Source organism: Marinobacter sp. V34 (genome assembly GCF_055524115.1).
Genome location: NZ_JBUPZY010000005.1, coordinates 1 through 226,915, shown reverse-complemented (window position 1 = coordinate 226,915; position 226,915 = coordinate 1). Strand labels below are relative to the sequence as shown.

216 protein-coding genes and 1 other RNA gene (1 of these 217 cut by a window edge) are annotated in these 226,915 nt (G+C 57.9%); 108 read left to right on the top strand and 109 right to left on the bottom strand.

From position 1 onward, the window contains the following. Together AC0B60_RS10750 and AC0B60_RS10745 are read right to left on the bottom strand one after the other, a co-directional pair. Positions 1-1,271, bottom strand: the 5' portion of a protein-coding gene (locus AC0B60_RS10750; RefSeq protein ID WP_465085797.1) for an acyl-CoA dehydrogenase family protein. The gene continues 433 nt to the left of window position 1, outside the view; the window shows 1,271 of its 1,704 coding nt (coding positions 1-1,271); its start codon is at positions 1,269-1,271; its stop codon lies off the left edge, out of view. Between the two features lie 2 nt (positions 1,272-1,273). Further along, a complete protein-coding gene (locus AC0B60_RS10745) occupies positions 1,274-1,906 on the bottom strand; it encodes a TetR/AcrR family transcriptional regulator (protein ID WP_465085796.1) in 633 nt (210 codons plus the stop codon). A 269-nt stretch (positions 1,907-2,175) separates the two neighbouring features. On the opposite strand from AC0B60_RS10745, the gene AC0B60_RS10740 reads away from it, so the two are divergent. From AC0B60_RS10740 to AC0B60_RS10720, 5 genes are all read left to right on the top strand, one after another. After that, a complete protein-coding gene (locus tag AC0B60_RS10740) occupies positions 2,176-2,397 on the top strand; it encodes a hypothetical protein (RefSeq protein ID WP_465085795.1) in 222 nt (73 codons plus the stop codon). 178 nt (positions 2,398-2,575) lie between these two features. Then, positions 2,576-3,607: a lipase secretion chaperone gene (locus AC0B60_RS10735; RefSeq protein ID WP_465085794.1), complete on the top strand. Its 1,032-nt coding sequence runs from the start codon at positions 2,576-2,578 to the stop codon at positions 3,605-3,607. 117 nt (positions 3,608-3,724) lie between these two features. Then, the gene (hemB, locus tag AC0B60_RS10730) at positions 3,725-4,741 is read left to right on the top strand and encodes a porphobilinogen synthase (protein WP_465085793.1); all 1,017 of its coding nucleotides are present in this window, start codon (positions 3,725-3,727) and stop codon (positions 4,739-4,741) included. A gap of 60 nt (positions 4,742-4,801) precedes the next feature. Further along, positions 4,802-6,940, top strand: a complete 2,139-nt coding sequence (gene ppk1, locus AC0B60_RS10725; protein WP_465085792.1) for a polyphosphate kinase 1 — start codon at positions 4,802-4,804, stop codon at positions 6,938-6,940. Between the two features lie 64 nt (positions 6,941-7,004). After that, positions 7,005-8,297 (top strand): DUF945 family protein, encoded by a 1,293-nt coding sequence (locus AC0B60_RS10720; RefSeq protein WP_465085791.1) that lies wholly within the window; start codon positions 7,005-7,007, stop codon positions 8,295-8,297. A 45-nt stretch (positions 8,298-8,342) separates the two neighbouring features. Here the strand turns inward: AC0B60_RS10720 and coaD are convergent, their stop codons facing one another. The 4 genes from coaD to AC0B60_RS10700 all read right to left on the bottom strand — a co-directional run bounded on the left by coaD (position 8,343) and on the right by AC0B60_RS10700 (position 12,644). Next, complete coding sequence (gene coaD, locus AC0B60_RS10715; protein WP_007155603.1) at positions 8,343-8,825, bottom strand: pantetheine-phosphate adenylyltransferase; 483 nt, start codon at positions 8,823-8,825, stop codon at positions 8,343-8,345. Positions 8,826-8,894: 69 nt separating this feature from the next. Beyond that, positions 8,895-10,487, bottom strand: coding sequence for a GMC family oxidoreductase (locus tag AC0B60_RS10710; protein ID WP_465085790.1), 1,593 nt, complete (start codon positions 10,485-10,487; stop codon positions 8,895-8,897). 18 nt (positions 10,488-10,505) lie between these two features. Beyond that, a complete protein-coding gene (locus AC0B60_RS10705) occupies positions 10,506-11,150 on the bottom strand; it encodes a hypothetical protein (protein WP_465085789.1) in 645 nt (214 codons plus the stop codon). Between the two features lie 48 nt (positions 11,151-11,198). Next, positions 11,199-12,644 (bottom strand): coniferyl aldehyde dehydrogenase, encoded by a 1,446-nt coding sequence (locus tag AC0B60_RS10700; protein WP_465085788.1) that lies wholly within the window; start codon positions 12,642-12,644, stop codon positions 11,199-11,201. Positions 12,645-12,876: 232 nt separating this feature from the next. Here AC0B60_RS10700 and AC0B60_RS10695 point away from each other — a divergent pair, with 232 nt between their 5' ends. The 6 genes from AC0B60_RS10695 to AC0B60_RS10670 all read left to right on the top strand — a co-directional run bounded on the left by AC0B60_RS10695 (position 12,877) and on the right by AC0B60_RS10670 (position 18,283). Beyond that, positions 12,877-13,575, top strand: coding sequence for a TetR/AcrR family transcriptional regulator (locus AC0B60_RS10695; protein ID WP_465085787.1), 699 nt, complete (start codon positions 12,877-12,879; stop codon positions 13,573-13,575). 263 nt (positions 13,576-13,838) lie between these two features. Beyond that, positions 13,839-14,849 carry a TRAP transporter substrate-binding protein gene (locus tag AC0B60_RS10690; protein ID WP_465085786.1) on the top strand — a complete coding sequence of 337 codons (1,011 nt, stop codon included), beginning with the start codon at positions 13,839-13,841 and terminating at the stop codon, positions 14,847-14,849. A 60-nt stretch (positions 14,850-14,909) separates the two neighbouring features. After that, positions 14,910-15,431, top strand: coding sequence for a TRAP transporter small permease subunit (locus tag AC0B60_RS10685; RefSeq protein ID WP_465085785.1), 522 nt, complete (start codon positions 14,910-14,912; stop codon positions 15,429-15,431). Beyond that, positions 15,428-16,747, top strand: coding sequence for a TRAP transporter large permease (locus AC0B60_RS10680; protein ID WP_465085784.1), 1,320 nt, complete (start codon positions 15,428-15,430; stop codon positions 16,745-16,747). Before AC0B60_RS10685 ends, AC0B60_RS10680 begins: the two co-directional genes overlap by 4 nt. 1 nt (position 16,748) lies before the next feature. After that, on the top strand, positions 16,749-17,267 hold the full coding sequence (locus tag AC0B60_RS10675) for a gluconokinase (RefSeq protein WP_465085783.1): 519 nt from the start codon (positions 16,749-16,751) through the stop codon (positions 17,265-17,267). A gap of 17 nt (positions 17,268-17,284) precedes the next feature. Continuing rightward, complete coding sequence (locus AC0B60_RS10670) at positions 17,285-18,283, top strand: substrate-binding domain-containing protein (protein ID WP_465085782.1); 999 nt, start codon at positions 17,285-17,287, stop codon at positions 18,281-18,283. Positions 18,284-18,292: 9 nt separating this feature from the next. On the opposite strand, the gene yihA is transcribed toward AC0B60_RS10670, so the two are convergent. After that, positions 18,293-18,919 (bottom strand): ribosome biogenesis GTP-binding protein YihA/YsxC, encoded by a 627-nt coding sequence (yihA, locus tag AC0B60_RS10665; protein WP_465085781.1) that lies wholly within the window; start codon positions 18,917-18,919, stop codon positions 18,293-18,295. A 175-nt stretch (positions 18,920-19,094) separates the two neighbouring features. On the opposite strand from yihA, the gene AC0B60_RS10660 reads away from it, so the two are divergent. From AC0B60_RS10660 to AC0B60_RS10650, 3 genes are all read left to right on the top strand, one after another. Further along, positions 19,095-19,703 (top strand): c-type cytochrome, encoded by a 609-nt coding sequence (locus AC0B60_RS10660; RefSeq protein ID WP_465085780.1) that lies wholly within the window; start codon positions 19,095-19,097, stop codon positions 19,701-19,703. 151 nt (positions 19,704-19,854) lie between these two features. Then, the gene (locus AC0B60_RS10655; protein WP_465085779.1) at positions 19,855-20,493 is read left to right on the top strand and encodes a thiol:disulfide interchange protein DsbA/DsbL; all 639 of its coding nucleotides are present in this window, start codon (positions 19,855-19,857) and stop codon (positions 20,491-20,493) included. A 59-nt stretch (positions 20,494-20,552) separates the two neighbouring features. Next, positions 20,553-21,413 carry an endonuclease/exonuclease/phosphatase family protein gene (locus AC0B60_RS10650; RefSeq protein ID WP_465085778.1) on the top strand — a complete coding sequence of 287 codons (861 nt, stop codon included), beginning with the start codon at positions 20,553-20,555 and terminating at the stop codon, positions 21,411-21,413. Positions 21,414-21,466: 53 nt separating this feature from the next. Here AC0B60_RS10650 and rpmG read toward each other — a convergent pair whose 3' ends face one another. The 3 genes from rpmG to radC all read right to left on the bottom strand — a co-directional run bounded on the left by rpmG (position 21,467) and on the right by radC (position 22,746). Further along, positions 21,467-21,622, bottom strand: coding sequence for a 50S ribosomal protein L33 (gene rpmG / locus AC0B60_RS10645; protein ID WP_465085777.1), 156 nt, complete (start codon positions 21,620-21,622; stop codon positions 21,467-21,469). Between the two features lie 11 nt (positions 21,623-21,633). Further along, the gene (gene rpmB, locus AC0B60_RS10640) at positions 21,634-21,870 is read right to left on the bottom strand and encodes a 50S ribosomal protein L28 (RefSeq protein ID WP_027829915.1); all 237 of its coding nucleotides are present in this window, start codon (positions 21,868-21,870) and stop codon (positions 21,634-21,636) included. 201 nt (positions 21,871-22,071) lie between these two features. Next, entirely contained in the window at positions 22,072-22,746 is a 675-nt protein-coding gene (radC, locus tag AC0B60_RS10635; protein WP_465085776.1) for a RadC family protein, read from the bottom strand. A 165-nt stretch (positions 22,747-22,911) separates the two neighbouring features. Between radC and coaBC the strand changes: the two genes are divergently transcribed. The 7 genes from coaBC (at position 22,912) to argA (ending at position 32,106) form a co-directional block, all read left to right on the top strand. Beyond that, the gene (gene coaBC, locus AC0B60_RS10630) at positions 22,912-24,102 is read left to right on the top strand and encodes a bifunctional phosphopantothenoylcysteine decarboxylase/phosphopantothenate--cysteine ligase CoaBC (protein WP_465085775.1); all 1,191 of its coding nucleotides are present in this window, start codon (positions 22,912-22,914) and stop codon (positions 24,100-24,102) included. A gap of 36 nt (positions 24,103-24,138) precedes the next feature. Then, positions 24,139-24,600 (top strand): dUTP diphosphatase, encoded by a 462-nt coding sequence (gene dut, locus AC0B60_RS10625; protein WP_465085774.1) that lies wholly within the window; start codon positions 24,139-24,141, stop codon positions 24,598-24,600. An 84-nt stretch (positions 24,601-24,684) separates the two neighbouring features. Continuing rightward, positions 24,685-27,312 carry a phosphomannomutase/phosphoglucomutase gene (locus AC0B60_RS10620; RefSeq protein WP_465085773.1) on the top strand — a complete coding sequence of 876 codons (2,628 nt, stop codon included), beginning with the start codon at positions 24,685-24,687 and terminating at the stop codon, positions 27,310-27,312. A 48-nt stretch (positions 27,313-27,360) separates the two neighbouring features. Then, positions 27,361-28,257 carry an acetylglutamate kinase gene (gene argB / locus AC0B60_RS10615; protein ID WP_465085772.1) on the top strand — a complete coding sequence of 299 codons (897 nt, stop codon included), beginning with the start codon at positions 27,361-27,363 and terminating at the stop codon, positions 28,255-28,257. Positions 28,258-28,324: 67 nt separating this feature from the next. Further along, positions 28,325-29,563, top strand: coding sequence for an LSm family protein (locus tag AC0B60_RS10610; RefSeq protein ID WP_465085771.1), 1,239 nt, complete (start codon positions 28,325-28,327; stop codon positions 29,561-29,563). Between the two features lie 27 nt (positions 29,564-29,590). After that, entirely contained in the window at positions 29,591-30,751 is a 1,161-nt protein-coding gene (gene argE, locus AC0B60_RS10605) for an acetylornithine deacetylase (RefSeq protein ID WP_465085770.1), read from the top strand. Between the two features lie 44 nt (positions 30,752-30,795). Continuing rightward, positions 30,796-32,106, top strand: a complete 1,311-nt coding sequence (gene argA, locus AC0B60_RS10600; RefSeq protein ID WP_465085769.1) for an amino-acid N-acetyltransferase — start codon at positions 30,796-30,798, stop codon at positions 32,104-32,106. On the opposite strand, the gene AC0B60_RS10595 is transcribed toward argA, so the two are convergent. Next, positions 32,103-33,146 (bottom strand): aminopeptidase, encoded by a 1,044-nt coding sequence (locus tag AC0B60_RS10595; protein WP_465085768.1) that lies wholly within the window; start codon positions 33,144-33,146, stop codon positions 32,103-32,105. The genes argA and AC0B60_RS10595 overlap by 4 nt on opposite strands. Positions 33,147-33,314: 168 nt before the next feature. Between AC0B60_RS10595 and AC0B60_RS10590 the strand changes: the two genes are divergently transcribed. Beyond that, positions 33,315-37,064, top strand: a complete 3,750-nt coding sequence (locus tag AC0B60_RS10590) for a DUF1631 family protein (protein ID WP_465085767.1) — start codon at positions 33,315-33,317, stop codon at positions 37,062-37,064. 18 nt (positions 37,065-37,082) lie between these two features. Next, positions 37,083-37,949, top strand: a complete 867-nt coding sequence (locus tag AC0B60_RS10585; protein ID WP_421843421.1) for a phosphoribulokinase — start codon at positions 37,083-37,085, stop codon at positions 37,947-37,949. Positions 37,950-37,955: 6 nt separating this feature from the next. On the opposite strand, the gene AC0B60_RS10580 is transcribed toward AC0B60_RS10585, so the two are convergent. The 3 genes from AC0B60_RS10580 to AC0B60_RS10570 all read right to left on the bottom strand — a co-directional run bounded on the left by AC0B60_RS10580 (position 37,956) and on the right by AC0B60_RS10570 (position 40,185). Next, positions 37,956-38,558, bottom strand: coding sequence for an FMN-dependent NADH-azoreductase (locus AC0B60_RS10580; RefSeq protein ID WP_465085766.1), 603 nt, complete (start codon positions 38,556-38,558; stop codon positions 37,956-37,958). Positions 38,559-38,714: 156 nt separating this feature from the next. After that, a complete protein-coding gene (speD, locus tag AC0B60_RS10575; protein WP_007153754.1) occupies positions 38,715-39,506 on the bottom strand; it encodes an adenosylmethionine decarboxylase in 792 nt (263 codons plus the stop codon). A gap of 256 nt (positions 39,507-39,762) precedes the next feature. After that, on the bottom strand, positions 39,763-40,185 hold the full coding sequence (locus AC0B60_RS10570; protein ID WP_007153755.1) for an OsmC family protein: 423 nt from the start codon (positions 40,183-40,185) through the stop codon (positions 39,763-39,765). A 236-nt stretch (positions 40,186-40,421) separates the two neighbouring features. Between AC0B60_RS10570 and crp the strand changes: the two genes are divergently transcribed. Next, entirely contained in the window at positions 40,422-41,063 is a 642-nt protein-coding gene (gene crp, locus AC0B60_RS10565; protein WP_007153756.1) for a cAMP-activated global transcriptional regulator CRP, read from the top strand. 67 nt (positions 41,064-41,130) lie between these two features. On the opposite strand, the gene AC0B60_RS10560 is transcribed toward crp, so the two are convergent. The 7 genes from AC0B60_RS10560 to AC0B60_RS10530 all read right to left on the bottom strand — a co-directional run bounded on the left by AC0B60_RS10560 (position 41,131) and on the right by AC0B60_RS10530 (position 46,848). Next, entirely contained in the window at positions 41,131-42,012 is an 882-nt protein-coding gene (locus AC0B60_RS10560) for an alpha/beta fold hydrolase (protein ID WP_007153757.1), read from the bottom strand. A 96-nt stretch (positions 42,013-42,108) separates the two neighbouring features. After that, the gene (gene modC, locus AC0B60_RS10555; protein WP_421843429.1) at positions 42,109-43,185 is read right to left on the bottom strand and encodes a molybdenum ABC transporter ATP-binding protein; all 1,077 of its coding nucleotides are present in this window, start codon (positions 43,183-43,185) and stop codon (positions 42,109-42,111) included. Further along, complete coding sequence (gene modB, locus AC0B60_RS10550; protein ID WP_007153759.1) at positions 43,182-43,862, bottom strand: molybdate ABC transporter permease subunit; 681 nt, start codon at positions 43,860-43,862, stop codon at positions 43,182-43,184. Before modB ends, modC begins: the two co-directional genes overlap by 4 nt. Next, the gene (modA, locus tag AC0B60_RS10545; protein WP_465085765.1) at positions 43,862-44,662 is read right to left on the bottom strand and encodes a molybdate ABC transporter substrate-binding protein; all 801 of its coding nucleotides are present in this window, start codon (positions 44,660-44,662) and stop codon (positions 43,862-43,864) included. Before modA ends, modB begins: the two co-directional genes overlap by 1 nt. A gap of 23 nt (positions 44,663-44,685) precedes the next feature. Then, entirely contained in the window at positions 44,686-44,844 is a 159-nt protein-coding gene (locus tag AC0B60_RS10540; protein WP_465085764.1) for a hypothetical protein, read from the bottom strand. Between the two features lie 64 nt (positions 44,845-44,908). Then, on the bottom strand, positions 44,909-45,826 hold the full coding sequence (locus tag AC0B60_RS10535; RefSeq protein ID WP_465085763.1) for an alpha/beta fold hydrolase: 918 nt from the start codon (positions 45,824-45,826) through the stop codon (positions 44,909-44,911). 98 nt (positions 45,827-45,924) lie between these two features. Beyond that, positions 45,925-46,848 carry a sterol desaturase family protein gene (locus AC0B60_RS10530; RefSeq protein ID WP_040474507.1) on the bottom strand — a complete coding sequence of 308 codons (924 nt, stop codon included), beginning with the start codon at positions 46,846-46,848 and terminating at the stop codon, positions 45,925-45,927. A 134-nt stretch (positions 46,849-46,982) separates the two neighbouring features. Between AC0B60_RS10530 and AC0B60_RS10525 the strand changes: the two genes are divergently transcribed. Then, positions 46,983-48,011, top strand: coding sequence for a helix-turn-helix domain-containing protein (locus tag AC0B60_RS10525; protein ID WP_465085762.1), 1,029 nt, complete (start codon positions 46,983-46,985; stop codon positions 48,009-48,011). On the opposite strand, the gene AC0B60_RS10520 is transcribed toward AC0B60_RS10525, so the two are convergent. Next, entirely contained in the window at positions 48,001-48,738 is a 738-nt protein-coding gene (locus AC0B60_RS10520) for a glutathione S-transferase family protein (RefSeq protein WP_465085761.1), read from the bottom strand. The two genes, AC0B60_RS10525 and AC0B60_RS10520, sit on opposite strands and share 11 nt — an antisense overlap. A gap of 139 nt (positions 48,739-48,877) precedes the next feature. Between AC0B60_RS10520 and AC0B60_RS10515 the strand changes: the two genes are divergently transcribed. Then, positions 48,878-49,840, top strand: coding sequence for an META domain-containing protein (locus AC0B60_RS10515; RefSeq protein WP_465085760.1), 963 nt, complete (start codon positions 48,878-48,880; stop codon positions 49,838-49,840). On the opposite strand, the gene AC0B60_RS10510 is transcribed toward AC0B60_RS10515, so the two are convergent. The 4 genes from AC0B60_RS10510 to AC0B60_RS10495 all read right to left on the bottom strand — a co-directional run bounded on the left by AC0B60_RS10510 (position 49,815) and on the right by AC0B60_RS10495 (position 53,960). Beyond that, a complete protein-coding gene (locus AC0B60_RS10510) occupies positions 49,815-50,678 on the bottom strand; it encodes a substrate-binding periplasmic protein (protein WP_465085759.1) in 864 nt (287 codons plus the stop codon). The two genes, AC0B60_RS10515 and AC0B60_RS10510, sit on opposite strands and share 26 nt — an antisense overlap. A 104-nt stretch (positions 50,679-50,782) precedes the next feature. Next, on the bottom strand, positions 50,783-51,841 hold the full coding sequence (locus AC0B60_RS10505) for a quaternary amine ABC transporter ATP-binding protein (RefSeq protein ID WP_007153768.1): 1,059 nt from the start codon (positions 51,839-51,841) through the stop codon (positions 50,783-50,785). Between the two features lie 11 nt (positions 51,842-51,852). After that, a complete protein-coding gene (locus tag AC0B60_RS10500; protein ID WP_465085758.1) occupies positions 51,853-52,887 on the bottom strand; it encodes an ABC transporter permease in 1,035 nt (344 codons plus the stop codon). A 104-nt stretch (positions 52,888-52,991) separates the two neighbouring features. Beyond that, positions 52,992-53,960, bottom strand: a complete 969-nt coding sequence (locus tag AC0B60_RS10495; protein ID WP_040474509.1) for an ABC transporter substrate-binding protein — start codon at positions 53,958-53,960, stop codon at positions 52,992-52,994. A gap of 298 nt (positions 53,961-54,258) precedes the next feature. Here AC0B60_RS10495 and AC0B60_RS10490 point away from each other — a divergent pair, with 298 nt between their 5' ends. The 4 genes from AC0B60_RS10490 to AC0B60_RS10475 all read left to right on the top strand — a co-directional run bounded on the left by AC0B60_RS10490 (position 54,259) and on the right by AC0B60_RS10475 (position 57,428). Continuing rightward, on the top strand, positions 54,259-55,359 hold the full coding sequence (locus tag AC0B60_RS10490; RefSeq protein WP_007153771.1) for a M14 family zinc carboxypeptidase: 1,101 nt from the start codon (positions 54,259-54,261) through the stop codon (positions 55,357-55,359). Positions 55,360-55,361: 2 nt separating this feature from the next. Beyond that, the gene (locus AC0B60_RS10485) at positions 55,362-56,096 is read left to right on the top strand and encodes an alpha/beta fold hydrolase (RefSeq protein ID WP_465085757.1); all 735 of its coding nucleotides are present in this window, start codon (positions 55,362-55,364) and stop codon (positions 56,094-56,096) included. Between the two features lie 95 nt (positions 56,097-56,191). Beyond that, positions 56,192-56,809, top strand: coding sequence for a glutathione S-transferase family protein (locus AC0B60_RS10480; protein WP_465085756.1), 618 nt, complete (start codon positions 56,192-56,194; stop codon positions 56,807-56,809). A 4-nt stretch (positions 56,810-56,813) separates the two neighbouring features. Next, the gene (locus AC0B60_RS10475; protein WP_465085755.1) at positions 56,814-57,428 is read left to right on the top strand and encodes a DUF4202 domain-containing protein; all 615 of its coding nucleotides are present in this window, start codon (positions 56,814-56,816) and stop codon (positions 57,426-57,428) included. 161 nt (positions 57,429-57,589) lie between these two features. Here AC0B60_RS10475 and trpC read toward each other — a convergent pair whose 3' ends face one another. From trpC to rpe, 6 genes are all read right to left on the bottom strand, one after another. Continuing rightward, positions 57,590-58,411 carry an indole-3-glycerol phosphate synthase TrpC gene (trpC, locus tag AC0B60_RS10470; RefSeq protein ID WP_007153776.1) on the bottom strand — a complete coding sequence of 274 codons (822 nt, stop codon included), beginning with the start codon at positions 58,409-58,411 and terminating at the stop codon, positions 57,590-57,592. A gap of 13 nt (positions 58,412-58,424) precedes the next feature. Next, the gene (gene trpD / locus AC0B60_RS10465; protein WP_421843445.1) at positions 58,425-59,453 is read right to left on the bottom strand and encodes an anthranilate phosphoribosyltransferase; all 1,029 of its coding nucleotides are present in this window, start codon (positions 59,451-59,453) and stop codon (positions 58,425-58,427) included. 11 nt (positions 59,454-59,464) lie between these two features. Further along, on the bottom strand, positions 59,465-60,046 hold the full coding sequence (locus tag AC0B60_RS10460) for an aminodeoxychorismate/anthranilate synthase component II (RefSeq protein WP_007153778.1): 582 nt from the start codon (positions 60,044-60,046) through the stop codon (positions 59,465-59,467). A 16-nt stretch (positions 60,047-60,062) separates the two neighbouring features. Beyond that, positions 60,063-61,550, bottom strand: a complete 1,488-nt coding sequence (gene trpE / locus AC0B60_RS10455) for an anthranilate synthase component I (RefSeq protein WP_465085754.1) — start codon at positions 61,548-61,550, stop codon at positions 60,063-60,065. A gap of 177 nt (positions 61,551-61,727) precedes the next feature. Further along, a complete protein-coding gene (locus AC0B60_RS10450; protein WP_465085753.1) occupies positions 61,728-62,417 on the bottom strand; it encodes a phosphoglycolate phosphatase in 690 nt (229 codons plus the stop codon). Further along, a complete protein-coding gene (gene rpe, locus AC0B60_RS10445; protein ID WP_465085752.1) occupies positions 62,414-63,100 on the bottom strand; it encodes a ribulose-phosphate 3-epimerase in 687 nt (228 codons plus the stop codon). Before rpe ends, AC0B60_RS10450 begins: the two co-directional genes overlap by 4 nt. Between rpe and AC0B60_RS10440 the strand changes: the two genes are divergently transcribed. Both AC0B60_RS10440 and AC0B60_RS10435 read left to right on the top strand, forming a co-directional pair. Beyond that, positions 63,099-63,242 (top strand): hypothetical protein, encoded by a 144-nt coding sequence (locus tag AC0B60_RS10440; protein WP_465085751.1) that lies wholly within the window; start codon positions 63,099-63,101, stop codon positions 63,240-63,242. The two genes, rpe and AC0B60_RS10440, sit on opposite strands and share 2 nt — an antisense overlap. Then, entirely contained in the window at positions 63,239-64,267 is a 1,029-nt protein-coding gene (locus tag AC0B60_RS10435; RefSeq protein ID WP_465085750.1) for a DUF3530 family protein, read from the top strand. The genes AC0B60_RS10440 and AC0B60_RS10435 overlap by 4 nt, the downstream gene beginning before the upstream one ends. A gap of 7 nt (positions 64,268-64,274) precedes the next feature. On the opposite strand, the gene AC0B60_RS10430 is transcribed toward AC0B60_RS10435, so the two are convergent. The 4 genes from AC0B60_RS10430 to AC0B60_RS10415 all read right to left on the bottom strand — a co-directional run bounded on the left by AC0B60_RS10430 (position 64,275) and on the right by AC0B60_RS10415 (position 67,163). Continuing rightward, positions 64,275-64,562, bottom strand: a complete 288-nt coding sequence (locus tag AC0B60_RS10430; protein ID WP_007155253.1) for a type VI secretion system PAAR protein — start codon at positions 64,560-64,562, stop codon at positions 64,275-64,277. Positions 64,563-64,685: 123 nt separating this feature from the next. Then, positions 64,686-65,441: a DnaJ domain-containing protein gene (locus AC0B60_RS10425; protein ID WP_465085749.1), complete on the bottom strand. Its 756-nt coding sequence runs from the start codon at positions 65,439-65,441 to the stop codon at positions 64,686-64,688. Then, positions 65,431-66,129, bottom strand: a complete 699-nt coding sequence (gene murU, locus AC0B60_RS10420) for an N-acetylmuramate alpha-1-phosphate uridylyltransferase MurU (protein WP_465085748.1) — start codon at positions 66,127-66,129, stop codon at positions 65,431-65,433. The genes AC0B60_RS10425 and murU overlap by 11 nt, the downstream gene beginning before the upstream one ends. Further along, a complete protein-coding gene (locus AC0B60_RS10415) occupies positions 66,126-67,163 on the bottom strand; it encodes an aminoglycoside phosphotransferase family protein (RefSeq protein WP_465085747.1) in 1,038 nt (345 codons plus the stop codon). Before AC0B60_RS10415 ends, murU begins: the two co-directional genes overlap by 4 nt. Before the next feature lie 329 nt (positions 67,164-67,492). Between AC0B60_RS10415 and AC0B60_RS10410 the strand changes: the two genes are divergently transcribed. From AC0B60_RS10410 to slmA, 9 genes are all read left to right on the top strand, one after another. Continuing rightward, positions 67,493-69,805 carry an LPS-assembly protein LptD gene (locus AC0B60_RS10410; RefSeq protein ID WP_465085865.1) on the top strand — a complete coding sequence of 771 codons (2,313 nt, stop codon included), beginning with the start codon at positions 67,493-67,495 and terminating at the stop codon, positions 69,803-69,805. 64 nt (positions 69,806-69,869) lie between these two features. Next, the gene (locus AC0B60_RS10405) at positions 69,870-71,192 is read left to right on the top strand and encodes a peptidylprolyl isomerase (RefSeq protein ID WP_465085746.1); all 1,323 of its coding nucleotides are present in this window, start codon (positions 69,870-69,872) and stop codon (positions 71,190-71,192) included. Continuing rightward, on the top strand, positions 71,189-72,190 hold the full coding sequence (gene pdxA, locus AC0B60_RS10400; RefSeq protein ID WP_465085745.1) for a 4-hydroxythreonine-4-phosphate dehydrogenase PdxA: 1,002 nt from the start codon (positions 71,189-71,191) through the stop codon (positions 72,188-72,190). The genes AC0B60_RS10405 and pdxA overlap by 4 nt, the downstream gene beginning before the upstream one ends. Beyond that, positions 72,187-73,017, top strand: a complete 831-nt coding sequence (rsmA, locus tag AC0B60_RS10395) for a 16S rRNA (adenine(1518)-N(6)/adenine(1519)-N(6))-dimethyltransferase RsmA (protein WP_465085744.1) — start codon at positions 72,187-72,189, stop codon at positions 73,015-73,017. Before pdxA ends, rsmA begins: the two co-directional genes overlap by 4 nt. Then, complete coding sequence (locus AC0B60_RS10390) at positions 73,010-73,810, top strand: symmetrical bis(5'-nucleosyl)-tetraphosphatase (RefSeq protein ID WP_465085743.1); 801 nt, start codon at positions 73,010-73,012, stop codon at positions 73,808-73,810. Before rsmA ends, AC0B60_RS10390 begins: the two co-directional genes overlap by 8 nt. Continuing rightward, positions 73,800-74,192: a DUF423 domain-containing protein gene (locus AC0B60_RS10385; RefSeq protein WP_465085742.1), complete on the top strand. Its 393-nt coding sequence runs from the start codon at positions 73,800-73,802 to the stop codon at positions 74,190-74,192. The genes AC0B60_RS10390 and AC0B60_RS10385 overlap by 11 nt, the downstream gene beginning before the upstream one ends. A 27-nt stretch (positions 74,193-74,219) precedes the next feature. Beyond that, the gene (gene thiS / locus AC0B60_RS10380; RefSeq protein WP_465085741.1) at positions 74,220-74,420 is read left to right on the top strand and encodes a sulfur carrier protein ThiS; all 201 of its coding nucleotides are present in this window, start codon (positions 74,220-74,222) and stop codon (positions 74,418-74,420) included. A 55-nt stretch (positions 74,421-74,475) separates the two neighbouring features. Then, entirely contained in the window at positions 74,476-75,285 is an 810-nt protein-coding gene (locus AC0B60_RS10375; protein WP_465085740.1) for a thiazole synthase, read from the top strand. A 36-nt stretch (positions 75,286-75,321) separates the two neighbouring features. Continuing rightward, a complete protein-coding gene (gene slmA, locus AC0B60_RS10370; RefSeq protein WP_465085739.1) occupies positions 75,322-75,918 on the top strand; it encodes a nucleoid occlusion factor SlmA in 597 nt (198 codons plus the stop codon). Here slmA and AC0B60_RS10365 read toward each other — a convergent pair. The 3 genes from AC0B60_RS10365 to AC0B60_RS10355 all read right to left on the bottom strand — a co-directional run bounded on the left by AC0B60_RS10365 (position 75,909) and on the right by AC0B60_RS10355 (position 78,911). Then, a complete protein-coding gene (locus tag AC0B60_RS10365) occupies positions 75,909-76,733 on the bottom strand; it encodes an inositol monophosphatase family protein (RefSeq protein WP_465085738.1) in 825 nt (274 codons plus the stop codon). The two genes, slmA and AC0B60_RS10365, sit on opposite strands and share 10 nt — an antisense overlap. A 49-nt stretch (positions 76,734-76,782) precedes the next feature. Continuing rightward, positions 76,783-78,078: a pyridoxal phosphate-dependent aminotransferase gene (locus AC0B60_RS10360; protein WP_465085737.1), complete on the bottom strand. Its 1,296-nt coding sequence runs from the start codon at positions 78,076-78,078 to the stop codon at positions 76,783-76,785. Positions 78,079-78,170: 92 nt separating this feature from the next. Beyond that, positions 78,171-78,911 (bottom strand): substrate-binding periplasmic protein, encoded by a 741-nt coding sequence (locus AC0B60_RS10355; RefSeq protein ID WP_465085736.1) that lies wholly within the window; start codon positions 78,909-78,911, stop codon positions 78,171-78,173. A 186-nt stretch (positions 78,912-79,097) separates the two neighbouring features. Between AC0B60_RS10355 and AC0B60_RS10350 the strand changes: the two genes are divergently transcribed. Next, on the top strand, positions 79,098-79,760 hold the full coding sequence (locus tag AC0B60_RS10350; protein WP_465085735.1) for a response regulator: 663 nt from the start codon (positions 79,098-79,100) through the stop codon (positions 79,758-79,760). Between the two features lie 5 nt (positions 79,761-79,765). Here AC0B60_RS10350 and AC0B60_RS10345 read toward each other — a convergent pair whose 3' ends face one another. From AC0B60_RS10345 to AC0B60_RS10320, 6 genes are all read right to left on the bottom strand, one after another. Next, complete coding sequence (locus tag AC0B60_RS10345; RefSeq protein ID WP_465085734.1) at positions 79,766-81,508, bottom strand: hybrid sensor histidine kinase/response regulator; 1,743 nt, start codon at positions 81,506-81,508, stop codon at positions 79,766-79,768. 76 nt (positions 81,509-81,584) lie between these two features. Further along, a complete protein-coding gene (locus tag AC0B60_RS10340) occupies positions 81,585-82,679 on the bottom strand; it encodes a lipase secretion chaperone (RefSeq protein ID WP_465085733.1) in 1,095 nt (364 codons plus the stop codon). An 86-nt stretch (positions 82,680-82,765) separates the two neighbouring features. Next, on the bottom strand, positions 82,766-83,692 hold the full coding sequence (locus AC0B60_RS10335) for an esterase/lipase family protein (RefSeq protein WP_465085732.1): 927 nt from the start codon (positions 83,690-83,692) through the stop codon (positions 82,766-82,768). Between the two features lie 153 nt (positions 83,693-83,845). Beyond that, complete coding sequence (locus AC0B60_RS10330) at positions 83,846-84,169, bottom strand: DUF3301 domain-containing protein (protein ID WP_007155520.1); 324 nt, start codon at positions 84,167-84,169, stop codon at positions 83,846-83,848. Next, entirely contained in the window at positions 84,166-87,249 is a 3,084-nt protein-coding gene (locus tag AC0B60_RS10325; RefSeq protein WP_465085731.1) for an efflux RND transporter permease subunit, read from the bottom strand. The genes AC0B60_RS10330 and AC0B60_RS10325 overlap by 4 nt, the downstream gene beginning before the upstream one ends. Next, entirely contained in the window at positions 87,249-88,349 is a 1,101-nt protein-coding gene (locus AC0B60_RS10320) for an efflux RND transporter periplasmic adaptor subunit (protein WP_465085730.1), read from the bottom strand. The genes AC0B60_RS10325 and AC0B60_RS10320 overlap by 1 nt, the downstream gene beginning before the upstream one ends. Positions 88,350-88,665: 316 nt before the next feature. Here AC0B60_RS10320 and AC0B60_RS10315 point away from each other — a divergent pair, with 316 nt between their 5' ends. Further along, entirely contained in the window at positions 88,666-89,178 is a 513-nt protein-coding gene (locus AC0B60_RS10315; RefSeq protein WP_465085729.1) for a DnaJ domain-containing protein, read from the top strand. 6 nt (positions 89,179-89,184) lie between these two features. Here the strand turns inward: AC0B60_RS10315 and AC0B60_RS10310 are convergent, their stop codons facing one another. Next, positions 89,185-89,970 carry a secretin N-terminal domain-containing protein gene (locus tag AC0B60_RS10310; RefSeq protein ID WP_465085728.1) on the bottom strand — a complete coding sequence of 262 codons (786 nt, stop codon included), beginning with the start codon at positions 89,968-89,970 and terminating at the stop codon, positions 89,185-89,187. 362 nt (positions 89,971-90,332) lie between these two features. On the opposite strand from AC0B60_RS10310, the gene AC0B60_RS10305 reads away from it, so the two are divergent. Next, entirely contained in the window at positions 90,333-91,391 is a 1,059-nt protein-coding gene (locus AC0B60_RS10305; protein ID WP_465085727.1) for a 3-deoxy-7-phosphoheptulonate synthase, read from the top strand. 51 nt (positions 91,392-91,442) lie between these two features. Here AC0B60_RS10305 and AC0B60_RS10300 read toward each other — a convergent pair whose 3' ends face one another. Next, positions 91,443-92,099, bottom strand: a complete 657-nt coding sequence (locus tag AC0B60_RS10300) for a LysE family translocator (RefSeq protein WP_465085726.1) — start codon at positions 92,097-92,099, stop codon at positions 91,443-91,445. 174 nt (positions 92,100-92,273) lie between these two features. On the opposite strand from AC0B60_RS10300, the gene AC0B60_RS10295 reads away from it, so the two are divergent. Beyond that, positions 92,274-93,716, top strand: coding sequence for a dihydrolipoyl dehydrogenase (locus tag AC0B60_RS10295; protein WP_465085725.1), 1,443 nt, complete (start codon positions 92,274-92,276; stop codon positions 93,714-93,716). A 31-nt stretch (positions 93,717-93,747) separates the two neighbouring features. Here AC0B60_RS10295 and AC0B60_RS10290 read toward each other — a convergent pair whose 3' ends face one another. Beyond that, a complete protein-coding gene (locus AC0B60_RS10290; RefSeq protein WP_465085724.1) occupies positions 93,748-94,023 on the bottom strand; it encodes a DUF2061 domain-containing protein in 276 nt (91 codons plus the stop codon). Between the two features lie 224 nt (positions 94,024-94,247). Here AC0B60_RS10290 and AC0B60_RS10285 point away from each other — a divergent pair, with 224 nt between their 5' ends. Beyond that, entirely contained in the window at positions 94,248-94,721 is a 474-nt protein-coding gene (locus AC0B60_RS10285; protein WP_465085723.1) for a Dps family protein, read from the top strand. A 48-nt stretch (positions 94,722-94,769) separates the two neighbouring features. On the opposite strand, the gene AC0B60_RS10280 is transcribed toward AC0B60_RS10285, so the two are convergent. The 7 genes from AC0B60_RS10280 to AC0B60_RS10250 all read right to left on the bottom strand — a co-directional run bounded on the left by AC0B60_RS10280 (position 94,770) and on the right by AC0B60_RS10250 (position 102,302). Continuing rightward, positions 94,770-95,900, bottom strand: coding sequence for an NAD(P)/FAD-dependent oxidoreductase (locus AC0B60_RS10280; protein ID WP_465085722.1), 1,131 nt, complete (start codon positions 95,898-95,900; stop codon positions 94,770-94,772). A gap of 2 nt (positions 95,901-95,902) precedes the next feature. Further along, positions 95,903-97,222, bottom strand: coding sequence for a class I SAM-dependent methyltransferase (locus tag AC0B60_RS10275; RefSeq protein WP_465085721.1), 1,320 nt, complete (start codon positions 97,220-97,222; stop codon positions 95,903-95,905). A 274-nt stretch (positions 97,223-97,496) separates the two neighbouring features. Further along, positions 97,497-98,792, bottom strand: coding sequence for a TRAP transporter large permease (locus tag AC0B60_RS10270; protein WP_465085720.1), 1,296 nt, complete (start codon positions 98,790-98,792; stop codon positions 97,497-97,499). Further along, the gene (locus AC0B60_RS10265) at positions 98,789-99,334 is read right to left on the bottom strand and encodes a TRAP transporter small permease subunit (RefSeq protein WP_465085719.1); all 546 of its coding nucleotides are present in this window, start codon (positions 99,332-99,334) and stop codon (positions 98,789-98,791) included. The genes AC0B60_RS10270 and AC0B60_RS10265 overlap by 4 nt, the downstream gene beginning before the upstream one ends. A 100-nt stretch (positions 99,335-99,434) precedes the next feature. Next, a complete protein-coding gene (locus AC0B60_RS10260) occupies positions 99,435-100,511 on the bottom strand; it encodes a TRAP transporter substrate-binding protein (protein WP_465085718.1) in 1,077 nt (358 codons plus the stop codon). 181 nt (positions 100,512-100,692) lie between these two features. Then, positions 100,693-101,754 (bottom strand): PA0069 family radical SAM protein, encoded by a 1,062-nt coding sequence (locus tag AC0B60_RS10255; protein WP_465085717.1) that lies wholly within the window; start codon positions 101,752-101,754, stop codon positions 100,693-100,695. Between the two features lie 83 nt (positions 101,755-101,837). Further along, positions 101,838-102,302, bottom strand: a complete 465-nt coding sequence (locus AC0B60_RS10250; protein WP_465085716.1) for an ATPase — start codon at positions 102,300-102,302, stop codon at positions 101,838-101,840. Between the two features lie 182 nt (positions 102,303-102,484). On the opposite strand from AC0B60_RS10250, the gene AC0B60_RS10245 reads away from it, so the two are divergent. After that, positions 102,485-103,558 carry a beta-N-acetylglucosaminidase domain-containing protein gene (locus tag AC0B60_RS10245; RefSeq protein ID WP_465085715.1) on the top strand — a complete coding sequence of 358 codons (1,074 nt, stop codon included), beginning with the start codon at positions 102,485-102,487 and terminating at the stop codon, positions 103,556-103,558. Positions 103,559-103,572: 14 nt separating this feature from the next. Here the strand turns inward: AC0B60_RS10245 and AC0B60_RS10240 are convergent, their stop codons facing one another. From AC0B60_RS10240 to ptsP, 4 genes are all read right to left on the bottom strand, one after another. Further along, positions 103,573-104,280, bottom strand: a complete 708-nt coding sequence (locus AC0B60_RS10240) for an SIMPL domain-containing protein (RefSeq protein WP_465085714.1) — start codon at positions 104,278-104,280, stop codon at positions 103,573-103,575. A gap of 83 nt (positions 104,281-104,363) precedes the next feature. After that, on the bottom strand, positions 104,364-106,103 hold the full coding sequence (locus tag AC0B60_RS10235) for a PTS fructose-like transporter subunit IIB (RefSeq protein ID WP_465085713.1): 1,740 nt from the start codon (positions 106,101-106,103) through the stop codon (positions 104,364-104,366). Continuing rightward, entirely contained in the window at positions 106,100-107,083 is a 984-nt protein-coding gene (gene pfkB, locus AC0B60_RS10230; RefSeq protein WP_465085712.1) for a 1-phosphofructokinase, read from the bottom strand. Before pfkB ends, AC0B60_RS10235 begins: the two co-directional genes overlap by 4 nt. Then, on the bottom strand, positions 107,083-109,911 hold the full coding sequence (gene ptsP / locus AC0B60_RS10225; protein WP_465085711.1) for a phosphoenolpyruvate--protein phosphotransferase: 2,829 nt from the start codon (positions 109,909-109,911) through the stop codon (positions 107,083-107,085). The genes pfkB and ptsP overlap by 1 nt, the downstream gene beginning before the upstream one ends. A gap of 134 nt (positions 109,912-110,045) precedes the next feature. Between ptsP and cra the strand changes: the two genes are divergently transcribed. Both cra and AC0B60_RS10215 read left to right on the top strand, forming a co-directional pair. Then, positions 110,046-111,029 carry a catabolite repressor/activator gene (cra, locus tag AC0B60_RS10220; protein ID WP_465085710.1) on the top strand — a complete coding sequence of 328 codons (984 nt, stop codon included), beginning with the start codon at positions 110,046-110,048 and terminating at the stop codon, positions 111,027-111,029. Between the two features lie 21 nt (positions 111,030-111,050). Then, entirely contained in the window at positions 111,051-111,419 is a 369-nt protein-coding gene (locus AC0B60_RS10215; RefSeq protein WP_465085709.1) for a macro domain-containing protein, read from the top strand. Between the two features lie 2 nt (positions 111,420-111,421). Here AC0B60_RS10215 and AC0B60_RS10210 read toward each other — a convergent pair whose 3' ends face one another. Then, on the bottom strand, positions 111,422-112,474 hold the full coding sequence (locus AC0B60_RS10210; RefSeq protein WP_465085708.1) for a ChaN family lipoprotein: 1,053 nt from the start codon (positions 112,472-112,474) through the stop codon (positions 111,422-111,424). A gap of 132 nt (positions 112,475-112,606) precedes the next feature. Between AC0B60_RS10210 and AC0B60_RS10205 the strand changes: the two genes are divergently transcribed. The 6 genes from AC0B60_RS10205 (at position 112,607) to AC0B60_RS10180 (ending at position 119,297) form a co-directional block, all read left to right on the top strand. Beyond that, on the top strand, positions 112,607-114,553 hold the full coding sequence (locus tag AC0B60_RS10205) for a CASTOR/POLLUX-related putative ion channel (RefSeq protein ID WP_465085707.1): 1,947 nt from the start codon (positions 112,607-112,609) through the stop codon (positions 114,551-114,553). 192 nt (positions 114,554-114,745) lie between these two features. Continuing rightward, positions 114,746-116,335 carry an isocitrate lyase gene (locus AC0B60_RS10200; protein WP_465085706.1) on the top strand — a complete coding sequence of 530 codons (1,590 nt, stop codon included), beginning with the start codon at positions 114,746-114,748 and terminating at the stop codon, positions 116,333-116,335. A 372-nt stretch (positions 116,336-116,707) separates the two neighbouring features. Next, entirely contained in the window at positions 116,708-117,685 is a 978-nt protein-coding gene (locus AC0B60_RS10195; RefSeq protein WP_465085705.1) for a dentin sialophosphoprotein, read from the top strand. Between the two features lie 59 nt (positions 117,686-117,744). After that, the gene (locus AC0B60_RS10190; protein ID WP_465085704.1) at positions 117,745-118,095 is read left to right on the top strand and encodes a hypothetical protein; all 351 of its coding nucleotides are present in this window, start codon (positions 117,745-117,747) and stop codon (positions 118,093-118,095) included. Between the two features lie 12 nt (positions 118,096-118,107). Further along, positions 118,108-118,800, top strand: a complete 693-nt coding sequence (locus AC0B60_RS10185) for a C39 family peptidase (RefSeq protein ID WP_465085703.1) — start codon at positions 118,108-118,110, stop codon at positions 118,798-118,800. Between the two features lie 17 nt (positions 118,801-118,817). After that, positions 118,818-119,297 (top strand): hypothetical protein, encoded by a 480-nt coding sequence (locus AC0B60_RS10180; protein ID WP_465085702.1) that lies wholly within the window; start codon positions 118,818-118,820, stop codon positions 119,295-119,297. Positions 119,298-119,315: 18 nt separating this feature from the next. Here AC0B60_RS10180 and AC0B60_RS10175 read toward each other — a convergent pair whose 3' ends face one another. The 5 genes from AC0B60_RS10175 to AC0B60_RS10155 all read right to left on the bottom strand — a co-directional run bounded on the left by AC0B60_RS10175 (position 119,316) and on the right by AC0B60_RS10155 (position 124,933). Further along, a complete protein-coding gene (locus tag AC0B60_RS10175; protein ID WP_465085701.1) occupies positions 119,316-120,392 on the bottom strand; it encodes a transporter in 1,077 nt (358 codons plus the stop codon). Further along, the gene (locus AC0B60_RS10170) at positions 120,389-121,780 is read right to left on the bottom strand and encodes a sigma 54-interacting transcriptional regulator (protein WP_465085700.1); all 1,392 of its coding nucleotides are present in this window, start codon (positions 121,778-121,780) and stop codon (positions 120,389-120,391) included. The genes AC0B60_RS10175 and AC0B60_RS10170 overlap by 4 nt, the downstream gene beginning before the upstream one ends. Positions 121,781-122,032: 252 nt before the next feature. Beyond that, a complete protein-coding gene (locus tag AC0B60_RS10165; RefSeq protein WP_465085699.1) occupies positions 122,033-122,524 on the bottom strand; it encodes an acyl-CoA thioesterase in 492 nt (163 codons plus the stop codon). A gap of 41 nt (positions 122,525-122,565) precedes the next feature. Next, positions 122,566-123,636: a M48 family metallopeptidase gene (locus tag AC0B60_RS10160; RefSeq protein WP_465085698.1), complete on the bottom strand. Its 1,071-nt coding sequence runs from the start codon at positions 123,634-123,636 to the stop codon at positions 122,566-122,568. Then, positions 123,614-124,933, bottom strand: a complete 1,320-nt coding sequence (locus AC0B60_RS10155) for a YjgN family protein (RefSeq protein WP_465085697.1) — start codon at positions 124,931-124,933, stop codon at positions 123,614-123,616. Before AC0B60_RS10155 ends, AC0B60_RS10160 begins: the two co-directional genes overlap by 23 nt. 156 nt (positions 124,934-125,089) lie before the next feature. Between AC0B60_RS10155 and AC0B60_RS10150 the strand changes: the two genes are divergently transcribed. The 3 genes from AC0B60_RS10150 to AC0B60_RS10140 are packed head-to-tail and all read left to right on the top strand — an operon-like array spanning position 125,090 to position 129,177. Continuing rightward, positions 125,090-126,904 (top strand): SLC13 family permease, encoded by a 1,815-nt coding sequence (locus AC0B60_RS10150; protein WP_465085696.1) that lies wholly within the window; start codon positions 125,090-125,092, stop codon positions 126,902-126,904. Positions 126,905-126,953: 49 nt separating this feature from the next. Further along, a complete protein-coding gene (locus AC0B60_RS10145) occupies positions 126,954-128,423 on the top strand; it encodes an SUMF1/EgtB/PvdO family nonheme iron enzyme (protein ID WP_465085864.1) in 1,470 nt (489 codons plus the stop codon). A 10-nt stretch (positions 128,424-128,433) separates the two neighbouring features. Beyond that, positions 128,434-129,177: a putative 4-mercaptohistidine N1-methyltransferase gene (locus AC0B60_RS10140; RefSeq protein WP_465085695.1), complete on the top strand. Its 744-nt coding sequence runs from the start codon at positions 128,434-128,436 to the stop codon at positions 129,175-129,177. Here AC0B60_RS10140 and AC0B60_RS10135 read toward each other — a convergent pair whose 3' ends face one another. The 13 genes from AC0B60_RS10135 to AC0B60_RS10075 all read right to left on the bottom strand — a co-directional run bounded on the left by AC0B60_RS10135 (position 129,178) and on the right by AC0B60_RS10075 (position 143,422). Beyond that, positions 129,178-129,819: a methyltransferase domain-containing protein gene (locus AC0B60_RS10135; RefSeq protein ID WP_465085694.1), complete on the bottom strand. Its 642-nt coding sequence runs from the start codon at positions 129,817-129,819 to the stop codon at positions 129,178-129,180. Further along, positions 129,819-131,393: a cation:proton antiporter domain-containing protein gene (locus AC0B60_RS10130; RefSeq protein ID WP_465085693.1), complete on the bottom strand. Its 1,575-nt coding sequence runs from the start codon at positions 131,391-131,393 to the stop codon at positions 129,819-129,821. The genes AC0B60_RS10135 and AC0B60_RS10130 overlap by 1 nt, the downstream gene beginning before the upstream one ends. Positions 131,394-131,498: 105 nt before the next feature. Next, complete coding sequence (locus AC0B60_RS10125) at positions 131,499-132,446, bottom strand: alpha/beta fold hydrolase (protein WP_465085692.1); 948 nt, start codon at positions 132,444-132,446, stop codon at positions 131,499-131,501. A 44-nt stretch (positions 132,447-132,490) separates the two neighbouring features. Then, the gene (gene purD, locus AC0B60_RS10120; protein ID WP_465085691.1) at positions 132,491-133,777 is read right to left on the bottom strand and encodes a phosphoribosylamine--glycine ligase; all 1,287 of its coding nucleotides are present in this window, start codon (positions 133,775-133,777) and stop codon (positions 132,491-132,493) included. A gap of 21 nt (positions 133,778-133,798) precedes the next feature. Continuing rightward, positions 133,799-135,379 (bottom strand): bifunctional phosphoribosylaminoimidazolecarboxamide formyltransferase/IMP cyclohydrolase, encoded by a 1,581-nt coding sequence (purH, locus tag AC0B60_RS10115; protein ID WP_465085690.1) that lies wholly within the window; start codon positions 135,377-135,379, stop codon positions 133,799-133,801. An 85-nt stretch (positions 135,380-135,464) separates the two neighbouring features. Continuing rightward, a complete protein-coding gene (gene fis / locus AC0B60_RS10110; RefSeq protein ID WP_007154166.1) occupies positions 135,465-135,782 on the bottom strand; it encodes a DNA-binding transcriptional regulator Fis in 318 nt (105 codons plus the stop codon). Beyond that, positions 135,779-136,777 carry a tRNA dihydrouridine synthase DusB gene (dusB, locus tag AC0B60_RS10105; RefSeq protein WP_465085689.1) on the bottom strand — a complete coding sequence of 333 codons (999 nt, stop codon included), beginning with the start codon at positions 136,775-136,777 and terminating at the stop codon, positions 135,779-135,781. Before dusB ends, fis begins: the two co-directional genes overlap by 4 nt. Positions 136,778-136,993: 216 nt before the next feature. Beyond that, positions 136,994-138,253 carry a DUF3426 domain-containing protein gene (locus tag AC0B60_RS10100; RefSeq protein ID WP_465085688.1) on the bottom strand — a complete coding sequence of 420 codons (1,260 nt, stop codon included), beginning with the start codon at positions 138,251-138,253 and terminating at the stop codon, positions 136,994-136,996. Positions 138,254-138,315: 62 nt separating this feature from the next. Continuing rightward, on the bottom strand, positions 138,316-139,212 hold the full coding sequence (gene prmA / locus AC0B60_RS10095) for a 50S ribosomal protein L11 methyltransferase (RefSeq protein WP_465085687.1): 897 nt from the start codon (positions 139,210-139,212) through the stop codon (positions 138,316-138,318). Between the two features lie 38 nt (positions 139,213-139,250). Continuing rightward, positions 139,251-140,597: an acetyl-CoA carboxylase biotin carboxylase subunit gene (gene accC / locus AC0B60_RS10090; protein ID WP_465085686.1), complete on the bottom strand. Its 1,347-nt coding sequence runs from the start codon at positions 140,595-140,597 to the stop codon at positions 139,251-139,253. A gap of 16 nt (positions 140,598-140,613) precedes the next feature. Next, positions 140,614-141,072 (bottom strand): acetyl-CoA carboxylase biotin carboxyl carrier protein, encoded by a 459-nt coding sequence (gene accB, locus AC0B60_RS10085; protein WP_465085685.1) that lies wholly within the window; start codon positions 141,070-141,072, stop codon positions 140,614-140,616. Positions 141,073-141,100: 28 nt separating this feature from the next. Continuing rightward, positions 141,101-141,541, bottom strand: a complete 441-nt coding sequence (gene aroQ / locus AC0B60_RS10080; protein WP_465085684.1) for a type II 3-dehydroquinate dehydratase — start codon at positions 141,539-141,541, stop codon at positions 141,101-141,103. A 267-nt stretch (positions 141,542-141,808) separates the two neighbouring features. Next, complete coding sequence (locus AC0B60_RS10075; protein WP_465085683.1) at positions 141,809-143,422, bottom strand: diguanylate cyclase; 1,614 nt, start codon at positions 143,420-143,422, stop codon at positions 141,809-141,811. 199 nt (positions 143,423-143,621) lie between these two features. Here AC0B60_RS10075 and AC0B60_RS10070 point away from each other — a divergent pair, with 199 nt between their 5' ends. Further along, the gene (locus AC0B60_RS10070) at positions 143,622-145,628 is read left to right on the top strand and encodes a bifunctional diguanylate cyclase/phosphodiesterase (protein ID WP_465085682.1); all 2,007 of its coding nucleotides are present in this window, start codon (positions 143,622-143,624) and stop codon (positions 145,626-145,628) included. Positions 145,629-145,739: 111 nt separating this feature from the next. Beyond that, the gene (locus AC0B60_RS10065; RefSeq protein ID WP_465085681.1) at positions 145,740-146,789 is read left to right on the top strand and encodes a DUF2333 family protein; all 1,050 of its coding nucleotides are present in this window, start codon (positions 145,740-145,742) and stop codon (positions 146,787-146,789) included. 75 nt (positions 146,790-146,864) lie between these two features. Here AC0B60_RS10065 and ppa read toward each other — a convergent pair whose 3' ends face one another. The 3 genes from ppa to rpiA all read right to left on the bottom strand — a co-directional run bounded on the left by ppa (position 146,865) and on the right by rpiA (position 149,531). Next, positions 146,865-147,392: an inorganic diphosphatase gene (ppa, locus tag AC0B60_RS10060; protein WP_465085680.1), complete on the bottom strand. Its 528-nt coding sequence runs from the start codon at positions 147,390-147,392 to the stop codon at positions 146,865-146,867. A gap of 102 nt (positions 147,393-147,494) precedes the next feature. Further along, positions 147,495-148,634, bottom strand: a complete 1,140-nt coding sequence (locus tag AC0B60_RS10055) for an acyl-CoA dehydrogenase family protein (protein WP_465085679.1) — start codon at positions 148,632-148,634, stop codon at positions 147,495-147,497. 216 nt (positions 148,635-148,850) lie between these two features. Continuing rightward, positions 148,851-149,531 (bottom strand): ribose-5-phosphate isomerase RpiA, encoded by a 681-nt coding sequence (rpiA, locus tag AC0B60_RS10050; protein WP_465085678.1) that lies wholly within the window; start codon positions 149,529-149,531, stop codon positions 148,851-148,853. Positions 149,532-149,671: 140 nt separating this feature from the next. Between rpiA and ilvA the strand changes: the two genes are divergently transcribed. Continuing rightward, the gene (gene ilvA / locus AC0B60_RS10045; RefSeq protein WP_465085677.1) at positions 149,672-151,207 is read left to right on the top strand and encodes a threonine ammonia-lyase, biosynthetic; all 1,536 of its coding nucleotides are present in this window, start codon (positions 149,672-149,674) and stop codon (positions 151,205-151,207) included. A 187-nt stretch (positions 151,208-151,394) separates the two neighbouring features. Next, a complete protein-coding gene (locus AC0B60_RS10040) occupies positions 151,395-151,544 on the top strand; it encodes a hypothetical protein (protein WP_465085676.1) in 150 nt (49 codons plus the stop codon). 3 nt (positions 151,545-151,547) lie between these two features. On the opposite strand, the gene AC0B60_RS10035 is transcribed toward AC0B60_RS10040, so the two are convergent. Continuing rightward, entirely contained in the window at positions 151,548-152,198 is a 651-nt protein-coding gene (locus AC0B60_RS10035; protein ID WP_465085675.1) for a 5-formyltetrahydrofolate cyclo-ligase, read from the bottom strand. Between the two features lie 130 nt (positions 152,199-152,328). On the opposite strand from AC0B60_RS10035, the gene AC0B60_RS10030 reads away from it, so the two are divergent. Further along, positions 152,329-152,712 carry a DUF2750 domain-containing protein gene (locus AC0B60_RS10030; RefSeq protein WP_465085674.1) on the top strand — a complete coding sequence of 128 codons (384 nt, stop codon included), beginning with the start codon at positions 152,329-152,331 and terminating at the stop codon, positions 152,710-152,712. A gap of 18 nt (positions 152,713-152,730) precedes the next feature. Here AC0B60_RS10030 and ssrS read toward each other — a convergent pair. From ssrS to AC0B60_RS10005, 5 genes are all read right to left on the bottom strand, one after another. Then, positions 152,731-152,910, bottom strand: a non-coding RNA gene (ssrS, locus tag AC0B60_RS10025) — 6S RNA. 64 nt (positions 152,911-152,974) lie between these two features. Continuing rightward, the gene (locus AC0B60_RS10020; RefSeq protein WP_465085673.1) at positions 152,975-153,271 is read right to left on the bottom strand and encodes a cell division protein ZapA; all 297 of its coding nucleotides are present in this window, start codon (positions 153,269-153,271) and stop codon (positions 152,975-152,977) included. Further along, positions 153,271-153,477 (bottom strand): TIGR02449 family protein, encoded by a 207-nt coding sequence (locus AC0B60_RS10015; RefSeq protein WP_007153200.1) that lies wholly within the window; start codon positions 153,475-153,477, stop codon positions 153,271-153,273. The genes AC0B60_RS10020 and AC0B60_RS10015 overlap by 1 nt, the downstream gene beginning before the upstream one ends. Positions 153,478-153,579: 102 nt before the next feature. Next, positions 153,580-154,854 (bottom strand): ABC transporter permease, encoded by a 1,275-nt coding sequence (locus tag AC0B60_RS10010; protein WP_465085672.1) that lies wholly within the window; start codon positions 154,852-154,854, stop codon positions 153,580-153,582. After that, positions 154,851-155,591 (bottom strand): ATP-binding cassette domain-containing protein, encoded by a 741-nt coding sequence (locus tag AC0B60_RS10005; protein ID WP_465085671.1) that lies wholly within the window; start codon positions 155,589-155,591, stop codon positions 154,851-154,853. The genes AC0B60_RS10010 and AC0B60_RS10005 overlap by 4 nt, the downstream gene beginning before the upstream one ends. Positions 155,592-155,640: 49 nt before the next feature. Between AC0B60_RS10005 and AC0B60_RS10000 the strand changes: the two genes are divergently transcribed. Further along, positions 155,641-156,183, top strand: coding sequence for a DUF3299 domain-containing protein (locus tag AC0B60_RS10000; protein WP_465085670.1), 543 nt, complete (start codon positions 155,641-155,643; stop codon positions 156,181-156,183). A 23-nt stretch (positions 156,184-156,206) separates the two neighbouring features. Here the strand turns inward: AC0B60_RS10000 and AC0B60_RS09995 are convergent, their stop codons facing one another. After that, positions 156,207-156,815, bottom strand: a complete 609-nt coding sequence (locus AC0B60_RS09995) for a ZrgA family zinc uptake protein (RefSeq protein WP_465085669.1) — start codon at positions 156,813-156,815, stop codon at positions 156,207-156,209. 139 nt (positions 156,816-156,954) lie between these two features. Here AC0B60_RS09995 and AC0B60_RS09990 point away from each other — a divergent pair, with 139 nt between their 5' ends. The 5 genes from AC0B60_RS09990 to AC0B60_RS09970 are packed head-to-tail and all read left to right on the top strand — an operon-like array spanning position 156,955 to position 162,367. After that, positions 156,955-157,551 carry a UPF0149 family protein gene (locus tag AC0B60_RS09990; protein WP_465085668.1) on the top strand — a complete coding sequence of 199 codons (597 nt, stop codon included), beginning with the start codon at positions 156,955-156,957 and terminating at the stop codon, positions 157,549-157,551. A gap of 27 nt (positions 157,552-157,578) precedes the next feature. After that, positions 157,579-158,901: a Xaa-Pro aminopeptidase gene (pepP, locus tag AC0B60_RS09985; RefSeq protein ID WP_465085667.1), complete on the top strand. Its 1,323-nt coding sequence runs from the start codon at positions 157,579-157,581 to the stop codon at positions 158,899-158,901. Positions 158,902-158,903: 2 nt separating this feature from the next. Then, positions 158,904-160,184: a 2-octaprenyl-6-methoxyphenyl hydroxylase gene (gene ubiH / locus AC0B60_RS09980; RefSeq protein ID WP_465085666.1), complete on the top strand. Its 1,281-nt coding sequence runs from the start codon at positions 158,904-158,906 to the stop codon at positions 160,182-160,184. Continuing rightward, positions 160,177-161,400 (top strand): UbiH/UbiF/VisC/COQ6 family ubiquinone biosynthesis hydroxylase, encoded by a 1,224-nt coding sequence (locus tag AC0B60_RS09975; protein WP_465085665.1) that lies wholly within the window; start codon positions 160,177-160,179, stop codon positions 161,398-161,400. The genes ubiH and AC0B60_RS09975 overlap by 8 nt, the downstream gene beginning before the upstream one ends. A gap of 52 nt (positions 161,401-161,452) precedes the next feature. Continuing rightward, positions 161,453-162,367 (top strand): DUF808 domain-containing protein, encoded by a 915-nt coding sequence (locus tag AC0B60_RS09970; RefSeq protein ID WP_465085664.1) that lies wholly within the window; start codon positions 161,453-161,455, stop codon positions 162,365-162,367. A gap of 1 nt (position 162,368) precedes the next feature. Here AC0B60_RS09970 and AC0B60_RS09965 read toward each other — a convergent pair whose 3' ends face one another. The 9 genes from AC0B60_RS09965 to ubiE all read right to left on the bottom strand — a co-directional run bounded on the left by AC0B60_RS09965 (position 162,369) and on the right by ubiE (position 168,567). Further along, entirely contained in the window at positions 162,369-163,088 is a 720-nt protein-coding gene (locus AC0B60_RS09965; protein WP_465085663.1) for a 16S rRNA (uracil(1498)-N(3))-methyltransferase, read from the bottom strand. Next, complete coding sequence (tatC, locus tag AC0B60_RS09960) at positions 163,085-163,879, bottom strand: twin-arginine translocase subunit TatC (protein ID WP_465085662.1); 795 nt, start codon at positions 163,877-163,879, stop codon at positions 163,085-163,087. The genes AC0B60_RS09965 and tatC overlap by 4 nt, the downstream gene beginning before the upstream one ends. After that, the gene (gene tatB / locus AC0B60_RS09955; protein ID WP_465085661.1) at positions 163,876-164,382 is read right to left on the bottom strand and encodes a Sec-independent protein translocase protein TatB; all 507 of its coding nucleotides are present in this window, start codon (positions 164,380-164,382) and stop codon (positions 163,876-163,878) included. The genes tatC and tatB overlap by 4 nt, the downstream gene beginning before the upstream one ends. Before the next feature lie 10 nt (positions 164,383-164,392). Next, the gene (gene tatA / locus AC0B60_RS09950) at positions 164,393-164,629 is read right to left on the bottom strand and encodes a twin-arginine translocase TatA/TatE family subunit (protein ID WP_465085660.1); all 237 of its coding nucleotides are present in this window, start codon (positions 164,627-164,629) and stop codon (positions 164,393-164,395) included. Between the two features lie 88 nt (positions 164,630-164,717). Beyond that, positions 164,718-165,047: a phosphoribosyl-ATP diphosphatase gene (locus AC0B60_RS09945; RefSeq protein WP_465085659.1), complete on the bottom strand. Its 330-nt coding sequence runs from the start codon at positions 165,045-165,047 to the stop codon at positions 164,718-164,720. Further along, positions 165,040-165,477 (bottom strand): phosphoribosyl-AMP cyclohydrolase, encoded by a 438-nt coding sequence (hisI, locus tag AC0B60_RS09940; protein ID WP_465085658.1) that lies wholly within the window; start codon positions 165,475-165,477, stop codon positions 165,040-165,042. Before hisI ends, AC0B60_RS09945 begins: the two co-directional genes overlap by 8 nt. 14 nt (positions 165,478-165,491) lie before the next feature. After that, positions 165,492-167,141 carry a ubiquinone biosynthesis regulatory protein kinase UbiB gene (gene ubiB, locus AC0B60_RS09935; protein ID WP_465085657.1) on the bottom strand — a complete coding sequence of 550 codons (1,650 nt, stop codon included), beginning with the start codon at positions 167,139-167,141 and terminating at the stop codon, positions 165,492-165,494. After that, positions 167,138-167,776, bottom strand: coding sequence for a ubiquinone biosynthesis accessory factor UbiJ (locus AC0B60_RS09930; protein ID WP_465085656.1), 639 nt, complete (start codon positions 167,774-167,776; stop codon positions 167,138-167,140). The genes ubiB and AC0B60_RS09930 overlap by 4 nt, the downstream gene beginning before the upstream one ends. Then, the gene (gene ubiE, locus AC0B60_RS09925) at positions 167,776-168,567 is read right to left on the bottom strand and encodes a bifunctional demethylmenaquinone methyltransferase/2-methoxy-6-polyprenyl-1,4-benzoquinol methylase UbiE (protein WP_465085655.1); all 792 of its coding nucleotides are present in this window, start codon (positions 168,565-168,567) and stop codon (positions 167,776-167,778) included. Before ubiE ends, AC0B60_RS09930 begins: the two co-directional genes overlap by 1 nt. Before the next feature lie 114 nt (positions 168,568-168,681). Between ubiE and AC0B60_RS09920 the strand changes: the two genes are divergently transcribed. Further along, positions 168,682-168,960 (top strand): polyhydroxyalkanoic acid system family protein, encoded by a 279-nt coding sequence (locus AC0B60_RS09920; RefSeq protein ID WP_465085654.1) that lies wholly within the window; start codon positions 168,682-168,684, stop codon positions 168,958-168,960. 15 nt (positions 168,961-168,975) lie between these two features. Here the strand turns inward: AC0B60_RS09920 and AC0B60_RS09915 are convergent, their stop codons facing one another. After that, a complete protein-coding gene (locus AC0B60_RS09915; RefSeq protein ID WP_465085653.1) occupies positions 168,976-169,725 on the bottom strand; it encodes a DUF8198 family protein in 750 nt (249 codons plus the stop codon). Positions 169,726-169,798: 73 nt separating this feature from the next. Beyond that, positions 169,799-170,722, bottom strand: coding sequence for an alpha/beta hydrolase (locus AC0B60_RS09910; protein WP_465085652.1), 924 nt, complete (start codon positions 170,720-170,722; stop codon positions 169,799-169,801). A gap of 343 nt (positions 170,723-171,065) precedes the next feature. On the opposite strand from AC0B60_RS09910, the gene AC0B60_RS09905 reads away from it, so the two are divergent. The 4 genes from AC0B60_RS09905 to AC0B60_RS09890 all read left to right on the top strand — a co-directional run bounded on the left by AC0B60_RS09905 (position 171,066) and on the right by AC0B60_RS09890 (position 177,398). After that, on the top strand, positions 171,066-172,460 hold the full coding sequence (locus AC0B60_RS09905) for a WS/DGAT domain-containing protein (protein ID WP_465085651.1): 1,395 nt from the start codon (positions 171,066-171,068) through the stop codon (positions 172,458-172,460). Between the two features lie 182 nt (positions 172,461-172,642). Then, positions 172,643-173,746 carry a porin gene (locus tag AC0B60_RS09900; RefSeq protein WP_465085650.1) on the top strand — a complete coding sequence of 368 codons (1,104 nt, stop codon included), beginning with the start codon at positions 172,643-172,645 and terminating at the stop codon, positions 173,744-173,746. A gap of 243 nt (positions 173,747-173,989) precedes the next feature. Next, positions 173,990-175,159 carry a nitric oxide-sensing protein NosP gene (gene nosP, locus AC0B60_RS09895; RefSeq protein ID WP_465085863.1) on the top strand — a complete coding sequence of 390 codons (1,170 nt, stop codon included), beginning with the start codon at positions 173,990-173,992 and terminating at the stop codon, positions 175,157-175,159. Further along, the gene (locus AC0B60_RS09890; protein ID WP_465085649.1) at positions 175,137-177,398 is read left to right on the top strand and encodes a hybrid sensor histidine kinase/response regulator; all 2,262 of its coding nucleotides are present in this window, start codon (positions 175,137-175,139) and stop codon (positions 177,396-177,398) included. Before nosP ends, AC0B60_RS09890 begins: the two co-directional genes overlap by 23 nt. 4 nt (positions 177,399-177,402) lie before the next feature. Here the strand turns inward: AC0B60_RS09890 and AC0B60_RS09885 are convergent, their stop codons facing one another. Continuing rightward, positions 177,403-178,080 (bottom strand): response regulator, encoded by a 678-nt coding sequence (locus AC0B60_RS09885; RefSeq protein WP_465085862.1) that lies wholly within the window; start codon positions 178,078-178,080, stop codon positions 177,403-177,405. A 265-nt stretch (positions 178,081-178,345) separates the two neighbouring features. Between AC0B60_RS09885 and AC0B60_RS09880 the strand changes: the two genes are divergently transcribed. The 5 genes from AC0B60_RS09880 to AC0B60_RS09860 all read left to right on the top strand — a co-directional run bounded on the left by AC0B60_RS09880 (position 178,346) and on the right by AC0B60_RS09860 (position 183,559). Continuing rightward, entirely contained in the window at positions 178,346-179,365 is a 1,020-nt protein-coding gene (locus AC0B60_RS09880) for an ABC transporter substrate-binding protein (RefSeq protein ID WP_465085648.1), read from the top strand. A gap of 71 nt (positions 179,366-179,436) precedes the next feature. Beyond that, entirely contained in the window at positions 179,437-180,138 is a 702-nt protein-coding gene (locus AC0B60_RS09875) for an ABC transporter permease (RefSeq protein WP_465085861.1), read from the top strand. After that, on the top strand, positions 180,131-180,805 hold the full coding sequence (locus AC0B60_RS09870; protein WP_465085647.1) for an ATP-binding cassette domain-containing protein: 675 nt from the start codon (positions 180,131-180,133) through the stop codon (positions 180,803-180,805). The genes AC0B60_RS09875 and AC0B60_RS09870 overlap by 8 nt, the downstream gene beginning before the upstream one ends. Positions 180,806-181,214: 409 nt before the next feature. After that, positions 181,215-182,960 (top strand): T6SS phospholipase effector Tle1-like catalytic domain-containing protein, encoded by a 1,746-nt coding sequence (locus AC0B60_RS09865; protein WP_465085646.1) that lies wholly within the window; start codon positions 181,215-181,217, stop codon positions 182,958-182,960. Then, positions 182,957-183,559 carry a DUF2931 family protein gene (locus tag AC0B60_RS09860; RefSeq protein ID WP_465085645.1) on the top strand — a complete coding sequence of 201 codons (603 nt, stop codon included), beginning with the start codon at positions 182,957-182,959 and terminating at the stop codon, positions 183,557-183,559. Before AC0B60_RS09865 ends, AC0B60_RS09860 begins: the two co-directional genes overlap by 4 nt. A 47-nt stretch (positions 183,560-183,606) precedes the next feature. Here the strand turns inward: AC0B60_RS09860 and AC0B60_RS09855 are convergent, their stop codons facing one another. From AC0B60_RS09855 to AC0B60_RS09840, 4 genes are read right to left on the bottom strand one after another with little or no spacing between them, the layout of a single operon-like run. Then, a complete protein-coding gene (locus tag AC0B60_RS09855; protein WP_465085644.1) occupies positions 183,607-184,410 on the bottom strand; it encodes an ABC transporter permease in 804 nt (267 codons plus the stop codon). Between the two features lie 2 nt (positions 184,411-184,412). Further along, positions 184,413-185,135 carry an ABC transporter ATP-binding protein gene (locus AC0B60_RS09850; protein ID WP_465085860.1) on the bottom strand — a complete coding sequence of 241 codons (723 nt, stop codon included), beginning with the start codon at positions 185,133-185,135 and terminating at the stop codon, positions 184,413-184,415. A 7-nt stretch (positions 185,136-185,142) separates the two neighbouring features. Continuing rightward, the gene (locus tag AC0B60_RS09845; RefSeq protein ID WP_465085643.1) at positions 185,143-186,117 is read right to left on the bottom strand and encodes a YVTN family beta-propeller repeat protein; all 975 of its coding nucleotides are present in this window, start codon (positions 186,115-186,117) and stop codon (positions 185,143-185,145) included. Positions 186,118-186,159: 42 nt separating this feature from the next. Beyond that, positions 186,160-187,332 carry an ABC transporter substrate-binding protein gene (locus tag AC0B60_RS09840; protein WP_465085642.1) on the bottom strand — a complete coding sequence of 391 codons (1,173 nt, stop codon included), beginning with the start codon at positions 187,330-187,332 and terminating at the stop codon, positions 186,160-186,162. A 163-nt stretch (positions 187,333-187,495) separates the two neighbouring features. On the opposite strand from AC0B60_RS09840, the gene AC0B60_RS09835 reads away from it, so the two are divergent. Together AC0B60_RS09835 and AC0B60_RS09830 are read left to right on the top strand one after the other, a co-directional pair. Then, a complete protein-coding gene (locus AC0B60_RS09835) occupies positions 187,496-188,725 on the top strand; it encodes a sensor histidine kinase (RefSeq protein ID WP_465085641.1) in 1,230 nt (409 codons plus the stop codon). Next, positions 188,722-189,378, top strand: a complete 657-nt coding sequence (locus AC0B60_RS09830) for a response regulator (protein ID WP_465085640.1) — start codon at positions 188,722-188,724, stop codon at positions 189,376-189,378. Before AC0B60_RS09835 ends, AC0B60_RS09830 begins: the two co-directional genes overlap by 4 nt. Before the next feature lie 12 nt (positions 189,379-189,390). Here AC0B60_RS09830 and AC0B60_RS09825 read toward each other — a convergent pair whose 3' ends face one another. Both AC0B60_RS09825 and AC0B60_RS09820 read right to left on the bottom strand, forming a co-directional pair. Continuing rightward, positions 189,391-190,044: a pentapeptide repeat-containing protein gene (locus AC0B60_RS09825; RefSeq protein ID WP_465085639.1), complete on the bottom strand. Its 654-nt coding sequence runs from the start codon at positions 190,042-190,044 to the stop codon at positions 189,391-189,393. A gap of 69 nt (positions 190,045-190,113) precedes the next feature. Then, a complete protein-coding gene (locus AC0B60_RS09820) occupies positions 190,114-191,967 on the bottom strand; it encodes a methanol/ethanol family PQQ-dependent dehydrogenase (protein WP_465085638.1) in 1,854 nt (617 codons plus the stop codon). Positions 191,968-192,334: 367 nt separating this feature from the next. On the opposite strand from AC0B60_RS09820, the gene pedF reads away from it, so the two are divergent. The 18 genes from pedF to AC0B60_RS09730 all read left to right on the top strand — a co-directional run bounded on the left by pedF (position 192,335) and on the right by AC0B60_RS09730 (position 213,034). Continuing rightward, complete coding sequence (gene pedF / locus AC0B60_RS09815; protein ID WP_465085637.1) at positions 192,335-192,763, top strand: cytochrome c-550 PedF; 429 nt, start codon at positions 192,335-192,337, stop codon at positions 192,761-192,763. 77 nt (positions 192,764-192,840) lie between these two features. Continuing rightward, positions 192,841-193,797, top strand: coding sequence for a substrate-binding periplasmic protein (locus tag AC0B60_RS09810; protein WP_465085636.1), 957 nt, complete (start codon positions 192,841-192,843; stop codon positions 193,795-193,797). Positions 193,798-193,990: 193 nt separating this feature from the next. Beyond that, positions 193,991-195,766 (top strand): PQQ-dependent methanol/ethanol family dehydrogenase, encoded by a 1,776-nt coding sequence (locus AC0B60_RS09805; protein WP_465085635.1) that lies wholly within the window; start codon positions 193,991-193,993, stop codon positions 195,764-195,766. A 116-nt stretch (positions 195,767-195,882) separates the two neighbouring features. Then, complete coding sequence (locus tag AC0B60_RS09800) at positions 195,883-197,004, top strand: efflux RND transporter periplasmic adaptor subunit (protein WP_465085634.1); 1,122 nt, start codon at positions 195,883-195,885, stop codon at positions 197,002-197,004. A 7-nt stretch (positions 197,005-197,011) separates the two neighbouring features. Further along, complete coding sequence (locus tag AC0B60_RS09795) at positions 197,012-200,125, top strand: efflux RND transporter permease subunit (protein ID WP_465085633.1); 3,114 nt, start codon at positions 197,012-197,014, stop codon at positions 200,123-200,125. Positions 200,126-200,144: 19 nt separating this feature from the next. Next, positions 200,145-200,801 carry a CerR family C-terminal domain-containing protein gene (locus AC0B60_RS09790; RefSeq protein ID WP_465085632.1) on the top strand — a complete coding sequence of 219 codons (657 nt, stop codon included), beginning with the start codon at positions 200,145-200,147 and terminating at the stop codon, positions 200,799-200,801. A gap of 111 nt (positions 200,802-200,912) precedes the next feature. Next, complete coding sequence (exaC, locus tag AC0B60_RS09785) at positions 200,913-202,433, top strand: acetaldehyde dehydrogenase ExaC (RefSeq protein ID WP_465085631.1); 1,521 nt, start codon at positions 200,913-200,915, stop codon at positions 202,431-202,433. A gap of 365 nt (positions 202,434-202,798) precedes the next feature. Next, a complete protein-coding gene (pqqA, locus tag AC0B60_RS09780; RefSeq protein ID WP_007153157.1) occupies positions 202,799-202,870 on the top strand; it encodes a pyrroloquinoline quinone precursor peptide PqqA in 72 nt (23 codons plus the stop codon). A gap of 52 nt (positions 202,871-202,922) precedes the next feature. Beyond that, a complete protein-coding gene (pqqB, locus tag AC0B60_RS09775) occupies positions 202,923-203,852 on the top strand; it encodes a pyrroloquinoline quinone biosynthesis protein PqqB (protein WP_465085630.1) in 930 nt (309 codons plus the stop codon). Positions 203,853-203,872: 20 nt separating this feature from the next. Next, positions 203,873-204,604, top strand: a complete 732-nt coding sequence (gene pqqC / locus AC0B60_RS09770; RefSeq protein ID WP_465085859.1) for a pyrroloquinoline-quinone synthase PqqC — start codon at positions 203,873-203,875, stop codon at positions 204,602-204,604. A gap of 11 nt (positions 204,605-204,615) precedes the next feature. Then, complete coding sequence (gene pqqD, locus AC0B60_RS09765; protein WP_465085629.1) at positions 204,616-204,879, top strand: pyrroloquinoline quinone biosynthesis peptide chaperone PqqD; 264 nt, start codon at positions 204,616-204,618, stop codon at positions 204,877-204,879. After that, on the top strand, positions 204,876-206,030 hold the full coding sequence (gene pqqE / locus AC0B60_RS09760) for a pyrroloquinoline quinone biosynthesis protein PqqE (RefSeq protein WP_465085628.1): 1,155 nt from the start codon (positions 204,876-204,878) through the stop codon (positions 206,028-206,030). Before pqqD ends, pqqE begins: the two co-directional genes overlap by 4 nt. A 73-nt stretch (positions 206,031-206,103) precedes the next feature. Continuing rightward, entirely contained in the window at positions 206,104-207,894 is a 1,791-nt protein-coding gene (locus tag AC0B60_RS09755; protein WP_465085627.1) for a S9 family peptidase, read from the top strand. Positions 207,895-207,952: 58 nt separating this feature from the next. Further along, positions 207,953-209,116, top strand: coding sequence for an alcohol dehydrogenase-like regulatory protein ErcA (gene ercA / locus AC0B60_RS09750; RefSeq protein WP_465085626.1), 1,164 nt, complete (start codon positions 207,953-207,955; stop codon positions 209,114-209,116). Continuing rightward, a complete protein-coding gene (locus AC0B60_RS09745; protein ID WP_465085625.1) occupies positions 209,100-210,767 on the top strand; it encodes a hybrid sensor histidine kinase/response regulator in 1,668 nt (555 codons plus the stop codon). The genes ercA and AC0B60_RS09745 overlap by 17 nt, the downstream gene beginning before the upstream one ends. Before the next feature lie 49 nt (positions 210,768-210,816). Further along, positions 210,817-211,101 carry a hypothetical protein gene (locus AC0B60_RS09740; RefSeq protein WP_465085624.1) on the top strand — a complete coding sequence of 95 codons (285 nt, stop codon included), beginning with the start codon at positions 210,817-210,819 and terminating at the stop codon, positions 211,099-211,101. A 31-nt stretch (positions 211,102-211,132) separates the two neighbouring features. Continuing rightward, entirely contained in the window at positions 211,133-212,509 is a 1,377-nt protein-coding gene (locus AC0B60_RS09735; protein WP_465085623.1) for a class II fumarate hydratase, read from the top strand. Between the two features lie 42 nt (positions 212,510-212,551). Continuing rightward, on the top strand, positions 212,552-213,034 hold the full coding sequence (locus AC0B60_RS09730) for a CDP-archaeol synthase (protein ID WP_465085622.1): 483 nt from the start codon (positions 212,552-212,554) through the stop codon (positions 213,032-213,034). A 9-nt stretch (positions 213,035-213,043) separates the two neighbouring features. Here AC0B60_RS09730 and AC0B60_RS09725 read toward each other — a convergent pair whose 3' ends face one another. After that, the gene (locus AC0B60_RS09725; RefSeq protein ID WP_465085621.1) at positions 213,044-214,018 is read right to left on the bottom strand and encodes a metallophosphoesterase; all 975 of its coding nucleotides are present in this window, start codon (positions 214,016-214,018) and stop codon (positions 213,044-213,046) included. Positions 214,019-214,163: 145 nt separating this feature from the next. Here AC0B60_RS09725 and chrA point away from each other — a divergent pair, with 145 nt between their 5' ends. The 3 genes from chrA to msrB all read left to right on the top strand — a co-directional run bounded on the left by chrA (position 214,164) and on the right by msrB (position 216,527). Continuing rightward, entirely contained in the window at positions 214,164-215,342 is a 1,179-nt protein-coding gene (gene chrA / locus AC0B60_RS09720) for a chromate efflux transporter (protein ID WP_465085620.1), read from the top strand. A 98-nt stretch (positions 215,343-215,440) separates the two neighbouring features. Then, positions 215,441-216,088, top strand: a complete 648-nt coding sequence (gene msrA / locus AC0B60_RS09715) for a peptide-methionine (S)-S-oxide reductase MsrA (RefSeq protein ID WP_465085619.1) — start codon at positions 215,441-215,443, stop codon at positions 216,086-216,088. Between the two features lie 10 nt (positions 216,089-216,098). Beyond that, positions 216,099-216,527 carry a peptide-methionine (R)-S-oxide reductase MsrB gene (msrB, locus tag AC0B60_RS09710; protein ID WP_465085618.1) on the top strand — a complete coding sequence of 143 codons (429 nt, stop codon included), beginning with the start codon at positions 216,099-216,101 and terminating at the stop codon, positions 216,525-216,527. A 53-nt stretch (positions 216,528-216,580) separates the two neighbouring features. Here msrB and AC0B60_RS09705 read toward each other — a convergent pair whose 3' ends face one another. Beyond that, a complete protein-coding gene (locus tag AC0B60_RS09705) occupies positions 216,581-217,552 on the bottom strand; it encodes a calcium/sodium antiporter (protein ID WP_465085858.1) in 972 nt (323 codons plus the stop codon). A gap of 329 nt (positions 217,553-217,881) precedes the next feature. Here AC0B60_RS09705 and mqo point away from each other — a divergent pair, with 329 nt between their 5' ends. The 5 genes from mqo (at position 217,882) to AC0B60_RS09680 (ending at position 225,449) form a co-directional block, all read left to right on the top strand. After that, complete coding sequence (gene mqo, locus AC0B60_RS09700) at positions 217,882-219,363, top strand: malate dehydrogenase (quinone) (protein ID WP_465085617.1); 1,482 nt, start codon at positions 217,882-217,884, stop codon at positions 219,361-219,363. 153 nt (positions 219,364-219,516) lie between these two features. Next, on the top strand, positions 219,517-220,749 hold the full coding sequence (locus AC0B60_RS09695; RefSeq protein ID WP_465085616.1) for an ATP-grasp domain-containing protein: 1,233 nt from the start codon (positions 219,517-219,519) through the stop codon (positions 220,747-220,749). A gap of 53 nt (positions 220,750-220,802) precedes the next feature. Beyond that, positions 220,803-222,827 (top strand): hypothetical protein, encoded by a 2,025-nt coding sequence (locus AC0B60_RS09690; protein ID WP_465085615.1) that lies wholly within the window; start codon positions 220,803-220,805, stop codon positions 222,825-222,827. 28 nt (positions 222,828-222,855) lie between these two features. Then, complete coding sequence (locus AC0B60_RS09685; RefSeq protein ID WP_465085614.1) at positions 222,856-224,526, top strand: acetolactate synthase large subunit; 1,671 nt, start codon at positions 222,856-222,858, stop codon at positions 224,524-224,526. 50 nt (positions 224,527-224,576) lie between these two features. Beyond that, complete coding sequence (locus AC0B60_RS09680; protein WP_465085613.1) at positions 224,577-225,449, top strand: hypothetical protein; 873 nt, start codon at positions 224,577-224,579, stop codon at positions 225,447-225,449. A gap of 129 nt (positions 225,450-225,578) precedes the next feature. Here AC0B60_RS09680 and AC0B60_RS09675 read toward each other — a convergent pair whose 3' ends face one another. Further along, positions 225,579-226,175, bottom strand: coding sequence for an exopolysaccharide biosynthesis protein (locus AC0B60_RS09675; RefSeq protein WP_465085612.1), 597 nt, complete (start codon positions 226,173-226,175; stop codon positions 225,579-225,581). A gap of 182 nt (positions 226,176-226,357) precedes the next feature. Between AC0B60_RS09675 and AC0B60_RS09670 the strand changes: the two genes are divergently transcribed. Beyond that, positions 226,358-226,831 (top strand): MgtC/SapB family protein, encoded by a 474-nt coding sequence (locus AC0B60_RS09670; protein ID WP_465085611.1) that lies wholly within the window; start codon positions 226,358-226,360, stop codon positions 226,829-226,831. The last annotated feature ends 84 nt before the right edge of the window (positions 226,832-226,915 follow it).

The window sequence follows — 226,915 nt, the reverse complement described above, 5'->3', positions numbered from 1 at the left end:
CTGCCACCGATGCATTCCATGGCTTCGTAGGCGTGGTTGGGGGTGCGTTTGCAGATCCAGTACTTGCCAACCGGAGTGGCCAGTCGTGCCAGCAGGCGCTCGTGCTCCAGATGTTGGCTGTCCAGGGCCTTTGCGATTCGCATGGTGTAGGCCAGTGCCGCTTCGCTTTCCAGGGCCAGGTCGGCCAGCACGTTTTGCATCAGGGGTTGTTCACTGAGTCGTCCGCCGAAGGCGCTGCGGTGACGGCAGTGATGGGATGCCTGGGCGACGGCCTGGCGCATGCCGGCGGAGCTGCCGATCATGCAGTCGAAGCGGGTCATGGCGACCATCTCGATGATGGTGGGCACGCCGCGGCCTTCCTCGCCCACCATCCATGCCAGTGCGCCGCGCAGTTCGGCTTCGCTGGAGGCGTTGGCGACGTTACCCATCTTGTTCTTCAAACGCTGGATCTGCCAGGGGTTTTTGCTACCGTCGGGGCGCCAGCGTGGCATCAGGAAGCAGGATAGACCGCTGCTGGTCTGGGCCAGTACCAGAAAGGCGTCGCACATGGGCGCGGATACAAACCATTTGTGGCCGACCAGTTCATAGGCCTGCCCCGGGCCTTCTGCTCCGATGGTGTAGGCGCGGGTCGTGTTGGCCCGGACGTCGCTGCCGCCCTGCTTTTCCGTCATCGCCATGCCGATGGTGACGGATTGTTTTTCGCTGTCCGGTACGTTTCGGGGGTCGTAGCTATTGGTGAGGATTTTGTTTTCCCAGACCGCGGCCAGCTCCGGTTGTTTGCGGATTGATGGAACGGCGGCAAAGGTCATGGTAATGGGGCAGCAGTGGGCGGCCTCAATTTGGGAGTGCATGTAGTACTTGGCCGTTCTCGCGACGTGGGCGCCCGTGCCGGGGTTGGTCCACGGGCTGCTGTGGAGGCCATTTTCCATCGCTGTGGACATCAGCTGGTGGTAGGCGGGGTGGAAGTCCACCTGGTCAGTGCGATGACCAAAGCGGTCATGGGTATTAAACACCGGCTTGTTCTCATTGGCGTGAAAACCGAGTGCAATGGTGTCCGCCGCGCCGGCGAAAGCGCCAAACTGTTTAAGGTCGCTGGTAGCGGCTGCGGCGCCCTCCCGGGCGACCGCCTCCTGCAGAGCTTTGTCCTGTTCGAACAGGTTGTAATCTTCCAGTGCTGAGGGCTGGTTGAAGACCTCGTGGGTGACGGCCCGGTAGCGGTCGTCACTGGAGGGGTTTGCGGTATTCTGCTGCAGGGGCTGGCGGGCCGTCATGTTTATCTCCTGGTGCCAGTCAACCCCTGCATGCAAAAGCAAATAATGGAGTTGACCAGCGGATCGTGGTCGTTGGTCTCTGCCTGCTCCGCGGTGTCAGCCTGTGCCGGGGACAGAGGCCCCACAAGGCTTTCGGCAATGGCACCTACAAGGCAGGTACTGCTTTGTCTGGCATCCTGATCCGGGAGACAGCCCTCTTCGATGCCGTCCCGGATGGCCTGTTCGAAAAGTTGGGCGTAGGCGCGGCGGAACTTGAGACGCTCTTCCTCAACTTTCGGGTCTACCGGCTCTGCGATCAGCGACCAGGCCATCACCGGGCCTCTCAGGGCTCTCTCCGCAAACTGGCGAAGGGCCACTTCCAGGCGGGAAGCTGCATTGTCTTCGGCGGTCAGTGCCTCAGCGACTTTGTCGACTTCCCGCTGTGTTGCAATCCTGAAGATTTCTGCAAACAGATCTTCCTTCGACTCAAAGTGTCGGTAGATGGTTCCCGTAGCAACGCCGGCACACGCTGCGATGCGCGTTATCTGGGCGCTGCGGAAGCCACCGTCGGCAACGCATCCGTATGTGCATTCGATAATGCGCTTGCGGGCCTCAGCCTTGCGATTGCGCATCTTTTCCGTTTCCCGATAGGCCATGCGGGTTCCTTATAAGTAGTGAATCATTATTCATTCTTTGTGTCAATCAATAGGCCAGTATAGCTTGGTTCATATTATTCTTTTAAAACAATATCGTGGCGACGCTTACAAAAAGTTACAAAAAAAGCGTTGTTGGGAAATAGCGTTGCAACTGAAAGCGGATTATAAAGACGCCAAGGCGGGTGTTAAGACTCATCCGCCGAGATCGGGCGGCCTGCTGAAATAGGCTTGGCGCGCTCGTTGTACTGTTTTCGTTGATGGAGAGAATCATGAGTGAATTCGACGAAAGCAATCTGGAGCAATCCGGTAGCTGGACACACAACAGCGACGATACACACTCCATTGCTGGCCGTGCGCGAATTCGCGCCCAGCTTCAGCAGGATATTGAATCGTTTCTGAACCAGGGTGGCAGAATTCAGGAAGTGGATACGGCATTCCGTTCGGATCCTTCCCGCAAGGTGGATGTCGGTTTCAATAATCGCTCTCTCTGAATTCATGAAGCCGCAGCCCCTGAAGCTGCGGCTCGTTTGCGCTCGTAGCTTACGGTTGTTTTGACGCCGGTCTCACCGCTGTATCCCGTATTCCTCTATGCTGCGTTCTGCAGGATAGCGTGTTCCGTGCATGATGACCGTTATCCGCCCCACATTTGACCGTAGACAGGCCGCGCTCATGAGAGGATTCCTTCGTTTTGCAACCGTGGCACTCGTCGCCATGGCGCTGATCGCTGCAGGCATGGTCATATTCTTTGGTGATAACACGGATACAACCAAAGAGACGGTTGATGCAACTGCCGATCCAGTAAGCAGCGTCGTGCCAGTAGTGGCTTCGGAGTCTGGGCGTGAGGCGCCTTCAAAACTGGTGGGCGAAGCCACGGTTGCGGTGCCGGATACAATGCCGGCGTCGCTGGCTGGAACCAGTGTGCCCGGTGGCTGGGCCGAAACCGACGCTAATGGCTCCCTGGTCCCCACGCCGCAGTTACGCCAGTTGTTTGAATATTACCTGGCGGCGCTGGGCGAGGAGACGTTACCCCAGTTGGTTGCCCGAATAGAGCAGGCGTTGGCCCGGCTTGAAGAGCCGGCACAATCGGAAGCCCTCGACATTCTGGGGGATTATCTGGACTACAAGCTGGCTCTGGGCGACCTGGAAGCCGCCTATGGCAGTGCCGCCACAATGAACGCAGAGGAGATGCGGCGGCGAATGGCGGAAATACGCGCCCTGCGACGTACCTGGATGGATTCGCAAACCGCTGATGCTTTTTTTGCAACGGACGAGGCTGTTGACCGGTTCCAGGTCGAGCAACTGCGTATCCGGGCAAATTCGTCGCTGTCCGATAGTGAGCGGAAGCAGGCGCTGGCTAAAGCGGAGGAGGCATTGCCGGAACCGCTGCGTCAGGCTCGTCGGGAAACCCGCAAATTCACCGACTACCAGCGTGCGCGGTCGGAATTCGCGGATGATCCCGATGCCCTGCATGCCTGGAGAGAAGAACGCTTTGGTGTCGAGGCCGCTCGTGAACTTGAGAAAGTTGAAGCCGAACAGCAGGCATGGGAGGCCAAGTGGCAAGCCTACAGTCAGGACCTGTCGGGGCTTGAAGATATGGGGCTTGCGGGTCCGGAGCGTAAAGCCGCCATTGACTCGCTCAGGGATGATTATTTCGAGGGAGCTGAAAAGCTGCGGGCAGAGGCCCTTGATTCCATCCGGTAACAGTCCTTTCATCTGTACGTAGTAGCCTGATTGTGTGGATCGGCTGTAAGCCCTGCCACCGCCGCCTGTGGGCGTGTATGATGGTTTGGTAGCCCCATTTACCACAGGAGGTATTCCGTGAGCTTTTCGGCCAATCGCATTTTTCCAGCCACTCGTCTGCGTCGTAACCGGGTTGACGGTTTTTCCCGGCGCCTGGTGCGGGAAAATCAGCTAAGTGCCGATAACCTGATTTTTCCGGTGTTCGTACTGGAAGGCGAGGGCCAGCGAGAGGCCGTGCCTTCCATGCCTGGCGTCGAGCGTTTGAGCGTTGATCTTCTGGTGGAACAGGCGGCCGAACTGGTGACTCTGGGGATTCCGGCAGTGGCGCTGTTTCCCGTGGTGCCGGCGGAACACAAGAACCTGTCCGGATCTGGCGCATGGGATTCCGATGGCCTGGCCCAGCGCGCGGTGCGTGCTCTGAAGAACGCCTACCCGGAGTTGGGTGTTATTACTGATGTGGCGCTGGACCCGTTCACCACCCATGGGCAGGACGGCATTATTAATAACGACGGTTACGTGTTGAACGACGTGACGGTGGAGGCCCTGGTCAATCAGGCGTTGTCCCATGCTGACGCGGGGGCGGATATTGTGGCGCCGTCAGACATGATGGATGGAAGGGTCGCCGCCATCCGCGATGCCCTGGAGTCCGCCGGGTATGTGAACACCCGGATTCTGGCCTACTCTGCCAAGTATGCCTCCAGTTACTACGGGCCGTTCCGCGACGCGGTCGGCTCGGCGGGTAACCTGGGTAAGGGCAACAAGGCCACCTATCAGATGGACCCGGCCAACAGCGATGAGGCGCTCCAGGAAGTGGCGATGGACATCGCCGAGGGCGCCGACATGGTGATGATCAAACCCGGCATGCCGTATCTGGATATCGTCCACCGGGTAAAACAGGAGTTGCAGGTGCCAACGTTCGTTTATCAGGTCAGTGGCGAATATGCCATGCACATGGCCGCTGCGGAAAACGGCTGGCTGGATGGCGACGCCGTAATGATGGAGAGTCTGATGGCCATGCGCCGTGCCGGGGCGGACGCCATCCTTACCTATTTTGCCGTCAGGGCGGCGCAACTGATGCGTGACAGTCGCACCTGATAGGTTACAGTCAACAGCAGGAGGGCGCCTAGCGGTCTCTGACAATGGAAGCAGTAAGCAATGACTACTGAATCTTCAAACAAATTAAAGGCTGTCGATGTTCCGGACGTGCCGGCTCCCGTGGAAGCACCATCTCCCGGCGTGGAAGTTGATGTAGCTGCCCAGGAAAACTATTTCAACCGCGAACTGAGCCAGCTTCAGTTCAACTATCGGGTGCTCAAGCAGGCCCTGGATACGACGCATCCGTTGATTAACCGGTTGATGTTCTGCTGCATTTTTAGCAGCAACATGGATGAATTCTTCGAGATCCGGGTGGCGGGCCTGCGCCAGCAGATCAAGTATGGCCGCGAAACCCTGGGCTCGGACGGGATGATGCCGGAACAGGTGCTGGGCGAAATCAGCCGGGTGGCCCATGAGTACATCCGGGAGCAGTACGATATCCTGAATAACGTGCTGATTCCCGAGATGGAGCAGGAGAACATTCACTTCGTCCGGCGTCGTGAATGGACGGAGGCACAGGCCGACTGGGTGCGCCGTTATTTCGAAGAAGAAATCCTGCCGGTGGTCAGCCCCATCGGGCTGGACCCCTCGCACCCGTTCCCGCGTCTGGTCAACAAAAGCCTGAACTTCATTGTTGAGCTGGACGGCAAGGATGCTTTCGGACGTGAAACCGGGATGGCCATCGTGCCTGCGCCACGGTCGCTGCCGCGCTTGGTGAGGCTGCCGGATGACGTCTGTAACGGTGGTGATAATCTGGTGTTCCTGTCCTCCATGATCCACGCCCATGCCGATGAGTTATTCCCCGGCATGGAAGTGAAGGGCTGCTATCAGTTCCGCTTGACCCGCAACGCCGATCTTGAACTGGAAGACGATCTTGAAGATCTGGCCTCCGCCCTGCGCGGCGAGTTGCTGAGCCGGCGCTTCGGTGACGGTGTGCGTCTGGAAGTGGCGGACAACTGCCCGGAAGAACTGGTGCATTTTCTGCTGCGCGAGTTTGGCCTGACTGATCGCGATCTTTATCAGGTTCACGGCCCGGTTAACCTGACACGTTTGATGGCCGTCGGTGGGTTGGTGGATCGCCAGGATTTGACCTATTCCGGTTTCTCGCCGTCGATTCCAAGGCAGATCCGTGCCAAGGAATCCATGTTCGATGCCATCCGCAAGCGCCCATTGCTGTTACTGCATCCCTATGAAAACTTCAGCCCGGTAACGGACCTGTTGCGGCAGGCTGCAAAAGACCCACAAGTCCTGGCTATCCGACAGACCCTGTATCGCACCGGTGCCGACTCGGAAATCGTTGAAGCGCTGATGGATGCCGCCCGGCGTGGCAAGGAGGTGACTGCGATCATCGAACTGCGGGCCCGGTTCAGCGAGGCGGAAAATCTGGAACTGGCCAGCCGGCTGCAGGAAGCGGGTGTGATCGTGGTTTACGGTGTGGTGGGTTACAAGACCCACGCCAAGATGATCCTGATTGTGCGCCGTGAGGAAGGAAAGCTGAGGCGTTACGTACATCTGGGTACTGGGAACTACCATGCCGGTAATGCCCGTCTGTACACCGACTACAGCTACATGACCAGCGACGAATCCATCGGTGACGACGTCAATAAGCTGTTCCAGCAGCTGACGGGTATGGGCAAGGCATTGAAAATAAAGAAACTGTTCCACTCACCTTTCACACTCCATACCCGTCTTCTCGGGCTGGTGGATCGTGAAGCGGAACTGGGGTCAAAAGGCCGGATTATTTTCAAGTTTAACGCCCTCACTGAGCGCGAGCTGATCAAAGCGCTGTATCGCGCCTCCCAGGCTGGCGTGAAAATCGATCTGATCATCCGCGGCATCTGCTGCCTGAGGCCGGAAGTGCCGGGGCTGTCGGACAACATCCGGGTGCGCTCCATCGTTGGTCGATTCCTGGAGCACACCCGGGTCTACTATTTCGGCAACAACGGCCGGCCGGAAGTCTATGGGTCCAGCGCCGACGGCATGGAGCGGAACCTGCTGAGCCGCGTGGAAACCGCCTTTCCGATTGAAGATCCGGCATTGATTGCCCGTGTCCGCGAAGATCTGGACACCTACCTGGCGGATAATTGCCAGTCCTGGGTCTTGCAGCCGGACGGCCGTTACATTCAGAATCAGGCTGCCGAGGGCGAGGATCGCCTGGCGTCCCAACTGGTCCTGCTTGAACGCCTGACCGGGAAATAACGATAACCCGCATGCGCCTGCCTCTATTGCAGGCGATGTGGGCGCTGTAATGGAGTAAAGGCAGTTGAAAAAACAATGGATGGTTGCCGGTGCAGCAGTACTGGCTGTTGGTGTAGCCGCGCCCTGGGCCGTTGGTTACGTAACCGAGCAGCAGTGGCAGAGTGTCACGGCGGAAGTCAATCAGGCGCAACCCCTGTTCAAGCTGCAGACCCGGGATTATGACAGGGGCTACATGGGGGCCGAGTTCACCGGCACCATCACGGTCCAGGATCCGGACACCGGTGACGAGCACTCATTCGACTATCAGGCCCGGGTGAGCCATGGCGTAACCGGTAGCCTGATTGATTTTACCCCGCCCTCCGAGTTGGGCGCCGAAGTCGAGAAGATCTTCCCGGACGAAAAGCCCCGGCTGACCCTGGAGACCCGCCTATGGGGAACGGCGATCGCCGAGCTTTCCGTGCCGGCTGTGAGTGTGATCGACGAGGAAACCGGCGAATCCTTCGATATGTCGGAAAGCTTTAGCAGGGCGGAAATCAGTGGCAACGGTTCACACGCTGATATCCTCATGCTGTGGCCGGGCGCCGTGATTCGGGGGCCGGACCTGCGCATCAGCATTGAGGATTTCCGCCTCGAACAGACCATGGAACACCTGACAGGTGAAGTCTGGTTGGGTGACGGGGATATGTCGCTGGCGGGTCTTGAAGTGGCGGCCCGGGGCGAGCCGGCCCTTCGTTTTGATGAGTTTTCGATGAGTGGTGAGACCACCACCGACGATGACGGTAAAAGTATTGATTCCGAGGCGGTCGTTACTCTTGAAAAAGTAACGGCGGACGACGAGAGCTTCGGCCCCCACCGTATGGAGATGGTGTTAAGCGGCCTGGACGTGCAAAGCTGGAGCGACCTGACAACCGCACTGACGGACATGCAGGCGGCTGCCCTGAACGGTGCCGGCGGCGATTCGCGCGCCATGATGCAGCAGCAGATGGCCTCTATGAACCGCATCAATCAGGCCATGCTGGGCCTTGCGGCCAACGGCTTTTCATTCGGGTTTCCGGAGCTGTCTTTCGCCACGCCTTATGGTCCGGTCAATGGCGATATCATGGTGCAGCACCCATCGCTGTCTGACGAAGAGAAGGGCCAGATGATGATGGTGATGCAGCGGCTGACCGGCAACCTGGATGTCAGCATGCCGCTGGCCCTCGTGGAGCAGCATCCAGAGCTGGGAATGCAGGTGGCGCCTCTGATCAAGCAGGGCATGGTGGTGCAGGAGGGTGACCGCTTGCGAATCCAGGGCACGCTGGAAGATCTTGCCCTGGACATCAATGGCAATGTGATTCCGTTGCCACCGATATTCTGATCCGTTGTTCTGTGCTGCCCGGGGTGGGCAGCACTTTCCCCTTTGTCAGTCCTTGATGAATTTCCGTTTGAGCGCAGCTTCCACGGCTGGGTCGACAAATTCCGAGACGTCGCCGCCCAGTGAGGCGATTTCGCGGATCAGGGTGGAGGAGATGTACGATAGATGGTTGGATGGTGTCAGGAACACGCTTTCCACTTCCGGTGCCAGGCGGCGGTTCATGTCGGCTAGCTGGAATTCGTACTCGAAGTCGGAGACAGCTCGTAGTCCGCGGATGATCACGGTGGCGTTTTGCTCTCGGACGAAATCGGCCAGCAGGTTGCTGAAGCCGGTGACGCTGACGTTAGGTAGGTGGGAGGTAGCTTTCTCCACCAGTTCGCAGCGTTCTTCCAATGTCAGTAGTGGGGACTTCTTGGGGTTGTAGGCGATGGCGACGACAACTTCGTCGAAGAGCCGACCAGCGCGCTCAATGAGGTCGGTGTGGCCGTTGGTGATCGGGTCAAACGTACCCGGGTAGATGACTTTTGGCATTCGGAGCTCCTTTTCACCGGAAGCGCACAGGATAGCAGCCTTCGTCTTGAACCAAAATGTTCCCCGGACTTAACCCCTGAGCCGCTGGGCCAATCTCGTGCTGTTCCTCGCAGCCAGCGCATAAACCGACAATTGCGGATTCGCGCCGATGCTTGTTGGGAAGATCGAGGCGTCGTGGACGCTGAGGTTGGCCACGTGGTGGTGTTCGCCGAAGCCGTTTACGACAGATTCTTCCGGATTGCTGCCCATGCCGCAGCCGCCCATTTGGTGGGCGGTGAACAGCCGGACGCGGTGGGGTTCCATGGCCAGTTTGTCGATGCCGGCTTTGGCCTCGGCCCAGGAGGAGTACCAGGGAGAGTCCAAGTGCATCAGTCGGACTCTCTGGGCGCCGGCGGCGAACTGGATTTCGGCCATTTTGTAGAAGGCGTCTTTCAGGCCTTGCCAGAGGTAGTCGCTGACGGGGTAGTCCAGGATCGGGCTGCCGTCGTCACGGAGGCTGACGGTGCCGCCGGTGCTGTCGGGGTGGAAACCGTCGCGCAGCAGGGCGATGACAGAGTTCAGCCGGGGCAGTTTTGACAGGTCGCGGATCTGTTGTTCGCCGTGGCCGGGAACCACACCGGCGGACATGGCCGGATGTAGCGGCGGTACTTCCAGTTTGAAGCCGGCGGGGCCGTCGACACCCTGGGCGAAGTTGAATTCGTCGGAGTAGATCGACTGAGGAGCGCCGTAGTACGGATCAACGGTGTCGGGCATTTCCGCGATGGTGGCGTTGACCGGGTGCAGGAAGGTGCGTTTGCCGATGCGGTCATGGGGATCGGGAATGTCGGAGCGCAGCAGTAGGCCGGGTGAGCCGATGGCACTGGCGGCAACAACAAAATGCCTGGCTTTCAGGTCCACGCTGACGCCGGATGGGGTGACACCGTCCGCCGCCATGGCCGAGGCCTGAAGGTGGCTGATTTTGTCCTGGCTCATCACCAGTTTTTCCGCCCGCAGGCCGTGGAACAGTCGGGCGTTGTTGTCGAGGGCGCCAGGAATAGTGGTGGTCAGAGCCCCCTGTTTGGCGTTCGTAGGGCAGCCCACGCCGCAGTAACCCAGATTCCAGCAGCCTTTGACGTTGCGTGGAATCACCTCCCAGGACCAGCCCAGCGCCTCGCAACCCTGGCGCAGGATGTCGTTGTTCATATTGGGCTCGGCCAGCCAGGGCTCAATGTTATGTCGTTGCTCGCGGCCGTCGAACCAGGGCTTCATGGCTGCTGGAGTTAGGTCGTCGAGCCCGAAGCGGCTAGCCCAGTAATTCAGAGTCGGCGCCGGTGTGCGGAAACTCGAGGTCCAGTTCACCGTAGTGGAGCCGCCCACACAGCGGCCCTGAAGAATGGCGATGGCGCCGTCTTTGGTCACCCGACTCATGCCTTCCTGATACAGCGAGGCGTAGGCGTCCAGCTCGTTCATTTTGAAATCTTTCTGGTGATATAGCCGGCCTTCCTCGACCAGAATAACCGACAGCCCGGCTTTTGCCAGAATCTCTGCCGTGGTGCCGCCTCCGGCACCCGTGCCGATGATCACCACATCGGCTTCGTGGGTCTGGTTCTGTGTCAGCGTGGCGCCGTCGGTGACCTTCCAGCCAGCCTCAAGCCCACGGGCGATACGATCCGTTAATGACATAAGAATGCTCCGGGTGGCTCAGGCGTTGTCTTTAAACTGGGGCAAGGCATCCACGGCCCAGGCGGGTGGTCCGGGGTAGCCGGACAGGTGCCAATGGTCTTCGTGGCCATAAAACGCCACGTTACTGACCTTGGTCAGGGCGATGTAGCCATTGTTGAATAACCCTATTCCGCTGGTACGCCAACGCTCAAGAAAGGCATCGACGGACTGCGTGCTGGCGTTCTCCCAACTCGACCAGACCCGCGCTACGGTCACCCGTGTCAGACCGAAGTTCAGCAGGTCAAACAGCCCCCGCAATTCCTTCTGGTTGGCCGGCCCGAACTGATGAATGCCCGCATCAATGCGCTCAATCGTCGCCTGAATCTGCTGGCGACGAACCACGGGCTCCTCAGTCAGCCCGGGCCCCACCATTGCCGGCAATAGAGCCTGGAACAGCACAATGTCGTCGCGGGTCAGGAACTGGAACTCGTAGCTCTGGTCCATCGCCCCCGGCATCGGATAGTCCCGCCCGGCGGGCGCGGTTGCACAACCGGAAAGGCCTGCGGTAACGCTCACCGTGCCGAGGAACATGGCTCCACCAAGCCCGGTCCGGAGAAAACTCCGGCGGTCCATGGCGGTATCGGGAAGCTCCGCCTGCGCGGATCGAGAAAGGCTTTCAGACATAACGACTCTCTTGTTCTTATTGTCTTTTGTTGGCGACCACCACCCAAGTCACCGAATAAACAACTTATATACCATCTTGTGAGCCGTCGTTCCGTGCGGCGCGTACACAAACTTGCCGCTGTTGAACTTCTGCTTGCTGAAAATCGCCCGTTGATGAGAGAACGTCAGGAAACCTTCCTTGCCGTGGTAATGCCCCATCCCCGAATCACCGACACCGCCAAACGGCAGGTCATCCTGGGCAACGTGCATCAGCGCATCATTGATGCACATGCCGCCCGAATGGGTCTGGTTGACCACATGCTCCTGCATCGACTTGTCATAACCGAAGAAATACAGCGCCAGCGGGCGAGGGCGGTCATTGATGTAATGAATGGCCTCGTCCAGATTTCCGTAGCTGATCACTGGCAGGATCGGCCCGAAAATCTCATCCTGCATGAGCTTCATATCCGGCGTTGTGTTCAGCGCCAGCGTGATCGGCATCTTGCGGGTGCCATCCTTAAGGTTCTCACTGGCCGGATTGATCTCAATCAGCTCCGCACCCTTGGCACGTGCATCCTCAAGATATCCCTGCAAGCGGTCATACTGCCGCTCATTGATAATCGCAGTGTAATCGTCGTTGTCCCGCAGGCTTGGGTACATCGCCGCAAACTGATTGCGATACTCATCCACAAACGCCTGTACCCGGTCGGCCGGGCAAAGCACATAGTCCGGTGCTACACAGGTCTGGCCCGCATTCAGTGCCTTACCAAAGGCAATGCGCTGGGCAGCATCCTCCATCGGAACATCCGGCGACACGATCGCAGGAGACTTGCCACCCAACTCCAGGGTGACCGGCGTCAGATTCTCCGCCGCTGCACGCATCACCAGTTTGCCCACTGACGTGGAGCCGGTAAACAGAAGGTGGTCGAACGGCCGGCTGGAAAAGTCAGCCGCCACATCGGCTTCGCCATTGATGACACTAACCAGATCTTCCGGGAAGGCAGACTCGATAATTTCCTGGAACAAAGCGGAAGTGTGCGGTGTGAATTCAGACATCTTGATCATCGTACGGTTACCTGCCGCCAGCGAGGCGACCAGCGGCCCAACCGCGAGATACAGCGGATAATTCCAGGGTACTATGACCCCCACCACACCCTTGGGCTGGTAATGAACCCGGTTGCTGGCGGGCTGAAACAACATGGACACGTGCCGCTTGGAGGGCTTCATCCAGCCTTCCAGGTTTTTCAGGGTATAGTTAATGCCCTGGATGGACGGCATTACTTCTGCAATCAGCGATTCATCTTTCGAGCGACAGCTGAAGTCCCGGTCGATGGCGTCCAGCAGGCGGTCCTGATTGGACAGCAGAACGCGCTTGAGACGCTTCAGATTCTCCTGACGTTCGATCAGTGCCGGCATCGGATTGTTGCGAAATGCCTTCTTCTGATCCTCGAACACACGATGAGTGTGCTGTATGTGCTTCTTGCTTTCTGTCAGCTGGACAACGGTGGCTACCATATCGCTCTCTCCTCGCGGCTCCGGGCCATGCCGGATCACCGCCCTTATTGTTCGTGGAACCGGCGACAGTTCCGTAATGCGGTGGTGAAAAAGTATTCAGTTTGCGCTTGGGGCTATTATTAGAGTATATACTCTAGGTAGTCAAGCCGACCCTAATGGCTGATCGGGCCATCCACGGATACGAGGGGCCGAAGCACAGGCGCCACACACAACAACACGCATTGCTGAGCCTATGAAAACCCGAGACAAGATCCTTCTTTCGAGCCTTGATCTGTTCAACGAAAGGGGAGAGCGCAACGTAACCACCAACCATATCGCTGCTCACCTGGCGATTTCGCCGGGCAACCTTTACTACCACTTCCGCAATAAGTCCGACATCATTTACGAGATCTTCCTCGAGTACGAGAAGCTGGTGGATTTTTACCTGGATATTCCGGAGAACCGACCGATTACGCTGGACGACCTGACCTTTTACCTGGAGTCGGTTTTTGATGGCCTTTGGAGCTATCGGTTTTTTCATCGTGACCTGGAATACCTGCTCGACAGTGACCGACGTCTGCGCCAGGACTACCGCGAGTTCACCAACCGCTGTCTGGCGGCGATCAGCCGGATTTTCGAGAAGCTGGCGGAGGCGGGCATTATCGAGCCTCAGCCCGACGAGTTGCGCTCTGCAATGTCGCTGAATGTCTGGCTAGTGATCACCAACTGGATGGCTTTCCTGAAAACCGCCCATGCCTCGGAGGCGCCTGCAAACCTGACTCTGACCGAACTCAAGCAGGGCATCTATCAGGTGCTGACCCTGGAGATTCCCTATATGACAGCGGAGTACCGCGAGCAGGTGATGACATTGCGGGAGAAGTACCGCCCGTGTTTGCCGGACTCGGCCGACGTACCGGTTTCAGAACACGGCGAACCCATCAAGAATCATTGAGGAACTTTTGATCAATTGGCGTGTCTACAATTGTGACATCGGGAGTCCGGACATTCTCGGTGTCTCCTGAGTGAGTTCTCAGGTTTTAGCACGTCGCAAACCCTGACGTTTCACCGGCCTGTCTTTTGGCAGGTCGGTTTTTTATGCCTCCCCCCGCCAAACCGACCTTCCATTGCATCCTTGTCAGAGCGTTTTAAATCCAATAGACTCGTCAATGTTACCGGTAACATATGCCGGCACAAAAACAATCAGGAGATACCAATATGTTCCCGACAAGACTCGCAACTGGCCTTCTGTCAGCCACTCTGGCGTGCAATGCCATTGCCGCCGATTTCACCTTCAAGTTCCAGTCTTCAGACCCGTCCGGCGTCAAGAACTTCGAGATCCAGCAGGCGTGGGCCGACCGAGTGGAAGCGATGACCGATGGTCGTGTTGAGATTGACCTGCTCCCGGTGGGTAGCGTTGTCAGCCACACCGAAACTCTCGGCGCCATGAAAATGGGCGTGTTGGACGGACATGTGTCCGTAACCGGTTACTTTTCCGGTAAGGATCCGGCGTTCGGTTTGATTGGTAATACCGTGGGTGCCTGGTCGAGCCCTGACCAGTTGATCGACTACATTAACCATGGTGGCGGCTACGAGCTGATGAACGAGCTTTACAAGCCCTATGGCGTGAAGTTTGTCGGCGGTGGCGGCACCGGTGTGGAGTCGTTCGTGTCGAAAAAGCCGCTTGATGGCGTTGAGGATCTCAAAGGCCTGAAGATGCGGGCACCGGAAGGCCTGGTGCAGTCCGTCTTTGCCGCTGCCGGCGCATCTCCCGTAAACCTCCCGGGGTCTGAAGTCTACACCGCGTTGAGCAAGGGCGTGATTGATGCCGCAGACTACACGGTGTTCTCCACTAATCACGAAGCAGGCCTGAACGAGATTGCACCGCATCCAGTCAATCCCGGCTTCCATTCGCTGCCATTGATTGAAATTGCGATGGATCTGAAAGAGTGGAAGAAGCTGCCGGAGGACATCCAGGCCATCATGACGATGTCCGCCCGGGATTTTGCCCAGGACATCAGCACCCAGTTGGCGATGGCCGATCGTGAAGCCGTCAACGAGGCCCGTGCCAACCCGGACATTACCATTCATGACTGGTCCGCCGAAGAGCGTCGAAAGTTCCGCACCATCGCGCGTGATCAGTGGAAGGTCTACGCTGAGCAGTCGCCCAATGCCGAGAAGGTCTACCAGTCAGTGACTGAGTACCTGGAGTCCCAGGGCCTCCTCTAAAACAGGTTCCCTCGATATCAGCCTCCGGGCGCCCTATGGCCCCGGAGCGAGGAGTTCATTATGAAGGATGAAGACGTCGGGTTTACCTGGCTGGATAAGGCCATTGTCTGGCTTGGCAAGAGGCTGAGCCTGGTCTTTGCCGCGATTGTCGTGGTGTCGTTCTACGAGATTGTCCGCCGTTATGTGTTTGATTCCCCCACGCTCTGGGTGCACGAAACCGTGACCTTTGCCGGTGCCACACTGTTTGTCATTGGCGGGCTTTATGCCCTGGCTACCGATCGACACGTGCGTATTGTATTGATTTATGACGCCGTCTCTCACCGTGCCCAGCGATGGTTGCGGGTCGTCCATCACGTGCTGGGACTTGCCTTCTGCGGCATGCTGCTGCTCGCCAGTTGGTCGATGGCGACCGAAGCCGTGCTGGCTCCCTGGGGTGGCTGGCGACTGGAAACCTCCGGCTCTGCCTGGAACCCGCCGTTTCCCGCGCTGCTGAAGGTGGTCATCCTGGTGGCGGTGGCGGTCATGACGCTTCAGTTCCTGTTGCACCTTATTCGCGACCTTCGTGGCAAGGGAGATAAATGATGTTTGAATTGGCCTCCCTTGGTATCGGCTATGGCAGCCTGTTGATGCTTGTCATGCTGATTGTATTGCTCCTGACCGGTATGCAGCTGGCGTTTGCCACCGGTCTGGTCGCTCTTGTGTTCGCGCTCGGTTGGTTTGGCCCGGATGCCCTGCCCATTGTCAGCAGCCGTCTGTACAGCTTTATCGGCAACTATGTGTTCCTGGCGGTGCCCATGTTCGTGTTGATGGCCTCGCTGCTGGATCACTCAGGTATCGCAAGGGATCTCTTTGATGCCATGGCCCGCCTGGGGCGCAAGCTTCGTGGTGGGGTGGCTATCCAGACATTGGTCGTGGCGGTGATTCTGGCGTCCATGTCCGGCGTGATCGGCGGCGAGACGGTGTTGTTGGGCATCCTGGCGCTGCCACAAATGCTGCGTCTGGGGTACGACCGCAAACTTGCTATTGGCACCACCTGTGCCGGTGGGGCGCTCGGCACCATGCTGCCGCCCAGTATCGTGCTGATTATCTACGGGCTGACCGCCAACGTGTCCATCGGTGACCTGTTCAAGGGTGCGTTCTTGCCGGCGCTGATCTTGGCGCTGCTCTATATGGGGTATGTGCTGATCCGGGTCTGGCTGAAGCCGGAGATGGCTCCGTTGCCCTCGGACCAGGACGCGCCCGAAACGCCAATGCCGAACTTCTTCAAGGCGCTGTTGTTTCCCCTGCTTTCAGTGGTTGTGGTGTTGGGCAGCATCTATGGAGGTGTGGCGTCGGTTACAGAAGCGTCGGCTCTGGGTGTGATGGGAATTGCCATCAGTACCTGGATTCGCGGAGAGCTGTCCCTCGCCATGGTGCGCAAGGCCACCATCAGCACGCTGCGGGTGTGCGGGATGATCATCTGGATCGGTATCGGAGCGACCGCGCTGGTCGGTGTCTACAACCTCATGGGCGGTATCGATTTCGTCCGCGACATGGTTTTCGCTGTCAGTGGTGGTCATGGCCTGACGACGATCCTGTTCATGATGTTGATTCTGCTCATTCTGGGCATGTTCCTGGACTGGGTGGGTGTTGCGTTGCTCACCATGCCGATCTTTGTGCCCATTGTGGTGGAGCTGGGTTATAGCCCTATCTGGTTCGGGGTAGTGTTTTGCATGAACATGCAGGTGTCCTTCCTGTCGCCGCCGTTTGGGCCAGCGGCCTTCTACCTCAAGACCGTGACCCCGAAAGACATCTCCCTGGGGGAGATTTTCAGTGCCCTGTTGCCGTTTATCGCGCTCCAGGTGGTGGCTCTTGGTTTGCTGGTTGCGTTCCCTCAATTGGCGCTATGGTGGCAGTAACATGAATGGAAGGAAGACACCGAAAGTCGTGGTGATGGGCGTGTCCGGGTGTGGCAAAAGCCTCTCCGGGGCCAGGCTTGCACAGGAGCTGGGCGTTCCGTTTTTTGATGCGGACGATTACCACAGCCGTGCCAACGTAGAGAAAATGGCGGCCGGTATTCCGCTGACAGATGAGGATCGCCTGGGCTGGCTGGACGACCTTGCGGAACTGATCCGGCGAGAGGAGGGCGGTCTGGTGCTGGCCTGTTCTGCCCTGAAACGCACCTACCGAGAGCGTTTGCAGGGGCAAAGTCCGGAAACTCGGTTTGTCTATCTCAGGGGGGATTTTGAAACCATCTGGGCGCGACATTCGAGTCGGGCGGATCATTACTTCAATGGCCGCGCCATGCTGGAGAGCCAGTTCCATTTGCTGGAGGAACCAGAGCCTGATGAAAACGCGGTGGCCGTCGATGTATCCGGCACGCCTGAGCAAGTGATCAGTCACTGCCTTGCCGGGCTCGGGTATGATAGGCCTCTTTGACCGTTCTGGAGCAGTAAATGGTAAAGAACAAACGTCCCACATTGCAGGATATTGCGGACCGGGTTGGTGCCACCAAGATGACGGTCAGCCGTTGCCTTCGCGGCGCAGACAATGTCTCCAAGCCTATGCGGGAGCGGATCTTTGCCGAAGCCGAGGCGCTGGGATACATCCCCAATCGCGCGCCAGACCTGCTGTCGAAATCCACCAGCCATGCCATCGGTGTGTTGCTTCCGTCGCTGACCAACCAGGTTTTCGCGGATGTAATCAAGGGTGTGGAAGCGGTCACCGAGCCTGCCGGCTATCACCTGATGCTGTCCCACTATGGTTATAGTCCCGAGATCGAAGAACGCAGCCTGTCATCGCTGTTGTCCTACAATGTGGATGGCGTGATTCTCTCCGAGAGCCAGCACACGCGACGCACGCTGAGGATGCTTCAGACCGCCGGAGTGCCCACGGTGGAAATCATGGACACGCATTCGGCCCCCTTCGAGCAGGCCGTCGGCTTCGACAACGTCAATGCCGCCCGGGATATGGTGCGGGAAATGATCCGGCTTGGGCGTCGGCGGGTTGTGTATCTCGCCGTGCGGCTGGACGCCCGTACTTTGCAGCGTCAGGAAGGTTACAGCCAGGCGATGGAGGAGGAGGGGCTGACACCGGTCGCCCTGCGCAGCGAGCAACGCTCTTCCTTTAGCGTTGGTGCCACTCTGATGGCGCGGATACTGGAGGAGAACCCCGACACCGACGGCATTTTCTGCACCAACGACGACGTCGCCATTGGTGCGTTTTTCGAGTGCCAGCGCCGGGGTATTCCTGTGCCAGAGCGGATTGCAATCGCCGGGTTCCATGGCCACGACGTTGGTCGCGTGATGGTGCCGCCGCTGGCCAGCGTGATCACACCAAGGGAAGCCGTGGGTCAGAGAGCCGCTCAGGAGCTGCTTGCTCGGCTGGGCGGTGGTGTGATCGGCGAGTCGCGTATCGATCTGGGCTACCGGATAGAACGTGGAGGCACACTCTAGTTTGTCCAGTTAGTCGTCGGTTTCCAGCCAGGTGGTCAGCGCCTCGCGACACTCGTCGACTCCCCGTTTTGATGTTGCCGAGAACATGATCAGGTGTTCCACGCACTGGAACTCTTCCAGCTTTCTGGCAATGCCCATCATGGCCGTTTTTGCCTGACCAAACTTCAGTTTGTCGGCCTTGGTGGCAAGAATCATCAGTGGAAGGTTGTTATGTTCACACCATTCCACCATCATTTGGTCAAAGTCCGTCAGCGGATGGCGTATGTCCATGACCAGTACCAGCCCCCGCAGGCAGCGGCGATCATTCAGGTAGTGGCCAAGGTGCTGTTGCCAGTCGTCTTTCATGTCCCGGGATACCTTGGCGTAGCCGTATCCGGGCAGATCCACCAGCCGGCAGTTCTCACGGTTGAGTGAGAAGAAGTTGATCAGCCGGGTACGCCCGGGGGTCTTGCTGGTTCGGGCCAGCTTGCCGTTGGTGGTGATGCAATTGATGGCGCTGGATTTGCCCGCGTTCGAGCGGCCGGCAAAGGCCACTTCGGCGCCGTGATCTGGAGGGCATTCCTCCAGCCGGGAGGCGCTGATCAGGAACCGGGCACTGTTAAACGAAAGGCTTTTTTGAGTCAGGTCTGATGACACGGGTGTTGGTATTCCTATTGGATTTCAGTTATCAGGGATTAATGTATAATGCTACACCAAATCCGGGCAGTACGCTGAGCGTTGCTGCTGACCAGCCCCGGTTTGTGCCTTTTTTGGCCATTGCCTGCCGGCTGCATAACGAAGAATACTTTTGGATGAGAGAAGCGGAGCGAGCATGAAAAGACTGATCGCAGGAGTTGTTCTCGGTGTTGGCCTCACAGCGATGGCTCACGGGGCGGGAGATCCTGAAGCAGGCGAAGCAAATGCAGCGGTGTGTGCCGGGTGCCATGGCGAGGGTGGAGCCAAGCCTGTGATGGGTGTTTATCCGAAACTGTCGGGTATTGGCGAAAAGTATTTGTACCAGCAACTGGTTGCGATCAAGGACGGCCAGCGTGAAATCGCCGAAATGACAGGCCTTTTGAACGATATGTCTGATCAGGACCTGCAGGATCTTGCGGCCTATTTCGATAGTCAGGACATCACCGTTGCCCAGGCCAATCCCGACCTGGTTGACGAGGGGCAGACGCTATACCGCGGTGGCAACATGGCTTCTGGCGTACCGGCGTGTGCCGGATGCCACAACCCTCGAGGCATGGGGAATGGGCCTGCCGGCTACCCCAGGCTCAGTGGTCAGAGTGCTGAATACGTCGAAAAGCAGCTCAAGGCTTACCGAGGCGGTGAGCGTGATGCCGGCCAGAACGCGTCCATCATGATGGATGTCGCTGCCAAGTTGACCGATACTGAGATCAAGGCCGTTGCGAGCTACGTCTCCGGTCTTCAGTAATGTTCGGCGCGCGCTACGACTGAAAAAAAAACCCCGCTAATGCGGGGTTTTTTATGGGTTGCCGCTGTTTAATCCATGCCCTGTGGAACTTTTCGTACCTGCTGGGTCATAATCCTTTCACATCATCCAATCTGATAACCGGAGACCATGAATGATCCGAATAATCCGGAACGCCGCACTATCCATTCTGGCCATGTCATTTATTGCGCAGGCCAGCGCCGCCAACTGGGAAGAAGGGACGCACTACCAGGTGCTGGATACCCCGGTGAGAACCGCCAGTGAAAGTGGTATCGAGGTGGCTGAGGTCTTCTGGTATGGCTGCCCCCACTGCTACACCTTCAAGCCGCTGGTAGAAAGCTGGGCGGAAGATCTGCCGAAGGACGTCAACTACGTAAAAATTCCTGCGGCCCTCGGCCGTTCCTGGGAACCCCATGCCAAGGCCTTTTACGCGCTGGAAGCCATGGGAGAGCTGGATAAGGTTCATGACGCCCTGTTTGACGCGCTTGCTGGTGAGCGCCGACCGCTGAATTCTGGTGAGGCTCTTGCCGATTTCGTGGCAGGGCACGACGTCGACGGTGAAGAATTCCTGAAGAATTACAACAGCTTCGGTGTTAATGCAAAAATGCAGCAGGCTCAGGCCAAGATTCGGGGTGCGCGTGTTACCGGCACACCGACTATGCTTGTGAATGGTAAGTACAGGGTTACGGCTTCCATGGCGGGTAGCCATGAAGCAGCACTGGAGGTTGTCGATTACCTGATTGAGCAGGAGCGTGCTGGTCAGGCCGAGTAAATACACGGGCCCGATCCGCGAGTCGTGATCGGGCTCTGCCTGGAGTCTGAGCTGCCATCATGTACAGCCGTATTCGCAAGCAGCTAAACGGTATCCTCAGGTCGACGAACGGCCCGCGCGGGGCGTGCTCTGGCGATGAGCATGTTCCTGAGTTCGAGGCGCATCGTCACATTAGACTACTGACCTTCAATATCCAGGTTGGCATCAATACCTCCTCCTACCGTCACTACTTCACCCGCAGCTGGCAGCACTTTCTGCCGCACCGCAACCGCATCCAGAACCTGGACCGTATCGCCACCCTGCTGAGTAATTACGACGTGGTCGCCTTGCAGGAGTGTGATGGTGGCAGTCTGCGCAGTGGTTATATCAATCAGGTGCAGTATCTGGCAGAGGCTTCGGGGATTCCCTACTGGTATCAGCAGCTCAATCGAAACCTTGGCCAACTGGCGCAGCACAGCAATGGCTTGCTGAGCCGCTACCGCGCGCTGGATGTAACCCAACACCGGTTGCCCGGACTGATTCCGGGCCGGGGTGCAATTATTGCCCGTTATGGGGCTGAAGAGGACCCCCTGGTTCTGGTGATGATGCATCTCTCGCTCAGCAAGGCGGCTCAGCAGCGGCAGCTGGCGTATATTCAGGAGTTGATTTCCGAGTACCAGCACGTGGTTCTCATGGGGGACCTGAATAACCACGCAGAACAGTTGTTAAGCAACACGCCGCTTAAGCATTCGAATCTTGTTCCGCTGCCCGAGACGGCTCACAGTTTTCCGAGTTGGAGGCCGGAGAGGGCGCTGGACCATATACTGGTCAGTCCCAGCCTGGAGATACGTCGGTCAGAGGTAGTCAGCTATCCGGTGTCGGATCATTTACCGATTGCCATGGATATCAAGTTACCCAAAGGATACCTGGAAACGTTTTAGGGGCAGGCACAAAAAAACCCGGCCGTGGCCGGGTTTTCTGGGTAACGAAAATCTTACTTGATCTTCGCTTCCTTGTACGCAACGTGCTTGCGGACAACCGGATCGAACTTTTTGATCTCGATTTTTTCCGGAGTGTTACGCTTGTTCTTGTTGGTCGTGTAGAAGTGACCAGTACCTGCTGATGAAACCAGCTTGATTTTCTCGCGCATGATGCGGCTCCTTAAAATTTCTCGCCGCGGGCACGAAGATCGGCCAGCACAGCGTCAATGCCTTTTTTATCGATAACACGCATACCCTTGGTGGATACGCGCAGCTTTACGAAGCGCTTCTCTGATTCAACCCAGAAGCGATGGTTCTGGAGGTTGGGCAGAAAGCGACGACGTGAGTGGTTCATCGCGTGAGAAACGTTGTTACCGGTGACCGGTCGCTTACCGGTAACCTGACAGACTCTGGACATACTTGCCTCCGACCTGAGCTTTGGTCCTGAAAATGCGTATTTAATTCGTTTAATCGGGTCTCTGGTTGCCACCTGCGCCTCAAAAATGCACGCTGCTCGCCAGACGCCGCCAGAAAGGGACGCTTTTATACCAGAACTGCCTCCCCAACGCAAAAATTTGTTGGGAATTTGGCCAGTTTTCCGGTGAAGCAACGCCTGAAGTTACATCAGCCCCCGTTCTGCAAGCGATATTACCTCACCATGGCCAACAACCATATGGTCAAGAACCCTGATATCCACCAACCCCAGCGCTTCTTTCAATCGCCGGGTCAGGGAAACATCCGACTGGCTGGGTTCTGCGACCCCCGAGGGATGGTTATGGGCAAAAATAACTGCCGCTGCGTTAAATTCCAGGGCTTGCCGGACCACCTCCCGCGGGTAGACGGCCGCGCCGTCAATGGTCCCCCGGAACAACTCCTGATAGCGAATCACCCGATGCCGATTGTCCAGAAACAGGCCGGAAAATACTTCGTGGGGGTAGGTGCCAAGGCGGCTGCAAAGGAAACGGCGGGTATCCTCCGGTGATCGCAATGGGTCGCCCTGGCGAAGCGGCTCATCCATCACCCGCCGGGCCATTTCCATGGCAGCCTGGACCTGGGCGTACTTGGCCGTTCCGAGCCCTTTGACGTCGCAGAACTGCCTGCGGGATGCAGTCATCAATCCCCGCAGGCCACCGAAAGCTTCGGTGAGGTGGCGGGCGAGCGCCATCACCGGCATGCCGGCAGTGCCCGTTCGCAAAAAAATGGCCAGCAGTTCCGCGTCCGACAGGCTGGCGGCGCCGTGGGCGAGCAGGCGTTCCCTCGGGCGTTCGTCGGTGGGCCAGTCTGAATTCGACATGATGGAGTCCTTTCTGTCGTGATTACGCGCATCCTGCGCTTTGAATGCCGGGGTGGTGTTCGCCCGGTGACCGGTTGGAATTCTAGCATGGCTGTGAGGCTGCCGGCAGCGCTCTGGCATGCTATCTTATAAGCCTTTCATTTCGTGATGAATACGGAGCCGTTAATGGCCGTTAAACGAATCCTGCTGGGTGTGACCGGTGGCATTGCCGCCTACAAGAGCGCAGAACTGGTTCGCCTGCTGAAAAAGTCCGGTCACGAGGTGCGGGTTGTGATGACCCGTGGCGCTGAGGCCTTCGTGACACCGCTGACGTTTCAGGCGCTTAGCGGTGAGCCGGTCAGAACCTCTTTGCTGGATCCGGAAGCAGAGTCCGGAATGGGGCATATCGAACTCGCAAAGTGGGCTGATCAGGTCGTGATTGCGCCCGCCTCTGCAGATTTCATCGCCCGTCTGGCCCAAGGTATGGCCGACGACCTGCTGACCACCCTGTGCTGTGCCACTGAAGCACCTATTGCGGTGGCCCCGGCGATGAATCAGGCAATGTGGAGTAACCGCAGAACCCAGCGAAACATTGAGCTGCTGGCCACGGATGCCCAGGTGACCCTCTGGGGGCCGGGCCAGGGCGCGCAGGCCTGCGGGGATGTAGGGCTGGGCCGGATGCTGGAGCCCGCCGTGTTGTTTGATCTGATTTCTGGTGCTACCAAAGGCCCGCTGGCGGGGCGGCGTGTGGTTATTACTGCAGGCCCTACCCGAGAGCCGATTGACCCGGTGCGCTATATCAGCAATTACAGCTCTGGCAAGATGGGGTATGCATTGGCCTCGGCCGCAAGAATGGCCGGTGCGAACGTTGTCCTTGTCAGTGGCCCGGTATCCATCGAAGCGCCAGCGGGGGTTGAAGTTCGCAGTGTGACAACGGCGCAGGACATGCTCGAGCATGCCAGTGGAGCCGTGGATGAGGGCTGCGATCTGTTTATTGCGACGGCGGCGGTGGCGGATTATCGCCCCGACAGCTGCGCCGGCGACAAGATCAAGAAAACGGACGAAGGCATGAGCCTGTCACTGGTGCGTAACCCCGACACCCTCGCTGCCATAGCGGCTCGTGCCGACGCGCCCTTTAGCGTGGGGTTTGCGGCAGAAACCCGGGACGTTGAGCACTATGCCCTCGACAAACTGGCACGCAAAAAGCTGAATATGATTGTGGCCAATGACGTGTCTGCGCCGGGGCTGGGCTTTAACAGTGACAGTAACGCCGTTATTGCTTTCTGGCCACAAGGCCGGGAGGTTATTGGGCCCGACACCAAATTGGCAATCGCCCAGCGGCTGATTGCACTGATTGGCGAACACTTAAACCAGTAGACTGGCGCAGCCAGTGCTCTCTGACAAGGAAAACAAATGACCCGAAAAACCTTTCAGGTACGCATCCTGGATGACCGGATCGGTCGTTCAGTTCCCTTTCCCGAATACGCGACGGATGGCTCTGCCGGCCTGGATCTGCGAGCCTGTCTGGACGCGCCGCTGTCACTGAAACCGGGGCAGACCGAACTGATAAAGACCGGTCTCTCGATTCACATCGCGGATACCTCGTTGGCGGCGATGATTCTTCCCCGCAGCGGCCTCGGCCATAAGCATGGCATTGTGTTGGGCAATCTGGTGGGCCTGATCGATTCCGACTATCAGGGCGAATTAATGGTTTCCTGTTGGAACCGGGGGCAAACCGAGTTCACCATCAACGTGGGTGAGCGTATTGCGCAGCTGGTGCTTGTGCCAGTGGTACAGGCAGACTTCGAAGTGGTGTCTTCCTTTGACGCCAGCGTGCGAGGTGACGGCGGCTTTGGTTCCACGGGAACGCGATGAGGCGCCAGGCGCAGATCGCTGCTCAGGGTCTATACTTCCCTGATAATTGAAGAATTCGGGCGAATAACACCTGCAGGATGGACTATGAAGCTTGGTAAAAAGAAGAACTCTGAGGACGCTGCACCTGATGCCAAACCGGACGGGAAGCAGACAAAAAAACAGAGCAAGGAGAAAAAATCAGCCACCGGCCCACGGCATAAACGGCTGACGTCCGTTGCCGTTTCCCAGGCTGTCGTGGTGGTACTGGCCGGCGTGGCTTCGGCAGCACTGCTGTATTTTCTGTTGGCGGTTCCGGCTGAGTCACGTCGCTATGAAACCCAGGCCGCTCTGGAGGCAGACGCCGTGGCTGTGCGTGTCAATCAACAGCTCGCCCTGCTGCAGTCCACGGTTGAGGGTGTCGCCGATCAGGATTATGTGCGCGCCGCACTGAGAGGAGAGGCCCCCCTGAGCGCCGCTGCGGCGAATCTTACCAAAGTGTTGCCGGATATTGAGGCCGTCTACCTCTTTCCCTACGGAGACATTCCCCGCACATCCTCCGAACCTACACTGGGTTTTTCCGGCCTGGACCTGGCTCGCCGCGCCGAGACGGGGCAAAGGCTTTTTCCGGATGCGTTTCCGCGCAGCGGTCAGTGGTATCTGCAGATGTCGACTCCGGTTCGCAACCCCCAGAGTCGAGCCGTCACTGGCAGTGTATTGGTGGTGTTTGATGCGGCACGGCTGCAACCCCTGATGACCGGTGTAAACTCGGCATTGGGCGGAGAGTTTTCCCTGGCGCAGTCGGTGAATGGTTCAACGCGTAACATCGTCAGCCGCGGTAGTGGCAATGGTCCGACGTACGAGCGGGATCTGATCAACCCCGACTGGAAGCTCCGATACACGCCTGCCTCCGCACCCGCGCCCCTTTTCAGTGGCACGTTGGCCATCGTATTTGCTCTGGTGCCGGCCCTGGTCGCCGCGATCATTGTCTGGGTTTTGCTCGGCAATGCCCAGCGAGGACTGCGGCAGGACGTAACCGCCGTTATCCAATGGGCACATAAGGTCTTTGGTGGCGAGCGGGTTAAGCCACCGGCGCTGAAGTGGGACATGGTGGCGTCGACTGCTGAAGTGTTGCATCGGCTCGCCCAGATGGTGGAAAAACGGGTCACCAAAGCCGGTGAGTCGGCACGGCCGAAACCGGGCAGCCGGCAGCCATCCCCCTCAACCGCTGATGAGCCGTTGTTCCAGGACAAAGATGTGCTGGACATTGATATGCTTGATGGCGATGACGATGTGCTGGGCTTTGGCGGGTCCGATGGCCTTGACGATACGCCCGACGTCGAAGAAGTCAGCCTGCCTGAGGCTGAGGTCTCAGACACCATATTCCGGGCCTACGACATTCGTGGCATTGTTGGCGAAACCCTGACTGCGGATATTGTCACCGTGATTGGCCGTGCCATCGGCAGTGAGGCTATTGAGCGGGGGGTGGACAGTCTGTGCATTGGATACGATGGCCGACATTCAAGTCCCGACCTGGCTGATGCGCTGGCGCGGGGCGTCATGGCCTCTGGATGCGACGTCATCCATGTGGGTGCCGTGCCCACCCCGGTACTCTACTTTGCGACGCACGAGCTGGATAACGGTTCCGGTGTCATGGTGACCGGCAGCCACAACCCAGCCAACTATAACGGCCTGAAGATCATGCTGGGTGGCGAAACCCTGTCCGGCGAAGCCATCCAGAAACTGCTGCAGCGAATTCGTACGGGTGACTTTGCCAGTGGTCATGGTTCCCAGTCTTCGGAAGATGTGCGCCGCGCCTATCTGGATCGTATCGTGGGTGATATTGCGGTTGCGGCACCGTTGAAGGTGGTGCTGGACGCTGGAAATGGTATCGCCGGGGAGCTCGCACCGCTACTGATCGAAGAGTTGGGCTGCGAAGTGATACCGCTCTACTGTGAGGTGGACGGTGATTTCCCCAATCATCATCCCGACCCTGGCAAACCGGAAAACCTGGCCGACCTTATTGAACGTGTGAAAGCCGAAGGCGCCGATATCGGCCTGGCTTTCGATGGCGATGGCGATCGCCTGGGCGTTGTAACCAACACCGGAAAGATCATCTGGCCGGACCGCCTGTTGATGCTTTTTGCCCGGGATGTGGTGTCGCGCAACCCCGGTGCCGACGTACTGTACGACGTAAAGTGCAGTCGTCGCCTGGCGGGCGTGATCTCCGAGGCCGGTGGGCGGCCAATCATGTGGAAAACCGGCCACTCGTTGATGAAGGCCAAAATGAAAGAATCCGGTGCGTTGCTGGCCGGTGAAATGAGTGGGCATATCTTCTTCGGCGAACGCTGGATGGGCTTTGATGACGGTCTGTATTCCGCTGCCAGGTTGCTTGAAATTCTCGGCATCGAAGACCGGCACTGCGATGAGGTGTTTGAGGATTTCCCCGAAGATATCAGCACTCCGGAGCTGAACGTGGCCGTCTCCGAAGAGACCAAGTTCCCGCTGATGGAGAAGCTGGGTCGCGAAGGGGACTTCGGTGACGGAAACATCAGTACCATTGACGGTATTCGCGTTGAGTTTACCGATGGCTGGGGCTTATGTCGGGCTTCCAACACCACACCGGTGCTGGTGCTCCGCTTTGAGGCGGAAACCGAGGAGGCGCTCGAGCGTATCAAGTCGGTATTCCGTGAGCAGCTTCAAAAGGCGGCTCCGGACGTTGTCGCGGATTTCTGACAGCTCTGGAATAATGAATCGATTTTTCTGACCAACAAGGCAAGATGAATGGCTCTGGATCGTGAAACAGCAATGCAGGTGTCGGCCGTACTGAGTAAGGGATTGCCCTATATTCAGCGGTTTACCGGAAAAACGGTGGTGATCAAGTACGGCGGCAACGCCATGGAAAATGAGGAGCTGAAAAGCAGCTTCGCCCGTGATGTCGTTTTGATGAAGTTGGTGGGTATCAATCCCATCGTGGTTCACGGCGGTGGTCCCCAGATTGGTGAATTGCTCGAGCGCCTCAACATTAAATCCAATTTCGTGAATGGCATGCGCGTCACCGACAGCGAAACCATGGATGTCGTGGAAATGGTACTGGGTGGCCAGGTCAACAAACAGATTGTGTCATTGATTAACTCTCACGGTGGTACGGCTGTGGGCCTGACCGGAAAAGATGCCAATCTGATCCGCGCCCGCAAGCTGGAAGTCATGAACCGTTCTGCTGAACTGCAGCGTCCGGAAATCATTGATATCGGTCATGTGGGTGAAGTTGCCAGCGTAAACGTGGAAGTAATCGACATGCTTACACGTAGCAATGTCATCCCGGTGATTGCTCCGATTGGTGTCGGTCCCGATGGCGCGTCCTATAACATCAATGCCGATTTGGTGGCAGGTAAGGTGGCGGAAGCCATGAAGGCGGAAAAGCTGATCCTGCTAACCAATGTATCCGGCCTCAAGAGCAAGGAAGACAAAGTGCTGACCGGATTGACCGCAAAACAGGTCAACGACCTGATTGACGATGGCACCATCCACGGCGGTATGCTACCCAAGATCCGTTGCGCCCTGAACGCCGTGGAGAATGGCGTTCGAACCTCCCATATCATCGACGGCCGCGTGGCCCACGCGACGTTGCTGGAAATCTTCACGGATGAAGGTGTCGGCACCCTGATCTCCCGTAACTGACCATTGCCGCCTGTTGCCTCGCTGTGCGGGGTAACAACCCGGCGTCACGCCCCAAGAGGACCACATCATGAAGCGCCTGCTGACCTTTCTGGTTATCCTGGCCCTGATAGGCTACCTGTCGTTCAAGGGGGCGGTCTGGTGGCTGGCTGACCAGCGGCTGGCCGATGCCCAGCAGGCGATTGAGGAATTGGGTGTTATTGATCGCGGTAATATTCGCTCGGACCTTGTCGGTCGACTGGTTTTGGGTGATGGCAGCTACCAGGATTTCCGGCTTACCCGACCGGTAGCGTTTGACCGGTTGATGTTCAATGCGGGCTCTCCGGTCGCCCTCGTGCGCGCGCTCCTGGACCCTTCGGATCTGCCCCCACATTGGTCATTGGTGGCGGAGAGCCTGAGGCTGGGACTCGACACCAACATGTTCCGCAACTGGGTCACGGCAGCGGGCGATGCAACCCCTGCATTGTTCTCACCGGTCTGTGGTCCTGATCATCGCCAGCAACTGGGCAGCGGTGATCTGATGCGTCTTGGTGTCAATGGTATTTCCGGTGAGGTTATGGTCATTCAGAGTAGCGATGGTCTCTACACCGAGTTGACGACGGCCAATGCCGGCAGCGTGGAACTGGACTGGCCCGGCGCTCGCCTGAATCCTCTGTCATTGCCGGCCCTGATGGAATCCACGCAGTCGCCGGTAACCGTAACATTGCGGGATGGCGGCCTGATGCGTCGAGTTGCGGCCTACTGTGCCCGGGAATCGGGTGTGGAAACCGGGGAATGGGCCGGTATCGTCATGGCAGCTTTTCGGGAGTCGCTGGCGGCCCGTGGCTTCGGCGCCAGTGACCAGTTGCTGGCCCTGTACCGGCAATGGCTGACAGAAGGCGGGGAGCTGACATTGGAATTGAACCCATCTGCACCGGTATGGGGCGTGCCCGTTCGCAGTGGAGAATCGGGAGACGCCAGCCTCACCGTTCGCTACAACCGTTCGGTCGTGCCCGATGTTTATCTTGAACGTGTAGAGCCTGCCGTACCGGACGTACCAGAGGAAGTGCTTGAGCCGGTGGTGCCGGGGGAGAATGTATCGGTTGTTGATGGCTGGAACCTGGCAGACCCGGAGAATGCTGAAACCTGGGTCGGCCGCACGGTGAGAGTTACGCTGGACAATGGTAATGTTGTGGAAGGCCGCTTGGTCAGTGTGGGCGACGAACGACTGGAAGTCGCACGGCTGATTGATGGCGGGGAAGTGGCGTATCCGATTGCCATTAGACTGATTGCAACGTTTGAGGTCTGGCGCCAAGGCCAGGCCCGCTAGCTCCAAAATAGGGGCGGAGAGTGTTCTATGTCCGGATCCATCCAACATCTGCCTGGCATTCGCGAGATGCTCACCAGGCTGATTTCACAGCCGTCGATCAGCAGTGCGTCTGCCGAGTGGGATCACAGCAACGAACCGGTGGTGCGTACCCTGGCCGAATGGCTGGAGCCCATGGGGTTCAGCGTCGAGATACTGGAAGTGCCCGGATTGCCCGGAAAGTACAACATGATCGCCACACTGGGCAGCGGCCCTGGCGGTCTTGTGCTCTCGGGCCACACTGATACCGTCCCGTTTGACGACAAGCGCTGGCAAAGCGACCCGTTTACCCTGACCGAGCGGGACGACCGCTGGTACGGTCTTGGTACCTGCGACATGAAAGGCTTTTTCCCGCTGGCCATTGAAGCGGCCAAGGCCTTTGTGGACCAGGACCTGAAGCAGCCACTGATCATTCTCGCCACCGCCGACGAGGAAAGCTCCATGGACGGTGCCAGGGCGCTGGCCGAAGCCGGTCGTCCCAAGGCGCGTTATGCAGTCATCGGCGAGCCCACCGGTTTGAAGCCGGTGCGCATGCACAAGGGCATCATGATGGAGCGGCTGGTGTTTGAGGGCCAGTCCGGCCATTCGTCAGACCCGTCTCTTGGTCGCAACGCGATGGAGGGCATGCACGAGGCGCTGGGTGAACTGCTGGCCCTGCGGTCGGGGTGGCAGGCTAAATACAGCAACCCCAATTTCAAGGTTCAGGTGTCGACCATGAACCTGGGCTGCATCCACGGTGGCGATAACCCTAATCGAATCTGCGCCCGCTGTGAGCTGCACTTTGACCTGCGGCCTTTGCCGGGCATGGACATGAACGGATTACGCCAGGAAATACTCGATAAGCTTCAACCCGTCGCTAGAAGCCGGGAACTGTCGCTGACATTTGAACCGCTGTTCGACGGTGTGCCGCCATTTGAAACCCCGGCCGAAGCCGAACTGGTCCGCGCCTGTGAGAAGCTGACGGGCCACAGTGCGGAAGCGGTGGCCTTCGCCACAGAGGCACCCTGGTTGCAGAAATTGGGTATGGAGACCCTGGTCATGGGCCCGGGTTACATCGATCAGGCCCACCAGCCGGACGAGTTCCTCGAATTGTCACAATTGGACCCTGCGGTAACAATCCTCAAGGGACTCATCAAAGAATTCTGCCTTTAGCCCCTATGAAGGCACCCAAAGCTGAAAACTCGCAGGAGAAGAGTTTGAAATCGAACGAATGGCTGCACGGATTCCGCCACTCATCGCCCTATATCAATGCCCATCGTGGTCGCACTGTGGTGTTGACGATAGGAGGCGATGCGCTTGCTCACGACAATCTGATCAACATTATCCACGACATAGCCCTTCTCAGTAGCTTGGGTATTCGACTGGTGGTGGCATTCGGTGCCAGGCCCCAGATTCAGTCACGTCTGGACGCTGCGGGAGAAGAATCGACTTTCCATCGTGGTTTGCGTGTAACGCCAGAGCAGCAGTTGCAGCCGGTACTGGAAGCCATCGGAGGGTTGCGGGCTTATCTGGAAAGCCAGTTGTCCATGGGGCTGGTGAATTCCCCCATGCACAATGCACGGATTAGAGTCAGCAGTGGTAATTTCGTCACCGCCAAACCGGTGGGTGTCCTTGATGGCATCGATTTCGGATATACCGGACGGGTGCGCCGGGTGGATGTGGCTGGTATCGAGAAGCTGCTGGAGTTGGGGCACATTGTGCTTTTGCCGCCTCTTGGTTATTCACCCACGGGTGACGCCTTCAACCTGTCGTACGAAGATGTGGGCAGCCAGGTTGCCGCCGCGTTGCAGGCGGAAAAACTGATTATGTTCACCGAGAATCAGGGGCTGCTGGATGAAAACGCCGGGTTGATCCGGGAGTTGTCCGCCCGGCAGGCATCCGACCGGCTGGCCGCTGACATGGTTCAGGGCCATGATAGCGATCTGTTGCGGGCGGCGTGCGATGCCTGCGTCAAGGGCGTGCGCCGTGCCCATATCATCAGCTATACCGACGATGGCGCCCTATTGGAGGAGCTGTTCACCCGTGACGGCTCCGGCACGTTGGTCAGTGGTGACAACTACGAGCAGATTCGCCAGGCCCGGGTAGAAGACATCGGGGGGGTTCTCGGGCTGATCCAGCCGATGGAAGAGCAAGGTATCCTGGTGCGCCGTTCCCGAGAGATGCTGGAAACCGAAATCAGTCGGTTTGTAGTGGCTGAGCGGGACGGCACGATTGTGGGATGTGCTGCGCTTTACCATTACCCCGATGAAGGCGCGGGCGAGCTCTCATGTTTCGCCGTGGACCAGGCTTATCGCCGCGCCGGTCGCGGCGACGATATCCTGGCGATGGTTGAAAAGCTGGCCCGGGGGCAGGGCGTTCAGCGGTTGTTTGTGCTGACCACGCAGACCGAACACTGGTTTCGTGAACGGGGGTTTCAGCCCTCCACGGTGCGTGAACTGCCGGGGCCGAAGCTGGCGTCATACAACACCCAGCGTAACTCAAAGGTCTTCGTGAAAGCGTTGTCCTAGATCGGACAGCCTGCGCTGGCGGATTTCCCGGGACTGCCCTGCCAGGGCGTCCACGGCGCTATAGAAGTCGTCGAAGTTGCCAGCATGGTCCCGGAGTAGTTGCCGGAAGGCGGCACATGCTGGTTGTACTGGCTGAACAGGGCGAGGTTGGCGTTGTTCAGTCCGGTCGGGGTCCTTCCAAAGGGCCCCGGCTGTTCCCAGGTTGCTGACAGGGTTTGATACTCGTCCTGAAGAGTCTGGAACAGCTGCGCTTTTTGGCGCCGTAGTGCCGTCTTGGGCAGCGTGTCCTGTTGCTCGTAAAGTGCTTCCAGCTGCCGGGAGACCTCTTCGACCAGCGCGAGGGTCTGGTTGCGTTGGCGTAGCCGCGCCAGCGCCCTCTGAAACCCTGAACTGTCGCCCTCTGTCTCCATCCACAGTCTGAGGCCTTCCAGTTCCACGGCGGTTGCGAAGCTCTCGTTAAAGGCAGTATCGTCGCTTATATAGACCACGCGATGCGCCAGTTCATGGAACATCAGCGCTACCATGCGGTTGTCTGGTAAGGACGTGAAGCCGGTGTGTAGAGGGTCGTCGAACCAGCCCAGGGTTGAATAGGCGGTGACGCCACCGATGAACGTATCGTAGCCGTCTTCCATAAATGATTGCTGCTCATTCCGGGCGTTTTCCAGCTCGTAGTAGCCCCGGTAGGCCTGGCAGCCGACCACCGGATAGCACCATTGATGGGCCTGCAGGGAAAACTCCGGAGCGGCCACCAGGTTGACGACCACCCAGGGCCGCCCGAGTTCAGCGTACTCTGAAAAGGCATCTCCCACTGGCAGTGCCAGACGATGTGCAGCAAAGCGACGGGCTTCGTTCGCCACCAGGAGTTTCTGTTTCAACGCCGACGGCGTTGATGGTGCGTCGATCAGCCCGGACACGGGTTGCGTGGACATTATCAGTGACAGGTGGCCACTGACCGCCTGGCTGTAATAACCTAAAGTCGTACACCCTGAAAGTGTCGTTATCAGTAGCATAACGAGGTAGATCTGACTAAGCTGTTTCATAGTCCAGGCTGTTATCTTGTGGCTGGCTGGCATAGCTGCCAGGCGCTATATTATAGCCATGTTCCCCCAATTAGCAGGTAGCTACCGCTGCCTTTCAGGGATACCGGCCGGTGACAGAAACAGTTTACCCTATCGGGTCACTCGGCTTTACCAGATATCAGGTAGTTCATGGATCCGAAAGAACGTCGTTCGAGCCCCCGCCAACCGATTAAACTCGCTGCTCAGCTGGACGTGGGCAGAGGTGACAATCTGCCGTGCCAGATCGCCGATTTTTGCGCGGAAGGCCTGTTTGTACGTTACTCCGGGGAAACGTCCAGAAAACTGGATCAGGTCCTCTCACGGGGCGCCGAGGAACTGGTGGTACGCTTCCGCAGCACTGACGGCCGTAAGCGCCACGAGCTCCATGTGAATATCAGGCGGCGGATAGAGGGGGCAATGGGCGTGAGTTTTACCCGCTCTAATCCGGAAGCGGTCAGCGCCATGCTGGAGCAATGTGGTGCCAACCGTCATCAGGATCGTGCGTCACTACGGGCGCCCAGTGACAAGGTCCAGTTTGTCCTGCATCAATCCGCGAAAGCGGTGATTCAGTACATCGAGCCGTTGATGGATGCCTGTCTTGTGCAGATGACAGCCGCCTTGCGGGACGCTGCCCAGAAGGCCGGTAATGACCAGCAAGCCAATGAATACATGGACGCGTCTGGCCAGCTTCAGGCCCGTCAGCGGATTATCTGGCACCAGATGGCGCGTAGCCTGGAGTCACCACTAAAACCCGCTCCGAAGGGGTTCCCTGGGTCGGAGCTTTCGGTTGTCGACAAGGGTGAGTTCGAAGACTGGCTGACCATCCGGGTCATGGTCACCAAGGCGGATACCCAATATCGGGGTGAATTGCTTCAGTTGAAGTTGCGGCTGGATAAACTGGGTGTTGCCAATTCCACGGGGCACCATAATCCGTTGGGGCCGTCGCTGATCTGTGAGTCCTTCCATGTCGGCCTGAGCCAGCTCAAGGCGGATCGCGAGGTTGAAAAAGTCTGCCTGCGTGTCTTCGAAAAATCGGTGCTGATGCACTTGGGGCCATTATACCGGGAATTGAACAGCATCCTGATCCGCCATGGTGTGCTGCCGGACCTGGATCTCAGCAAGTATCTCAGTGAACAGGCGCCAAAGAAATCCGAGCAGCACGAGGAAAAGCTAGCTCCGCCGCCGGAGACACGGCAACCGGACGACTCTGAAACATCGGTAAAGCAGGCCCCGGAGCAAAAGACCAGCCGGCAGTCATCCCGTAAGTCAGTGACTGAGTTCCGGGGTTATGCCAGCGCCGCCCAGACCGCTTTTGCCACCGTTAAAAACCTACTTGGCACCCTGTCTGCCAGCCGCCTGGCGAGGGGCGACGTTGCTCCGGCTGATTTTGCCCTCGGTGCGAGGGAGCTGTCAGCCGGAGAGTTACAGAAGCAATTGCAGGAGCTCCAGGTACAGGCGGCGACGGTGGCTCCGGACCAGCCTTCTCTCCGCGAACGTGTCGTGGAAAGGGTGAAGGAGAGCGGTGAGCATGCTCTGGGCGAAGAGCAACAGGGCACGCTGGACGTGGTGGACCGCTTCTTCAGCAGTGTGGTGGAAAGCCCGAAACTCAGTGAATACGCCCAGTCACGGATGCGCCAACTGGAAGTGCCGGTGTTGAAAGTGGTGATGCGTGACCCGGAATTCTTCGACGACCAGGAAAGCCCGGTACGCGGTGTGATGAACCGCCTGGCCCAGTTGGGCGTGAAAGGTGGCCGAATCAATCCGGTGGTGCAGCGGCGCATTGATGAGTTGATCCAGCGGATAGCCACAGATTTCGAGCAGGATACCGGGGTGTTCGAGAACGCGGTGCAGGAGCTGGACTCGCTGATTGATCGCCAGAACCTGGTGTATCGCCGCAACGTGGAGCGGGTAACAGCCGCTGCCGAGGGTGCCCAGAAGGTATCTGAATCCAAGAAAGCGGTTGCCCGGGTGCTGGAGCATAAGCTGGCCGGGAAAAAAGTGCCGAAAGCGGTGGTCAGTCTGCTGGATGGCGGCTGGCGAGACCTGCTGTCGCTGACCTGGATACGCCAGGGGGAGGACAGCCCGCTGTGGCAGGATTACCTGTCGGTGATTGATTCGCTGATGACCTTTGCCGAGGACCCTCAAAGCAATATCAACCTGCCAGAGCTGCTGCGGGTGATTCAGGATGGGCTGGCGTCTATTTCCAGCAACCACATGCCTTCCTCCCAGATACGGGACGAACTCAAGCAGTTCCTGGTGCGCGGCCGTGAGAACCCGCCCGAGATGGTGGAAATTCCACCGTCGAAAAGCGAGGACGACAAGCGCCAGGCATTGTCCGAACGAGATCAGCGCAGTCTGCAGCGGTGGATTAACCGGGCCCAGCAACTGCGTACCGGTGACTGGTTGCGGGATCAGGAAAAACCGAATGAACCTCAGTATGTCCGTCTGGTCTGGGTTGCCCGTGGCTTCAGTCGGTTTGTGTTCGTCAATCATCAGGGTATGCGCGTGGTTGAGCTGGAACTTGAGGCGTTGGCCCAGCACATGCGCAAAGGTATTATCGTGCCGGACAACCAGCACGACCGGCCCTTGGTGGATGAGAGCATCGACCGGATGGTGCGTAAGGTCTATGACCAGTTGTCGTGGGCGTCCACCCATGACGAACTGACCGGCTTGCTGGGGCGCCGCGAGTTTGAACGCATGCTGGATCAGCAACTGGCCCGGCGCGAGGACCAGCGGGTTCTGGTGTTGCTGGATCTGCGTCAGTTCCGTTTGCTCAACGACACGGCCGGCTACCAGGCCGGTGATGAGGCTTTGCGCAAGGTTGCTGATGTGCTCCGCAGCCACGTTGGTGATGGCATGCCGCTGGCCCGGTTCTCTGGGAATGAGTTCGCGCTTTTGCTGCCGGCGGAGAATGCCCTGGAAGCGTCCCGTGGGATCGTCTCGGCCATAGAAACCATGGAGTTTGTTTTCGACAGTGGCAGTTACCATCTTTCGGCCAGTGTTGGTCTGGCACCTGAGTTGCCGGCTCTGGCGAACGCCGAGCGTTGGTTGAAAGCGGCCGAGGAAGCCATGAAGTCGGCCAAGAAACGCGGCCATGGCAAGGTGATGGAGTACTCCCTGGATGCGCATGACCATGCACGTCAGGAGCAGATTGCAGCGAAGGTTGCCAGCCTCGGTGATCTCAATGAAGAACGTATGTTGCTGCGTTGCCAGAAGATCATCCCGTTGCACGCGCGTACGTCCATGGCAGCGCAGTATGAGGTTCTCATCAGTATGTATGGTGATGATGGCAACCTTATCACCGGCAAGGATTTTGTCCGCATGGCGGAGCGCTATGATCGCATGCAGGCGGTGGACCGCTGGGTGGTGGGGCATATGCTGGACTGGCTGCGCGACCACGCACCGGATCCGAAGCACATGGGGGGGATTTGCATCAACCTCTCTGGCCACTCGTTGAATGATCAGCAGTTGATGGAGTTTATTTACGACAAGCTGAGCCAGAAAGATGCTCCCATCGAACGATTGTGGTTCGAAATAACCGAGGCGTCCGCGATCAACGACATTCAGGGCATTTCAGAATTCATTGAGGAAATGAAGGAACTGGGGTGCCGTTTCTGCCTCGGGGATTTCGGCAGCGGGCCGACGTCGTTCCAGTTCATGCGCAGCCTGCCGGTGGACCTGATCAAGCTGGACAGCGCTTTCACCAGCCAACTGAATACCAGTGAAACCGATCAGGCCATGGTGAAGTCGATGGTGGATATGGCGCACTACATGAAACGGGAAGTCATCGCCTCACGGGTTGAAACCCGCGCGGTTCTCGATATGCTGACCAGTCTGGGTGTGGATTACGCTCAGGGTTTTGCCATCGAAAAGCCGCGGCTGCTGACCAGCCTGGACTGACTTTCCGGAACTCCTGTTATGTCTAAACGCCACCCGATTATCGCGGTTACCGGCTCTTCCGGCGCTGGAACCACTACGACAGGTGAGATCTTCAGCCGCCTGTTTGCCACCGAGGGGCTGCGGGCCGCCATGGTCAGTGGCGACAGCTTCCATCGCTACAACCGTGAGCAGATGGCCCGCCTTGCGGCCAAGGGGCAGTTTGGTGAACGCAACCATTTTGCCCTGGCGGCGAACCATATCGACAAGCTGGAAGCGCTGTTCTATGACTATGGCCATACCGGCAACGGCCAGTTCCGTCAGTACGTTCATGACGAAGACCGGCGGTTGATTGAGGCCGGCCACAAACCGGGTACCTTTACCCCCTGGGGGCCGCTGGCCGCGGAAACCGATCTTCTGTTTTACGAGGGGCTGCACGGTGGCGTGGTCAGTGATGCCTACAACATTGCCCAGTATGTGGATCTGTTGGTGGGAGTGGTGCCGATCGTCAACCTGGAGTGGATTCAGAAGATTCACCGCGATACCAACAAGCGCGGGTACTCCCAGGACGCCGTCGTTCAGACCATCGTCAACCGTATGGACGATTATGTCCACGATATTGTCCCGCAGTTCGCCCACACCCATGTGAACTTCCAGCGCATTCCGCTGGTCGACACATCCAACCCTTTTGTGGTCCGCGATGTGCCGACAGAAGACGAAAGCCTGATCGTTATCCGCTTTCGAGACCCTTCGGAAGTGGACTTCCCCTACTTGTTGCAGATGATTGGTGGTAGCAGCCTGTCCCGGTACGACACCCTGGTCATTCCCGGAACCAAGCTATCGCTGGCCATGGACCTGACCATGCGCCCGCTGGTGCAGGAACTGATCGCCCACAAGCCCTTTGCCTGAAGGCCTTCAGGCCGTCAGAGTTTCAATGGCTCGTCCAGCCTCTTCCAGGGAACTTTCTTTCTGATTGTCCCCCATGTTGAGACCCTCGGCGTAAACAAAGTGAACGTCCTTAAGGCCGATAAATCCAAGAAAGGAACGAATGAACGGTGTCTGGGAGTCGTTTGGCGTGCCGGCGTATAGGCCGCCGCGCGCTGCCAGGATGTACACCGGCCGATTGTCCAGAAGGCCAACAGGGCCGTTTGCCGTGTATCGGAAAGTGATGCCGGCACGGGCAATGTGGTCGAAATAGGCTTTCAGCACGGACGGTACGCCGAAGTTGTACATCGGTACGCCCATCACAATGACGTCTGCGTCGACAATTTCGCTGATCAGCGAATCTGAATAATTGACTACGTCTTGCTGCGAGCCGTCGCGGTCGTCCGCGCTGGCCAGGAAGGCACCGAACCGTTCGGCATCCAGATGCGGTACCGGCTCCGCGGAGAGATCACGATAAGTGATCTGGATGTCGCCGTAGGTCTGCCGGAGCTGGTCCAGTGTTTGATCGACGAGTCTGGATGACTGGCCGTCCTGACCAAAAATGCTTGCGGTAATAACGAGAATGTTTTTCATGTTCAGAGCCTCTTGGTTTAGTCGAATGCTATGAGGCTATTGAACGGCGTGACGGGAAAAGATGAAATCGGAGAATCTTGGAAAGGTTGTTCAGTTAAATTGATTAAGTTGGCCCGTGCCCCGACAAGGCACAGGCCAACTTTCCTGTGCGCTCTACTACTCGACGTTACGGGAGTAGAAAATCTCCAGCATCTCCCGGCGCAGACGATCCTCGATGGATTGCGCCTCCTGGTGGCCAAGGTCGCTGGCATTGACTCCGAACACATAGTTATCCAGATCGAAATTCTTGAGCATCATCTTGGTGTGGAACAGGTTTTCCTGATACACGTTGACGTCAATCATCTGGTAGGCGTTCTGGGTGTCTTCGGTCAGGTAGTTCTGGATCGAGTTGATGTCGTGGTCGATGTAGTGCTTGGTGCCGTCCACATCGCGGGTAAAGCCGCGTACACGATAGTCCACCGTGACCACATCGGAGTCGAAGCTGTGGATCAGGTAGTTCAGTACTTTCAACGGCGAGATCAAACCACAGGTCGACACATCGATATCCGCACGGAAGGTACTGATGCCTTCGTAGGGGTGGCTCTCCGGGTAGGTATGTACGGTTACGTGGCTTTTGTCCAGGTGGGCCACGATAGCATCCGGCAGAGGGCCTGGTGATTCCTCGTTGTCAGGCTCACCGTTGCTGAGTTCGTGCTCGGCAATCAGCATGGTGACAGAGGCGCCGTGGGGCTCATAGTCCTGGCGGGCAATATTGAGCACGTTGGCACCGATGATCTTGACCACGTCGGTGAGGATCTGGGTCAGGCGTTCGGCATTGTACATCTCATCGATGTAGTCAATGTAGGCTTCACGTTGCTCTTCGGTCTGCGCATAACAGATGTCGTAGATGTTGAAGCTCAGTGATTTGGTCAGGTTATTGAAACCATGTAACTGTAGTTTGGTTTCCATGTTCAGCCCCCCCAATTGTCTGGAGATGAATGTCAGTGGTCATGTCTGTCTGATGCATGCCACCAAGGCCGCCACCGATAACTGACCGGATTGTTTACCTTTTGCGCAGACCGGCGGAGAAGGGTGCGTATTATGCACACCGACCTTCAATTTGGGTAGAGTACGGGGCAACATTCTAGCATCCGTAATAACCGCCGGTCGGCCACAGACTAGCAGGCCTCTGTGACCGTGCTGTGAGAACCTGTTGCTTGCCGGTTCAGGCAGTGTCGCGTATCTCATGGCTGTGAGTGATGGCAACGCCCGCCTTTTCCAGCATGATGGATGCAGAGCAGTATTTCTCGGCCGACAGGCTGACGGCGCGCTTCACCAGATTTTCCTTGAGGTTTTTTCCGGTGACCACGAAATGCAGATGGATACGGGTGAAGACTGCGGGAACGGCGTCGGCCCGCTCCGCTTCGAGTTCGGCATGGCAGGCGGTCACGTCCTGACGGCTTTTCTGCAGAATGCTCATGACGTCAAAGGACGAGCATCCCCCCAGCCCCATCAGCATCATTTCCATGGGGCGTGGCCCCAGGTCCTTGCCGCCATGGTCGGGTGGCCCGTCCATTTGCACCGAGTGGCCGCTGCCGCTGGTTGCCCGGAAGCTGGCGTCGCCGGTCCAGTCAATGGTTGTTTTCATCTGATTTCGCGCTCCGAGTGGGATATAACGTACGATTGGCAGCGATGCTAGCATATTCCCGTTGGCACCAGCAGCCCGCTAAAAGTGGCTCCTTTAATGTGGTCTATACTGTTTCAGGTTGCCGAAACCGGGCCATCTTGTTATAAGTTGCGCTCATAATGAATAAACCCGCAGGGAAAGCAGGGTGAATAAAAACATCGGGATCCCGCCAGTACAAAGGAGGCATGACTCGCACTATGGCCACTATCGTCAAGCCGGTTGAGCAGAAAACCAAGCATCTGGATTATTTTCTTTCGCAATGCCATCGCCGGCGTTACCCTGCCAAAAGCACCATTATTTATGCAGGGGACAAAAGCGATTCCCTGTTTTACATCGTCAAGGGCTCCGTGACCGTCATTATTGAGGACGACGATGGCCGCGAGATGATCATGGCTTACCTGAACGCTGGGGATTTCTTCGGTGAGATGGGGCTGTTCGACAACATGGATTCGCGCAGCGCCTGGGTAAAAGCCAAGACTGAGTGCGAAGTTGCCGAGATCAGCTATACCAAGTTTCGTGAAATCGCCCAGCAGGACCCGAGGGTTCTGTACTTTATCGGCGAGCAGATGGCTTCGCGACTGCGCCAGACCACCCGCAAGGTGGGCGATCTTGCCTTCCTCGACGTCACCGGGCGGGTTGCCCGCACCCTGCTGGATCTGTGCAAGGAACCGGACGCCATGACGCATCCTGATGGCATGCAGATCAAGATCACCCGTCAGGAGATCGGTCGGATCGTTGGTTGCTCCCGGGAGATGGTCGGGCGGGTTCTGAAAACCCTCGAAGATCAGGGCCTGGTGCGAGTCAAGGGCAAGACCATGGTGGTGTACGGTACCCGCTGAGCGCGGTTGTCATCATCCCTTAGAAAGGCCGCTGGAATCAGCGGCCTTTTTCGTTGTCGGGGACAGCTCAGGAATGTGCGGCCACGAACGTGTGAACGGCCCGAGATACAGCTTCGGGTTCTGTCAGTGGCGCCCAATGGGTTGTGTTCAGCTCTTGCAGGGTTAGTTTCCCGGTCCAACGAGCCAGGTGCTCATTCAGTTGAGGGCGTACATAGGCGTCTCTGGTCGGGATGATTACCTGGACCGGGCAGCGGGCCATACGGGACTGCGGTCGCAGCAATCTGGTCAGGAAGTTCGCCCGATAGAGCTTGACCCCATACAGCCCGTCGGATTTCTGGGATGCACTGAACCTGGCATCGGCAATGTGCTCATGATGCTTCAGGTACCCTGGCCAGAGCCTGTCAAGACCGGCTTTCCAGACCATTTCCGGGATTACCGGCACCTGGAACAGAAATACGTACCAGGAGCTTGTGAGTTGCTGGAGTACTTTCGCCGCCCCTGCCAATCCGGGTGTTTCCAGTTGTTTCCTGAGCCAGAAGCCGACGTGATCCAGGCAGGGGCCGGAAATGGAGGTGTAAGAGCGAATGCGATCCCGCAAGGGCTCACCGGTGACGGATTCCCAACTCTGGATTGACCCCCAGTCATGTGCGATCAGGTGGAACTCGCGACCGGGGATCAGGGTGTCGACCACCGCTTGGAGATCGTCGGCCAGCAAGGCGAGGCGGTAATCACGGGTTTTTCGGGGCTTGTCGGACTCGCCGGCACCACGGACATCGTAACGGATCACCAGATACTCCTGGCTCAAGGCGGCGCTGACCTTGTCCCAGACCCGAAGATTGTCCGGGTAACCATGGACCAACACCAACGGCGTGGAGTCGGGATGGCCTTCGGTAACGGCATGGATAGCGAGCCCGCCGCTTCTGACCCAGTGTGTTCGATGGTTGCCCACGATGAATACCTGCCCGGTGGTTGAGAATCAGGTAAGGGTAACCATCCTGGCCCCGCCTTCGGATGGCAAGGCGGGCCAAATACCGGGCCAGAAGTGTCAGTCCACAAGCGCCACGGATTTTATTTGCATCCAAACGTTCTTGCCGGGTGCAAGTGCGAGCTGGTCTACGGCCCGGGTGGTCAGTCTCGATAACAGCGGCGTTGGGCCTGCCAGCAACCTTACAAGGCTGACGCCCGGCGCCACATCCGGATCGACCTGATCGATGATGGCCGGAACCAGATTCTGGATGCTTTGGTCGGAATGTTCGGCCAGTGCGAGACTGATATCCCGCGCCAGGACCTGCACTCGAACCCTGTCTCCGGGGGTCAGCCGGTCATCCTGACGTAACCACAGTTGGCCGCCGTCGAACTGGAACAGCGCCAGATGCCAGCGCGGGTCCAGATGGTCGATCTGCCCTTCCAGAAGAACCCCGGCGTCATCTTCCAGCCGAAAGGGGTTGTTGGTGCGAGCGAGCGTTTCCTGCAGCGGTCCCTGCGCTACCACCCGGCCATCCTCCATCATCACGATGTGGTCAGCCAGGCGGGCGACCTCTGGCGTGGAGTGGGATACGTAGATGATGGGAATTGCGAGGGTGTCCCGCAGCCGTTCCAGGTAGGGCAGGATGTCCTGTTTGCTGGCGCGGTCCAGAGCAGACAGCGGCTCATCCATGAGCAACAGTCGTGGGCTGGTCAGCAGCGCCCGCGCAATCGCGACCCGCTGGCGCTCCCCGCCGGACAATCCGGCAGGCATACGGGCCAGGTGAGATTCCAGGCCAAGCCAGCGAACGGCATCGTCGAATTCGATCTGACGTTCGCTGGCGGGAATGCGACGGTAGCCGAATTCCAGGTTCTTGCGTACGTTCAGGTGGGGGAATAGTTGGGTTTCCTGGAATACGTAGGCCAGGGGGCGCTTGTGTACCGGTCGGAAGAACTCTTCAGTCTGCCAGGGTTCGCCCAGAACGGTCATGGTCCCGGGAGCGTTCTGAAGGCCTGCCATGCAACGAAGCAGCGTGGTCTTGCCGCAACCGGAATGCCCGAACAGGGCGGTAATGCCAGTACTCGGGAGGGTCAGGTCTACGTCCAGGTCGAATCCCGGAAATGCACAACGGAAGCGGGCATGGATGGTGGTGGTCATCTGAGAGCTCCCGCGCGGGCTTTGCCATTAAGCGCGTAGAGGGTCACCAGAACCACAAAGGAGAACACCACCATGCCGGCGGACAGCCAGTGGGCCTGAGCGTACTCAAGGGATTCCACGTGGTCGTAGATGGCCACCGACAACACCTTGGTTTCACCCGGAATGTTGCCACCGATCATCAGGATCACGCCGAACTCACCGATGGTGTGGGCGAAGGTCAGTACGGACGCGGTCAGGAATCCGTTTCTTGCCAGGGGGACAGCGATAAACAGGAAACGCTCCCACGGAGCGGCTCGAAGGGTTGAGGCGGCTTCCATGAACCCTTCGCCCACGGCCTCAAAGGCATTCTGCAAAGGTTGAACGGTGAATGGCAGGGAGTATATGACCGACGCCACCACCAGGCCCTCAAAGGTAAATGGCAACAGGCCAATGCCCAGGGACTGTGTCATCTGGCCAACCCAGCCATCGGGCCCCATCACCAGCAACAGGTAGAAACCGAGAACGGTCGGTGGCAGCACCAGGGGCAAGGCGACGATCGCTGCGACCGGTTGACGCAGCCAGCGCCGGGAGCGGGCCAGCCACCAGGCGATGGGCGTGCCTATAAGCAGAAGCAGCAATGTGGTCGTCGTAGCCAGCCTTAGCGTCAGCCAGACCGGGTCCCAGTAGGTTTCAATCATCAGTCAGCCGTGTCGTAAGCGGGGTCATAACCATGGCCCCGGATGATGGCGATGGCCGTGTTCGATTTCAGGAAGTCCATCCAGGCCAGGGCTGCCTCATTGCTGATTCCCCGGTTCAAAAGAATAGCCTGTTGGTCAATGGGTTGGTAATAGTCCTGGGGCACATTCCATAAGGTGCCTTCCTTGTCGTCCCAGGATGTTACCTGCGACAGGGCCACAAAGCCGGCCTGGGCGTTGCGGCTGACCACAAACTGAAAGGCCTGGGCGATGGAGTCGCCACGAACGAGCTTCGCCTGCAGTGCCTGCCAATGGCCCAAATGTTCCAGAACCTGCTGTGCTGCAAGGCCATAGGGCGCGGTCTTCGGGTTTGCCATAGCCAGCCGTGAGAATGCCTGTTGGGCCAGGTAGCTCTCTGCGTCCCCGAAAGCGCCCGGGGTCGGGCTCCAAAGCACCAGCTTCCCCCGGGCATAGGTGAAGCGGGTATTGGGGACGCCAGCCTGGGCCTTCTCAATAAGCGCCGGCCTGCGTGCATCTGCGGCCATGAACACGTCGAAGGGTGCACCGTTTCTGATCTGGGCGTACAGCTTGCCGGTGGACCCGAAGCTGGCTGAAACCGTGTGGCGGGTCTCGCCTTCAAACTGTTTGGCCAATTCGCGGGTGGTATCGGTGAAATTGGCGGCAACACCGAGGCTGACTTCACCGGCCAGGGCCGGGAGGCTGGCTATTGAGAAAAACAGCAGCGTGGCAATGTATAAGAGAAAGGCTCTTGGCGGATGATCCGTTGACGTGGGTTGGTACATAACCGTTTTCAGTGACTCCAGGTTCAGTTCTGCTTGCGCGCCAACTTAAACATCATCTCGGGAGCGAAACGCTTAACCCAAAGCGCTGCCACTCCCGCGCCGAAGACAGGCCTATCGGCTGCCAAGGCCTCACCCATGCCTGACGAGGCGCCGGTGATCCACACGACTCTGTTGGTAAACATGGGCCTACTCCGATTAGTTGGGTGGCATTGATCTTAGCGCCCCGGGCCGGTCGGCGTCATGTTTTTACGCGCCGGAGTCTGCCTCGGTACGCAGGCAGTCGAGGATGTGGTGCCAGACCTCGTCAACATTGGTTTCATTGACCAGTTCGTGACGGGCGCCGGGAAACAGACGGTCGGAGGCAACGAGCAGACCGGCGCCACGAAGGTCGGCAACATGCCGGTTGAAACCGCGTCCCATCTCGCCAACCGGGTCGCTGTCACCGGCCATCAGATGGATCGGGAGGTCTTTGCGCCATGATTTTGGGTTGATGGTCAGCATGCCACCAATGAAGTCGGACCATAGGCCTGCCGTGCAGGGAAAGCCGCAGAGTGGGTCTCTCAGGTAGCGGTCCACCTGTTGCGTGTCGCGGCTAAGCCAGTCGTGGCTGGTGCGATTGGGGGAGAACGCCTTGTTGAAGGCACCGAAGGTCATGTTGTCGATCAGGCGGCTGTGGTGCCGTTTCCCGCGTAATGTCCGGATAGAGCGGACCAGTGCCAGGGAGGTCCGCAACTTTGGCTTGTCGATACGATTGGTCGCGCAGAGGATCAGTCTGTCGATCTCGTCACCATACTGCTGGGTGAAGGCCTGGGCGATGAACGAACCCATGCTGTGGCCGAACAGCGTTAGCGGGAGGTCGGGGTGTTGCTTTCTGGCGTGGACAACGACTTGCTGCAGGTCGTCCACCACCTTCTGCCAGCCCTTCTGGTCGGCGAAATGGCCAAGATCGGGCTCGGGGCAATGTGGGCCATGGCCTCGATGCTGGATCGCAATCACCGACACCCCCTGTTGGTTCAGCCAGAGCGCCAGAGGCTGGTAGCGAGCTGCATGCTCCGCCATACCGTGGGCAATCACCAGCACGGCCGACGGGGTCTCCGCCGCCCACGACAGCAACGGGATTCGATGGTGATCGGGGCTGTTGATGAAGCTTTCCTGCAGATCCATGTTGGTCGATTCCGGGCGGGTTGTTGGCGTAAACGGGAGTCTAGCCGGAAATCGAGCCTCAATGTGAGACAAAGCCGGAAAATCCGGGTTTTGTGGTGCTAATCGGCGTCCCGGTCCCATTCAGGTGGTTTCCACAGGTGCTTCAGGCGGGATTGCAGGCCACCTGGTCGGGCCATGGCCCGGAACAGGTCCACGTACTCGTGGGTCCACAGCACCAGCAGGTTCCTGGAGTGTACCGGTCGGGTAATGCCGTACTCCGGTGGTGCCTGTTCGTTCTCGGCGACAAAGGTGCCGAACAATCGGTCCCAGACAATCAGGGTGCCACCATAGTTGCGGTCGATATAGCCGGGATTGCGGCCATGGTGAACCCGGTGATGGCTGGGGGTGTTGAACACGGTTTCCACCCAGCCTGGCAGCTTGCCAACCAACGTGGTGTGAATAAAGAACTGGTACACCAGTGACAGGGCATACGCCACGCCGATCCATACCGGATTAAAACCGATCAACGCCAGGGGCAAATAGAACAGCCACATGCCGTTGAAAATATTGGTGGCGTTTTGGCGCATGGCGGTGGAGAAGTTCATGCGCTCGGAGGAATGGTGGACCACATGGGCGGCCCAGAACCAACGTATGCGGTGGCTGGAACGGTGCATCCAGTAAAAACAGAAATCGACCCCAAGAAACGTCAAAAGGCCCGTTGCCCAGTTCAGCTCCAGGTCCAGCAGGCGATGGTGGTAGAGAAACGCGTATACGGGAAAGGCAATCAGGCCCGCGAACAGCAACTCTGTCAGTTGGTAGCCTGCACCCAGGGCAAAATTCCGCAGGGCTTCCGGTACGTCCATGCGCGTGGGGTCGTGGCGAATCCGCAGGTACTCCCACACGGTAACGGCAATAAATACCGGCGTAGCGACAACGAATATCAGTTGTCGTTCGTCCAGTGCCAGCCAGGGGGCGAGGGCGTTCCATAGGGGCAGCAACCCGCTCTCCTCGAGAACCGCCATCATCATGTCCATTAATGCCATGGTGTAACCGTATTGTGATTGTAGGTGTGACTGTATTTTGCGCCGATGGTGACGCCATAAATTGACAATAAACGCCACGAAATTGATGATTAATGCCAACAGTGAATGACGCGGTGTGTGGAGGGCCGTGAACCATGGCCAAGGTAATGCGGGTAACCGGCGCCTGGACGGGACTGCTATCGGACTGGCTTGACCAGGAAGGACTGGATCGAGACGGACTGGAGAATGCCCCGGTCAGGATCGCGCTGGCGCGCTGGGCGTTGGAAGACAACGTACCGGTGCCGGTGTGGCGTGACCTGCTGGCGCAGGGACTGGCTCTGGCACCTCAGCATGCCGCTCCCGAGCTAAAGGTGGGGGCCTGTGTACGCCCGGCTCATGTGGGAGTGCTCGGCTATCTGGTGCTGGCGTCCGACACCCTCGGCGAGGCCATGCTGGCCTACCAGCGCTACGAAACCCTGTTTTATGGTGCCAGCCTGGCGGAAATCGAGGTCGTCGGTGATCACGCGGAAATGCGCTGGCCGCCCTCGGAGAATGAGCTCGGCCAGCAGGCGGACGGCGCTGCAATTGCCGCATTGGTGACCTTTATGCGTCGCCAGATTGATCAGCCCCCTCCGCCCTCGTTAGTGAGTTTTCTGGGTGACGTCAGTGCTGAGGCGGCCAGGGAATACGAACGGTTTTTTGGCTGCCCGGTGACCTGGAACGACAGCCATGTGCGGGTCCGGTTTCCGCTGCATTACCTCAGCCTGCCCATGCCCCGGCGAGACCCGACACTTCGCGAGTTGCTGGACCGGCAGGCCCGTGCCTTGCTGCGGGCGCTGCCGGAGGCATCACAGGCGGGCTCGGGCACCGATCGCCAGCTACAGCAGGTACTGCTGAAACTGCTGTCCGATGGCGAGCCCACCCTGGTGCGTGCGGCCCATGCCATGCATATGTCACCGCGTACGCTGCAGCGGCGCCTGGCCCGGTATCAGTTAAGCTGGCAGCAGTGGCTTGATCGGAACCGGGAACAGCTGGCGCGACAGTACCTGGACGACACCTCCCTGACGCTGACCGACATTGCTCTGTTATTGGGCTTCTCCGAGCAAAGTGCCTTTACCCGGGCCTACCGCCGCTGGACCGGCAATTCACCCGGCCGAGAACGCCGTCAGTGGCTCAGCGATTAGCAGCGTAGATCTTTTCCAGCGTGTGGATCTGTGGCTGCCAATGATCCAGCCAGGCCTGGATGTCTTTAGGGATTTTGGCCGGTTTGGGCCAGGGCACTGGGTATTGGCCGGGCTGGAACATGGGTGCGAACAAGGCTGCCGCGGCGAGGTCGGCGCGGGAGAAACTGTCGCCAGCCAGGTAAGGTTTTTCCTGGTACGCGTCGGCCAGCTCGTTCAGGTAGCGCTCCATGGTTTCCCGCGATTGCGCGGCGGTTTTCTCATTGATCTTCATCCATTTGCGCATAACCTCGTCCACCCGGCTGAAGGCCAGTCTCAGTAGAATCCGATTGTAGAAGGGGGTGCCGGCAGCCAGCATGGGAACAACCACCTTGGGGCGCTGCAGAAAATGGTGGTAGGAGTAACAACGCACGCTGGGGCCGGCCTCGTCGTCCAGCCGCTGCTCCCAGGACAGGGCGGCCTCGCGGGCCTGCGGGTCTGCCGGCGTCAGCGGGTTTTCGGGAAACGTGTCGTCCAGATAGTCGATGATGGCCTTCGATCCCTGAACCCGATGACCGTCATGGTCCAGTACCGGTACCGATGAATCAGCGCCCGTCAGTTTGCGGATGGTGTTGATGTGCTGGCCAGGCAGAAGGCTGATGGCTTCGTAGCTCAGCCCTTTGTGATCCAGGGCCCAGCGAACCTTTTCGCAGTAGTGTGAAATAGCAAACTGGTAGAGTTTTATCGCCATGACGTGGAATGCTCCCGGGTGCTTTGATGGCCTAAGCGTAATGCTTTAAGGCAGGAAATGGTAACGGCTCTGCTTTAAAATCGGCAGTCATCATGGATAATTTGCAACCGTTACAAACACATGGAATGAGGAAGAACCAATGAAAGGAATCGCCGCATCTTTGCCAGCTTTGCTCAGTATCCTGCTGATCGCGGGCTGTGCATCCACCGAGAATCAACGCCGTGGTGAAGGCCTTGCCGTCAATACCATGACGTGCGGCCAGGCAGATATAGGGCTCGACTACCACGAAGACCGCAGTGGTCTGACGATAACGTTCGGCAGCGACAAAATGGTGCTGAAGCAGAAGGAAAGTGCCTCCGGTGCGCGCTTTGTGGACCCCGACAACGATGACACCCAGTTCTGGAATAAGGGTGACACTGCCACATTGACAATAGACGGGCAGGCGTTGCCGCTGTGCCTGGTTCCGGGCGCTGTCGAGAAGCCGTTTATCGCCCGGGGGAACGAGCCGTTCTGGCGGGCGGTTCTGGAGCCGGGGCAGCTAGTGGTGGAGCAAATGGGCAAGGAGCCGCTTGCACTGCGATACGAGGTTGTTGAAAGCGGTGCCACGGGGCGTACTTTCGAGGCCGACGGTGATGGCGTTCGGGTATCGCTGAAGACAGCAAGCCAGCTGTGTCGCGACTCCATGACCGGCATGCCTTATCCCCAACAGGTGCGGTTAGCTATAAACGGGGAAGAACTCCACGGCTGCGGAGGGGATCCTGAGCGGCTGCTGCGAGGAACCGAGTGGGTCGTTGAAGACATTGGTGGCCGTGGCATCATTGACAGTTCCCGGGTGACCCTGAACTTCCTGGCGGAGCAGCGTGTGGCCGGGCGTGCGTCCTGCAATCAATTCAGTGGCGGATGGACGCTGACTGGCGAGGAGCTCGGTTTTACCCGGATGGCGTCAACCAGGAAAGCTTGTGCGCCCGCATTGATGAACCAGGAGGACCGGTTCCTGTCGTTGCTGGGTGAGGTGCGACGCTTCGACATCGGCCGCCACGGTGAGTTGCTGTTGGTGACCGAAGATGGGCGTCAGATCAGGGCGTTTCAGTCCACAGACTGAGCCCATACTGGTCCAGGATCTGCTGTATTCGGCCGCTGGCCAGCAGTCGCCGGGTGCCGTTTGCAAGCAGTTCCGCCAGTTCCTTCGCATCTTCCCGCGCTGGGGAAAACGCGACGAAGGCTTCGATTTCGTCGACCACTCCTGCGCGCCGGGGCGGGGGAATGGCTTCGTTATGGTTCCTTTCCCACCAGGCCATCACGTAGATATCTTCTGCAAAAATGTCAGTACGGTGTTGGTCCAGCAGGTAGATCGCCCGGTCAAGGGGTGACGGCCCCGCGATCACCCAGATTCTCTCCGGGTTGGCCTGATGCTCCTCAATGTGCCGGTCCAGCTCATCGGTGTAGGAGTACCCATTGATGACCAGCAGTTTCTGGTTATGGAGCGACCCCAGCCCGTTGAATACCCAGTGGTTGTCAGGGTGCGTAAACAGCGCAATGGTTGAGCGTCCCTGGGGGGTGTCTGGAAACACGAAATCCGGGGCATCGGTCATGAAGGCGCCGACCACCGCGTCCAGTTGACCTTCCCGAGTCAACTGCAGCGCCCTTGCCCAGCTGACATTGACGTACTCCACGGTATAGCCTGCTTCGCCAAGGACCTCGCGGGCAATGTCCACCATATAGCCCTCGCGATCGCTGCCCGCTTCGCAGTTGTGGGGGCACCAGGGATCGGATGCTATAACGATCGTCCGGGGCCGGGTCGTATTGGAAAGGGCAGCGGACAGGGCCTTATTGGTCGACGTTTGCGTGTCGACCCCTGAAGAAAGGCTCTCTTCGTCAGGAGGGGGGGAGCAGCCGTACAAAAGGAATACGGTTAGTAGAGCCACTGCCAGTCTATGCATGGTCGTTGTCTGGGGCACCGCGAAGCTACGGCGACCTATTTATAATAGCTCGCCTGTCACGATGCTGTCATCCGGGTGCCCACCTCCACCGGAATGACCTCCGATCAATAACGGCTGCGATTGTCTCCTTCCGAAGCATCGACCGGCACCAGTGCCTTGACCAGTTCTTTCATTTCGAGAATGCCTACCTGATTGCCTTTTTTGACCACCCGATAGACAAGGTCGGTATCGCCCTCGGACCTGGCGATCACTGACTCCAGGTTGTCCCGGTCGGAAATGTCGCCGGCACAGTCAGCGGGTGGCTCCGTGGTTTTTTCCATCACCGAACGCACTCTCAGAACCCGCGCGCGATTGATGTCGCTGATGAAATCCGTGATGTACGGATCGTTGGGCTGCATGAGAATTTCCTGGGGTTCTCCCTGCTGGACGATGTGCCCGTCCTTGAGAATGACCAGGTGGTCCGCCAGCTTTAGCGCTTCGTCCAGGTCGTGGGTGATGAACACCACGGTTTTCTTCAGTTCCTCCTGCAACTCCAGCAGAAGGTCCTGCATGTCGGAGCGAATCAGTGGGTCCAGGGCCGAGAAGGCCTCGTCCATCAGCATCACAGGCGAGTTGGATGCCAGTGCCCGGGCAATGCCCACGCGCTGCTGCATACCACCGGATAGCTGGTGAGGATACTGGTTCTCGTTGCCTTCCAGCCCCACCCGGGCGAGCCATTTCTTGGCTTCGTCCTCAAAGTCCCGCACCGTATGGCCCCTTACCAGCAACGCCATGCCGGCGTTCTCCAGCACGGTCTTGTGGGGGAGCAGGGCGAATTTCTGGAAAACCATCGACATCTGTTCACGTCGCAGTTTCCGCAACCCATCCTCGTCGAAGTTGAGCACGTTCTTGCCGTCTACCTCGATTTCGCCGGCAGTGGGTTCGATCAGCCGATTGAGATGGCGTATCAAGGTGGACTTGCCTGAGCCCGACAGGCCCATGATAACGGTGATCTCGCCTTCACGCATATCGACGTTGATATCCTGAAGGCCCAGTACGTGGTTGTGCTTTTCCAGCAGTTCGGCCTTTCCCATACCCCGACGCACATACGCCAGGGCCACATCGGGAATGGGGCCGAAAATCTTGTAGAGGTTCCGGATGGAAATCTTGATATCCCGGTCCACGATTCGCTCCCTTACTGTTTCTGTGAGGCGTTGATGCGCGCCAGTGATGCCTTGGTTACCCGGTCAAGGATCACCGCCAGAATAACGATGCCAAGACCGGCAACCAGCCCGACACCCAGCTCCAGGTTGCGAATGCCCTGAAGCACCAGCACCCCGAGCCCCGGTGCCGACACGAGGGAAGCGATAACCACCATGGCCAGGCTCATCATAATGGTCTGGTTTACACCCGCCATGATGTTGGGCAGCGCCAGTGGAATCTGGACCTTGAAGAGTTTTTGCTGGCTGGTCATGCCAAAGGCATCGGCGGCTTCGATCACGTCCTTGTCCACCAGGCGGATACCCAGGTTGGTGAGACGGATGACCGGCACGATGGCGTACAGGATGATGGCAATGCCGTAAAGCTTGGACTCAGTCACGCTGAACAGGAAAATCAGCGGAATCAGGTACACAAAGGGCGGCAGTGTCTGCAGCATGTCGAGCACGGGAATGGTCAGGCGTTGCATCATGTCGCTTCGGGACATGGCAATGCCGATGGGCACGCCCAGCAGCACACAGAGAAACGCGCAGACAAAGATGATCGACAGCGTCTCCATTGCGTACTGGTAGTAGTCAATAAAGGCCAGCAGAACCAGGCTGCCGGCCACGAATCCTACCAGCTTCCAGGATTTGGTGACGACAAACACCACCGCAAGCAATGCCGGGATCACGATCCACCAGGGCGTGTTCAGCATGCCGTAGAGTGTCCCGTCGAGGAACCAGCTTAGCGGTTGGGTCAAAGGGTCCAGAACAACGCTCAGACTGTCCTTGATGGACAGGAAGCCCTCTTCAAGACCTTTTGTCAGTTCCCGCGATTTGGGGAAGGCCGCGCAGGAGTCGTTAAGCGCGTCCATGGATGGAAAAGGCAGGTCCCATAGTGACTCTGCTTCGGCGTCCGTTCCTTTGGTTTTTTGCAGCAACGCCGCCATCGACATGGGGGCATCACTTTGGCCATCTGAGCACCAGTCTTCCAGTCCCAGTGATGAAAACACGAAATCGTAGGTTGCCATTTACAGTCAGTTCCCAGGAGCATTCAGGTGTGAACAGGTCAAGTGAATTTGCCAGTTCGGTTTGACAGGGCCGGTGGCCGGCCCTGTCAGGGTAGGTGGGGAGATTATTCTCCCAGCACCGAAGCCAGGCGTTTCTTGGCCGAATCGTTCAGCCAGCTTGACCACTCGTCGCTGTTGTTGCTCAGGAAATACACGGCCGCTTCTTCTGCAGACGCGTTGTTGGAGTCCATCCACGCCAGCAGGGCGCTCATGGTGTCGGTCTTGAACGTCAGTTTGCTGAGCATTTCCGCGACTTCCGGTTCACGATCCTTGAAATCCGTGGTCACTGAGGTCAGTACGGTTGCGGCCGGGAACTCAGATACGCCAGGGTTGTCGGCATCCTGAGTCTGGTTGCGGGTGTGAACCTCCGGCTTGTAGTCACCCAGTTCGACGCGGGTCATATCGAACTTGCCGAGCGGTACAGTGGGACCCCAGTAATAGCCAAACCAGGGCTCTTCAGACTGCACGGCGGAGGCCATGGACGAGGCCAGGGTTTCACCGGAACCGTGGTTGAACACCTCAATGCCTGAGCTTTCAAGGTCAAGCGCCCTGATCAGGTTGTCACTGACGACACGACAACCCCAGCCACTCGGGCAGTTGTTAAACCGGTTTTCCACCAGTTCCGGGTTTGCCATGACACCTTCGATAGTGGTCAGTTCGGGGTGCTTTTCGGCCAGATAGGTCGGAATCCACCAACCCTCGACGCCACCGGGTTCCAATACTTTGGTCAGGCGCTCGATCTTGCCCTGCTCTTCCAGTTCCAGGTAGGCCTCGCCAGCGGAGTTGAGCCATAGCTCGGTAACGATATCCGGCTCACCATTTTCGGCGACCGAGGTAACGGCCGGGACGGTGTCGGAGGGGACTACGGTGACGTCACAGCCGTACCCCTGCTCCATGATGAATTTGGCGACGCTGGTGACAACGGTGTTGGATGCCCAGCCCATTTCGGTGATGGAAACTTCACCGCAATCGGCCTGAGCAAGTGCAGGCACGGACATCGCGCAAAGCAGCGCGACTGGCGTTAGCTTTCGCATGATCGGTTCTCCTTATGGGTTTTAAAAATACGCGGAAACAGATCCGCTGGAGCGGTTCTAAAGACCGCTCTAGAGGTGAAGACGCCGTACTGATACTGCGTTTTCAAAGGGCGAGACAAATGTTGTGACCTCGGTTACTACGTATCTTTAAGAGTAACGCCCTGAGCGTGAGTTACAAGCCATTCATGTAAAATGTCGCCAAAACAAGCAGATGCTTTTCCATGTTTTGAGCCCCAGTGTCAACGAACTGAAGCAATTCAGCAGTAGCTTGAAGGGTTGTCCTAAACGGGAGAGCATCATGACTGAATTGCGCAAACTGACTCCTCATTCTGCTATTCCTGCCGAACAGGCCCGCCGGGATAGCCGTCAACGCCACCTGCTGAGAACCTTTCTGCCGGAAATGATTCGTCTTGAGCGTGTGCTGGCGGAAGCGCCGGAACAGGTTGCTGTGAAGACGCTCTCTCGGGTTGCCCTGAAAGACATCGACTTGCCAATCTACCGGGTTGACCTCGGCAGCGAGGCACCCGATGCGCCAGTGGTTATGCTGGTGGGTGGCGTTCACGGTCTTGAGCGCATCGGCAGCGAAGTCGTGATGGCCTGGCTGCGCAATCTGTTGGCGCGAATTTCCTGGGACGGACATCTCCAGGCCCTGCTGAAAAAAGTACGGGTTACGCTGCTCCCCATTCTCAACCCCGGTGGCATGTACCTCAATCAGCGCAGCAACCCTAACGGGGTCGATCTGATGCGCAACGCACCCATCACCGCCCAGGACCGCAGTGCGTTCCTGCTGGGCGGGCAGCGTTTCTCCCCGCGCCTGCCGTGGTTCATCGGTGATCCCGAGCAGGGTATGGAAGCGGAGAACCAGGCCCTTGAGTCGGTGATATCGGAGCTCCTGCCCGGCCGTCCTTTCAGTGTCGCACTGGACTGTCATTCCGGTTTCGGCTGGCAGGATCAGATTTGGTTCCCCTATGCCTACCGTCGTCGCCCCATGCGACGGATTGAATCGGTGATGGCGCTGAAGCTGATCTGGGAGCAGGCGTGGCCGGAACATAACTATCGTTTCGAGCCTCAGTCCCGCCATTACCTGACCCACGGCGATCTGTGGGACTATTTCTACAAGAAAATCAACCGCAGCGGCGAAGGCGCCTTCATTCCCCTTACCCTGGAGTTGGGCTCCTGGCGATGGATCAAGAAGCGCCCGCGGCAGTTGCTGCGCCTGGACGGCTTTTTCAATCCACTGGTTCCCCATCGCCATCGGCGCGTACTGAGAAGTCACCTGACCTTTATCGATTTCCTCGTCAGCGCGGCCGCCCATCATGAAAACTGGTTGCCGCAGGCGGATGAGGCGTCCATGCTAAGGGAGGCCGCCATCGCCCACTGGTACAGGGATCATCACTGATAATGCACTGGATTCTGTTGCGCGGACTTACCCGGGAACACGCCCATTGGGGCTCGTTTCCCCACAGGCTTGAAGAAGCCTTTCCCGGCCACCAGTTTCATCGGGTCGACCTTCCGGGCACGGGTGTGCACTTCAAGGACCCCAGCCCCGACCGCATCGCGGACATTCGGGAAAAGGTTCGCCACAGTGTTGGTCACATTCCAGCGCCATACAACCTCATCGCTCTGTCCATGGGCGGAATGGTCGCCCTGGACTGGGCTCAGCATGTCACCGAGGGTGAAATTCAGAACCTGGTGCTGATCAATACGAGTTCCGGATTCAGCCCGCCCTGGCGCCGGATGCGTCCGGGGGCCTGGCCTCGTATCGTTCGCCTTCTGGCACGCCGGGAGCTTTTCGATCGTGAGGCGGATATTCTGCGGTTGACGAGCAATCGACCGGTCGATCTGGACGTGACGAAACACTGGTACAGCATCCAACGCCAGAGGCCGGTCGGCTTTGCCAACGCCTATGCCCAGATGAAAGCGGCGGTCGCCTACAAACCCTTGCCCCAGCGCCCACTGCCGAACGCACTCGTACTCGCCAGCAAGAGGGATCGTATCGTTCATTGGAGCTGCAGTCAGGGGTTCGAGCAGCGCTGGCAATGGACACTGAAAATCCATCCATCCGCTGGCCATGATCTGCCAATGGACGACCCTGAATGGGTCATCCATCAGATAAAAAACTGGCTGCCCAAATGATTACGGTTGCTTGACGCAACCGGTGTTCCGCGTCAGTCTTCTACACAATTCCTGAGATTCACCCAAGTTACTGTTTTGGATTGGAGTCGATAGCAATGAAAATTTTTGAGACCAAGACCGCGCCCAACCCACGCCGGGTGAGGATGTTCATGTCTGAAAAGGGACTGTTGGACAAGGCCGAGTTTGTCGAGATCGACCTGCAGAAGGGTGAGAACCTGACGCCGGAATACGCGGCCAGGAACCCCATGAAGAAAGTACCGGTGATGGAACTGGACGACGGTACCTGCATTGCCGAAACCATGGCGATTTGCCGCTATTTCGAAGAAAGCTATCCGGACACGCCAACCCTGCTGGGGGACACCGCATTGGAGAAAGCGCAGGTGGAGCAGTGGCTGCGGTGGATCGAGTTCTCCTTCTTCCTGCCCACCGGTATGTGTTTTCAGCACACCAGCGGATATTTCAAGGACCGCATGAACCCGATCAAGGAATGGGGTGAGGAGTGCCGCACCTCGGTGGAAAAATTCATGCACTTCCTGAATAAACACCTGGATGGCAGGGAATACATCTGTTGCGACCGATTCACAGCCACGGATATCAATGCCTTTACCACCGTGGCCTTCGCCCGTGTGGTCGGTATTCGCATCAAGCCTGAGCAGGCCAACCTTCAGGCCTGGTATGATCGTATCAAGCAACGTTCCTCGGCCCAGGTATGACCCGATGACCCAGCAGACTCATCTGACCTGTGCCCTGCATAAGATCGATACCGCCAACCGCGCAGACCCTAATGTCGAGCAGGTTGGCGGCGAATCCCTGCCCAAGGAATATGCCTACAGCCAGCACATGTCCCGCTGGCTGTTCGAGCTTGAGCCGCAGCCCTCTGAACGCATGCAGATTGCCTGCCGCGCCCAGCACATTGAGCGCTGGACCATCCCCCGTAGCGATTTCCCGGAAGGTCGCAAGGCCTATTACGAATGGCGCCAGGCCTGTGGCCGTATGCATGGCCGCCGGGCCGCCGGAATCATGGCGGAATGTGGCTACCCACAGGAAGAATGCCAGAAGGTGGAAACCATCCTGACCAAGCGGGAGTTGCGCAAGGACGCAGACACACAGCTGCTGGAAGACGTTGCCTGCATGGTCTTCCTGGAACGCTATTTCGCGAATTTCTATGAGGAAAAAGCCGATTACGACCGGGAGAAATGGTTGCGGATTGTCCGCCGTACCTGGGGCAAGATGTCTCCGCGTGGGCATGAGGCTGCCTTGAAGCTGGCTGAAGGCATGCCGGCGCATTTGCTGGCGTTGTTGCAGGAGGCCTTGGAGAAGCCTGAAAATTAGGTTGGTGCCGGCACTTTGTCGGATTTATGATTCAGAAATACGCTGTGAACACGTCCGTGTGCGCTTGGGCTCCGCCATCCCTGGCTCCGCACAATTTCTGAATCATAAATCCGACAAAGTGCTCAGACTTCTGAGTAGTCTTCCAAAGCTTCATCGAAAATTCAGTAGTCAGGGAAGAAGAATTCGGCCAGTCTTTTTCCTGGCTCTTCAGCCCTCATAAACGACTCTCCCACCAGGAAGCCGTAGATGCCGCGATCGGTCATGGCTGTCACATCGTCACGGGTCATGATGCCGCTTTCGGTGATCGTCAGGCGATCGGCCGAAATCCGTTCATGCAGGTCGAAGGTGGTATCCAGCGAGACGTCAAAGGTGTGCAGGTTGCGGTTGTTGATGCCCACCAGCGGTGTTTTCAGGGTGAGGGCATCGTTCATTTCCTCGCCGTCGTGAACCTCGACCAGCACGTCCAGGCCAATTTCATGGGCAATGCCTTCCAACTCCTGCATCTGATCCCTGGTCAGGCAGGCGGCGATCAGTAGGATGCAGTCCGCCCCAATGGCCCGGCTTTCGTACACTTGGTACGGCGCTACCATAAAGTCCTTGCGGATCACCGGCAGGCTGCAGGCGGCGCGGGCGGCTTGGAGATAGTCTTCATGGCCCTGGAAAAAGTCTTTGTCAGTGAGTACTGACAGGCAGGCGGCTCCGCCTTTTTCGTAGCTTTCGGCAATAGCTTCGGGCACAAACGGATCGCGGAGAACGCCTTTGCTGGGGGAGGCTTTTTTGATCTCGGCAATGACTGCAGGCGTTCGCTGTTCGATGCGCCGGCGAAGGGCGCTCGCAAAGCCCCGCGCTGGCGGTTGATCGCCAGCCATGGCCTTCAGGTCGCCAATGGAAACCCTGCGCGTACGCTCATCAATTTCCTCCCACTTCCGATCAACGATCTTTCGCAGGATGGTAGGCGTTTTGTCCAGATGTCTGTCAGTCATTATCAGGCCCGTATTAGAAACACTGCGAAAAGTCAGCAAGCTCGGACATCTTGCCGGCTGCCAAGCCTGAGCCCATAGCGTCCAGCGCCATCTCTACGCCTTCCGTCGCCGTTTTTGCCAGGCCAGCCACATAAATTGCTGCGCCGGCGTTCAGGGCGATCAGGTCGCGGGCTTTCTCAGCCATTTCATCATGGCCACGACCAAAGGCGGCACGGATCAGTTTCAGGGAGTCTTCTGCGGTATCCACCGTGAGACCAACCAACGCCTGGCTCTTGATGCCCAGGTCTTCCGGGGTGATGTCGTACTCAGTGACTTCGCCGTTTTTCAGCTCCGCCACATGGGTGGCGCTGGCCAGGCTGATTTCGTCCAGGCCATCTTTCGAGTGCACCACCATGATGTGCTCGGCGCCCAAGCGGTGCAGAACCTCCGCCATGGGGCGGCACAGCTCTTTCGTGAACACACCGATCAACTGGCGCTTGACGCTGGCGGGATTGGTCATGGGGCCAAGGATATTGAAGATGGTGCGGCAACCCAGTTCCTTGCGCGGCCCGATGGCGTGTTTCATGGCGCCATGATGAGCCGGGGCGAACATGAATCCGACGCCGATTTCCTCAACGCAGCGGGCGACTTCCTCGGGCGCCATCTGCAGGTTGATGCCCAGCTTTTCCAGCAGGTCCGCGCTGCCACTTTTGGAAGACACTGCGCGGTTGCCATGCTTGGCGACAAATCCGCCTGCCGCTGCCACCACAAAAGACGCGGCGGTGGATACGTTGAACAGATTGGCACCGTCACCGCCGGTGCCCACGATATCCACCAGCGGGTCGGCGTTGACCGTTACGCGGGTGGCCAGCTCCCGCATGACTTCGGTGGCGCCGGTGATTTCGTCGATGGTTTCGCTCTTGAGGCGCAATCCCATGAGAAAGGCTCCAATCTGCGCATCGGTGGCTTCACCCTTCATGACGATGCGCATAACGTCCTTCATTTCCTCCGTGGACAGGTCCAGATTGGAGGCGATGCGGTTCAGTGCTTCTTTCATGTCCATGTGGTGGCCTCTTATCGTGTCTTCAGAAAGTTGCGCAGCAGCTCATGGCCCTGTTCCGTCATAATAGACTCTGGATGGAACTGGACACCTTCGATGGGCAATGTTTTGTGCCGAACACCCATGATTTCCTCCACCGAGCCATCGTCATTGCGAGTCCATGCAGTGACTTCCAGACAATCGGGCAGGGTTTCCTTGTCGATCACCAGGCTGTGATAGCGCGTCGCCTTCAACGGGTTACTCAGGCCACGGAAAATGCCTTGGTCCTGATGGTAGACCGCAGATACCTTGCCGTGCATCACCTGCCCGGCGCGAATAATCTTCCCGCCGTACACCTGCCCGATCGCCTGGTGGCCGAGGCACACACCCAGAATCGGCAACTTGCCGGCAAAGTGGCGGATGGTGGCCATGGAAATGCCCGCTTCATTGGGCGTACAGGGGCCGGGAGAGACAACGAGGCGTTCCGGTTTCAGGGCTTCAATGCCCTCCACGGTGATCTCGTCGTTGCGGTAGACATGAACATCTTCGCCCAACTCGGCCAGGTACTGCACCACGTTGTAGGTGAAGGAGTCGTAGTTATCGATCATCAGCAACATAATCTTGTCCTCCGCCTCAGTGGTCGAAATCGTTGTAGGTCATGGCGACAGCGCGGAAGATCGCGCGGCCCTTGTTCATGGTTTCCTTCCACTCAAGGCGGGGTACCGAATCGGCCACCACGCCGGCGCCTGCCTGAATATGCAGGGTGTTGTCTTTGATCACGGCCGTGCGGATGGCAATGGCGGTATCCATGTTGCCATTGAACGACAGATAACCCACGGCACCGCCATAGACGCCGCGCTTCACCGGCTCCAGTTCGTCGATGATTTCCATGGCGCGGATCTTGGGAGCGCCACTGAGGGTGCCGGCGGGCAGGGTGGCGCGCAACACGTCCAGGCAACTGGTGTTGTCTTTCAGGCGACCGGTGACGTTGGAGACGATGTGCATCACGTGGGAGTAACGCTCCACAATCATCTTGTCGGTCAATTTTACCGTGCCGGTCTCGGACACCCGGCCAGCGTCGTTGCGGCCCAGGTCGATCAGCATCAGGTGCTCGGCGATTTCCTTGGGGTCGGCCAGCAGTTCCGCTTCCATGGCCCGGTCCTCGGCGTCGGTAGCGCCACGCTTTCGGGTGCCGGCGATCGGGCGCACGGTGACTTCGTCATCTTCCACCCGCGCGAGGATTTCCGGCGACGAGCCTACGATCTGGAAGTCGCCCAGATCCAGAAAGTACATGTATGGGGACGGGTTCAGTACCCTCAGCGAGCGATACAGGTTCAGCGGTGGCGCCTCGAACGGAATCGACATGCGCTGGGAAATCACCGTCTGCATCACATCGCCGTCCAGAACGTATTCCTTGATCCTGCCGACGGCCGCTTCGAACTTTTCCTGGTTAAACCCGGAAATGAAGTCGCTCTCGTCCACGGTTTTACCGCGCAGATGTTCCGGTGTGCGGGGAGCGTTGGTCGTCTGCCGGTGCAGGCGGGACTCCAGGTCGTCGATTCGCTGTAGTGCCTGTTCGTATGCGCCTTCCTGGTTTGGGTCGGCATGGACAATCAGGTGAAGTTTGCCGCGCAGGTTGTCGAACACCACAACGTCATCGGACACCATCAGCAGGATGTCGGGTGTGCCGATCCTGTCCGGCGGGCAGGTGTTGCGCAGGCGCTTTTCGATGTAGCGCACGGTGTCATAACCGAAATAGCCAACCAGACCGCCATTGAAGCGGGGCAATTCCTCCAGGTCCGGTGCGTTGAAACGGGCCTGATAGTCCTCCACGAAAGCCAGTGGGTCGTCGACCGTGGTTTCTTCGATCACCTTGCCGTCGCGGGTAATGGTGATGGTGTGATCATAGACCTTGAGAACTTCCCGGCTGGGCAGGCCGATGATGGAGTAACGGCCCCACTTTTCACCGCCCTGGACGGATTCAAACAGGTAGGAGTAGGGGCCGCTGGCAAGCTTGAAATAGGTGCTCAGGGGCGTGTCCAGGTCGGCAAGGACTTCGCGGTATACGGGGATACGATTAAAGCCGGCCTTGGCGAGCTCGGCGAATTGCTCGGGTGTCATGATAACGATTCCTGAAATCTGATTTGTATGGTGGACTTTCGGGCAGCGTTCAGCCGGTGCGCCATCGCCACCATCGTGTTGCGCGGGTTGTCAGTATGCCCTGCGCTGTTATCAGACTCAGTCCCTGCACGGCAGGAATCTCCCGAATTGAAGGTTTCAAATCAATGTCCTGTGAGATTACAAAAGCTGGGCCAGGGAATCAACAACGGCATCCGCGCCGAGCGAATCCACAGGCGCCCCGTAGTTGTAGCCGTATCGTACCGCCACCGAAGGAATACCGGCTGCGAGGGCCGCGCTGATGTCGGTGACCGAATCACCCACCATCACCGTGGTGCCCCGGGTGCCGCCGAGTTCGGTCATGGCATGGATCAACGGTTGTGGGTCTGGTTTGCGCACCGGCAGGGTGTCTCCACCGATGCTGATATCGAACCAGTGTTCAATGCCCATCTGCTCAAGCAACGGTGCCACAAACTGTTCCGGCTTGTTGGTGACGATGCCCATGCGGCAGCCGTGGTCGGCAAGACGGGTCAGACATTCCTCCACGCCGTCGTAGAGCACGGCATGCTGGCCGTTGAGGTTTTCGTAGGCATGGTAGAACATCGCCAGGGCGTCATTGAACAGTGCGTCGTCCTTCGGGCTTGCTGGTTCCCAGTCCGCCTGCCCGGCAAGGGCGCGCCGCACCAGCACGCTGGCGCCATTGCCCACCCATTGGCGCACATTGTCAGCACCGGCTTTGCGGCGACCCAGCTGTTCCAGCATGGCGTCAATGGCCGCCGCCAGGTCGGGGGCGCTGTCAACCAGGGTGCCGTCCAGGTCGAACAGGGCCACTCCGGGCCAGCGTTGGCTGAACAGCCCCGCCAGGCTCATCGGTTCGAACCCTGTCTGGCCAGTTCCAGTTCCGCCCGCATTCTGTCGATGGTGGCCTTGTAGTCGTCGGTATTGAAGATGGCGGAACCGGCCACAAAGGTGTCGGCGCCAGCCTCGGCAATCTCACGGATGTTGTCGGTTTTCACGCCACCGTCGATTTCCAGGCGAATATTGCGGCCGCTGGCATCGATGCGCTTGCGGGCTTCGCGCAGTTTGTCGAGAGTGCCTGGAATGAACTTCTGTCCGCCGAAACCGGGGTTTACGGACATCAGCAGGATCATGTCCAGTTTATCCATCACGTGATCAATGTAGTGCAGCGGTGTGGCTGGGTTGAACACCAGGCCCGCCTTGCACCCACCTTCACGAATCAACTGCAGCGAACGGTCGATGTGATTGGAGGCTTCTGGGTGGAAGGTGATGTAGCTGGCGCCGGCATCGATGAACATCCGGATCAGGTCGTCTACCGGCGATACCATCAGATGCACGTCAATCGGAGCGGTAACCCCGTGTTTACGCAATGCTTCGCAGACCATGGGGCCGATGGTCAGGTTGGGCACGTAATGGTTGTCCATGACATCGAAGTGGACAATGTTGGCGCCGGCGGCCAGTACGTTATCGACTTCCTCGCCCAGTCGGGCAAAATCGGCTGAGAGGATGGACGGGGCAATCTGGAAAGGGTTCATGACGGCTCTCTTGAACGTATTGATAATGGTCTCGATGATGGCGCATGCAGCGGTTCCCTCTGCAAAAGGCCGCTGGGCCGCAAAGCTGCTAGTCTACCAGCTTGATGGTGATTTTTCGCACGGAATGAGTGACAGCCTGTGACTAGATGGATTGAAAAACTGGTTATGCAATGCCTGCTCACCCCGGCCTGCCTTATCGCTTTCTGGACCCCGCCAGCTTTGGCGCAGGCGCAGCAAGACGCGCAGGACCAGAGTGCCGACATGACAGATCAGGAAGCAGAGAAACCCGCCGGGGCGGTCGTTGAAAGGGCGTTGATATCAACGGGGCTCGATTCGGATGCCATCGCCAGAACCTGGCCGGACTCGTCCGTATGGCTGGAGTCACCGGAAGAAGAACCTGTGCTGGCCCTGTTTGAGCCGGAGGCCGAGACGCCTGCGAAGGGCGCATTGGTGATTCTGGCCGATGAGGGGCAATCACCGGCTTCCGGGTTGGCTGCGGCTTTGCGGCAGCCGATGGCACGTACCGGCTGGGCAGTGATGGTGCTTGGGCTCGAGACATCGCCGTATGAGGTACAGGAAGAGCGTCGACAACGGGGTTTTGAGTCGCCCGAAGAGTCCAGTATGCCGAAAACGGAGCCCGCCGATGACACGAGCGAGAAAACGGCGAACGACGGCGAGTCGGTGATGATTGATGTGATGGCCAGTAATGATGTCGAGGCATTGGCAAACCAATACCGTGCTCGCATCCAGAAATCCTTGGCCATGGCGGTTGGCAACCTGGTTGGTCGGGGATACAGCCGGGTGGCAATGGTTGGCATCGGCCGGGCGGCTGTTCATGTCTCACGTGCGGCCACTGCCAGCGAGGGTCATGATGTGTCGGCATTGGTCTGGATTGCGCCGGCGTTTGATCCGAATGATTCGAACGCTCTGGTGGAGTCTCTTGGTGAGTCTGGTGGGCTGAAAGTGCTGGAGCTTCACAGTGCCCGCAGTTCATTGGGCGCTGGGGGCGCAACTCAAAGGTCGCCAAGGCAACGGGAGGCAGCATTCAGGCGGGCGGGGATTGCAGGCTACTCCCGACAACCTGTCGCAATGACTGAACAGCCACAACCCAGAGAGGCGCAAGCGCTTACCAACCGCATTTCAGCGTGGCTTGACTCCGAACGCTAGAAAACAATCAGCCACCCACGGCGGTGGATGAGCCGATGACAACGCCACCACAGCTGACGGCATCGCCGGTCAGGGCGGCGGGTTTGCCCTCAATCATCACGGTTGGGCTGCCAGCTGCGATGGCGCGGGGGTGTGGAGGATGTTTGGGCTTGGAGTGCATGGCGAGCTGGTCACCGAGCCGCGCAACGGGCTTGCCGTCGATCAGTACGGTAGCGCTGCCGGTAATAACGGGGGTTGGGGGGAAGCCTTGGTGATCGGTTCCGATGTCGCCGAGGAGGACGAGTTTCTTACCCATGGAAGTGCTCCTTTTCAGTGGGTCTTTCAGGCCGCTGGTCCGTGGGCCTGTCTTTTGTGCTTCTGTGGTGTGGTTCTGATATCGGAGTTTAGCAAGCTTGGCGCTGAACTCAAAACGCCGGATTCAAACCGACAGGCGCTGGCTGATCAGTTCCCAGGCCTGCTGGTAGCGCAGAAGGCGATCCTTCGCCCTGGTCAGTTCCGCCGGGCTCAGTTGCTGTTGCGCCAGTTTGTCCGGGTGGCATTCCGACACCTTCTTTCGGTAGGCCCGTTTGATTACCTCGCGGCTGTCACGGCGGGTAACGCCGAGAACCTGGCAGGCCTGCTCGAAGGTGGAAGGCCGTGACTGGCTTTCCGGTTCGGTGATCCAGACCTTGCTGGCGTAACTTTCCAGAATGTCATCGCTGACCCTGATCGGCAGTCCCATCTGGTCAATGGCGTCCTCGCAGCGGTAGCGGCGGGGCTTCTCGGGGCGTCCCTGTAACTGCGCCGCGTGGCAAAGGCAGATGGCAACGCGCAGCGAGGGCGAGGGCGAGATTCTGTGGGTCAGGCGCAGGCCCAGGGCTTTCAGGGTGGGGATGCGCTCAGCGGTCTTGCCCTTGCGGAAATTGTCAATGGCCTTGCGCCGTTGGCGACCGGAGAGTTTCAGGGCCTTCATCAGGGTTTCGGCGAAACCGATGTCTTTCTCCGTTACCCGCCCCTCCGATTTGGCGATGTAGCCCAGGAAAAAAAATAGGCTTCGGCGGCACCAACGCGGCAGCCGGGTTCTGACCAGCAATTCGTTGGCTTGGTGGCCGCAGGCAGTCAGTTCTCCAAGCAGCTCATTGAACTCTGCTTCCATGCGTGCAGGCAGGTTGTTGTCCCGGGTGTCAGAGGTCATGGCTCAGCCCCCCCCCGCCTTCGTTAAGCATGCGGTCCAGCTCCCGTAGCCGTTCCGGCGTACCGATATCCATCCAATGTCCGGTGTGGCGAATGCCTTGGACGCGTCCCCGGGCCATAGCGTCACGCAGGATTGGCGCAAGTTTCCGGGCGCCCTGTGCCAGCCCCGAAAACAGGCTACGGTTTAGCAGGCTGATGCCGGTAAAGGTCAGCGTTTCAGGGCCGCTCTCAATCACCGTGCCATTCTTGCGCAGGCAGAAGTCGCCCGCCGGGTTGTGGTCAGGGTTACCCGTCATGACCAGTAACGCATCTGCATTTTCGGGTGGCGTCAGTTGTGACAGATCAAAATCGCACCAGATGTCACCGTTGATGACGACGAACCAGTTGTCGTCGCTGCTGTTCAGCAGGGGCAGCGCGTGGAGAATCCCGCCGGCGGTCTCCAGGGGTTCGCTTTCCCGCGAGTATTCAATGGCCAGCCCGATGTTGCTGCCGTTACCCAGTTCTGTTTCGATCTGCATGCCCAGCCAGGCATGGTTGATCACGACTTCCCGAAAGCCAGCGGCTTTCAGCCGTTCCAGGTGGTGCACGATCAGCGGCTTGCCGCCGGCAGGCAGGAGCGGCTTCGGGGTTGTCAGGGTCAGCGGCCGCATGCGCTCGCCTTTGCCGGCCGCGAGAATCATCGCTTTCACTGGCCGAATGTCTCCACTGGGCCGATCCGCTGCTCAATGGGCGGTACAACGGTTTCCGTGAGCCACTCGTGGAAGTGGCGCAGGGCGGCCTGCCGGCTGCTGGCCTCCACCAGATAGCCTACGGTGCGGGGAACATCCTTCAGGAAGCCGGTCTTGCCGTCACGAATGGCCAGCCGGGCAAAGATGCCTGCGGCTTTCAGGTGGCGCTGCATGCCCATGAGTTCCAGCCATTGGCGGAAGGTGTCCCTGTCAGCCTTATGAAGACCTGCCTCTGCACTGAGTACGCGAAAACGGTCTGTCCACTGGTCGATGTGTTCTTCCGGCCAGCGGATGTAGCAGTCTTTTAACAGTGATACCAGGTCGTAAGTGACCGGGCCGCGCACGGCGTCCTGAAAATCGATCACGCCGGGCCTGGTGGTGCCGGGGCGGACCAGCAGGTTGCGGGAATGGTAGTCACGGTGCACTGCCACATTTGGCTGGGCCAGGGCGCTCTCCCGCAGAAAGGCGAAGGTGGTGTCAAGCAGTGCGCGTTCGCCATTGGAGAGAGTCAGCCCCAGTTGTTGTGTCAGCAACCAGTCCGGAAACAGCGCCATTTCCCGATCCAGCAAGGTGATGTCGTAAGCCGGGAGCGGGTAGTCGGATGCATCGTCGGCCTGCTGTATGCGGACCAGCTCGTCCATTGCGGCGCCATAGAGCTGGTCAGCGTTGTTGTGGTTCACGGCGCCGAGCATCAGGGCGTCACCGAAGTCTTCCAACAGTAGGAAACCCCGTGTCAGGTCTTCATGGACGATGTCCGGCACGGCGATATCGAGGCTGCGCCAGTGATGGGCAATAGCCACGAATGGGTGGCAATCCTCATGCTCCGGTGGCGCATCCATTACAATATACGGCTGCGGTCCGGTGCCATGTGGGTTACCGCTGACACGGAAGTAGCGGCGGAAGCTCGCGTCGCCGGAAACCGGCTCGGGTATCGCCTGGTCAAAACCGGGAAGGTCTCTGACCCACTGGGTGAGCATTGTCAGGCGGGTATCCATGGAATTGGCTGTTTTCCTGGCTCAGAAGTTATCGGTGACTTGGCCGCAACGAACCTGCGGGCTCATGGCCGAAAGTTAGCAGATCAGTATAGAGGCGGTAAAACGGTTTTGCAGCAATGGTTGGTTTCCGTTAACAAAGGCCGGTTTCCGTTAACAAGGCAAAGGGCGCCGTGTAAACTAGGCCGCTGTTAAGTGTCTCCGACAACCGCGAATCCATTCTGGACAGGAACCCGCTCACCGTGCCAGCCCCAACAAGGAAGCTGCGAATGCCAACGCCCCGCATGCGACACCGTCACGGGTTGCTGTTCGCGTCCGCTGCGGGTTGCACGATGTTGGCGCCAATACCGGTGGTTTATGCCCAGGAAACTGCCCCTTCGGCTGCCGAGATTGACTGGCGGCCGAAGTCTGAATTGCCGGAGGATGTCCGCCGTTCCCTGCCGGGTTTTTGTGAGGGCGGCTATCTGCCTTCCGTGGTGGCGGGGAGTGCAGAGGGAGACGCGGGTGTGCCGGCAGCGAAAAATGGTCAGGCACCCCTGCAAGCCAGTGGGCTCAATGCACGGTATGAACTCGACAACGAACTTTTTCTGCAGGGAGACGTTCGCCTGCAGCAGCCGGGGTTCCGGGTGACGGGCTCCGAGGCCCGTTATAACCAGGCAACCGGTGAGGTGGCCATAGAGGGGCCGCTGACCAGCCGCGGTGACGGCTTCCTGCTGACCGGTGAGCGCGCGGACTACGACGTCAACAGTGGTCGGGTGGACATCAACACTGCGACCTTTCTCCTGCACGGCCCGGAAATGCGGGGTTCCGCCACTCAGCTTTCCCGTACGGCGGAAGACCAGGTGCGGATTCGTGGCGGCTCATTGACCACTTGCGCCCCCAACAACAACGATTGGTCCATCGTGGCGTCTGACATTCACCTGGACCAGAGCGAAGGTGTGGGTACCGCAAAGCACGTACGCCTTGAGATCAGTGACATCCCGGTGTTTTACTGGCCTTATGCCAGCTTCCCCATTGACGACCGCCGCAAGACAGGCTTTCTCTATCCGTCTTTCGGTACCTCCAATGCGGGTAGCGGCGCTTTCCTTTCGGTGCCTTATTACCTCAATCTGGCGCCGCATTACGACGCTACGCTGACGCCCCAGTATATACACGGCCGTGGATTGTTTACCGAGGCGGAGGGTCGTTACCTCAGCAGTTTGGGTGAGTCGGTACTTCAGCTAGGCTACGCTGGCAACGACTCCGAGTATGAGGAGGAATTTCCCTCGCAAGGCGGCGAACGCTGGGGTCTTGATTTCAGTACCCAGGCGAGATTCGGATACGGCTGGACCGGCTACGGGGATTATTCCGTGGTTAGCGACGACGACTACCTCAGTGACCTCAATCGCAACCTGGAGATCAATCGCGCAACCCATCTGCGTCGCCGGGGCGGTATCCGTTATCGGGATTCATCCCAGTATTTCGAAACTTATCTGAGCGGCTACCAGACCCTCAGCGACTTCATTGCTGACGAGAACATTCCCTATTCGCAATTGCCGGAAGTACTGTACGGCGCCACCGTGGATGCGGGGCCAGCGGAAGTGTCCCTGGAAAGCCAGTACACTCATTTCTACCGCGATAACGATGACCTGACGGGGCTCGACCGGGCCAACGGCCAGCGCTTTCGGGCCATACCCGAGCTGGCGCTGCCTATGCGAGCGCTCTGGGGTTATGCCAGACCCTCCGTCAGTGTCGATTACACACGCTATGAGCTGGAGGATTACACCGCGAGGGAACCCGGCTTTGATCGTACCGTTCCGGTCGCGGAGTGGGATTCGGGCCTGTATTTTGATCGCCAGTCCAGCCTGTTTGATATTCCCTACAACCAAAGCCTGGAGCCCCGGCTCTATTACGCCTGGGCCGATGCCGATGCGGACCAATCGTCCATTCCGGATTTCGACACCGCTATTCGCTCGTTCAGCTTCGACCAGTTGTTCCAACGCAACCGCTTCAGCGGCGGCGATCGGGTGGGTGATAGCAATCAACTGACCGTGGCGTTAACCAGCCGTTTCAATGATCTGCTCACCGGTGCTGAACGTGCCCGCTTCAGTATTGGCCAGGTTCACTATTACGATGACCGGGAAGTGACACTCGAGGGGGAAGGTGCTTCTGATGCCAGTGACTCCCCGCTGGCCGGTGAAATGGTTTTGCGACCGGTAGACGGCCTGGAAATTCGTACCTCCGGCTTGTGGGAGCCAGACACCAGTAAGACTCAGGAAGGTCGCAGTCAGCTGGTTTTCCACTCTGATGATTACCGTTATCTGGCCAGTCTGGGGCACAGCTACCGGCGAAACGAATTCGAGCAGTCGGATATCGGGGGCGTTTTTCCTGTCACAGACCGTGTTAGTCTGATCGGCCGCTGGGTCTACGATTCCGAGCTTGATCGTACGGTCGGTTCGCTGGCCGGGCTGGAATACAATAATTGTTGTTGGAGTGTGCAGCTGGTGCACCAGAACTACCTGACGGACGACGAACAGCTTGAGAGCCGCATGTTGTTCCAGATCCAGCTCAAGGGACTGGGCGGGAGCGGCGGATCGTCCAGTCAGATTTCCGAAGCCATCTATGGCTTTGACGAAAGGGAACGTCGCCGTTTCGGTGATCGCTGATGCCTGACAGTCAGGCTCAGGATGCCGGGGTGACAGGCAGTATTCTTCCATACTAGAGGTGACTATGAAGGCGAACCTTCGCCATTGCGCACAAATGATGCTGGCACTGATGGTTGTGGTGGTATCCGCAACCGTGCAGGCGGACCGTAAGCTGCTTGATCAGGTGGTGGCGGTCGTCAACGACGACGTGATTCTTCAGTCCGAGCTTGAGGCTCGGATCAACACCATCACCGGGCGCTTGCGCGCTCAGGGAACCGGGTTGCCCCCCAGGGATATTCTGGAAGAACGGGTGCTGGAGCAACTGATCAGCGAGTCGATCCAGTTACAGATGGCTGACCGGGCAGGGATGCGCATCAGCGATAACGAGCTTAATGAAACCCTGGCATCCATCGCCCAGCGCAACGATATGACGCTGGCCCAGTTCGAGCAACAACTGGTTCAGGAAGGCGTCACCTATCGTGAAGCCCGTGAGCAGATTCGCAACGAGATGATCACCAGCCGTGTACAGCAACGCCAGGTCGGCAACCGGGTGCGGGTAACGGATAGGGAGGTTGAGAACTATATTGCGGCATCGGCGGGTCAGGGTCGTAGCAATGCGGAGTATGAGCTCGCGCACATCCTCATTGAGGTGAACGATTTTAATGACGAGGAAGAAGCCGGCGCAGCCCGCCAAAAGGTGGAACAACTGCGTAAAGAGATTGCGGAGGGTCGGGACTTCCGCTCTGTTGCCGTCGCCGAATCAGACGCCAGCAACGCTCTCGACGGTGGCAACATGGGGTGGCGCGCCGAAAACCAGTTGCCGTCACTGGTGGCCGATGTGGTCCCGGAGCTTGAAACCGGAACCGTCTCTCCCGTGCTAAAAAACAGCAGCGGCTTCCACCTGGTGATGGTGATGAACCGTCGCGGCGGTGATAAGGCACAGTTCATCGAGCAGTCGAAAGTCCGTCACATTCTGGTACGCACGTCGGAAACCGTGTCAGAAGCTCAGGCGGAAGCAACCATTCGCGATCTCTATCAGCAGATTGATAATGGCGCCGAGTTTGCCGTCATCGCCAGGGAGCACTCTGATGACCCGGTTTCCGGTTCTGACGGTGGCAACCTGGGCTGGGTAAGTCCTGGGCAGATGGTGCCGGAATTCGAACAGGCGATGATGGCAGCAGATGTGGGCGAGCTCGAAGGCCCGTTCCGCTCCCAGTTCGGCTGGCACATTCTGCAGGTACAGGATCGTCGCCAGCAGGACATCAGCAGTGATGTACGGGAATCCGAGGCGCGGCAGGCCATCTACCGCCGCAAGTTTGATACCGAGTTGCAGAATTGGCTGCGGGAGATCCGCGACGAGGCGTTTATAGAGTTCAAGAGCGGCTACGGAGCTAAAAACGAATCATGACACAGCCAGTCATCCTCGCACTGACAGCGGGCGAACCCGCGGGCATTGGCCCGGAGCTTTGCCTGCAGTTGGCCCTGGGGAAACGCGGGCCAGGCATTGTGGTGGTGGCCAGCAAGCGTTTGTTGGCGGCTCGGGCTCGTCTGCTTGGGCTGGATGTGGCACTGGAAGACTGGGCGCCAGGGGCGCCAGCTACCGTTGAGCCGGGCCGGCTCTCCGTGCTTTCCGTTGATGGATTGGCGTCCACTACAGCCGGCCAACTGGACCCGGCGAATAGCGCCTATGTTCTGGAAACCCTGCGAATAGCGGCCCAGGGCTGCCTTGACGGCACATTCGACGGTATGGTGACGGCACCGGTTCACAAGGGCGTTATCAACAACGCCGGCTTCGCTTTTAGTGGCCACACGGAGTTCCTGCAGGAGCTCTGCGGCGTTGAGCGTGTGGTGATGATGCTGGCCACAGACGAGCTGAGAGTGGCCCTGGTGACCACCCACTTGCCCCTGAAGGACGTTTCCGCCGCAATTACGGCTGAGCGCCTGACCCAGGTTACCCGTATTCTGGATAATGACCTGCGCAAGTTCTTCGGTCTTCAGCATCCCGGAATTCTGGTTGCCGGCTTGAATCCCCACGCGGGTGAAGGCGGGCATCTCGGCCGGGAGGAAATCGACGTTATTGAGCCGACCCTGGACGCCCTGCGTCGGGAGGGTATCGACTTGACCGGCCCATTGCCGGCGGACACCCTGTTTACACCCCATTGGCTGGACAACGCCGATGCGGTGTTGGCCATGTACCATGACCAGGGCCTGCCGGTTCTCAAATTCCAGGGCTTTGGCCGGGCGGTTAATATCACCCTGGGCCTGCCCATTGTGCGAACCTCGGTCGACCACGGCACCGCCCTTGACCTGGCCGGCACAGGCAAGGCAGATGCCGGCAGCCTGGAAACGGCGATCCGTGTGGGCGAACGAATGGCAACATCAGCGAAAAGAGACAATATCGAGTGAGTAGCAAACACGGCCATCAGGCCCGAAAACGCTTTGGTCAGAACTTTCTTCACGACCCCGGCGTGATTGAACGCATCATCCGCGCTATTCATCCCAAGCCGGACGATGCCCTTGTGGAAATCGGCCCTGGCCTTGGCGCTCTCACCGAGGAAATGCTTGCTGTTAACTCGAATCTCCAGGTGGTGGAGTTGGACCGGGACCTGATTCCCGTGCTGCGGACCAAATTCTTCAATTACCCCAATTTCCGCATCCACGAAGCGGATGCGCTGAAGTTTGATTTCGGCGAACTGGTTGACGACAAGCCCCTGAGAATCATCGGCAACCTGCCGTACAATATCTCCACGCCGTTGATTTTTCACCTGCTGGGGCATTCCGGCGTGGTGCAGGACATGCATTTCATGCTGCAGAAGGAAGTGGTTCAACGGATGGCTGCGGTGCCCGGGGATAACAACTATGGCCGACTGGGGATCATGACCCAGTATTTTTGCCGGGTGCAGCCGTTGTTTGAGGTCGGGCCAGGCGCTTTCCGGCCAGCGCCGAAAGTGGATTCCGCCATCGTTCGTCTGGTGCCCCACAAAACACTGCCGCACCCAGCGAAGGACTACAAACTGCTCCAGGCGGTAGTACGTACCGCCTTCAGCGCCCGCCGTAAAACCCTGCGAAAGGCGCTGGCAGGTATGGTTTCCGTGGAACAGCTCAACGGCATTGGCATCAATGATGGTTTGCGCCCGGAAAATCTTGGTCTGGCTGAGTATGTTGCGATTGCCGACTTGTTGGCTGACAGTAAATCTGAAAGTTTCGGTGCTGATGAGGTAAGTCATGACTGATTACGCCATTGGTGATATTCAGGGCTGCTATGAGCGTCTTCTGGATGTGCTCGCCAAGGTGGATTTTTCACCATCGCGGGATCGGCTCTGGGTGGCCGGTGACCTGATTAACCGTGGCCCGTCTTCCCTGGAAACCTTGCGCTACGTTGAAAGCCTGGGGAGTTCTGCGGTCGTGGTGCTGGGCAATCACGACCTGCACCTGCTGGCGGTGGCCTTGGGTGGCCATGCTCTGAAGAACAAAGACACGCTCTCCGATATACTTGCGGCACCAGATCACGGACGGCTTTTTGATTGGCTCCGGCAACAGAACCTCTGTGTTCATGATGAAGATCGCAATCTGGTGATGGTCCACGCCGGGCTGCCCCACATCTGGACAGTGGAAGAAGCGGTCGGCTACAGCCGGGAAGTAGAAGCGGTGATTCGCGGGCCCGAGGCCGAAAACTACTTTGCAGATATGTACGGGAACTGGCCTGAACGCTGGCACTCAGATCTCAGTGGCATGGATCGGTGGCGCGTCATTACCAACTATTTCACCCGTATGCGGTTTATTGCCGAGGACGGCACCCTGGAGCTTGCCGCCAAAGAGTCGGTCGCCTCGGCGCCGGATGGCTTTGCGCCCTGGTTTCGCTTCCCTCGTCAGGATGACGTGCGTGTGGTGTTCGGCCACTGGGCGGCCCTGGAAGGCCAGACTGAAAGCACGCGTTATTTCGGACTGGATACCGGTTGTGTCTGGGGTGGAAAGCTTACCCTGATGAATCTGGATACCGGGGAAAAAATCCACTGTGACTGCTAGGCATATAGAACCCCTTCGCCCGGCACTGGTGTTGGGCGCACTGTTCGCCCTGTTGGCGGTGATGGCAGGAGCCTTTGGCGCGCACGGGTTGCGTGGTGTAATTGACGAGCGGGGGCTTGAAGTTTTCCAGACTGCCGTCACATATCAGATAGTCCATTCACTGGCGTTAATTCTTGTCGCGATACTCCCGGTTGCGGGTCTGTCGCGGCGTTTGCTCGGCATTGCGGCCGGCTTTTTTGTTGCTGGAATCCTGTTGTTCAGTGGCAGCCTGTACCTCCTGGTGCTAACGGACCTTCGCTGGATGGGGCCGGTTACGCCGGTCGGAGGGATCGGTTTTATGGTGGGCTGGATATTGGTTGTGGTGTCGGGATTCAGGCGTTAGAGACAAATGTTTAAGGCAGGTAACGTTATGCAGGTACAGGTCAACGGCGACGCCATGGAGCTTCCCGAAGAAGTCACTGTCGCGGTATTGATAGAGCGGATGGCATTGATCGGCAAGCGGTTCGCTGTGGAAGTCAATGAAGATATTGTTCCCCGCAGCCAGCACGCCACCTTCAGCCTCAGTGATGGCGACAGGGTAGAGGTAGTTCACGCTATTGGCGGCGGTTAATAACGGCCTTGCCATTCCTTTTTCACGATTCTTTTAATGAGTTCAGGTGTAAAGCATGAGTGACCGTTCTGAAAGACCGCTTCCCGAAGACAAGCCGCTTGAAATCGCCGGCCGGGTATACCAGTCCCGGTTGCTGGTAGGCACTGGTAAGTACCGGGACATGGCTGAAACCGGCCATGCGATTGAAGCCAGTGGTGCGGAGATTGTCACCTTTGCCGTGCGCCGTACCAATCTTGGCCAGAACCCGGATGAACCGAGTTTGTTGGACGTGGTATCGCCTGAGCGCTACACCATGCTGCCAAACACCGCCGGTTGTTATACTGCGAAGGACGCGGTACGCACCTGTAAACTGGCCCGGGAACTCCTGGATGGTCATGACCTGGTCAAACTGGAAGTGCTGGGTGAGGAAAAAACCCTGTACCCGAACATGACCGAAACCCTGGTGGCCGCAGAAGAGCTGATCCGCGATGGGTTCAAGGTGATGGTGTATTGCTCCGACGACCCGCTGCTGGCCAAGCGCCTTGAGGAAATGGGCTGCATCGCCATCATGCCGCTGGGCGCGCCAATTGGCTCCGGACTGGGTATCCAGAACCGCTACAACATCCGCCTGATCATCGAGAACGCCAACGTACCGGTGTTGGTGGATGCCGGTGTTGGTACCGCGTCTGATGCAACCCTGGCGATGGAGTTGGGTTGTGATGGCGTACTGATGAACACAGCCATCGCCCAGGCCCAGGACCCGATTCGCATGGCCAAGGCGATGCGCCTGGCCATTGAATCAGGCCGCGATGCCTATCTCGCGGGGCGTATGCCGAAGAAGCTTTATGCCAGCGCGTCGTCGCCTCTCGATGGCACCTTTTTCTGATGTCCTGAAACGTTAAACAGAGCCTGCAGTCCTGCCATGACAGAACAAAAAATCAGTCGCCGCGAAGCGATTCTTCATGCCCTCGTGGAGCTTCTGGAGAAAGATCCTGGAGCACGAATTACCACCGCTGGCCTCGCAAAATCCGTGGGTGTTACAGAGGCGGCCTTGTACCGCCATTTCCCCAGCAAACGGAAAATGTTTGAGTCGCTGATCGAGTTCGCGGAGGAGGCAGTGTTCTCGCGCTGCCAAGTTATCCTGCAGGAACAGGAAGATGTTCGGGTTCGGCTACAGCAACTGGTGCATCTGGTTCTGGTGTTTGCCGAACGCAATCCGGGGCTGTGCACGGTGCTGACCGGTGATGCGTTGATGGGGGAGAATGAAGCCCTGCGCAAGCGAGCGTCGCAGTTCTTCGAGCGCCTGGAAACCCAGGTGCGTCAGGCCTTGAAAGAAGGCGAGATTCGCCAGGGCCTGCGCCCCAGAACCAGTTCCGCAAGGGGTGCGGATTTTGTGCTGGTGTTTATGGAGGGCCGGGTTCAGCGCTACGTCCGCTCGTCGTTTTCCCGATTACCCTCCAACGATTTTGAAGAAGCCTGGGGCTTGGTTTCAGAAGCGGTCTGGGGCGTTCAATCGTAACCCGACGCCCTGCGCAGGATGTCGCGCACTGGCATCCAGACCGCCGGGGCTGATATCAGGATATCCCGCCCCCACAAGTCCGCCGGATATCCCTCCGGTACCTCACTGAAATGCCCCGCCGTCGCGCCCGCCTCCAGCGCAATCAGCCTGGCTGCCGCGAAGTCCCAGGGGCTGACGTTCTCGTAGTAGATGTCCAGCCGCCCGCAGGCCACCCAGCAGATGTCCAAGGCTGCTGAGCCGATCCGGCGCAGATCCCGGCATTGATGAATCATGGCTTCCAGCCGGTTTATCAGGGGGGCAAGGCTGTCCTTGGTGTAGGGGAAGCCGGTGGCGAATAGCGAATCCCTGGGCAGCGTTGCCCCGCTGTGTGTGATGGGGTTGCCATTCAGGGCGGCGCCGGTACCCCGTGTGGCACGGAAGGTTTCACCCGAAAACGGAGCATGTACCACGCCAGCCTGCACCCGCCCCTGTTCCGCATAGGCGATGGAGACTGCGACCTGGGGGTGGCCGTAGGCGTAATTCACGGTGCCGTCGATGGGGTCGATAATCCACAGCGGGGTGTCCAGATTCTCGGCCTGGCTGAGGTCTGGCATGGTTTCTTCTGAGAGGATCCGATGGTCCGGGAAGCGCTCGCGAATGGCGCCGGTGATCATCTCGTCGGCCATCACGTCGGCGTGGGTGACCAGCTCCGACTGCTGTTTATAATCGGTACGAAGGGTGTTCTGCTCTCGTTCGTGTTTGATCAGCTCACCGGCCCGCAGGGCCAGGTCTTCGGCGAAATCCGCAATGGCGGCAATGGCTTCCGGGTTAGACACGATGGCGCCCTCCGATCTGAAATGAGGGCGCCAGTCTATCATGATCCAGTTATAGGCCGGTGAGCCACTGCTCCATCTTGTCCATGGCTGTCACCAGTCGCGGGCAGGCCTGTTGGACGAAATCGTCGCTCAGTTCCTGTTCACCGTACTCCTTTCCGGCCAGAGCCAGCGCCTCAGCGCCGTCAAAATCGACGAAAGCGAGACGTGCGGCAAGGTGGTTCGGGACAAAACCAAAATCGCTGGCGGGCAGGATGGCTACGCCGGTGTTTTCGAGCAGAGACTGGCACAGTGCCTGACTGGTTTTGATGTCTCGACGGGCCATCGCCTCGCGGAAGTTGGAAAAGTCCGGAAATAGATAGAACGCGCCTTCGGGCTTCTGCACCACGGAGCCCATACCCGTGAGGCGGCGGTGGAGGTATTCACCTACGACCTTAAGGACCCGGCGTGACTGCTTCAGGTATTCATCCAGGTCTTCGCCACCATTAAACGCAGCAATAGCCGCATGTTGGATTGGGGCGCTGGTCGCGGTGTAGGTTTCGCTGGCGATGATCGCCATAGCGTCCTGCAATGGCCGTAGCTCCGGCGGGAAAATAAAGGTGCCGAGGCGCCATCCACCCGCGCCGGCCCACTTACTCAGGCCGGTGCTGATGATGGTGCCTTCGGGATAATAACGGGCAATGGATTTGTGCCGGCCCTCGAAGTGCACCTCGCCGTATATCTCGTCCGACAGCAGGATCAGCTTGTACTTGCGGGCGACGTTGGCGATGGCCAGCAACTGGTCGTCTGTATAGGTGCAGCCCGTTGGGTTGGACGGGTAGTTGAGAATCAGGATGCGCGGCCGCGACGGGTCGTCGCGGCAGATGATGTCCAGTTCCTCCGCCGTCAACTGCCAGTTGTTCTCCGCATGCGTCGGAAGCCAGTGTACCGAACGGCCGATAATGCGAGCCTGAGGCGCGTAGGACACCCAGCTTGGTCGCGGAATCAGCAAATCGCCGTAGTAGGCCAACTGCAGCATGAACAGCAGTTCCTTGGAACCGGGGCCGATCAATACATCTTCCCAGGTACAGCGCATACGCTCACTGCGGTTAATGTAGCCCGAAATCGACTCCCGCAGGGCCTTCAGGCCTTTCACCGGGAGGTAGTCTTTCTCGTGGGCATGCTCGCGCAGGGCATCGACCACGCGGTCGGGCACCGGGAAGGGCGACTGGCCCAGCCCGAGTTTGATAATGTCCCGGCCTTCGGCGCGCAGCTGGTTGCTGAGTTCGTTGATGCGGAGGGTGGCAGAGGGCTGGATGCCCCGTACGTTCAGGTTAATGGCGTAGCGGTGATCAGTCTGGATGTCCATGGTCCCGGTCTGTCGGTTGAGGGGTACAAACCGCAGTATAGGAAACCTTTAGGCGCCTGTATGGTTCCGGAGGTAGGTGATTGCCGCAGGCGCTAGTCTGAATCGCTGGATTCCAGTTCAGCCAACGCCTTGTTGAATTTATCACGGAGCGCCTCGCCTTCCGGGTGTTGGCGGGAGAATGCTGCACGAAACCCCCGCACTTCGCCAACGGTTCGTGGCATTGCGGACACATTTGCCAGCTCTGGATGGTCGGCGATGTGTTTGTCGATCAGATACCGACAGACGGTTTCCTCGCAGATGAACAGGTCGATACGGCCAAAGGCAATCATTTTCAGCCCCGTGAATTCCGGGGATTCCTGGCTGATCTTAACAACCCGGGCGTTGCCGGCGGCCAGCCAGTCCATGAACTCTGGGGCATAACTGTAGGACGCGGATAGCCCAATCCTCAGGCCGGCGAGATCATCCAGCTCCTGCCACTGAAGGCCCCGGTCGGAAAGGCTGAAAAACACATCGCGGGCCTCGCTGATGGGGTTGGTGAAGTGGTAGTGGCGGGCGCGGTTTGGCGAGTAAGTCAGAGAGTAGATCAGATCGGAGGTTCCTGCGCGAGCGCTGGCTTCCGCCCGGACCCAGGGTACTAGCCGGAAAACGGGGTCATAGCCCATCTTCGTCAGGACCCGGCGGAGGGCTTCCGTATGGGTACCCTTCACCTCACCGTTTTCCTGGTATTGGTAAGGGGGATAGGTCGACGTGACAACCGTCATTGCAGGGCGGTCGGCATGGGCAATAACGGGGATGAGCACAGAGAGTAAAAGTGCCAGAAAACGTCCAGACATCAGTGCCTTGATCCAAGCAGGTGAGAAAGTGTCGTGGCGCCAGTATAGCGATTACACCCCGCACCTGCACAGGTGGTGGAAGGGGCATGCATCAAAACTGTTAAACAGCGAACGGTCGATTCCGGTTTTCATCCGTATAGTATTCCGCACCGCAGTAACAAAAACAGCCATTTTGCGGAGAAACCCATGGACACCAGAACGGCTGATAACGCCGACTGTGCACTGCTGTCATCCGGAGACAGCCTTCCCCTGGCACGCGTGTTGATCGTGGACGACCACCCGTTTTTCCGCTTTGGGATTACGGCCATTCTTGAACAGGAACATCTGGCTCGGGAGGTTGCGACGGTAGCCTCGGTGGCGGACGCGGTTGACGACCTCCGATTGCGGCCGGAAACCTCTCTGGTTCTGCTGGACCTGACGTTGCAAGGGGAGGCGGGCCTGTCGTTGTTTTCCGCACTCGAAGAGATCGGGTTGCCCGTGTCCGTAGTAGTGATTTCCAGTCGCGAGGACGAGGCCTCAGTACGAGCGGCACGTTCTGCCGGTGCGGTGGGGTTTTTGCCCAAGTCTGCTGGCCGCCGCTCGCTGATTCGAATGGTCCAGCGGGTCAGCAACGGCCTGCTGTTCTATCCGTCGTTGCCGTTTCCATCCCTGAGTCCGGAGCACCTCACCCCTCGCCAACTGGAGGTTCTTAGGCTTTTGGCGGACGGGCTTCCCAACAAGCGGATTTGCCAGGCTCTTGATCTCACCGAGCATACGGTGAAAACTCACCTGAAAGCGATTTTTACCCACCTGGGTGTCCACAATCGTACCGAATGTGTTGCCCAGGCGAGGGCGCTGGGGCTCCTCTGACGCGATCAGTCAGCAAGGCGATCCAGTTGAGTAACAGCGGCCCGCAGCCTCATCGGTATCAGCGGTTTGTGCAGTACCCATAGTCGGCGTTCAGGGTTGTAGCCCTGGGGAATGGCCGTATCGGCTGTTATCAGGATGCCGCCGCGGACCGACTTGCGAGCGGAAAGCCGATCGTAGAGAGCGTGGCCGGACATTTCCGGGAGATGAATGTCACTGACCAGAATGGCGTTGGACGATGTTCCCCAACGGGCGATTGCCTGTTCCGCGCTGGCGACACCCCTCACGCTGTAGCCCCAGGAAGCCAGGGTTTCGCAGGTCCAGTGGCGGGCCTCATCATGATCCTCCACTACCATCAGCGAGGGTGATTGAGCGGAAGGTGGAACAGCCGCTCCGGAAACGGACTCTGTTGTCTGTGGCGCGGGCGTTGCCGGCAGGAAAACCCGGAAACAGGCGCCTTGCCCTGGTTGTGAGCTGACGCTGCAATGCCCCTTCATCATGCCTGTTAGCTCACGGACAATGGCCAGCCCGAGCCCCAGGCCGGGACAACTACGCTGGCGTAGGTTGCTGCGGAAAAAGGGGGTGAAGATCTGTTCAAGGGTGCCGTCATCGATGCCCCGGCCATCATCCTGCACCTCGATGCACAGTGTTCCGTCGTCCTGGTGTGCTCGAAGATCAATCCGGGTTGCGTCGCTATGTTCCAGCGCGTTCGTTACCAGATTCTGGAGTACGCGGTGCAGCAACTGCGGGTCGGCAAGAACCCCACTGCCGCTGGCGGGTTTATGGATGACTAGCTGCGCACCCGGGCTTTGGGCCTGCTCACTAAACGTTTCAGACACCTGCCGTATGACCTGCCACGTACAGAGCCTGGCGGGCTCAGGGGAGATCATGCCCTCCTGGATGCGGGAGATATCCAGAACCGAGGCCAGCAGGCTGTTGAAATGGGTCACCGAGGATTTAAGTCGCGACACCAGCGACTGCTGTTCGCCTGGCAGACCGTCAGCGGTGAGATTTTCCAGAATCAGGCTGATGACGTTCAGGGGTTGCCGAAGGTCATGGCTGGCGACGGTAATTAGGCGGGTCTTGCGGTGGTTCTCCTGTTCGGCCTGTTGTTTGGAGGCATTGAGCATCTGGCGATCCAGGAAGTGAGCTCTTTGACGGTGTTCGCTGAGCCAGGATCCGACCATCCCGATGATGTTGGCGGTGCCGATGAAAAAACCGTTGATCATGAGTTGGTGAGCCGTCGAACCGGTAATGTACTCGACCCAAAGATAGGCAACGATAACCAGCAGGGACGCGCCGGACACCGTGCGAAACGGAATGCCCATCACAAAGTAGCCGAACATCAGCATCAGGAGGATGCCTTCATAGGGCAGTGGGTGGTTCTCCAGACGTGCAAGCCCAATAATACCCACCACACTGAGGCCACCGACGAGGTAGGCGAGCGCATAGATCTTTACGAAGTGGTCATCACGAATGTTTCGATAGGACAACCACCACACGCCGACGATGACCGGGCAGGTGATTATAAGCCGCACAGCGATAGTATCCCGTGCGATGGCCGGGGGTAGCATGAGGGAATCCAGCAGGGTATATACCAGGAACAGCGTCAGCGCACTGGCGGAGACCGGCCGTGCGCGTGATCGTATGCCTTCGTCCCTGACGCCACGATAATGGGCTTCCAGCGCTGGCTCAAACCGCAGTTGCTGAAATCCGTTGGCTCGCTGATCCCGGAGCTGGGATAAATTCATCGAAGACTGTCCGGTTGTTATTGTCGTTTCCTTCAGTTTACGCCGGCCAGGCTGTCAGGAATGGCATTGGAGCACACTACGGTGATTGCGACTCCAGTGCTCGCAGTCGGGCCCAGGTGCGGGTCTGTTCGTTATCAAAGTGCTGCTCCAGCAACCGGTTCTTCTGGGTCGCTCTGTCCTCTTCTGCCAACCCCGAGTTGTCCAGGCTCGCCAGTGCCTGCTGGAACTGTTGGTAATGGCTGTCGAACTGCTCCCGTTCCTCCATGTAGGCGACCACTTCGCGGGCCTCGGCATCGTCAACGCCCAGTTCCCGTAGCCGGCGTCCGGCGTCGGACGGGGAGTCCGCTTCTGACAGTGCCTGTTGTCTTGCTCGGTAGTCGCCGCTTTCCTCGATCATGCGGGTTTCGGTGCGGCGGATTACCTCGGGAAGCTGCTGCCGATGCCATTCAACCAGTGTCTTTTTAGCTTCAGTGGACAGGTCGGTGCGCTGATGGATCTCAAGACTGGCGAGGGTATAGTCGCCGTAGGCTTCCTCCAGTCCGAAAAAGGCCTCGTGGGTGTCGGCAGCGAACATGCGCCGGCGCAGCTGTTTCATGTCGGCCAATGCACCCTTGAGCATGTCCAACTGGTATGCGGGATCGTGCTGCCGGGCGGGGTCGAGTCCCTGGTTGCCAAGTGCAAGAGAGGCATCCTTGTACTCCAGGTACCGGTTAAGCAGGGTCATGGCCTCGCGGGCAGCGCTTTCCGGCAGACTCTGTTGGGCGAGGGTTTCGATCTGGCGGAGTGCCTGCTCAGCCGATACCTCGCCAATGGTGTTCAGGAAATAATCGAAGAAGTCACGGGTTTCCAGATCAATGATCAATTGGCCGCTGGCGCCGGCCCGTAAGCTGCCGTCGATGTTTGTACCTGCGAGGGAGCTGGCAAACGGTTGGTCTCCCAGGCTATCCGGTGTCTGGTAAGAGAGGGGAGCATCCTCGCCAACGGCAAGTAGCGCCTTCGCAATGTCGGGTTTCTGGTGGGTTTCAGGCGTTGCTGGTGAGCTCGCCGCCTGTGCCGTGCTCTCGCCGGAAGACGTGTCCGCCGATAGGAACCACATGCAGGCAACCACCACCGGAACGGCGACAATCAGGGGAATTAAGGCCTTTCTGTTCAGTTTTTCGCTATTGTTCATACCCATTATCCTGCCTTGGCAACTGTCGTCGCCGGGCGCGCATCAGCGGGGCGCCCGGCGACGGTTCAGACTCGAAAGCGCGAGGGTTAAAGCCCGCGATTTTTCAGGCGGTTGGCATGGCTGCGATAGAGCGAGACCGGATTGGTGCGCCATGAACGGGCGCCGAACAGGTGATTTATGGCGTCTACATGGTTCATGTCGTAATGGGTGCCAATGACATTGCCCATCTTGGTGGAACACTCACCGACCAGGCCGTCGTTGGGCTCGTTACCGAAAGCCAGGGACGTGATGCCCAGGAACGGGTCGGTGATGTCGGTCCAGTTGGTCCAGACGGATGTGCCGGTCCAGGAGAAAAACTTGATCCGGTTGCCGTTGATCCACACGTCCTCGTTGGTGCCCGCGCAGGACCATCGGTTCACCCCTTTCCAGCCGAGGGCGTTGTTCAACTGCGTGGTGCCGGGTGTTGTCAGGGTTTCCAGTGCCGCAATGCCATCCTGGGGGTTGTTGGAACCAGACAGCGCGTTGACCAGATCCCCAAGCGCGTTGGCAATGGCACCGGCTCCACCTTCCACGTAACTGCCGGGTGGAATGATTCCCCGAGCGACGTCCGCGACTTTTGAGCCTTTGTTGACGCCATTGATTGACGTTACCGAGGCAATTTTATGGGGAATAAGCGAGGCGGTCACGCGGGAAGTGGGTGCGCCCTGGCTGTGGGCCATGATGTTGACCTTCGACTGCCCAAGCCCGTTGATGTAGTTGGCGAGTTGCTGGCCACGCTGCTCGCTGCTGTTCACAAAGGACACGCTGGCGGAATATACCCGGGCGCCGCTGCGCTCAAGGTTCCAGGGAACGTTGTGGAAGTAATTGATCAGGCCGCCGATGGTATTGAAACCGGTCACACCGTGGACCAGAACGATGGGATGCTTTGTTTTGGTATAGCTGGCATGGCTGAGTGTGGGTGCTGCAAGCACGGCACAGCTCATGATCACCGCAAAAGTGATGAGTTTACGCATGGTTGACTCCTGTTGTTTTTGTGAGAAAGCCACCCTGTTGGGGCCGCTTTTTGTCGCCAATGCGTGGAAGATTATTTGTGATTGGGGCGGGAGTAAGAATCGCCCATTTGGGGGAGGGGATCTGTCGCGTCTACAGGGGGATGTGCCCGGAGGTCAGAGGTCTGGGCCGAAACGGTGGGGGTCCAGCTCCATATGGATGATGCGAGGGCCGAGCATGATGATTCGGCCGAGGTAGCGTTCCTCTCCGGTTGACGTGAATTCGAACAGGAAGCGGCGCCACACCCGGGTGCGGCCGTTGTCGTCACGCTTGAACCATACGCCACGCAGGTACACGGCGTCGTCCAGCAGCATCACATCCATTTTCTTGCAGTAGTTTCTGGCTGCCTGAAGCACAAAGTCCTTGATGGCCTTGGCCCGCCACCAGTACCAGGTGGCGAAGCCGGCTACAAACAGCCAGAAGAGCGTTCCAAGGGTCACTGGGCGTGAGCCGTGTTCCCAGTGCTGCCATTTGCGTCGTCATCCGCCGTGGAGCCGTGGTGGTCACGGCCCAGGAGGATGTAGAACGCGGGCAACACGAAAATGGTGAACAGCGTACCGATGCCCAGGCCTGCACTGATGGTCAGGCCGATGGCGAACCGGCTTTCCGCGCCCGGGCCTATGGCGATAAGCAGCGGCACCATGGCGAAGATCAGCGCCAGGGAGGTCATGATGATGGGGCGCAGCCGAATGGCAGCCGCTTCAATCACGGCCTCAATTTTGTCCAGTCCGCGTTCCTTCTGCAATTGATTGGCAAACTCGACAATCAAGATGCCGTTCTTGGAAACCACCCCAATCAGCGTGATCAGGCCCACCTGGGTGTAAATGTTCATGGTGGCGAAGCCGAGCACGATAAAGGCCATGGCACCGGCTACCGACATGGGTACCGAGACTAGAATGATAAACGGATCACGCCAGCTCTCGAACTGAGCCGCCAGCACCAGGTAAATCACCAGCAGTGACAGGAAGAAAGTCACCATCAGAGCGCTACCCTGGGTTGCCAACTGCCGACTCTGGCCGGTGTAATCGGAACTGAAGCCTTGGGGAAAGACCTCCGCCGCAGTTTTTTCCATGAAATCCATAGCGGTACCCGCTGCTACACCTGGCATGACAACACCCTGCAGTGTCAGCGAGTTCTGCTGGTTGAACTGGGTTCGGTTGGAGGGCTCAACGTCATGGGTGAAATTCACGACGCTGCCCAGCGGAACCAGTTCACCGGTGTCGGCGCGGATCTGGTATTCATTCAGGCTCTGCTCATCCAGGCGGTATTGCTGGTCCACCTGAGGGATCACCTGATACGACCGGCCTTCCATATTGAACCGATTGATATAGCCACCCCCGAGCATGCTCGACAATGTCTGGCCGATGTCCTGCATCGACAGGCCCAGATCGGCCACACGATCACGGTCCACCTCGATACGAGTGACGGGCCGGTCGAAGTTAATGGACTTCTGCAGGAACATGAAGTTGCCGCTGCCCATAGCTTTGCCCAGCAACTCATCCGCCACTTGGTCCAGTTGTTCGTAACTGTTGCCGGTGGTGATCACGAACTGGAAGGGCAGGCCGCCCCCGGAGCCGGGTAGGGAGGGGCGTGGGAATACCGCCGTTTGCAGGCCGGTTACCTTGCTCAGTTCTGCGGCCAGCGCGGGTTGAGCATCAAACTGGGAAATATCCCGGCTACTCCAGGGGGCCATTTTGAAACCGCCAAACACCGCATTTGGACCGGTAATGCCGATGATCATGAAATCTTCTTCGTAACCTGGCACGGTCGACATACGGTTCTGGATTTCGTCACCATGCTCCTGGAGGTACTTCAAGGTGGATGTTTGCGGCCCAAGTCCCTGGTAGAACAGGATGCCCTGGTCCTCCGTGGGTGCCAGCTCGCTCTGGCTCATCATCACCATGAAATAGATTGAGCCGAGCACCACTGCTGCAAAGAACACCACCACGGATTTGGTTTGCATCAGCGAGCTCAGTGCACGCTTATAGGCACCGGACAGGCCGTTGAAGGTGCGCTCCACCAGTTGCTCGAAACGACCTGGGTTGCCATGGGGTTTGAGCACCTTGCCTGACAGCATGGGTGATAGGGTCAGCGCGACGATGCCCGAAATGACCACGGCGCCCGCCAGGGTGAAGGCAAATTCGGTGAACAGCGAACCGACCAGCCCGCCCATGAAACCGATAGGGGCATAAACCGCCACCAAGGTGGTGGTCATGGCGATGATGGGTACTGCCATTTCCCGGGCACCGCTGATGGCGGCCTGGAAGCGGGACTCACCTTCCTCGATGTGTCGGTGGACGTTCTCCACCACAATGATGGCGTCGTCCACTACCAGGCCGATGGCAAGAACCATGGATAGCAACGTCAGCAGGTTTAGCGAGAAACCGAACGCCAACATGATAAAGGCACTGCCAATCAGCGACAGTGGCACGGCCACTGAGGGTACGATGGCAGCGCGAAGGGAACCAAGGCAAAGGAATACCACTACCAACACGATGCCCAAAGCTTCCAGCAGCGTCTTGATAACCTCATTGATGGAATTTTCAATAAAATCCGAGGCGTCGTAAGCCAGGCGCACCTGCAGGCCTGAAGGTAACTGGCTCCGTATTTCCGGAAGCTCGTCTTTCACCAGTCCGGCCACCGTCAGCGGGTTGGCACCGGGCGCCAATTCAATGGCCACGTAAGTTGCGGGCTGGCCTTTGTAAAGGGCCAACTGGTCGTAGGTCTGGGACCCCAACTCAACCCGGGCGATATCCTGCAGGCGAATCTGGGAACCGTTGAATTGCTTGACCACCAGGTTGCGGAACTTGTCAGGGTCGGCGACATCGGTGTCGCTGGTCATACTGACTTCAGTGTAAGCACCCTTGGTGTTACCGACAGCGGCCTGATAGTTGTTGGCGCGAAGCTTGGCGATCACTTCCTGGGGTGTCATGTCCACGGCAGCCAGACGCTCCGGGTCAAGCCACACCCGCAGGGCGAAGGTTCGGCCCAGAAGGTCCGCTTTGCCGACACCGGAGAGGGCCTGGAGCTTGGGTTGCACCACCCGGGTCAGGTAGTCGGTGATCTGAGGAACGGTCAGTTCCTCGCTGTAGAACGCGATGTACATCAGTGCCGCTGAATCCCCCGTGGTAGACGTGATTACGGGGTCCTGTGCCTCGGCGGGCAGCACGTTGCGCTGGCTGGCCACTTTGGCCTGGATCTCTGCCAGCGCAGCGTTGGCGTCGTAGTTAAGTACCATCTTGGCCTGGATGGTGGAAGTGCCCTGGGAACTGGTGGAGGTCAGGTAATCAATACCACTGGCTTCGGCAATAGCCTGTTGCAGGGGCGTGGTTATAAAGCCCTTGATCAGGTCTGAGCTGGCGCCCGGATACGCGGTGGTCACAGTAACCGTGGTGCTTTCCAGTTCCGGGTATTGCCGGATTTCCATTTCCATGGCAGCCCGCGCGCCCAGCAGGAGGATAAGCAGGCTGACCACCGTCGCCAGAACGGGACGCTGGATAAAGATGTCGGTGAATCGCATTACTCAGACGCCTCCTGCGGTTGCTCGTCCTTCTGGATTTCAACCTTCTGGCCGGCGCGCAGACGAAGCAGGCCCTTGGAAACCACAGTTTCGCCCGACTCAAGGCCAGACTGCACCGCCGCCCGGGTATCGCGTGTTTCGCCGGTGGTGATGGTACGACGGTTCACCACCAGATCGCCGTTGTCGTTTTCTTCAACGACGAATACGAAATCGCCATAAGTGTTATAGGAAATGGCCGTGCGCGGCAACGTCACGACGTCTTTGTCCTGTGGTTGCCTGGTCTGGATGGTGGCAAACATACCTGGGCGCAGGCGATTTTCAGGATTATCCAGGGTGGCTCGAACCCGAACGGTACGGGTTTCGGGGTTGACTGACGTGTTGATGGCACTGATTTTACCATCAAACGTTTGCTCAGGAACTGCCGCTACGGTTGCCACCACCGGGTAGCCGGTTTCTACCTTGGGAAGATCCTTCTCGGACAGGGTATAGTCAACATAAATCGGGTCCAGCATGTTGATTTCCACAATTGGGGTGCCGGTGGCAATGTACTCGCCCTGATCCACCATCCGGATGCCGAGGGTGCCGTCGAACGGAGCCCGGATGACCTTCTTGCTGAGCTGTGCTTCTGCTTCGTTTACCCGAGCTTTTGCTGCATCAAAATTGGCCTTGGCCTCGTCATACTGCGATTGGGAGACGGCTCGCTTTGGAAGCAGATCGGCTATCCGCTGGAATTCCTGCTCCGCCAAATGGGATTCGGCCCGACGGGTACGAAGGGCTGCTTCGTCGATTTCTGCGTTCAGGCGAATCAATATATCGCCCTGCTTGACGGTGTCGCCGGATTCGAAACTGATCTTCTCGATCACGCCGGGGACTTCGTTGGCAACCTCAATGCCGTTGACTGCTTCTATACTACCCACCGCTTTGATCGCGGGCGTCCAGCTTTCAGTACGGGCTTCGGTTGCAGAAATCTGTGCAGGCGGTTGAGCCTGGGACATCTGTTCCTGCATCTGGCCGAACTGATAGAACTTGTAGCCGAAGATGCCGCCGAGCACGACACCAAGAAAAATGATTACAATCAGGAAGCGGGAGGCAGTGCGCATAATTCAGGTCCTGGGGTGGTATGTCCGTTACAGGTAATCGCGTTAGTTTTACAGGCTCCGGATCTCGTGAGGATGGAGTTGCCTGGCTCGTCGGGGGCTGTGTTGGCAAGTACTCGTCAACAAACCGCAAAGAATAGCATCCTATACAAGCGAGAGGGTCGCTGTCACTGATTTGTCAGTGAAAATGCGTAAAATTACTGCGCTCCAGGCGTCTTCGTCTACCTTGCCCAAGCGAGGGCCAGGAGCTTCTCCCGTTTATTAGGTTGCCAAACTAGAATGACAGATTTACGACCCGGTCATCGATAAGGATTGGCGAATGCAATGGATTCTTGGTATTGCACTGGCGGCGGCCGTATTTGTCGTCCTGAAACAGTGGGGCGCGTTGTCGCCGGAGAAAAAAAAGGCTGCCACCTGGAAAATCGTATTAGTGGCGGGCGCGGCGTTGCTGCTATTTATGGTACTGACGGGGCGGGTGCATGTGCTGACCGCTGCGGTGGCCGCCCTTTTACCACTACTGAGAAAGCTGCCAGCCTTACTGAAATTTGCCCCGGCTATCAGCCGACTGTTTGGGCAGAGCCGGCACAGTGAATCTGATCACGAAGACACTGCCACCCACCGTCAGCGCAGGCAACAAAGTGCCAGTTCCGGCAATATGTCGGTAAGCGAAGCCTGTGAGATTCTGGGGGTTGCGCCTGACTGTACAGACGACGATATCGTGCAGGCGCATCGACGATTGATCCAGAAACTCCACCCGGATAGAGGCGGCAATGACTACCTGGCAGCGAAAATCAACGAAGCCAAGAGTGTATTGCTGAGGCACCGTGCCTGAGCGGCCTTACAGAACCTCAACTTTTACCTCGAAGGTCTGGTTCTGGCGGTGGCTGTTCCCGGTTTGGTAGGTGATGCCGGACTGCTCACCGACTCGTCGTTGGCGCGTGCTGCCAAGCTCCACCCATTGACCGGGTTCTACTCGACGTATGGTCATCACTGCCTCGGTATCGTAGCCCGGCGGGTTGCTCTCCGGGTCTCCCTCAAAAGAGACAATGTTCAATTCGACCGCCTGATCTGAAATCACCTGTGGGCTGACCAGAAAGCCGCTACGGGTTTCGATCTGCCCCAGAAACGCCGCTGGATTTCGGCCGCCGCGGATAGCGACGGGTACGGTGCGGACCTGGCCGGAGGAAATATGAGCGGATTGCCCGTCCTGAACGATTAGCATGCGCTCCTGGTTCCGTCGTGTCGTAGTGACCTTGCGTTCTGCCTGGACGCTGACCTGATTGTTGTTGACGGAGAAACCGCCGCCACCGGTTTTGGCGTCTACATTGTGACGGGAACGAACAGTAATTCGCATCTGTGAGGGGGCGACATCCATGGTGTCCACAAGCCTACCGATTTCATCCAGTACTTCTGGCTCGCCCCTCATCACCATCTGCTGTCCCCGGGCGGTTATCGATACCTGGCCATTCGGATAGAGTTCTCGGATCTGTTGTGCCACACCCTCTGCGGAGCGTTGCGTCAACTGGTAAGTACGGGCCTCAGGCGCCGCCGTAAGAACGCTTGAAAAAAACAGCAGGACCAGCAACAAAGACAGTGTGGGCCGACGATTCATCGTTGTGTTCATGACTGACTCCGGGACTGGTAAGGCTGCAATACTTGCAAAAAACCGAATTTATGGGTTGCAAAGCCGGAAACCGGGGATATATATTGGAAAGCATGAAGACGACACACACGACCTGTCAATTGAATGTTCTGAAAGCTTTCGGTGAAAAATCGATTGCTGCGGTCGCTGCTGTGTTTTTTTGGTGGTTTGGTTATGGCTATTTTAGCCAGAGCCCGGGCCGCCCATAAGATCTTCATCGACCGAATAACGAGGAAGGCAGCCCGGCAGAAACCCAGGCTGCCACCGGACTCAAAAAGCCCCGACTGGTAGCCCACCAGCCGGGGCTTTTTTGATTCTGACACAGGGAAACGGGAACACTGACCATGAACATGTCGCTGAACATCGAGACACTGAACGAGCCCCAGCAGTCATCAGAGGCTGAGCCGGGAACCCGGGAAGTGCCGCTGCCGACACCAGCCGAACTGCGAGCCAGCCTGCCGGTTCCGTCTCACATGCAGGCACGGATTCGCCAGCACCGCGATGCTATTCGCCGGATACTCAACGGCGAGGACCCGAGAACTCTGGTGGTCATCGGTCCCTGCTCCATCCACGACGAAGTGGCGGCACTGGAGTATGGCGAGAAGCTCAAAGCACTGGCGGATAATGTCAGCGACCGTTTCCTGATTGTGATGCGTGCCTACCTCGAAAAACCCCGAACCACCGTTGGCTGGAAAGGCATGCTCTATGACCCGGAGCGCACCGGCACCGGTAACCTCAACGAAGGCCTGCTACGTTCCCGGCGCCTGCTGTTGAACCTGTCAGACATGGGCCTGCCATTGGCCACGGAAGCCCTGAGCCCATTCGCCATGGATTACCTCGGCGACCTCGTAAGCTGGACCGCCATTGGTGCCCGCACCACCGAATCCCAGGTTCACCGCGAAATGGTCAGTGGTCTGCCGATGCCGACCGGTTTTAAAAATGGCACCGATGGCAGTATTGGCGTCGCCATCAATGCCATGAAGTCGGCCGCCCATCCTCATCACCGGTTCGGAGTAGGCAATAATGGCGCACCCGCGATGATTATTACTGAAGGCAACCCCGATACACACCTGGTATTGCGGGGCGGGCGAGGCATCACCAACTACGACGCTGAGAGTGTTCGTGAAGCAACGGAGTCGCTGGTGAGTGCGGGAATATCCGCTTCTATCATGGTGGATTGCAGTCATGACAACGCTCAGAAGCAATCATCGCGGCAACTGGAGATAGCGAAGGAAGTCATGCTCCAGAAGCGGGCGGGTAACCGAAATATTGTTGGTTTGATGCTGGAAAGTTTTCTTAAAGAAGGGCGTCAAAATGACAGCGACGATTTAATTTACGGATGCTCCCTGACGGACCCCTGCATTGGCTGGAAGCAAACGGAAGAGCTGTTGCGTAGCCTGTGAATTACAGACCGGCGCCCCGGCTTGCCTGAAAACGGGCCAGGGCTGCTCTGATTATTCTTTTCCCGGAAGGTTTCCATCTCCGGAAACCGTTGAAAACAACAACTGCCCCGCCAGCAACAACAGAACGCCTCCCATCAGTCGGTCCAGCCAATAGCCGAAACGGTTAAAGCCCTTGCGGATCTGCGGTAGGGTGAAGAATACCGCCACGGCCATGAACCACAGACCGGTGGCCACTGCCATATAGACGCCATAAGCCGTTTGAATCGCAATCGGCGTGCCCGGGCTGATGATCACCGAAAAGAGTGAGACGAAGAACAGTGTGGCTTTCGGGTTCAGGGTATTGGTCAGGAAACCAAGCCTAAAGGCTGCCAGTCCGGATTGCAGCTCACTGTTTTCCGTTTCTACATGAATACCACCGGCTTTCGAGCGTAAACACTGTATCGCGATCCAGGTGAGATACAGGGCGCCAACAATCTTGAGAATGCTGAACAGCACCAGGGACTGCTGGATGATCAGGCCGATACCCAGCAGGGAATATCCCACGTGAATCAGAATCCCAGTGCCAATTCCGAAGGCCGTTAGCAGGGCGTTGCGGCGGCTTTGACACAGCGCCTGGCGAAGCATCACGGCAAAGTCTGGCCCCGGGCTGGCGACGGCCAGGAAATGAACGAGGGCGACGGTGATGAATTCCGGCCAGTAGTTGTGCATACCTTTTATCTCCAGGAAAGTTCCGGTGCAGGGCGTCATTCTAGAAGGCGCGGTTGAAAAAGTCCTGCGTTGAATATTGCGATGTCTTGGGTTGGCAACTGAACGGTTTCCCGTATTCACTCCTATACTGAGGCAGGATCATGAATTTTGTAGGCAGTCAGGGGAGTCGTAGACGTGGAAAAACGCAAGGTGGATGTGGCTGTTATTGGCGCGGGTACCGCTGGCATGAGCGCCTATCGCGCTGCCCGCAAGCATACGGACAATATCGTTTTGATTGAAGGCGGTGCCTACGGTACTACTTGTGCCAGCGTAGGCTGTATGCCCAGCAAGCTTTTAATTGCGGCGGCCGACAGTGCCCATCAGTTGCAAAAATCACCGATGTTTGGTGTTCACCCCGGTGATGTCCGAATTGACGGCAAAGAAGTGATGGACCGTGTCCGCAGGGAGCGGGATCGGTTCGTCAGCTTTGTGGTGGAGGCCGTAGAGGGGTTCCCCGAGGCCCACCGCCTTCGCGGCCAGGCCCGGTTCCTGTCGCCTCACCGGCTTATTGTCGGCGAGAAAGTGGAAGTGGAAGCCGCGCGGGTGGTCATTGCCACCGGTTCCCGGCCGAACATCCCTAGCTTTCTCAAGGACGCCAAGGACCGACTGGTGGTGAATGATGACATTTTCGAGTGGGATGACCTGCCTGGGTCCGTTGCCGTATTCGGCCCCGGAATAATCGGCCTGGAACTGGGGCAGGCGCTCAGCCGGCTGGGTGTCCGGGTACGGATGTTCGGCGTCAGCGGAAGCCTTGGGCCGCTTCAGGAGGAAACAATCCGCCACTACGCCCTGAAAACGTTTAATGAAGAATTTTCCTTGGATACCCGCTCAAAGGTCCGCTCGGTTGAGCGAACGGACGATGGCGTCTGCATTCGTTTTTTGGATGCGGATCGTGGCGAAGTCACGGAAACGTTCGACTATCTGCTGGCGGCAACGGGTCGTCGCCCCAATGTCGACAGTCTGGACATGCAGAACGCGGATATTGCCCAGGATGATCATGGCTCGCCGCTGTTCGATCACTACACGCTTCAGTGTGGTGACAGTCATATCTTTATCGCAGGAGATGCCAACAATGAGGTGCCTCTGCTTCATGAGGCGGCCGACGAGGGGCGAATAGCTGGCGACAACGCCGCCCGATATCCGGAGGTACGGGCTGGACTGCGCCGAGTGCCATTGGGAGTCGTGTTCACCGATCCGCAGATCGCCACTGTTGGTATGACTCTCAAAGAAGTCGATGAGCGTTGTAAGGGGTACTATGCCGTTGGTGAGGTCTCTTTTGAAGGGCAGGGGCGCAGCCGCGTTATAGGCGCCAACAAGGGCTTGCTGCACCTGTACGGTGAGCGGGGCAGTGGGTTGTTCCTGGGCGCGGAAATGTTCGGCCCCGCGGCCGAGCACATTGGCCATCTGCTGGCGTGGTCGCTGCAGAAGCACATGACCGTGAGCGAGATGCTGACCATGCCGTTTTACCACCCGGTGATCGAGGAAGGGGTCCGAACGGCGTTGCGTGACCTCAATCGCAAGCTGGATATCGGCCCGAAACCGATTGAGCACTGCCTGGATTGCGGTCCAGGCGGCTAATGGGCCCTCTGGCTATGGAAGCGGGCTCTGATCAGAAACTCCGCGCCACCGAGGTGACATCTGCTCTGGGCACGTCCCTTGTAATCTGCTGCTTGCGCGCCCATATCTTCTCATGAAAAAAGTAGGCGACAGTGTTGATGGCGGGCTCGACCATGGCAATCAGGCTGCCGATCAGGATGTCGCCGGTCAGGAGATAGGCCACGGTAAAGGCCACGGTGAAGTGAGTGATGGCGAACGTAATGGTTTTTAGCAACGAGTTGTCACCCTTTGCACCATGGTCGTGAAAAAACATCTTCAGGGTACTCATGCTCGGCTCCGCGTACTTAATGGATACAAATCCATTCAACAGCAACTGAGAATTATTTTTAAGTAAATTGTTTTCAGTATTTTGATAGTAAATGGCTATAGAATCTTATTTTCCAGTCATTGTTTTGGGCTATCATGAGAATTGGATAACTAAACTTTATCTATTTGTGATCCCAGGTTAAATTGACAGCCAGTACATTCCGGTAACTGTTAAGGAGACACGTTATGAGCAAGAATTTTATTGGTCTCGACACTGAAAAGACCCAAAGTTTGGCGAGCGCGCTGAACGATCTGCTGTCCAACTACCAGATCTTCTACATGAACGTTCGTGGCTATCACTGGAACATCAAAGGTGACAACTTTTTCGAACTGCACGCCAAGTTTGAAGAGCTTTATGACGATCTGTTGCTAAAGATTGACGAAATCGCCGAGCGGGTACTGACATTGGGACATCGCCCGGCGCACGCTTACAGCACCTACATCGAGAAATCAGAGGTGCCGGAGCGTAAGGATGTGTCTGACGGCAAAGAGGCGGTGGAAAATATCGTGGACAGCTTTGCCAAGCTGATTGGTAAGCAGCGGGAGTTGCTTCACTTGGCTGGCGACGCGGATGATGAGGGTACTGTCGCGTTGATGAGCGACTACATCTCTCAGCAGGAAAAAACCGTGTGGATGTACCGGAGCTATTTGGGGCAATAACACCCTTGCGCCATAAGGGTGCTGCCCTTTCCGACTCTTTACATTTCCTCAGCCTTGGGAAACCGTCGCCAGCGGTGGCACCTGCTGGTGCAGGAACCATTTCTCGGTGACCACCTTGCGGGTAAACCAATGGGACCGCATCAGGGTGCTGGCCAATGGCATTTTGACCCAGTCCGGCACCTGCCAGCCCTCATCCTGCGGCGTGGCGCGGTTCCCAAAACGGCCGGCAATGGCTTCGCCGTAAGCTTGCAGTGATTGGGCAGAGTAGTCCTCCCGATCGCGAATGAGGTCCGCCGCCAACAGCGCTGACTCAATGGCCGGGCGAATTCCCTCGCCGCTCTGGGTATAGGCCAGGCCGGCGGAATCACCAATCAACAACAGCCCGTCGTCGGCCAGCGGTCGTTCTGCATGGGCGTACAGGAGGTAGGCGTGGCCTTTGAACCTGCCCGGTAAATCTGACGGTATACGCCCTTCGAACTTCATCTCCTCCACGAAAGCGTTCAGGTGCTCGGTCAGTTTGTGATTGTCTTCCCGGCCTAAGCCAATATTGAGGAAATTGCCTTTTCGGAACACCCAGGCATAGCCCTTCAGGTCGCGGCAGAACCAGAGTTCGGGAGTGTCGCCACGGGCCTCGCACACGTCGGCCTGTTGGGGCGTCATCTCGAATTCCACTTCTTTGGCCGCCACCACGACTTCGTGGCTTCCGGGACCGTCCCCCAGCAACTTCGCCACCGGGCAAAAATGGCCGCCGGCGCCTACGATCAGGGGTGCCTCCCAGGTATCGTTGACCACCCAGTTGCCATCGCGACGAACAATGGACTTGACCGGTGTGTTCAATTGCTTCGGCACGGTCGTCCTGTCCAGAAGAAAAGCATCGAACTCGCAGCGCCGTATGCCGTAACTGACAATCTCACCGTGGTCATTTTCCACCGCCGATTGCCCCATCATGCCTATACGGAACCGCCGGATGGGCTGGAGGGTTCGCCCGATGCTGTAGCTGTTGATATCGATGTCGAGACTGTCCATCACCGCAGGGGTAACCCAGCCGGCGCAGGTTTTGTCCCTTGGGAAGTCCTGCTTGTCGATCACCAGAATGCGTTTGCCGCTGTCCTGCAGTGCATGGGCGAGTGTGGAGCCTGCCGGCCCGGCACCCACGATAATCAGGTCATAGTAGTCCATGATTATGTCTCCGGAGCTGCGCGGGACGAGTAGATGTCCTGGCGGTTTTGTGGCAGTTGGTTGTTCCCGCTGTGGGTGAAGACCACCTGGAACAGTTGCAGTGAACCGGCCCGGAAGGCGGCTATGGAGCCTGCTAGGTACATTTCCCAGGCTCGGGCAAAATGCCCGTCGTACATCTCTGTGACCTCGTCCATGTTGGTCCTGAACCGTTCCATCCAGTGGGTCAGGGTCTGAGCGTAGTGCAATCTCAGGTTCTCAACATCCAGCACCGAAAAATCGCTGTGTTCGCAGAGGCCCATGAACTCCGAGATACTTGGGGGGTATGCACCCGGAAAGATGCGTTTCTCAATCCAGGCATTCATCAGCATGGGCCGGTTGCGGCCGATGCTGTGCAGTAACGCCAGACCGCCCGGCTTCAGGGAGCGGCTGATCAGCTCCGACAGCGCCTGGTAATTGTCCTTGCCGACATGCTCCAACATGCCGATGGACACAAAGGCATCGTACTGGCCGCTGATGTTGCGATAGTCATCCTCGACATACTCAATCAGGTGGTCCAGTTGCTGGCGCCTGGCTTCTTCCCGAGCGTACGTCAGCTGTTCTTTCGAGATATTGTAGGAATGTACCTTCACGCCGTAATTCCTGGCCATATAGCGCGCCAGACCGCCCCAGCCACAGCCGGCTTCCACAACCGTCATGCCGGGTCTCAGTCGTAACTTGCGGCAAACATGCTCCAGCTTTGCCAACTGGGCCTGTTCCAGGGTCAAATCCGGCGTTTCGTAATAGGCGCAGGTGTACTGCATCTCGGCATGATCCAGCCAGAGCCGGTAAAACTCGTTGCCCAGATCGTAATGATGGTGGATGTTTTCCCTGGCTTCAGAGACGCCGGTTGAGCGGGGGTTGTGGTTGCGCCAAAGTGCTTCCAGCCATTTGGGCCATTTTTGCCTGGCGTTGTGAATTGAGCGATAAAGTGTCTCCATCAGCTCCGAAAGATCGCCATCTACTTGCAATCTGCCTGCACTGTATAGGTCCCCAAAGGCCAGGTTGGGGTTGGTGACCAGTGTAAACAGCGCCTTGGGGTCGGTCAGTTTGAGTGTGAATCGGGCATTGCCTTCTTCGGGATCAATGAATTCATTGTTCCACAGCTGGAATCGTAGCGGTGGTGAACCGGCCATGCGCATCAGCTTGGCGATCAGCCAGCGCTCATAACTATGAGGCTCACGATCCGCTTGCTGCTCTTCCAGGGGCAACGTCAGAACGTGGGGCCTGCTCTCCGGTCGGTCGTTGGGGGGCGCTGGGGTCTTCCGGGCGGTGCTTTGGCTCATGGATACATATCTCCCTTTATCAGCTGGTTAATCACGGACTGAAGTCGGCTGGCTTGGCCGACGGTGATTCAGCATCAGGGCGTGTCCCGATATCACAACTGAGAATCGCCTGCTTCGTCTTTAGTATAGAAAACAAGCGTGTTTTGTCATATCTCTGGAGTGGGGAGAGACGCTATTGGAACAATAGGAAAAGGGTAAAAGCCGGGGATGGCGGGCAAAAAAACCGGGGCTGCGAGGCCCCGGCTTGTAGGTGTGCGGTCAGCTGGAGCCGACGTCAGTAGGTCGCGCTCATACCAAACCATTCCGGGAAAATGACGATCATCGCCAGCACCAATACCTGCATCAGGATAAACGGTAATACCCCTTTGTAGATATCGGTGGTCTGCACACCGGGTGGTGATACCCCCTTGAGATAGAACAGACTGAACCCAAATGGGGGCGTCAGGAAGCTGGTTTGCAGGTTCATGGCAATCAAAATCGCGAACCACAGCATGTTGATGCCCATGGCTTCCGCCACCGGTGCCAGGATGGGCACGATGATGAACGAAATTTCCACGAAGTCGATGAAGAAACCCAGCACCAGAATGACCAGCATGGCCAGGATGATGAAGCCCCATTTATCGCCAGGAAGCTGCAGCAACCATTCTTCCAGCAGGTAATCGCCGCCGGTGTAGCTGAACACCATCGAAAACGCGGTAGCGCCCACCAGAATGGCGAACACCATGGCGGTGACCTTGACGGTATCCTTCGACGCGTCCCACACCATCTTGAAGGAGAATTGGCGGTAGATGATGGCCAACACCACCGCACCGACACCACCGAGTGCTGAGGACTCCGTGGGCGTGGCAATGCCGGCAAAGATGGAGCCCAGAACAACGATGATCAGCGCCAGTGGCGGAATAATGGCCAGCAACGCTGCGCGGATTTCTTTTCCACGTGACAGGCCGCTGTCGTCTGGCATGGCGGGCCCGGTTTCGGGCTTGAAACGGGTAAGGACCAGAATATAGATGATGTATAGACCTACGAGCACCACACCCGGTATGACGGCTGCCCTGAAGAGGTCGCCAACCGGTAGCCCCAACACATCCCCGAGGATAATCAGAATAATAGAGGGTGGTACGATCTGGCCCAGAGTGCCGGAAGCACAGATAGTGCCTGTAGCAAGCCGCTTGTCGTAATTGTGGGCCAGCATCACGGGGAGAGAGATCAGCCCCATCGCTACGACGCTGGCTCCCACCACGCCCGTTGAGGCCGCAAGTAGCGCACCTACCAGTATCGTGGAAATAGCCAGGCCCCCTGGCAAGCCGCCAAACAGTCGGCCCATGGAGGTTAGCAATTGCTCGGCCAGTCGCGTGCGTTGTAGCACTACGCCCATGAAAATGAACAACGGAACCGCCATCAGCACCGTGTTCTGCATGACGCTCATGATGCGGTAGGGCATGAAGGCAAACAGGTCCATGCCTTCAGCATAGATCCCGAAAAACAGGGCGACGCCGCCAAAGGTAAAGGCAACCGGGAAACCCAGCATCAGCAGGAGTAGGGCAGCTCCAAACATAATCATACCGATCATGCGAGACCCTCCGCGCCGTGTTTCGGCTCATAGGTTTTCTCGCCGGAGATAACCCGTATTGCGAAGGTCACCATGTTGAACCCGGCGATGCCGGTAAACACCGCGGAAATCGGGATCACGCTCTTGATCACCCAGCGATGGGGTAGCCCGCCCGGGTCGCCGCTGCCTTCACCCATGCTGTAGGACTCAACGGCGAAATTGTAGCCGTAGTTCCAGATCAGATAGGCGAAGGGGATGACAAAAAGGATGGCACCAACGATGTTGACCCAGGCTTTGGTCCTGTCACTCCAGCGGGTGTAGAAGACATCCACCCGGACATGGCCATCCGTGCGCAATGCGTAGGGGATACCCAGCAGGAACACCACCGAATAGAGGTGCCACTCCATTTCCTGCATACCGATCCATACCTCATTGAAGGCGTAGCGGGCCACGACATCGAAGAAAACGTTACCGGCCATCAGAATCATTGCGGCACAGGCCACCCAGCCGCAAAAAATGGACAAGTAGGCCAAGCCCTCGTCCAACTTGATAATCCAACGCATTGATTGTCCTCCGCCGGCGAACCAGCGATTTTTCAATTGCTATAAACGACAAAACCGGGATCACTGCTAGAGCGATCCCGGCTCAGTTACTGCCGATATGTTACTCGACTTCTGCCATAGTGTTGAGATAGGCGCGTTCGGAAATGTCCGTGTACGCCCGGCTCTTCTCAAGATATTCCTGCTGGGATTCCACAATCCTTGCCGCTTGTTCGTTGTTTTCGGCCGCTTCCTTCAGGAGCTTCTCATTGGCTTCGTGCATGGCCTGGAAGATCTCCTGCGGGAACTTCTTGATCTGCACGTTCGGGTACTCTTCCTTGATGTTGGCCCAGGCTTCCGCATTCGCGTGCTGGGAGTGAACCAGCATGTCGTAGGAAGCTGTGCGCATGGCTATGCGCATGATTTCCTGCAGGTCAGCGGGCAGCTTTTCCCATACCTTCTTGTTCACCAGGAACTGAAGCTCCGTGGCGGGCTCATGCCAACCGGTGTAGTAGTAGTCCGCAATCTGCTGGAAGCCGAGACGCAGGTCCAGAGATGGTCCTACCCATTCAACCGCATCAATGGTGTTGCGCTCCAGGGCTGTGTACAGTTCGCCCGGCGGGATGTTGGTTGGGTTGACGCCCACTTCCGCGAACACTTCACCGGCGAAACCGGGGATGCGCATTTTAAGACCTTGAAGGTCTTCCAGGGAGTTGATTTCCTTGCGGAACCAGCCGCCCATCTGAACGCCGGTGTTACCACCCGGGAACGACAGCATATTGTGAGGCTCGTAAACCTCCTGCATCAGTTCCATACCACCGCCGTGGTAGAACCAGGCGTATTGTTCCATGGCGTTCATGCCGAATGGCATGCTGGTGAAAAACAGGGTATTGGGTACTTTGCCTTTCCAGTAGTAGGACGCGGAGTGGCCCATGTCGTACTGGCCGGCCTTGACCATATCAAAGACACCGAAAGGTGCTTTGTGCTTGTTTGATGAGTCGATGCGGACCTTCAGGCGGCCGTCCGACATCTTCTCGACGGTTTCAGCGAACCGTTTGGTGGTATCGCCGAAAATCGGGAAATTGGGCCCCCAGGTTTCTGCCAGGCGCAGGGTAAAGGTGTCTTGGGCGAGGGCTTGTGTGGAAGCAAAGGTAGTTGCTACAGCCAGCACAGCCGCGGATAGAACAGAACGGATCTTCATTGCTCTTCTAGCCTCTTTTGTCGTTGTTGTGTTGAGAGCTTCACCCGTTGTCGGGTGAGTAACCCTTCATGCTAGTTCAAGTTAGCAATAAACGATAAGAAACGGAACGAAAAACCGGCATCTGTACGACATAGGTCTTACGACTTTCTCTCGCTGGTCAGCGTGAGGCAATGTTCCTGGTCTAGAACAATCCTATCTGCTCACCCGCAGGGCGCCTGAAGAGGTCGCTTCTAAGAGGGGCTGTCTGATGAAGGTTCAGGCCCAGTTGTCTGGCGCGTTTTGCGAAGCGCTGGCGGACAAGGTCTGCGTAGGGGCCCGTTCCCGTCATCCGGCGCCCGAACTGGGTGTCGTAACTTTTGCCACCCCGCAAATCGCGCATGCGATTCATCACATGACTGGCCCGGTCCGGAAAGTGCCGCTGCAACCAGTCCTGGAACAGCTCATCCAGTTCCAGAGGCAGGCGCAACATGATCCAACTCGCCCGTTCCGCGCCAGCTTCGGCAGCGGCTCCAAGAATGCTTTCGATTTCATGATCATTGATGAACGGAATAACCGGCCCCAGGATGATGCCGGTCGGAACACCGGCGGCCGCCAGTTCACGAATGATTTTCAGGCGTGTGGCCGGCGCTGCGGTACGCGGCTCCATCTGCCGTTTCAGGGTGTTATCCAGTGTGGTCAGGCTGACCCGGACGGAGCAGAGGCCCTGGCCGGCTAATTCTGACAACAAGTCCAGATCACGCAGGATCAACGCGCCTTTGGTGATAATGGAGACCGGGTGGCGGTACTCGGCCAGTACCTTGAGTATGTTACGAGTAATTTCCCGGTGCTTCTCGACTGGCTGATAGGCGTCAGTATTCACGCCAAGGGCGATGGGCGACACCCGGTAACCGGGTTTATCAAGCTCCCTGCGAAGCTGTTCCGCAGCATTGGGCTTGGCGATTAGCCGCGTTTCGAAGTCCAGTCCCGGTGACATGTCCCAGTACGCGTGGGTCGGCCGGGCAAAGCAGTAGATGCAGGCCTTCTCACAGCCACGGTATGGATTGATGGACTGGTCAAACGGCACATCCGGGGACTGATTGCGGCTGATAATCGTGCGTACTTGCTCATCCACCACTTCCGTAGCCAGGGAGTCCGGGCAGGTATCGTCAGCAGGGTTCTGATACCAGCCATCGTCGTATTGGCGGTCCGTGACAATGGGTTGGTACCGGCTCTTTGGGTTGAGCGGTGTCGCGCGAGTCTTCATGCGGAGCCCTAAAAGCTGTTTGTATGTACAGTACTATTAGGAGCTCGCAATTTCCAGTTTTCATGCTTTGTGAATGGAAGGGCTCAAACGTCGTCCATCATGCCAATCTGCCTTGCCAGCCTCATGGCTTCGTTCTCCTCCATGGCGCGTAGTGATTCAGCCAGTTCCTTTGCCTCCGGTATCTCAGCTTTGCCTGCCAGGCTGTCATACAGATCTATCAGCTGGTCGTGGAAGCTGAAGATCTCTCGCACAATGCTGTCGAAGTCCATATTGGCGTAGTGATCATCGCAGGTTCGATGGGTTTTGATGGCCTTGTGTTCATCGTTCAGATAATCGTACAGTTTTGTTTTCAAGGCCTGTGAATCGGCCTGTTTCTCGAACTCCGCCGTGATGCGCTCCAGTTCGGCTTCATGGTCCGCGAGGTAAGTCAGTAGCGCCCGGGCCCGCTCCTCCTTGTTCTTTGTTGAGCACTCCGATAAACACCGGGACAGGTGGGCGTGGAGCTCGCGAGCCCACTCAATCAGGTCTTCAAAGCTTTTTATGTCCATTTGCCAGGCCCCTTATCCTCATGGGTAATCGGAGAGCGGATGTGAATCGTCACTGCTCATCACTACATCATCAGTACGAGAAGTCTAGCCGACATTGCTAAACTTGTCCGGTGACCCCCACAGCCTGATGAGATACCCTCTGGACTGTAGACCGTCTGTGTACTCGCGAAATGGAAACGCCAATGGCAGAGCAACCCCCGCTGGGAATCATTGAAGGCTTCTATGGCCCATTGTGGAGCTGGGAAGAGCGTCGGCAGCTGGTAGCGGCACTGGCTCCCCATGGTTACCGGAACTATTGGTACGCGCCCAAGGCGGATGCCTTTCTCAGGCGCCGGTGGAGCGAGCTGCATCCGCAAGAGGAAGCTGATGAACTGGCAAGCTTCGCCCGGTTTTGTCGTAGCCATGGAGTTCGGTTTGGCATTGGCCTGAGCCCGTTCGAGGTGTTCAACAATTTCGATGACTCGGCGAAAACGGCGCTGACGCGAAAACTGGCAGCGTTCGATCAACTGGGTACCACAGACCTGGCGATCCTGTTTGATGACATGAAAAGCGATACGCCGGAACTGGCGGCGCGACAGGCGGACATCATTCATTGGGTAGCAGAACACAGTTCAGCGGACCAACTCACAGTCTGCCCCAGCTACTACTCCGACGATCCGGTTCTGGACCGGGTGTTTGGTCCCCGCCCCGAGCGTTACCTGGAAGATCTTGGCAAGGCACTGGACCGGTCCGTGCAGGTGTTCTGGACCGGCGAGGAGGTATGTTCACGGGAGATATCGCCGGGCCACTTGCAGCGTGTTTCGGAAGCTTTGGGGCGCAAACCGGTGTTGTGGGATAACTACCCGGTGAATGACGGTGATCGTATGTCCCGTCATCTACACCTGCGGGCATTCACCGGCAGGACAGCGGCCAACGGCCCGTACCTGTCTGGCCACGCCATTAATCCCGCGTTACAGCCAACGCTCACAACGATTCCGGCCATCACCCTGGCCCGTAGCTACGATCAGGGGGCCGGGTATCAGTACGGCCAGGCTTTTCAGCGGGCTGCAGCGGAGGTGTTGGGCGGGGAGCTGGCACAGCAGGTGCAGGCCGATCTGCTTTTGCTTCAGGATGCCGGCTTACAAAGAATCAGTGCCGAACGGCAACAGGCTTTAACGGAGTGTTATCACCGTTTTGATCATCCGGCCGCCAGGGAAATCCTGCATTGGCTGGGCGGAAGGTATCAGGTCACTGATGAAATGGTGCAGACCCAGTAGTCGGTGGCGATTGCCTATTTGAGATAGTACTCCACGGTGGTGACCACCCGGACGGTTTTAATCGGTTGCTGGCCCTCGCTGACGCCAGGCGCCTGGTCGCGGGCCAGGATCTGGAATACGCCCTGATTGGCGCGGCGCAGGTCCCCCAGTTCGGTTTTTGCGTCCCTGGCAAACTGTGCGGCGGCCTCGCGGGCGGCAGCGGTGGCTTCGGCTATCATCTCCGGCTTGATGTCGTTCAGCCGGTTGAACAGGTAAGTCGGCCCACCCGGGCCATAATCGGATGACAGAATGACACCAGAATCCACCAGCTCACTCACCGATTGCGCGGCCTGGCGGATGCGCTCGATATTGTTGCTGCGCACCATCAGCGTCTGGTTGATGATGAATTTCTGGCCGTTGCTTTCCTGGTAAGGATTGGCCTGGGTGTCCGTAACGTCCAGGCGTTGCAGTTCCACCGCGTCTGTGTCGATGGCCTGTAGCTTGAGGAAGGCCATAATGGCTTCGCGGCTGCTGCGGGCCTTCTCGCGGGCTTCGTCCAGGCTGTTGCCGGTAGCGACGAAACGCAGGGGCCACAGTGCAAGGTCCGCCTGCACCTCCCGTTCCGCAACGCCCTTAACGGTGACGAACCGGTCTCCAGTGCGCAGCCCGGTCAGGCCGTTGGCGATGAGTGACGCGGAAACAACGGTGGCAATCGCCAGGATCAGGGTAGACAGAATTTTCATCACGGCGTCCTTGTGTGTGGATCTGGCGGATACCATCGCCGCAAATACCGGGGGCGTCAAGCGCCCCCGGACGGGAAGGTCTGCTATGAGGAGGCGGTTGCCACCTCGGCCTTGCCGGTCTTGATCATGGCGTAGCCAAACCCGATCACCAGCGAACCGATGGCAATGGCGGCCACATAGGGCAGTACTGTGCTTACCGCGTTGGGAATGGCTAGCACGAATAGACCGCCATGGGGTGCCATGAGCTTGACAGTGAACAGCATGGACAGCGCGCCGGTGATGGCACCACCCACCATGCACACCGGAATCACCCGCAGCGGGTCCTTGGCCATGAAGGGGATCGCGCCTTCAGAGATAAAGCACAGCCCCAGCACAAAGGAGGCCCGTCCGGCCTGCCGTTCGGCCTCGGCAAACTTGGCGCGGGCAATAAAGCTCGCCACACCCATGCCGATGGCTGGCACCATGCCGGCGGCCATGATCGCTGCCATGGGGGCGGAACCACCGCTGCCTTCCGAGAGCAAACCGACACCGAAGGTATAGGCGGCCTTGTTCACCGGCCCACCCAGGTCAAAGCACATCATGGCCCCGAGAATGCCGCCCAGCAGGATGGCGTTGGTGGTGCCCATGCTCTCGAGGAAACCGGTCAGCCCATCCATCAGGGCGGCAGCGGGCTCGCCGATCACGTAGATCATGCCGAGGCCGGTAACCAGGCTGGCCAGCAACGGAATGATCAGGATGGGTTTGAGGGATTCGATGCTCTCGGGCATTGGCAGCTTCTGGCTGACGAAACGGGCGACGTAGCCCGCCAGGAAGCCTGCGATGATGCCGCCCAGGAAGCCTGCGCCGAGAGTCCCGGCCAGATAACCGCCGATCATACCGGGTGCAAGGCCCGGCCGGTCGGCGATGGACCAGGCGATATAGCCGGCCAGCAGAGGGATCATCAACTGGAAGGCTGTGCCGCCGCCGATCTGCATCAACGCGGCTGCCAGGGTGCCCTCCTCTTCAAACGCGTCAATGCCGAACACGAATGACAGGGCGATCAGCAGGCCGCCGGCCACCACCATGGGCAGCATGAAAGACACGCCGGTCAGCAAATGCTTGTAGGGACCGCGTTTTTCGCCACCACCTCCTGAGGTCGCTTTTTTCTGGCCTTCCTCGACAGAGGCATTGGTCATGGCGTCATCAATGGTGGGCCCCGGCTTTTTCAGGGCGCTGCCGGTGGACGTACGCCAAAGCCGCTTGCCGGCAAAACGGCTGGGGTCGACTTCGATATCACAGGCCAGGATCACCACATCCGCCGCCTCGATTTCCTCGGCGGTCAGCGGGTCCTGTGCGCCCACGGAGCCCTGGGTTTCCACGCGGATCTGATGGCCAGCCGCGGTCGCGGCGGCGGTCAGGGCTTCTGCCGCCATAAAAGTGTGGGCAACACCGGTGGGGCAGGCGGTGACGGCGACAATGCGTTTGCCTGCGTTACCTGAGGTGGCGGGCTCGGGCTGTGAAGCCTCGGTTGGTTGATAGGGCTCGGCCTGCTTTTCGGCCTGGTCCAGAATCGCCACGGGATCGGGCAGGGCGGCCGTTACCGGGACCTGATAGAGGCGTTTGCCGGCGTAGGCGTTCAGGTCCGTTGGTGTTCCTGTTGCGGCAACGACCAAGTCCGCCGAGGCGATGACATCCTCGGGCAGGGACGACAGTGGTTGCTGCGGGCTGCGAATGTCTGTTCTGGCTTCCCAGCCCTTTTGCTGCGCGGCCCGTTCCAGGGCCCGGGCCGCCAGGAAGCTGGTGGCCACGCCCTGAGGGCAGGCGGTTACAATGATCAGTTTCATGATGGCATCTCCCCATTGTTGTTGTGCCCGGGCCAGGGGGTGAAGGAGGTGTAGAGAGTGACACGGGTTTGCTGAATCAGTTGGATAAAGTCGTCGGCCATTGGGTCGCCAACGCCGATGTGGCGCACGCACTCGGCCGACAGCGCGGTGGCGGTTGACAGCACCTGTTCCGGGTGATGATGTTCGAGCAATCCGTGAATCATTCCAGCCAGCAAAGTGTCGCCGGCGCAGACCGTGCTGGTGGCGGTCACGGGCGGTGGCGACGCTTGCCAGTTGCCCTTCGGCGACAGCCAGAGCACGCCTTTTTCGCCCATGGAAATCACCACATTGGCGATGCCGGTGGCCTGAAGTGAGCGACCTGCCTCGGCGATGGCGTCCAGGCTCTCCAGAGGGTGCCCGGCCCATTCGGCCAGCTCTTCCGTATTGGGCTTGATGCCGTCTGGCAGCGCCCTGAGTCCGGCTGTGAGGCCTGCGCCGCTGGTATCCAGCCACACTGGGATGTCTGCTTCGCGAGCCAGGGTGACCAGTTCCGCCAGTGCTTCGGACGGAAAGCCGCCGGGAAGACTGCCAGCAATGGCAATGGCATCGAACCGGCCCTTCAAGTCACCGAGGCGTGCCTTCAATTGGGCCAGGGCATCCGAGGGTACCTCGAAGCCTGGTCCGTTAAGATCGGTCACACGACCATTGCCTTCGGCGATTTTGACGTTGATGCGATTCTGCCCGGGGATGCGGACAAAGTGGTCTGCCAGGATGTCAGACGAGAACAGCCGATCGAAGGGCGCGGCGTCGATGTCTCCCAGCAGTCCGGACACGGTCACGGTATGGCCGAGGCGTGACAGCACGCGGCCCAGGTTAATGCCTTTGCCGGCAGCTTCCAGGCGTGTGGACCGAGAGCGGTTCACGTTACCCAGTCGGATTGAGTCGGTCTCGGCATTAAGGTCCAACGCCGGGTTCAGGGTGATGGTGAGTACGCGGGCCATTACAGTGTCTCCAGGGCGTCGCGCACTTCGGCTGCGGTGGCTTTGCCCAGCGCCAGTTTCGCCTGTTCACGGGCGTGTTCCCGGCTCAGCCCTCGGATACAGGCTTTGACCAATGGCACTCTGCGGCTGGTCACCGACAGCTCGTCCACATCCAGGCCCAGCAATACCGGAATAGCCTGTGGGTCGGAAGCCAGCTCGCCACAGATACCCACCCAGCGTTGGTGAGCATGGGCGGCTTCGACGGTCATGCGGATCAGTTGCAGTACCGAGGGGTGCAACCCGTCGGACTCGGCCGAAAGCTGGCCGTGGCCACGGTCGATGGCCAGGGTGTACTGGGTGAGGTCATTGGTGCCCACCGAGAAGAAATCCACTTCCGGTGCCAGGGTGTGGGCCAATAGGGCACAGGAGGGCACTTCAATCATCACGCCCACCTGCAGGCCCTGGCAGGGAATCTCGGCGCGGACCCGTTCGACGATGGCCTTGGCCGCGCGAAACTCTTCCAGGTCCTTGACCATGGGAAACATGATTCGCAGTGGGCGGTTGTCGGCAGCCGTCAGCAGCGCGCGCACCTGGGTTTCGAGGATTTCCGGTCGCGTCAGCGACAGGCGAATACCGCGCAGCCCAAGGAAGGGGTTGTCCTCGTGGGGAAGGGGCCAGTAATCCAGGGGCTTGTCACCACCCACATCGAGGGTGCGTGCGACCAGTGGCAGGCCGTTGAGGGCGTCGAAGGCATGGCGATATTCCTTCACCTGGGTGTCCAGGTCAGGCGCGTCCGGATGCTCCATGAAAATGAATTCGGTGCGCAGCAGGCCAATGCCATCGGCGCCCCGGTCGACAGCATCCGGGGTGTGGGCGGTGTTGCCAAGGTTGGCGCATACGTCGATGGTGTGGCCATCGGTGGTAGTGGCTGGCTCGTTCCGGCACTCGTGGGCGTCTGCCTGCAGGCGGGTGAGTTGGTCCAGGCGACGGTCAATGCGGTCGCGGCGCTCGGCGCCGGGATTGGGCACCAGGCAGCCGCGTTCGCCGTCGACCACCAGGTCCGTTCCGTCGCTGATGGTCAGGATACGATCACCAGCCCCGACCACGGCAGGGAGCCCCAGCGCCCGAGCCAGGATGGCGCTGTGGGATGTGGCGCCACCACGGGCTGTGATCAGGCCGCGAACGCGCTGGGTGTCCAGCCTTGCCACATCGGAAGGGCCAAGGTCGTCCGCCACCAGTACATAGGGTTCGTCCGGTGGTGTCGGCATGGCCACCCCGCAGAGGTTGGCCAGCACGCGCCGGCCAACATCCCGAAAATCTGCCGCTCGTTCTGCCAGAAGCCGGTCTGCCAGTGCTTCCTGGGCCCGCGCGGCGGTATCAATGGCGAGCCACCAGCCGGCTTCGGCGGACGCGCCTTCGTTGATGGCTTCCAGGGCGGCCTGGTAGAGATCGTCATCCTGAAGCATTTCCACATGCACCGACAGAATCGGTGCTGCCTCACCGCCTTCGGCCTGGCGAATCAGCGTGCGCAGTTGTCCGTCGGCCTCGTCGATGGACTGGCCCAGTCGGCTGGTCTGTTCACCGGCATCGCTGGCGGTGGCGGGGTAGTCCAATGTTGGCTGGCGCATGACGAAGGCGGGTGCCAGAGCCAGGCCCGGTGAGGCGGCGACCGCTTTCAGGGGTTCGTCATCGGTCAGAGGTTCGGGTTCCGGCTCGGCAGGCGCCGGCTGGCTCTGTTGTTGTCGAAGCGGGGAGACGGTTTCTCCGAGCCCGTCATTGATGGCCTGGCAAACGGCTTCTACCGCCTGTTCCGCATCGTCGCCGGTTGCGGATATGATCAGGGTTTGCCCCCTGCGGGCACCGAGGCCGATGATCCGTGTGAGACTGGTCGCCGATACCGAATTGCCATCGCCGTCCTCCAGGCGGATGCGAATGTCTGCCTTGTGCTGACGGGCTTCCTGTACCAGTTGTTTGGCGGGCCGGGCGTGTAGGCCATGGGTATTCAGCAGGCGCACCCGGTCGCTGACCGCATTGGCCTGCTCACCGGAAAGCCGGGAAAGTACGGCATCCACGGACTGGCTTTCCAGAGGGATGTTCTGGGCCAGGAAATTATCGATACGTTCCAGCAATTCGCGGCAGTCGTCGCCAGGGCCCGCCAGGCAGAAAACGCCGGCGAGGTTGTCGCTGGGTTCTTTGGGTGTTGCCAGTGCCAGCGCAGGTCGGATACTGCCAACGCTGTGGTGAACCAGCCAAAACCCCTGGCCCAGCCCGACGGGTGGCTGGCTGACAATTTCCTTCATAAAGCTGGCGTCGACACAGCCCAGCCCCTGCAGCCTGGCCGCAGCGCTGATGGCCAGTTCGCTGGTGGCCCGGGTGTTAACGCCCAGGCACAGGGTCTGAGCGTCGCATTTTGGCACCACTGGCTCCTTCGACAATAGGGATACCAGCGCCTCGGTGTCATCGGCCTCGGCCAGTTTCTGTGACAGGCCGGGTTTGTCCAGTACGCGGGTCAGGTGGCGCAGGATATCCAGATGCTCATCTGACTGGGCCGCAATGGCGACCAGGACATACACCGTGGCGTTGTCATGCCAGGTAACGCCGCCTGGAAATTGCAACACGCGGATGCCTGTGCTGGTAACCGCGTCGCGGCTTTCCGGTGTGCCGTGGGGGATGGCAATGCCGTTGCCAAGGACGGTGGAGGACTGTTGCTCCCTGGCCAGCATGCCCGCGTGGTAGTCGGGAGTGGTCCGGCCTGCGTCCTGCAGATCCTGGCTGGCCTGGTTCAGGGCATCCTGCCAGTCGGTTGCAGTGCAGCCCAGGCGGATATCATTGACTGTTAGCGTCAGCATGTGGGGAGCCTCGCCTTGTTGTTGTGAATACCAGTAAAATCTGGGTTGCTGAATCGTGTCAGCAAACATAGAATGAATCATGAAACAGATATGATCAGAAATCAAGCAATCTGTGCCCAGGAGGACTCGGCCCCATGACCCTTGCAGAACTTGCCCGCTTGGCGGGGGTGTCCCGCACCACCGCCAGCTACGTGATCAATGGCCAGGGGCCGGCCCGCCGGATCAAGCCGGCGACTATCGAAAAGGTGATGGCAGTTGCACGGGACAACCACTTCCAGATCGACCCGCAAGCCGCGTCGCTGCGTGGCGGGGCCAGCCGTACCCTGGGGTTTATCCTGCCGGACCTGGAGAACGCCAGTTACGCCCGCCTGGCCAAGTTGCTGGAGCAGGATGCCCGTGCTCGGGGCTATCAATTGCTGATTGCCGGCTCCGGGGATGACCCGGATACCGAGCGCGAGCTGGCACGTTCTCTCAAGGCAAGGCGATGCGATGCCCTGATCGTTGCAAGTGCTCTGCCACCGAATGACCCCTTCTACCAAGAGTTGCAGCAGGAAGACCTGCCGGTGATCGCGGTGGACCGATCGCAATCACCGGGTGTGATCAGTTGCGTGGTCAGCGACAATCGCAAGGGCGCAGCCACTCTGGCCCGTTCAGTGCTGGAGCCGGGCACCGGGTCGGTGGTCTGGCTTGATGCGGTGCCGGCGCTGGCGATGACACGGGAGCGCCGCGAGGGCTTTGAGGAGGTGGCTCGGAGTCGCAGTGGACAATGGGCGGTCTACAGCGGTGAACACTATGACCGAGCCTCCGGCGCCCGACTGATGCAGCAGGTGCTGGCGGATCAGGGGCTTCCGGATGCGTTGATTACTGCCTCTTACACCCTCTTACAAGGCGTGCTCGACGTGCTGCTGGAGCAGCCGGGAGGCTTGCCGCAGTCTCTCAGAATGGCTACCTTCGGAGATGATCGGCTACTGGATTTCCTGCCGGTCAAGGTTCACTCGTTACCCCAAAAACACGAAGCCATTGCCGAGGCAACGCTGGACCGGGCGCTGGCTGCCATCGCAGGTCACGGCGAGCCGGAAACCGTTATTATCAACCGCTCGCTGAAGCGGCGACGCTGAGGCAATGGCCGGGAGGTTTCCATGGCACCGATCCGTCCGGGTGAGGCGGTGATTTCAGGGGCGCACAACCTGCCAAACCAGTACGTCGTCCACTGTCTGGGACCTGTCTACGGGGTGGATGAACCCTCTGATCACTGGCTGGCGGAATGCTTTCGCAATGCCCTCGAGCTGGCAGACAGCAAAGCCATTGAAACCATTGCATTTCCCGCCATTTCGGCAGGGGCTTTCGGTTACCCTGTGGAGGGGGCTGCCGAGGTTGCGATGGCCACGATCGGGCAGGTTTTGCCGCGTCTGGGAAGTGTAAGGTATGTGCGCTTCGTGCTGTTCAGCGCAGCGGACGAGGCGGTCTTTTCCCGCATTATGGGGTCGGCTTTCGCAAAGGCTGGTTAGGCTTAGTCGCAGGTTGTTTCGGGCATCTTCCGGAATGCATCCATCATCGCTTTGTGTCCCCGTGCTTCGTCCCGGTACTCCGGGGGCAGCGGCAGCAGGAAGTAGAGATAGTCGCCCTTGTGCCGGTTACCATTGACCGGTAGTTCGTCACCGTCGGGCTGTGCTTCCATAAAAACCGGGCTTATGACCGCTACAGACAGCTCGGGGTTTCGCTGCAAAAGGGCCGCTACCGTACCCAGGCGTTCCTCGCTGTGGAAGGTGCCTGTCAGGTGGACGACCTGATGGCCGGGATAGCGTTCCCGCGCTTCCAGTATACGGCTTGCCATGGTGTTGTCCCTTAGTAACTGGGCGTGATAGGTGTTCTGAAGCCGCTCATTGTCGGCGGTGCCATGCCGGCCGCCCATAGTGCCAAAGAACTTCTCCCGATAAGCCGCGCTGCCTGCGAAGGGCGCGTCTGGGATATAGCGCTGCTGAGCCGCATCCAGGCTGGCCAGGTAATCGGGGCCCTTGCGCCCCACGCAGCGAACGATATCACCCGGTGCGTTTGCGGCGATAACCGGAAGGTCCTGGCGTCGGGCAAATTCCACCAGGGGGCGGTAGGCGTGCTGGTAGTTAGGCCAGGCATCGGCATCGTTAACCAGTTCCATTTCACCGACGTCGCCGTTCAGGTAACGGTCAATAACTGCCTGGTGGTCCACCTCAAACTGCTCCATGGAGAGCACCTGATCAGGGCGATGCCGGTACAGATGGGCCTGCAGTCGGGATTGGAGCACGTGAGCGCCCTGGTGGCCGTGATATTCGCCGATCATGACCACATCCTGTTCTGCAAGGCGTTCGGCCAATTGCGGTAGGGAGACCGGCGTGCCGGATGCGGCCTCCACCACGGGGGCATGATAGTGGGTTTGTGGTGACGCCAGTTCCGGTGTTGGCGCCAGAAGAGTGCAGCCCGTCATCAGCAGGATGGCAACAAGTGACAATGTGATCGACGCATGGGACATGAAAAGCCGGCCAGTCTTGTAGCCGCTTAGGGCAGCGTTGGAGAACTTGATAGACATCTATACGATGCTGCGGATTGCGTAGCCAGTCAATTGTTCATGAACGAGCGTGCTATAAGGCACCGCTCCGGTTTTATTCCATACGTTCTGCGCTATGCTACCGACATTCCCCATCTTGCCAGAAGGACGATCATGATCCCCTTTCGTTTTGTTGACCGCGTGAAGTTCATCGTTGAGCGCCAACTTGTAAAAGGTGCGGGCTTTCAGTTGTTGGTGGTGGGCGTCTTTATAGGCATCATTTCGCTTGTTGGTGGATTGCTGGTGATTCCCCTTGGAGCGCCTTTTGAAGATGTCGGCGATGCCATCTGGTGGGCCTTTTTGCGACTGACGGACCCGGGTTATCTGGGAGATGATGTGGGCAACTGGCAGCGTTTTGTGTCCACCATTCTCACTGTCAGTGGTTATGTGGTTTTCATGGGCACGCTGGTGGCGATCCTGACGCGCTGGTTGATCGCCAAAATGACGGACCTCGAGCGGGGGCTGACCCCGGTTACCCTGAGAAATCACATCGTGGTTCTGGGCTGGACCAGCCAGACCTTGCCGCTGCTGGGCGAGTTGCTGGGGTCTTCAGGTCGCATGCGCCGTTTCCTGGAGAAACGTGAAACCAACCGCCTGCGTCTGGTGGTGCTTTCCGAGCACGCCTCGGCGGCCCAGGTGCATGAGTTACGCGATGAGCCCGGCATTGGGCGCAAGTCTCGCCAGATCATCCTGCGTGCCGGCGCTGCCATCCAGCCGGATGCCTTGCAGAGGGTGGCCTGCCTGGACGCAGCAGCAGTCATTGTACCCAGTGCTTCACATCAGGCCGGTAGCCTGGTGACGTCGGATGTGGAGACGGTGAAGGCGCTGCTGTCCATCGCTGCCCAGGCGAGGCATCTGGGAGCATCGCTGCCTTATGTCATCGCCGAGATACAGGATGTGCGCAAGCTCCCGGTTATTGAGCGCGCCTATCCTGGAGAGGTGGAAGTGGTTGCGGGTGATGCCACCATAAGCCGGCTGATGGTGCAGAACATCCTTCATCCGGGGTTGTCGGAAATTTACAACGAACTACTGACCGCCGGTGAGGGCTGCGAAATCTACATCCGGGGTGGCGACGCCCTGGCGGGGCTGTCCCTCGGAGAACTGGCTTCCCAACGGCCTCGGGCGATTGTGCTGGGTATTCTGAAGCGGTCGGGTAAGGCCTGGGCGGTGAGGATGCCGGCATCGTCAGACACGGTGGTTGAGGCCGGAGACCGGGTTGTCATGATGGCAAGGGACTACACTGAAACCGAGTCGGATCTGAAGGCGGCACCGCTGCCAGTTATTGCTCGAGGTGACCCCGCAAGCCGGGCTGCCTCGCTTTCAGGCGGAGTTCACCGGATTCTTGTGTTGGGATGGAATCGCCGGGTGCCAAGCCTGATTGATGAGTTTTCCAGCTATAGCCAACGGCGGTTTGAAGTGGATCTCGTCTCTGTGGTGCCTGCCAGGGAGCGAGAACAGGAAATCGACCGCTATCTGGGGGCGCAGCGGGACGTGATCTGCCGCCACATTGAGGCGGATTACATGGTGGAAGGCGAGTTGAGGCGGGTTGGTCCGCTCAACTATGACTCCATTATGCTACTGAGTAGCGATCGTCTGGCGTCCGGTGAGGAAGCCGACGCCCGCGCCATGGTGGGTTACCTGCAACTGGAAGACCTGTTGAGTGAGGGCGATAAGCGTCCGCAACTGATCATGGAGCTGAGCGACCCGGACAATCGCAACCTGTTAATGGGCCATCAGAGCGAAATGCTGATTAGCCCAATGATCATCAGCCACGTGCTCGCCCAAGTCGCCCTGAGGCGGGAGCTGAGGGTGGTGCTGGATGAGCTGTTTACGGTGGGCGGTGCTGAGGTGCAGTTCCGGGATCCCCGAGACTATCCATTGCCTGCCAGCGCGGATTTTCAGGTACTGGAAAAAACGGTTGCAGTGGAGGGAGAAGTGGCGCTGGGCATCTGGCGCGCACAGCCCGATAAGCTGGGGCGGCATCTGGCGCTGAGCCCGCCTCGGGACGAGTACCTTGACCTGAATAGCACCGATCGGCTCGTTGTCCTTTGCAACGCCTGAAGGACGGACACGACCATTCATATGAAAAATGCCGAATATAGATAATATAAATTTCAATTATAAAATCAAAGCCACTAAAGTAACTCTCAATGTCAGCGGTCTGGTTAATTTTTGAACGGACGCTGGCTCTCTGAAGTCGCTTTTATGCTTCATAAAAGAGCACCTCAAACCTTAGAAGACAGGACTGAGACCATGCCATACGCAAAAGACGTTGACGCCATTGCTTCCCTACTGAAGCAAAACCCTACCTGGAACGCCATCAAGCCCGAGCACGCGGCTCGCATGCGCGCCCAGAACAAATTCAAGACCGGTCTGGATATCGCCAAGTACACCGCGAAAATCATGCGCGAAGACATGGCGAACTACGACAAAGACACGGCTCAGTACACCCAGTCCCTGGGTTGCTGGCACGGCTTCATTGGCCAGCAGAAGCTGCTGTCCATCAAGAAGCACTTCGGCACTACCAAGCGTCGTTACCTGTACCTGTCTGGCTGGATGGTTGCCGCTCTGCGTTCTGAGTTCGGCCCTCTGCCTGACCAGTCCATGCATGAGAAGACCGCTGTATCTGGTCTGATCGAAGAACTGTACACCTTCCTGCGTCAGGCGGATGCCTGGGAACTGAACCACCTGTTCCGCGCTCTGGAAGAAGCTCAGAACGCTGGCGACAACGCCAAGGCTGACGAGTTGATCAAGCAGATCGACAATCACGAAACTCATATCGTGCCGATCATTGCTGACATCGACGCTGGTTTCGGTAACGCCGAAGCAACGTACCTGCTGGCCAAGCAGATGATCGAAGCAGGCGCTTGCTGCATCCAGATCGAGAACCAGGTGTCCGACGAGAAGCAGTGTGGCCACCAGGACGGCAAAGTCACCGTTCCTCACGCCGACTTCCTGTCCAAGATCAACGCTGTACGTCTGGCCTTCCTTGAGCTCGGTGTGGACGATGGTGTTATCGTTGCCCGTACTGACTCGCTGGGCGCTGGCCTGACCCAGAAGATCGCTGTAACTGAAGAGCCGGGTGACCTGGGCGACCAGTACAACAGCTTCATCGACGGTGAAGTGATCGAGAAAGCTGAAGACATCAACAACGGCGACGTTGTGATCAAGCAGAAAGGTCAGCTGGTTCGTCCGAAGCGTCTGGCGTCTGGCCTGTTCCAGTTCAAGCCTGACACTGGCGAAGATCGTGTTGTTCTGGACTGTATCACCAGCCTGCAGAACGGTGCCGACCTGCTGTGGATCGAAACCGAGAAGCCCCACGTTGGTCAGATCGCTGCCATGGTTAACCGCATCAAGGAAGTGGTTCCCGATGCCAAGCTGGTTTACAACAACAGCCCGTCCTTCAACTGGACCCTGAACTTCCGTCAGCAGGTGTTCGATGCCTGGAAGGAAGAAGGCAAGGATGTATCTACATACGAGCGCGCCGACCTGATGAATGCCAAGTACGACGAAACCGACCTTGGCAAGCTGGCCGACCAGTGGACTGCCAACTTCCAGCGTGACGGAGCGCGTGAAGCGGGTATCTTCCACCACCTGATCACGCTGCCGACGTACCACACGGCTGCTCTGTCTACCGACAACCTGGCCAAGGGCTACTTCGGTGATGAAGGCATGCTGGCCTACGTTGCAGGTGTTCAGCGCAAGGAAATCCGTCAGGGTATCGCGACTGTGAAGCACCAGGACATGGCCGGTTCCAACATCGGTGATGACCACAAAGAGTTCTTCGCGGGTGACGCGGCTCTGAAGGCCGGTGGTAAAGACAACACCATGAACCAGTTCTAAACAACGGTTCGGCTGTCATTGAAGCGGGCTGAGAAGCTCGTTTCAGACCACGAAACCCCGCCTTGCGCGGGGTTTTGTTTTTTTACAGTAACGTTTTCTTCTAGGCTTCTGAAATTGAAACATAAACTGCCTGTTTGATCTTTTTCCCCACCTACTCTGTTTCATTCCTGGAACAGTTTGTCTCGACCAGTCGTGTTGAATGTTTGTTCCTTATCGCATTAAAGGTATTTAAAAACAGCAAGTTGAAATTGTCTTTTGGATACTGGCACGGGAATCGCTGTATTCATCTGGCGGGGCCAACCTTGCTTACCGAAGGCTAGCGGTTTGGGGCAGCCCCCTCTGAAAGCCAATAATCGAAAAGGAATTGACATCATGGATACCAAAAAAAGTTTGCTGGCAGCTGCCATCGCAATGAGTCTGGGTGTTTCCGGTTTCGCATACGCGGATTTAGGAGGAGACGGAGATCCGAATACCAATGCGGACGATACTTCCACGGCTAACAACGACCATTCCGGCAATACCGACTCCGGTAACGACAACTCCACCAATACCGACAATACGAATAACTCGGATAACTCGGATAACAGCAACGATGTGGCCGATTCGTTCAAAATTGCCGATAGTGGAAATGACAGTTCGGACAACTCGGATAACTCGGATAATTCCGATAGTTCTGACAACAGCACCGATGTCGCTGATTCGTTCAAAATTGCCGATAGCGGTAATGACAATTCCGACAATTCGGATAATTCAGACAATTCAGACAGTTCAGACAACAGCACTGACGTTGCCGATTCGTTCAAGATTGCGGACAGCGGAAACGATATGTCGGACAACTCGGACAATTCCGACAACTCCGATAATTCGGACAACTCTGATAACTCGGATAACAGCACCAGTGTGAGCGATTCCTTCAAAATTGCTGACAGTGGCAATGATATGTCCGACAACTCCGACAACTCCGATAACTCCGATAACTCCGACAATTCGGACAATTCGGATAACTCGGATAACTCGGATAACTCCACCAACATTGCGGACAGTGGAAACACCACCGTGTCTGACAGTGGCAATGACAGCTCCGATAATTCAGTGGCCCTTGATCTGGACGTGTTCCTCAATAACGCAGATCTGGACGGTAGTGTATCGGGCACAGCAACCACCTATGGTGATGCCAATGGCAGAGCCTCACACACCGAGGTTCACAACAGCAACGAAATCTCTGGTGGTTCAGCGAACTACACCGGTGTCGGAGCATTTGCCCAGAACGCAGGTAATGGCAGCGTTACACAGGCCAATGTCAGTGTAATGTCCAACCTGTCCACCGGCGGCGGTGGCGGTACCCAGTGAGGAATTCAAGCCGCATCTGTCGGTAGTCGATGCGGCTTGGTTATTCCGGGAGAAATGCCATGGGTCAAGTCATCAAATGGAAACTGAAGGCTGTCTTGCTGGCATTGCTGATCGGCGCAACGGGATTTGTATCGGCCGAGGAGTGGATGGATGCCACACCATTGTCGGCGGATCAGCTGGCGGATTCGAGTGGTCGCCAGGGAATCCCCATGCAGTGGCAGATTAACGATAATCAGCAAAATGCGAATGTGTCCGATAACCTGCTGTCGGGTAATGTTGTCACAGGTGACAACAGTATTTCCGACAATGCGTTCGGCAACATGAGCGGGGTTGCCACGGTGATCCAGAATACCGGTAACCAGGTGGTCATTCAGGACAGTACCCAGATCAACATACTGATAAATCACTGACGGAGGTGGGCCATGGTCAGAAAGGTTCTTGTTGCGATCTGCACGAGTGCCGGGCTGCTATGGTCCACTGCCTTCGCCGGCTCGATCATGGTGCCGGGTATTGGTGGTGACGTACGGATAGAGGTGAACAGTTTCGAGAACAAACGCTTCGATAGTGTCATGCGTCAGCAATACGATTTCAGTTGCGGCTCCGCAGCTGTTGCGTCGCTATTGACGTTTCATTACGAAGATCAGGTAACAGAGCACAATGTATTCGTTGAAATGCTCGCGTTGGCAGATGAGGAAAAAGTACGTAAGCATGGGTTCTCCATGCTTGATATGAAGCACTATCTTGAGGCTCGAGGATATCAGGCCGATGGGTTTCGCATGGCGTTGAGCGGTCTCAGGGAGAAGGTGCGCTTGCCGATGATTGTGCTGCTGAACATCGAAGGCTTCCGGCATTTCGTCCTGATCAAGGGTATCAGCGAGGACGAGGTCCTGGTGGGGGACCCAGCGAGGGGGCTGAAGGTATACTCCTACGCACAGTTCAGCAATTACTGGAATGGCACCGCCTTTATTATCCGCAGCCATCTTGAGCAAGGTCGAGACGCTTTTCTTGGCGAGGGACATTGGCCTCAGGTGGCCAGGGCGCCAGTACAAAAAGGCCTGGGCGATCCTTCACTCGGGCACATACTGCCTTACTGGCCCTCTACAAGGGAATGGTGATGATCATGATAGTTCGAATGTCAGCTATCGCTTTATTGGCTCTTTCATTCGCAGCCTTATCGCCGCCTGTCCAGGCAGAACTCACGCTCGGTGTTGATCCACTGAGTGATCCAGAGCTGGCTGATTACCGGGGAGGCTTCCTGATGGATAGCCTGGAGATCAGTATCGGTCTCGAGCAGATCGTTGGTATTAACGGTGACACTCTCGTGATCAATCGTTTGACCATCCCCAATCTTAACCAGACTGTAAACAACCGTCTGGTAGATCATCAACTGGAAACAGTTCTCGAGGTGATCAGTGCGGACCGGAGTGGCAGTGCACGGGTATTCAGCAACATGGGCGGGCCCAATGGATGGATGACGGTGGTTCAGAACAACCTTGATAGCACTGTCATACAGAATATGCATCAACTGAACATTGAGCTGAACAATTTGGGTGTCGGTAATCAGTTCCCGGCAAGGTTCAGTGATCAGTTGGTACAGTTGCTGGGTCGTTGATGGTTCTTCGAGTCCTGTCTAGAGGCTGATTGGGAGCTTCAGAGTAATTTCGCTGTTGGGTGCATTTTCCGTAACTCCTACGCTCACTGTCAGGCTCAGGCTTGTGGACCGCGTCAGCCGTTGGGACAAGCCGAACGACAATGACCCAATCTGAATTCGGTCAAAGTTGGAGGCGAACAGATCGTTATTCCTCTCGAACGTTGTTTTCCGGATGATCGAGTGGTCATAGCTTAGACTAAAGGAAGTTCGGTCATTAAAGGCGAATCCCATTCCGAAGCCGAAGCGAACTATGTCGCCCGGGTCGACCGTGCCGCCATTTTCGAAGCCTTGCTCCTCTTTAAGTGTCCAGACATAACTCAGGTTTCCGAATAGCACGGCTGGGTCAGTCGGGTAAATGAATGAAAAGCCTGGTTCGAATGCCCAGAAACCAGAACCGGTAGGTCGATTTTCAAGCTCTATACCAATTGGGTTGCCCTGATTGTCTCGAATAATCCTTTGATCGACGTCGTAAGGACCTTCTCCAGTTGGTGCTTTCACCCGCATTGCGCCAATAACATAGGGCCAGCCACCCAGGCCATCAGTCAACTGGTAGCGAGCGGAGAGTTCAACATCACCGAGGCCCTCGCCAGACGACTCGCGAAGTGTATCCACCGGTGTGCCCTGGAAAACCTCGCGCTCCCGCAGGTCTTCATTGATGCTGAGATAGGGTACGCGGATCGCTGCCTCAAGCTTGCTGGTGAAACCGTACTTCAGAGACATCGCGCCGACGAAAATATCACGCTGGATTTCCGAAATGTTAATCAGCCCTATGAGCAGGGCCGGTATTACCGTGTAACCTTCCACGGCGACGGTCGTTGAGTTGCTATGGGCATGAGAAAAAGACGGTTCAATGGTAAACCGCCCCGGCCGGGTCACAATGCCACGGTCTGAGGTAATGGAGGCAATATCGGTTGCAGGATCGTGCTCCTCTTCAGGTGCTGTTACTGACGTGCCGCCATCCGTTGATGCTGTATTCCTATCCGATGGAGCAGCCTCTGCAATTAGTGGCGTCGCTGCGAATACCACAGGGACCAACCAGGGCAATTTTGTAGTCATTGGACATCTCCTGCAGTCCCCTTCGAAGTCGAAGTGGATGGTCTGTGTATAACGTGATGCTTGTCCATCAGCCGGTAAAACGAGACTCTTGAGATGTTAAGCAGTCGCGCAGCGGCGGAAATGTTGTTTTGAGCCAGCGCCAGGCTTACCGCAATTGCCCGCCGATCTGCCTGAGAGCGGAAACTGTCCAGAGATAGTTTCTCGCTCTGACCATTAAGGTCGGCAGATGACTGACCAAAGCCCATATCGTTTGGTTCAATGAACGCAGCTTGCCCGAGTAGCAAAGCCTGACGCAGCCGGTTCTGAAGCTCCCGAAGGTTACCGGGCCAGGGGTGCTCTGCAAGGCAGATAGTGGTTATTTCAGCAAGACGTTTTGGCTCCAGAGAAGACGGAGCTGCGGCCAGTATGCGATTTGCCAACTCAGGAATGTCTTCCTTGCGTGCCCTTAGAGGAGGCAGAAGGACATTTAAACTGCCGAGTCGGTAAAAAACATCACTGCGAAAATGACCCTGGGCGACTAGTTGATCAAGTGGGGTTGTGCTGGTCGCGATGACCCGGACATCCACTTTAATCGGATGGCAACCCCCAATACGTTCGATCTGGCCTTCCTGCAGGAAACGCAAAATGGCCGATTGTTGTTCCAGTTTTAGTTCATCAATGCCGACAAGTAACAGAGTGCCACCGTCGGCGGTTTCAATTCTGCCCTTGCGAGAACTCATGGCGTGAGTGAACGCGCCCTTCTCATGTCCGAACAGTTCGTTTTGAGTCAGTGAAATGGGCAAAGCGGCACAGTTGACAACAACTAAGGGTTTGAGTCTGCGGGGGGAGTGGTTGTGAATGAACGATGCGGCCGCTTCCTTTCCGGTGCCATTTTCACCGTAGATCAGTACGGGTTCCTCAGTGTGCGCGAACCTGCCAAGTAGCTCCCTCGTCTGAGTGATCGCAGGGGATTTACCCTCCAGGGCAAACTCGTGGTAGCTCACAGGCTTGTCGTGGAAAGCCCGAGACTGGAGCTCCGACATGCCCCATAGGTGGCCAAGTGCTGCATGGAGCCGTTCAGGCTGAAGGGGTATTGTGTGGTAATCCCCACAGTGGTGGTTGATAAGTCTGCAAACCTCGGGATTATAAACTTGGTCAGGCTCAAGAATGGCTACCCAGTGTTCGATCTGCAATGCTTCCAGCCAGTTGTTTACACACCCAAATTGGTCGTTGGGAACGTCGCTGAGATCGAGCACGCCAACCCGAGCACTGACGCCGGAAAGGTTGCCGTGGTGCAGTTGGGACGAGACGGTGATAGGAATCAACTGCCATTCCGGCAGTTGATTATTGCGTGTTTCTGAACTGGTGTGCTCCGCCGACAACCAAACGAGCGGTCGTTTTTCCTTCATGGCGAATCTCCAAATGAGCTCGTGTTAGGAAAACGGACTGCGAAACGTTCAGTAAATGTTGATCACGCTGGGACGGCTTGCTCCAGCCACTACTCTGTGATCGTTAATGGCTTTGTACGAAAGGTGGAGATCTCTCGGGACACTTATTCGTATTCAGATTGCATGCCAGTTTCGATACTTGTGGTGGTTTCAGAAGGTTAGAATACTAGAGCTATGTCGTAGATTAATTTCTGTAAAATTTGCCGACACAATTTAGCGCTCGTTCAGCTTTTTGCGGGTTTCCAGGCGACCTTCCCGACGGATTTCGGCGTTGTTGAAGCGGCGTTTCTCGTCGTCGGTTTCCGGCTCTACCGCAGGCACGTCCACGGGCTTGTCGTTCTCGTCCAGCGCCACGAAAGTGAAAAATGCGGAAAGGATGTGTCGGGACTCGCCGGTGTAGCTGTTTTCCGCTTCCACCCGAGCTCCGATTTCCATGGATGACCCCCAGCTACGGTTCAGGGCAAGGCTGAACAGCAGGGTATCGTTGCCCTTGGCGGGCGCGCGGAAGTGAATGGAGTCCACTGCTGCCGTGACGCAGACATGGCCGGAGTGCCGTTCCGCCACCACCAGGGCCAGACGGTCGCACTTGGCCATAATCATGCCCCCGAACACCGTCTGATGAGCGTTCATGTCATTGGGAAAAACCTTGTAGACATGTTTGTCGATGGCAGAGGCCGCAACCGGCCTGGTGGGTCTGGATGGCATCGTGTGTGCTCCCTGTGATGAACGTATCGCTACTATACCGATCAGGGCGTCTGTTTAAAGCGTTCGATGCGCTCGCCGGTTTCCGGATGACTCGACAGCATGTCGCGAAGGCTGTCCCACCGGCTAGTGCCTTCCTCGGCCTCTGGGGCGTGGTCCTCGCCATGAGCAGCCATCAGGCGCTCCATGATGGTAACGAAGTGGGTCGGGTCCAGATCGCGGTCCGTCATTGCTTTCAAGGCATAGGCGTCGGCCTCCCGTTCCATGTCACGGGAGTAGGACAGGCTCATCATGACCGCCGGAACCACTACGGTTGCGTCGGAAAACGCAGACAGGTCACCGGTCATCATCACGATCAGCCAGAAAGTCAGTGACGATTGCACCATGCCTTTCATGCCATGGTTATGGGCGACATGACCGATTTCATGGGCGAGGATGGCGGTCAGTTCGTTATCATCCTCGGCGAGGTTCACCAGATCGTCCGTGAAGATCATCGTGCCGTCCGGCAATGCCATGGCGTTGGCGCCGATGGCGGGAGACGAGCGGAAAATCACTCTCAGATTCTTGCTCGCCACTGGCGTCAGGAAAGGCTCGAAGTGGGCCTGCAACGCCTGTTGGCGTTTCTCTGAAAGCGCAGAAGGTTCAAGCCAGGTGCTGTCCAGCGTGGTGAGTGTGGAGTCGCCAACCTGCTCCGCTATACTGTTCGGGAGCGCATTGGCCACGGCCTGGGCCGCCCAGGGCACGCCCCAGACAAACGCAGCACCTGTGGTCGCAACCGTGACGACGACTGCGACCAGAATCAGCCCCAGGTGATTTTCCAGAGCGTGCAGCAGGCGATTGCCACGGCCTCGACGGGATTGCCGGCTAAGCTGATCCACTGCGGCATTGTCCCCGGTTTCGAAGACTCCATCGTCAGGCAGGTGGAGGTAGCGGGGCGTGCTGCCAATCCGAGGTGATATCGTCACATCGTCGGGTGAGAGGCGCAGTCGGGTGTCTCCCGCATCAACGATGATCACGCCAGCGGCGGAGCGCAATACTGCGCCCCGCCGGCTGGAGTCGTTACCCGAATAGAACTGGCCTTCGATCGTGACTTCAGATGGCGGCGAAGTCGACATCGAAGGCATCCCCCAGTTCCTGTCCCAACGCGCTGGTGCGGTTCTGCTCGGCTGCGACGAAGTGGTTCAGGTCACCACTGATCATCATAGCTGTGCAGGACGCCCGGTACCTTGCCATGCGCACTTTGGCCCAGGGTGTGAAAAGGCCAAGGGTGAGGACAACGAAGAAGCTGTTGGACAGGTAAATCCACACCATCTGCATCGGTTGCAGGCGGGATTCAAAGCCGTGACGGTCGAGGTGAACGGCATTGAGGAAGAGGTTCGAAATGCCAGCCATGAAATAGCCGAACAGTGTCAGGTAGCCAGCACCGGCAATAATCGACCCGACGGTAAAGCCGACATAGCGCATGGCGAGGAATGCGGCAACACCGAAGGCAATGGCGATCAGCAGACCTTTTCCGAAGAAACGGTAGTAGGATCCGGTATCGGCTTTGAGTGCGAACTCGGTGGTGCCGTATCGGCTGCCGTTAGCGATGAATTCGTGGGTTTTCTTCATCACCAGTGGGGTAAGCAGCAACAGGGTCAGCAGGTTCAGCAGTGGCCACACAAACGCCACCATAAAGGCCTGGCCATAACGGCCCTGAAAGTCGAAGCGGATGTTGCGATAGGCACTGTTGACGGCATTGAACCGCAGCGAGCGCACCATGATCCAGGGTACGAGGGGGATAAATGCGATGGCGAAGACCACTGCGGCTTCAACATACATCTCGGAAAGCACCACGTAGACAACCAGGACAGCCAGGGCAATCAATCGACCTTTGAGTATAGTGATCGGGCTGGCCAGGTATTGGAAACTGGCGCCATCGAGTTTGGTGTTGCCGTAGAAGTATTGATTGTTACGCACCGTGGCCCAAGCCGAATAGATGCCAAGGGTGACAATGGTCAGCAGGATGTTGACGATCCAGATTCCGAAATACTCGCGGCCGTTGCCGGTGAACTCCAGCGGTGTCTCCTGTTGTGGACCGGTCGGGGTGGCCGTTGCTGGCTCGGCATCTGACGATGCTGGCGGTTGGGCGCCGGCGGTTTCCGATTTGGGGTTTACTGCAGCGGCCGGCTGTTTCGCAATTTGCACTTCGGCACCGGCTTTTGTCAGTCGCTCCTGGTAAACCAGGGCGTCCGCGTGACTGAGACTGGACTTGAGAGTTTTGGTAGCGCCGCTGAAAAGGCTTGCAGTACGTTCATCGGAGATCCGAAACAGAGCTTTTACGTTTTCCCTGACGTCTGCTTCGCTGAATCCTTCGAGAATCCGTCCGGCAAACGTTATCTGATAGAGTTCGTTGTGGAGTTCCTTGGTCATGACGTTCCTTGTACCTGTTGTTCCCTGTTGGGGTGTTCATGTCACCCAATGTAGTTGGAAAGTTACCAGAAATTCATGCGGCATGCGCGACATCAGGCACAAAAAATCCATGTTAAACCGACGATAAACCGTCGGACGTAAAATTGAGGGGTAGGCGTGACCACAGAGCAGGGAATTGTCTTCGCAGTATTGGGGGTTACGCTGGCCTTGTTCATCTGGAACCGGCTGCGGTTTGATGTGGTGGCCATGCTGGCGCTGTTGGCGATCGCCATTGCCGGGCTGGTACCCACTGACGAACTGTTTGCCGGCTTTGGTCACCCCGCGGTGGTGACCGTTGCGGCGGTTCTGGTGATCAGCCAGGGCCTGGTGAATGGCGGGGTGGTGGACAACATAGCTCGGTTCCTGGGGAAGGTAGGGCATCGTCCTACCTTGCAGGTGCTCACCCTGACGGCGGTCGTAGCGCTCTGTTCCGGTTTTATCAACAACGTGGGTGCGTTGGCGCTGTTGATGCCGGTAGCGGTGTGGATGTCCAGGGAGGCAGGGCGCTCTCCCTCATTGTTGCTGATGCCACTGGCGTTTGGTTCGCTGCTTGGAGGCACTATGACCCTGATCGGGACGCCTCCGAATATTATCATTGCCAGCTATCGGGAAGGCAGCGAAGCGTTCGGTCTGTTCGATTTTGCGCCGGTGGGCGCTGCGATCACCTTTGCCGGCGTCGCTTTCATCGCCCTGGTGGGGTGGCGATTGACGCCCAGAAGGGGTGACGACAGTGGGGATGACGACAAGCTGTTCAGCGTTGGCGACTACCTGACCGAACTGAAGATCCCCGAAGGCTCTCCCCATGCCGGCGCGACACTCCACAACCTGCTGGCGGAAAGCGGGGAAGACCGGGACGTGGTGGTGCTGGCGCTGATCCGCGACGACAAACGCCAGCTTGCGCCATCAACCTACAAGGTACTGCAAGAGAATGACCTGCTTCTGGTGGAATCGGACACCGAGAGCCTGCAGGCGTTCCTCGACAACACCGGCCTGGAACTCGGTAGCCAGGATGACGCCGAGACCGAATCCGAAGAGGACAAAACGGCACGGAAAAGCCGTAAAAAGGAACTGAATGAAGGTGAGGTGCAGCTGACCGAAGCGGTGATCACCCCTGAATCTTCCCTGGTGGGGCAGACGGCCAATCGCCTCAATTTGCGCGAGCGCAACGGCCTCAATATTGTCGCCGTTGCCCGTCAGGGGCATCGGCTGAAGCGCCGGCTGGGGGATATTCGCTTCAATGCCGGTGATATTCTTCTGGTGCAGGGCTTCGAAGACACCCTGACTGGTACGCTGTCCAACCTCGGTTGTCTGCCTTTGGCCGAACGTGGTCTGCGGCTGGGCTCTTCCCGTAAGACCCTGCTGGCATCCGGCATCTTCATCATCAGTATCGTTGCCATTGTCAGCGGTTGGCTGTCAGCCCCGGTTGCGTTGGTGTCCGGTGCTGTGGCCATGGTGCTGACCAAGCTGATCGATGCTCCCGGTGCCTACCGGGCCATCGACTGGTCCGTGATTGTGCTGCTGGCGGCGATGATCCCGGTGGGACAGGCGCTGGAAACCACGGGTGGCGCAGAGCTGATCGCCGGCCAGATGCTGGCAATTGGTGACGGACTGGCCCCGGCGGCCGTGCTGGTCATGGTTCTGGTGGGAACCATGCTGTTATCGAACGTGGTCAATAACGCGGCGGCGGCTATTCTGGTGGCGCCTATTGCGCTGAGCCTGTCCGCTGAACTTGGCATGGCGTCCGATGCGGTGCTGATGGCGGTTGCAGTCGGCGCCTCCTGCGCCTTTCTGACACCCATCGGTCATCAGTCGAATGCGCTGGTGATGGAGCCCGGAGGCTATCAGTTTGGCGACTACTGGCGTTTGGGCTTGCCGCTGTCGATCCTGGTCACCGCTGTTGCCGTACCGATGATCCTGCTGGTTTGGGGGTGATGAAGAGTGATGGAGGGTGATGAGGAGTGATGAAGGGTGATGAGGAGTGATGAAGGGTGATGAGCGCGAGTATCGAGAGCGTTCCCTGTACCGGGCTCTCTGTTATGCTGAAGGTGAGAAACGGGTAATCGACGGAGCCGACATGACGCAGAGCGAACAGGCGCAGAAAACAGAACTGCTGGCCGAGTTGGAGGCGACCCGCCAACGGACCTTTGAACTGGTTGACTCCCTCAGTGACGAGCAGCTTGAGGTGCCCTACCACCTGGGCGTGAACCCGCCACTGTGGGAAATGGGGCACGCGAGCTTTTTCTACGAGGTTTTCGTTTTTAACCTTCTGGACGGTACCCCGAGCTACGATCCGTCCATGGATGACCTGTGGGATTCGTTTCACATCGATCATGGAGACCGTTGGAGTCGCAAGCTCTTCCCCGGTCGTGAGCAAACCCTTCAGTATTTCAACACCATCTATGACCGTGTTGCGTCGCGCATCGCACAGCAACCACTGACTGACGAGGCCCTGTACCTCTATCGTTACGCCATGTATCACCAGCACATGCACATTGAGTCGATGACGTGGTGTCGACAGACGGTTGCCCTGCCAGCACCCCCTGGCTTTGCTGACGCTACGCAGGGACGCGCGGAGCCTCTGTCCGGTGATGCACTCATCCCCGGCGGCCGCTACCAGATTGGAATGCCGGGTGAGTCTGCCTGCTACGCCACCACCGACTTTGCCTTTGATGGGGAAAAGCCGCGTTTCGAAACCCCGGTGGAGCCGTTTGCAATCTCCCGCACTCTTGTTTCCAACCGGGAGTTTCTGGCGTTCGTTGAGGATGATGGCTACCGGCGACCGGAGTTCTGGTCTTTCGGGGGGCGCAAGTGGTTGGGTACCGAGACCGATATTGCCCTGGTACATGGCAGCTCCCAGCCCATGTTGCGGGAGCCCAGGCACCCGCTCTACTGGCGCTGGCACGAGGGCGAATGGCAGGAACGTGTGTTTGAACGCTGGCAGGCCCTGAACCTGGATGCGCCTGTCGCCCACGTCAGCTATTGGGAAGCCGAGGCCTATTGCCAGTGGGCTGACCGGCGTTTGCCGACAGAAGTGGAGTGGGAAGCGGCGGCACTGGGTAACCGGAGCGGCCAGGATTTCCGTCGTTTCCCCTGGGGGAATGAGCGGCCAACACCGGACCACGCGGATCTCGACGCCACCCACATGGCACAACAGCCGGTATGGGATTATCCGGCGGGTGATAGCCGCTCCGGCTGTCGCCAGATGATCGGCAGCGTCTGGGAATGGACCAGCAGTCAGTTTCTTCCCTACGACGGGTTCAGGGTCGATGTGTATCCCTTTATGTCTACCTTGCAGTTCGGTGATCATAAAGTGAGCCGGGGGGGTGGGTGTGCGACATCTTCGTGCCTGATCCGGGGCACATACAGACAAGCCTACCTGCCCCTTCGCAACGACGTGTATACCGGGTTTCGCACCTGTGCGCTGTCGGATTCGGCTTCTGGTACACGCTGAGGATCTTGATATGAATGTTTATGAAACCGACGAACTACTCGGGCAGTACCTGGGGTTTCATTATGGAGAAAGCCATTTTGGGGTGGGAAATTATCCAGCCCGTTGCGCCAGTATCTGCCAGGAATTGATGGCGGGCCGGGATAAACGACGAGCGCTTGACCTGGGGTGCGCAGTGGGCCGAACCGCCTTTGAGCTTGGGCGGGTCTTTGATCATGTGGTGGGAGTGGACCTTTCCCGCCGGTTTATCGATGCGGCGACTACCCTGCAGAAGACCGGAGAGATCGATTACTTCCGCCGCGACGAAGGGGAACTTGGCGAACGCGTAACGGTGAGCCTGAATGCCCTGGGGCTCGACCGGGCGACGGAAAAAGTATCGTTTGCCACCGGCGACGCCAGCAACCTGGGGCCGGAACATGTGGATTATGACCTGGTCTTCGCGGGCAACCTGATTGACCGTCTTCAGGATCCGGGCGCCTTCCTGGAAAGCATCCATAGACGCCTGGCTCTTGGTGGCACCCTGGTGATCAGCTCGCCCTATACCTTGATGGATGAATTCACCCCGATTGCCAACTGGATTGGCGGATACGAACGCAATGGCCAACCCTATACGGTCTATCAGGGTATGAAAGAGATACTCTCGCACCATTTTGAAGAGAGTCAGCCGCCCAGGGATGTGCCGTTTGTCATTCGGGAAACCCGCCGTAAATTTCAGCACACCATTGCGGAACTCAGCGCCTGGCGCAGAATCCGCTGATCAGTCCTGACGGGTGAAAAACGCTGTCTGGGTAGGATGCCCGACCTCGGGAACATAATCTCCGATACCGCCGAAGCGTACCTCGTAGCCATTGCGCTCCGCCACGCCCCGGGCCCAACGCTGGAATTTGGGCCTGTCCCATTCGAATTTGTGATCTTCCTCGCGAAATTCTCCCGGTGCCAGGTCGAACAGGGGGTTGTACTCCCGGTTGGGTGTGGTCATAAACAGAGACTTGGGGCGATATTCCCCGAACACCGCGCGCTCCACCCGTGACAGCTGCTCTGGCCTGACATGCTCGATGGTTTCCACCATGGCGGCGGCGTCGTAACCGGCCAGGGCCGGGTTGCTTTCAGCGTAGGAGCCGCGGACCAGCCTGATTCTGGGGTTCTCCTCGCGCAGATACCCGGCGAGCACGGAACGGGCCTGCTGGAGAGATACGCCGGAATCCTCCAGGCCGGTTATGCTCTCGAACTGTGGGTCAGCAAGCATGCGGTAGAGCAGGGAGCCGGAACCGCACCCCAGGTCCAGTACACGCCTTGCCCCGGTTGACTTCAGGGTACGCAATACGAAATCCAGACGCTCCTCATGCAGGGAGGTCATCTGGGTCATCATGCCGTTATCCGGAACCTTGAGTTCGTGCATCAGGCTTTTGCGTTCTCCGTCGGTGATGGTGCCTGGTGGTTGCGCTGCAACACCTGGCTTGCCAGTGCGACGCCGGTTTCACTCATCGTCAGGTAGGCTTCGTCCGCACCAGCTTCGCGAATTCGTTCTGCTTCGTCGGCGTACAAGGTATGCGCCACGATATAGCCGGTGAACCCTTTTTTACGAAGGTTTCTGGCGGCGATCAGTTTGCCTTCGATGTCGCCCATCGCAAGGATAACAGCCTCGACCGCAGGCATGTGCAAGCCCTGCCAGAAGGAGATGTCCTCCGCGTCACCAAAGACCACATTGCGGCCTTCCTTCTGGTGTTTTTCCACTTTTGCCGGATCAGAGTCAAGCGCCTTGATCAGTGGCTCCTCATGAGCAAGCTGGTCGTAGGCGGCTGAGCCGGTGCGGCCCATACCCATAACGAGTAATCTGGTGTTGCCCAGGGAGATCGGCTGTTCGTCGGGATGGTGCCGTTTGCTTTCGAAGGGAGCCAGACGAGCACTGAAGCGTTCATAGAGCGCGTGGGAAAGCCGGTTCACGGGGGCAGACACCACGAAGGACAGCGCTACGGTGATGGCCAGCGGAACCAACCACTCCGGCAGCGCAACACTGGCCACGATAAGGCCAAACTCACTGTAGTTGGTCAGTGACAGGGCACTCAGGAAACTGCTGCGTGAACGCAGGCGGAAGGCCAGTAACAGGAAGAAAAACAGCACGCCTTTCAGGGGCACTACCAGCAGCGCTACGGCTGCAAACAGCAATGCCTCACCATCCGGCAGGCCGCCGATGCCAATCTGCAGGAAAAAGCCCACCAGGAACATTTCCTTTACGCTCCAAAGCGATTTAGCCAGTTCCTGGGCACGCGGGTGATTGGCCAGCATGGCACCCAACACCAGGGCACCAAGCTCCGAGCTCAGTCCCACCGCTTCAAAGCCGAGCCCACCGAGGACCAGGGCCAACAGGAGGCCGAGCAGGACCAGCAACTCATCGTGACCACTGGCGTCCAGTAGCTTGAACAGCAGGGGTCTGAGCAGGGGCAGGCCAAAGACGACCAGTGCCCACTGCGAGGGCGTCTGGCCGGCTGCCAGGCTCATGACCACCAGCGCAATCAGATCCTGCATGATCAGAATGCCGATGGCGACCCTCCCGTGAAAGGCCCTCAATTCGCGCTTGGTTTCCAGCACCTTGGCCGCTAGCACCGTACTGGAAAACGAGAGGGCAATAGCGAGCAGGAATGCGGTCTGCCACGTGAGTTCCATCAGTAGGTAGAGGCCGGGGGTGAACACCGCGCAGGTGATACCAAAGTGCAGCAGACTGCCGCCGATGACTTCAGGACTGATGATAGAGCGCAGCTTCAGCTTCAGTCCAACGGTGAACAGCAGCAACAGCACGCCCAGGTGGGCGACGTGTTCGAGAACATTGGTGGCTTCAATGGCGAGGTCAGTGGTGGCGGAGAGACCGCTCAGCACAAACCCTGCTGCCAGGTATCCCACCAGAGGCGGTAGTCCAATGGCTTTGACCATCAGGCCGAGGACAAAGGCAAAGGATATCCATAGTGCTTCGGGCATGGGCTACTTCACGGTTTAGAAACAAGGCTCTGGCAAGGCTACCGTGTTTCCGTCGGGCCGTGTAGTCAAAACTGACTTGTCGTGTGGGTTACGACGCGTTGGTGCTTACTTCTCCAGGGCTGTAGTGGTTGCTATGAACTCGCGGAACAAGCGTGCGGACTCTTCTGGCACCTCGACCATGGGGGCGTGTCCGACGCCTTCCAATAGCCTTTTACGGGCATCGGGGATTCGCTTGACGAACACATCAGCGTTGCGATAATTGATCACCCGGTCTTCCATGCCCCAGACCACCAGAACCGGTGCCTGGATGCGGGTGATGGCATTACGGAAATTATCTTCGTAGCCGGTATCCCGGATGGCATCGAAAATCACTTCGTTGACCTCGCGGTTGGCAATGGCCTTCTCCTCCATGACATCGTAAATGGGCCAGGGCACGAAAGGCTTCTTTTCCAATGCAAAATCGACCAGGCGCTCAAAGTCGCCCTCCTGGGAGGGAATCAGCGGATTGTCACCGTCCATGACCAGGCTAACCAACTCGCTGTCGTACTCAAAAATTCCCGCCGGATCAAAGAGGGTGGCGGTGCGGATCTGGTCTGGGTAGGTTGCTGCATAGAGAGCGGTGATGGCGCCCCCCATGGAGTTGCCCATCAGGTGCGCGTTCTGGATGCCCAGAGCATCAAGAATCCTCGACAGGTGCCCGACCTGATCTTCGAATCGATATCCCAGGTCAAGCGCCTTGCTGCTGTCACCATGGCCGGGGAGGTCTATGGCGTAGACGTTGAAGTCATCCGTCAACTGCCGCGCCAGCCGGGTCCAGTTGTCCTTGTTGGCGCCAAAACCGTGAATGAGCACGATGATGTCGCCATCCACCGGCTCGGCATTGCGCAGGTAGGCAATGGTCATCTCACCGACGCGGATACTGGATTCCTCCAGCCCGGCACTGGAGCGTTCCCAGCCAATGGCATTGTCATACAGGGTTTGGCGGGAACAGGCACTGATCATCAATGTGATGATCAGTATTGAGATGATCGACAGGACAGATCGTTGGGCCATCAGAGCGTTCCTTGCGAAGAGTGGGCAGATTCGGGCCTGGGGTATCAGGTGTTTTCCCTGGCAATTGCCCGATAGGCAATGTCCTTGCGATAGAAAGCTCCTTCCCATGAAATGCGCGCAGCCAGTTCGTAGGCGCGTTTCTGTGCCTCAGTGACCGTTTTGCCGAGGGCAGTGGCGCACAGCACTCGTCCGCCGCTGGTGACCACCTGCTCCCCGTTCAATCGGGTGCCGGCGTGGAAAACTCTCTCGCCCTCGGTTTCCGATTCCGGCAGTCCGGATATGACATCGCCTTTGTTGTAGCTGCCAGGGTAACCGCCCGCGGCCAGCACGATGCCCACCGAGGCGCGTTCGTCCCAGTCGGAACGGCACTGGTCAAGCTTACCGTCAATGGCGGCACCACAGAGTTCCACCAAATCCGATTTCATGCGCAGCATGATGGGCTGGGTTTCCGGGTCGCCAAAGCGGCAGTTGAACTCAATTACCTTGGGGGCGCCTTCGCCATCGATCATCAGGCCGGCGTATAGGAAACCTTTATAGGGATGCCCTTCCGCCGCCATGCCGCGAACGGTGGGATAGATTACCTCGTCCATGATTCGCTTGTGAACATCCGGTGTGACCACCGGAGCTGGAGAGTAGGCACCCATGCCACCGGTGTTGGGGCCGGTGTCGCCGTCGCCCACGCGTTTGTGATCCTGGGAAGTGGCCATCGGCAATACGTGCTCGCCATCCACCATGACAATGAAACTGGCTTCTTCACCGTCCAGGAACTCTTCAACCACCACACGGCTACCGGCATCGCCGAAGGCATTGCCCGCCAGCATGTCGCGAATGGCGTCTTCGGCTTCGCCCAACGTCATGGCGACAATCACGCCTTTGCCCGCGGCCAGGCCATCGGCTTTCACCACGATGGGCGCACCCTGCTTACGAACGTAGTCCAGTGCCTGGTCCACGTCGGTGAAGTTGGCGTAGGCAGCCGTGGGAATTTGCTGACGATCCAGGAAATCCTTGGTGAAGGCCTTGGATCCTTCCAGTTGCGCCGCACCGGCGCTGGGGCCGAACACCCGCAAACTGCGCTCTTCGAACAGGTCCACAATGCCATCAACCAGCGGTGCCTCGGGGCCGACAATGGTCAGGCCCACATGGTTGGCCGCGGCAAAGTCCGCCAGGCCGTTGAGATCCATCACGTCAATGTTGATGTTCTCCAGGCCGGGCTCGCGAGCAGTGCCGGCATTGCCCGGCGCGACAAATACCCGATCTGCGTCCGGTGACTGGGCGGCTTTCCAGGCGAGGGCGTGTTCGCGACCGCCGGAGCCTATAACAAGAATATTCATGATCGGTTCCTGTGTGTCGGATTAGTGCCGGAAGTGGCGCATACCGGTAAATACCATGGCGATGCCATGCTGGTTGGCTGCATCAATCACTTCCTGGTCGCGCATGGAGCCACCCGGCTGGATAACGGCGGTAATGCCCGCCTCGGCGGCGGCGTCGATGCCATCGCGGAACGGGAAGAAAGCATCCGAGGCCATCACCGAGCCTTTGACTTCAAGGCCTTCGTCGGCGGCCTTGATGCCGGCAATCTTGGCACTGTAGACGCGGCTCATCTGGCCTGCGCCCACGCCGATGGTGCGCCCGGCCTTGGCGTAAACGATGGCGTTGGATTTGACGTACTTGGCTACTTCCCAGGCGAAAAGCAGGTCGTTCAGCTCCTGTTCGGACGGTTCACGCTCGCTGACCACCTTGACGTCTTCCATCGCCACCATGCCCAGGTCGCGGTCCTGAACCAGAAGGCCTCCGGTGACGCGCTTGTAGTCCAGGGATTTGGCGCGCTCGCCATCAAATTCGCCGCAGGCCAGCAGGCGGACATTCTTCTTGGCGGCAACCAGTTCCACGGCCTCCGGCGCGATGCTCGGGGCGATGATCACTTCCACAAACTGGCGGTCAATGATGGCCTTGGCAGTTTCCGCGTCCAGTTCACGGTTAAAGGCAATGATGCCGCCAAACGCAGAGGTGGGGTCGGTAGCGAAGGCCAGGTCATAGGCCTGTAGGATATCAGCACCGATGGCCACACCGCAGGGGTTGGCGTGCTTGACGATCACGCAGGCAGGATCGGCGAAGGGCTTGACGCATTCCAGCGCGGCATCGGTGTCGGCGACGTTGTTGTAGGACAGTTCCTTACCCTGAAGCTGTTTGGCCGTGGCAATGCAGGCTTCCCTGGGGTTGCGCTCGGTGTAGAAGGCAGCCCGCTGGTGGGGGTTCTCTCCGTAGCGCATGTCCTGAACCTTCAGGAACTGGGTGTTGAAGGTGCGAGGGAAATCGGCGTTGTCGTTGTCGGCGGTGCGGCCGCCGAGATAATTGGCGATAGCACCGTCATAGCCGGCAGTGTGTTCGAAGGCCTTCACGGCCAGGTCAAAGCGCGTGGTGTAGCTCAGCTCGCCGTCGTTGGCTTCCAGCTCTTTCAGAACACGGCTGTAATCAGAGGCGTTCACCACAATGGCCACGTCGTTGTGGTTCTTGGCGGCAGCGCGAACCATGGTGGGCCCGCCAATGTCGATGTTCTCGATGGCGGTGGCGAGGTCGCAGTCCGGTTTGGCAATGGCATCCTCGAATGGGTAGAGGTTAACAATCACCATGTCGATGGGGTTGATGTTGTGCTCTGCCATCACCGCGTCGTCTGTGCTGCGACGCCCGAGGATGCCGCCATGGATTTTCGGGTGCAGGGTTTTGACGCGGCCATCCATCATTTCCGGAAAGCCGGTGTAGTCACCGACTTCGGTGACGGGTACCTGGTTTTCCTGTAGGAGGCGAAAGGTGCCACCGGTAGAAAGCAGTTCGATGCCGCGATCGGTCAGTGCACGGCCGAATTCAACGATACCGGTTTTATCGGACACGCTGATCAGCGCACGACGGACGGGGGTATTAGCCTGATTTGCCATGGGTCACTTATTTCTGCTGGGTATGAACGAATGAAGGCCTCGCGAATGGTGTCCGGGAGGCCCTCGTTTCAATCGGGTAGCTGGATTATAGCAGACCGTACTGTTTGAGCTTCTTGCGCAGGGTGCCGCGGTTCAGGCCAAGCATGGTCGATGCCTTGGTCTGGTTATTGCGGGTGTACTTCATCACCTGTTCAAGCAGCGGGGCCTCTACTTCCGATAACACCAGTTGGTAGACCTCGGTCACCGGGGCGCCATCGAGTTGGGCAAAATAGTTTTTAAGGGCAACTTCCACGCTGTCGCGCAGGGTAACCGTGTTGCCGCTGCTGTTCACCGTTTGCAACTGATGAATATCATCGTTGGCAGGTGGGGTCAGATTGTCTTTAGCCAAAGTCTCAGCGGTCATGCTGCGAATACCTCTCCATTTCGTAAGCCTGCAAAGTACTGTTGAATACTGTCTTTCTGCTCCATCGCGCAGTCAATGGCGTTGAAGCGTTTTCTGAACTGTTTGTCTTCGTCGTGGGTCTGGAGATACCAGCCCACGTGTTTCCTGGCGATTCGCACACCCATGGTTTCGCCATAGAAGCTGTGCAGCGCACCCAGGTGTTCACTCAATACCTGTTCCACTTCGTCCACAGGCGGCTCCGCAAGGTGCCTGCCGGTTTCCAGAAAATGCAGGATTTCCCGGAAAATCCAGGGCCGTCCCTGTGCTCCACGGCCGATCAGCAGCCCGTCAGCGCCGGTGAATTTCAGTACATGCTGTGCCTGTTCTGGCGAGTTTATGTCGCCGTTGGCAAATACTGGAATGCTCACCCGGGACTTCACGTCGGCGATCGTGTCGTATTCGGCCTCGCCCTTGTAGGCATCGGCGCGGGTACGACCATGAATGGCCAGGGCCTGAATGCCGGCGTCTTCTGCCATGCGGGCAATCAGCGGTGCGTTTCGATGCTCCCTATCCCAGCCCGTACGCATCTTCAGCGTGACCGGGATATCCACAGCGGCCACGACCGCTTCCAGAATATCCCGCACCAGCGCCTCATCTTTCATCAGCGCTGAGCCGGCGGCCTTGTTGCACACTTTCTTGGCCGGGCAACCCATGTTGATGTCAATGATCTGGGCGCCGAACTCGGCATTCAGTCTGGCGGCGTTGGCCAGCATTTCAGGGTCGCCACCGGCGATCTGCACTGAACGGGGCTCGGGTTCACCCTCATGGTTCATGCGCGTTCGTGACTTGCGCGTATGCCAGAGCTTGCTGTCCGCAATGACCATCTCGGAGACTGCCAGCCCCGCACCCATTCGCCGGCAGAGCAGGCGAAAAGGACGGTCTGTTACACCGGCCATAGGTGCAACAATCAACGGATTGGGCAGGGTATACGGCCCGATTTTTGCCGTTGGCAGCATGATCTGAATCCGTGTAACAGCGGGTTAAGCGAACGTCGGAAGTGAACGGCTGCTCAATAAGTAACCGATCTTGATCCGAAGGGCGGTAATGATACCGCTGGCAGAGATCCTATTGAAGGGGCGAAGCCATGAAAAAATTGATTATTTTTCGTCCTTTCTGGTTGACTTTCAGTCTATTCGGTGGCCGTCCCCACTTTCTGTTGAGTGAGGACTTGCTTACTCCTGGTAGGCGCGGAAGGCGATATTGTAGTTTACGGCGTCCTTTCCGGGGTCGCGGATATTGATGACGATCCTGACCGGGGTATCGGTCGGCATCGCCTCAAGATCACGGCCGTCTCCCGCCAGGTACTCGTCCGGCGTGAACACGCTCTGAGCGACCACATCACCATTCAGATTGGAGAACGTCAGGGCGATGGCGGGGAAGGGCTGTTCGAAGGCGGCCCGGTTGATGATGACGGCGTCAACCACCAGTTGGCTGCGGTTTTCCGGGTTGGTTCTGACCACCAGTTTGCGGCTCTGTATGGTATCCACGTTGATCAGCGGTTTCAGTTCGCAACCGGCGATCTCGCAGCCCTGCTCATAGAAGGGGCGCAGCTCCGGTATGGAGGACAGGCGGTCAAATTGGAACCAGGTGACTTGCGCCACCAGGACGCCAATCAGTGCAAGAATAATAAGGGTCCATAGGGCCGTTCTCACGCGGCCCCTGCGATTGCCTGCAACAGAGACCGGTTCCCTGTGGAGGTTGCTGTAGGGTGAGGCGGCGATAAGAGGTTCGTTGTCGGTTACCGGGCTGGCGTCGTCATAGTCGAAGGACGACGATTGGGGTTCATCAATGTAGAAACCATCCGCATTTTCTGCGGGTTCCAGGCTCAGGTCTTCGGGTTCCCGTGGTGGTGTTTCGGGCTCATTCCAAGCCGGTTCCTCAAACGGCTCGTCTTCGCGCGGTTCCGATTCTGGTTGTTCGAATTCCGCAGATTCTTCTGGCTGCTTAAGTTCCGTTGAGGCGGGCGTGGCTCTACGCCTGGTGTCATCCTCTTCGGACAACATTGCCTCGGCCCAGCTTTCATCGATTTTTTCGTGGGTTTCTTCGTCGTTATTGTCTGTTTCGAATGTGCCGCCGCTGTGCTCGTCGACGGTGCGGAAGCTATCGCTCAGTTCGTCGTCGGAGAAGGTCAGCCGAGTACCGGCGTATGGGCCTTCGGCCGCATCTTCTTCGGGGTTGTCCGCAAAAATCAGGTCATCATCCGAGGTGAACCCCTGACCTGCCGGAGCATCCTGCTGTCCCGGTGTGGTCGAGTCGCTCTTTGGGCTGGAGGCGCTTGAAGAGCCCTCGCTTATCCGGTGTTCGACGGCATTGAACACCGCCATGCAGTTGCCGCAACGCACTTTCCCGCTGGCTACGCTCAGCTGCGCGTCGGTGACCCGGAATCGGGTTTCACATTTTGGGCATCGTGTCTGCAGGCTGCTCTGGGTCATGCTTCTTTCCTGTAGGCGGCATCGCTACGAGTCACGGAGTTTAGTTGGTTCGGCAGAATTCGTCACCTGTCGTTGCGCCGTCCTGTGAGCCGTATCCATTCCTCGCGCTGTTCCGGCTCGTCCATGATAAACCAGGGCTCGTAGGCTTCCATGACCTCCCGGGCCTGGTTGGACAGTATGCCGGACAGCACAATATCACCGCCCGGTTTTACCTTGGCTGCCAACCTGGGTGCCAGGCCTATCAATGGCTGGGCCAGTATGTTGGCCAGCATGATGTCCGCCATGGTATCGGGTTCATCCCCGGGCAGGAACAGGTCCAGCCGGTCTTCTTCAACCTTGTTGCGGCGCGCGTTTTCCCGGCTGGCTTCCAGTGCCTGGGGGTCTGTATCGACCCCGATAACGTGGTCAGCACCCAGCAAGAGAGCAGCAAGACCCAGTATGCCGGAGCCACAGCCATAGTCGATCACTTGCCGTGATGCCACTTCCTGACCATCAAGCCATTCCAGGCACAGGGCCGTGGTGGGGTGAGTTCCGGTGCCGAAGGCCAGGCCGGGATCAAGCAGCAGGTTGGCAGCGTCTGGGTCCGGAGCGTCGTGCCAACTGGGCACAATCCATAGCCGGTCTCCGAAGCGCAGCGGCTTGAAGTCGTCCATCCATTCGCGTTCCCAGTCCTTGTCTTCCACCAGGGTGACGTCGATGTTGGGCAGCGACTGTTGTGTCTGCTGATGCCAGGCATCCTTAACGGCGGCGCAGAGCTCTTCAATGTCGCGATCAGACCCGAACAAGCCAGTGACGCTGGTCTGGTGCCAGAGCGGCGTTGTACCCGGGTCAGGCTCGTACAGGGGCTGGTCTGCGGCATCTTCCATGGAGACGGCTTCGGCGCCCATCTCCATCAGCAGATCCTCAAGCTGGTCCGCGTTATCCGGATCAGCCGGGATCTGTAGTTGTATCCAGGGCATGTGGGTGTCCTGTTTGGTAGACGAATCGACTGGTCGGGTTAGTCCCGTATCAGTTTCTCCAGATAATGGATGGTGAAGTCTACCTGTTTAAAGCCGCCATCGCGTACCAGTTTCCTGTGCAGCGCCTGGTTCGTCTTGATGCCCTCGACCACCAGTTCATCCAGCGCATTCTTCATGCGGCGGCGGGCAATTTCCCGGTCGTCTCCCCAGGTGATCAGCTTGGCCACCATGGAGTCGTAGAACGGGGGCACCGTGTAGCCGCTGTACAGATGAGAGTCGACTCGCACGCCGTTACCACCGGGTGCATGGAAGTGTTTGACCTTGCCCGGGCTGGGTACAAAGGTTTGCGGGTCTTCTGCGTTGATGCGGCATTCCAGCGCGTGGCCGGTCATCTTGATGTCGTCCTGGGTGTATTGCAGGGGCAGTCCACTGGCGATACGCAGCTGCTCGCGAACGATATCGACACCGGTCACCATCTCTGACACCGGATGCTCCACCTGCACTCGGGTGTTCATCTCGATAAAGTAGAAAGCGCCGTCCTGGTACAGGAATTCGAACGTACCCGCACCCACGTAGCCGATCTCTTTACAGGCGTCGACACAGGCTTTCAGGGTTTTCGCCCGCGCTTCCGGGTCGATGTTCGGGGCTGGCGCCTCTTCCAGTACCTTCTGGTGACGACGCTGCATGGAGCAGTCCCGGTCGCCCAGATGGATGACGTTGCCGTGGGTGTCGGCCAGTATCTGGACTTCTACATGGCGGGGGCGCTCAAGGTATTTCTCTAGGTAGACGGTAGCATCGCCAAAGGAATTCTTGGCTTCAGTCTGAGTAACTTGCACGCTCTTTAGCAAAGCCGCTTCAGAGTGAACGACCTGCATGCCACGGCCGCCGCCACCGGAAGCGGCTTTGATGATCACTGGGTAGCCGATTCTACGGGCGACTTCCAGGGTACGGTTGTCGTCGTCCGTCAATGGGCCGTCGGAGCCGGGCACGGTGGGGACGCCCGCTGCAATCATTGAATTGATGGCAGAGACTTTGTTGCCCATCAGGCGAATGGTGTCGGCTCTGGGGCCGATAAAGCGGAAGCCGCTTTTTTCAACCTGTTCAGCGAAATCCGCGTTTTCGGCGAGGAAGCCGTAACCGGGATGGATGCCGACGGAGTCCGTGACTTCGGCTGCACTGATAATGGTGGGGATGTTCAGGTAGCTGTCAGCGGCACTGTTGGGGCCGATGCAGACCGACTCGTCCGCCAGGCGGACATGCATGAGGTCGCGGTCGATCTGGGAGTGGACAGCCACGGTTTTGATGCCCAGCTCCTTGCAGGCACGCAGGATGCGTAGGGCAATTTCGCCGCGATTTGCGATCAGGACTTTCTCTAACATAGCCATGAGAGTATCACCGGGTTCAGGAAATGATGATCATCGGCTGGTCGAACTCGACCGGCTGTCCGTTCTCCACCAGGATTTCGGCGATGGTACCGCTTTTGTCTGCCTCGATCTGGTTCATCATCTTCATGGCTTCGACGATGCACACCACGTCCCCGGCTTTCACTGACTGCCCGACTTCCACGAAGGCTTTCGCCGTGGGCGAGGGTGAGCGGTAGAAGGTGCCGACCATCGGCGACTTCACCGCATGGCCGGAAGGTGCCGCCGGTTTTGCAGGTTCGTCGGCGGCTGGCGCGGACGGCTGCGGTGAGGCAGGTTGGGGTGCTGGTGACGGATACTGTGCCATATACTGTGGCGCAGCCAGTTGTTCACGGCGCCGTGAGATGCGAACCGAATCATCACCCTCGTGAATCTCCAGCTCCTCGACGTCGGATTCCTCCAGCAGTTCGATAAGTTTCTTGATCTTGCGAATGTCCATAGTCAGTCCGATCCCGTTTTAATCAGTTCTATCGATGAATTCGTTGCAGGGCGGCTTTGAGTGCAAGGTCGTACCCCAGGCTGCCCAGCCCGCAGATAACGCCATCGGCGATATCAGAAAAGTATGAGTGATGACGGAATGCTTCCCGCGCATGCACGTTGGAAAGATGGACCTCAATAAACGGTATGCCCGAGGCCAACATGGCGTCCCGCAGCGCAACACTGGTGTGGGTGAACGCCGCCGGGTTGAAGATGATGAAATCAACCCCTTCTGATCTGGCTTCATGTATCCGCTCAATCAGTTCATATTCCGCGTTTGACTGTAAATGTAGCAGGTGATGGCCATCTTCGGCGGCTTTCCGGTGCAAACGGTCGTCAATGTCTGCCAACGACTCGTGGCCGTACACCTCCGGCTCGCGGGTTCCGAGCATGTTCAGGTTGGGGCCATGAAGTACGAGTATGGTCGACATGATTTCGTCTGCCTTGCTGACTTTTTTACAGGATCGCCGAATTTAGCGACATTTTCCCTCAATGGTGCGTTCTTGAAGTCTTCAGATCAACACTTTTTGACAATCGGGTGTGTGTCGAAAAGTATCCTGCCCACGCAAGAGCACTCTTTGTCGTTTGCACGGTCATTGTCGTGAAGGGCGAAGAGGAGTTCTATAAGACGTTGGTTTCATAAAACGGCCCCGAGAGCGGGGCCGTTAGTGGGGATATCCAGTTAGTGGCGATTGGGTTCAATCGCCGGCGGCGGTCACACAATTGCGGCCCTGGGCCTTGGACCGATATAGGGCTTTATCCGCCCGTTCGCAGAGGGCCTGGGAGGTATCCTCTTTCCAGGCGGCAACGCCGCAGCTGAAGGTGACGTTAAACTCCCGGTCACCCGCCGGTTGCAGCAGTTCCGAGAAACGCTCGCGGATTTCGTTCAGCACGTTACGGGCATCGCTCTCGCGGGTGTCTGGCAGGATAATGGCAAATTCCTCGCCACCGTATCGGCCAATATGGTCCGTCTTGCGCAAGCGTTGTTTCAGGAACATGGACAGGCTTCGTAGCACGCGGTCGCCAATGGGATGGCCAAAGGTGTCATTCACCTTCTTGAAGTAGTCGATGTCGATCATCGCAAAGCACAGTTGCTGATCTTTCTGTCGCGCCCGAACTATTTCCTGATCCAGAAGGTGCAGGGTGTGGGTGTGATTGAACAGGCCGGTCAGGCTGTCGCGGATCATCAGCGCCAGCAGCGATCGGGCACGTCGGCCACGATTGTGTATGGTGGAAATCAGGTGTTTCGGGTCGATGGGCTTGGTCAGGAAGTCATCACCCCCCAGGCTCATGGCATGCAGCTGTTTGGTGACGTCTTCCTCAGCGGAAAGGTAGATGATCGGCACGCTGTGGAAACGGTCCTGCTGGCGGATCACCCGCGCGATTTCCATGCCGGTGCAACCAGGCATGTACATGTCCAGGATGATGATTTCCGGCGAGAACGATTCCAGCGCATGAATGATTTCCATGGGGTCGGTGATAATGTGGGCATTCATACCGGCCTTTTTCAGCACCGTCTCCATGAACTTGGCCTGGGCGCGGGAATCATCCAGTACCAGCACCTTGTAGGGTTCCACCGTGTTGCCGTGGGTGTAGGTTTCGATTTTCTCGATCAACTGGCCGGGGTCAACCGCTGGGTAAAAGAATTCCTCGCCACCGCAGCGAGACGCCCTCAGGCGGGTCTCGATGGTGCCGTCCTCATCGCTCATGAAGATGATGGGGATGGGGGTGTCGTGGCGTTCCTGAAGCCGTTCAATGGTGGCAATCCCGCTTAGGGGCTCGCCGCCGTAGTTGACGTCCATCAGGATGGTTTCGGGTTTGTGGAGTGCACAGGCTTCGATCAGCTTGTCGGCAGTGTTGAATGCTGACGCACGGAAGCCGAAAAACTCAAGCTGGCGGATCAGGCGGCTGGCCATCTCCTCGGCGGCCAGAGCAATATAGACAGGCGTCCGTCGATATTGCTGGGGCGTTTCGCTGGCTTCCTGGTCGGTTCTTCTCAGTGTGCAGTGAGACAGCTGCTCAATGGCTTCCTGGAGCTTGCGATCCAGGCCTTCGGGGAGCACCGTGCCTTCCGGCCACTCGCCGATCAGGTCGAACACCCGGCGCCCGGAATCGGCATGGCTTTCCATGTCGAAGCGCTTTGCGTAGCGAACCAGTTTGTCGGATGCCCTGGCAAAATCGCCCCTGAAGGCGGCAGACTGGCCAGTGTCTTCGTGGATCTTTTGCCATGTATCCAGGACGACGCGCGCCTGGGTGGTGACGCGGCGAGCAAAGTGCTGCCTGAGTTTGTCTTTCTGGCTATCGTCGTTCATGGTGCTCCGGCCTGTGTTTTTCTCGTTCTGAGCCGCCCGTTTCCGGTACAGGCGGATATTTTCAACATTAGTCTTTTTGCAGAGTCTATAGTGTTTAATGTTGTCGGCGTAGGTGACGCTGTGTAAATGTTTGTCAACTCTGCGGGACAGGTCACACCAGATACCCGACAATCGTTGCTTCAGACAGGGGCTGCCAGTGATGGCACGGACGCAAAACGACCGACAGATCTCTCGCCAGCAGGGTGTTATCACCTTGCGCAGTCTGCTGTTGCTGTTTACCGGTGGCATGTTACTGCTTGTGCTGGTGGCGGCGGCCAGCGTCAGTTTTGACCGGTTCCGGGATTACATGTCTGACCAACTCCAGGGCCACGCTCGGGATGGTGCCACAGCCATTGGTCTGTCTCTATCCAATGCCATTGACGGTCGCGACCCAGTGGCCGCATCTTCATTGATCGATGCGGTTTTCGACAGTGGCCGTTACCTCTCTGTGGCCTATGTCAACAATCAGGGTGAGGAAGTGGCGGGTCGGGAGACCTCATTACGTGAGGTGGATGTGCCGGGTTGGTTCGTGTCGCTGGCGAATCTGCCCCTGCCGGCGGGTGAAGCGGAAGTGGTGCGAGGCTGGAGCCAGCTGGGCAAGGTTCGTGTTGTGAGCCACCCTGGCCGGGCGTACGAAGACCTGTGGGTGGTGACCGTTAGAATTGTGGCCGGCTCTGCCCTGATTGGCGGCCTTGGGCTGATCGGCCTGTTTTGGATGGTTACACGTCTGATGCGTCCGCTCAGAGCTGTTGAGAAGCAGGCCAAGGCCTTGGGCAAGCGGGACTTCAGGCGCCGGGTCGATATTACTTCCACTCGGGAGTTGAACCAGGTTACCCACGCAATGAATCAGATGGCGGATGATCTTGGTCGACTCTTTGAAGGGCAGGCGAAACTGATCCAGCACCTGCGCAAGGTGAACAACGAAGACAGCCTGACCGGGCTTGCGAGCCAGCAGGCGTTCGAACAGCGCTTAAAAGTTGAAGTGGAATCGGAGGAGCGGTCCGCCCCCGGTGTATTGTTCCTGATCCAACTGGAGGGGTTCGCCCAATACAACCAGAGCTATGGTCGCGACGAGGCGGACCGTTTGCTGGTTCGTATTGCGGAGGTGCTGAGTGTCTTTATTCAAGCGCATGGAGACTCGTTTGCCGGCCGGATGACTGGCGCCGGGTTTGCTGTGTTCCTGCCGGGCGTTTCACGTGCCGACGGCGTGATCTGGTGCCGACAACTGGTCGATGAACTGGACGGAATCTATTCTGACCTCTCTGCTCCCATGGACGCTTCCGTTCACGCGGGTATTGCCCAGACCGCTGAAACTCGGAAAGCGGGCGAGCTGATGTCGGCGGCCGACGAAGCGCTTCGGCAGGCACAGGTGGAGGAGGGGTCTGCCTGTCATGCCGCTGATCGCGACCGGCCTGAGCACCATGACAGTGAAAAATGGCGAGTCATGATTGGCGAGGCAATCGCCCGGGAACAGATGTCGTTATGGATGCAACCGATGATCAGCAATGGCGATGAAGGGGTGCTGTTTCATCAGGTCTTTTCCCGGATGAAAACCGAGGATGGCTGGATCAAGGCCGGCATTTTCGTGCCCATGGCTGAACGTTTCGGCTTGATCCCTGATATTGATCGTTGGGTGCTTGAGCGTTCCCTGGCGTTCCTGCGCCTGGAGTCGGACACCCGCCTGGCATTAAGCCTGGGCATGGTCTCGGTGGCCAGCGAGTCGTTCCGTAAGGAGCTTCTGGAACAACTGTCCGCAGCCGGCAAAGAGCGCCGGCGATTGCAGATTGGTATTTCCGAGCAGGCTGTTCACCACCACCGGACGGCGGTGGGACTCCTGGTGCGTGGGTTGAACCGGCTCAAGGTACCGGTGATTGTCGACCGCTTTGGTGTAGGTGGGGTGCCCTTCAGCTACCTGAGAAATCTGAGGTTCCAGGCGCTGCGTATTGATAACAGTTTTGTTCATGATATCGACAGTCATGACGACAACCGTTTCTACCTCGAATCCGTGACCACGATTGCCCACAGCCGCGGCGTGCGGGTCTACGTCACGGGGGTTGAAACCGCCGGTGAATATGCAGCACTGCAGGGTGTCGGTATCGATGGCGCGATGGGTTACCATCTGGGCCGGCCGTTTGAGGTGGGGAATACCGGTCATTCACAGCACTAGTGCCGCAAGGGCGCTGCAAATTGCATAAATGTTGCCGTTGCTTCATGGTATTCGCAGTGCGCAAACGGATAGCGTCCGGGATAAAACGACAGACAGGGGAACTGAAAACCGATGCCAGGAAAAATCAGACAGTATTTCAGTGATCGCAAAGACGACGTTCGGGACTACACCGGCGGTGGGGTTGTCGGCAAATTTATACTGGCCGTTGTGGTTGTCTACCTGCTTGTTGCGCTGGTGCTCGGCATGATTTGGAGCAGCGAGCCGGACGTTTTCTCGGTGCGTGATCACACCCGTACCGTGGCCCAAGAAATGCAGCGTGAACCGGTCGCGGGATTTGCTACCACGGTAACTATGATCCGTGTTGCGGAAACGCTTCTCGATAAGCCTGGCGGTTACGTTTCTAACGACATATTCCCTCCGGGACTTTGGCTCGACAACATGCCCAGCTGGGAATATGGCGTGCTCGTTCAGCTTCGCGACCTGTCTCGGGCCATGCGCAAGGATATCAGCCGTTCCCAGAGCCAGTCCGCTGAGGACCCTGATCTTACGATTGCCGAGCCCCAGTTCCATTTCGACAGTGGCAGCTGGGCGATTCCGTCCACCGAGGCGGAGTATCGTCGTGGCATCCAGGCCCTGTATAGCTACCTGGATCGCTTATCCCGCCCGGAGCAACCTAGCGCCCAATTCTTCGCCAGGGCCGACAATCTGGCCAACTGGCTGGCGGACCTTGAGACTCGTTTGGGAAGTCTTTCCCGCACCTTGGGTGAGAGCGTCGGCAAAGCCTCGGTGTCTGACGCGGTTGCGAACATCAATCCCGACGATCCACTGTCAGAGGATGTTGCAGGTGAAGAAGTCAAAACTTCCTGGACGAAAATTGACGATGTGTTTTATGAGGCCCGTGGCAGTTCCTGGGCTTTGCTGCACATTTTCCGGGCCATAGAAGTGGACTTTCGCAAGGTATTGAACGACAAGAATGCCCTGGCCAGTGTCAAACAAATCATTATTGAACTGGAAGGCGCACAGGGGGAGATGTGGAGCCCCGTGATCCTGAACGGTAGCGGTTTCGGCGTACTCGCCAATCATTCACTGACGATGGCGGCGTACCTGTCCCGTGCCAGTGCTGCGATCAGCGACATGCGTGATCTGTTAACCCGAGGCTGATGCTGGTTTAGCCTTGCCGCAAAAAAAACCGGGCCATGCAGCCCGGTTTTTTGTATCTTCTGAAAGCCCCGTTTCTCAGCCTTTGTAGGCTTTCACGGACGCCTCAATGGCCTTCTTGGCTTCGGCCGCATTGGCCCACCCCTGAACCTTGACCCACTTGCCCGGTTCGAGAGTCTTGTAGTTCTCGAAGAAGTGCTGGATCTGGTCGCGGAGCAGCTGCGGAAGATCGTCCACATCTTTCACGTCGGTATAGCTCTTGGTGAGCTTGTCATGGGGTACGGCAACCAGTTTGGCGTCACCACCGGCTTCGTCTTCCATATTCAGCACACCAACCGGGCGGCAGCGAATCACGGAACCGGCCTGAACCGGATACGGCGTAACCACCAGCACGTCAATGGGGTCGCCGTCGTCTGCCAGGGTATGGGGAATGAAGCCGTAGTTGGCTGGGTAGAACATTGGCGTAGCCATGAAGCGGTCTACCAGCAGTGCGCCCATGTCTTTGTCCAGCTCATATTTCACAGGGGAGCTGTTGGACGGGATTTCGATGGCCACGTAGATGTCTTCTGGCGGGTTCTTTCCAGCAGGGATATGGTCGAAGTTCATGATCGATCCTTTCTGAAGTGCGTTTAACTGCGATTAAAAAGTGGGCGCAATTATACGGGACAATGGTGTGGATCGAAACTAAACGTTGGTATCGCCTTACCGTTACAACCGCATCTGCTTGGCAATCAGCTCCTTCATGATCTCATCGGTACCGCCACCGATCGACAGGATCTTGCCATCCCGATAAAGCCGCTCCACGACGGATTCCCGCATATACCCCATGCCGCCGTGGATCTGAACGGCTTCGCGGGTGACTTTCTCGCACACATCCACCGCAAAGTTCTTCGCCATAGCAACCTGCTTGATAGGGTTCTTGCCTGCCTGCATCAGTGCAGCGCAGCGATAGGTGTACTCCCGTGCCACGTCTACCTGGGTGGCCATGTCGACCAGCTTGTGACGGGTGACCTGGAATTTGTTAACGGGACGACCAAAAGCTTCCCGCTGGCCGGCCCAGGCTATCGAGGCCTCGAGGGCGATCTCGGCCGTCATGTAGGCCATGATGGATAAGCTGAGGCGTTCGAACAGGAAATTGCTCATGATCGCGATAAAGCCCGCATTCTCGGCACCGATCAGGCGGTTGGCAGGCACCCGACAGTCCTCGAAAAACAGCTCCGCCGTATCGCTGGCCCACCAGCCCATTTTTTTGAGCTTCTTGCCGGTGGAAAAGCCGGGCATATCGCGGTCAATCAATAACAGACTGATGCCACCATGGCCTTCGCCACCGGTGCGAACCGCAACCGTGTAATGATCGGCGCGCATGCCACTGGTGATAAAGGTTTTACTGCCGTTGACGATGTAGTCATCGCCGTCCCTGACGGCCCGGGTTTTGATATTGGCAACGTCAGACCCGCCGCCAGGCTCAGTGACTGCCAGCGCGGCAATCTTCTCGCCACGCAGCACGGGCGGAACAATCGCTTCTTTCACGTCCGGCTGTGCCCACTTTGCCACCGGCGGCAGGCCGATATCCAACGATCCCAGGCCGGCCACCAGGCCGCCAGAGGTGGAGCGCATCAGTTCTTCGGACACGGCGACTTTCATGAAGATATCGCCTTCACCAATGCCGCCAAGACTCTCCGGAAAACCGACCCCAAGCAGCCCGGCATCCCCAGCGGTCTTGTAGAGCTCCCGCGGGAACTCGCCGGCTTCCTCCCAGTCGTCTATGTTGGGCAACACATGAGTGGCAACGAACTTGCGGGCACTCTGGCGAACCTGTTCGTGGGTATCGTTGAAATAATCAGACACGGAAAGCCTCCCTCAATCGGAAATCATGAGAGCAGTTTCACGCAAAAAAAGGAACCAAGCAAGCGCTTGGTTCCTGGAAGGCCCGAAAAGAGTCAGGGCCACGAAGAGGTGGGCTCATCAGGGGACGTCAAAAACATGGATGTTTTTGTCGAGCGTACACGGACGTATTAACAGCGTGCCCCTGATGAGTTTACCTCTTCGTGGTTTCCTCCGACGTTAGCCGTCCTTGCGGGAGATCGTCTTCACCCCATCTTCAGTACCAAGCAACAACAAGTCCGCAGGCCGTCGAGCAAACAGGCCATTGGTCACAATACCCACAATATTGTTCAGCTGCTCTTCCACCTGAAGCGGGCGGGAAATATCCAGATTGTGGATGTCCAGGATGATATTGCCGTTATCGGTGGTGAAACCCTCGCGATAAACCGGGTCGCCACCCAGCTTGACGATTTCGCGGCCAACATGACTGCGGGCCATGGGTACCACCTCCACCGGAAGCGGAAACGCACCCAGGATATCCACCTTCTTGGACCCATCGGCAATGCAGATAAATGTCTTGGCCACCGCCGCCACAATCTTCTCCCGGGTGAGGGCGCCGCCGCCGCCCTTGATCAGTTCCAGGCGCTCATTGGTCTCGTCGGCACCGTCCACATAAAATTCCAGGTGCCCGGCACTGTTGAGGTCGTACACCGGAATGCCGTGGCTCTTCAGGCGCTCCGCCGTGGCGTCGGAGCTGGCAACGGCTCCGTCGAAATCGGTGCGGATATCCGCCAGAAGATCGATAAAACAATTGGCCGTACTGCCGGTGCCCACGCCGATAACGCTCTCCTGATCCAGATGCGGTCTGATATGGTCCAGTGCGGCCTTGGCGACGGCTTTCTTCAGTTCGTCCTGATTCATCGATCAACTCCGGTTTCGCAGGAAAATGTAGTTAAGATCGCCATTATAGCCCTTCCGGGCGACCTGCTTATAGACGGAACCCGGGCAAAGTTTCTACACTGTTGGTTTTTCCGACAAAACACCAACTTCCGGACGGACCCATGCCGCAACGCTACATAAAGAAAATCCTCGATGCCCGTGTCTACGACGTGGCCATCGAGACCCCGCTGACCGAGGCTCGCAGCCTCTCAAAGCGCTTTGGCAACAACATTATGCTCAAGCGCGAAGACCTTCAGCCGGTGTTTTCTTTCAAGATTCGCGGTGCCTACAACCGGATTGCGCAGCTCTCTGAAGAACAGAAAGCCAAGGGTGTGATTTGTGCCTCTGCTGGCAATCATGCCCAGGGCGTGGCCCTGGCTTCCAAGAATCTGGGTATCAAGGCAGTCATCGTCATGCCTCAGACCACGCCTGAGATCAAAGTACGGTCTGTGCGTGACCACGGCGCTAAGGTCGTTCTCAAGGGCGATGCCTTTGATGAAGCAGCAGCGCATGCCCAGGAGTTGATTGCAAAGCACGGCTACACCTACATCCCGCCCTACGACGACCCGGACGTGATCGCCGGGCAAGGTACTGTTGCCATGGAAATTATGTGGCAATTCAGTAAGCCTATTCATGCCATTTTTATCTGCGTTGGCGGGGGCGGGCTGATTGCCGGTATGGCCGCATATATCAAGTATTTGCGCCCTGAAATCAAGGTGATCGGTGTTGAGCCCGAGGACTCCAACTGCCTGCAGGCGGCGATGAAAGCGGGTAAGCGTGTGGTGCTGGACGAGGTGGGCATTTTCGCAGACGGCGTGGCAGTCAAGCAGATTGGCGAGTACCCCTGGGAAATCTGCAAGGACCACGTGGATGAAGTCATCACCGTGTCCACCGACGAAATCTGCGCCGCCATCAAGGACGTGTTCGAGGATACCCGCTCCATCGCCGAGCCGGCCGGTGCGCTCGGCGTGGCGGGCATCAAGAAGTACATCGAGCGCGAGCAGATCGAAAACGAAAACCTGGTGGCCACCCTCAGTGGTGCCAACATGAACTTCGATCGCCTGCGCTATATCTCGGAGCGCACGGAAATCGGTGAAAAGCGCGAGGCCATCCTGGCGGTGACCATCCCGGAGAAGCCGGGGGCCTTCAAGACGTTCATCAACGCCCTGCACAAACGCAGCATCACCGAGTTCAACTACCGCTACGCCGATGCCACCAATGCAACCATCTTCGTGGGCATCCAGATCGCGGCGGGAGGTCATGGCCGCGAGGACCTTATCCAGGATCTGAGGGAAACCGGTTATTCCGTCATAGACCTGACTGAGAGCGATCTGGCGAAGCAGCATATTCGCCATATGGTGGGTGGTCATGCGCCAACCATCACCAACGAGAAGGTCTTCCAGTTCGAGTTCCCGGAGCGTCCAGGCGCCTTGCTGAAGTTCCTGATGTCACTGGGAACCCGCTGGAACATCTCCATGTTCCACTACCGCAACCACGGTGCGGCCTATAGCCGTGTTCTGCTGGGCGCTCAGGTGGAAGACGACGAAGTGAAAGACTTCGAGAAGATGCTCGAAAAGGTCGGCTTCCGCTACGAAAACATGACTGACAATGAGGCTTATCAGCTGTTTTTGGGAGCCGGGAACAATAAGTCTGGGTAACGCGGATCAGGCCAGCCGTACCCAATCCGGACGGTGAACTCCTGCTCTAGAAAGTCTTACAAAACTTTAATCTGTGAAAAATTGTAAAATGCAAGATAGGTGTTAGTCTTTCGTCTAATTCTTGAAAACAAGAATAGTGAGCTGATTTAGATCGTTTTTACTCTTTCAGATACCGGAGAATCCCCCCATGGGCCGCAAGCCTGACATTATCCGGATGATTGCGCTGATTTTTGCCGTTGGCCTTGTTGTTACAGGCTTCACGTCGCTTCAGGCTGCTGATGATGAGCCTACGGCCTCCGATAGCGAAGCCTTTACAGTGTCCGCCGTTCGAGACTAAACCTTACCGAGAACTCTTCGCCCTCATTCGGTAACGCTCTCTGTCAGTCACCACGCTGTGCAGAGGGATATCCCAGGGTTCCAGCGGTAACTCCGATACCTTCTGACAGTCATGGGCCAGCCCGATCAGCTTCGGTGCCAGGCGTGGCCGGATTCGCGTGAACGCAAAGGTGCGATCGTAGAAGCCGCCGCCCATGCCCAGCCGCCCACCGAAACCATCAAACCCCACCAGCGGAAACAGTACGGCGTCGAGCGCCCATGGTGGCCGCTCCAGCCCCTTGTGGAACGGCGGTTCCGGAATGCCAAAACGGTTGGCTGTCAGCTCGGTCCCATCGATAAAGGGGCTGAATACCAGTCTGCCACGGTGAACCGGATGCAGTACCGGCAAATAAAAGCGTATACCCCGCCTGCGGGCAACATGAACGTACACCTGGGGATCAATTTCACCGTCGTTGGGAAGGTATACGGCAACGTGGCGAGCCCTGAAAAGGTCGGGATGTTTCAACAGGTTCAGCGCAAGCTGGTCAGCGGCAATCTGTTGCTCTTCCACAGACAGCGAGCGGCGCTTCTTCCGAAGGGCTTTGCGAAGATTGCTTCGGGATTGCGAGCCAGGGTGTTCTTCGAAGGGGTGCGCTGAAATAACGTTGGTCAACATAAGGCTTTTTCTACCACCTGGTTGCCCCTGTTGTACAGAAAAACGTAGCCGCTCTCTGATGATGTCGGTGTGGCAGGTCGATAGGCTATCATTGGCCCTTCAACGTTTTCGTTCAACAGTAGGTCGATCCATGAACAACGATGAATTAACAAGTGTCCTCGAATCAGACGGGGAAGAACGATACGACTACTTCCTGAGCCAGGTGGGGGAGGAGCGTGAGGTCTGGATTTTGGTGAATACGGAGAATCGTTTCCTGAAAATCGTGTCTGAAGATGGCGAGGTGGAGTATTTACCCGTTTGGCCGAGTGAGGTATTCGCGGCAGAGTATGGAAAAGGTTCTGACGATCTCACGCCAAAGCGTATTCCGTTGCCGGATTTTTTCAGAAAATGGGTGCCTGGTCTGACGAAAGACGGTCTGGACGTTGGGGTGTTGCCTGGTCTGGATGGAACCCTGTGGATAACCGAGCCGGAAGAACTGAAACGCGACCTGCAGGATGAACTGTCGAGCTTCTAATGGTCTTGGTTGAAATTAAAGCTTCCCGGGCTGCCGTTATCGGATGTGGCCCTTGAACCCAAAGTTCAAGGTCGGTGGCCGCTGTGACATATTAGGCTTTCCCCGCATGGGGACGTGCTCACAATGCCCTGAAGTAGCCACCTGGGTAGTGCGCATCGGCTCGAGGACGAATCCGACCAGCGAACAGCCCAGGAAGTTCAATTCATTATACGGGCATTGGCGGGGCTGATTGCAACACCTGAATCGGATTCCTGTGTAAGGACTAGTTACCAGTGCCCTCGCCCAAAGCGGTATCGAGCTTTTCGTCCATGGCGTTGAGAATAGAGCTGGCGGTATCCGACATGGTGTCCCGCTCAAGCATCTCATTGGTGATGTTGAGGGCTGCCATCACGGCGATACGTTCGGTACCGAATACCTTGCCGCTGGCGCGTATTTCCCGCATTTTGGTGTCCAGGTGCCTGGCGGAGCGAAGCAGTGCTTCCTGCTCTTCCTGCGGGCAGGCGACCAGATATTCCTTGTCGAGAATCTTGACTTCGACGGTTGTCGGCTGCTGTGCCATCAGTGGTGCTCCAGGGCTCGAAGGCGGCCTATCATGGCTTCAATCTTGTTTTTGGCAAGATCATTCTTGTGCATGAGCTGCGCTCGCTCGCGGTTCCAGTCGTCCTGCAGCTCGCGCAGCATCGCGTTGTCACGTTCCAGTTTGCGACAGTGTTCGATCAATCTGTCGAGTTTGTCCGCCAATGCCTGTAGTTCGGACTGTTCCATGAGTCGTCCAACGCCTGTATCAAAGAAGTGAACTAACTATAAGTGTGGACTGCAAGCTGGTCAATTTACAGGGATGTCATGGCCTGCGTTGCGTGACGTCCGTCACTCCGGGGCCACGTGTCCCAGCCCTTGTTTACGGCTGCCGCGCCAGGCCTGGAGCGCCGGAATAAGGCCCACGAACAATGCCGCCAGAGGTACGCTGCTGATGATCGACCATTCCGTTGTATTTAGTGGTCTCAGGCCGACCTGAACGCCCCAGGTTTCCAGAAGCCAGGGGCTCAGAGCCGCAATGCCGGCCGCTCCGGCAAGTATCGCCAGGCCGCAGGCCGCTATTGCCAGCAGAAGGCATTCGATCACGTGCAATACCGCGATGAGTGCCGGAGAAGCACCAGTAGCCCTGAGAATCGCCACTTCCTGCCGGCGCTGCGCTTGCAGAGTCAGTAACACGGCCACGAGCCCGATCAGACTGGTAACCACCACAAAGCCGGTGATTCCCAGTAAGGCCTTTTCGAACTGGCCCATGATTCGCCACAGTTCGCTGAGTGCCACTCCCGGGAGAATCGCCGACAGCGGTTCGAGCTGCGATTCGTTGATCTGGCGCTGAACCTGGAACGTCAGCACCTTGCGGTCGATGCCTACGAATGCAGCGGTTATGGCGTCCGGTGTCAGGTCCCGTTGCCTGGCCTCTTCTGGTGCGACTGTTCGCCCGGGGATGGCAACACCGGATTCCCAGCCAATATGGATGGCTTCCATGCCCTCCAGGCTTATGTAAACCGCCTGATCCACGGGCGTGCCAGTGGGGGCGAGGATGCCAGTGACCGTGAATGGCGTGTCCTTGTGGTTGGAGAAGCTGGTCTTGCCGCCGCCATGGGACAGGACAACTCTGTCGCCGGTTTGGTGGGCGTGCTTGCGGGCCACTTCGGCCCCCAACACCACATCGAAGACATCGGCGAACCATTCTCCTTCGGCCAAGTCGGGTTTCTGGTCCCGGCCGTAGCGGAAGTGTTCCGGGAACTGCTCGCTGGTGCCGACAACCCGGTGCCCACGATAACTGTCGCCCAGAGAAATGGGGACCAGCCAGCCGATGCGCTCATCCTCCTGCAGTTTCTTGTAGGTGCTCCAGCGAATATTGTTGGTGGCGTCACCGATGTGAAAGACAGTGTACAACAGCAGGTTTAACTGGCCGCTGCGAGCGCCCACAATCAGGTCGGTACCGGAAATGGTGTTGGTAAAGGACTGTTTGACCTCAGTGCGAAGGTACTGGACGCCCAAAAGCAGGGTGATGCTGAGGGTCAAGGTCAGGGTCACCAGCGCCAGTACCCTGCGCCGATACCAGAGGCTTGCCATGGCCAGAGATAACGCCAGCCGAAGGTTCATGGGGTCACCTCCAGGGCCAGTTGGTGGGTAAAACGTTGCGCCAGGCTTTTGTCATGGCTGACAAAGACAACGGATGAGTGTTTTTCCGCCGCCAGCCCCAGTAACAGTTCGATAAAGCGGTCCCGGTTGTCGCTGTCCAGGGCTGAGGTGGGCTCGTCAGCCAGGATCAATTCCGGCGCGCCGGTCAGCGCCCTGGCGGCGGCTACCCGTTGTTGTTGGCCGACACTGAGGCCTGTTACCCGTCGGTGCCAATGGCTCTGAGGAATGCCCAGAGCGGTCAGCAGGGATTCGGCTTCTTGCCCCGGCGAGGGCAGGGCACGTGCCTGGCGTTTCCGTGAAAGCCGGCAGGGCAGTGTGACGTTTTCCAGAGTGGATAGGTAAGGCACCAGGTTGAACTGCTGGAAAATAACGCCCATGTGATCGGCCCTGAATCGGTCGCGTTGGCCGCTGGACAGGCCACCCAGGTCTGTGCCCAGCAACTCCAGGCTACCGGAATTCGGCACGAGAAGGCCTCCCAGAAGGCTCAGAAGTGTGCTCTTGCCGCTGCCGCTGGGACCCCGGAGGAAAAGGTGTTCACCGCTGTTGAGTGTCACGTCGGGATAGCGGATGTACGGCTGGGCTCGGCCCCAGCGAAAAGTGAGTTCGCTGATGCGGAGGGTCTGCCGTGGAGTTACGGAACTCTCTGGGGTTACAGAACTCTCTTTGTGCAAATCTGTCTTGCCGGTCATGTCAGGCATTGGTCATCCGGTGTATGATCCCTGAATCGTTACAGGAGACGTCAGTTTTATGTCAGAACCTTTGAAATCCCGGTCGCGGCAACGCTCCCTGTTCGCCACCCTGTTAATGGTGGCGTTGGTTGCGGTCTTCAGCCTTTCTACCGCCGTTAGCGCAAAAGACGCTTCGGAAGAGATCGACTGGCTGGAATTGATGCCAGAGGAAGATCTCAACCTACTCGAGAATATGCCAGAAGTCTCCCATGAGGGTGATGGCCCTGCCACATTACCGGACGAAATCATGACCGGCCGTGTGGTGCCTGAAATGGATGGCCGGTCGGGCCGGATTCCGGGTTTTGTCGTGCCACTGAAAACCACACAGGATATGCGCATTCTGGAGTTTTTCCTGGTGCCATACTATGGCGCCTGCATACACGTGCCGCCGCCACCTCCGAACCAGATCATTCACGTCAAGTACAAGAAGGGCTTCAAGCTGGAAGCACTCTACGATCCGGTATGGATTGAAGGCACCCTGAAGATTGAGAAAACCGAGAACGACATTGCTTCGTCCTCCTACTCCATCGTGGCTGAGGACGTCTCGCCCTACGAGGAGTAGTGCCTCAGCAGGGCGTTCGTGAGTCAGTTGTCGAAAGCGAATGCCTGGTTTGAGGATGTCAGCCGGGCGCTGCCCTGGCCAGAGGGGCTGACCCATTCGACAGTGAGCTCCTCCATCCCCTCGAATCTCTCCATCAGTGCCGATGTGAATTCCTGATCGGCTTCGATGCGGTCGCATTCCAGTTGCTGGGTCACATCGTATTCCCGGTGAGTGGCTTCCTCATGATGGTCGTCGTGGCCGTGATCATGATGGTTATGTTCGCCATGGCTTTCCTCGCCTCCACCGAGTTCCACAGCAGCCGCTGTGACGTGACAGTCGGCTGCTACGGTGTTGATCAGAGGGGTGGTTTTCAGCCAGCGGTTGATTTCTGCCAGTTGGTTTTTCTGCGCCTCTGAGCGCGCTTCGTGTTCGAACCCGGCAAGGTTATGGGCCGGTGAGTTGAGCATCAGGTCAATACGGTTATCTTCCAGCGCCATCTGTAAACGAGCGTGGCCATGGTCGTGCGCGCCCGGGTTGTCGTCAGCCCAGGCGGTCGATGCGAGCGCGCTAACGGCGATTACACAACCGAGTGACATCAGTGAATGTGGGCGACGGGTGCGTGGCTTTGGCTGCGTGGGTATTCTCTTTGGCATGGGGCGACACTCTCAATGAAGTGGTATGTTATAACATAATTTACTCTTTCCCGGCCCGGAATCAAGAGGGCAAGTGTCTTAAATGCGGCTGAATGCTAGGATAGGGCCTTCACTCATTCATACAGGACCGTCCCGTTTCATGTCCGAAACCGACACCTCCAATTCCCGCGCCGTCGCGTTTGAGCGCTGGGCAAATGTGTTTACCGCTCACAAGGCTTTCAGTCATCCATCGGAGCTCCACGGGGTGCTTTGTGGCCGGCTTGCTGCTGGTGCACGTATCAGTGAAGAGGAATGGCTGGCCATGGTATGTGAGCACATGGGCCTGCCACAGACCGCGACCGACGAATCAGACGACCTGCGGGAATTCATGGCATCGGCCTATGACCAGACGCTCGAGCTGCTCAAGGCTACCGATATGAGTTTTCAGCCATTGCTGCCGGACGATGATTACGCCATCGAGCAACGCCTGGAAGCGCTCACCTCCTGGGTGCGAGGCTTCCTTGAAGGCATGGCGCTGTCCGCTGGCCAAGCGTTGGGCGAGGCGCCGGACGAGATTCGCGAACTCATTGAAGACATGGTGGCGATCAGTCAGGTGGCCGACGATGACGAGCCAGACGATGAAAGCGAACAACAACTGATGGAAATCGTCGAATACGTACGGCTGGGTGCTCTGGCGGTGTTCACTGAGTTCAATCCGCCGGAAAAGCCGTCGCCCAATACCCCGACTTTGCACTGAACAACACTGATACCCGTGGGAGACATCATGGCTTCACTGATACCCGTCAAGGAATTCAACGATCGCCGGCAACGGCTGATGGAGCGAATGGCGCCGGACAGCATTGCCATCTTGCCAGCCGCCCCCGAACGGGTGCGTAACCGGGATGTCCTGCATCCGTTTCGCCAGGACAGTGATTTCCAATACCTGACCGGATTTGGCGAGCCGGAAGCGGTCCTGGTGTTGATACCCGGCCGGGAGCATGGTGAGTCGGTACTCTTCTGTAAGGAGCGGAATCCGGAAAAGGAGCTTTGGGATGGTTTCCTGGCGGGCCCCGAAGGCGCTATCGAGACCTTCGGCCTGGACGATGCCTTTCCCGTTGCCGACATTGACGACATCCTGCCCGGCATGATCGAAGGCCGCAGCAGGGTGTATTACCCACTAGGCAAAGATCATAATTTTGATACCAAGGTGATGGATTGGGTCAAGGTGATCCGCAGCAAGGTTCGCTCAGGTGCTCATCCGCCCGGCGAGTTCGTCGCACTGGAACACCTGCTCCATGATTTGCGCCTGTACAAGAGCGCGGCGGAGATCAAGGTGATGGCAAGGGCCGGCGAGATCAGCTGCGAGGCCCACAAACGGGCGATGAAGCGGGCCGGCAAAGGTGTCTTTGAGTACGCCCTGGAAGCTGAGCTGATCCACACCTTTATGGAAAGCGGTGCCCGCTCCACGGCCTATCCATCGATTGTGGGTGGCGGTCAGAATGCCTGCATCCTCCACTACATTGAAAACAGCGCCCCGTTGAATGATGGCGACCTGGTGCTCATCGATGCAGGCTGTGAATTGGAATGCTATGCCTCCGATATTACCCGTACCTTCCCGGTCAGCGGTAAATTCAGCGATGAACAGCGGGCCCTGTATGAGGTGGTTCTGGCGGCGCAATATGCGGCGATTGAGGAAGTTCGTCCCGAGAATCACTGGGATCATCCCCACCAGGCCGCACTGAAGGTGCTCACCCAGGGCTTGATCGATCTTGGTCTGCTCAAGGACACAACGGTAGAACAAGCCATCGAGGAGCAGGCGTACACGCCGTTCTTCATGCACCGCACCGGCCATTGGCTGGGGTTGGATGTGCATGATGTCGGGGACTACAAGGTGGGCGATGCGTGGCGCCAGTTGGAGCCGGGCATGGCGCTGACCGTGGAGCCAGGACTATATGTGGCGCCGGATAACACCAGCGTCGATGAAAAGTGGCGTGGTATCGGTATTCGCATTGAGGACGACGTGGTGGTGACGAAAGAGGGTTGCCGGGTACTCACCGACGCGGTTCCGAAGACCATTCCCGAGATTGAAGCGTTGATGGCCGACTGACCGTGAACCAGCACGATACCGATATCATCATCGCCGGTGGCGGGCTGGCGGGAGCCACCCTGGCTCTGGCGCTGGCGAGAACCCTGCCGCAACTGCGGGTAACCGTGGTAGAGGCTTTCCCGCTGTCCCCGGATGCCCTGCCGGACAGCTATCAGCCTAGCTATGATGCCCGTTCCACGGCGCTGGCCTGGGGCTCAAGGTTGATCTTTGAAGAGTTGGGCCTGTGGCAACGGCTTTCCGAACATGCCACGCCCATTCGTCATATTCATGTCTCGGATCGTGGACATTTCGGGGCCACCCGCCTGAACGCGGCTGAGCACCAACAGGATGCTTTGGGCTACGTGGCGGACAATCGCTGGATGGGGCTTTGCCTGATGCGGGAATTGCTGCAGACCGATGTGGTCTGGGAAGCACCGGCGGAGGTGACGGCCATGCAGCCGCTACCAGAGGGTGTTCGCGTTACCTTGGGTGCCGACAAGGGTGATCGGGAACTGACCGCTCAGTGCTTGGTGGTGGCAGACGGCGGCCGTTCTGGCCTGCGTGAAAGACTGGGCTTCCGGGTCAACGAGGAAGCCTATGACCAGCACGCGCTGATTGCCAACGTCTCCACCACCCATAGCCACGATTTTACAGCCTTCGAACGCTTCACCGACGCCGGTCCCATGGCGCTATTACCTCATGGCTCGCCAATCCGGGCCGGAACAACCGCCTCCCTGGTATGGACTCTGTCCGGTGGAGCGCTTGATGAACTGCTATCGCTGAGTGATGAGGCCAAGTGTCAGCGGTTGCAGCAACGGTTCGGCTGGCGTCTCGGGCGGTTTGAACGCATTGGGGAATGCAGCCACTATCCGCTGACCCTGAAAACCGTGGACGAGGCGGTTCGCCCCGGTGTGGTGCTGGTAGGCAATGCGGCACACACTCTTCATCCGGTTGCCGGTCAGGGCTTCAACCTGGCGCTACGTGGCCTGATGGCACTGGTAGAGCAGTTCCGGGTGGCGGTCGAGTTGCAGCAACCCCTGGGTAGCCTGGGGGTGCTAAATGCTTATCAGGTTCGTCACCGTCGAGATTGGCAGCAAACCGCGCGTTTCTCCGACTCGTTGATCCAGCTGTTCGGTAATCACCTGCCTCTGGTGACCACCGCCCGCGACGCCGGCCTGGTGGGACTGGATCTGTTACCTGGCGCCAAGCGCTGGTTTGCTCGTCAGGCCATGGGCCTGGGTGGGCGCCGGGCCGAACTTCGTACTCCTGACAACGCTTTCTCGGAACGCAACGACCATGAGTGAGCAACCGCAATTCGATATCCTGGTGGTTGGCGGCGGCATGGTGGGCTCCGCGCTTGCGCTGGGCTTGTCTAGGCAAGGCTGGAACGTCGGGCTGGTGGAAGGCGCCGACAGAAAAGCCTTGATGCAGAAACCCGAAGAGGCGACGTCTGCAGAGGATTTCGACCCCCGCGTGAGCGCCATTTCGGTCTCCAGTCAGCGCCTGCTGGAACAGTTGGGGGTGTGGTCGGAGATAACCGCTGGTCGCCATTGTCCCTACCAGACGATGACCGTGTGGGACGGTGAGGGCACTGGCCGTATCCAGTTCGAGGCGGCGGAACTCCGGGCGCCGGCGCTCGGTACCATCATTGAGAACCGTCGAATTGTGAGGGCACTTTTTGCCGCTCTTGCTGACAGCATGGTGACCCTGATTGATGGCGTCAAGGTGACTGGCTGGTGGCAGGATGGCAGTGGGCATGGTATCCGGCTTGAGGATGACCAAACACTGAATGCCCGGCTTGTCGTGGCTGCGGACGGAGCCCATTCCCGCCTGCGCCAGTGGGTTGGGTTGCCGACCCGCGAATGGGATTATGGCCAGCAAGCTATCGTGTGCACGGTTCGAACTACCCAGAGTCACCGCCATACCGCCTGGCAGCGGTTTTCGCCGACGGGGCCGCTGGCATTCCTGCCGCTGCTGCCAGAGTCCGGCGACGAGCACTTCTGCTCGATCGTGTGGTCCCAGGATACCGAAGAAGCCCGGCGTTTGATGGGGCTTGATGACCATGCCTTCAAGGCGGAACTGGAACGAGCGATAGAGCGTGAACTGGGCGCAGTGGACGTAGTCTCGCGTCGCTACGCGTTTCCTTTGCGTCAGCGCCATGCCAAGGAATACATTGCCACTGGCTTTGCGCTAGTGGGCGACGCCGCCCACACCATTCATCCCCTGGCCGGCCAGGGGGCGAACCTGGGTTATGGGGATGTTCGTGCGTTAATGGATGAGCTTGCCGGCGCCAGGAAGAAAGGCATCGATCCAGACAACGAGCTTGTCCTGGCCCGCTATCAGCGTCGTCGCAAGGGTGAGAATCTCGCGATGATGGCGGCCATGGAAGGTTTCAAGCAACTGTTTGGCCGTGATGAGTTGACCGTGCGTTGGCTTCGCAACACCGGCCTGCGCTGGCTGAACCAGCTTGGACCAATCAAGAACCGTATTGCGGCCGAGGCCATGGGGCTGGATGCCTGATCATGACTTGCGGGGCACACCACCAACGTAGTTGAACCAAAAGGAATTCGTTATGGCTGCCAGCAGTCTTCTCGTATTGATTGATGACATCGCCACGGTTCTGGACGATGTTGCATTGATGACCAAGGCAGCCACCAAGAAAACGGCTGGTGTGTTGGGGGATGACCTTGCGCTCAATGCCCAGCAGGTAACCGGTGTGAAACCTGCGCGGGAACTACCGGTGGTCTGGGCGGTGGCGAAGGGCTCCATGCTCAACAAGGCCATCCTGGTTCCGGGGGCTCTTGCCATCAGCTTCTTCGTGCCCTGGTTGGTGATCCCCCTGCTGATGCTGGGCGGTGCTTTTCTCTGCTTTGAGGGGTTTGAAAAAATCGCTCACCGGTTTCTTCATAGGCAGGAAGATGAGCAACATAAGGAAGAGCTCCACAACGCCCTCAAAGATCCCGACGCCGATCTGAAAGCGGTTGAGAAAGACAAGATCAAGGGTGCGATCCGCACAGACTTTATCCTGTCGGCTGAAATCATAGCGATTACCCTCGGAACGGTCAGTAGTCAGAGCATCGGAATGCAGTTCATGGTGCTGACGGTCGTCGCTGTAATGATCACCATCGGTGTCTATGGCCTGGTGGCCGGTATTGTGAAGCTGGACGACGGCGGTCTGTACCTCAGCAAGAAAGAAAGCCCGTTTGCCAGGCGAGTTGGGGAGGGCATCCTCTGGTTTGCTCCCTGGATGATGAAGGCCTTGTCGGTGCTGGGTACCATTGCCATGTTCCTGGTGGGTGGTGGCATTCTCACCCATGGGCTGCCGCCGGTGTCTGAAGCCATTCGTCATTTTGTCGAAGGTTTCGGTGGTGTCGGGCAGGCCGTTATTCCAGTGCTTGCGGACGGCCTTTTCGGTGTTGCGGTAGGGGCGTTACTGGTGGCGGTGATTACACCACTGACAAAACTGTGGAAGGCGCGTTCGGCCTGAATTAAACGCAGGCATCGAAGAGGCGGCTGACCAGCACCGGTACGGCGGTCTCCACCCGAAGGATGCGGCTGCCAAGGTGTACCGCCTCGCAACCTGCCTCGACCAGTTTGTCGACTTCATAGGGAATGAATCCCCCTTCCGGGCCTATACACAGGGTAGCGGGCTCGTTGATCATGGCTGGGCACGGTGTGCTGGTGCCGGGGTGGGCGACGAACGCCCGGGTATTTTCCATAAGTGCCGGTAGTTCGTCCTCCACAAACGGCTTGAACAGCTTGCGGATATGAACGCGGGGGATGCGGGTGTCTCGAGCCTGCTCAAGGCCCAGTGTCATGTTTTCCCTCAGGTTATCTTCTGAGAGCCACGGTGTTTGCCAGAAGCTTTTTTCCACCTTGTAGGCGTTTATCAGCCAGATGTCCTTAACCCCAAGGGTTGCGCAGGTCTGCAGCACGCGACGGAACATTTTTGGCCGTGGCATGGCGAGAATCAAGGTAAGAGGTATGGGAGCAGGGGGTGAGGTGGTCAATTCCACCTGCAATACAGCCTCAGCATTGGTGAGCTGGAGCACGCGGCCCGTTCCAATCTCTCCGTCTGCCAGCCCCACAGGGACCAGGTCGCCTTCCGACACCTTCAACACTGAATTCAGGTGCGCCAGTCGGCGGCCTGTCAATATGGCTCTGTCTGCAGCCACGAAATCATCCGGGAATAATAGCGCCAGATTCATTCGTTGGAGGCATCCGTTGCGTCAGGTGATTCCACCTCGCGTCTGGCGAGTCGCCCAAACAGGATGCCCAGCTCAAACAGTAGCCACATGGGTAAGGCCAGCAGGGTCTGGGAGATGATATCTGGCGGAGTAAGCAGCATACCAATCACGAAGCAACCCACCACAATGTACGGACGCTTCGCTGCGAGGTCTTCAGGTGTGGTGGCACCGGTGAGAATCAGTAGTATGGTGGCGATGGGGATTTCGAAGGCAACGCCGAAGGCGAAGAACATTTTTAGCACAAAATTCAGGTAACTGCTGATATCCGGCAACTCAACAATGCCTTCCGGGCCGATGGCGGTGAAGAAACCGAACACCAGCGGGAATACCACGTAGTAGGCAAATGCAGCCCCCAGATAGAACAGGATGACTGACGTAAACAGCAGGGGGAACGCCAGTTTCTTCTCGTGGGCATACAGGCCCGGTGCAATAAAACTCCAGAGCTGGTAGAGAATCACCGGAATGGCCACAAATACGGCCAACACCAGGGCCAGTTTCAAGGGTGCGAAGAACGGCGAGGTGATGTCCGTTGCGATCATGGTCTGGCCGACTGGCAACAGGTCGCGCAAGGGTTGCGATATCAGCAGGTAGAGTTCATTGGCAAACGGGTAGATGGCGGCAAAGCAGATGATTACCGCTACGACCATTTTCAGCAGACGATTTCGCAGCTCCAACAAATGCTCAATCAGCGGCATTTCCGGTTGTGCGGCGTCGGAATTTTGGGCTCTTTTTCGGTCTGGCTGAGCGGTCATGAACGATTATCCGGCGTGCTTTCCTGTTGTTTCGGGGCGTCTTCGGCCGAATGGTCGTGCGTGTTACCACTCTCTTGCGGAGGATCATCGGGAGCCAAAGAGGCATGTCCGGAGCCGTTAGCCGAAGTTGGATCTTCCTCCGGGGTCAATGCAGGCTCTGTTTCAGGCTCAGCAATCCGCCGGGTCGCTGGTGCGGGCCGGTGTTTGGGCTTCCCGTCGTCGGAGAGGACCATGTGTTCGTATTTCTTGGCCTCATCCAAGGCGCCGCGAACCGATTCCTGAACATCGTCCAGGCCGACATCACCTGCCTTGCGCAGTTCCTCACGGAGTTCTTCCGCCTTGAGCTGGCGGTCGAGTTCCGAAGAAAACTGACTGACCATGCGCCGGGCACCACCAATCCACCGTCCAGCAGCCCGAGCCGCCGTTGGCAGCCGCTCGGGGCCGAGGACCAGTAACGCGATGACGCCGCAGATCAGTAGCTCGACAAAGCCAATATCAAACATTCAGCCCGTCTCAGCTGTGGGACTTGTCCCGTGGCTTTTCTTCGGCGCGGGCTTCATAGGCCTTCGCGTCGGCATCCTCTTCAAGAGTCTCCGGGCTTTCGTCCTTTTTGTCGTCTTCGTTCATGGACTTCTTGAATCCACGAATGGCGCCGCCAAGGTCACCGCCAATGTTGCGAAGCTTTTTGGTTCCGAATAACAGGATAACAATGCCAAGTACGATTAGGAGCTGCCAGATACTGATTCCCATGCCGGGACCCTCGTCTTAATGTTTCTGTTATGGTTGATTGTACGCCACTTCGGGGGGCTTCCGGAAACCCTCTCCACGGCTACCCGGCTCATTGATCCCGGGAGGCTTTCTCTTCAAGGCCAGACAGGTCAAATCGGCTGGCGAGTTCGTCGATGACATCCTTGGGGCCGAGGCCAAGCCGGGACAGCATCACCATGCTGTGAAACCAGAGGTCGGCGGTTTCATAGACCACGTCCCGGGTTTCACCGGAGTGCTCCGCGTCCTTGGCGGCCAACAGTGTTTCGGTGCACTCTTCTCCCACCTTTTCCAGGATCTTGTTGAGGCCCTTTTGGTGAAGGCCGGCGACGTAGGACGTTTCCGGGTCGGCCTCTTTGCGAGCCTCCAGCACCTGTGCCAGTTGCTCCAAAATGTCACTCATTGTGGCTACCTCCGTGTTTGTGGCCGTATATCGCTTGCGGGTCCCGGAGCACCGGATCCACGCTTGCCCATGAGCCGTTTTCCAGTCTGCGGTAGAAGCAGCTGCGGCGGCCGGTGTGGCAGGCAATGCCGCCTTTCTGCTCAACCTTCAGAAGAACGACGTCTTCATCACAGTCCAGCCGGATCTCCGAAATTACCTGCTGGTGGCCGGAGGTTTCCCCCTTGCGCCACAGTTTGCCGCGCGACCGGGACCAGTATACGGCCTGACCTTCTTCGGCGGTCAGCCTGAGGGATTCTGCGTTCATCCAGGCCATCATCAGGATGTCGCCAGTAGTGGCGTCCTGGGCAATGGCTGGCACCAGTCCGTCCGCATTCCAGCGAATGTCCGCCAACCAGTCAGGCGCTTCGACTCTAGCTTTTGAATCTTGCATTTAGATGACTTCCGTCAGTTTTTTTGTTCACGGCCAACAACCAGCCAGGCCGCTACGGCCAGCAATGCCCAGCCATGAACGGGCATGGTCTGTGCCAGGGTGGCCAGGTCATGGTCGAGGCTCAGCCAGGCTACTCCTGCCAGGGCCGCTGCGGCGAGCCCTCGTCGCCAGCGCCGGTCGGCCCGGGCACGGTTTTCACGAATAAGCTCCAGTGTAGCGCGACTGGGGTGGTCGTTGGAGCCTGTGTTGCGTAACTGTACAAGAGCGTCGTGCACCAGTTGTGGCATTTCCGGCGACTGCTCCAGCCAGGCCGGCAGGTGGGACTGCAGGGATTTGATCAGGCCGGACGGACCAATGCGTTTGCGCATCCAGGCTTCCAGGAAGGGTTGGGCGGTGCTCCACAGGTCCAGGTCCGGGTATAGCTGACGTCCCAGACCTTCCACGTTCAGCAGGGTTTTCTGCAGCAAAACCAGTTGCGGCTGCACCTCCATGTTGAAGCGCCGCGCCGTCTGGAACAGCCTTAGCAGGAAATGACCAAAAGATATGTCCTTCAATGGTTTCTCGAAAATCGGCTCGCAAACGGTGCGGATAGCGGCCTCGAATTCGTTGACCCGGGTGTCCGGTGGCACCCAGCCGGACTGGATATGCAGCTCGGCTACCTGGCGGTAGTCGCGGCGGAAAAACGCCAGCAAATTGCGGGCAAGATAGCTTTGGTCATCCGGTGCAAGGGTGCCGACGATGCCGAAATCGATGGCAATGTACTTCGGGTCGGCGGGGTTGCTGACATCCACGAAAATATTGCCAGGGTGCATGTCGGCGTGGAAGAAACTGTCCCGGAAGACCTGGGTGAAGAAAATCTCCACCCCTTTTTCCGCCAGTACTTTCAGATCAACGCCGGCTTCACGCAGTGCCGGAACATCAGCGATGGGAATGCCGTGGATGCGCTCCATCACCAGCACTGACTTGCGGGTGTAATCCCAGTCGATGGAAGGAATATAGATCAGCGATGAGTTCTCGAAATTGCGGCGCAGCTGGCTGGCGTTGGCGGCTTCCCGTTGCTGGTCGAGTTCGTCGTGGATGGTGGAGTCGTAGTCCGCCACCACTTCCACTGGGTGCAGCCGACGGCCTTCGGACCAGTAGCGTTCCAGCAGGCCGGCCATCATATACATCAGAGCCAGATCCTGGCGGATGACCCGTTCAATGTCGGGTCGGATGACCTTGACCACCACTTCCCGGCCGTCGAGAAGCGTGGCGGCATGCACCTGGGCGACAGAGGCGGAGGCCATGGGTTCGCGGGAAAACTCCGCAAACAGTTCCGACACCGGTGCACCGAGGGATTTTTCGATAATGCCCTGGGCGACGTCGCCGGGAAACGGTGGTACCCGGTCCTGCAGGTGTTTGAGAGATAGCGCCATGTCGTCGGGCAGCAGGTCCCGGCGAGTTGACAGGATCTGACCGAACTTGACGAATACCGGCCCCAGCTCTTCAAACGCAAGGCGTAGGCGGTCCCCCCGATCCAGTTTGGGTTTAGGGAACAGGTGCCAGGGGGCCAGCAGGAAAAAAATCTTCAGGGGGACCGGCAGTTCCGCCAACGGTAGAAAGGTGTCCAGCCGATAACGGCAGAAGACCCAGGCAATGCGGAACAGGCGTTGCAGGCGCGTCACGGCGTCTCCGTTTGGTCTTGTTGTCTGGGATGCTCCAGCTGCGTAACCCTGGCTTCCAGGCGTTCGGTCTGCAGGTTCAGCCGGTCGATATCGGTAAACGTGGCTTCCAGCTCCCGGCGCCCGGGCAGGCTTCGGCTTTCTTCATGAATATATTCTTCAACATTGGCGTTCAGGGACGCAAACGCCTGTCGGCTCCAACGAACAGCCCCGCGAACGCGCTGGCCGATAAAATGCGCCGGCACATCACCAATATACCCGGCCATGGCAGCTTCCCAGTCGGGGTCGAGTTGGTCGATGGCGCGCTGGAACTGGTGTGCCAGGGCGGTATCGCCTGTCACGTGAATGCGGCCTTCGCTGAAGACTCCGCCATCGCCGGTGGCCAGGGCGGCGAACGCCATGGGGCGGCCGGACAGGATCAAAGCAGGGGATTCCGACGGCTGGCTGGCTACTTGAATCCGATTCTCCACCTGTTGCAGTGTCAGTGTGAGACCAAGCCCGTCCAGCGAAAACTGTACCGGCCCCGTGAGCGCTGACATTAGCGCCCGCCTACCAGCGGGGTCCAGCGCCAGCGCGCGGTTAAGTGCGCTCTCAATGATAGCGGTGGCTGCGGACATCAGCGTAGGACCGGGAAACATCAGGGTTTGATGCCCACGTGCAGGGCGACCACGCCGCCGGTCATATTGTAGTACTTGCAGTTCACCAGACCTGCCTCTTCCATCATCGCCTTGAGCGTATCCTGGTCTGGATGCATGCGGATAGACTCGGCCAGGTATTGATAGCTATTGGAGTCGCCGGCAATCAACTGGCCCATCAACGGTAGCGCGTTGAATGAATAGGCGTCATAGGCCTTGCTGAGCAGTGGATTCTTCGGTTTGGAAAACTCCAGCACCATCACCTTACCGCCGGGTTTCAGTACGCGGGCCATGTCCCGCAGGGCCTGGTCCTTGTCGGTGACGTTGCGCAGGCCAAAGGCAATGCTCACAGCGTTGAAACTGTTGTCCGGGAACGGCAGATGTTCAGCGTCTGCCTGAACGTATTCAATGTTGCCAGCGTAGCCACGGTCCATCAGCCGGCCACGACCAACCTGCAGCATGGAGGCATTGATATCCGCCAGTACAACCTTGCCGGAAGGACCCACCAGATCGGAAAACTTCATGGTCAGATCGCCGGTACCGCCTGCAATATCCAACACCTGGTGGCCCTTGCGCACGCCAGAGAGCTCAATGGTGAAGCGCTTCCAGAGGCGGTGGATTCCCATGGACATGAGGTCGTTCATCAGGTCGTACTTGCCGGCCACGGAATGGAACACTTCGGCGACCTGTCCCGCTTTCTGACTTTTCGGCACGTTGCGAAAACCAAAATGGGTGACGTCGTCTTTGGGTGCTTCCGCCTGTGGCTGGTCGGTAGACGGTTTTTGCTCGCTCATGGGTATGTCCTGTCAGAATCTGAACCCCGTATTCTAACGCCTGCGGGGGTGGCTACAAGTTTAATGCCGCCTTACACTATAAATTGCGCCCGAAATCCTGGAGATATCCGTTTCATGTCAACAATTGATGTACGCCGTACTCATTCCCTCGACAAAGAGCACGCCCGCCAGGCGGCGGAAACACTGGCTGAGGATCTGTCAAAGCAGTTCGATGTGAACTATCAGTGGGAAGGGGATCACCTCAAATTTAAGCGTAGCGGCGTAAAAGGCCAGTTGGAAATCACCGATAGCACTCTCCACGTTCATCTGGAGCTGGGCATGATGCTGCGGCCGTTCAAATCGCGAATTGAGCAGGAAATCCATTCCCAACTGGATCAGATTCTGAACGCCTGAGCCGCTTTCTCTTGTTTACAGGTCACTCGGCAGCTCGAACGGTTTCGGGTGACCATCCAGGATGTTCTTCATTACCCGCTTTTCCCGCGTGACCAGCCGGTCAATTAGCAGATCTACATCGTCCATTTTACGGAACGCAGAATAGCCGCGATGCAGAAAACTGTGCAGGTCGCTGAGGTCCGCCATTTCAGCGGGTGCCCGGCTCATTGAAAGCAGCCAGCCAAGGGTGCGGTTGCGCACATAGCGGTCGAGCTGGTGCCCTACCTCAGCCACCAGGATAATCTGCCGTTCCCTTTGTTCCAGTTTCTGGCTGCTGCGAAAGATCTGGCAGTAGGTGTCGCTGGAAAGTTCGCTGGGAGAAAGGCCGTTTGAATGGCAGAGTTCGGCCAGCTCCAGGTCCAGCCGTTGGGTAATCAGGTTCAACTCCACCAGCCCGGCGAAGGTGTCCAGCAGGTTGTCCGGAAGCCACTTCACCATTTTCGGGAATACGCGGTCGATATTGTCGTCACGGCGGGTCATGCCGGCCGGGGCGTAGAGGTCCGTCAGCAGGAATTCCAGGCCGGTGTGGTAGCCGGGGTGTTGGTAGAGGTCCGCGTGGGTGGCCTTAAGACGTTCCGCCTGCCAGCTCGCTATCCTGAAGGTGTGTTCCCGCAGAGGGTGGGTGGCTTTGTACTGGCGGAAGTCGTGGTAGTCGAGCAGCAGTTGCTGCAACCGGCGGGCGCTGTCGGAATGGGTTGGGGTAGCGACTAGGCGCTCACGATACATGGGTGTGTGGCTCCACTGGACCTGCAACAGAAGCGAGCCAGTTTAGCGGAGCCGGAGCTTGAGTGCAGCAGCGCTAACCCTGGGCCGTTGCGGGCAGGCTCTCAAATCCCGGCACCCATTCCTTGCTGTCGAGGGTGATAAAGTGACTGGGTGCCTCGGTTTCGACAATCCGCATGGTGGTCGGGCTTTGGCGTGCACTGGCCAGCATGGCTTGTCGATCCAGAATTCGGTCCACAGCTGGTATCAGGAAGGTGCCGTAACGAACCTGGCTGTACACGCTGGTGTCTGTCCTCTCCATCCAGGCCATCAGGTTCTCTATGTTACGAACAATGGTCAGGTGGTCCTTGGTGGCGGAAAACAGTTTGCCCAGCAGCTGCTTCTTGCGTGGGTTCATCTTGCCGAAGAAGGTTTGGCCGTAAGCGGAGGAGGGCGCGCTGTTTATCAGGCGAATCAGCCAGGGCCACATGCCGTGACTCACCGGTTCCAGTACCGCCGTTACCAGGGCAGAAAGGCGTCCCTGGGGCAGAACGGGGGCTTCCAGCACCAATTCCACGTTTTCATACAGTTCCGGCCATTGGTTGATGGCTTCAAGGATAACGGCGCCACCGCGAGAATGACCATGTACGCGAATGTTGTCGGTACTTGGCAGATTCGCCAGGGCCTGGTTGAGAATGCAGGCATCGTACTCGATGGTGCCGTCCAGGTGTTTGATAGGCACTTCCCAATCCGGTGCCTCGGGCGTTACGCCATTTACGGGAATATGGTAGTTGCTGCAGGTCAGCAGGATCAGTTCGGTTGTCGGTGCTTCGTAGGCCTGGGTGAAGTAGCAGTGATTTTCCAGAAAACCGTGGACGCCAATAACGGTCTGTTCGGCTTTGCCGCTGTGATTACGGAGGGAAACGGCGCCTGTGCCGACGCGGTAGACTCGCCCTGAGAACATCTCCGAGTAAGCACTATCGATCGGTTTTATCAGCTTTCGTACATGGCTCGCTTTCATGACTGCTCTCCTTCAGCACCTGATGCCTGCCTATTATTGGTCTTTATGCGTGCTGGTACATTCAGTTGTACCGACTTCTGCCACCGCAGGTATTGGCACTGATTACTGTTTTTACGCTCAGTCAGGGCCAATAGACGTTTGGCGAACAGGGCGTAATGGCACGTGTAGTGCCTAATAACCATTTCATCAAGCTTTATTCCGAGTATAGAGGTGAAAGGTTACTTCCGTGTAACTTTTTGTAACTCCGTGACGCTGGCAGCCTTATGGAGCCTTCAGGGCTTGTCTGGCACAATGCGGGGTCATCTTTTCATTTCTTGCAGCACTTATCCGGGGACAGACAGGTTTGAGTCAAAAGGAATCGCATCTGCTGTTGCCTGTGGACTCGGCTTGGCTGGCTCTTGAACGGCCCGAAAACCCGATGACCATCACCGTCATGTTGCGGGTGGAAGGGCTTACGGAAGCCCGATTGCAGGAGTTCTTGCGTATTTACTGGCTCGCCTGGGAGCGTTTCCGCTATATGCCGGTTCGCCGCGCCCCTGGCTGGTGGTGGGAAGAAGATCCGGTCTTTTCGCTCCATCATCACCTGGAGGTGGTCGGCGGTCATCTGGATCGGCAGGCCTTGCAGGATTGGGTATCAGCCCGGTTGAATCAACCCCTGCCCACGTACCGTCCACTCTGGAAATTCTGGCTGCTTCCGGATGCCGAGGGCGGCGCAGCGCTCCTTCTGCGTATGCATCACTGCTACGCCGACGGGCTCTCCCTTCAGGGCATATTTGACCGGTTGTGCCCGCCGTCACCACAACAGGCACCGGTGCTTTACGGCGCGGCGGAACAGGCGGACATGGGGCGCTGGGGAAGAGCCGCCAATGCCTGGCTGCGTGAGCTGACGGCTAGTGAGTGGCCGCGGGAAGAGGCGGGTCCGGGGGGCGATATTCCCCGCAACGGTGGCACCGCCGGTCGCAATGCCCTGGGGCGGGCGACCTGGAAAAGTGTCAAGCTGGTCAATGAGCTCAGCCAGTTCCTGGTAGAACCGGAAGACACCGACTCTTCTCTGAAGCGGTCACTGCTGGGCCGTCGCCAGTGCCGTTGGTCGCAACCCGTGGCGCTTGAACGTTTTCGCCGGATTGCCACGCTTACCAGCGTTACCATCAACGATGTGTTACTCAGTTGTGTGGCGTCTGCGGTACGCAATCGGCTTGTTGCGGACGATACCGATATGGACGACGCAGTCCTTCACGCCGCGGTGCCAGTGGATATCCGCAACCGCCTGCCGGAAGGGGTAAAGCCCGAGCCCGGCACACTGGGCAATTATTTCGGGACCGTATTTGTGCCGTTGCCGGTGGACGGTGAAAGTTCCCTGGAGCGGCTGTTCCGCATCAAGCATGAAACCCGCAAGCTCAAGAAAAGTTGGCAACCCGGCCTGTCCTGGGCGCTGACGGGCAGCGCACCGCTGATTCCCGAAGCTTGGCGTCAGCCAGTCGCTGACCTATTCTATCGAAAGGCCAGTACGGTGGTGTCCAATGTTCCCGGTACCCGGGAAGAACGCTACCTGGCTGGTTGCCGCATCCTGGAACAAATGTTCTGGGTACCCCAGGCAGGGGATATCGGGCTCGGCGTCAGCATTGTCAGTTACGCTGGCCAGGTTCAGTTTGGTGTGGTGGCCGATGAGGCTGTCATGGCCGATCCCGAGTCTTTCCTGGATGACTGCCTGCAAGAGTTAGAATGCTTCCCAATTTGACGGGGAGTAGTCCCAAAGTCCTGTTTTTATAGCCTCCTAAAAGATCAGAAAACCTGCCCCCTTGGCGCATTTCCCGCCCCCGATGCTTCGTCGACCATTGAATTCAGGCGAAAGAATGCGCCTGAGACACGGGTAACCACCCGCTGCTCAACACCCAGATTCAATAAAAACCGGGGGAGTTTATGAACAACAACAATTTCCGAAAGTCAGGGCTGGCCATTGCGATGGCTGGTGCGATGTCGGTCAGCGCCGGCGCAAACGCGGCAATCGAAGTGTACAACAAAGACGGAACCAGCTTTTCGGTAGACGGCTATTTCAACGCCTTCTACGTCAACCGTGACGACAAGCTGAACGACACCCGCAATTCCGACGTTAAGATGGGTTTCCTGCCCAACACGATCGGTTTTAACTTCAGTAAGGAAATGGGCGACCTGACTCTGGGTGGCCGGTCTTCGTTCTGGTCCACCATCAACGACAGCCTGCAGTCACCGACGGATACCGCCATCGATGTGCGTCAGTTGTACGCCACGGTAGACGGTTCATTCGGTCAGGTTCTGATTGGTAAGGACTTTGGTCTTTACGCCCGCTCAAATATCTTCCTGGACGAAATCCTGATGGGCTTCGGTTCTCCGGGGGCAGCCACCGGCGTTTCCTTTGGCAATATCCGCACTGGCTACCCTTATCCCAATCCCTCTGCCCAGATTACCTATCGGACCCCGGATATGGGCGGTTTGAAGGTGGCTGCTGGTATTTTTGAGCCTGCCAATACCACACCGGGTGCGGAGTCAGAACAGTCCGCGCCGCGTTTTGAGGCAGAGGTTACCTACAGTGCCGACCTGAATGGCCTGGCGTTGACAGGCTGGGTTAATGGCCGCCATCAGAGTTCCGAGAACGCAACCACGGAAGTGGACAGCCAGGGCCTTGGTTACGGCCTTAAGGCGTCGGTTGTAGGGCTGTCGCTGACCGCCTCCGGATTCACTTCTGAGGGGGACGTGCCTGTATTGCTGACAGATGCGGCCCTGGCTTCCGAAGAGGACGCCGACGGCTATTTGCTTCAGGGATCCTATACCCTTGGCGCCAACCGCCTGGTGCTGTCATACGGTGAAACGGACTCAGACCAGGGGGATTTTGAAACAGAGAACACCTCGGTCGCTGTCTTCCATGACGTAAACAGCAACTTCAAGCTGGTTGCCGAATACAACATGTTTGAGCAGACCACGAAGTCCACCGGCGCGGATGCAGCAGAGTTCGACACCCTGGCGCTGGGTGCTGTGATCACGTTCTGAGTGTGTGGTGAGCGCCCCGATACCTGCAAGGAATCCGGGCGATGGGGGCTCATCCTTTAAGACTAAAGTGCCGGTTTGCAGTCCTGCAAACCGGCGGCGCCGACAGGCATTGATTCAGGAGGTTTTTAATCAATGGCTTACGATCATTTTGGCGCGCCAATTAAAAGCACTGAAGTCGCATTGGCTCCGTTTGCGGATTCCGTAGAATCGAGTGAAAGCCACTCGGTTTCGGAGAGCGTATCCATGAAACCCGTTACCACGCTGCCTGCCGTTCGGGTAGCCAGCTCCCATGTTCGTGATCCGATGCTGGCCGCCACCAACCTTGCCAGCGAGCTCAGTCATGAACACCTCGGCTGTGTCCTGTTTTTCTGTTCCGCTGAATACGATCTTGGTCGTTTGGGCATTGCCCTTGAACACGTCTTTGACGGCGTACGGGTCAGTGGTTGTACGTCGGCAGGGGAAATAACACCGGATGGTTACGGCCGGGGGTGTATTACCGCCATTGGTTTCGACCGGCGTTACTTTTCCATTGAATGCGCTCTGATCAGTGAACTTGAACACTTCACCCTTCACGACGCCCAGGGGGTCATTGATGGGCTGCTGTCCACTTGCCGCGATGCCGGCCTGGCGTCGGTCAAGGGCAACACCTTTGCGATAACCCTGCTGGATGGGCTGTCTAGCCGGGAAGAACTTGTACTGGCGACGCTGAATGCAGCGCTCGGCACTATTCCACAATTTGGCGGTTCCGCTGGCGACGACGAGCGCCTGGCCAATACCCACGTATTTTTTGAGGGTCGGTTTCACACCGGGGCTGCCACCGTGATGCTGGTCAACACGCCGCTGGATTTCCGTGTGTTTTCCACACACCACATGCAAGCACGCGAAGAAAAGCTGGTGGTTACCCACGCCGATGCGAAAAGCCGGACGGTCTATGAGTTGAACGCGGAACCGGCAGCGGAAGCCTACGCTCGTGCAGTGGGCGTGACGGTGGAAGAGCTTGATCGTAAGGTTTTCGCGCTGCGACCTATGGGGGTGCGGATCGGGGGGCATTATTTCGTGCGCTCGGTGCAGCGGGTGAACGCCGACGGGAGCCTGACGTTCTACTGCGCGGTGGAAACCGGCATCGTGATGACCGCCATGGAGCCGGGCTCGCTTCTTGAGAGTGTACGCACACAAATTGAAGCCTCTGAGCGAATCGTAGGGCCACCACTGGTGACCATCGGCTGCGACTGTTTTCTTCGTCGCCTGGAGGCGGAGTTCACCGGCGTGGTGGATGAGGTGTCAGATTTCCTTCGTCATCACAAGGTCATTGGGTTCAACACCTATGGTGAGCAGTTCGACGGTATGCATATCAATCAGACGTTTACGGGGGTGGTGATTGGTCAGCCCGATGCCGGTTACGGTCAAAACTGAGGCTGATCCCGAAGACCGCAGGGATCAGCGGATTGCCGAGTTGGAGGCGGAGAACGAGCGCCTCCGAAAGATAAGGGACGCTCTTATTGTTCGGGTGGAATCCGGCTCGGCCCATAAACCTGAGCCCTATGCGGCGTTCGAACACTCGGTGGTTCTGGCGGAGCAGGTGCGGGAACGTACGGAAGCGCTCAACCAGACCATGGACGAGCTCAAGCACAGCAACAAGGCCCTGAACCGGGCCCGTGAGGAGGCTGAAACCACACGCCAACGGCTGGCAGACGCTATCGAAAGCATTGCTGACGGCTTTGTACTTTTTGATCACCAGCACCGACTTATCCAGTGCAACAGCCGGTTCCGCAGTTACTGGGGCCATGCTCATATGGACGTTCCTCCCCCTGGCACTTCAATCGCCGACCTGAAGGCCATGGCGATCAGTTCCGGGCTGGTGGTCGAGGAGCATGTGAACGAGTCCTCCGAAGGGGCGGTGTTCCTGTTGTCCAATGGCCGCTGGGTACAGATGACGGAAAGAAGTACTCGTGAGGGCGGGCTGGTTGTTCTTTACTCTGACATCACCGACGTCAAGAACAGCGAAATGGCGCGACGACTCAAGGCGCTTGAGGAGAGTGAGCGATGGATCCGTGTGGTGACGGACCATGTGCCCGCACTGATCGCCTACGTGGGCGCGGACATGACCGTACAGTTTTGCAACAAGGTCTATGAAGCCTGGTACGGCCGCAATGGCGAGTCTCCTCTTGGCAAACACCTGGAGAACATTCACCAGCCAGAGCTTTACCAGCGGCTAATGCCCCATATGCAGGCTGTGCTCAGAGGCAATAGCGTTAACTTCGAATTCGAGGAAACCAACGACACCGGAGAGGCCCGCTATATGCTCCGTGCCTACGTGCCCAATGTGGACGAGCACGGGGAGGTCATCGGTTTCTTCGTGCTGATCCGCGACATTACCGACCGCCGCAAGACCGCGCTGGCCCTGGAGCAGGCGTACGATAATCTGGAACGACGGGTGAAAGAACGTACGGCAGCTCTTACCGGCCTCAACAACCAGTTGCGACAGGAAATCAGTGAACGGGCAGCGGTGGAAGCCCGGCTGCGTGACGCCAAGATGGACGCTGAGCGCGCCAATCTATCCAAAACAAAATTTCTGGCGGCAGTCAGCCATGATTTGCTGCAGCCACTGAATGCTGCCCGCCTGTTCACCAGTGCTCTACAGGAGCATTCCTTCGGGCCCAAGGCTGAGGGGCTGGTGCGCTCGGTAAGCACCTCACTGGACGATGTGGAGAACCTTCTGGGCACCCTGGTGGATATCTCCAAACTGGATGCCGGCGTGATCAAGCCGGACATCATGGCCTTTGACCTCCGGGATTTGCTGAACAACATCGCTCGCGAGTTTCGCCAGATGGCGATGGCGGAGGGACTGACGTTGGACTTTGTGCCGTCGTCAGCAATCGTGGAGTCAGATTCCCAGCTATTGGCGCGAATTCTGCGCAACTTCCTCACCAATGCCATTCGCTATACCGGCAACGGACGCATCCTGCTGGGGTGCCGACGGCATCGGGACCACGTGTTGCTACAGGTGTGGGACACCGGCCCCGGCATTCCGGGAGACAAGCTGACTGAGATTTTCCAGGAGTTTAAACGCATTCGCCCCGCTGGCTCGCAGCCGGACAAGGGGCTTGGGTTGGGATTGGCGATCGTCGACAAGATTTCCCGCATGCTGGGCCACGAAGTGACAGTATCCTCGATAGAAGGGAAAGGCTCGGTGTTCAGTGTAAAAGTGCCGGTCGGGCGGTTGTTGCCCAAACGACCGGCAGCGGATGATGACCGGGTGGTGTCACATCACGGCGGCCTGGGCGGCGCCAGGATCTGGGTGATCGACAACGACCACGCCATCTGCCAGGGCATGCAAACGTTGCTGGAAGGTTGGGACTGCGAGGTGGTTTCAGCGGTTTCCCTGGAAGATCTTGAGCGGCAGCTCGACCCGGCCAAGAGCCCCGTGGACTTGATCCTGGCGGACTATCATCTGGACAACGACGAAAACGGTGTGGATGTGGTGGCCGAGATAAACGGCCGCCGCCACCGACCGGCGCCGGTGGTCATGATTACCGCCAACTACACCAATGAGTTGAAGCAGCATATCCGCGAGTTGGGGCACGTGTTGATGAACAAGCCCGTGAAGCCGTTGAAGTTGCGCAGTGCGCTGAATCACCTTTTGAGAGGGTGATCTCTTACCTCTTCAGATACTGACTGAAGTCCACATCGCTGGCGGACAGAATCGCCTGTACCCGGTTGTGAACCCCCAGTTTACGAAGGATCGCCGAGACATGGGCTTTAACCGTGGTCTCTGCAATGTTCAGGTTGTACGCAATCTGCTTATTGGATTCACCTTTGGACATGCGCTCCAGTACCAGCAACTGACGGCGGGTCAGGGAGTTCAGCAGCTCTGGTGAAATCGGGTTGTCCTCATGCCGGCTACGGCGATGGGTGTGTTCCTTGCCGGTTCGAATGATGTCTGAAGGCAGGTAGACATTGCCGTTGAGGATCTGCTGGATGGCATCCGTCATCTGGGCGCGGGGAGAGGACTTGGTGATGAAACCGCAAGCACCGTAGGTGATGGCCTGCAGCACCACCTGCTTGTCTTCCTCCGCCGATACAATGACCACGGGGATGGTCGGTGCCTCATTCCGCAGTGTAATCAGACCGTTCAAACCGTGCATTCCCGGCATGTTCAGATCCAGCAGGATCAGGTCCAGGTCATCGTTTTCGCGGGTAATGTCCAGGGCGCTGTCCAGGTCGGCGGTTTCAATGATTCTACTGCCGGTAAAACCTGTGGATATCACGCTACTGATGGCCTCACGAAACAGCGGGTGGTCATCGGCGATCAATATTTTGTAGGTTGGCTCCATGGGTGGATCCACCGGTTTGTTGTCATTATCAGGGATGGTTTCCGAAACATCATAGCGCTTTTCGGGAGAGAGTGCGGCATCGGGCTCATTCAGCATGGCGGCCTCCTGGGACAGGGGATCTCCATGTCGGGTGCGATCCTCTGTTTATTATTGTGATGATGGCATTACACGCTATCCGTGCCCTGGGTTGAATGCGACCATCGCACCAAAAAACAGGCACCAAAGTACTATTCTTGCCGGCTGGCGGCCTTCGTATCGTGGAGGGATGAGCCAACACACACTGACAACGCCAAATCTTGCACGCCTCTCTGCCATTATCCGACCGTTGTGGATGGTTGTCGCAGTACTGTTGTTCAGTTTTATGTTCTCGGGCGGGGCTCACGCCAACGATAAAATGGCTGTGCCGAGGTTGTCCGTCAGTGTGTTGCAGTTTGGCACCGCTCACTGGGAGTTGGATCATATCGTCCACCGTGGGCTGGACCGGAAAAACGGCTACCGGTTGGACCTCACCCTGGTGGCCAACCTGCCAGCTTCCCGCCTGGCGGTCACCAGTGGGTCCGTAAACGGGGCTGTAGCCGACCTGCTATGGGCGCAGGCGCGTTTCGAGGACGGGGTGCCCTACCTTTATGTACCGTTCTCATCCCAGATTGGCGACATCGTGGTGGATGAAGGCTCCGATATAAGCGCTGTGGCTGATCTTGTCGGCAAGCGTATCGGGGTTGCAGGCGGGCCGGACAGCAAGGGCTGGGTATTGCTGCAAAAGGTGGCTGAACAGCAAGGGATGGATATTGCTGAGTCCGCTGAGGTGCAGTTCGCCGCCCCACCGCTGCTGAGCCAAGCCCTGAGGCGGGGCCAGGTGGATGTCATCATTACCTATTGGCATTTCGCGGCGCGCCTGAGAGGTGAGGGTGGCTGGCGTTCGGCGTTCAGCATGTCGGACCTTCTCGCTGCCATCAACCTGAATCGCAATTTACCGGTTCTGGGCTATGTGTTTGCCGCTGATTGGGCCGAAGACCATCGCGCATTGGTGGATCGGTTTGCGGCCTCATTGCGGCAGGCAAAAAAGGAACTGTCGGAGAGTGAATCGTTCTGGCAGCGGCTGAGGCCACTGATGGGAAACCCGGGCGACGGTGTGTTTTACGCACTTCGGAAAGGGTTTGTGGCAGGCACACCTTTACCGCTGACGGACCAGCGCATTGCTGACCTGCATCGCCTGCTGGCGCTCACCGGGGGCGACCCTGGTAGCCTGATGCCCGCTAACCTGTTCCTCCGGAGCCAGCTGTGAGGGCGTTATCGGGCCGGCCTCCGGCCTGGAGTTACTGGGTGGTGTTGCCTTCGTTCGTTCTTTTTTGGGCGATGTTGGCCTGGTTGATCAAGTCCCCCTTGCTGCCAACACCCCTCGACGTTCTTGATACCCTGATGCAGGAATCCGCATCTGGAACCCTATGGCACCATCTGGGTGCCACCCTTGGGCGTGTGGTAGTAGCCTTTGCGCTGGCCATGCTGCTCGGTACCGGGATTGGCATCGCTATGGGGCGCTCCCAAACCACCAATGCCCTGTTCGATCCCTTGCTGGTTCTGTTTCTTAATCTGCCGGCGCTGGTAACCATCATCCTGATGTACGTCTGGTTTGGCCTCGTGGAAGTGGCAGCGGTGACAGCGGTGGTGATCAACAAGGTCCCCAATGTGGCGGTGACGGTTCGGGAAGGGGCCCGAAGCCTGGACTACCGGCTTGAGGAAATGGCCACCGTCTACGAATTCACCCGTTGGCAGCGGTTCCGCGAGGTCTGGGTGCCACAACTGTTTCCCTATCTGATGGCGGCGACGCGTGGTGGCCTGGCACTGATCTGGAAAATCGTGCTGGTGGTCGAACTGCTGGGTCGCTCCAGTGGTGTCGGTTTCCAGTTGCACATGGCCTTCCAGGTGTTCGATGTAGCTGCCATCCTTGCCTACAGCCTGGCTTTTATCGCCGTTGTGCAACTCATCGAGCTGGCCATCCTGCAGCCCCTCGAACGCCGCTCCAGCCGCTGGCGCCAGCCGGATGTCGCCCATGCTTGAGCTACGAATCACCGGGCGCAGTTTTGGCAAACCCGTATTGGGCGAGGTCTTCGCCACCATTGAGCGGGGCGACCGTATCTGCCTGTTGGGGCCGTCTGGAATTGGCAAAACCACCCTGTTGAACGCCATCGCCGGGCTCGACAAAGCGCTCCCGCCGGCTGCAATTATTGGCCGTAACACACTGCGGATTGGCTACCTGTTCCAGGAACACCGATTGCTGCCCTGGCGGACCCTGAATGCCAACCTCCAGCTTGTGGGTGCGAGTGATGAGGCGGCTGAATACGTCCTTGGTCAGGTTGGCCTTGCCGGATACGGTCATTACTTGCCAGATCAGCTTTCCCTTGGCATGGCTCGGCGAGCTGCTCTTGCTCGTTGTCTGGCGATTAAACCGGATTTGTTGCTATTGGATGAACCTTTCGCCTCGCTTGATCCGGTAATGGCGGGTGAACTAAAAATATTGATTGCTGGCATCATGGATGCAAATGCCAGCATGGCCATGATTTGTGTGACCCACGAAGGGGGCGATGCCGAGATTCTTGCGAACCGTCTATGGTACCTGGATGGTAATCCGGCGCAGTTGCAGTGGGACGACGCAATTGGCGAACCGCGCTTGATCAACGACCTTTTAAGCAAGTTGCGAGATGCCGACGGAGTTGGCCTGGTTTAATAACAGAAACGTGATATTCGAATTGTTGCCTTCAGAAAACATCGGCTAACATGGTCAGCTTGTCTCTTACCGTCAACAAGGAGTGCTGACGATGGGCTTTATGGACTTGGTCCCGGTTTGGGACCTGAAGGCCTACCACCTTCCGCGCATTGAATCCCCTTTTATCGCCGCCGGTATGGCCCGGCGTCTTATCCGAGATGATGGCAGTGTCCGCTCGCACATGGAAACGGTATTCGGGGCCCGAACCCGTGACAGTCCTGATCTGGACGAGACGGTCTGCCGGGCGGTTAGTGATAGTAGGGTAATGCTTTTTTATACGGGGTCTGGCAGGCCCCTTTCTCCCGTAGTGAGCTGGCTGCCAGACGATAGCCAACCCGCAGGAGGACGCTGGCGGTTAACCGGTAGCGGAATGAGTTCACCTTACGCCGTCCAAAAGGGCGTAGCAGAGCTGAATGCCTGCAACATTACCCCCGAACAGTTGCGCCAGTACCACCCTCAGGGCATCGGTGGGCTAAGCGTTGGATTATTCTCAGCGAATTATCGTCAATGGCGGCGATCTGAACGGGCGTCGCAAAGTGAGTCGAAAGATCATCGCCTGACCTTACCACTGGGCGCAGCTGCTTCGGTGGCATCTCTGGGTGCTGCGGCCGCACTGGCCCACGAGAAAACCGATTCCTCAAAGGCTGTTCCCCCCAAAGTACACCTGGAAGTTGGGATATTCACCGACGGCACCATGAACAATGCTGCCAATGCTCGGTCGTTCGCTGAGCAATTGGAGCAGGATTGCCTGATGCCCTATGAAAACGATGATATTAGTCGGGAAGAGTGTGAGTGGCGGTTGGCGATGTTGATGGGGGGTAGTTATGGCAATGCGGTTACCAATGTGGCGAAGTTGTGGGACTCCTATCCGGAAAATGTACTTGAGTCAGAGGGTGTCATTACCTACCGACGTTCTGTTTATGCACCCGGCGCCGGCACGAAGACAGGTGACAGTGATGTGCTGTATGGGGCGGCCACAGGTATGGGCGAGGCGGGTGTTGTCCAGCAGGTAAACGAGGCTTTTTCACAACTGGCGTTGCTATTGAGGGAAACCCTACAGGGCAGAGCGATCGACCAGCTAACCGTAGACCTGTTTGGTTTCAGTCGAGGTGCGGCGGCGGCCCGTAATGCCGCCCACGAAATCAATTTGGGGGGGAGTGGCCGACTCGCGCAGGTTCTGGAGGATAACGGTATCTTTTGGCCAGAGCATGTCCAGATCCGTTTTGTCGGGATATTCGACTCCGTGGCTGCGATCGTTAACCCGTTAGCCGGTGACCTGTTGGCTCACAATGACCGCAACTATCCGGTTAAGCTTTACCTAGATCCTGGCAAAGTGGGCCAAGCAGTGCACCTGACCGCGGCCAACGAGCATCGTAAGAACTTTGCCCTTAACAGTCTTAGGGATAGCAGTGGAAGCCTCCCTGTGAACTTCAAAGAGGTCACGCTCCCGGGTGTCCATTCTGATATTGGCGGCGGTTATGGCGATAGTCAGAGAGAAGAAGTGTTCCTCAGCCCAATGCTCCAGGTGCCCAAAAGCCGGATGCTTTGGCCGGAGAAGACAGCACAGTGGGACAATCTTGAGGCCCTGCGTCAGGAGGTGGTCGCGGAAGGTTGGATCGGCCCCTTTTGCCTGCCTGTACAGCAGGCAGATCCGACAAATAGACGTGGTCCCGATGGGTTCGCAGACCTGGAGATCGCCACCCGTCATCATGATCATCCGGCACCGGACGGCCGTGTGGAACTGGGGCTGAGGATGCTTAGACAGGTTCGAGGAGAGTATTCGCGCATACCCTTGAGATTGATGCATCGCCTGGCTGTGAAGCAGGAAGTGCCGCTAGATGAAATTGATCCTACCGAGGAAACTGTATCGGTGCCGGCAGAGCTGGAGCCTATCCTGCAAGAAATTCTGGAACAAGTTAGCGGGGGGTCGGATTCTCCTTCCCTTGACAGGGAGCAGCAAGAACTGCTGCTCCAACGCTATATCCATTACTCAGCACACTTTAACAGTATCGAGACACTAATAGCGGGTTTGCCATCGAAATTTGAGGGTATATACCCTCATGTTCCATCGCTGTCCCGCGAACGTATTGTATACCCACAGATGAAAAGCAAATGATGATTAGCAAGATTTTAGTCACAGGTATAACTGTTCTTACCATTCTGTTCAGCGGCTGTGCCGCATCCGTTAAGGAGGGTGTGCCCTGGAGCATCAGAGTCGCCGCGCCAAAGCATTATGAAGTGTGGGTGAAGGAGATGTTCCTGGAAAAAACCGGCGAGCGTAGTTGGCGCCAGCCGATTGGGTCAGTGGGTTGCTGCTGGCAGGGCGAACGGGGTCCGTCTGGCAAAGGGGCCAGCGTTGATCCTTTCCCTGAGCTTATATTTTTGCATTGGTTTTCCTTCGCCGAGCAGAAATACTACGTCAAGCTGATTGAGGTGCCAGGAGAACTTCAGGAGCGCATGATGGAGCCTGCCTCTTACCATACCCAAATTGACGAGCGCTCTGGCCCGAGGCATTCCATGGTTATCGGTCTGGCTCCTGGAGGTACCGTGGTGGTCTGGATCATGAACCAGATAGGGAATGAGATTGAAGTGATGCGCATGGAGGCATCAGAGGGTCCCGGTGATCCTTCTGACTTTGCAGAGCGCACGAAGGGATACCTAAAACGGAACGGTGACTACCTAAAAGAAAATGGCATTCCAGCGGAAGGTTGGTAGGCCACCAAAAATGAATCCTGGTATCAAGCCTGCTGGACGCCCCGCGCTCAGGCAGGCTTGGTTCCCAGTATCTTTGTCCGTTGTGGCCGAAATCCCGCTGTCGCCAGCAGGGCCAGCACGATCGTTACGCCGGCCGTAATGCCATAGGCTGCCGGATTCCATTCCAGATACAGCGAAAATCGTATCGCCTCTACCGCGTGGGTGAACGGATTGAACTGACAGACCCAGTACAGCCACGGACTGGCTTCGTTCATTTTCCACAGCGGGTACAGCGCCGAAGACATAAAAAACATCGGGAAAATGACAAAATTCATGACCCCTGCAAAGTTCTCCAGTTGCTTGATCCACGTGGCGATTAGCAGGCCTAAAGCACCCAGCATCAGGCTGGTCAGTATCAGGGCTGGTAGTACGGCCAGATATCCCCAAAACGGCGGCTCTACATCCACCAGCAACGCCAGCAGCAGGAACACATACACCTGCCCAACCGACACGACTCCCATCGCCAGCAACTTGGTCACCAACAGGAACGGCCGGGGCAGCGGGCTCATGAGCAGCACCCGCATGCTGCCGAGCTCTCTGTCATACACCATGGAGAGCGCCCCCTGCATGCTATTAAACAGGATGATCATCCCGCACAACCCGGGGGCAATGTAGGTCTCGTAGGTGATGTAGGTCTGGTAGGGCGGAATAATGGAAATGCCCAGCACAGCCCGGAAGCCGGCGGCAAACACCACGAGCCACAGAAGTGGTCGAACCAGGGCGCTGGCAAAGCGGGTGCGCTGCTGCCAGAACCGCAGCCACTCCCGCGTCTGGATGCCGACAAAACAGTGCCAGTATTGGGCAGCTTTCATGACTATCCGGCCCCTGTAAGCGAGTGAAACGTTTCTGTCAGATTCCGGGTGCCTTCCGCTTCGCAGATGTCCTGGCTGGAGCCGTCGGCCAGCAGTTGCCCCTGATGCAGGATCAACACGCGGTCGTCCTGTTGTACCTCCTCAATCAGATGCGTCGCCCACAGCACGGTCAGGCCAGCTCCGTCACACAGAGCGCGCACATGTTCGTTGAGCGCCCTGCGGCTCGCCACGTCCAGGCCAACCGTGGGTTCATCAAGTAGAAGCAGGGATGGCTCGTGCAGCAACGCCCGGGCAATTTCCACGCGCCGCCGGTGGCCGCCGTTCAGATTTCGTACCGGTTCACTCGCCCGTTCCAGCAATTGGAATCGTTCCAGTTCCCTGTCGCCACGATATCGGGCCTCCTTGCGGGACAATCCGTGCAGCGCGGCGTGATACTGCAGGTTCTGGCGAACGGTCAGGTCCAGGTCCAGAGCGTTCTGCTGGAACACCACGCCAATCTGTCGCATGGCCCTGGTGGGTTGCTTTTTCAAAGACTGACCGGCCAACAGAAGTTCGCCCTGCTGGAGCGCCAGAAGCCGGGTTAGCAAACCGAACAGTGTGGACTTGCCGGCGCCGTTAGGGCCCAACAAAGCGTGGAAACGGCCAGAGGTCAGCGTGAAGCCAACCTCCTTGAGCACAGGTTTGTCGCCGTAGCGAAAACTGATGTCGCGGGCTTCAATGGCCATGCTGCTATTACGAAGAGGGATCAATGACCACGCCCCAGGGATAGCGGCCTACCTTGATGGACTTGATTACCTTCAGGTCTTCGACATCGATCACTGAAACGTCCCCGGACACACCGTTGGTGGTGTACAGGTGCTTCTGGTCTTTGTCGAGATCCAGTTGCCAGACGCGGCTTCCCACCAGCAGGTAGTCCAACACTTCATAGGTTTGTGCGTCCACGACGGCAACGTGATTGGACGGGCCGAGGGCTACGAAGGCGTACTTGCCGTCGTTTGTCAGTTCGATACCTACGGGCTGTACCCGGTCCTGGTTAACACCCGGCACTTTGAAGGACATTTCGTGAATCTGTTCGAGGTTGTCCACGTCAATGATGTGCACGGTGCCGCCGATTTCTGCTGAAGCCCAGGCGATCTTGCTGTCTTTGCTGAATTCCACGTGGCGGGGGCGTTGCCCGACCACAATGTTCTTCTCGATCTCGAAGGTCTCGGTGTTGATCCAATGCAGCATGCTGGTGGTTTCACTGGTGTTCACGGCCCATTTACCGTTGGGACTCACCGCCATGCCTTCCGGTTCTATGCCCACGTCAATCTGGGCCAGTACATCCTTGTTGGTAACATCTACAACCGTAACGATGGCGTCGTCTTCGTTGGCGATGTACAGGTGCTTGTTGTTCGGGTGGAGCGAGAATTGCTCTGGGTCTTCACCAGAAGGCAGCGTGTCGACGATCTTGCGGGTGGCCAGATCGAGAACCTGAACGGTGTCGTCGTCACTGGCACAGATATAGAGCTTGGTGTGGTCTTTGGACAGCAGGATGCCCCGCGGGCGGGCGCCAACATCAATGGTGTCGACGACCTCCATGGACTCTGTATCGATGATGGAAAGCGTGTTGTCTTTTTCGTTGGACACGTAAGCGAGGCTGGCCATGGCCGGCGTAGACAGGCCAATGATCGCGGCCAGGGCGGTGTGCTTGAGCAGAGACTTCATAATGTAACTCCTTTTTGTTTTAAAAAGCGTCCGCCAGAGCGGTCAGCCGTTAATTCGACACTTGCTCTCAGGTTTGTCGAAACCGAGCGTATCCATTTCAGTGCGGGGATGCAGAAAGCCCTCAAACGGTGCTCGGGCAACCAGCCCCCTGGGGTGAACCAGGGGAATTGGCTGTCGGAGCTGGCCGTTCCAATTGCGATAAGTCAGCTTGCGTCCCTTGAAGGCGGCAAGCTGGAACTTATCGCTGAACAGGAAACTTCGAATTGCGTTGGGGTTTGCGTCACCTAAATCAGTGACTGCTGTGCCGATGGAGCGAATGGCCGCCCAAGCGGCGTAATCCTCGCCATTCATGTCGCGCCCAGCCAGGTCACGGAAGCGATTCTGGAGTTGAGCGGCCCCCCAGCTTTCCACCACCCGATGCCAGGTGACGGGTGACATCCCCTGAGTGCCGACGACGGGTCGCGGCAGCCAGGTATTGAACGGGACGTACTCCCCGAAATCGCCTCGAACATCAGCGACCACGACGGCATCGTAATCGCTGGCCTGGGTAAACAACGGCAGTTCCTTGGAGGCGGTGCGGCGAAGGTCGGCGTCAAACGTCCATGGTTTGTCTTCGATAAACTCCAGGCCAAAACGCTTAGCCGAGCGGCGGAAGGCATCGGCCCAACCCTTGTCGGCTTCGGTGGGCCCGGTAATCATGAATATTTCCCGCCAGCGACGTTGGTTCAGCCACTGTGCCAGTGCGTCAGTCAGCATGGCGTAGCTGGGCATGGTGTGAAGCAGGTTGGCGTTGCATTCGCTGGTTCGAAGCTCGTCTGCTTTCGACCCAGCGTTGAACAGAACCACGTCTTTGCCCGCTTTTGCGAGCATTCTCTTCAGAGTCTGTGCGGGAGCGTTCACCACGAACAGGCCGATACCGGACTCGCGAAGTTGGTCGAAGGAAGCCATTGCTTCAGCTTCCGAATCGGCAATTCTGCTGTCCAGGGAGTAGGTTTGCCCGAGAAACTTCCCGGTGGTGCTGTTGTCCTGCATGCCCAGCTCTGCGCCTTTCAGGCCAGCGTCTTCCGGCTCCGGGAGGACGTTGGACAGTACCGGGCCCTGATCTGGAAGCCATTGCAGATACCCGATACGTACCTCAAGGGCGTCTGCTTTCAACGGGGCCGCGCTGAGGATAACTGCCAGTATTGCGGTTGCAGTCCTGAACAAAAGAGACATGAAGTTCTCCGGTTTGTTGTTGTACTTCCAGCTTAGAGAAGGGAAAAAGTCCCGGAAATATTCAGAAAGTAGGAAAGTGGCGGTACTAAAGAACTATTCCGGTGAGAAATGGGGCGTTTAGCATGGTTGTATAGGTGCCAAAGCCTCTGACTGGACAACAATAATGACGGCTTACCGGAAAATTTCCCTGACCATGCTGGTGGTGTTTGTTGCCGTGTATCTGTTGGGTGCTGGGTTATACATCGGGCAGTCGCGGTACGACGTTCAACGGGAACTCATCGGCGTGTCGGGGCTGGCGAGAAGCCTGGGTAATCCCCAAAGCCTGCCGGATAATGTGGTTGAGAATATTCGACATATAAGGCCAGTGGAGGGCAAGGCAGAGAACAGTGGGCATGTACCTTCCTGGTTTTCGTCCATGGTGTCAGGGCAGGTGTCTTTTCCTTCGGTCAATGGCTGGCGGATTGATCCTGCTGACGAGGTAGAGGAAATCTGGGAAGGCTTCCTGCTGATTTCGTTTTCCTACGCAGTAGGGATGGTTTTGTGCTTCATGGCACTCTACGGGATGGTCAGACAGGGGCTGCGGCCACTGGTTTCATTGGCCAGCGCCCTGGAAGCGGTGGCCGGAGGGAAGCTGACCTCCAGGTTGCCACGACAGAGTATCAGGGAGCTGGATATGCTGGCCGGTCGGTTCAATGAGATGGCCACAGCGCTGGAAAAGGAACAGAAAACCGTCAGCCACCTGCTGAACGAACTGCTGCAGTTACAGGATCGGGAGCGATCGCATATCGCCCGTGTCTTGCATGATGATCTGGGGCAGTATCTTACCGGTATCCGTGCGCAGGCGCGGAGCTGGGTGTACGACCCCGAATTGAACGAGCAGCAGAAACAACAGGCAAAAGACCTGGCGGGGCATTGCGAAACTGTACAACAGCATTTCCGTCATTTGTTGCAGGACCTGCACCCGTTGGTGATGGAGCAACTGGGCTTGGGCAGCGCCATCCGGCATCTGGCGGAACAGTGGCAACAGTTGAGCGGGTTGGAGTGTCGCCTTGATATGGATACCCGACTCCCACAACTCACCGGTGAACAGCAGACGCATCTTTATCGTTTCCTTCAGGAGGCGCTGAACAACATTTCCCGCCATGCCAGCGCCAGTTGCGCAACCCTCGCGGTGGCTCAACATAGCGATGGGCTGCGGATTGATATCCGGGACGATGGTGCCGGAGCAGAGAACTTTCCCGAGAAGGCCGGTCTGGGCGTTCGCTCCATGCGTGAGCGGGCGCGATGCCTCGGCGGACAGGTGCAGTTTTCCAGCAGGGTGGGTGAGGGCACACGAATACATCTTGCGGTGCCTTTGTCTGAATCCATGTCAGCACCAGGAGGTGCCGTATGAAACTGATGATTGTTGATGATCACCAGGTTGTGCGTCAGGGAATTGCGAACCTGTTGAGGTCGATGATTCCCGCCGTCGCCATTGTCGAAGTCGAAACCGGGCAGGAAGCCGTTGCCCGTTATGCAGATCTTCAGCCGAATGTGGTGTTGCTGGACATGGGGCTGCCGGACATATCGGGATTGGAAGTCGGTCGTCGACTTCGTCAACGCTGGCGCAGCGCCGCCATTCTGTTCTTTACCATGCATGATGAGTTACCGATGGTACGTCAGGCCCTGGACGTTGGTGGGCTGGGATTTGTATCCAAGAGTTGCGCCCCGGAGGAATTGGCAGAGGCGGTCAAACGGGTGGCTGCAGGCCAACCTTATATAGAGCACCCGATAGCAACACGCCTGGCCATGAATCAGGAAAGACCGGTGGACCACCGCCTACGCGATATGACCCAGCGTGAAATGGAAGTTCTGCTGATGTATGCCCGGGGTGAGAGTGTCCCGGGTATTGCCGGGCGCCTCTGTGTCAGCAATAAAACGGTTTCCAATCATTTGGCTGTATTGAAAAGCAAGCTGCAGGTATCTTCGTCGGTGGAGTTGATTCACCTGGCTGTGGACGCTGGCCTAATTCGATACGGTCAGTTGGGAGAGGGTCAGCGGGTGTGAACCCGCCCACCATCACCAATCGAAAGGACAGTCCGTGCAGCCCTCCATGTAGGTGCCCTCGAACGTCGCGTAGTGTATCCGGGTTCCGGTGAGATTGGCGTTGGACAGATTAGCCAGCCCAAGTTTGGCTTCCTGAAGGTTGGCGCCCAGAAGGTTGGCTCCGTTCAGGTCAGCTTTTGGCAACCATGAGATTTCGAAACTGCTGAAGGCGAGATTGGTGCGCTGTAATGAAGCTCCCGAGAACCGCGAAAAATCGAAATTGGCCCCCGTCAGATTCGCGCCGCTGAAGTCGGCCCCCTGGGCGAACAGGTATTGTCCCTGCATGCCCTGAAGGTCTGCGTTTTTCAGCGATACTCCTCTCATGCTTGCGCGGTAGGCCTGCAAACGATAGCCAATGGCATTGTCCAAATTTGCTCCATCCAGATTGGCGCTTCTGAGGCTGGTATGGCTCAGATTGGCTCCCTCAAGGTTGGCGCCTTTGAAGTTCGCGGATCGGAGGTCCATGTTGGACAGATCGGCGCCCTGAAGATCTGCTCCGGGGCATTGAGCCTGGCGCTCAAGAACACAGCCGTTGATTGTGGGGGCCAGGTCCTGGCCCGCCATGTAATCACCGGCGAGAGACTGTGAACACAAAACCATCATGGATGCAGTAACAGCGAATTTCATGGTAGTCACTCCCCAATAGATACTGGAAAAAGGGGCCCGGCATGAAGCCGGGCCCAGGTCGGAGATTGGTTAGCGGGAAGCCTGTGCCCAGGAGGGCATCTTGAACACCCAGAATGAGCCGCCCTGAGAAATGGGCTTGGTCAGTTCGGCCATGTCGCCGCCCCACAATGGCACCGCGCCGCCGTAACCCGAGGCAACGCCGATGTACTGCTCACCGTCCATCTCCCAGGTAATCGGGGACGAAATGATTCCGGAGCCGGTCTGGAATTTCCAGAGCTCTTCACCGGTTTCGGCGTCAAATGCCTTGAGGAACCCGTCACCCGTGCCTGTGAAAACCAGTCCACCCTTGGTGGTAAGCACACCCGCCCACAGGGGCATGTTTTCCTTGTGCTCCCATTCAATCTCGCCGGTGATAGGGTTCATGGCCCGGAGAATGCCGACATGGTCGTCGTACATGCGTTTAATGCGGAATCCCTGGCCCAGGTATGCCGCGCCTTTTTTGTAGGTGACTTCTTCCGTCCAGTAATCCTCTTTCCAGTGGTTGGCGGGCACATAGAACAGGCCGGTATCCTGGCTGTAGGCCATGGGGTTCCAGTTTTTTCCGCCGAGGAAGGGTGGTGAAACTTCGATGGATTCACCTCGGGTTTCGCCTTCGGCCACGGGTGGTGGGCGCTGTCCTTCCACTTCGAGCGGACGACCGTCCTCACCAATACCTTCAGCCCAGGTAATATTGTCCACGAATGGGAAGCCTTTCTTGAAATCGCCGTTGGTGCGATCAACGACATAGAAGAATCCGTTGCGATCGGCGTGGGCCGTTGCTTTTACGGTTTCGCCGTCTTCGTCGTACTCAAAAAGAACCAGTTCGTTGTTACCAGAGAAGTCCCAGGCATCGTTAGGTGTGTGCTGGTAGAACCATTTTACTTCGCCGGTGGATGGGTCTACCCCCACCTGTCCGGACGTGTAGAGGTTATCGTAGTCGGCGGGATCACCACCGGGTGACGTGCGTTTCCAGGTATTCCACGGAGCGGGGTTACCGGCACCGATGATGATGGTATTGGTATCGGCATCGAAACTGGCGCTTTGCCAGGGAGCGCCGCCACCGTGGCTCCAGGCTTCGACCTTACCGGTTTCGGTATTGGGATCGTCGGGCCAGCTTGGTGCACGGGGATCGCCCGTAGGTGTGCTTTTCTCGCCATTCAGGCGGCCATAATGCCCTTCCACGAACGGGCGCATCCAGATTTCTTCGCCGGTATCGGGGTCGCGTGCAAACAATTTTCCGACAACGCCAAACTCATCCCCGGAGGACCCGTGAATCAGCAGAACCTTGCCGGACTTCTGGTCTTTTACCAGGGTTGGAGCTCCTGTCATGGTGTAGCCCGCTTCGTGGTCGGCGAATTTCTCCCGCCAGGCCACCTTGCCGGTGTCCTTGTTCAGGGCAACGATGCCAGCGTCAAGGGTGCCGAAGAATACTTTGTCGCCGAAGATGGCTGCCCCCCGGTTGACCACGTCGCAGCACGGGCGGATGCCCTCTGGCAGCCGATGATTGTACTCCCAGAGTTTGTCTCCGGTTTTGGCGTCCAGGGCGTAGAGCCTGGAATAGGAGCCGGTGATATAAATAACGCCATCGTGAATCAGTGCCTGGGATTCCTGGCCCCGCTGCTTTTCGTCACCGAATGAGAACGACCAGGCTGGAACCAGGCGTTCGACGTTTTCGCGATTAACAGTCGTTATCGGGCTATAGCGCTGTGCCTTGGGGCCAATGCCGTAGCCAAGTACGTTCTCTGTGGTTTCCGCGTCGTTGGCAATGTCGTCCCAGGTCACGTCTTTGGCGTGCACCTGAAGTGATAGTGCGGCTGATGAACCCAGCATCAGTGCCAGGCTGATCCCCCGTATAAGCGGATGCTTTTCTTTGGTGGTTTTCATACGTGTTCCCCTTGGTTTTTGTTGTGACTAACGCCCTGCTTTCGACGTCGACGCACTGAGTATTAGCCGCGTGGACAACGCCAGGCGACGGAAATAACCATGCTGGATCCGGGAAAAAGCCATAAAAAGCCGGGAAAATATCCCGATTAATGCGCTTGTGGCTGAGAAACGGGAAGTTTTCAGGTACCGCTTCGCTCTCTCGTGCTTTGGCCTTCGCTCTCTGCGTCTACTACCAAGGAACTATGCCAAAACCCCCAAAGTGGCATTCGGATTAGACGGTGCGGTTCCTAGACTGGGAATAAGCACATTGGCGCCTGACAACACCAACAGCCAATGGATGAGGAATCAAATAACAGAGGTACCAACGATGACCACGTCCTTTTCACTTCACACGCTGCTGGCAGCTGCACTTTTTGGGGTTGCTGGTCTGGTAATGGCTCACGGTAACGTGACTCCACAGGAGGTGGACACTGGTGACCTGCCCGAACTGGGGGGCGAAGTACGATTGGAGAATCCGTTTCGCGAAGGCAATGAGTATGGCAAGCACAATGCCCAGGCCGTTGAGGTTGGTGAGAGTGCGTACGCCGGCAACTGCGCTGGCTGCCATGGCATCCGCGCCATGTCGGGGGGGCTGACGCCCGACCTGCGGGAACTGACTGAGTGGGATGACGAGTATTACGTCACCCGGGTGCTGAACGGCACAGACCGGGGCATGCCTGCCTGGAAGAAAACACTGGATCAAAACGCCATATGGGCCATTCGAACATATGTGGAGTCTCTGCCTAAGCCGGAATGATCTGCTCGGAGGATCTTCACACTAAGCCTGTATTCGGGCCGGCCATGTGCCGGCCTGACGTCGTTGGGGAGAAAACAATGAAAACCCTGTTCCGTATTGTTGTACTGATGCTGTTTTTCCAAGTGGTCCCGGCGCAGGAAGTGGACGACGGTGATCCGATACTGAATCGTCCGGCAGAGCGCACCTACGACATCATCCTCGAGTCCGGATACCTGAAAGTCGGCGTCTATGAAAACTTCCCACCGTATTCTTATGCGGTGAATGGAGAAGCCAGAGGCATCGACGTGGAAGTGGGCAAGCAGATTGCCGAGGCAATGGGCGTTGAATTCCGGGTGCACTGGATTGTGCCGGATGAAAACCTGGGCGATGACCTGCGCAACAACGTCTGGAAAGGGCATTACCTGGCCAAGCGCAGGCTGGCAGATGTGATGATGCGTGTGCCCTATGACAAACAATATGCCTATATGCAAGATTCCACCGGGGAGTACATCAACGAACAGGTGGTGCTGTTCGGCCCCTATCAGCAGGAAACCTGGCAAATTGCCTTCAATCCCGAAAAAATTGACGGCGTCGACACTGTCGCCAAGTTCCAGTACCACCCGATCGGTGTGGAAATTGACACTCTTCCTGATTTCTACCTGAGTTCCGGTTTACAGGGCAGGATGCGCGACCAGGTTCGACACTTTCCCAGCGTACACAAAGCGTTTGAGGCCATGCGCGACGGTTCGGTCAGTGCTGTGATGGGCATGCGTGCCGAGATCGATCACGAGTTGGGCCGTCCTGAATATGCTGAGTTTCAGCTGGCGGGCAATGGCTTTCCCGGTATTGGCAAGCAGGTTTGGGATGTGGGGATGGCCATCAAGCACACCCATCGTCAGTTGGGTTATGCCATAGAAGCCATCATGGGCGACCTGGTGAAATCCGGTGAATTGCAGGCGCTGTTTGCGGAGCTCGGTCTTAAATACAGTGTGCCCCAATACTACCGTGAATTTCTCAGTGAAGAGGCCGTGGCAAAAGCGGAAGGCAAGCTCTGATCTCGACTGTGAAGCTCTCACAAGTTTTGTTTTTTGGAGGTAGTAATACCAAGTGATGAGAAAACCAGTGCCGGGGAGTAATTGTTGGTTTTGCTCCCAGAGCGAAGAATCTCATCAGAGGCGGGAAAAGTTCCCGGTTCATCCTGAAACAAAAACGATAGCACCGAAAACAAGAGACTTGGAGAGCGCAACCATGACATCGAACAAGTTCGGGATTCGCATTGCGGCCAGTGCCCTGGCACTGGCGGTATCGTACGGGGCCCATGCGGTCACCGACGAAGACATCATGAACGATCACAAAACGCCGGGCGATATCGTCAGTTACGGCATGGGCACCCAGGGCCAGCGCTTCAGCATCCTGGAAGACCTTAACACCAGTAACATTCAATACCTTCAGCCAGCCTGGGCGTTCTCGTTTGGCAGCGAGAAAATGCGCGGCCAGGAGTCGCAGCCATTGATCAAGGATGGGGTAATGTATGTGACCGCCTCCTATTCCCGTGTTTACGCCATTGACGCCAGAACCGGCGAGGAAATCTGGCAGTACGACGCGCGTCTGCCCGACGGCATCATGCCCTGTTGCGACGTTGTTAACCGCGGCGTTGCTCTGTACGACGACAAGGTTATTGTCGGCACTCTCGATGCCAAACTCGTCGCTTTGAACAAAGACACCGGCAAACCCATGTGGATCAAGAAGGTCGCCGACTACCAGGCGGGTTATGCCATTACTGCCGCGCCTATCGTAGTGAAGGGCAAAGTGATTACCGGCGTTTCCGGTGGTGAGTTCGGTATTGTCGGCAAGGTGGAAGCCTACGACGCTAATACCGGTGAGCTGGTGTGGATGCGCCCGACTGTTGAAGGTCACATGGGGTATGTTTATAAAGACGGCAAGAAGATCGAAAACGGTATATCCGGCGGCAAAGCGGGTAAAACCTGGCCAGGTGATATGTGGAAAAACGGTGGTGCAGCGACATGGTTGGGCGGTACCTACGATCAGGATACCGATTCGCTGTTCTTCGGAACCGGTAACCCGGCACCCTGGAATTCGCACCTTCGTCCCGGTGACAATCTGTTCTCTTCTTCGCGGGTAGCGATTGATCCGGATGATGGCAGCATCAAATGGCACTTCCAGACCACACCCCACGATGGCTGGGACTATGACGGTGTAAATGAACTGATCTCGTTCGACTATAAAGAGAATGGAAAAACCGTGAAAGCAGCGGCGACTGCCGACCGTAACGGCTTCTTCTACGTTCTGAATCGTGAGAATGGCGACTTCGTTCGCGGCTTCCCATTCGTGGACAAGATCACCTGGGCTGAAGGCCTTGATCCGAAGACCGGTCGTCCGATCTTCAAGGACGGTGGCCGCCCAGGCGATCCTTCCGCCATGGAAGGAAGCAAGGGTGAAGTGGTTGTTGCCCAGCCGGCCTTCCTTGGTGGCAAGAACTGGATGCCCATGGCCTACAGCCAGGACACCGGCCTTTTCTATGTACCATCCAATGAATGGTCGATGGATATCTGGAACGAGCCGGTGTCCTATAAAAAAGGCGCGGCCTTCCTGGGCGCAGGCTTCACGATCAAGCCAGCTAATGACGATTACATCGGCGTACTCCGCGCCATGGACCCGAAGACCGGCAAGGAAGTCTGGCGATATGAAAACACCGCTCCGCTGTGGGGTGGTGTGATGACAACCGCTGGCAATCTGGTCTTTACCGGCACGCCTGAAGGCTATCTCAAAGCCTTCGATGCCAAGACCGGCGAAGAGCTGTACAAGTTCAACACCGGTTCCGGCGTCGTGGGTACGCCTGTCACCTGGACCATGGACGGCGAGCAGTATGTCTCCGTGGCCTCCGGCTGGGGCGGGGCAGTTCCGCTCTGGGGCGGTGAAGTGGCGAAGGTGGTGAAGGACTTCAACCAGGGTGGTATGGTCTGGACGTTCAAGCTGCCGAAGGATCGTGTTGCGAGCAACTGATCCCTGGAGTTTACCGACTCGGTATCGGGTCTAGAAGGGGCTGCCGGAAGGCAGCCCCTTTTTTCATGGTACATCCTTCCAGTTTTAATCAAATGATTATACGATGCCTTAATCAGATGATTAAACAGGGGTGGCTTGTGGTGCTGGTAATCATTTTTGCGGTGCTGATACTGGCCGGCTGCTCGCCGGCGTCTGAACCACTGGATACCTCGTCTCCGCCACGGCTAGTGGACGTGGCAAATGTAGAGCCGGCTGAATCGATGTCCTGGATGACCTTGCCGGGCCGGGTGGAATCAAGCCGAAGAACCACGCTGAGCTTTGAAGTATCTGGCCAGGTGGAGTATCTGGCCCTGGATGTTGGCAATGCCTTTCAGCGTGGCGATACCCTTGCAAGGTTGAATGGGGAGCGCTATCAACTGACGTATGAACGCAGCCAGGCGGCAGAGTTGGAAGCCAGGACAGACCTTGCTGACGCTCAGCGCGAGCTACGGCGGCTGACAAGGCTGCGCCAGGGCGGGCATACCAGTGAAGCTACCCTGGAAAACGCAGAGGCAGCCGTGGTTGGCGCTAGGGCCAGGGTGGACTCCGCCGTCGCGTCCCGGAAACTGGCAGCGCGGGATCTGGAACAGACAAGCCTGCAGGCACCGTTCGATGGCACTGTGGCACGCAGGCACGCTGAACCCGGGCAAAGAGTGGCGGCCAACGAGGTCATCTTCAACCTTGTTTCAAGTGGCGACGGTTTTGACGTGTTGACCCGGGTGCCGGAGAACGTCATCGGGCAGGTTCAGACAGAACGCCTCCAGTCAGTGTCAGTGCCCGCACTGGACGGCGCACAGACGACCGCGCGGGTAACACACATTGGTAGTCACGCCGCTGACGGAAATGATTACCCGGTTATCCTCCGTATGACGGAGCCCATGGCAGGACTTCGTTCTGGTATGACCGCTGAAGTTTCCTTCGAAATAGCGGCCGATAGCATGACCGCGTCGGTTGACTCCTTTCGTGTGCCCCTGACGTCCCTGTTATACCCAGTCCTGGGTGAGCCCCGGGTTCTGCGGCTTGATGACGCCAACCAACTGGTCTCCGTGCCGGTGAAAGTACTCTCGGTAGCAGACGGCGAGGCGGCGGTCACCGGGGACCTGCAGGTGGGGCAGAAAGTTGTCGCGCGCGGTGTCGAGTTTGTCTCGATAGGTGACCGCGTCAGCATTCTGGGCCAGGGCCCACAACGGTTCCATTGAGGTGGCCATGAACCTCTCCCAGCTCGCGTTCCGTTACCGTCCGGTTGTCCTGTTGGCCACCGTGGCCGCCATGCTCTTTGGCGCGTTCAGCTACGTCTCGCTTCCCACCAGGGAAGATCCCAGTATTACCGTCCGCGAGGCGGTGGTCAGTACCCGTTTTGCTGGCTTACCCGCCGAGCAGGTCGAGGAATGGATTACCAAGCCGCTGGAAACCCGGATTCGTGAGGTTGCCGAGGTGGAGCATATCCGGTCCACCTCGATGCGGGGGCAGTCACTGATTCATGTTGAGATTCAGGATCGCTACTTCGATCTGGCTCAGATCTGGGATGACGTGCGCCAGAAGGTGGAGAGTGCCCGCAGTCAATTACCGGAGGGGACTGAGGCGCCAGTCGTCAATGACGATTTCGGTAATGTGGCCGTGGTCACTGCTGCGCTCACCTCAGATCAGTTCAGCCAGGCTGAACAACTGCAGGTTGCCGAACATGTGCGCGCCCGCATCTATGGTGTGGAGGGAACCCGCAAGGTGGAGTTGCACGGTGTGCAGGCGGAACGCATCTACATTGATGTCAGTGAATCCCGCCTGGCCAATCTTGGGCTGACGCCGGTTCAGTTGGCCTCACAGCTTAGTGATCGAAACGTTATCTCACCGGCGGGCGTTATGGAATCCGGAGAGCAGCGGCTGGCATTGCATGTGTCGGGTTCGTTTCCGGACTTGGAAGCCCTGCGGGCATCGGACATTCGGTTGCCCGATGGTGGCTCCCTTCGCCTGGCGGATCTTGGAGCGGTCAATCGGGGATACCTGGATCCTCCCGCTAACACCGCTTACCACAATGGCAAGCGTGCAATTGTATTTGCCATCTCCATGGCTGATGGCTATAGCGTCCTTGATTACGGCGAAGCCGTAAGGGCTCGCTTGGACAACATCGGGGCCAGCCTGCCGGCGGGCTATAATCTGGACATCATGACGTTCCAGGCGGACCAGGTGGCCAATGCGGTCTATGGCGTCAGCCTCAGTGTGATACAGACCCTGGCTATTGTTCTGGCGGTTGTGGTTCTGTTTCTGGGCATTCGCACCGGCCTGATAGTCGGCTCAACGGTACCGGCAGTCATGCTCGTAACCCTGGCATTGATGGGGCTCTTCGACATGACGTTGCAGCGCATGAGCCTCGCAACCCTCGTCATCGCGTTGGGGCTTCTGGTGGACAACGCGATCGTCGTTGCCGAGGACTTCAAAGTCCGCCTGGCGGAGGGTAAGTCTCGTGACTTGGCGCTGAAACAGACTGGGGGTGAACTGGCCATGCCCCTGTTGTCCTCCACGCTGACCACCATTCTGGTCTTCCTGCCACTGATGTTGGCGGAACATGTCTCGGGTGAATATACCCGGTCCATATCAATAGTGATTGCCCTGTCGTTGCTGACGTCCTGGCTGCTGTCGATGACAGTGGTGCCGATATGGTGTCACCGCTTCATGCAACGCCCCGCTGATGATTCCGGTAGCAGTGCACATCAGCAACAAACCGGGCCGGCAGCATTATCCGAGCGCCTGTTCCGGGCTATGTCCAGTAGGTATGAAGTAGTGCTCAGACGCTGCCTGCGGCATCGGCCGTTATTCCTGATAGTGGTGGTGGCTTTGCTGTTGCTGGGTATTGGATTGATGCAGGTGGTGCCCAAGAAGTTCTTTCCCGATTCAGACCGGCATCAGGTATTGGTCTACCTGGATCTGCCATCTGACAGTGCCTCCTCCGCAACGGACCGGCAGGTGCAGGCGGTCAGCCGGTCGCTCACCGAATCTCTGGGCGACAAGCTGACGGGTGTGGCGGCCTACGCCGGATTCGGTGGTCCCAGGTTCGTGTTGTCACTCACCCCCATCGATCCGGCGCCGAATAAAGGCTTCCTGGTGTTGAACGTGAAAAAGAGGGATCAGATGGCGTCGGTGATGACAGCGGCGCGACAACTGCTGGCTAAGGAATTTCCGCAACTGTCCTCCCAGGTCACCCGGATGTTCCTCGGGCCTTCAGATTCCAACCTGCTGGAGATTCTGGTCAAGGGGCCGGACCGGGAGGTGCTGTACGATACTGCGGCAAAGGTGGAGGCAGAACTCCGCGCTATGCCGGGGGCCAGGGACGTGCGTCAGAGCTGGGAAGCACGCATACCGTCATTGCGTATCGAGGTTAACCAGGCACAAGCGGATCGCGCCGGCGTCACCTCTGCCGATATTGCCAACTCGCTGAAAGGGGCCATTGATGGCTATCAACTGAGCCAGTTACGCCAGGGCGACACCCTGGTGCCCATTGTGTTGCGTTACCCGCCTGAAGTGAAATCCCGATTGGAGCGCCTGAAATCGCTGGTGGTCTACCCGCTGAACGACCCTGGTGAGGGTGTTCCCCTGAACCAGGTGGCGACAATCGGGCTGGACGATGGCTACTACCGGATCGACCGGCACAATCTGGTTCGCGCCATTACCATCGAAGGACGAAACGATGCTTTGACCGCCGAGGACATGGTGCCTCGCATTACCCCAACACTGAGATCCCTGGAGGCCTCTTTGCCGCCAGGCCATTGGATTGAGTTTGACGGCGTGGTGGTGCAGTCCGCCGAAGGGCAGGCCTCGATGCAAGCCAACCTGCCATTGTGCCTGGGGTTGATCCTGATCCTGCTGGTGGCCCAGTTCAATTCCTACAAGCGCCCGCTGCTGATCGTGGTCACCATTCCCCTGGTGATACTGGGCGTATCGATGGGCCTATTGGCATTGCGGGCGGATTTCGGGTTCATGGTTCTTTTGGGGATCTACAGCCTGGCCGGCATTATCATCAATAATGCCATCGTGCTGATCGAACGAATCGACCGGGAACGTCGTGACGAGGGGCATTCCCTGCAGGAGGCCGTTGTCCGCGCCTCTGTTCGACGGCTCAGGCCCATTGTCATGTCGGCTGCCACCACCATCCTCGGGCTGTTGCCGCTGATTGTGGGTAAAGACCCATTATTCTATGCCATGGCCAGCGCCATGGCCTTTGGTTTGGGCCTGGGAACCTTGATGAGTCTGGGCGTGGTGCCGGTGCTGTACACCTACTTTTTTGCCCGCGAATCAGGGAAGATGCCTTATGCAACCGAGACAACATAGTGCATTTGGAGAGAAAGCAGTGGCAAACGAGCCGGGCAGAGCCGAAGACGAAACCGCCCAAAAACTGATCCTGGCGGGCATGGAGTTGTTTGGTCAATATGGCTTCAAAGGAACCACGACCCGCATGATTGCCGAAGCCGCCGATTCCAATATCGGCTCCATTGCCTATTACTTCGACAATAAGACTGGCCTGTACCACGCCATTGCCCGGCATATTGCTCGGCGCATGAGAGAAGTTTTCGGCTTTACTGACGAACAATCGGCTACAAGCGCCAGTGATTGCGATCAGGCCCTGGCCCAACTCGAACTCATCGTGAAACGCATGGTTCGCCAGTTCGCCCAGGCCCCGGAGGCTCGCCGCTGGCTCATGTTGGTGATGCGCGAACAGGCCAGTCCCACCGAGGCGTTTGATATCCTCTACGAAGAAACCTTCGAACGTGTCCATGTGCACCTGACCCGCCTGATTGCGGTCGTGATGGACCGGTCACCCGACGAGCGCCGGGTCATCATCGAGGCCCATACCGTCATGGGTCAGATTGTCTTTTTCCTGGTAGGCCGCTTCCCATTACTACGCAGGCTTGGGATAGAGGGCGAATTCCCCGACGACGTCGTGGACACTGCCGAACAGGTGGTGATTTCCCACCTCCATGCCCTGGCGTTTACTACCAAGGGATGAGTTTTTCACCTCCATCGAATCATTCAACTATCCAGTGACGGGGTCTACATTGAATAGGTAAACGCGCAAGGCCGCGTTGTCCTGCGACAAACACAACAAGAGGTCGAGACCATGATCTACGCACAACCCGGTAAGGAAGGCTCTGTTGTCTCCTTCAAACCCCGTTACGAGAACTACATCGGCGGCGAGTGGGTCGCCCCAGTAAAAGGCCAGTACTTCGAGAACATAACGCCGGTCACCGGTGATGTGATCTGTGAAATCCCGCGCTCCCAGGCGGAAGACGTCGATCTGGCTCTGGATGCCGCCCACAAGGCCGCGCCCGCGTGGGGCAAAATGTCCACCACCGAGCGCTCCAACATTCTGCTGAAAATCGCCGACCGCATCGAACAGAATATCGAGATGCTGTCGGTCGCCGAAACCTGGGATAACGGCAAAGCCGTTCGCGAGACACTGAACGCCGACATTCCTTTGGCGGTTGACCACTTCCGTTACTTTGCCGGTTGTATCCGTGCCCAGGAAGACACCTCCAGCGCCATCGACAACAACACCGTGGCCTATCATTACCATGAGCCGCTGGGGGTTGTGGGCCAGATCATTCCCTGGAACTTCCCGCTGCTGATGGCTGTATGGAAGCTTGCGCCCTGTCTGGCGGCTGGTAACTGTACGGTGATGAAGCCGGCCGAGCAGACACCGGCCAGCATCCTGATCCTGATGGATCTGATTGGCGACCTGTTGCCACCGGGTGTGGTCAACATCGTGAATGGCTACGGCATCGAAGCGGGCCAGGCGCTGGCCACCAGCAAGCGTATTGCCAAGATCGCCTTCACTGGCTCAACACCTGTAGGCTCCCACATTCTCAAATGTGCTGCCGAGAACATCATTCCGTCTACCGTGGAGCTGGGTGGCAAATCCCCCAATATCTACTTCTCCGATGTAATGAAGGCAGAGCCAGAGTTCATCGACAAGTGTGTGGAAGGCCTGGTGCTGGCATTCTTCAACCAGGGTGAAGTGTGCACCTGTCCGTCCCGCGCGCTGGTGCAGGAAGACATGTACGACGAGTTTATGGCGAAGGTTGTTGAGCGTACCAAGTCGATCAAGCGTGGCAATCCGCTGGATACCGATGTACAGGTCGGCGCCCAGGCCAGCAAGGAGCAGTTCGACAAGATCATGTCCTACCTCGAAATCGGCAAGCAGGAAGGCGCGGAAGTGCTGACCGGCGGTGGCCGTGAGGAAATGGACGATGCCTATAATAATGGTTTCTACGTTCAGCCCACGCTGTTCAAAGGTAAGAACGACATGCGTGTGTTCCAGGAGGAAATCTTTGGTCCGGTGGTGGGTGTGACCACCTTCAAGGACGAGGAAGAAGCCCTGGCCATTGCCAACGACACTGAGTTTGGTCTGGGTGCCGGCCTCTGGACCCGCGACATCAACCGTGCCTATCGCATGGGCCGCGCTATCCAGGCTGGCCGCGTATGGACCAACTGTTACCACCAGTACCCGGCTCACGCTGCCTTCGGTGGTTACAAGAAGTCCGGTGTTGGCCGCGAGAACCACAAGATGGCGCTGGACCATTACCAGCAGACCAAGAACCTGCTGGTCAGCTACGACATTAACCCGCTGGGCTTCTTCTGAGGCCGGTAATGACTGTTGTGCCCGGGCCCTCCCACACAAGGCCCGGTGGCGAGTCAGCACATGGATGTGCACATTCCTCCCCGGTGTCTGGCCGGGGCGCATCTCTACCGGGTTGCAGTTGACTGGTGGGGGTGGATGGGTCTTCCTGCCATTTTTAGGTCCTTCCCAGGGCCTTTTTTTGTGTCTGATCCGATGTGTGCCGGCATGGGTCGAAAGGATGAGTTTCCGGGCTCAGATCAGCTGGAAATCAGTGCCAAAGTACCATATTTGCCTTTTCGGGGACTGGGTAGGATTGAAGGTGAGTTACCGGGTAACCGGTTAACGGATCCTCAATACCACAACAATCATCACAAGAGGTAAGCGTTATGTGGACCAAACCAGCCTATGAAGACCTGCGGATCGGCTTCGAAGTCACCATGTACTTCGCCAACCGCTGAGAAGTGATGGCCAGCCTTGCGCGCTGGCCATTTTGCTTCTGGAGTTTCCGTCATGCAGATTCGTATCCTCGGTTCCGCCGCCGGCGGAGGGTTCCCCCAGTGGAACTGCAATTGCGCCAACTGTGATGGTTTCCGCAAAGGTACCCTGAACGCCAGCGCTCGTACCCAGTCTTCCATCGCCATCAGCGAAGACGGCGTGCACTGGATTCTCTGTAACGCGTCTCCCGATATCCGTGCTCAGCTGGCAAGTTTTGATGCCATGCAGCCGGCGCGTGCGCTTCGGGATACCGGCATCAATGCGGTGTTGCTGATTGACAGCCAGGTGGACCACACCACCGGCCTGCTGATGCTGCGTGAAGGCTTGCCGCTGGATGTCTGGTGCACGGCGCAGGTTCATGAAGACCTGAGCGGCGGCTTTCCACTGTTCAGAATGCTTGAGCACTGGAACGGAGGGCCCCGGTGGCACGAGGTGCCCTGTACCGATCAGCAGGCTTTCACCATACCCTGCGCCCCCTCCCTGCGTTTGACCGCCATTCCACTGCTCAGCAATGCGCCACCGTATTCGCCACGCCGAAACAACCCGCATCCCGGAGATAACATCGGATTGTTCATTGAAGACACCCGCAGCGGTGAAACCGTTATGTACTCGCCAGGTCTCGGGCAGCCGGATGAACAGATTCTGCAATGGATGCGCAAAGCCGACACTCTGCTGGTGGATGGCACGGTGTGGCACGACGACGAGATGCTACGTTGCGAGGTGGGCACGCGCACCGGTCAGGAAATGGGGCACCTGGCCCAGAGCGGCCCCGGCGGTATGATCGAAGTGCTGGATACCATGCCAGCACGGAGAAAAATTCTTATCCATATCAATAATACCAACCCCATTCTGGACGAAGATTCGCCCGAGCGGGCCGTGCTGGATAGGCATGGTATTGAAGTGTCGTTTGATGGAATGCATCTGGATATGGAGGTGCCCTTGTGAACGCAATCGCTACACCCATCATGAATCGTGGGGATTTTGAGCAGGCCCTGCGGGCAAAAGGCGACTATTACCACATTCACCATCCGTATCATAAAGCCATGTATGGCGGTGACTGCACCCCGGAGCAGATTCGTGGCTGGGTCGCCAACCGGTACTACTACCAGATCAATATTCCCCGCAAAGACGCCGCTATCATGGCTAACTGCCCGGATGCCTCGGTGCGCCGGTTGTGGCTCCAAAGAGTGCTGGATCACGATGGTCACAGTGATGACGAAGGTGGTATCGAGGCCTGGCTGAGCCTGGCGGAAGCAGTAGGGCTAACCCGGGATGAGGTCATTGACCAGCGCCACGTGTTGCCGGGTGTGCGGTTTGCCGTAGACGCGTACCTGAACTTTGCCCGGCGGGCGACCTGGGAGGAAGCGGCCTGTTCCTCCCTGACGGAACTGTTTGCGCCGGAGATTCACCAGTCCAGGCTCGATAGCTGGCCCCAGCATTATCCCTGGATCCAGACGGATGGCTATGCCTATTTCCGCAAACGGTTGTCGGAAGCGCGCCGAGACGTGGAACACGGCCTGACCATCACCCTGGACCACTTCACCACCGCGGCACAGCAGGCCCGTGCCCTGGAAATCCTCCAATTCAAACTGGATATCTTATGGTCTATGTTGGATGCCCTGACTATGGCTTATCAGCACCACACGCCGCCGTACCACACCGTAACCAGCCAGCCGGTCTGGCACCGGGGGTTGTAGTGGCCACGCCGATGGAACGCACACCCCGCCTTCGCCCGGGGTTCCGCTTCCAGTGGGAGCCGGCCCAGAAGGCCCATGTGCTGTTATATCCGGAAGGTATGGTGCGCCTGAATGACAGCGCTGGGGCGGTACTGAAAGAAGTGGATGGCCAGCGTACCGTAGCCGACATCGTCGCCATTCTGGAGCAGCAGTTTCCTGACGCGGGGCCTCTGGAAGAGGATGTCAGCGAGTTCCTCAAGGATGCCGAACAGCAGCATTGGATACTGTTCCCATGAATGGGCACAACATCATGCCAGCAGGTGATCGCCCTGGTATTGGTCCGCCCCTATGGCTGCTGGCGGAATTGACCTACCGCTGTCCGCTGCAATGCCCTTATTGTTCCAACCCGCTGGATTTTGCTCAGACACAACAGGAACTGACCACCGAAGAGTGGGTCAGGGTACTGCGCCAGAGCCGTGAGATGGGGGCAGCGCAGTTGGGTTTTTCCGGTGGTGAGCCGTTGGTGCGCCAGGACTTGCCGGAACTCATTTCAGAGGCCAGGCAACTTGGCTATTACACCAACCTGATCACTTCCGGGCTGGGGCTCACCGAGGCCAAGGTGAACGCCTTCAGAGATGCCGGGCTGGACCATATTCAGGTCAGTTTTCAGGCCTCGGACCCGGAACTGAACAACGCCGTGGCCGGCTCACGCAAGGCTTTCGAGCAGAAATTGGCGATGGCCCGTGCGGTAAAGGAAGCGGGTTACCCTATGGTGCTCAATTTCGTGATCCATCGCCACAACATCCATCAGATGAACGATATCATCAGCCTCTGTGATCGTTTGGGTGCGGACTACGTAGAGCTGGCGACCTGTCAGTACTACGGTTGGGCGTTCGAAAACCGGGAGGGGCTGATGCCCTCCAGGGCGCAGTTGGAAAAGGCGGAGGCTGAAGTAAACGTCTATCGCAAACGCCTGGCGGACGACGGATCGGCGATGAAGCTGATCTTTGTAACGCCGGACTATTACGAAGAGCGGCCAAAAGCCTGCATGAATGGGTGGGGCAGCCTGTTCCTCACCGTAGCGCCAGATGGCACCGCCTTGCCCTGTCACAGTGCCCGCCTGTTGCCCATTGAATTTCCCAATGTGCGGGATTCCTCACTACACTCCATCTGGTATGACAGCCCGGGTTTTAACCATTACCGGGGTGATAGCTGGATGCCGGAGCCCTGCCGATCCTGCGACGAAAAAGGGAAAGATTTCGGCGGCTGTCGTTGCCAGGCCTACCTGCTGACAGGTAACGCCGACAATGCCGACCCTGTCTGCAGCAAGTCGCCCCATCATGACCGCATCCTCGCCGCCCGCAAGGCGGCGGACCACGCTACCGCGGGGCTGGAGGAGCTGACCTATCGCAACACCAACAATTCCCGGTTGTTCTTCAGGGGCTGATGCCTGGAACCCGCCCCGGTATCCGTTGCTGTCCGCCGAACAGGCGGCTGCAGCGTATACCCAGCGTGGGTGGGTGACGGCAAGCCAAGCCGGCGCATTCTGGCTGGAGTTCGACCCTGACAGTGGTCGCAACCTGCTCCGAAAAGTGGGTAACGAGAGTCCTCAATGGGTCGTTCCCCTGGCTTTCGATATTCGCAGCCAGGTCAATGGTTACGGCGGAGGTGCGCTGTGTGCCGGGCGCGACGCGGTGTATGTGGTTGAAGCATCCCAACAGCAGATTCATCGTATCGATCCTGTTACGGGTGCCACAAACGCCGTAACACAGGGTACGGACGCCAGCTTCGGCGGGCTGGTATGGGACCCATGTCATCACCGTACCCTGGCGGTTCGTGAACGTTCGGGTTGTCAGCAGTTGGTGGCCGTTCGAGATCACAACGAGATCGTGCCCCTGCACGACAGCGAGGATTTTTACAGTGCACCGGCACTCTCCGCCAATGGTGAGCGCATGGCCTGGGTTTGCTGGTCGTTACCGGATATGCCCTGGGTTAGGTCCGTTCTATGGACTGCGGATGTTGATGAAGACGGAATGTTGGTTCGTGCCCGTTGTTGGCCCACACCACGGGAAGGCAGCGTGCAGCAGCCTGTGTTCGATGGTGAGATGTTGTACGTGCTGTCGGACCACGAAGGATGGTGGCAGGCATGGTGCGTTTCCTGGCCAGATGGCCAGTCCAAGTGGACCTGCCTGGACACAACAGCAGCGGATCACGCAAGCGCCCCCTGGCAATTGGGCGAACGCCATTATTGCCCGTTGGGGCAGGGCGGTTGGGCCTGGGTACGTTACCTAAACGGGGTGGGGGAGCTGTGGCTGAAGTGCTCCGCTGGTTCATCACCTGCAAGGCTAGCGCCGGACTTCAACGACTTCCGGCATATGACGCTCTTCGACGGCCACCTTTATTGTGTTGCCCGATCGGCGACCCGGCTGGACTCTGTATTGGCGGTGGATCTGGCAACCAACAGGGTCCACCTGCTAGCCGGGGGCGAAGCGCCGTTCGCGGATACGCCAATCGTTGCGCCTGAATTTTTTCGGGTGCCTTCATCGAGAGGAGGCCAGGAAGGGGTGGGTGGTTTTTTCTATCCGCCCGTTGATAGTTCATCTGAGGATAGCCCACCGCCGTTGATTCTGATTGCTCACGGTGGGCCCACGTCGACGGCCTGGCCGGTATTCAATCCGCAGGTCCAGTTCTGGTGCCACCATGGTTTTGCAGTCGCCGATGTCAATTATCGCGGCAGTGCGGGATTCGGACGCCGCTTTCGCATGGCGCTCGCTGGCAACTGGGGCCAGACCGATGTGGAGGATATGGAGCGGGCAGCGGACCACCTGGTGGCGAGTGGCCGGGCAGACGCCGGCCGGCTGTTTATGCAGGGCCGTAGTTCTGGTGGTTATACGGCGCTGATGGCAATGACTCACAGCACACGGTTCCGGGCCGGTGCCAGTCTGTTTGGTGTTAGCGATCCAGCGCGTCTGCGGGAAGTGACGCACCGATTTGAGTCAGGCTACCTGGACTGGCTGCTGGGTGCGCCAAGTGATAATCCCGAGCGCTGGCATGAGCGCACGCCCGTTCAGCAGGCACATTGCATTCGCAGGCCAATGATTTTTTTTCAGGGCGGCCAGGATCGTGTGGTCGTGCCCGAGCAGACCCGGGAAATGGTGCGGGTGCTGGAGCAGAACGGGCAGCCCGTGGAGCTCTGGTGGTTTGAGGATGAAGGGCACGGTTTCCGGCAGCGGAAAAATCAGGTTGCCCTATTGGAAAACCTGCTCGCTTTCTACTATCGAAATAGCCGAAAGTGCAATGATGGTGGGTAATGGTTGAGGTAAACTCAGGGTCTACACAATAACAACAGCAACACTGAAGAGAGCGCCCATGAGCTACGACATTTCTGCCCTGCGCAAGTTTGTGTCCCCCGAGATCGTCTTTGGTGCCGGCTCACGCAAGGCAGTGGCTAATTTTGCCAGTAACTTTGGTGCTCGACACGTGTTCCTGGTGTCCGACCCTGGTGTGGAGAAGGCCGGTTGGGTGACGGAAATCATGGACATCCTGGTGACAGCCGGGCTGCGTGTCACCGTTTTTACCGGTGTTTCTGCCAATCCCAAAGTAGATGAAGTCATGGCCGGGGCAGATCTGTACAAATCCAGTGAGTGTGATGTCATTGTCGCCATTGGCGGCGGCAGCCCCATGGACTGTGCCAAGGGCATCGGCATCGTCAGTGCCCATGGCCGGAGTATTCTCGATTTTGAGGGTGTGGACACCATTACTTCGCCCTCGCCCCCGATGATCCTGATTCCCACCACGGCAGGGACATCCGCCGATGTCTCCCAGTTTGCGATCATTTCCGACCCCAATCGGCGTTTCAAGTTCTCCATTATCAGCAAGGCGGTGGTGCCGGATGTGTCGTTGATTGACCCCGAAGTGACGGAAACCATGGATGCCTATCTGACAGCCTGTACCGGGGTGGATGCGATGGTGCATGCCATTGAAGCTTATGTTTCCACGGGTAGTGGGCCGCTGACCGATACCAACGCGCTGGAAGCCATCCGGCTGATCAATCGCCATCTGGAACCGTTGGTCCTGAATACCGCCAATGTGCACCTGCGGGAGCAGATCATGCTGGCCTCCATGCAGGCCGGCCTGGCTTTTTCCAACGCCATCCTGGGGGCAGTGCATGCCATGTCCCATAGCCTGGGTGGTTATCTTGATTTGCCCCATGGCCTTTGCAACGCCCTGCTGCTGGAACATGTAGTGGCCTACAACTACACCTCGGCAGAGGATCGATTCCGGCGGGTGGCCGAAGCCATGGATATCGACACCCGGGGCATGTCTAAGCCGGTGATCAAACAGCGCCTGATGGAGCGAATCATCGTGTTGAAACAGGCCGTGGGGTTAGAAGCCAAGCTGGGCAAACTGGGTGTGACCACCTCTGACATCCCTTACCTGTCGGGCTTTGCCTTGCAGGACCCATGCATCCTGACCAATCCTCGAAAGTCCTCCCGCCGTGACGTTGAAGTGGTTTATGAAGAAGCCCTCTGATTCCAGCGAAGCTGACTACGACATCGGCGACCTGCTTGGCCTTGGCAGCCAGTCGGTACGCAAGAATTATTATCCGGCTCTGCAGGAACGGATCGACGAGCTGGAAAAGGAACGTAATCGCTACAAATGGCTATTTGAGAATGCCCTTCACGGTATCTTCCAGGCCAACCTCCGGGGCGGTTTTGTGGCCGCCAACCCGGCCATGGCCCGGATTTGCGGCTATGAAAGCGCAGAGGCGCTAATCACGGGGGTTATCCGCCTGCGCGAGCAGCTGTTCTGCAGTTCCGGTGAGTTTGATGCTATCCGCCAGGAGTTACTGGACAACGGCAGCCTCAGTGCGAGGGAAGCCCGGCTCAGGCGAGCGGACAATACGCCGGTGCAGGTGGCGATCACGCTGTTGCGACGGCCAGACCTCGGCCCCGAAGTGGTGGAAGCCTTTGTCGCCGATATCACCGAGCGGCACCAGGCACGGGAAAAGTTGCGCCGGCTCAACGCGGATCTGGAACGTCGTGTGGAGGAACGCACCGACGAGCTGAAGAGCGCCAATGAGAGCAAAGACAAATATCTTGCGGCGGCCAGTCATGACCTGCTGCAACCCCTGAATGCGGCCAGACTGCTGGTGTCCGCCCTTATAGACAGCGACCTCCCAGTGGACGAGAACCGACTTGTACAGCGTGTACAACGGTCCCTGGAGAGTGCCGAGGACCTGTTGGCGGATCTTCTGGATATATCCAAGCTGGATCAAAAAGCCATGCGACCGGACATCGTCAATACCGACATTGGCGAACTGATGCAGGGGTTGGCGCAGGAATTCGAACCAGTGGCTGAGAACGCAGAACTGCATTTTCGGGTACGCTCGGGCGCCGGTTACGTGCGCACTGACCCGCGAATGCTGACACGGATACTCCGTAACCTGTTAAGCAACGCGTTTCGCTACACCCGTGAAGGTGGGGTCCTCTTTGCTGCCCGCAAGCGTGGCCCCAACCTTGAAATCGGCGTGTGGGACACCGGTGTGGGCATCGAGCCGGAAAAGCTGGAGGACATCTTTCGTGAATTCCACCAGATATTGCCCAAGGGCGGTGGTCGCCAAGGGGTGGGCCTGGGATTGGCGATTGTGGAGCGAATGGCGAGGGTGTTGTCCTGTGACATCCGTGTGGATTCACGTCATGGCAAAGGGTCCTGTTTCAGTATTCTCATTCCCCTGGCCCGCTTCACCGAAGCGCCTGCCAGCGGTCAGAAAGCGGAACCTTTGGCATTAGCTCCCGCGTTTTTCGAGGGACTGCGTGTTCTGGTGATCGATAACGAAGAGCCGGTACAGGAAAGTATGCGAGCCCTGCTGGAACGCTGGGGATGTAGTGTCGCGACGGCGGGCAGCGCGACGGAGGCTGTGGCACATTGTGGTGGCACCGATATCATCCTGGCCGATTTCCACCTGGATGAGAATCTGACCGGTTGTCAGGCGGTGTACTCGGTTCGTCGTCACTTTGGTCGTGATATCCCGGCCGCCATCATTACCGCTGATCGCAGCGATGAAACGCGCCGGCTTATCAGTGCACAGTATCTGCCTGTGCTCAATAAGCCTGTCAAACCCAACCGCCTTCGGGCACTGGTATCCAGTCTTGCCACATCCTTGAACTCGGAATCGCAATGAGGGTCTACACTTTATTCTGTCAGTAATTGTTTTGTCAGGAGAGTGAGCCATGTCCGTTCCCGAAAACGCCCTTACCAATCACGAAGTGACTGTTTGCCTCTCTGGCGGTGCCATTCTAGGGCCCTTCAATGCCACCTGGTCGAGAGACGAGGGTGGCGACGTGCGGGAGCTGGTAAGGGAGTACGACGGCTTCCTTCAGGGAGAGAAGCAACACCGTTTCAAGTTTCACCTTCACGATACCTATACCAACACGGTTCATACCCTGATCCTGAATTTTGATCAGGTTACCGGCATTTGCGACCATGTCAGACTGAAGTCACCGCCAAACGGGTGAGCCCTGATGCCTGTGAACAGAGGAGGATGTCATGATGAATTTCAGGACTGAAAAAGACAGCCTTGGCGAAGTGCGCGTTCCCGAGGAGGCTCTGTGGGGCGCACAGACCCAAAGGGCGATAGAGAATTTTCCGGTAAGCGGCTTGCCAATGCCACCGGCGTTCATCGCTGCGGTGGTACGGGTGAAACAGGCAGCCGCGGATGCCAACGCCAGCCTCGGTTTACTGGATAACGATCTGCGGGATGCGATTGTCGCGGCCGGCGACCGCCTGGTAAACGGTGAATTCGCTGACCAGTTCCCCATCGATCGCTACCAGACGGGGTCGGGCACCAGCACCAATATGAATGTGAACGAGGTCATCGCAGCCCTGGCTGCAAGGGATGATGTCGAAATTCACCCCAACGATCACGTCAACATGAGCCAGAGTTCCAACGACGTGATCCCGACTGCGATTCATATCAGTGCCGTGGCGGGCATATACGAGCGTCTGATTCCCGCGCTGACCCACTTGTGTGGTGTTATTTATGAGCGTGAGGCGCTGTTTGCGAATCAGGTCAAGACCGGCCGCACTCACCTGATGGATGCCATGCCGGTCACCCTGGGGCAGGAATTGAGAACCTGGCGCGAGCAATTGCTCGCTGCGGAAAAACGGCTTGAGGTCGCGGCCGAGGAGTTGCTTGCCATACCCCAGGGCGGGACTGCCGTAGGAACTGGGGTGAATGCGCTGGAAGAATTTTCAGGGCAGTTCGTCAAGTTCCTCACGTCCAATACGAGTTACCATTTCCGCTCCCTGGAACATAAGTTCGTGGGGCAGAGTGCCATCGACGCGCCCATAGCCCTGTCGTCCCAGTTGCGGGGGCTAGCCATCATACTGACCAAGATCGCCAATGACCTGCGCTGGATGAACAGCGGGCCGATTCACGGCCTGGCGGAAATCAGCCTGCCGGCCCTGCAGCCCGGTAGCAGCATTATGCCGGGCAAGGTGAATCCGGTGATTCCCGAGTCCGTGGCCATGGTCGGGGCTCAGGTGATGGGGCTGGACAGCACCGTTGCCATGGCAGGGCAATCGGGCAACTTCCAGTTGAATGTGATGTTACCGCTGGTAGGCGCCAACCTGCTGGACATGATCGAGCTGCTGACGAACGCCTCAGCCATGCTCGGTGACAAGGCGATTCGGGATTTCACGGTGAATACCGAACATCTGGACGCTGCGGTCGGCAAGAACCCGGTACTGGTTACTGCACTCAACCCCGAGATCGGTTATAGCCTGGCGTCGGATATTGCCAAGGAGGCCTATCAGAGCGGCCGACCGGTGATTGACGTGGCGGAAGAACGCAGTGGCCTTGACCGGAAACGGCTGGAGGAACTGATGGACCCGCTGAAACTGACCAAAGGCGGGCTTGCCTGAGACCTACCGCTGGACGAGCGGTGCTGACGGAGACTGAGCCGATTGCTGATTTCTATCGAGCTCTTTGTGATGCTGGTGCTGGCAAATGGCGCACCGGTACTGGTCGCCCGGCTGTTTGGCCGGCGCTGGTCAGCCCCTGTTGATGGCGGCAGGCTATGGCGGGATGGGCAGCCGGTATTGGGACGAAGCAAAACCTGGCGCGGTGTCGTGTCCGGTGCGTTGGCGTGCTGTCTATTCGCATGGATAACCGGGATAGGCGTCGTATTTGGCCTGGCTTTCGGGTTGCTGGGCCTGATTGGCGATATCATCAGCAGTTTCATCAAGCGCCGTGCCGGGCTCGCCTCCAGTGCCCGTGCAGTCGGGCTTGATCAGATCCCCGAAGCCTTGCTGCCGATGATCCTGGCGTGGCTTTGGCTGGGGCTGGGCTGGTTCACGGTGGCGGTTGTCGTGGTGCTGTTTACCGTGTCCAATATCCTTTTGTCGCCCCTGCTGTACCGCCTGGGCATTCGCCATCAGCCGCACTGAGCCCAGAGTTCAGCCGGGGCCCCGTGTAAGGGTGTGTACAGTCACTTCCGGAGGGCAATTCAGGCGCACATTAACCACCGACGTGCCAGCGCCCGGTGAGGTATAGCCCTGCATGCCATTGCGGCGCCAATAGCCACGGCCGAGTTCTCTGGGACAATCGGCGTCCAGGGTTACGGGGACGCCTCCGGGCAGGCAGATTTGCCCGCCGTGGGTGTGGCCGCACAGAAAAATGTCGTAGCCCGCATGGGCAGCCTCGCGCCAGATTTCCGGTGTATGGCTCAGCAAAACGCTGATGCCACCTGGAGGTATCTCGTCACCTGCTCTGTGCAGGTTGTGGACCTTGTAGAAATGGGCATCGTCCACGCCCGCCAGATAGAGCTTGTCGTCTCCCTGTTGGAGCTCGACATGCTCATTCATCAGCAGGTGATAGCCCATGTCCTCAAGGCCTGGAACCATACGCACGCTGTCGTGATTGCCCAGAACAGCGTAGGCCTTGCCGTGAATCGCGTCCCGAAGTCTTGCCATACCATCCATGGCGTTGTCGATCGGCCCCCAGGTGAGGCGCCGGTAATCTCCTGTGAGCACACATACATCGTACTCGAGGGGCTCGATCTGACGGATCACGGCCTGCAGGTTGGCTTCATCCATATCCACATGGAGGTCGGTGAGGTGCAGTATGCGGAAGCCCTCGAAGGCCTGGGGCAGGTCGGGTATGTGGAACTGATTGTGGGCGGTATCCAACCGACGGCTGTTGTGTTGGCCTCGCCGGAACAAACCCGTCAGTTTCAGGCAGGCACTGATAAAACGTGGGGCGGAGGTGATGTTCTCCAGGTGGAACGAATGCTGGTCCGGCCCGAACACGCGAGCTTCCGCATCCCGCTCGATACCCAGGCGCTGGCGCGCATGTACTGGGCCAAGGCGGAGGCTCAGGCGATACTCCAGGAGTTCATCCTGATTGTCTGGTGTATGGGCCCGGGCGGTCATTGTTGGTCCTGTTGGTTGTTGGAAACGTTACCTGTCACGATCCGGTCAACCCGTCCCTTCATTATGGTCGGGACTGGGAGTGATGCAACCGGGGAGTCATAATGTTCATCATTCTTAACACACGTTGCCATGATCAGAGCGTTCCATGACCAAGGATACGTACGCCGGAGCTTTGCCAGCCTGGCACATTTTTCTATTGTTTCTGCGTCTCGGCCTGACGTCTTTCGGCGGTCCGGCGGCCCATCTGGGATTTTTTCATGATGAATTCGTAAAGCGCCGGCGTTGGTTGTCGGACTCCGCCTACGGCGAGGTGGTGGCACTGTGTCAGCTATTACCCGGTCCTGCTTCCAGCCAGGTAGGGTTAACCCTGGGTTTCCTTCAGCGGGGCTATCGTGGCGCTGCAGCAGCCTGGCTTGGTTTTACTCTGCCGTCGGCATTGTTGATGACGCTGTTTGCACTCGGCCTTGGCCTGTGGCCGGATGCAGGGCAGGGTGGCTGGATAACCGGGCTTAAGCTGTTTGTGGTCGCCGTGGTTGCCCAAGCGGTATGGCAAATGGGCAAAACACTGTGCCCGGATGCTCCACGCCTGTCGATTGCCGTGGTGGTCGCAGTTGTCCTGCTGATGGTGGGCGCAGCCTGGATGCAGATACTCGTCCTGCTCGCAGCCGGCGCTGTGGGTGCTGCGATGCAATTGCCGCAAAAGCGCGTGGAAGAGACATTAACCATACCGGTGCAGACCCGACGGCCGATGGCATTCCTGGTGGCGTTTTCAGTGTTGCTGTTGTTGGCATTCCTACCGCTGGCTTCCGGCTCGCTGGCCTGGATCTGGTCTGAACTCTATCGTGCGGGAGCGTTGGTGTTCGGGGGTGGCCATGTGGTGTTGCCCTGGCTGCAGGAGGGTTTTGTGGCGCCCGAACACCTGTCGGCGGATGCCTTCCTGGCCGGCTACGGCGTCGCACAGGCCATGCCCGGCCCACTCTTCACTTTCTCGGCGTTCTTGGGGGGTGTCGAGAGCGGATGGACCGGTTCCGCCGTGGCTGTGGTTGCTGTTTTCCTGCCAGGAACCCTGCTGGTATTTGCCGGTCTACCTCTGTGGTCTTATATTCGTAACCATGCAGCTGCGAGAGCGGCCCTGGCCGGGGTGAACGCCGGCGTTGTCGGGCTTCTGCTGGCGGCGCTGTATGATCCGGTGTGGACCTCTGCCGTGCATGATGCTGCGGGAATTGCGTTTGTCCTGCTGGCCTGGGTTTCCCTGGCGATATGGAAGGTGCCGGTCTGGATACTGGCACCGGGCAGTGCGCTGGTTGGCTTGCTGATTCTTTGATGCCCCCAAAGTGGGGGTAGCTAAAACCGGACAGGAAGGCCACACTTGGACATTGGAAAACTGAATGAACGGTAATGACTTAGACGCAGAGGCTTATTATGTCCACATCCTGCACGATTCCGGGCCTGAATGTACCGAAGAGTCGCTTTCCGGAGCCTGAAAGCGATTTGCCAACCGGCGATCACCGCGAGCAAAGGGTAGTGCTTGGCGGGGGCTGTTTTTGGTGTGTGGAAGCCGTTTTCCTGGCGGTGAACGGCGTTAGCCGGGTGGAATCCGGGTATGCCGGTGGCAGAGCGGATACCGCCAACTATGAGGCAGTTTGCAGCGGCCAGACCGGCCACGCCGAAGTGGTGGACGTTCATTACGACCCGCAAACCGTCAGCTTCGGGGAACTTCTGAAGGTGTTTTTCTCAGTGGCCCACGACCCAACCCAGCTTAATCGCCAGGGGAATGACCGTGGTACCCAGTATCGTTCCGCCATTTTTTACGAGAATGACGAACAGAAACAGGTGGCGGAAGCCTACATCCGCCAACTGAACTCGGCAGGCGTTTATGATAATCCTCTGGTGACGACCCTGGAGCCGTTGGGTGCCTTTCATCCGGCGGAAGACTATCATCAGAATTTTGCCGCACGGAATCCGTACCAGCCCTACATTATGGCTGTTGCGGCACCAAAGATGGAAAAGCTTGTGGACACCTTCGGTGATCAGCTCAAGCCTGGTTACACCGACAACGATATTGCCTGAGGAGGCTGCTATGAGCGTTTCTGCTGCAGGTTATGACCTGACCCCGTTAACGCCACAACAAGTGGAAGAAAAGGCCGCAGGCCTGACGGACGATGAGCGTCGCGTGTTGCTGGATCATGGCACCGAACGGCCATTTTGCGGCACTTTGCTGGACAACAAGAACGCAGGTGTCTATTACTGCCGGTTGTGCGAATTGCCGCTGTTCAGTTCCGATTCCAAGTTCGATTCTGGCACGGGTTGGCCGAGTTTTTTTCAGCCCTTTGACACCGACCACATCCGCTATATTGAAGACAACAGCATGGGCATGGCTCGCACGGAAATCCGCTGTCCGCGTTGTGACAGCCACCTGGGGCATGTGTTTCCCGATGGCCCCCCGCCCACCGGGCAACGCTACTGCCTGAATTCGGTGGCGATGGAGTTCCGGGAAAATCAGGGCTAGCTTTCTGCGCAGAGGCGAGTTGTACGCAGTGCAATTCGCCCCTCCGCGGCGGTTCAGCGAATGACCGTGGACACCAGGTAGCTGGTGTAGCATACATATACGACGAGCAGTAACAGCCCGTCGGGCCGGCCAATTACCCGTGCTTTGCCGGCCAGGCCAAAGCTCATTACCAGTAGGCCGACCGTCAGGGCGGTCATGAGTGTCCAGTCGCGATAGAGCACTTCCATGTCGACGGACAGCGGCTCGATGGTGGCAGCCAGGCCAACCACGGCCAGGGTGTTGAATATCCCGGACCCGACGATGTTGCCGAGAATCAGGTCGTGCTCGTTTTTCTTGACCGCTGCCAGTGCAGACGCCAGTTCAGGCAGTGACGTGCCAATGGCCACAATGGTCAGCCCGATGATCAGGTCGCTGACACCAAGGCCCTGGGCGATGAACACCGCACCCCAGACCAGCATCCGTGAGCTAACCAGCAACAATATAAGGCCAATGACCAGCCACATCAGGGCGCTTTTCAGAGGCATCGGGTGGGCGGCCAACTCTGAGTCGGTCTCGCCAATCAAAGAGTCGCCTTTACCTCGAATCCCCTGAAAAATAGACCAGCCCATCACCGCCGCGAATACCCCCAGCAGCACACAGCCATCAACCCTGGACAGTTCACCGTCAATCAGCTGGTATCCGGCAATGGCCGTCAGAACCAGCAGCAACGGAAGCTCCTTTCGAATTACCTGGGAATGCACTGCTATAGGGGCGATCACTGCGGTAAGGCCAACGATCACCGCAATATTGGTGATGTTAGAGCCATAGGCATTACCCAGGGCTAGCCCGGGATTGCCATCGAGCGCGGCCATGACTGACACTGCCAGTTCAGGCGCAGAGGTTCCGAATCCGATAATCACCATACCAATCAACAGCGATGGCATACCGAGGTGTTTGGCGGTGGCCGCCGCGCCTTCAATGAAGCGGTCTGCGCTCCAAACAAGTAAAACCAGGCCAGCGATGATTGCTGCGATTGCCAATAGCATAAAGGATGCCCTGTTGGTGTAAGCCGCACGGTATGAGACTAAAGTGGCGGTGATATCGTCGAGCGCAGACGCGAGAATGTAATAAAGCGCGCCCGGCGAGCGCATTTTAAACGTTTGACCTACTCACGGCCACCGTTGGTAAACAAATCAGGACGTTGGCCTTTGTCAGATAGGTTGGCGCGCCCAACCCCTGGGCGCCAGATCACGAGTCAGTTGATAATCGCAATTTATTATCCGACCAAAAAACGGGATAATCGCGCCACAATTTCAAAGCCCTTCTGCTGATCGTGGGCGGGCAACAGGCTTTAAACTAGCTAGGGTGATAACCAATGGCCGTTAGACAGGCAGATGTGGTGCTGGTCGGCGGGGGCGTCATGAGCGCCACCCTCGGCATGATGCTCAGGCAGCTTGATCCTTCCCTGGACATCGTCATGGTTGAACGTCTTGATCACGTAGCCCATGAAAGCACCGACGGATGGAATAATGCAGGGACCGGGCACGCCGGCTACTGCGAACTCAATTACACCCCCGAAACCGACGATGGCGATGTTGCTATCGAGCGGGCATTGAAGATCAATGCCTCGTTCGAAGTGTCTTTGCAGTTCTGGTCCCATCTGGTTGAACAGGGCATGCTGCCGGAGCCCAAAAGCTTCATCAACCGCACCCCTCACCAGAGTTTTGTCTGGGGTGAGGATGGCGTGAAGTTCCTCAAGCGTCGCCACGAAAAACTCAGCGCCCATCACCTGTTCCGCGAAATGGAGTACACCGAATCCCCGCGGGATCTGGAAGAATGGATGCCGCTGGTGGTGAACAACAGGGACCCGATGCAGAAAGTGGCGGCAACGCGCATCAAGCACGGTTCAGACGTGGACTTTGGCTCTCTCACCCGCAGTATGGTGGAGTTTCTGGAAACCACGCCGAATTTTGAACTGATGCTCAGCAGCCCCGTGCACTATCTGGCCAAACGTGACAATGGTCGTTGGAAGGTGCGGGTCAAGAACCAGAAAACCGGCGAGCTGACGAAGCTTGAGGCGGGGTTTGTCTTCCTGGGTGCCGGTGGTGGCGCCCTGCCGATGTTGCAGAAATCGAATATCGACGAATCCAAGGGTTACGGCGGTTTCCCGGTCAGCGGCCAGTGGCTGGTTTGCCAAAAGCCTGAGGTTGTAGAGCAGCATCACTCCAAGGTGTATGGCAAAGCGCCGATTGGCGCGCCACCCATGTCCGTGCCGCACCTGGATACCCGTATCATCAACGGCGAGCCGGCCCTTCTGTTTGGCCCGTTTGCTGGCTTTACCACGCGATTTCTCAAGCAGGGCTCGGTATTCGATCTGTTCGGCTCGGTCCGTTCAGCGAATCTTCGCCCCATGCTATCGGTGAGTCGCACCAACATGGACCTGACCCGCTATCTGATTGGTGAGGTATTCCAGTCACACAGCGACCGGGTGGCCTCACTGCGCAACTATTTCCCGGACGCCCGCGAAGAAGACTGGCGCCTGCAGGACGCCGGCCAGCGGGTGCAGATCATCAAGAAGTCGCCCGAAGGTGGCGGTAAGCTGGAGTTCGGTACTGAAATTGTGGCGGCGAAAGACGGCACCCTGGCCGCTTTGCTTGGCGCATCGCCGGGGGCTTCAACCGCTGTCCAGGCCATGATTGATGTGATCCAACGTTGCTTTCCGGAACGTATGGAATCACAGGAATGGCAGGAGCGTATGAAAGTGATGGTGCCGTCCTACGGTCAATCACTGGTCGACGATGAGCAATTACTCAACAAAGTGCGGGAACGAACGCTCTCAACCCTGAAATTGAGCTGATATTCCTAAACGATCTAACGCTGGCAGAAGCGCTGGTAGTCCTGGCTTAAAAGCTGAGGCTGCCGGCGCTTTTTGTTTTTCGGGCGTCGGGCCCGGTTGCGATTTGCGCCTGAAACGTTAGGTTATAAGGAAACACCACCAAGGAGAACGAACATGAGCGAGCAAGAATTCGATCCGAATAAAGGCTATATCGCACTCCTGGGATGGAGCCTGAACGCGGTGGAAGCCGCCGATAAATTTGATCGACGATATGTGGTGGTTGCGCCGGATTGGGCAGAGGCTTACTGCAAGGAACATGACATTCCCTATGTGCCTTGGAACTTCGAACGCCTGAACGACCGGTCGGTTGAGATTGCTCAGACACTCAAAGAGATGGGCGTTAATGTGGCTATCCCATTGTTTGAGGAAACCGTGGAATGGGCCGGCGCTATCAATTCGGTTCTGATGGATCAGCCAAAGCTGTTCGGCCAGTCCATGTTGTTGCGGGACAAGGCTCTGATGAAACGCCGCGCGCAGTTGGGCGGCATTCGTGTGGGGATCTTCGAGGAAGCCCACGACCGGGACGACGTTATCCGTTTCCTCAAGCGCGTCAACCAGACCCTGCTGAAGCTGGACGGTGACCCGAATGACCCGATTCACCTCAAAGCATTCGACAAGGCCGGTTGTCTGGGCCACCGGGTGATTCGTACCCCGGATGAAGTGGATACCATTCCCGAGGAGGAATTCCCGGTGTTGATGGAATCCCACCTGGACGGTTGGGAATTTGCCGTTGAGGCGTGGATTCATAACGGCAAGATCGCGTTCCTGAACATCTCGGAGTACGTGACCCTGGGGTACTCGGTGTTTGTACCGGCCACGCCGGACCTGGAGAAATATCGGGAGCAGATTACCCGCGAGATCGAAAAATTGATCAAAACGTTCGATATCGAATTTGGGTTTATCCACCCCGAGTACTTCGTGACCAGCGACAGCACCATGTACTTTGGCGAGGTGGCATACCGGCCGCCGGGCTTCAAGGTGTTCGAGCTGCTTGAACGTGCGTACGGCTTCAACGCCTATCAGGCATTGATCATGACCTTCGACCCGAAAACCACCGCCGAAGAGGTTAAAGCCTTCTTCCCGAAAGAAGTGGTGGACGCCAAGGGTTATGCCGGCTGTTTCGGCGTTTATCCGCGCCGTCGTGTGGTCAACAAGCTTGAAATGCCTGAGGAAACCGAAAATCACGATTATTTCGAGTCCCACGAACTGACGCCGCCTCTGGAGGAAACGGTCACCAAGCGCACTGCGTTCGGCACGCATTGGGGGCTGATTTACTTCTTCGGTGAAGACCCTTATGTGATGCGTGATTTACTGAAACATCAGGAAGAACTGGATTTCTATGTATAATTCCGTAAGGAATTAACAACAACGGGTCTGGTCCAGACTCTGAGGAACACAGTTTGAGCAACTCCGACGCTGGAAATCCGGCACCTGTCGTCAATTTCGATAAGCTGGTTCAGCGACTGGACGATGCCATTGCGGCTCTCGATGAGAGCCGCGCTTTTGCCAAACTAGGCAAGTTGCCCCGGTTGTTCGACATCGTGCGACGGGTACTTCTGCAGCCCGAGGGCTGCCTTGCGATTGAACAGCGAGCCGAACGGCTTGAGAAAGCCGGCGTGTTCCTGGGAACCGACTGGGCAGACCCTTCCATTCTATTGCCATCGTTGACCACCTTCTCCCTGCAAAGCCCGCAGGCCGACACGGTCATCATCGAAGCGCTCAGTGAACTGCGCCTGCTAGCGGTAGCGCGTGGTGAGTACCTGCACGAGTCGATGTCGGCGGAACAGGCGCATCACTACCTGACTCAGGTATTGGCCATCAACCTGAACATGCTGTTTGGTGAAGCAGGCGAGGCCGAGCGGGAACAGGGCAAGCTGGCACTGGTCAGCCGTGCGGTAGTACAGCATGTTGCCACCCAGATCGGGTATGAACATGTTATTGATCAGTTGATTGAAGAGATCTGGCGGATATTGCAGCAGCGACCGATCCAGGTCAGCAGTGTGCGGCAGATGATTACCCAGATTGCACTGAGCCGTATCGACCCCAATGTGGATCTCGGTGGTGCGGGCCAGGGTGCGGAACGGCTGATTTCAAGCCTTTACGGGCCGACACAGGCGTGCCGTGAAGATCCTGGCATTCCTGTCTACCAGGAACGGCTGCAGTCCATGGACGCCGTGGCCCTGCAAAGTGAGGCGACCGGTTTCGCCCGTTCCATGCACGACACCGGGTTGGTATCTCCCTATCACGCCACGTTTGTCCGCCACATCCTGGAGAGTCAGGATGCGCTACTGACGGAAGCCCTGGGCCTGTCCAGTACCGGCCGTGATTGCCTGCTGTGCTACAAGGATCTGGTGCACGAGTTGATCAACGAAGGTGTTTATCCGGAAACCGCACAAGGCCTGTATGGCCTTGCGTTGATGCTGGAGCGAGGCATTCTCTATCAGCCGCCACTTGCGCCTGCGCTGTGGCGCCAGGCCAGGCTTTCTATCTGCACGCAAGCCCGTGAACGCATCCAGTTGGCGTATGGATATCAGCCGCAGCCGAAGGCGTGGCTGTTACAGGGTGTGCTTAACATGCTGGGCCAGCCCCTTGGTGTGGGGCAGGGTAATAACCCCACCTGCCAGTCGGCACGGGCGCTGTCCATGTGGGCATACAACGATCCGGACTATCTGTTGCAGATGGTGGCCTGGGCCGCCCGCGACAACGAAATTATCATGCACTTTGAAGGTCGCCCGGTTTCTTCGTCCAGTAGCCAGGGCGGTGTGGCTTCCGAAGTGACGCTCGACCTGGATCCGGTGTCGCTGGTGGTGGTGCCGCACCTTGACCGGATATACGCGGAAATGGGCCGCCTGTGTGTGGAGCGTCAGGGCGACCCCCATCAGTGGGTTAACCCCGAGTTCCATGGATGGTCCGCTGGCCGGGGATTCCGTATTAACGTGGACGTTGCAACCGGGCACCTGGAAGAGCTGGAAACGTTCCTGCGGCACTTTTATGCCAGTTACCACCCCTATTACAATGGCAACCAACCTCTGATTCACCCGCAACCGGCAGGCGTAGCGGTTACCGACAGCGCTGCTAGGTTCATTGGCTGGCACGCCATCACCATCCTTCGTGTGACCCTTGATCCGGAAGAAGTCATGCGGGTGTATTTCTTTAACCCCAATAACGACAGCGGCCAGAATTGGGGCGACGACGTGGTGGTCAGTACCTCCAGGAAAGGTGAACGGTTCGGTGAGGCATCCTTGCCCTTTGAACAGTTCGCCTCGCGGCTGTACATTTTTCACTTCGATCCCCTTGAGCGCGGTGAACCCGCGGAAGTGGGCGAAGAGGAATTGGAACGGGTGATCAGCCGCGTTCACCGCAGTTGGGGCCGAGACCGGTTACCTGCGGAGGCGCTGCAGGCAGAGCCTCCGCAGGACGGGTAGTTTCAACCAAGCCAGAACAGGAGAGATGATGAGCGCTGAGGCCAGTAACCGCCGCAACGGTGCCGAGCTATTTGTTCGCGCCCTGGAAAACGAAGGTGTTCGGTACATCTTCGCGGTACCGGGTGAAGAAAACCTGGATCTCCTTGAGGCCTTGCGCGAGTCCAGCATTGAGCTGGTTCTCAATCGACACGAGCAGGCAGCGGGCTTCATGGCTGCGACCTACGGGCGCCTGACAGGCCGCGTGGGTGTTTGTCTGTCTACCCTGGGCCCTGGCGCTACCAACTTGGTAACAGCGGCCGCCTACGCCCAGCTTGGGGCCATGCCAATGATGATGATCTCCGGGCAGAAGCCCATCAAGTCATCCAAGCAGGGGCTGTTCCAGATCCTGGACGTGGTGGACCTGATGCGGCCGCTCACCAAGTACACCCGCCAGATCAGCAACGCCAACACCATCCCCGCCAAGGTGAGGGAAGCCTTCCGGTTGGCGTCGGAAGAGCGCCCCGGTGCAGTCCATCTCGAATTACCTGAAGACATCGCCTCCGAGGTGGCAGAGAGCGATACCCATATCTTCCAGCCCAGTGATGCCCGCCGGCCCACTGCGAGCACCAAGAGCCTGGACATCGCCTGCGACATGATCAGCAAAGCCAGATACCCGCTGATCATGATTGGCGCCGGCGCCAATCGCAAACGGGTTTCCCAGGCCCTGATCCACCTGGTCAACGCGACCGGCATTCCCTTCTTTACCACCCAGATGGGAAAGGGCGTGGTGGATGAACGCCACCCCCGCTATCTGGGCAACGCGGCACTTTCGGACGGTGATTTTGTGCACTGCGCCATTGATCATGCCGACCTGGTGATCAACGTCGGGCACGATGTGGTTGAGAAACCACCCTTTTTTATGCATCCCGGTGGCAAACAGGTTATCCATGTGAACTTCAGCGCCGCCGACGTGGACCCGGTTTATTTCCCGCAGCACGAAGTGGTGGGCGACATCGCCAACAGTGTGGAATACCTGGCTGAACAATGCGGGCAGTGCTCCTCACACGACTTCAGCCGGTTTATGGAGGTGAAGGCCTCCGTAGACAGCCATATGGCCGACAAGGCGAACGATGGTCGTTTCCCGGTCATTCCCCAGCGCATTGTCAACGACGTGCGCCAGATCATGCCTGACGACGGCATCATCGCGCTGGACAACGGCATGTACAAACTCTGGTTCGCGCGGAATTACCCGGCCTACGACAACAACACTGTACTGCTCGACAATGCCCTGGCCTCCATGGGCGCCGGCTTGCCCAGCGCCATGATGGCGGCCATGCTCTACCCACACCTTAAGGTGATGGCGGTGTGCGGCGACGGTGGCTTCATGATGAACAGCCAGGAACTGGAAACCGCCGTGCGGCTGAAACTTAACCTGGTGATACTCATCATCAACGACAATGCCTACGGCATGATCAAATGGAAGCAGGCCCAGGAAGGATTCCAGAACTTCGGGCTGGATTACAACAACCCGGACTTCGTGAAATACGCCGATGCCTATGGCGCCACCGGCCATCGAATCACCCGCACCGAGGACCTGCGGCCGACACTGAAAGAGGCCCTGAACTCAGGTGGCGTGCATCTGATTGATGTGCCCGTGGACTACAGCGAGAACCGCCGCGTGTTTGATGAAGAATTGGTAAATCTGACCTGTAACCTCTAAAGCCTATAGTATCATTCGCCCGGTATTGAACATTGATTGAGGATGGGCGAATGAGTTACTCGTGGTTCAGAGTGGTGGCACTAACGCTGGCAGTCGTTGTGGTCACTGGATGCAGCAAGCCGGAAACTCCCCAGGAAGTGGCCGCCGAGTTCTGGCAGGCCATGTCCGAGAAAGACGCGGATACCGTTGCCGACCTGTCGACGCTTGCCGCCCCCTCTGCCTTCGATAGCTACGCCCGGGACTGGTCTGACACCGTGCCTGATTTTGGTCGGGTGGTTATCGAAGATCTCGAAGCCACGATCGTGACCCGCTTGCCCGCTGAAAATGGCGTCCCCGGCGAACGCCGGGAAGTGAATACCTACCTTGTGGAACTGAACGGCGACTGGCTGGTGGACTACGGCCGTACGGGTGAGGCGATTATGAATCCCTCCCCGTTTGGAGGCTTAATGGGCGAAATCAACAAGCTGGGCGAGCGCTTGACGACCAGTTTCGGACAGTCCTCCGACGATCTCTCTCGCCAGATGGACGCCATTACCCGCGAATTCGAAGCGTATTCCGACCAGACACGCCGGCGGGCAGAGCAGGCAATGGAGGAGTACGGGCGTGCCTTGCAGGGACTGATGGAAGAGCTGGAAAAGTCCATCGGAGAGGCGCTGGAAGACAACCAGCGGGCGCCTGAGAGAGATCGAAGTGCCCTGCAGCGGACAGCTGCGGACCTCAATCGAAGCAGCGACAAGCTGGGTGAACCGAATTTCGACGCTTTTGCCGACAGTTCGCGCGCGCTGGCAGAGGCGGGCGCACGTTTCTCAACCCTGAGCGACGATGCCTTCAAGAGCTACAAACGCACATGGGATGACAAACTGGACGAAATCACGGAGCGCACCAAGGTATTTTTTGAAGAACTTCATGGAAACGAGAGATAACCGACAGTCATAGAACTGTCATATGGATCTGGTGTACTGAAGATGTGTTAGTCCCTGAAAGCGACTAGAGGAGCGTCTGCTCCACTGCATCTTTGGGCCAACGGACGGCTCCTTTTTACACCTCTAGCATTACCCTGCCAACCCGGTAACCACAAACCAGCCGGTCACCAGCGTGAGCGACGTTGCCACAATAGCCAGCAACCCGTCCCGCGCTACAATGGCCAGCCCGAAGGCCATCAACGCGGCACCGCCACCATTGGCGCTGAAGGGCACCACTTCCATCGCCGGCATCGCCAGAGCCACCAGCATGCAGATCACGGCCATCACATAGAGCCCTGGCCCGTTCACCAAAAACACCAGGCGCGGCCCTGTCCAACGATCCAGGAATCGGGCCGGTTTTTGCAGCCAGTCCAGTCCCTTCAGGAGCTTGTCCTGAGGCACGGAGCGCTGGGAAATCCAGGATGGCATCCAGATGGTGCGTCTGTGGAACAGCAGTTGCCCCAGTGTCAGCAGAACCACCAGCCCCAGAATGGTTGGAACGCCAGGGATGTCGCCGATCAACGGCGCCAGGGTGATCAGCCCTGCTACGAGCACCACAGGTCCGAACGAACGTTCCCCTACGCCGTTAAGGATATCGTTCACCGACACGCGCCCGGCCCCAGCCGCCGACTCGCGAATTTGCTCCAGCAGCTGTTGCATGTTGGTAGGGTCGCCATTATTGCGCATAGATAGGACTCTTCCTCAAACTCAGGATAACGTCTGCCAAACCCGGCCTTTAGAACCTACCATTCCCGAAAGTGGGAAAACAGCGATTACGCCCGAACAGGGGCGGAAATGATTGAAGCCGGTGCAGACCAGGGCTAATCTCGATCAAGCGACAACAAAAACTTCAAACCCCGGAAATCCCCATGCCAGACTTGCTCAACGTTGATTGGATGCTCACCCTCAACCACCTGCTGTTGATGGCCATTGCCTATCTGCTGGCGTTCCCCATCGGTTTTGACCGGGAAGAACAGGGCCCCAGGATCGGCCTGAGAACCTTCCCGCTGGTGGCCGTGGTCTCATGTGGCTTCATGCTCGTTGGCCGCGCCGTCATCGACTCCCCGGGTGAACAGGGCCGCGTACTGCAAGGCATCGTCACCGGCATCGGCTTCATTGGCGGCGGCGCCATCCTCAAAGACGACAGCCGCGTAATCGGCACCGCCACCGCCGCCAGTATCTGGAATTGCGGCGCCATCGGTGTGGCTGTGGCCTACCACCACCTGGAAATTGCGATTGCCCTGAGTGCGCTGAATTTCTTCACGCTGCGCTATATGGGAAGGCTGGTGCGGTCGGTGACTGTAGTTGCCCCCGCTAAACCGGACACCACCTCATCAATTTGATGCCAGTTCTGCCCGGTACTCCCAGGGCGACTTCATTTTCAACCCTTTGTGCGGGTGGCTGCGGTTATAGTCCTCGATCCATTC

What these genes read in the sequence shown, in the direction of transcription:
- AC0B60_RS10745 (WP_465085796.1), bottom strand. Translation starts at nt 1,906, where the DNA reads ATGGCCTATCGGGAAACGGAAAAGATGCGCAATCGCAAGGCTGAGGCC.
- AC0B60_RS10740 (WP_465085795.1), top strand. Translation starts at nt 2,176, where the DNA reads ATGAGTGAATTCGACGAAAGCAATCTGGAGCAATCCGGTAGCTGGACA.
- AC0B60_RS10735 (WP_465085794.1), top strand. Translation starts at nt 2,576, where the DNA reads ATGAGAGGATTCCTTCGTTTTGCAACCGTGGCACTCGTCGCCATGGCG.
- ppk1 (WP_465085792.1), top strand. Translation starts at nt 4,802, where the DNA reads ATGACTACTGAATCTTCAAACAAATTAAAGGCTGTCGATGTTCCGGAC.
- coaD (WP_007155603.1), bottom strand. Translation starts at nt 8,825, where the DNA reads ATGCCAAAAGTCATCTACCCGGGTACGTTTGACCCGATCACCAACGGC.
- AC0B60_RS10710 (WP_465085790.1), bottom strand. Translation starts at nt 10,487, where the DNA reads ATGTCATTAACGGATCGTATCGCCCGTGGGCTTGAGGCTGGCTGGAAG.
- AC0B60_RS10705 (WP_465085789.1), bottom strand. Translation starts at nt 11,150, where the DNA reads ATGTCTGAAAGCCTTTCTCGATCCGCGCAGGCGGAGCTTCCCGATACC.
- AC0B60_RS10700 (WP_465085788.1), bottom strand. Translation starts at nt 12,644, where the DNA reads ATGGTAGCCACCGTTGTCCAGCTGACAGAAAGCAAGAAGCACATACAG.
- AC0B60_RS10695 (WP_465085787.1), top strand. Translation starts at nt 12,877, where the DNA reads ATGAAAACCCGAGACAAGATCCTTCTTTCGAGCCTTGATCTGTTCAAC.
- AC0B60_RS10690 (WP_465085786.1), top strand. Translation starts at nt 13,839, where the DNA reads ATGTTCCCGACAAGACTCGCAACTGGCCTTCTGTCAGCCACTCTGGCG.
- AC0B60_RS10685 (WP_465085785.1), top strand. Translation starts at nt 14,910, where the DNA reads ATGAAGGATGAAGACGTCGGGTTTACCTGGCTGGATAAGGCCATTGTC.
- AC0B60_RS10680 (WP_465085784.1), top strand. Translation starts at nt 15,428, where the DNA reads ATGATGTTTGAATTGGCCTCCCTTGGTATCGGCTATGGCAGCCTGTTG.
- AC0B60_RS10675 (WP_465085783.1), top strand. Translation starts at nt 16,749, where the DNA reads ATGAATGGAAGGAAGACACCGAAAGTCGTGGTGATGGGCGTGTCCGGG.
- AC0B60_RS10670 (WP_465085782.1), top strand. Translation starts at nt 17,285, where the DNA reads ATGGTAAAGAACAAACGTCCCACATTGCAGGATATTGCGGACCGGGTT.
- AC0B60_RS10660 (WP_465085780.1), top strand. Translation starts at nt 19,095, where the DNA reads ATGAAAAGACTGATCGCAGGAGTTGTTCTCGGTGTTGGCCTCACAGCG.
- AC0B60_RS10655 (WP_465085779.1), top strand. Translation starts at nt 19,855, where the DNA reads ATGATCCGAATAATCCGGAACGCCGCACTATCCATTCTGGCCATGTCA.
- AC0B60_RS10650 (WP_465085778.1), top strand. Translation starts at nt 20,553, where the DNA reads ATGTACAGCCGTATTCGCAAGCAGCTAAACGGTATCCTCAGGTCGACG.
- rpmG (WP_465085777.1), bottom strand. Translation starts at nt 21,622, where the DNA reads ATGCGCGAGAAAATCAAGCTGGTTTCATCAGCAGGTACTGGTCACTTC.
- rpmB (WP_027829915.1), bottom strand. Translation starts at nt 21,870, where the DNA reads ATGTCCAGAGTCTGTCAGGTTACCGGTAAGCGACCGGTCACCGGTAAC.
- radC (WP_465085776.1), bottom strand. Translation starts at nt 22,746, where the DNA reads ATGTCGAATTCAGACTGGCCCACCGACGAACGCCCGAGGGAACGCCTG.
- coaBC (WP_465085775.1), top strand. Translation starts at nt 22,912, where the DNA reads ATGGCCGTTAAACGAATCCTGCTGGGTGTGACCGGTGGCATTGCCGCC.
- dut (WP_465085774.1), top strand. Translation starts at nt 24,139, where the DNA reads ATGACCCGAAAAACCTTTCAGGTACGCATCCTGGATGACCGGATCGGT.
- AC0B60_RS10620 (WP_465085773.1), top strand. Translation starts at nt 24,685, where the DNA reads ATGAAGCTTGGTAAAAAGAAGAACTCTGAGGACGCTGCACCTGATGCC.
- argB (WP_465085772.1), top strand. Translation starts at nt 27,361, where the DNA reads ATGGCTCTGGATCGTGAAACAGCAATGCAGGTGTCGGCCGTACTGAGT.
- AC0B60_RS10610 (WP_465085771.1), top strand. Translation starts at nt 28,325, where the DNA reads ATGAAGCGCCTGCTGACCTTTCTGGTTATCCTGGCCCTGATAGGCTAC.
- argE (WP_465085770.1), top strand. Translation starts at nt 29,591, where the DNA reads ATGTCCGGATCCATCCAACATCTGCCTGGCATTCGCGAGATGCTCACC.
- AC0B60_RS10595 (WP_465085768.1), bottom strand. Translation starts at nt 33,146, where the DNA reads ATGAAACAGCTTAGTCAGATCTACCTCGTTATGCTACTGATAACGACA.
- AC0B60_RS10590 (WP_465085767.1), top strand. Translation starts at nt 33,315, where the DNA reads ATGGATCCGAAAGAACGTCGTTCGAGCCCCCGCCAACCGATTAAACTC.
- AC0B60_RS10585 (WP_421843421.1), top strand. Translation starts at nt 37,083, where the DNA reads ATGTCTAAACGCCACCCGATTATCGCGGTTACCGGCTCTTCCGGCGCT.
- AC0B60_RS10580 (WP_465085766.1), bottom strand. Translation starts at nt 38,558, where the DNA reads ATGAAAAACATTCTCGTTATTACCGCAAGCATTTTTGGTCAGGACGGC.
- speD (WP_007153754.1), bottom strand. Translation starts at nt 39,506, where the DNA reads ATGGAAACCAAACTACAGTTACATGGTTTCAATAACCTGACCAAATCA.
- AC0B60_RS10570 (WP_007153755.1), bottom strand. Translation starts at nt 40,185, where the DNA reads ATGAAAACAACCATTGACTGGACCGGCGACGCCAGCTTCCGGGCAACC.
- crp (WP_007153756.1), top strand. Translation starts at nt 40,422, where the DNA reads ATGGCCACTATCGTCAAGCCGGTTGAGCAGAAAACCAAGCATCTGGAT.
- modC (WP_421843429.1), bottom strand. Translation starts at nt 43,185, where the DNA reads ATGACCACCACCATCCATGCCCGCTTCCGTTGTGCATTTCCGGGATTC.
- modB (WP_007153759.1), bottom strand. Translation starts at nt 43,862, where the DNA reads ATGATTGAAACCTACTGGGACCCGGTCTGGCTGACGCTAAGGCTGGCT.
- modA (WP_465085765.1), bottom strand. Translation starts at nt 44,662, where the DNA reads ATGTACCAACCCACGTCAACGGATCATCCGCCAAGAGCCTTTCTCTTA.
- AC0B60_RS10540 (WP_465085764.1), bottom strand. Translation starts at nt 44,844, where the DNA reads ATGTTTACCAACAGAGTCGTGTGGATCACCGGCGCCTCGTCAGGCATG.
- AC0B60_RS10535 (WP_465085763.1), bottom strand. Translation starts at nt 45,826, where the DNA reads ATGGATCTGCAGGAAAGCTTCATCAACAGCCCCGATCACCATCGAATC.
- AC0B60_RS10530 (WP_040474507.1), bottom strand. Translation starts at nt 46,848, where the DNA reads ATGGCATTAATGGACATGATGATGGCGGTTCTCGAGGAGAGCGGGTTG.
- AC0B60_RS10525 (WP_465085762.1), top strand. Translation starts at nt 46,983, where the DNA reads ATGGCCAAGGTAATGCGGGTAACCGGCGCCTGGACGGGACTGCTATCG.
- AC0B60_RS10520 (WP_465085761.1), bottom strand. Translation starts at nt 48,738, where the DNA reads ATGGCGATAAAACTCTACCAGTTTGCTATTTCACACTACTGCGAAAAG.
- AC0B60_RS10515 (WP_465085760.1), top strand. Translation starts at nt 48,878, where the DNA reads ATGAAAGGAATCGCCGCATCTTTGCCAGCTTTGCTCAGTATCCTGCTG.
- AC0B60_RS10510 (WP_465085759.1), bottom strand. Translation starts at nt 50,678, where the DNA reads ATGCATAGACTGGCAGTGGCTCTACTAACCGTATTCCTTTTGTACGGC.
- AC0B60_RS10500 (WP_465085758.1), bottom strand. Translation starts at nt 52,887, where the DNA reads ATGGCAACCTACGATTTCGTGTTTTCATCACTGGGACTGGAAGACTGG.
- AC0B60_RS10495 (WP_040474509.1), bottom strand. Translation starts at nt 53,960, where the DNA reads ATGCGAAAGCTAACGCCAGTCGCGCTGCTTTGCGCGATGTCCGTGCCT.
- AC0B60_RS10490 (WP_007153771.1), top strand. Translation starts at nt 54,259, where the DNA reads ATGACTGAATTGCGCAAACTGACTCCTCATTCTGCTATTCCTGCCGAA.
- AC0B60_RS10485 (WP_465085757.1), top strand. Translation starts at nt 55,362, where the DNA reads ATGCACTGGATTCTGTTGCGCGGACTTACCCGGGAACACGCCCATTGG.
- AC0B60_RS10480 (WP_465085756.1), top strand. Translation starts at nt 56,192, where the DNA reads ATGAAAATTTTTGAGACCAAGACCGCGCCCAACCCACGCCGGGTGAGG.
- AC0B60_RS10475 (WP_465085755.1), top strand. Translation starts at nt 56,814, where the DNA reads ATGACCCAGCAGACTCATCTGACCTGTGCCCTGCATAAGATCGATACC.
- trpC (WP_007153776.1), bottom strand. Translation starts at nt 58,411, where the DNA reads ATGACTGACAGACATCTGGACAAAACGCCTACCATCCTGCGAAAGATC.
- trpD (WP_421843445.1), bottom strand. Translation starts at nt 59,453, where the DNA reads ATGGACATGAAAGAAGCACTGAACCGCATCGCCTCCAATCTGGACCTG.
- AC0B60_RS10460 (WP_007153778.1), bottom strand. Translation starts at nt 60,046, where the DNA reads ATGTTGCTGATGATCGATAACTACGACTCCTTCACCTACAACGTGGTG.
- trpE (WP_465085754.1), bottom strand. Translation starts at nt 61,550, where the DNA reads ATGACACCCGAGCAATTCGCCGAGCTCGCCAAGGCCGGCTTTAATCGT.
- AC0B60_RS10450 (WP_465085753.1), bottom strand. Translation starts at nt 62,417, where the DNA reads ATGAGCCTGGCGGGGCTGTTCAGCCAACGCTGGCCCGGAGTGGCCCTG.
- AC0B60_RS10440 (WP_465085751.1), top strand. Translation starts at nt 63,099, where the DNA reads ATGACGGCTCTCTTGAACGTATTGATAATGGTCTCGATGATGGCGCAT.
- rpe (WP_465085752.1), bottom strand. Translation starts at nt 63,100, where the DNA reads ATGAACCCTTTCCAGATTGCCCCGTCCATCCTCTCAGCCGATTTTGCC.
- AC0B60_RS10430 (WP_007155253.1), bottom strand. Translation starts at nt 64,562, where the DNA reads ATGGGTAAGAAACTCGTCCTCCTCGGCGACATCGGAACCGATCACCAA.
- AC0B60_RS10425 (WP_465085749.1), bottom strand. Translation starts at nt 65,441, where the DNA reads ATGACCTCTGACACCCGGGACAACAACCTGCCTGCACGCATGGAAGCA.
- AC0B60_RS10415 (WP_465085747.1), bottom strand. Translation starts at nt 67,163, where the DNA reads ATGGATACCCGCCTGACAATGCTCACCCAGTGGGTCAGAGACCTTCCC.
- AC0B60_RS10410 (WP_465085865.1), top strand. Translation starts at nt 67,493, where the DNA reads ATGTTGGCGCCAATACCGGTGGTTTATGCCCAGGAAACTGCCCCTTCG.
- AC0B60_RS10405 (WP_465085746.1), top strand. Translation starts at nt 69,870, where the DNA reads ATGAAGGCGAACCTTCGCCATTGCGCACAAATGATGCTGGCACTGATG.
- pdxA (WP_465085745.1), top strand. Translation starts at nt 71,189, where the DNA reads ATGACACAGCCAGTCATCCTCGCACTGACAGCGGGCGAACCCGCGGGC.
- AC0B60_RS10390 (WP_465085743.1), top strand. Translation starts at nt 73,010, where the DNA reads ATGACTGATTACGCCATTGGTGATATTCAGGGCTGCTATGAGCGTCTT.
- thiS (WP_465085741.1), top strand. Translation starts at nt 74,220, where the DNA reads ATGCAGGTACAGGTCAACGGCGACGCCATGGAGCTTCCCGAAGAAGTC.
- AC0B60_RS10375 (WP_465085740.1), top strand. Translation starts at nt 74,476, where the DNA reads ATGAGTGACCGTTCTGAAAGACCGCTTCCCGAAGACAAGCCGCTTGAA.
- slmA (WP_465085739.1), top strand. Translation starts at nt 75,322, where the DNA reads ATGACAGAACAAAAAATCAGTCGCCGCGAAGCGATTCTTCATGCCCTC.
- AC0B60_RS10360 (WP_465085737.1), bottom strand. Translation starts at nt 78,078, where the DNA reads ATGGACATCCAGACTGATCACCGCTACGCCATTAACCTGAACGTACGG.
- AC0B60_RS10355 (WP_465085736.1), bottom strand. Translation starts at nt 78,911, where the DNA reads ATGTCTGGACGTTTTCTGGCACTTTTACTCTCTGTGCTCATCCCCGTT.
- AC0B60_RS10350 (WP_465085735.1), top strand. Translation starts at nt 79,098, where the DNA reads ATGGACACCAGAACGGCTGATAACGCCGACTGTGCACTGCTGTCATCC.
- AC0B60_RS10345 (WP_465085734.1), bottom strand. Translation starts at nt 81,508, where the DNA reads ATGAATTTATCCCAGCTCCGGGATCAGCGAGCCAACGGATTTCAGCAA.
- AC0B60_RS10340 (WP_465085733.1), bottom strand. Translation starts at nt 82,679, where the DNA reads ATGAACAATAGCGAAAAACTGAACAGAAAGGCCTTAATTCCCCTGATT.
- AC0B60_RS10335 (WP_465085732.1), bottom strand. Translation starts at nt 83,692, where the DNA reads ATGCGTAAACTCATCACTTTTGCGGTGATCATGAGCTGTGCCGTGCTT.
- AC0B60_RS10325 (WP_465085731.1), bottom strand. Translation starts at nt 87,249, where the DNA reads ATGCGATTCACCGACATCTTTATCCAGCGTCCCGTTCTGGCGACGGTG.
- AC0B60_RS10320 (WP_465085730.1), bottom strand. Translation starts at nt 88,349, where the DNA reads ATGCGCACTGCCTCCCGCTTCCTGATTGTAATCATTTTTCTTGGTGTC.
- AC0B60_RS10315 (WP_465085729.1), top strand. Translation starts at nt 88,666, where the DNA reads ATGCAATGGATTCTTGGTATTGCACTGGCGGCGGCCGTATTTGTCGTC.
- AC0B60_RS10310 (WP_465085728.1), bottom strand. Translation starts at nt 89,970, where the DNA reads ATGAACACAACGATGAATCGTCGGCCCACACTGTCTTTGTTGCTGGTC.
- AC0B60_RS10305 (WP_465085727.1), top strand. Translation starts at nt 90,333, where the DNA reads ATGAACATGTCGCTGAACATCGAGACACTGAACGAGCCCCAGCAGTCA.
- AC0B60_RS10300 (WP_465085726.1), bottom strand. Translation starts at nt 92,099, where the DNA reads ATGCACAACTACTGGCCGGAATTCATCACCGTCGCCCTCGTTCATTTC.
- AC0B60_RS10290 (WP_465085724.1), bottom strand. Translation starts at nt 94,023, where the DNA reads ATGAGTACCCTGAAGATGTTTTTTCACGACCATGGTGCAAAGGGTGAC.
- AC0B60_RS10285 (WP_465085723.1), top strand. Translation starts at nt 94,248, where the DNA reads ATGAGCAAGAATTTTATTGGTCTCGACACTGAAAAGACCCAAAGTTTG.
- AC0B60_RS10280 (WP_465085722.1), bottom strand. Translation starts at nt 95,900, where the DNA reads ATGGACTACTATGACCTGATTATCGTGGGTGCCGGGCCGGCAGGCTCC.
- AC0B60_RS10275 (WP_465085721.1), bottom strand. Translation starts at nt 97,222, where the DNA reads ATGAGCCAAAGCACCGCCCGGAAGACCCCAGCGCCCCCCAACGACCGA.
- AC0B60_RS10270 (WP_465085720.1), bottom strand. Translation starts at nt 98,792, where the DNA reads ATGATCGGTATGATTATGTTTGGAGCTGCCCTACTCCTGCTGATGCTG.
- AC0B60_RS10265 (WP_465085719.1), bottom strand. Translation starts at nt 99,334, where the DNA reads ATGCGTTGGATTATCAAGTTGGACGAGGGCTTGGCCTACTTGTCCATT.
- AC0B60_RS10260 (WP_465085718.1), bottom strand. Translation starts at nt 100,511, where the DNA reads ATGAAGATCCGTTCTGTTCTATCCGCGGCTGTGCTGGCTGTAGCAACT.
- AC0B60_RS10255 (WP_465085717.1), bottom strand. Translation starts at nt 101,754, where the DNA reads ATGAAGACTCGCGCGACACCGCTCAACCCAAAGAGCCGGTACCAACCC.
- AC0B60_RS10250 (WP_465085716.1), bottom strand. Translation starts at nt 102,302, where the DNA reads ATGGACATAAAAAGCTTTGAAGACCTGATTGAGTGGGCTCGCGAGCTC.
- AC0B60_RS10245 (WP_465085715.1), top strand. Translation starts at nt 102,485, where the DNA reads ATGGCAGAGCAACCCCCGCTGGGAATCATTGAAGGCTTCTATGGCCCA.
- AC0B60_RS10240 (WP_465085714.1), bottom strand. Translation starts at nt 104,280, where the DNA reads ATGAAAATTCTGTCTACCCTGATCCTGGCGATTGCCACCGTTGTTTCC.
- AC0B60_RS10235 (WP_465085713.1), bottom strand. Translation starts at nt 106,103, where the DNA reads ATGAAACTGATCATTGTAACCGCCTGCCCTCAGGGCGTGGCCACCAGC.
- pfkB (WP_465085712.1), bottom strand. Translation starts at nt 107,083, where the DNA reads ATGGCCCGCGTACTCACCATCACCCTGAACCCGGCGTTGGACCTTAAT.
- ptsP (WP_465085711.1), bottom strand. Translation starts at nt 109,911, where the DNA reads ATGCTGACGCTAACAGTCAATGATATCCGCCTGGGCTGCACTGCAACC.
- cra (WP_465085710.1), top strand. Translation starts at nt 110,046, where the DNA reads ATGACCCTTGCAGAACTTGCCCGCTTGGCGGGGGTGTCCCGCACCACC.
- AC0B60_RS10215 (WP_465085709.1), top strand. Translation starts at nt 111,051, where the DNA reads ATGGCACCGATCCGTCCGGGTGAGGCGGTGATTTCAGGGGCGCACAAC.
- AC0B60_RS10210 (WP_465085708.1), bottom strand. Translation starts at nt 112,474, where the DNA reads ATGTCTATCAAGTTCTCCAACGCTGCCCTAAGCGGCTACAAGACTGGC.
- AC0B60_RS10205 (WP_465085707.1), top strand. Translation starts at nt 112,607, where the DNA reads ATGATCCCCTTTCGTTTTGTTGACCGCGTGAAGTTCATCGTTGAGCGC.
- AC0B60_RS10200 (WP_465085706.1), top strand. Translation starts at nt 114,746, where the DNA reads ATGCCATACGCAAAAGACGTTGACGCCATTGCTTCCCTACTGAAGCAA.
- AC0B60_RS10195 (WP_465085705.1), top strand. Translation starts at nt 116,708, where the DNA reads ATGGATACCAAAAAAAGTTTGCTGGCAGCTGCCATCGCAATGAGTCTG.
- AC0B60_RS10190 (WP_465085704.1), top strand. Translation starts at nt 117,745, where the DNA reads ATGGGTCAAGTCATCAAATGGAAACTGAAGGCTGTCTTGCTGGCATTG.
- AC0B60_RS10185 (WP_465085703.1), top strand. Translation starts at nt 118,108, where the DNA reads ATGGTCAGAAAGGTTCTTGTTGCGATCTGCACGAGTGCCGGGCTGCTA.
- AC0B60_RS10180 (WP_465085702.1), top strand. Translation starts at nt 118,818, where the DNA reads ATGTCAGCTATCGCTTTATTGGCTCTTTCATTCGCAGCCTTATCGCCG.
- AC0B60_RS10175 (WP_465085701.1), bottom strand. Translation starts at nt 120,392, where the DNA reads ATGACTACAAAATTGCCCTGGTTGGTCCCTGTGGTATTCGCAGCGACG.
- AC0B60_RS10170 (WP_465085700.1), bottom strand. Translation starts at nt 121,780, where the DNA reads ATGAAGGAAAAACGACCGCTCGTTTGGTTGTCGGCGGAGCACACCAGT.
- AC0B60_RS10165 (WP_465085699.1), bottom strand. Translation starts at nt 122,524, where the DNA reads ATGCCATCCAGACCCACCAGGCCGGTTGCGGCCTCTGCCATCGACAAA.
- AC0B60_RS10160 (WP_465085698.1), bottom strand. Translation starts at nt 123,636, where the DNA reads ATGTCGACTTCGCCGCCATCTGAAGTCACGATCGAAGGCCAGTTCTAT.
- AC0B60_RS10155 (WP_465085697.1), bottom strand. Translation starts at nt 124,933, where the DNA reads ATGACCAAGGAACTCCACAACGAACTCTATCAGATAACGTTTGCCGGA.
- AC0B60_RS10145 (WP_465085864.1), top strand. Translation starts at nt 126,954, where the DNA reads ATGAAGGGTGATGAGCGCGAGTATCGAGAGCGTTCCCTGTACCGGGCT.
- AC0B60_RS10140 (WP_465085695.1), top strand. Translation starts at nt 128,434, where the DNA reads ATGAATGTTTATGAAACCGACGAACTACTCGGGCAGTACCTGGGGTTT.
- AC0B60_RS10135 (WP_465085694.1), bottom strand. Translation starts at nt 129,819, where the DNA reads ATGCACGAACTCAAGGTTCCGGATAACGGCATGATGACCCAGATGACC.
- AC0B60_RS10130 (WP_465085693.1), bottom strand. Translation starts at nt 131,393, where the DNA reads ATGCCCGAAGCACTATGGATATCCTTTGCCTTTGTCCTCGGCCTGATG.
- AC0B60_RS10125 (WP_465085692.1), bottom strand. Translation starts at nt 132,446, where the DNA reads ATGGCCCAACGATCTGTCCTGTCGATCATCTCAATACTGATCATCACA.
- purD (WP_465085691.1), bottom strand. Translation starts at nt 133,777, where the DNA reads ATGAATATTCTTGTTATAGGCTCCGGCGGTCGCGAACACGCCCTCGCC.
- purH (WP_465085690.1), bottom strand. Translation starts at nt 135,379, where the DNA reads ATGGCAAATCAGGCTAATACCCCCGTCCGTCGTGCGCTGATCAGCGTG.
- fis (WP_007154166.1), bottom strand. Translation starts at nt 135,782, where the DNA reads ATGACCGCTGAGACTTTGGCTAAAGACAATCTGACCCCACCTGCCAAC.
- dusB (WP_465085689.1), bottom strand. Translation starts at nt 136,777, where the DNA reads ATGCTGCCAACGGCAAAAATCGGGCCGTATACCCTGCCCAATCCGTTG.
- AC0B60_RS10100 (WP_465085688.1), bottom strand. Translation starts at nt 138,253, where the DNA reads ATGACCCAGAGCAGCCTGCAGACACGATGCCCAAAATGTGAAACCCGA.
- prmA (WP_465085687.1), bottom strand. Translation starts at nt 139,212, where the DNA reads ATGCCCTGGATACAACTACAGATCCCGGCTGATCCGGATAACGCGGAC.
- accC (WP_465085686.1), bottom strand. Translation starts at nt 140,597, where the DNA reads ATGGCTATGTTAGAGAAAGTCCTGATCGCAAATCGCGGCGAAATTGCC.
- accB (WP_465085685.1), bottom strand. Translation starts at nt 141,072, where the DNA reads ATGGACATTCGCAAGATCAAGAAACTTATCGAACTGCTGGAGGAATCC.
- aroQ (WP_465085684.1), bottom strand. Translation starts at nt 141,541, where the DNA reads ATGTCGACCATACTCGTACTTCATGGCCCCAACCTGAACATGCTCGGA.
- AC0B60_RS10075 (WP_465085683.1), bottom strand. Translation starts at nt 143,422, where the DNA reads ATGAACGACGATAGCCAGAAAGACAAACTCAGGCAGCACTTTGCTCGC.
- AC0B60_RS10070 (WP_465085682.1), top strand. Translation starts at nt 143,622, where the DNA reads ATGGCACGGACGCAAAACGACCGACAGATCTCTCGCCAGCAGGGTGTT.
- AC0B60_RS10065 (WP_465085681.1), top strand. Translation starts at nt 145,740, where the DNA reads ATGCCAGGAAAAATCAGACAGTATTTCAGTGATCGCAAAGACGACGTT.
- ppa (WP_465085680.1), bottom strand. Translation starts at nt 147,392, where the DNA reads ATGAACTTCGACCATATCCCTGCTGGAAAGAACCCGCCAGAAGACATC.
- rpiA (WP_465085678.1), bottom strand. Translation starts at nt 149,531, where the DNA reads ATGAATCAGGACGAACTGAAGAAAGCCGTCGCCAAGGCCGCACTGGAC.
- ilvA (WP_465085677.1), top strand. Translation starts at nt 149,672, where the DNA reads ATGCCGCAACGCTACATAAAGAAAATCCTCGATGCCCGTGTCTACGAC.
- AC0B60_RS10040 (WP_465085676.1), top strand. Translation starts at nt 151,395, where the DNA reads ATGGGCCGCAAGCCTGACATTATCCGGATGATTGCGCTGATTTTTGCC.
- AC0B60_RS10035 (WP_465085675.1), bottom strand. Translation starts at nt 152,198, where the DNA reads ATGTTGACCAACGTTATTTCAGCGCACCCCTTCGAAGAACACCCTGGC.
- AC0B60_RS10030 (WP_465085674.1), top strand. Translation starts at nt 152,329, where the DNA reads ATGAACAACGATGAATTAACAAGTGTCCTCGAATCAGACGGGGAAGAA.
- AC0B60_RS10020 (WP_465085673.1), bottom strand. Translation starts at nt 153,271, where the DNA reads ATGGCACAGCAGCCGACAACCGTCGAAGTCAAGATTCTCGACAAGGAA.
- AC0B60_RS10015 (WP_007153200.1), bottom strand. Translation starts at nt 153,477, where the DNA reads ATGGAACAGTCCGAACTACAGGCATTGGCGGACAAACTCGACAGATTG.
- AC0B60_RS10010 (WP_465085672.1), bottom strand. Translation starts at nt 154,854, where the DNA reads ATGAACCTTCGGCTGGCGTTATCTCTGGCCATGGCAAGCCTCTGGTAT.
- AC0B60_RS10005 (WP_465085671.1), bottom strand. Translation starts at nt 155,591, where the DNA reads ATGCCTGACATGACCGGCAAGACAGATTTGCACAAAGAGAGTTCTGTA.
- AC0B60_RS10000 (WP_465085670.1), top strand. Translation starts at nt 155,641, where the DNA reads ATGTCAGAACCTTTGAAATCCCGGTCGCGGCAACGCTCCCTGTTCGCC.
- AC0B60_RS09995 (WP_465085669.1), bottom strand. Translation starts at nt 156,815, where the DNA reads ATGCCAAAGAGAATACCCACGCAGCCAAAGCCACGCACCCGTCGCCCA.
- AC0B60_RS09990 (WP_465085668.1), top strand. Translation starts at nt 156,955, where the DNA reads ATGTCCGAAACCGACACCTCCAATTCCCGCGCCGTCGCGTTTGAGCGC.
- pepP (WP_465085667.1), top strand. Translation starts at nt 157,579, where the DNA reads ATGGCTTCACTGATACCCGTCAAGGAATTCAACGATCGCCGGCAACGG.
- AC0B60_RS09975 (WP_465085665.1), top strand. Translation starts at nt 160,177, where the DNA reads ATGAGTGAGCAACCGCAATTCGATATCCTGGTGGTTGGCGGCGGCATG.
- AC0B60_RS09970 (WP_465085664.1), top strand. Translation starts at nt 161,453, where the DNA reads ATGGCTGCCAGCAGTCTTCTCGTATTGATTGATGACATCGCCACGGTT.
- AC0B60_RS09965 (WP_465085663.1), bottom strand. Translation starts at nt 163,088, where the DNA reads ATGAATCTGGCGCTATTATTCCCGGATGATTTCGTGGCTGCAGACAGA.
- tatC (WP_465085662.1), bottom strand. Translation starts at nt 163,879, where the DNA reads ATGACCGCTCAGCCAGACCGAAAAAGAGCCCAAAATTCCGACGCCGCA.
- tatB (WP_465085661.1), bottom strand. Translation starts at nt 164,382, where the DNA reads ATGTTTGATATTGGCTTTGTCGAGCTACTGATCTGCGGCGTCATCGCG.
- tatA (WP_465085660.1), bottom strand. Translation starts at nt 164,629, where the DNA reads ATGGGAATCAGTATCTGGCAGCTCCTAATCGTACTTGGCATTGTTATC.
- AC0B60_RS09945 (WP_465085659.1), bottom strand. Translation starts at nt 165,047, where the DNA reads ATGAGTGACATTTTGGAGCAACTGGCACAGGTGCTGGAGGCTCGCAAA.
- hisI (WP_465085658.1), bottom strand. Translation starts at nt 165,477, where the DNA reads ATGCAAGATTCAAAAGCTAGAGTCGAAGCGCCTGACTGGTTGGCGGAC.
- AC0B60_RS09930 (WP_465085656.1), bottom strand. Translation starts at nt 167,776, where the DNA reads ATGTTTCCCGGTCCTACGCTGATGTCCGCAGCCACCGCTATCATTGAG.
- ubiE (WP_465085655.1), bottom strand. Translation starts at nt 168,567, where the DNA reads ATGAGCGAGCAAAAACCGTCTACCGACCAGCCACAGGCGGAAGCACCC.
- AC0B60_RS09920 (WP_465085654.1), top strand. Translation starts at nt 168,682, where the DNA reads ATGTCAACAATTGATGTACGCCGTACTCATTCCCTCGACAAAGAGCAC.
- AC0B60_RS09915 (WP_465085653.1), bottom strand. Translation starts at nt 169,725, where the DNA reads ATGTATCGTGAGCGCCTAGTCGCTACCCCAACCCATTCCGACAGCGCC.
- AC0B60_RS09910 (WP_465085652.1), bottom strand. Translation starts at nt 170,722, where the DNA reads ATGAAAGCGAGCCATGTACGAAAGCTGATAAAACCGATCGATAGTGCT.
- AC0B60_RS09900 (WP_465085650.1), top strand. Translation starts at nt 172,643, where the DNA reads ATGAACAACAACAATTTCCGAAAGTCAGGGCTGGCCATTGCGATGGCT.
- nosP (WP_465085863.1), top strand. Translation starts at nt 173,990, where the DNA reads ATGAAACCCGTTACCACGCTGCCTGCCGTTCGGGTAGCCAGCTCCCAT.
- AC0B60_RS09890 (WP_465085649.1), top strand. Translation starts at nt 175,137, where the DNA reads ATGCCGGTTACGGTCAAAACTGAGGCTGATCCCGAAGACCGCAGGGAT.
- AC0B60_RS09885 (WP_465085862.1), bottom strand. Translation starts at nt 178,080, where the DNA reads ATGGAGCCAACCTACAAAATATTGATCGCCGATGACCACCCGCTGTTT.
- AC0B60_RS09880 (WP_465085648.1), top strand. Translation starts at nt 178,346, where the DNA reads ATGAGCCAACACACACTGACAACGCCAAATCTTGCACGCCTCTCTGCC.
- AC0B60_RS09875 (WP_465085861.1), top strand. Translation starts at nt 179,437, where the DNA reads ATGTTGGCCTGGTTGATCAAGTCCCCCTTGCTGCCAACACCCCTCGAC.
- AC0B60_RS09870 (WP_465085647.1), top strand. Translation starts at nt 180,131, where the DNA reads ATGCTTGAGCTACGAATCACCGGGCGCAGTTTTGGCAAACCCGTATTG.
- AC0B60_RS09865 (WP_465085646.1), top strand. Translation starts at nt 181,215, where the DNA reads ATGAGTTCACCTTACGCCGTCCAAAAGGGCGTAGCAGAGCTGAATGCC.
- AC0B60_RS09860 (WP_465085645.1), top strand. Translation starts at nt 182,957, where the DNA reads ATGATGATTAGCAAGATTTTAGTCACAGGTATAACTGTTCTTACCATT.
- AC0B60_RS09855 (WP_465085644.1), bottom strand. Translation starts at nt 184,410, where the DNA reads ATGAAAGCTGCCCAATACTGGCACTGTTTTGTCGGCATCCAGACGCGG.
- AC0B60_RS09850 (WP_465085860.1), bottom strand. Translation starts at nt 185,135, where the DNA reads ATGGCCATTGAAGCCCGCGACATCAGTTTTCGCTACGGCGACAAACCT.
- AC0B60_RS09845 (WP_465085643.1), bottom strand. Translation starts at nt 186,117, where the DNA reads ATGAAGTCTCTGCTCAAGCACACCGCCCTGGCCGCGATCATTGGCCTG.
- AC0B60_RS09840 (WP_465085642.1), bottom strand. Translation starts at nt 187,332, where the DNA reads ATGTCTCTTTTGTTCAGGACTGCAACCGCAATACTGGCAGTTATCCTC.
- AC0B60_RS09835 (WP_465085641.1), top strand. Translation starts at nt 187,496, where the DNA reads ATGACGGCTTACCGGAAAATTTCCCTGACCATGCTGGTGGTGTTTGTT.
- AC0B60_RS09830 (WP_465085640.1), top strand. Translation starts at nt 188,722, where the DNA reads ATGAAACTGATGATTGTTGATGATCACCAGGTTGTGCGTCAGGGAATT.
- AC0B60_RS09825 (WP_465085639.1), bottom strand. Translation starts at nt 190,044, where the DNA reads ATGAAATTCGCTGTTACTGCATCCATGATGGTTTTGTGTTCACAGTCT.
- AC0B60_RS09820 (WP_465085638.1), bottom strand. Translation starts at nt 191,967, where the DNA reads ATGAAAACCACCAAAGAAAAGCATCCGCTTATACGGGGGATCAGCCTG.
- pedF (WP_465085637.1), top strand. Translation starts at nt 192,335, where the DNA reads ATGACCACGTCCTTTTCACTTCACACGCTGCTGGCAGCTGCACTTTTT.
- AC0B60_RS09810 (WP_465085636.1), top strand. Translation starts at nt 192,841, where the DNA reads ATGAAAACCCTGTTCCGTATTGTTGTACTGATGCTGTTTTTCCAAGTG.
- AC0B60_RS09805 (WP_465085635.1), top strand. Translation starts at nt 193,991, where the DNA reads ATGACATCGAACAAGTTCGGGATTCGCATTGCGGCCAGTGCCCTGGCA.
- AC0B60_RS09800 (WP_465085634.1), top strand. Translation starts at nt 195,883, where the DNA reads ATGATTAAACAGGGGTGGCTTGTGGTGCTGGTAATCATTTTTGCGGTG.
- AC0B60_RS09795 (WP_465085633.1), top strand. Translation starts at nt 197,012, where the DNA reads ATGAACCTCTCCCAGCTCGCGTTCCGTTACCGTCCGGTTGTCCTGTTG.
- exaC (WP_465085631.1), top strand. Translation starts at nt 200,913, where the DNA reads ATGATCTACGCACAACCCGGTAAGGAAGGCTCTGTTGTCTCCTTCAAA.
- pqqB (WP_465085630.1), top strand. Translation starts at nt 202,923, where the DNA reads ATGCAGATTCGTATCCTCGGTTCCGCCGCCGGCGGAGGGTTCCCCCAG.
- pqqC (WP_465085859.1), top strand. Translation starts at nt 203,873, where the DNA reads ATGAATCGTGGGGATTTTGAGCAGGCCCTGCGGGCAAAAGGCGACTAT.
- pqqD (WP_465085629.1), top strand. Translation starts at nt 204,616, where the DNA reads ATGGAACGCACACCCCGCCTTCGCCCGGGGTTCCGCTTCCAGTGGGAG.
- pqqE (WP_465085628.1), top strand. Translation starts at nt 204,876, where the DNA reads ATGAATGGGCACAACATCATGCCAGCAGGTGATCGCCCTGGTATTGGT.
- ercA (WP_465085626.1), top strand. Translation starts at nt 207,953, where the DNA reads ATGAGCTACGACATTTCTGCCCTGCGCAAGTTTGTGTCCCCCGAGATC.
- AC0B60_RS09745 (WP_465085625.1), top strand. Translation starts at nt 209,100, where the DNA reads ATGAAGAAGCCCTCTGATTCCAGCGAAGCTGACTACGACATCGGCGAC.
- AC0B60_RS09740 (WP_465085624.1), top strand. Translation starts at nt 210,817, where the DNA reads ATGTCCGTTCCCGAAAACGCCCTTACCAATCACGAAGTGACTGTTTGC.
- AC0B60_RS09735 (WP_465085623.1), top strand. Translation starts at nt 211,133, where the DNA reads ATGATGAATTTCAGGACTGAAAAAGACAGCCTTGGCGAAGTGCGCGTT.
- AC0B60_RS09725 (WP_465085621.1), bottom strand. Translation starts at nt 214,018, where the DNA reads ATGACCGCCCGGGCCCATACACCAGACAATCAGGATGAACTCCTGGAG.
- chrA (WP_465085620.1), top strand. Translation starts at nt 214,164, where the DNA reads ATGACCAAGGATACGTACGCCGGAGCTTTGCCAGCCTGGCACATTTTT.
- msrA (WP_465085619.1), top strand. Translation starts at nt 215,441, where the DNA reads ATGTCCACATCCTGCACGATTCCGGGCCTGAATGTACCGAAGAGTCGC.
- msrB (WP_465085618.1), top strand. Translation starts at nt 216,099, where the DNA reads ATGAGCGTTTCTGCTGCAGGTTATGACCTGACCCCGTTAACGCCACAA.
- AC0B60_RS09705 (WP_465085858.1), bottom strand. Translation starts at nt 217,552, where the DNA reads ATGCTATTGGCAATCGCAGCAATCATCGCTGGCCTGGTTTTACTTGTT.
- mqo (WP_465085617.1), top strand. Translation starts at nt 217,882, where the DNA reads ATGGCCGTTAGACAGGCAGATGTGGTGCTGGTCGGCGGGGGCGTCATG.
- AC0B60_RS09695 (WP_465085616.1), top strand. Translation starts at nt 219,517, where the DNA reads ATGAGCGAGCAAGAATTCGATCCGAATAAAGGCTATATCGCACTCCTG.
- AC0B60_RS09685 (WP_465085614.1), top strand. Translation starts at nt 222,856, where the DNA reads ATGAGCGCTGAGGCCAGTAACCGCCGCAACGGTGCCGAGCTATTTGTT.
- AC0B60_RS09680 (WP_465085613.1), top strand. Translation starts at nt 224,577, where the DNA reads ATGAGTTACTCGTGGTTCAGAGTGGTGGCACTAACGCTGGCAGTCGTT.
- AC0B60_RS09675 (WP_465085612.1), bottom strand. Translation starts at nt 226,175, where the DNA reads ATGCGCAATAATGGCGACCCTACCAACATGCAACAGCTGCTGGAGCAA.
- AC0B60_RS09670 (WP_465085611.1), top strand. Translation starts at nt 226,358, where the DNA reads ATGCCAGACTTGCTCAACGTTGATTGGATGCTCACCCTCAACCACCTG.